The sequence below is a fragment of the Actinoplanes campanulatus genome (genome assembly GCF_014647795.1).
GTDB lineage: Bacteria > Actinomycetota > Actinomycetes > Mycobacteriales > Micromonosporaceae > Actinoplanes > Actinoplanes campanulatus.
The window spans coordinates 114,923-341,348 of the sequence record NZ_BMPW01000009.1 but is presented as its reverse complement, the minus strand read 5'-3'; the positions used below and the strand labels follow the sequence as shown (position 1 = coordinate 341,348).

Sequence of the window (226,426 nt, the reverse complement as noted above, 5' to 3'; positions counted from 1 at the left end):
CGCGACGTCAAGAACCGGTTCGCCGGCCTGGACTGGGCCACCACCCCGAACGGGTGCCCGGTGCTCACTGACGCGGTGGCGTGGCTGGACTGCACGGTGGCGCACGCCTACCCGGGCGGCGACCACACCATCTTCGTCGGCGCGGTGACCGACGCGGCCCTGCCCCGGATCACCTCGCCGCTGCTGTTCCACTCGCGCAACTGGGGCCAGATCGCCGACCCGCTGCCGTCCTCGGTGAACCTGACCGTCGACGTGGCCGCCGACGACCCGCTCGCCGGTGCGCTGCGGAAGGCCGGGGCCCGGGTCCGCGCCGACGGGCACTGCTTCGAGTTCTCCGCCGACGACCCTCCCCCACCGGCGGCCATCCGGGCCGCCAAGGAGTCCGGCGCCACCGTCATCGGGTACGTGCCGGACGCCTTCGACCCGGATCGCGAGGACGAGGTGCTCGCCTCCGTCGCCGCGCTCACCGAGCTGGGCTGCGATGAGATCGGGTGCGCCGAGTCGCTCGTCGCACCGGCCTCGCCGTTGCAGGTCCGCCGGGTGCTCCAGGACGCCGCGGCCCGGGCCCGCCCGGCCGTCCTGCGCGTCCGCCTCTCCGGCGACAACCGCCTCGCCCTGGTCAACGCGCTGGTCGCGATGAAGAGCGGGGTCTCGCACTTCGACGTCGTCGCCCCCGGCTCCGGATCGTCCGGGCTGCCGCTGGGCGACCTGCTCCACCTGTCCCGCCAACTCGAGGTCGCCGGCCCGCCCGACCTCGCCCACATCAGGGAGTGACACCATGGCCGACCGACTCATCGGCGAGAAGCTCGTCGACGACATGACCGTCGAGGAGAAGGCCCGGGCCGCCCTCGTCGAGCAGGTGTTGCCGGCGCTGCGGGCCAGGGCCGACCAGGCCGACGCCGACGGCGCCTTCCCGCGCGAGCACATCGACCTGCTGCGCGACGCCGGCCTGATGGGCCTGATCGTCCCCCGGGAGTACGGCGGCCTCGGCGGCACCCTGCGGGACCTGGCCGCCGCCACCTACGCGATGGGCAGCGCCTGCCCGTCCACGGCGCTGGCCTTCTTCTTCCACAACACGTCGGCGTCGCGCGGCCTGCTGCCGCTGGAGGCGATCGAGTCCGGGCTGTTCTCCGGTGAGGAGGCGCCGGCGGTCAAGGCGTTCGCCGAGAAGGTGCTGCGGCTGATGTCCGGCGGCGCCTGGCTCGCCAACTTCGCCAGCGAGTCGGTCAAGTCGAGCGGCGCCAACATCGCGATCGCCACCACGGCGGTCGCGGCTTCCCGCGGAGATCGGAAAGGCTGGGAGCTGACCGGTGAGAAGTCGTTCGGCTGCGCCACCGGCATCGCCGACCACTACCTGGTCACGGCCCGGCTGGACGGCTACGAGACGGCCGACGGGCTGGTCATGTTCCTGGTTCCGCGTGACGCCGAGGGGGTGACCGAGCGGCCGTTCTGGAACGGGCTCGGCATGCGCGGCAGCGCCAACCACGGCATCCGGCTCGACGGTGTGTTCATCCCGCAGGAGGACGCGCTCACCGTACCGGGCGCGTTCGTGAAGATGTTGCAGTGCAGCCGCGGCAGCTTCGTCGGCAACCAGCTGGCCATCACGGCGGTCTACGTGGGCGCGGCGCAGGGCGTCTACGACGACACCCTGGAGCGGCTGACCCGTAGGACGTTCGCCGACACCGGCCGTCCGATCGCCGAGTCGCCCATGCACCAGGTGATCATCGGCGACATGACCGAGAACCTGGAACGGGCCTACCTGTGGCTGCGCCGCCAACTGCTGCTCGAGACGTGCGAGCCGCCGATCGCCACCAAATCCGAGGTGTACGCGCAGTGGCGCATCGCCAAGGGCAGCATCTGCCAGGCCGCGTTCGACGTGGCGATCGGCGCCCTCAAGGCGTCCGGCACCTCCAACGCGACAATGAACGGCACCGTCGGCCGCGCCCTGCGTGACCTGGCGATGGGGCTGGTCATGACGTTCCCGCCGGAGCGCGGTCGCCTGGAGGCCGCCTCGGTGATCACCAGCAACCGGGCCAACGACCTTTTCGCGAGCGTGGCCAAATGATCAGAAACCTCATCGATGGTACGTGGAGAGCGTGCGCCGATCCGGTAGGAGTGGACCTGGAGAACCCGGCCACCGGTGAGGTGACCGATCCGGCGCTCGGCTCGTCGCCCACCGAGGTCGACGAGGCCCTCGCCGCCGCCGACGCGCTGGGCGCCTGGACCGCGCCCGCCGAGGAACGCGCCACCGTGTGTGAGTCGATCGCCGCCGCGGTCGCCGCCGCCGCCCCGGAGATCGTCGCGCTGGAGTCCCGCGCCACCGGCGTCCCGATCCGGCAGACCACCGGACTCGGGATGATCCTGGGCGGCGCGTTCGCCCTGGCCGCCGGGCAGCTCCGGGCCGGGATCCTGACCTCGACCGCGACCCGTGAGGACGGCCGCGAGGTGCTTGTCGAACGGCTCCCGTGGGGCCCGGCCGCCTGCCTGGTCCCGTGGAACGCGCCGGCCCCGATGGCCGCCCACAAGGTCGCCAACGCGCTGGCTGCCGGCTGCCCGACCATCCTCAAACCGAGTGAGTACGCGCCGTACGGCACCGAGCGCCTGGCCGAGGTGATCGACACCGTCCTGCGCGAGGCCGGCGCCCCGGCCGCCCTGTTCCAGCTGCTGCACGGCGGCGCCGCGGTCGGTTCGCAGGTCGTCTCGGATCCGCGGATCCGGGCCGTCTCGTTCACCGGCGGACTGGGCGGCGGCCGGGCGGTCGCGGCCGCCTGCGCCTACGACATCAAGCCGGTGCAACTGGAGCTCGGCGGCAACAACGCGCTGATCGCCCTGCCGGACGCCGACGAGGACGCCGTGGCCCGTGCCGCCGCCGACCTGCTCACCACCCTGAACGGGCAGTGGTGCCGGGCGCTGGGCCGCCTGATCGTCCCGGCCGGCCGGGAGGAGGCGCTTTCCGCAGCGGTGCTCCGGCGCGTGGGGAATCTTCAGACCGGCGACCCCGCGAATGAGGCCACCGACTATGGGCCGCTGATCCACTCCGGACATCGGGCCGCAGTGGTCAAGGCCCGCGACGCGCTGGGCGGCACCGTCCTCTCGGCTGAGTTGGCGGGCCCCGGTAACACCCTGGCGCCCTCGCTGGTGGTCGGCGCGGACCCGGCCGACACCACCGACGAGATCTTCGGCCCGGTCGCCGCGGTGCACGGCTACTCGTCCATCGACGAGGCCGTCGCCCTCGCCAACGGCACCCGGTACGGGCTGGAGGGCTACGTCTTCGGCGCCGACGAGGAGGCCGCCCTGGCCGTCGCGAAACGGGTCCGGGCCGGTGAGGTCAAGGTCAACGGCTCCTCGATCATGAGCCTGCACCTGTTCACCCCGCGCCCGGCCTGGGGCATCTCCGGCTACTCGGAGGAGGGCACCGCCGAGACCCTGCGGTTCTTCACCAACCCGCGCGTGGTCGGTGTGGAGAACGGCTTCGCCCTGCACAGCCGGTCATGACTCCCCACACCGAGCGGCGCACGGGCCGGGCGAGGAAGATCCAGTCATGACTGCCACCGCACTGCGCGCGATTCTCGCGTCCGGCCGGGTCACCCACGTGCCCGGCGTCTACGACCCGGTCACCGCGGCGCTCGCCGTGGCGGCCGGCCACCGCGCCGTGCACCTGTCCGGCGCGGCCGTCTCGGCGATCATGCTGGGCCGGCCCGACCTCGGGTACGTGCACGCCACCCAGATCGCCGACCGGGCGTCCACCCTGGTCCCGGCCCTGGACGGCATTCCGCTGATCGCCGACGCCGACACCGGGTACGGCAACCCGCTGCACGCCGTGTGGACCGCACTGTCGTACGCCCGGGCCGGTATCGCCGGGCTGCACCTGGAGGACCAGGTCAGCCCGAAACGGTGCGGGCACCTGGCCGGCAAGGAGGTGATCCCGATCGGCGAGGCGGCCGCGAAGATCACCGCCCTGGCCGATCAGGCGCCGCAGATCGTGGTGATCGCCCGCACCGACGCGTACTCGATCCTCGGCCTGGACGAGACGATCGTGCGCTGCCGGGCGTACGCCGCGGCCGGTGCCGACGCGGTGTTCCCCGAGGGTGTGGACAGCCTGGCCGACCTCGCCCGCATCGGGGCCGCGATCCCCGGCGTACCGATCGTCGTCAACCGCAGCGAGGCCGGCGGCGACCGCCCCGCCCTGACCGACGCCGAACTCGCCGCGGCCGGTGTCCGTCTCGTCCTGCACCCGGTGTCCGCGCTGCTCGCCGCCATGCGGGCGGCGTCGCTGACCTACCGGGCCATCGCCGACCACGGCACCGCCGAACCGGTCGACCGGATGCCGTGGGCCGCCTTCACCGCGCTGGTCGGCCAGGACGAGGCGCTCGACCTCGACGCCCGCTACGTACCGAAAGGGTTGCAGACGTGAACCGCATCCTGGTCGCCGGCGCCGGGCCGGTCGGTCTCACCGCGGCCCTGGCCCTGGCCCGGCGCGGCTTCGCCGTGACCGTGTGTGAGTCCGGGGACGCGCTGGCCGCCGAGTCCCGCGCGTCCACGTTCCATCCGCCCACCCTGGAGATGCTCGACGATCTCGGCGTCGGCGGGGAACTGCACGAGCGGGGGCTGCTGTCGCCCAGGTTCGCCTACCGGGACCGGCGCGAGGGGCTGATCGCCATGCTGGACCTGGCGGTCCTCGGTGACGACACCCGTTTTCCGTACCGGTTGCAGTGCGAGCAGTCGAAACTCACGCCGATCCTGCTCGACCATCTGCTGCGGTACCCCGGCTGCGGGATCGAGTTCGGTTTCCACGTGGCCGAGGTGGCCCAGGACGGCGGGGTCACCGTCACCTCCGCCGACGGCCGCACCGTCCACGGTGACTGGCTGATCGGGGCGGACGGCGCGCACTCGTCGACCCGGCGGGCCACCGGCGTCACCTTCGACGGCATCACCTATCCGGAGCGTTTCCTGGTCGCCTCGGTCGACGAGGAGCTCTTGGACTGGCTCGACGACCTGGCCTCGGTCAACTACGTGTTCGACCCGGTCGAGTGGTGCGTGCTGCTGCGGACCCCCGACCACTGGCGGGTGCTGCTGCCCACCCCGTCCGAGACACCCGACGAGCAGGAGTACGAGCGTCTCGGCTCCCGCCTGCGCGGCGTCTTCGACCCGGGCCGGCCGTGGCGGGTGGCGCACGCCGGCATGTACCGCGTCCACCAGCGGGTCGCCACGTCCTTCCGTACCGGGCGGGTCCTGCTCGCCGGCGACGCGGCACACGTCAACAATCCGCTCGGCGGGCTCGGCATGAACTCCGGCATCCACGACGCCGTCGCCTACGCCGCCGCCATCGCGACCGGCGACGACGCGGCGATCTGGGCGGCCGCCACCGACCGGCGGCGGATCGCCCTGGAATACGTGCAGAGCGTCTCCCACCAGAACTACGAACGCCTGCGCGCCACCGACCCGGACGCCCGCGCCGCCCACCTCGACGGCCTCCGCGCCGTCGCCGCCGACCCGGCCCGCTCCCGCGAGTCCCTGCTGCGCAGCTCCATGATCGCCTCCCTGCGCCCGGTCCCCGCATGACCGCGTCCGCGGCGGCGACGATCGAGCGGGAGAATCCCGCGCGTACCGCTGAGATCGTCGGGGTGGTCGCGGAGACGGCGCCGGAAGCGGTCGACGCGATCGTGCGTGAGGCGGACGCGGACCAGCGGAGGTGGGCGGCACGGCCGCTTGCGGACCGGCTGGCCGCGCTGGCGCGCGCCGCCGCCGCGATCGAGGACGCGACGCCCGGGCTGGCCACCCTCCTGGCACGCGAGTCCGGCAAGGTGGCCGGCGACTGCCGCGGCGAACTGGGCTTCGCGGTCCGCTATCTGCGGTGGGTGGTCGAGCATGCCCCGGAGGCGTACGCGGACCGCGTGCTCGACGATGACCTGGGAAGGGTCGTCGAGCAGCGGAAACCGTACGGTGTGGTGGCCGCCGTCACGCCCTGGAACGCGCCGGTCATCCTGGCCATGCTCAAGATCGCGCCCGCACTGGCAGCCGGGAACGCGATCGTGGTGAAACCGTCGCCGCTCGCGCCGCTGACCGTCTCCCGGGTGGTGGACCTCTTCGACGCGCCGGTCCGGGTGGTGCACGGCGGGGCGGAGACGGGCGCCGCACTGGTCGGGCACGACCTGGTCCGGAAGGTGGCGTTCACCGGCGGCGCGGCCGGCGGGCGGGCGGTGGCGGCGCTGGCCGGCGACCGTCTCACCCCGAGCGTCCTGGAGCTCGGTGGCAACGATCCGGCCGTCTTCCTGGACGACGCGCCGTTCACCGACGACGCCATGGACCGCCTCGTGATGGCCAGTTTCGCGACCGGTGGGCAGGTCTGTATGGCGGCGAAACGGCTCTACGTGCCGTCGTCGCGGCTGTCCGCCTTCGTCGGCGCCTACCTGGCCGCCGCCGACCGCGTCCTGGTCACCGGCGATCCGCTCGGCGACCGGACGACGACGGGCCCGCTGATCTCGGCGGCCGCGCAGCGGATGGCACTGGCCCTGCGCGGCACGGCCGCCGACGCCGCGCCGCGGCCGGGAACGCACAGCGGAAGACTGGCCTGGGGTGGGGTGGTGCACGACCTCGGCCAGTTCGAGGGAGATCCGGCCACCGGGTATTTCGTACGTCCGGCGCTCGTAGTGGAGCCGGATCCGGGGTCGCCGCTGGTCGTCGCGGAGCAGTTCGCGCCGGTGGTGCCGGTTCTCGGCTACTCCGATGAGGAGTCGGTGCTGGCCGCCGCGAACGCCGGGGAGCTGGGGCTGGGCGCGTCGGTGTGGAGTGCCGACGAGGAACGGGCGTTCGCGTTCGCCCGGCGGTTCGAGGCCGGGTTCACGTTCGTCAACACGCACAACCGCACCGGCATGAGCCTGCGCGCCCCGTTCGGCGGGGTGAAGCGCTCCGGCTGGGGCCGCGAGTACGCCCACGAGGGTCTCGCCGAATACGTCCAGACCTGCGTCATCCACGCCCCGGCCGCGTTCCGGCCGGGCGCCGCGGTGACCGGGGGCGGGCCGTCGGCGTACCCCGCGGGGTGACGGTCCGTCCTGAACAGCTGACACCCCAGAACTGTGACCCGCGTCACCACAGTTCACGAACGGCGGGCCGGCACCCGTCTCCCGGTCGTCCATCGCGACGAGGGAGGAACAAGCCATGCACGAGATCCTGGTTCTGGGCGCCGGATACGCGGGCCTGATGGCCGCCACCAGCCTGGCCGGCCGCACCGGGCGGCGCGACGACGTCCGGATCACGCTGGTGAACGGCAGTGACCGGTTCACCGAGCGGCTCCGGCTGCACCAGGTGGCGACCGGGCAGCGGCTCGCCGAGCTCAGCATCCCGGCGGTCCTGGCGGGCACCGACGCCCGCCTGGTCACCGGCTGGGTGACGGCGATCGACCCGGCCACCCGGACGGTAAGGGTGGACGACGAGCGGGTGCTCCGCTACGACACGCTGGTCTATGCGCTCGGCGGGGTCGCCGACACGGCCGCCGTGCCGGGGGCGGACGAGCACGCGTACGCCCTGGACGGCGCGCCGGCCGCCGAGGCGCTGGCCCGCCGCCTGGCGGAGGTGGCCCGGCCGGGCGGTGGTGCGGTGGCCGTCTGCGGCACCGGCCTGACCGGGATCGAGCTGGCCACCGAGATCGCCGAGAGCTACCCCGGCCTGGCGGTCACGCTGCTCGGCACGGCTGAGCCCGGCGCGGGGCTGGGCCGGCGCGCGCGAACGCACCTGGACGGCGCGCTCGCCCGCCTGGGCGTCCGGGTGCGGGCCGGCGCCGAGGTGGTCAAGGTGCTCCCGGGCGCGGTGGCGCTGGCCGGCGGCGCGACGGTCGAGGCCGACGTGGTGGTGTGGGCCGCCGGGGTGCGGGTCCCGCCGCTGGCCGCGGCGGCCGGCCTGACGGTCGACGGGCACGGGCGGATCGTGGTGGACGGCGCCCTGCGCTCGGTGTCGCACCCGGAGGTCTACGCGATCGGGGACGCGGCCGCGATCCGGCAGGGGTTCGGTGTCCTGCACGGCACCTGCCAGAGCGGCATGCCGACCGGCGTGCAGGTGGCGTGGAACATCGCGCGGGAGCTGGACGGCCGGGAACCGGGACGGTTCCGGTTCGGCTATGTGCACCTGCCGGTGAGCCTGGGCCGCGGCGACGCGGTCATCCAGTTCACCCGGCCGGACGGCGGCCCGAAACGGCTGGCGCTGACCGGGCGGGCGGCGGTCTGGTACAAGGAGACCGTGAGCTCGTCACCGTGGTCGTCGTTCCAGCGCATGCTCCGCAGCCCGGGCGCGGGCCGTCTCGCGTGGCGCCGTGGCGGCCGGCAGACCCGGTGAGCGAGCCGTTCGAAGAGCACCGGAGGCTGCTGTTCGCGGTGGCCTACCGGATTCTCGGCAGTGCGGCCGACGCCGAGGACGCGGTGCAGGACAGCTGGCTGAAGTGGTCGGCCGCGGACCGTTCCCGGGTCGCCGACCCGCGGGCCTACCTGGTGCGGATCGTGACGAACGTGGCGATGGACCGGCTGCGTTCGGCCCGGGCGCGGCGGGAGTCCTACGTCGGCCCGTGGCTGCCCGAGCCGGTGCTGACCGACGCCGGCTCCGGCGCCGGCTCCGAGGAGGACGCGGTCCGCGCGGAGTCGGTGTCGACCGGTCTGCTGATGCTGCTGGAGAGCCTCAGTCCGCTGGAACGCGCGGTGTTCGTGCTGCGGGAGGCGTTCGCGTTCAGCCATGCCGAGATCGCCGCCGCGGTGGGACGCTCCGAGGAGACGGTACGGCAGGCGGCGTCGCGGGCCCGGGAGCATGTGCGGTCGAACCGGCCGCGGTTCCCGGTCACCGCCTCCCGGCACCGGGCGGTGACCGAGCGGTTCCTGGCCGCCGCCGGTGGCGGGGACATCAACACGATGCTGGACCTGCTCGCCCCGGACGTCACCCTGTGGACCGACGGCGGCGGCAAGGTGCGCCAGGCGTTGCGGCCGGTCCGCGGGGCGCAGCCGGTGGCGGCCTGGTTCGCGGGCATCATGCGGCGGCCGTACGAGGGGGTAGCGCCGGCCGAGATGACCGCCGAGATCACCGGGCTGAGCGGCGCGCCCGGCGTCGTGATGCGCGGTGGCGGGCGGGTCCTGGCGACGCTCACGCTCGATCTCGACGATCAGGGCCGGATCATCGCCATTCACAACGTTGCCAACCCGGACAAGCTGGGCGCCGTCACCGCGGGACTCGTGCGCGATCTGCGGCTTTCCGCGTACGAATCAGGGTTGGGTGTAGTCGACGACGGCGCGTGAGGTCAGCAGCGGGCGCAACCACGCGCCCAGCTCGAGATGGGCCGGATGCGCTTGATAGGCGCGCAGGTCGTCGGTGTCCCGGTGGGTGGTACGCAGGTGCAGATCCCAGGAGACCTCGGTGCGGAGCTCGTCCACGTGGGCCTCCAGGGAACGGATTTCCGGAACGGCATCGCCAAGGTCTTCCAAACGCAACTTCGCCTTGGCAGCATCCCCGGGATCGGCAAACCTCATCAGTACGACATGCACCAGCACCGCGCCCCCAAAATATCTTTGTCATCAAGAGAAACACCTGTTGCGAAGGTGGCACCCGAGTGTAGTTTTGGGAAACGCCGTTTCGCTAGGGGGAACCCGGATGCCCGGTTCTGTTCGTGTCGCCGCCGCCCAGATCGAGGCCGGCCAGGATGTCGCCGAGAATCTCGCCGCCTGCCTGCGGGTCATCGACGCCGCGGCCGGGCAGCGGGCACAACTCGTGGTCCTGCCCGAGTTCTGCAACCATCTCTCCTGGTACGCGTCTCGCACCCAGGCGCACGAGCGGGCCACCCGGCCCGGCGACGAGTTCCTGACCGCCATCGCCGAACGGGCCCGCCGGCACGGCATCTGGATCAAGATCAACCTCACGCACGCCCACCCGGACGGAACCACCGGCGGCACGAACTTCCTGTTCGACCCGGCCGGCGAGGTGGCCGGCACCTGCGACAAGCAGACCCTGATGGGCGCCGAGAACGACTTCCTGGAGCCGGGCGCCACCGTCGGGCCGGTGCTCCGGACGCCACTCGGGCGGATCGGGATGTACGCCTGCATGGAGGGCGTCATCAACGAGGTCGCCCGCGGGCTCGCCCTGCGCGGTGCCCAGGTGCTGCTCAACAGCCTGAACAGCTTCGCTCTCGACGAGGCCGACCTGCACATCCCGGTCCGCGCCGCGGAGAACAAGGTGTGGGTGGTCGCCGCCAACAAGGTCGGGCCACTGCTGCCGCGTGACGAACTGCCCGCGATCGCCGAACGCCTCGGGGTGCCGCCGGAGTGGCTGCACGGGGCCGGCGAGTCGCAGATCGTCGCGCCGGACGGCACGGTCGTCGCGAAGGCGCCGCGCACCGGCGAGGCCGTGGTGGTCGCCGACATCGACCCCACGCTGGCCGACGACAAACGGCGACCGGACGGGACGGACATCTTCGCGACCCGGCGCCCCGAACTGTACGGGCCGATCGGCGAGCCGCCCGCCGGACGCCGCCGCCCGCCCGGGGCGCCGGTGCTGAGAAGTGCGGTGGTCCGCGATCCGGCACTCGTGCGCGACGCCGTCGACAAGGGCGCGCAGCTGGTGGTGATGCCGGAATCGGCCGGCGACCCGGCGCTGCTCGCGGCGGCCCTCGACGGCACCGACGCTCACGTCGTCACCACCGCCCTGGAGGACGGCATCCCGACCGGACTACTGATCTCGAGGGATGGCATCGTGGCGCGGCAGCCCCGCCTGCACGGCCGGTCCGGTGATGTCGGCCGGTCCAGCGGAATCGGCGCGGCCAGCGGAATCGGCGCGGCCAGCGAAATCGGCACGCCCAGCGAAATCGGCACGCCCAGCGCGTCCGGCGCGGAGATCGTCCCGATCGACCTGGAGTGGGGTCGTCTGGCGATCATCGCCGGTGACGACGCGCTCTATCCGGAGACGTTCCGGCTGGCCGCGTTGCTGGACACCGACGTGGTGGCGGTGCCCTACGACGCGCAGGAGGACTGGGAGCTGGCTCTCGGCCTGCCGGAGCGCGCCGCCGAGAACCGTCTCAACCTGGTCGTCGCCACCCCGATCGACCAGCCCGCCGCGATCCTCGCGATGACCCCCGACTTCACTCTCTGGACCAGGTGGGAGGGTCCGTTCACCGGCCGTATCTCCACCCCGGTCCGCACCGACATCCCGGCCGGCGAGGCGAGTGGCGCCGCCGAGGTCGGTCCGGCCCAGGCCGCGAATCGCCTGGTCTCTCGAAACACCGACCTTGTCGACGGCCGTCCTTGGCGCCTGGTCGACGCATTGACCCGCTGACGACACAGCGGCTCGGTCACAACAGCGGCTCGACATGACGCATTGACTTGACTTCATACACACATTGACTTGACACGACGCATTGATTCGATAACGAAGGGTGCACATAGTGGCCGAGACGATCCGGCACGTAGAGGACATGGTCGACGACTCGCCGGCCATCGACGTGCACGACACGTTCAACTTCTACCGGCAACTCCTCGCCGATCTGAAGGCGAAGATCGACGCCCGCTTCGAGTTGAAGCGTGACCCGTCCACCCTGGGTCTCCAGACATACGGCAGCTATCCCGACGGCCCCGGCGGCTCCCTGGAGGCGTACTCCGGACCGGAGATCGACTGGCTGGTCCACTCGTGGATCGGCAACCCGGGCGCCAGCTTCGCCAACCTGCACCTGACCGCCTGGCTCGGCCCTCAGGTCAAGGTGCCGCACCTGGGCATCGCGCTGCTGGTGTGGCCGGGCGGCTGGTTCTACTTCGACTCGGTGCCGCGGACCAACCTGGTCGAGGACGGCGAGTACTACGACAGGTACTACGAGCCGGTCAACGAGGAGTGGCTGGAGCTGCGGGGCGACCCGGAGTTCGACTACTTCGTGAGCCGGGCCGGGTTCATCCGGGCGAGCCTGTCGCCGACCGCGTACTGCTTCTCGTTCGAGCGTTCGCAGCGCAACCTCGACATCGTGGCGGCCCGGGCGCACGCGCACGTGGACCGCTGGCTGCGCTGGGTCGACGAGGCCGAGCCGGTGCCGGCGGAGGAGCAGGCGGCACTGGCCGCGACCGACGAGACGATCCGCCGCAACATCGCCGAACGGGACCCGGCGAACGTGATGGGGGTCCGCTTCTTCGGCGAGGAGACGACGAACAGGCTGGTCCGGGCCCTCTGGGGCGGCGATCGCGAACTGCCGCGGCCCGGTGCGCAGGATTCGGCGGCCGGGTGATGAGCGTCCGTTCGGTCTGGTGGGCCGCCACGATCCCCGGCGCAGAAGCCCCCTTCGACACCGCTCACCTGCGGGTCTTCTACCCGTCGAAGCCGACCGGCTCGGATGTGGAACGGCTGTCCGGCGTCTTCCCCGCCGATCCGGCGCTCGCCCCGTACCCCGTGGTGTTGATCGTCTCCGGGGTGAACGTCGGCCAGGAGGCCTACCGCTGGCTGGCGGTCGAACTCGCGTCGCGCGGTTTCGTGGCGGTCACCTACGACTGGGTGGGTGAGTTGTTCGGCGGCCTGAAGGGGATCACCCCCGGCGTCGAGCTGGCCGCGGCGAAGCCGGACGCCTACGGCACGCGCGCCACCACCCCGTCGGTGCCGGCGGTCATCGAGGCGCTGTCGAAGATGACCGGCCCGGTGGAGAACCTTCTCGATCTGGACAACGTCGGCCTCATCGGGCACTCCGCGGGCGGCACCGTCATCCTCCAGAGCGCCCGGTTCTTCCCGCGGGTCAGGGTGGTCGCCGCCTACGGCACCCACACCATGGTGGCGACCATGCTCGGCTGGCCGGCCGGCACGGTTCTTCCCGCCCAGGTGGACTGCCCGGTGCTGCTGATGAACGGCGAGAACGACGGCGTCATCAACGGCTCGGCGGACCGCTACGGCGAGGACGCCGCGACCAGGCGGGATCCGATCAGCCGCACCTTCGACGAGGCGCTGCCCACCGCGGACGGCGCGAACGTGCAGGTCACCTTCGCCGGGGCGAACCACTTCGGGATCGTGCACCCGGTCGACGACACCGCCGCCCGGGCGTTCCTCGACTCCGAGGCCACCACCGATCCGGCGGCCACCCGTGCCGCCCTGGTGGACGTCACCGCGGCGTTCCTCGACGTCCACCTACGCGGCGCCTCCGGTGACGCGCTCGACAAGGCTCTCCAGAATCCCGACATCGCCGGCATCCGGCGGAGGTGACAGCCATGCTCAAGAACTTCTGGTACGCGGTGGAGTTCTCCGACAAGGTGACCACCAAGCCGGAGCGGATCACGGTCCTCGGGCAGTACCTGGTGATCTACCGGACGCCCAGGCAGGGACGGGTCGTCGCGCTGAGCGATCTGTGTGTGCACCGGGGGGCCGCGCTCTCCGGCGGGTGGCTCAACGACGACAAGATCGTGTGCCCGTACCACGGTTGGGAGTACGAGCCGGACGGCGCCTGCGTCAAGATCCCGGCGAACCTGCCGGGGCGGGGCATTCCCAAGAAGGCGCGGGTGGACTCGTACCCCGTACAGGAAAAATATGGTTTCGTCTGGGTCTTCATGGGTGATCTCCCGGAGGAGGAGCGCCCGCCGATGCCGGTGTGGCCGGAATTCGACGACCTTGTGGAGAACGGCGGCAGGTTCCGCACGGTGACCGGCGAGTTCCTGTGGAAGGCCAACTACGAGCGGATCCTGGAGAACGGCTGCGACATCGCGCACGCGCCGTTCGTCCATGCCGGACGGTTCGGCAACCCGGACATGCCGCAGGTGCCGGACTACGAGGTCGAGCATCCGGACGAGTGGTCGGCGTTCGCGACGGTGGATCTGCACCCGCCGAAGCCGAGCGGTCTATGGGGGAAGTTCGGCCGGCTGATCGGCAACGATCTGAAGAAGCGGCCGCCGGTCACCACGTCGGCCGGCTGGATGCTGCCGAACCTGATCAAGCTGCACGTGCGGCTGCCGATCGGCGACATGATCATTTATGACACCAACATCCCGATCGACGAGACGACCACGCTGGTCAAGTGGGTCGCGCTGCGCACGTTCTTCACCGGGAAATGGGCCAACAGGGACGCCATCAACCGGACCATGCGGATCTTCTACGAGGACGCGGCGGTGGTCGACAAGGTGCGGCCCGAGCTGCTGCCCTTCGACCTCGGCGCCGAGCTGCACATCAAGAGCGACATCATCGCCGTCGAGTACCGCCGCCGGCGCCAGGAGCTGGCCGACAAGGGCTGGCTGCTCAACGAGGAGGACTTCATCACCGGTGACGTGCCGAGACGCACCGCCACGGTGATCGGATCGCCGGCCCGCCGGGAGAACACGGAGCTGTCCCGCGCCTGGGTGCACAAGGCCCGTGGCGAGCATCCGACCGTCGCCGCCGCCCGCCTGACGGGTGCCGATCCGGAGGAAGAGGACAAGTGAGCCTGCCCGAAGCACTCTCCGACACCACGCTCGACAAGATCCTCGCCCGCTTCGCGGTCTCGCTCGACTCCGAGCGCGCGCTCACGTCGCCGATGAGCCCGGACCCGGTCGGCAAGATCAAAATCTGGCGGGGTACGGGCACCGTCGTCAAAGTCGTGAACGTGTCGCTGGTCGTACCGATGATCGGTCTGGACAGCCACATGATCTTCGCGTTCACCGCCCCTGGCTCGGGCGTGCCGCACTTCACGCTGGACTCGGTGGCGAATGGCGAGAACTACGCGTTCCACCTGGATCTCATCCCCCGGATCGACCTGGCCACGTCGCTGGACTACCTGGATTCCGTGTATGAGCCGCTGACCGCTCCGTATCAGGAGGTGAGCGGCCGCGAGGGTCTCACGCCGGCCCACCTCACGCCCCGCCAGTACGCCCTGATGTCGCCGTGGATGCTGGTGAACCGGGCGACCGCGGCGGCTTTCGAGGGCATCGGCGACGCGGTCGACGCCTACCTGTCGCACTGGGCCGCGCTGGTCGAGAGCGGCGTCAAGGCGGAGGGCACCGCCGCACGGGACGCCGCCCACCGGGAGCTGCTGTTCAGCCCGGAGATCGACCCGGTGTGGAAGCAGACGGTCCGCCTCCTCGGCGAGGAGCAGAGTGAATCGGTACGCCTGGCCCTGGTGAGCAATGACTGAACCGTCCGTTTGGCAGAAAAGGATCGCCGGGGAGTGGCACGGGCGGCCGTCGCTGTTCGACCACAACGGCACCTGGTGCGGATTCGAGGAGATCCGGCGGTCGTCGGACTTCGTCGACGGCGTCACCACGTACAGAATGGATGGTGGTCTGATCGGTGGCGGCCCGCTGGCCGGGCAGTTCCGGCTGGGCGCGCCGTTCTCGTTCGGTGTCGTCGACTCGGACGCCAACCGGGTCTACACCGGGCCGGACTTCTTCGGGACCGGGCAGCCCTACGGGTCGTTCGTCGACTCGCACTACTACGGGCCCGGCTGGCAGGTCGACCTCAACACCTGGAACCAGGTGCTGCCGGACGGCGAGACGCAGGTCTACTCGTCGGTGCTCTACCAGGGGTGGGCCATGGTGGGCTGCTTCAACGGCCTCTACACGCGGGTTCCTTCTCTCGTGGAGGACCTGATCGAGGCGGAGACCCGGAACGGCCCGGTGCCGTACATCCTGCCGACGAAGCAGGCCGGCGCGTTCACCGGCGAGCTGGAGCTGTGGGGCGCCGACCAGAAGCTGCGCGGCACCGTGTCGGCGTCCATCGCGCTGGAGCCGATCGACCTGCTCCGCACCCGGCGGACGGTGTCCTGGCAGGGCGCCGGCCTGGACCGGGTGTTCACCGCCGACACCCGGCGGGACGGCAACCGGCTGTTCTTCGAGGGGCCGCAGGCGTGGGGCAACGCGATCGGGTTCGGCCGGGCGTCGTTCCAGTCGCTGCACTTCACCGACGTTGGGAAAGTCAAGGCGCGGGAGTTCTCGATCGACGCGGCGCCCGGGATGTCGGCCGGCAGGCAGCTCGCGGTCGTCTACGAGCTGTTCCACGGCGGCAATCTGGATTCGGTGCTGCACGGTCTCCTGGAGTGGCGCTCATGACGGTTGTCGTTGTCACCGGGGGAACGCGCGGGATCGGGCAGGGTCTCGTCCGCGCGTTCCTCGATCAGGGCGCTTCGGTCGCCTATTGCGGTCGGACCATCCCCACGGACGGGCCGGCCGACGCCCTCGCCGTTGCCGCCGACGTGACGAAACGGACAGATGTCCGCAACCTTTGGGACGCCACAACCGATAAATTTGGAAAAGTCGATATCTGGGTGAACAACGCCGGGATATCCAATTCGCGCAGGCCGCTGTGGGACCTTCCCCCGGCGGAGATCGATGCGGTCGTCGGGCTCAACCTCCGCGGGACACTGCACGCCAGCGCGGTCGTCCTCGAAGCGATGCTCGCCCAGGGGCACGGCGCGCTGTGGAACATGGAGGGGCTCGGCTCGAACGGGCAGATCGTGCCCGGCCTGACGCCGTACGGCGCGACCAAACGGGCCCTCACCTACGCCACCCTGGCGATGGCCAAGGAGCTGAAGGGCACCCCGGTCAAGGTCGGCCTGCTCTCCCCCGGCATGGTCGTCACCGACCTGCTCATCCAGGACTACGACCCGGCCGAACTGGAGAAGGCGAAGAAGATCTTCAACATCCTGGCCGACCGGGTCGAGACGGTCACCCCCTGGCTCGCCGCGAAGGTGCTGGCCGGCACGAGAAACGGCGGCCGGGTCGCCTGGCTGACCGGGCCGAAGGCCGCCTACCGGTTCGCCACCGCCGGATTCCGCAAGCGCGACCTCTTCGGGGACGCCTGATGGACTATCCGATCATCCTCGCGCTCGAGGACTTCGTACCGGTGATCTTCGGGACCGTGGGATTCGCCCTGCTCGCCCGGACCGCGCCGGTGGAGTCCGCGCGCAAGGCCGGCCTGGCCGGCGCCATCCTCATCGGCGCCGGCGGCATCGCCAAATGCGCCTGGAAACTCGGGTACTCCGCCGGCGCCGGCGACTGGACGCTGCTCGAACAGGCCCTGTTCCCGCTGATGGCGGCCGGTGCCGCGCTGCTGTCCTGGTCGCTGGCGGTCACCGTCCGCCGGGGGAAGCCGACCCGGTTCTGGCCGTTCGGGCTGGCCTTCGGGTTGTGTGTGGCCGGATCAATGCCGGCCGGCAGCCTCAACCCGCTCTTCGTCGCCGCCACGCTGGGCGTGACCGCGATCAGTGTGCTCGGTGCGGTCGTCGCGGGCCGGCACCGACAGTGGTGGGCGGTGTCCCTCTACGTGCTCGGCCTGGTCCTGGTGATGGGCCTGGTGCCGCTGCGGTCGTCCGGCGAGCATCACACGGTCGCCTTCCAGTGGCTCGAACAGTCGATCAACACCGCCGCCCAGGCGTGCCTCCTGGTGGCCGCGTGGCTCACCCTCCGCGCCACTCGTCCCGCACTGATCGGAGCTGCTCGATGACCGACGCCCTCGGCTGGCGCCGCAAGTTCGGCGTCATCGCCCCGTCCACCAACACGATCGTCGAGCCGGACTTCCACTCGATGGCCGTACCCGGGGTGACCTCGCACTTCTCCCGCATCCACATCCGCAACCAGAACCTGTCCGACGACGCCGAGTTCGAGAACCTGCTGGTCCAGATCCGCGCCGAGATCGGCTTCGCCTGCGAGCGGGTCCTCACGTGCGAACCCGACTACATGGTGATGGGCATGTCCGCCGAGACGTTCTGGGGCGGCGTCGAGGGCAACCGCGAGTTCGTGGCCCAGATCAGGGAGATCACCGGCCTGGACGTGGCCACCGGCGCCGAGGCGTGCGAGCGGGCCCTCAAGCTCTACGGTGCCCGCAGGATCGGCGTGGTCACCCCCTACCAGCCGGTCGGCGACGCCAACGTGGTCCGCTTCTTCGGCGAGATCGGTTTCGAGGTGACCGCCATCGAGGGTCTGAAGTGCCCGACCGCGGTCTCCATCGCCCACGTGACCGAGGACGAACTGCGCGCCGCCATCCTCACCGTCAACACCCCCGACGTCGACGCCATCGTCCAGTGCGGCACCAACCTCTCCATGGTCCGCCTGGCCGACGAGGCCGAACGCTGGCTGGGCAAGCCGGTGATCGCCATCAACGCGGCCACCTGGTGGATGGCCCTCCGCGAGAACGGCATCAACGACAAGATCTACGGCGCGGGCTCCCTCCTCCGCGACCATTGACCGCACCGCACGCTCAGCTCTCGGGGTCGAGGTCCGCGTTTCCTTCCGGTTTTTCCTTTCCGGTACGCGCGACCTCGCCCCGTCCTTTCCAGGGCAGTTCCGCCCTGCCACGCGATCTCACTGCCCGCTCCAGCCTGTGCCGCGCCCGCCGGGCGTAGATCGGTGGTCACCCACCCACACACCACCCCTGCCCACCGCCCCCGCGGCAGCTCGGCCCGCCGCCGCCCGCAGCGCCCTCGCCCACCACCACCGCCCGCAGCGCCCTGCCTACCGTCGCGTCGGCCGCAGCAGCACCGCCCACCGTCCCCGCGGCAGCCAGGAACGGCAAGCGCACACGCCCGCGACATCGTGAGCACCCGCCTGGCCGATAACCCCGGCCACCGCACACGCAAAGCCCGCCGTACGCGCCCACCCACCCCGCAACGCCCCGCCGTACGCGCCCACCCACCCCGCAACGCCCCGCCGTACGCGCCCACCCACCCTCACGCGCCCAACCACGCGGCCGCGCCTCGCCGGTGTGCGATTCGCCTCAGTTTGCGGGCCGTCAAGTTGATCGAATCGTTGCCGGGGCCCGATAGATTCGCCCGGCTCACTCAGGTTCCGGGTGAGCCGGGACAGGAAAGAAGATCAATGAAGAAGACTACGCTCCAGGCCGGTGCCGCCGCCCTGGCCGCCGCCGCCATGCTGCTCGCCGGGTGTGGCAGCTCCGACTCGGGCGACACGGGGTCCAAGGGCACGCCGGCCGCCACCCAGGCGACCGACAACGGGGTGGCCGCTCTCACCGCCGACGAGATCCTGGCCAAGGCCAAGGAGGCACTGAAGAAGGCCGGCTCGTTCCAGGTCAAGGGCAGCCAGACGTCCGAGGGCACCACGGTCAGCATCGATTTCCGGATCTCCGGCGACGACTTCGCGGGCTCGATGTCGATGGGCGAGGGCGCCGACGTGGAGCTGCTGTCGGTCGGTGGCAAGCAGTACATGAAGCCGGCCGAGGGCTTCTGGGCCATGCTCGCCGGCCCCGAGCAGGCGAAGAAGATGGCCGCGGCCACCGGCGACAAGTGGATTCTGGTGCCGGCCAAGGACGAGACCGCGACCGGCCTGTTCGCCGCCGGGAACGTCGACGAGCTGCTGAAGCCGACCGGCAAGCTGGCCAAGGGCGAGGCCGCGAAGGTCGGCGACACCGCGGTTATCACCCTGACCGACGCCGGTGACGCGACGGCGAAGCTGTTCGTGGCGACGACCGGCGACGCGTACCCGGTCAAGATCGGCGCGGACGCGGCGGGCGACGGCATCCTGTTCAGCGAGTTCGGCGCGACCTTCGCCGACATCAAGGCGCCGGCCGCGGGCGAGTTCATCGAGAAGTCGAGCCTCGGCAAGTAGTCCTGCCGGATCGGGGGTGTGGGGCCGGCCCCGCGCACAGCCGGCCCCACACCCCTGAACCGTCCTCTCCCGCGCGGAGAGGGAGTACGCGGGAGAGAACGTCCTACTGGAAGCCGGCCATCCGGCGCCGACGGGCCGGCAGCAGGATGAGCAGCCCCACTCCCGGCAGGAGCAGAGCGCTTCCGATCAGTACGACGGTCGCCCACTCCATACCGGGCCCGGTCCTGGGCAGGGCGCCCGCGGCCGCGCTCGAGCTCTTCGACGAGGTCGCGGTCGCCGACTTGGTGGACGTCGGCGAGGTGCTGGTCCCACCGCCGGTGCCGAACGAGATCTCCACCTGGACCTTGTTGGCCGCCACCTCCTCCTCGCTGTGGCTGGACGGAAGCAGCTGCGCCGCGATCACACAACCGTCGTCGCAGGTCTTGGCCCCGTCGCTCCACGATTTGGCGATGGTGAGGGTGAGCGTCTTGGTCTTGCCGGAACCGTCGGTGGAGACGAATTCGGCGCCGCCGGTGAGGTTGCAGTCGGTGGCGGTGGCCGGGTCGGCGATGCACTGGCCGAGCGCCAGGTCGGTGAGCCCGGCCGTGAACCCGGTCCCGTAGACGGTGATCTTCTCACCGTCGGCGATGCCGCTCGTCTTGGAGACGTGCAGTTCGGGCGCGGCCAGGGCCGGGGACGTGTCGACGAGCACGACCGCGACCGCGCAGATCAGGCCGGCGGCGACCGAGGCGGCCAGCCGGCGGAGGTGGCGGGGAAGGACCATCGATAAAACCTCCATCATGGGTACGGGTCGGTCAGCCGGCCGGTTCTCCGAAGCGGGCCGGTCACCCGGCCGGCCCTCCGGATCGGGCCACGGCAGCCTGGTCGGTGCCGAGGTAGGACAGGACGACCGCGGGGTGGTTACGGACCTCGTCCGGCGTCCCCTGGGCGATGACCGTGCCGGCGTCCATGGCGATCAGCCGGTCGGCGACGCGGGACAGCAGCGGCAGGTCGTGCTCGATGACGAGAATCGTGGTGCCGAGCTCGGCGCGGACGCGCAGCATCAGGTCGCCGAGGGCCTTGCCGTCGCCCTGGGTGAGGCCGGAGGACGGTTCGTCGAGCAGCAGCAGCCGGGGACGCAGGGTGAGCAGGCAGCAGAGCTCGACGACACGGCGGGTGCCGGTGGACAGCTCCCCGACCGGCCGCCCGGCCAGCCAGTCCAGCCCCATGGCCTCCAGCGCGGCATCCGCCTGAGCCGTCTTGACCGTTTCCGATCGCTCATCACCGATCAGGTCGGCGGCCAGCCGCACCGGCGCGATCCGTTCGGCGGCGACCATCACGTTCTCCCGGACGGTCATCGCCGGGAAGAGCCGCGCGTCCTGGAACGATCGCACCAGCCCGGCCCGGGCCCGCCGCTCCGGGGTCCAGCCGGTGACGGCGCGCCCCTGATACCGGACCACACCCCCATCGGCCGCGGTGAACCCGGCGAGGATCTCGAAGAGCGTCGTCTTCCCGGCGCCGTTGGGCCCGATGATCCCGACGATCTCCCCCTCGGTCACGGTGAACGTGGCGTCCTGCACAGCCCGCACCCCACCGAACGACCGCCGGATCCCGGCCACCTCCAGCAGCGGCCCGCTCTCCTCCCCCGGTCCCTCCGGCTCCGCCCGTTCCAGAGGCTCAGCGGGCAGCCGCGCGATGTTCCAGAGCCGAGGCCTCTCCTCCTCGAAGATCGGACGCGTCTCTTCCGCATCGACAGCACCCGCACAAACGAAGCTCGCATTGACGACGTCCACGTTGACGGCATCCATGTTGACGGCATCCGCATTGACGACGTCCACGTTGACGGCATCTGCATTGACGGCATCCGCATTGACGGTGTCCGCATGGACGGCATCTGCATGGACGGTGTCCGCATCGACGGTGTCCGCATCGACGGCATCTGCATGGACGGTGTCCGCATGGACGACGTCTGCATCGACGGGGTTCGGGCTGGTCGGGCGGCGTTCGCGTAGGCGGGTGACGGCGCCCGCCAGGTCGCGGACCCTGCCGTCGAGGCCGCGGCGCGAGCCCCACGCGGCGAGGCGCCGCCCCAGGCGGGGGGCGCTGCCGGCGAGGAAGCCGCCCAGGCCGTCCGGCATGAGGATGACCACCAGCAGCCAGCCGAGGGTGAGTGCCGCCTGCCCGGGGATGCCGAGTGGATACAGCAGCGGCAACCCCACGATGATCACCGAGCCGAGCAGCGCTCCCCCGGTGCGGGCCAGCCCGCCGACGACCGCGATGGCGACGACGTCGATGCTGGCCCCGGCGGGGAAGTTGTTGATGCTCAGCTGCGACTGTCCGAAGCCGATCACCACGCCGCCGAGGCCGGCGAGGCCGCCGCCCACGGCGTACGCCTGCAGTTTGCGCAGCGGGGCCGTCACCGTGAGCGCGCGTCCCGCCTCCTCGTTGTCGCGCAGCGCGAGCAGGAGGCGGCCGAAGCCGCCGCCGCTGAGGCGGGCCGTGACCCACCAGCCGAGTGCCAGGAGCAGCAGGGCGAAAAGGTAGTAGTCGGTGGCGACCTCGACGACGTAGCCGTGCCATACCGGGTAGGGCGTGTCCAGCCCGTCGCCCAGCAGGAAGGTCTGGCGCAGCAGCCAGCCGCTGGTGGCGAGCGCGAAGGCGAGGGTGGTGACGCCGAGGGCGACGCCGCGCAGCCGCATGGCCGGGATGCCGACGAGGGTCGCGGCGAGCCCGCCGGCCACGCAGCCGGCGACGGTGCCGAGGAACATGTTGCCGCTGAGCGTGGCGATCTGGACGGCGACGGCGGCGCCGATGCCGGCGAAGCCGAACTGGCCGAGCGACAGCTCTCCGGCGACGCCGGTCACCAGGATCACCGACAGCGCGACCAGCGTGTAACCGCAGATGGTGGTGAGGACGGCGGCGGTGGCGTTGCTGACCAGGTAGGCGAGCCCGACCCCGGACGCCGCGAGCAGCGCCGGCCCGGTCCGGGAGAGGACGGAGGCGGCCCTACGTTCCTGGCGGGGCCACGGCGCGTTCTGATCGTCGCGGCGGCCGCGTGGCCGTTGACGCAGCAGCGATACCAGGATGGCGAGTCCCAGGACCACGTCGACGAAGCCGCTACCTTCGTGAGAGAGCAGGACCTGTTCCAGGACGCCGACGCCGAGGGAGACGCTGAACGCGATCGGCAGCGACGTCATCCGGGCGATGACCGCGCCGGCCAGGCCGCGCAGCAGCAATTGGGGGCCGAGCGACTCGATCGACTGCACGCCCTGGGTGGGGGTGAGCAGGATGGCCGAGAAGGCGGCGATGCCCCCGGCGACGGCCCAGGCCAGGGTCGCCATCCGTGGCGCGGGCACCCCGTCGACGGTGGCGGCGTCCGGGTTGTCGGCGGCGGCGCGGATGCCGATGCCGTACTTCGTGCGCCGGAGGAAGAACGCGAGCGCGGCCAGCAGCACCGGGGTGAGCAACAGCATGGCGGTGAGCGACGAGCCGATCGCGGTGGTGCCGATGCTGAAGGCGGGCAGGCCGGGCGGTTTCGGGTAGGTGGTGCCGGAGAAGCTGTCCCGGGACACCAGCAACGCGATGACCAGGATGAACTGGGACAGGCCGAGGGTGGCGATCATGCCGATGACGCGGGGCCGCCGGTAGAGGCGCCGGACGATCATGATCTCGGTGAGCGCGGCGAGCCCGCCGGCGACCACGATGGCGACCGGGAAGGCCAGCCAGTAGGGCATCCCGGTGGCGAACCGGGCGAGCACGGCGGCCCCGAAGACGCCGATGGCGCCGTGCGCGAAGTTGACGAACCGGCTGGACCGGTAGACCAGCACCAGGCCGACGGCGAGCAGGCCGTAGGTGAGCCCGGTGAACAGCCCGACGGTGAGCCGGTCGAGCCCGAGATCGAAGCCGAGGAGGGTCATGCCGCCGCCACTGCGACGAAGCGGTGGCCGTGCCGGAAGAAGCTCATGAGGCATGCCCTCCGAGTACCAGGCGGCGGGCCAGATCCGGGGACTCGCGCAGCTCGGCCGGGGTGTGTTCGGCGATGATCGTGCCGTGCTCCATGAAGAGCAGCCGGTCGGCGACCGACATGGCGACGTTCACCGACTGCTCGATGAGCAGTGTGCCGACCCCGGCCGTGGCCAGCCGCCGGATGAGTTCGAGCAGGCCGCCGACCACGACCGGGGCGAGCCCGAGGGAGAACTCGTCGATCAGCAGCACGTCGGGCCGCTGGATGAGCGTCTTGGCGAGCACCAGCATCTGCCGTTCCCCGCCGGACAGGGTGGAGGCGGGCTGGTCGGCGCGGGCACGCAGCCGGGGGAAGACGGCGAGCGCCCCGTCGACCGAGGTGGTGGGCTTCTCGTCGGTCCGGTTCACCGGGTAGGTGTGCATGCGCAGGTTGTCGCGTACCGAGAGGGAGCCGAACGCCTGCTGGCCGATCACGGTGGACATGCCGAGCCGGGGCCGTCTGGCGCCGGGCACGCCCGTGACGTCGAGCCCGTTGAGGAAGACGGTGCCGGCGCTGGGCCGGCTCAGCCCGGAGATCATCCGGACCAGGGTGGACTTGCCGACGCCGTTGGGCCCGCACAGTGCCACGGTCTCGCCGCGCCGGACGGTCAGGTCGATGCCGAACAGCACCTGGATCGAGCCGTAGCCCCCGGAGAGCCCGGTCGTCTGGAGGACGATGTCACCGGCCAAGGGGAGTCACCGGCCCGTCGTAGGTGAAGCACGTGCAGCCGGTGTCGTACTTGAGGATCCGGTATCCGGTGCCGGCCGCGTACCCGTCGGGGCCGAGTTCGCCGCCGAAGCCGCCGGCGGTGCGGAACGCGGGTCCCAGCGCCCGGGCGGCCGTGCCCCAGGCGGCGGCGTTCAGGTCGGGCCCGAGGTTCGCGGCGGCGCCCTGCAGCAGCAGCGCGGCGTCGCAGTAGGTGAAGGCCACCCGGGCGTTCTCCCGTTCGGCGAAGGTGATCCCGGCCTGCCGGTAGATGTCCAGGCACTTCTTCTCGGCGTCGGTGTCCGGGAAGGCGAGCTGCGAGTCCGGCACGTCGTTGGCCGGGGCGAACCCGATGCCGACCATTCCGGCCAGTGACTCCGGTGGCACGGTGCCCGGGTTGTTCACCATGAAGACCGGGCTGTCGAAGGTGGAGATGCCGTACCGGGCGGTGAAGCTCTGTGCCTTGGCGCTGGTCATGAAGAACGGGGCGAGCCGGGCCCCGCCGAGGAAGAACACCCGGTCGATCCGCTTGCCGCGGAAGTTGACGGCCGCCTGGGACAGTCCGCTGTTCAGGGTGCCGAGGCTGGTGGTGTCGATCCAGTTGACGGCGACCGTGACGCCTGATTCGGAAAGCAACGGGACGACCAGCTTGTCGTACACCGATTTGTTGGCCGGCGTGTCGGCCGCGACCAGACCGGCCTCCTTGCGGCCGTCGAAGAATCTCTGCCGGATCAGAACGGACAGGAACGACGTGGCGAAGGCGTCGTACTCCGGGTAGGAGGCGGTCCACAGGTACGGGTCGAGCTGGGTGAACGTGGCCCGGTCGTCGGCGATCAGGGTGGCGTCCAGCATCAGGGTGCGCCGCTGCGCGTAGCAGGGCCGGGCGTTGGACTGGAGCTGTCCGGTGAGGACCACCGCGAACGCCTTGTCGTCCTGGGTGATCTGGCTGCACAGGGTGGTCTCGGCGGCCGGGGAGTCCTTGCTGGCCTCGTACTCGCGGTAGACGGCCTCCAGTTTGCGCCCGGCCACCCCACCGTTCGCGTTGACGTACGTCTCCAGGGCTTTGACCTGCTCGGCAGGCTTGCCGACGTCGGCGTTCCGGAAGCCGGTCATGGAGGCGGTCCTGGTGAGGTCGGTGCCGATGAACACGACCTTCACCGTGTCGTCGGTGACGCCCGGTCCGGTGCCGTCCGCCGACGCCCCGCCGGCCGACTCCGCGCCCGGCATCAGGGTGCCGCAGCTCGTGTAGGCGAGCGCCGCGGCCACCAGCACGGCGCCGGCCCGGGCCAGCAGCGGCCAGCGCGGCGATGGCGATGTCATTCGTCCTCCTCGAAGAGGGTGAGGTCCCGGGGGTAGCGCCGGGCCATCACGTGATCGAGCGCGTCCAGGTCGAGCACGGAGTCGCCGCCGGCTGGGCGTTCCGAGCCGACGAAAGCGCGCAGCGTTTCCAGGCTGAGCTGGGCGCCGGCCATCCGGCGCAGCCGCCGGGCGCCGGGCGCGTCGTCGAAGACCAGGTAGGCGCCGAGGCTGCCGAGGCGGACGACGGACGGCAGCATGGTCTGCGACGGGTCGGCCCAGGCGAGTTCGGTGCCGCGCCGGCGGGCCCGCCGCAGCACGCCCCAGGCGATCAGCAGCAGCCCGGCCGCGTTGATCAAGAACAGACCCCAGGGGTACGCCTGGTGCGTGAGCCGGGCCTGGGCGAGTCCGCTGACGTCGACCGTCACGACGTAGCGGCCGAACGCGGCGAGGGGCAGTTCGACCGGCACGGTGAGGGTCCGGCTCTGGCCCGGCCTCAGGTCGGTGATCTGTGCCCGGTGGAAGACGTTGTCGTCGCCGCCTCCGCCCAGGCGTACCTGTGCCGTGGCGTCGACCAGCGTCGACGTGCCCGGGTTGCGGATCGTGTAGACGAGCAGCAGCCGGTCGGGGGCGCCGAACCAGGCGGCCGCCGTGCCGCCGGTCAGCCGGGCGTCCTGGACGACCAGGTCCCGGACCGGGTCGGCGGTGCGCGGGATCTGCCCGCCGGCGTGGCCGGTGATGGTGAGCGGCAGGTTGACGCCGGCGTCGGCGTCGCCCTGGACGGCGGCCACATGGATGACGCAGGGGCAGGCCCTGGGGGGTTCGCCGACGAGCAGGTCGACGATGAAGGTGCCGTCCGGGCGTACCGGGGTGGCCATCGAGGCGCGGGTGTCGCAGGCGGCCGAGCCGGTCACGCCGCCTTCGCCGCAGGTGACGAACTGGAGCAGCCGGGACGGTTCCCAGCCCTCGCCGGTGACCCGGATCTTCTCGCCCGGCGACGCCTCGGTGACCGAGAGCCGGGCGACCGGCCCGCCGGCCCGGGCCGCGGCCGCCGGCGTGACGAGCGCCAGCACGCCGACCGCGAGCAGGGTGCACGACAACCGCCTCATCGCGCCACCTCCGCTGCGCTCCGGCGTCGCGATGAGTTCAAGACTGAGCTGAATGGTTCGCTCGCAAGCTCGCTCACTGGCCGGCCACCAGCCCACGGGGCCGGACCTCGCGGCTGCGGATGCGGCGGCGGGCGGCCCAGACGAGCGATCCGATCAGAACGGCGAGGATGACGGCGCCGCTGTACGAGTAGACGAAGGCCCGGTCGGTGCGGCGGGCGTAGACACCGCCGTCGGCTCTGACCACGACCGAGGTGGTGACGATGTCGAACGGCCAGATGCCCTCGGCGGTCATGGCGAACCGGCCTTCGGAGCCGGGGACCATGTCGCTGGACGGCGCCGGCCCGCTCACCTTGACCGGATGCCCGAACAGGCCGGTCACCCGGACCGTGGCCTGCGGCATGAGGTGCACGTTGCCGACGTTCGTGACGGCGTACTCCAGGTCGCCCTTCACCGGCACCGGCAGCAGCGGCGATCCGATGTCCATCCGCAGGCTGGGCACCCCGAGGCCGGGCACGATGGTGCCGGCCACCCGCAGGTAGACGCGGGCCGCGACGGCACGCTGGATCTTCACGGTGGCGCCGCCGGCCCGGGTGACGGCGCTCGCCTCGGCCTCCAGGGCCACGACGCCGCCGACGTGGTCGCCGGGGGTGGCGCTCTGCGGGACGGTGATGGTGAACGGGATGTCCGCGCTGGCGCCGCCCGGGATGGTCACCTTCCCGACACCGGAGGTCACCCAGGCGCCGAGGCCGGTCTGCTGCCGATCCTTGGTGCGCAGCGCGAACCCGCCGTCCTTGACCGTGTTGTACGCGTCCGCGCCGTAGATCTCGAACGCCTTCGGGTCCCTGCCGAGGTTGGTGACGCGTACCGATTCCTTGACGGTCTGGCCGGCGGCCGCGTCCAGGAAGAAGTAGAGGCGCGGGGTGGGCCCGGCGTTCTTGGCCGGGGTGGGCGTCACCGCCCACTCGCCGTTGCCGGTGGCCAGGGCCGGGGTGGCCGGGACGACCGTGAGGGCGGCCAGCGCCAGAGCCGCCGCGGCGATCCGGGTGATCCGCATGATCGTCCCTCCACCGGCATGACGGCCGGAAAGTCGGAGAAAAGAGTGGGGTGGGGGCGGTGGCGGCCGCCCCCACCCAGGGTCCGGGTCAGCTCAGGGTGATCGTGAGCGTCGCCGTGTAGGTGCCCGCGAGCTGGTTCACGGGCACCGCCAGGGCCAGTTCGGCCGAGGCGTCGAACGATCCGCCGGTGCCGGTCGTGGTGTTGACCGGTCCCTTGCAGAGGGTGGCGGCGTTGACCGCCTGACCCGCGGTGCCGGCCTCGGCCGTGACGGCGTTGGTGGCGCCGGGGTGGGCCACGCAGGCGGGCGTCCAGGTGAGGGCGCTCGCCGGGATGGTGCCGCCGGGCACACCGGTGAAGTCGGTGACCTCCGCCGTCAGGTCCCACCCGAGGGTGCTGCCGCGGTAGTCGGTCACGTTGATCGCCGAGAGGGTGCCCTCGGCGGTCTGCGCGGTCCCGTTCAGGGTGATGCCGTCGAACGCGATGGTGCTGGTGCCGGCGCCCCGCGACATCGCGAGCACGCCGCCGTTCACGGTCTGCGAGAGTTCGTAGGTGAGGTCGCACTCGGCATCGACGTTGCCGGTCGCCGCGGTGCAGGAGTCCGCCGAGGCGGTCCACGCGGCCAGGGCGAACAGCTGACCCGACGACGCGCCGATCCAGGCGGTCGCGGGGTCGTCGACGGTGAACGTGGCGGTGATGCCGCCGGTCGCCGTCGCGGTGGTGGTGACCGCCGCGTCGGCGGTGGCCGGGGGCGGCGGTGCGCCCGCGAGCGCCTTGTAGCCGCCGACCGTGACCGTGCTGCCGGGGTTGAAGCCGGTGCCCTTGACGGTGACGACGGTGCCGGCGCCGCCGCCCGGGGGCGTGATGGTGATCGCCGGCGTGCCGAGGATCGTGATGGATACCAGGACGGTGTTGGCGCCGTCGGTGATCGCCACGGTGCGGTCGCCCGCGGTGGCGTTCGCCGGAACGGTCAGCGTGCCGGTGCCGGCGCCGGTGGCCCCGGTGCTGCCGGTGCCGCTGCCCTCACCCGTACCGCCGCCGGCGCTGTCCTTCAGCGACGCGGTGAGCGTCGCGTTCGCGGCCAGGCCGGTGACCGAGTAGTTGACGGTGTTGCCGGAGCGGGCCGCGGCGGTGCCGGTCTGCCCGGTGATCGAGGTGATGGTCGCCCCGCCGTCGAAGACGGTGACCGGCTGGACGATCGTGGTGGCCACCGGGCTCGCCTTGTGGTCCCGGTCGCCCTCCGCCGAGCAGTAGGTGGACGCCGTGGTGTTGGCGAATTTGACCTGCCCGACGGTGAGGTCGAGGGATCCCGCCGCGCCGGCGGTGAAGGTGCCGGTGGCGGTGAAGCCACCGAGCTTGGCGTAGGCGGCGACGGCGCCGGCCGGGTAGCTTGCCTGGTTCAGCGTGACCGTTCCGGTCTGGGATCCGGAGATTCCGACCGTGACGGCCACCGGAACGGAGCCGGCGGTGAGCGGGACCGGGCCGTTGGTGGACCCCTCCGCCGCGGTGAACGACACGGTCACGGTCTGGCCGGGCTTCGGCGACGCCGGAGTCTGGGTCAGGGTGAACGTGTCCGCCCACGTGCTCGGGGAGGAGCCGGTGCCGGCGTCGCTGAAATAGATCCGGCACCCAAGGGAACTCGCGGTCGGCCCGTACGCGGCGGCGGGCGCCTGGACGGCGACGACGCCGACCAGGGCCAGAGCCGCGATCAGGGCCTTTCTTGCGGTGGATGTCATGGTGGTGCCGCGTCCCCTCTCTGACAGTGGGTGCGCCGCCTCCGTCTCGCGGTGGTGGCGCTCTAGCGCGCGGTACGCATCCAGTCCCCTTCCCGTTTCGCTAGAGGAAACGGCGTTTACTTTCTGCGTGGGATCAATGAACGCAGTCCGCAACACTCATGTCAACCCACCGACCAGCCTTATCCCGCCCTGCGATACAGCGTTTCCGAAGCGCTCTCAAAGAGAGTCAGATCGGAAACACGTCGGAAACCGGCCCACCGAACCCGAGCCGCCGGACCGCGTCGGACAGCGCCGCCACCGCATCGACCGATATCGCACGCTGGGCGTTGCCGGTGAACTTCGCGGTCACCTCGGCCGCGCTCAGCGGATGCCCGGGCCCGCCGCGCGAACTGTCCACCCGGTGCTCCACCACCGCCCCGGAGCGGGTGCGCACCCGCAGCACGCCGGCGAACGCGCGCGGGAACGCGGCGGTGGCGGCCTCGTCGGCGTACATCCGCACCCGGGACGCCAACTCCAGCCGCCGCGGGTCCAGGCCTGCGAAGTCGTCCAGGCCCACGCCCAGCCCGCCGCCCCCGGTCAGGGCCACCGCGAGGGTGTACGGCCCGGAGAACTTGGCTTGGTACCCGCTGCGCGGCCGGGCCTTCTCGGCGGCCGGCTCGGCGATGGTCCGCAGCACCGGCCCGGCCACCCCCAGCTCGGCGCTCTCCACGTCGTCCGGATCCAGTCCGGCCGCGCGCAACGCCAGCGCGCAGTCGATCCCGGCGTGGGTGAAATGATTCGACGGGTACGGCTTGAACACCGTCCGCAGCAGTTCCCAGCGCTCGCCCAGCCCGGCCGTGACAGCCTCCGGCGTGAACCGGCCGGTGTGTGCCGTGAAGAACCCGAAGCGCCCCTCCAGCACGGTCGGCGGGCCGGTCAGCCCCTCGGCGGCCAGCGTCGCCGCGACCACCCCGCCGTGCGCCGCCCAGCCGCAGTGCGAACGTTTCACCGACCCACCGGTACGGTTCGCCTCCAGCACCCCGGCGCCCATCGACACGGCGATCCCGACGGCATCGGCGATCTTCCCGGCGTCCAGCTCGTACAGGCGGGCCACGGCCACCGCGGCGCCGATCGTCCCGCAGATCGAGGTGGCGTGCTGGCCTCGCTCGAAGTACAGGTTCGCGCCGGTCTCCGGATCGCAGCCGGCCATGCCGAGCCGGTTGGTCACCTCGATGCCGGCGGCGATCGCGGCGATCAGGTCACCGGGCGCGCCCGCCTCGGCCGCGGCCAGCGCGGCCGGGACCACCGAGGCGCTCGGGTGCAGCACCGACGGCAGGTGCGTGTCGTCGAAGTCGAGCGAGTGGGCGAGCACCCCGTTCACGAACGCCGCGGACGGCGCGGGCAACCGGTCCCCGGAGCCGAGGACGGTCGATTCGGGCACGCCACCCCAGCGTCGCATCGCGCGGAGTGCGGCGGGCGCCGCGTCCGCGTCCTTTTCGACGTACGCGGCCAGACTGTTCCCGAGCACGTCGAGGATCCGCGTCGGCACGTCCGCGCGCACCCGCCCGGGTGGGTCCACCTCGGCCGCGAACTCCCCCAGCTCCTGGGCGAGGCTCACGGGACCACCGCCAGCGGCCGCACCGGCGAACCCGTGGCGCCGACCAGCTTGAGCGGGGCCAGGATGAACTGGAACTCGGTCACTCCGGCGTCGGCCAGCTCACTGAGCAACATCGTCTCCACGATGTTGATGCCGGCCCCGACCAGCAGGATCCGGTGCACCGGCAGGCTGGCGTGCCCGGCGCCGGGGGCGATGTGCTCGTAGGCGATCGTCTCCGCCCCGGTCACCGCGATCTCCCGCTCGACCAGCCAGCGTGCGGCGTCCTCTCCGGGGCCGGGCACGCCGTCACGCGTACCCGAGAAGGTTTGCCCGTTGTGGAAATGGCGTGACCAGCCGGTGCCGATGAGGACCGCGTCGCCGGGGTTGATCGTGAGGTCGCCGGAGGCGGCCGAGAGGTCCTCGGCCGTCACCTCGTAGCCGGGCGGCAGCACCTCCACGCCGTGCACCCGCGCCACGTCCAGGAGGACGCCGCGGCCGACGAACGGCGGGAACTCGTCGATGCCGAGCCGGGCGAAACCGGCGTCGGACTGCACGTCGGCCGCGACAACCCCGCCGTGCAGCAGCCCGTCCTGCGAGACGTGCGCCAGCGCGTCCACGTGCGTGCCGACGTGTGTGCCCATGACCAGGAGGTCGTTGGCGGCCGACCCGCCGCCGGCCCGCACCGTGTCACCGTGCCGGCGCACCAGGGAATGGGTGTAGGCCGGATGGTTCGGCGACTGTGGCATCCCCTTCCGCATCGGCTGCGCAAGATCGAAAACTTTCACCAGATGACTCCTTCGGCCCTCAGCTTCGCCCGTTCCTCCTCGTCGTAGCCGAGGCCGGCGAGCACGTCGTCGGTGTCCGCGCCGCGCGGCCGGCCGGTCCAGCGGATCGAGCCGGGCGTCCGCGAGAGGCGGTACAGCGGGCCGGGCATGCGCACCGGCCCGAGCGTCGGATCGTGCGCGGTCGTCACCGAGTCGCGCGCGATGAACTGCGGGTCGGCGAAGACGTCCGCGATGTCGTAGACCGGGGCGATCGCGGCCTGTGCCCGCTCGAACGCCTCGGTGACCGTCGCCAGGTCGCGGGCGCCGATCCACCCGCTCAGCGCCTCGTCCAGCACGTCGGCGTGCGCGGCCCGGCCGACGCCGGTGGCGAACCACGGCTCGTCGATCAGCTCGGGGCGGCCGACCAGGCGCATCACCCGCTCGGCGATGGCCTGCGCGCTCGTGGAGACGGCGACCCAGCGGCCGTCGGCGGTCCGGTAGGTGTTGCGCGGCGCGTTGTTGACCGATCGGTTGCCGGTCCGCTGTTGCACCTGGCCCAGCTGGTCGTACACCATCGCCTGCATGCCGAGGACGGTGAGCATCGGCTCGACGATGGCCAGGTCGATGACCTGGCCCGTGCCTCCCCGCGCGTCGCGGTGGTACAGCGCGGTCATGATCGCCTGGGCGGTGGTCAGCGCGGCGATGCCGTCCGCCAAGCCGAAGGGCGGCAGGGTCGGAGGCCCGTCCGGCTCACCGGTGATGGCCGCGAACCCGCTCATCGCCTCGGCCAGCGTGCCGAACCCCGGCCGGTGCGAGTACGGTCCGAATTGTCCATATGTGGTGACGCGCGCGATGATCAGCCTCGGGTTGATCTCGTGCAGCACGTCGGGTCCCAGACCCCAGCGCTCCAGGGTTCCTGGACGAAAGTTCTCGATCAGGACATCAACGTCTTTGAAGAGATTTTTCGCAATCTCAGCGCCTTTGGCGGCCCTCAGATTGAGGGTGACCGTCCGCTTGTTGCGGCCCAGCATCGTCCACCAGAGCGGCACACCGTCCTTCGCCGGCCCGTGCCCCCGGGCCGGGTCGCCCTTGACCGGATGCTCGATCTTGGTCACGTCGGCGCCGTAGTCGCCGAGGACCGTCGCGGCCAGAGGTCCGGCGAACAGGGTGGACGCGTCGACGACGCGGACCCCTTCGAGAGGGCTGTGCATGCCACACCCTAACCGCTCTGTTCCATTAAGGGAAACCTCGTTACTGTGTGCGAAACACCTGTGGGAGGTCGGGCCGGATGAGCCGTTACGAACTGCTGGTACGCGGAGGCACCCTGGTCGTGCCCTACCTGGGAACGATCCGGGCCGACCTGGCCACCAGGGACGGCAAGGTCGCCGCGATCGCCGACTCGATCCCGGCCGAGGACGCCGACGAGGTCCTGGACGCGACCGGCAGACTGGTCTTCCCCGGCGCCGTCGACGCCCACTTCCACCTGGGCATCTACCGTCCGCTCGCGGTCGACGCGGCCGAGGAGACCCGGTCCTCGCTGGTCGGCGGCGCGACCACGGTGCTGTCCTACTTCCGGACCGGGCAGCACTACCTGAACCGGACCGGCGCCTACGCCGACATCTTCCCGGAGGTGCTCGACGCGGTCGGCGGCCACGCCTGGACCGATTACGGCTTCCACCTGGCGCCGATGGACACCGCCCAGGTCGGCGAGGTGTCCGCACTGGTCGACGGCAGCGGGGTCAGCTCGTTCAAGTACTACATGTTCTACAAGGGCTTCAACCTGTCGGCGAACTCGCGCGACGCCAAGTCCTTCACGATGAGCGACGAGTACGACCTCGGCCACCTCTACCAGCTCATGGAGGCGGTGGCGGCCGCGAATTCTTTGAATGATCGACGCATCTCGCTGTCACTGCACTGCGAGCAGGCCGAACTGATGCGGCTCTTCATCGAGAGGGTACGAGCGAACGGCGATCCCCAGACGCTGAGGGCCTACTCGGACGCCCGCCCGCCGCTGACCGAACGGGTGGCGATCGGCGAGGCCACCACCCTGGCCCGGGCCACCGACTGTGCCATCAACCTGCTGCACCTGTCCTCCGGCGAGGCCCTGGCTGCCGCCCGCGAGGCCCGGGTCGCGATGCCCGAGGTCGACATGCGTTTCGAGGTGACCCTGCACCACCTGTGCCTCACCCACGAGGAGCTCGACGAGCAGGGCGGCCTCGGCGGCAAGGTCAACCCCCCGATCCGGTCGAGGAGCGACACCGAGGCCCTGTGGGCCGGCGTTCTGGACGGCACCGTCGGCTGGGTCGCCTCCGACCACGCCTGCTGCCTCGAGGAGGAGAAGGGCGACGAGCTGTGGCCGGCGCTGCCCGGCTTCGGCGGCACCGCGCTGCTCTACCCCATCCTGATCAGCGAGGGCATGCACAAGCGCGGCCTCTCCCCGGTCCGCGTCGCCGAGCTGGTGTCCGCGAACCCGGCCCGCGCGTACGGCCTGGACGGGCGCAAGGGCAACCTGCTCCCCGGCTTCGACGCCGACCTGGCGATCATCGACCCCGACCTGGAACAGGAGGTCACCACCGGCCTGCTGCTCTCCGGCCAGGACCACTGCCCCTTCGAGGGCCGCAAGGTCCGCGGCTGGCCGGTGGCCACCGTCCTGCGGGGCCGCGTCGCCTACCGCGACGGCGAGGTCCTGGGCACTCCCCGGGGCACCTTCGTCTCCCGCTGACCTACTCGCGGCGGGCGCCGGCGCGGATGGCGCCCGCCGACTCGGGACCAGGTCACTCGTTCATTCCCACGTGACCGACAAGCGCCCGCCCTGTCAGGTAACCGACCATCCACGTCAGCCGATCGAGCGCTGCCCGGGGGTCTCGGGATACCGGAGACTAGGCAGCGAAACACGCCCACGAGTTGCGAGGCTCACTCGGATCCACCGGATGAGCTGACCTGGGAGGGTTGGGGCGCCACCGCCGCCACCGCGTAGGCGGTTCGATGTCCCCGAAGAGGACCCGGACGGGTTCCCCGAAGCGGATCGCGTCCGGCGAGAAGGTCGCCAAGGTCGACGCCACCGCGGTGCGCGGCCCCGACGCAGGATCGCACAAGGTCACTTTCTCGTTCCACTACGCCGACCACGGATACCAGGGCGCCTGGCGATGGCCGGCCGCCGACGAGGCACACGAGTTGCTCCGGTTCCTGTGCAACGTCGGCGCCCTGACGTGGAACGAGGTGAAGGCGCAGCTGTCCGGTTCCAAGGGCGGCAGTCATCGCAAGCATCACTTCCAGGGCATCGACACCCTCTGTACGGAGGCACAGGAACGGATCGCCCAACTGCGGCTCGACGAGGTGTTCGGCGACGAGATCTTCCGATTCCGTGTGGCCAACCGCCGACGTCTATGGGGTTTCATCGCGGCCGGCGTCTTCTACATCCTCTGGTGGGATGCCGAACACCTCGTCTACCCGCTCGATCACGACTGACGGAGGGCGTCGTCCTCCTTGGACATCGCCTCCTGGCGGGCCGGCTCCTCGCGGAGGATGGCGGCGTTCAACCACTCCTCCGGTACGGCGAACGCGTCCACCAGCGTGCGCATGTGCGGCCGCAACTCGCGGAGCAGGTCGTTGGCGACCGCGGTGACCGCCCGGGAGCGGGCCGGGGTGAGGCGGCCGTGTTCCATGAGCCAGGCCTTGTGCTCCTCGATGGTGGTCAGCGCGTACAGGTCGCAGACCTTGCCGAGCAGCTCGCGGGCGGACTCGTCGGTGGTCCGCTCGATGCCGGCCACGAACGCCTCCAGGGTGATCCGGTCGATGTGGGCGCCCGCCACCGACAGGATGTGGTCCTGTACGTCGTTGAAGATGTCGAACGGCCGGTCCTTCTTGGTGACGGCGCCCTTGCGGAGACGGCGGATCGCCCCGTCCAGCAGGTGCTTCTCCCGGTCCTCGAAGAGGGTCAGATGCCAGCCCCGGTCGGTGACGGCGACCTCCTCGTCCCGGCCGGGGACCGCGCTGACGAGCCGCTGGATGAGCGAGCGCGCGGCCGTACGCTCGAGCATCATCTCCCGCACCTGTTCGGCGACGAACGTGGCGCGCCCCCAGCCGTCGAGCGAGCCGAAGGCGTCGCGATAGCCGGTGAGCAGGCCTTTCGCGACCAGCTGGAGCAGGACGGTGTTGTCGCCCTCGAAGGTGGTGAACACGTCGGTGTCGGCCTTGAGCCCGGGCAGCCGGTTCTCGGCGAGGTAGCCGGCGCCGCCGCACGCCTCCCGGCACATCTGGATGGTCCTCGTGGCGTGCCACGTCTGTACGGCCTTGAGCCCGGCCGCCCGGGACTCGAGTTCCCGCTGCCGGTGCTCGTCGGGCTCGGCGAGGGAGAAGACCTCGGCCATGGTGACCGCGAGTTCCTCCTGGGCGAAGGCGTACGCGTACGAGCGCGCCAGCGCCGGCAGGAGTTTGCGCTGGTGGGCCAGGTAGTCGTTGAGGGCGATCTCCCGGTCGACGTCGGGGCTGGTGAACTGGCGGCGGGTCTCGCCGTAGCGGACCGCGATGGTCAGCGCGCTGCGGGTGGCCGCGGAGGCGGCGGCGCCGACGGTGACCCGGCCGCGGACCAGGGTGCCGAGCATGGTGAAGAAGCGCCGGGTGTCGTTCTCGATCGAGCTGGTGTAGGTGCCGTCGGCGGCGACCTGCCCGTACCGGTCGAGCAGCATGTCCCGCGGCACGGTGACGTGGTCGAAGGAGATCCGCCCGTTGTCGACGCCGAGCAGCCCCGCCTTGGGCCCGGCGTCGCCGAGGGTGACGCCGGGCATCGGATTTCCGTGCTCGTCGCGGATCGGCACGAGCCAGGCGTGCACACCGTAGGACCGGCCGCCGGTGATCAGCTGGGCGAAGACCACGGCCATCCGCCCGTCTCGGGCCGCGTTGCCGATGTAGTCCTTGCGCGCGGCCTCGTGTGGGGTATGCAGCACGAAATCGCCGGAAGCGGCATCGTAGGCACAGGTCGTCCGAAGCTGCTGCACGTCGGACCCGTGACCGGTCTCGGTCATCGCGAAGCAGCCCATCAGGTCCGCCGAGATGATGTCGCGCAGGTAGGCGTCGTGGTGCCGTTTCGTGCCCAGGGCGACGACCGCCCCGCCGAAGAGCCCCCACTGCACCCCGGCCTTGACCATGAGCGACAGGTCGACCTGGGCGAGCATCTCGGCGGCGACGGTGGAGCCGCCCGGATCGTCCGAGCCGCCGTACTCGACCGGGAAGGCGGAGACCACGCCCACGTCGGTGGGCAGGTCGCGGATCAGCCGGCTGACCCGTTCCCGGGCCTGGTCGCCGGTCTCGCCGGGAACCGTGACGAACTCGGGCCCGAGCCGCTCCCGGACCGCTCGGCGGATGTGCGCCCACCGGCCGTCGAGCACCTCGGTCAGCGCTGCGGAGACACGATCGATCATGCCGCGATATTACCCACCAGTAACCATTTTGAACCGGCTGGACTGACGCCCAGCCGGGGAGCTACCTCACATGCCGTCGCCGGACCACTCGCCACGGGAGCGGGACCGCACCGGCAGCGACGACAGGATCGGGTGGATGTGGCCGTCGTGCTCGTCGTAGTTCTCCGCGTGACCGCCGTACTTGACCCACTCGTCGGTGGTGTACCAGTTGGTCAGTTCACCGTCGGACCGCAGGATCCAGTCGATCTCGGTCTCCGCGACGAAGTGGCCGTGCTTGACCCGGGCCGGACGGAAGCAGTAGGTGCCCTCGTCGATGTCGCCGAAGTTGTACGCCATCTTCCCGGCCAGGGTGTAGAACTCCTCGTAGCAAGGGTGGTGGGCGAGCCGGTGGTCGGTCCAGCCCTTCGGCGCGCGGATGAGCCGGGTGTAGAAGCCGGTCTTCGGGTCGCGGTGCAGCAGCTTGATGTAGAGCGGGGTGAGCGGGCCGACCGACGGCGCCTCGGTCCACTCCATCTTCCCGGCGTCCATGACGGTCACGCCCTCGGCCGACTCCGGCGACGCCGCAGCCGAGGCCTCACCGAGATTCGTGAACGGGTCGAAGCCGCAGTCGCCGTACTCGCGCCAGTGCAGCACCCGGGAGCCCTCCCGGATCTTCAGCCAGTCCATCGCGGTGCCCTTGGGGACCTGGACGTAGCCGCCGGCACCCAACTCCTGACCGCCATAGAGCATGGAGCCCTCGACCACGTAGAACTCGGTGTCGGCGTGCACGATCCCGGCGCTGCGGCCCCAGTCCGCTCCTGCGTGCAGCGACAGCGACGACGAGCCGTCCTCCTCGTCGGTGGACAGACGGCGCTCGAGGATCTTCCCCTCGCCGTACGGCAGTTCGCCGGTGTGGAAGATGTAGTCGTCTTCGTGGATCAGCTCCACATGTGCCCTCACGGCGTACTCCTCAGCTCGCGTTTCAGGATCTTGCCGGCGGCGTTGCGGGGCAGCGCCGCGACGGTTCGGTACTGCTTGGGGACCTTGAATCCGGCCAGCCGCGACCGCAGGAAGCCCTCCAGATCGCCGGCGTCGACGGGCGACCGGCCGACGTAGTAGGCGACGACCCGCTCACCCCACCGCTCGTCCGGTTCGCCGACGACCGCGCACTCGGCCACCGCCGGGTGGGTGAGCAGGACCTCCTCGACGTCGCGCGGGTAGACGTTCACACCGCCCGTGATGATCACGTCCTTGACCCGGTCCACGATGGAGATGAAGCCCTCCTCGTCGCGGATCACGATGTCGCCGGAGGTGAGGAAGCCGTCCCCGGTGGTGCAGGCGGCGGTCGCGGCCGGGTTCTCGTGGTAGCCGTTCATCAGGTACGGCGAGCGGCTGTACAGCTCCCCCGGCTGCCCGGGCCCGACCGGGGCGCCGTCCGGCCCGACCACCCGGACCTGCGTGCCGAACCACGGGTGGCCGACGGTGCCGGCCTTGCGCCGGGCGTCCGGCGGCCGCAGGTTGGTGATCACGCCCGCCTCGGTGGAGCCGTAGAGCTCGTGCACCCCCACGCCGGGGAACGCCTCGAACACCCACTCCTTGAGCACCTTGGGCAGCGCCGCCGCGTTGAAGTAGAGGGTGTCCAGCGTCGGTGCCGCCGGGACCTTCTCGAAAAAGGAGCGGATCACCTGCGCGTGGGTCGGGACCAGGAACACCGACTGGGCGCCGTCCCGCTGGATCATGTCGAGCAGCGCGTCCGGCTGGAACGAGCGCAGCATGCTGACCGTCGCCCCGCAGTAGACGGCCGCGTAGGCGAAGGCGAACCCCGCGCCGTGGTACATCGGGGCGACCGCGATGGTCCGCCGCCCCGGCCCGATCCCCCACTCCAGCGCGGTGGCGTAGAAGGTGAGCGACCGGGACCGGTGCGAGACGAGCACGCCCTTCGGGTCGCCGGTGGTGCCGGCCGTGTACGCGATGCAGAACGGGTCCCGCTCGTCCACCGCGATCCACGGGTCGACGGAGCGGGCGGTGCCGAGCCACGCCTCGTACTCCGGCCCGAGGTGCACGACCCGCCCCGGGAAGCCGTCCGGAACCGCCCCGGCCAGCGCCGGGTCCACGATCAGCGCCCGCGCCCCGGAGTGGCCGAGGATGAAGTCCACCTCCGGCGCGGTGAGCCGCGGGTTGACCGGGACCAACACCAGGCCGGCCTTGGCGATGCCGGCCGCGATCTCCGGGTATTCGAGCCGGTTGCCGCAGAGCAGCGCCACCCGGTCGCCGTACGAGAACCCGTGGGCCAGCAGCGCACACGCGATTCGTGAGGAGCGCTCGTCGAGCGCCCCGTACTTGAGTTCCCGGTCCCCGTCGCGTACCGCGATCACGTCCGGGGTGGCCCGGCCGAACTCGCGCACGCCGCCGGCGATCGTCAGATCAGCACCACCCGGCCGCAGCATGCGAGAATGGAAACACCGTTTCCATTCATGACGCAAGAGGGAAGTCGCCGGCCCGGCCGAGTTGCGCGGGAACCGGGGCGAGCCCGAGCTCCGATCCGATCCAGGTCCCGGCGGCAGCGGCCGCGGTCACGTCCACCCCGGTCTTCAGCGCCGACCGGTTCAGCAGGTAGGCCAGGTCCTCGGTGGCGATGTTCCCGGTGGCGGCCGGCGCGAACGGGCACCCGCCGATCCCGCCGAGACTGGCGTCCAGCGCCACGAATCCACTCGTCACCGCGGCGATCGCGTTGGCGTACCCCGTGTTTCTGGTGTTGTGGAAGTGAGCGCGCAGCGGCGCGACCGGAGCGACCGTACGCATCGCGGCCGCCAGCTCGGTGACCTGCCCCGGCACGCCCGCGCCGATCGTGTCGGCCAGGCAGATCTCATCCAGCGGACCGGCATCGGCCACGATGTCGCGCACCCGGGAAACGGGCACCGAACCGGTGAAGGGGCATCCGAACGCAGCGGCCACCGTCAAAGTCACGAAAAGTCCGGCATCGCGGGCACGTTCAGCGACCGCACGGAAGGCCCCGAGCGAGGAGGCCGTAGACATCCCCTGGTTACGCCGGGAAAACTCATCACTCGCGACAACTACATAGTTGATCTCGTCAGGCCGCGCGGCCTCCAGCGCGAGCGCCCGGTCGAGCCCGCGGCCATTGAGGACCAGCGCGACATACCGGACGCCGGGCCGGCGGGGCACCGACCGCAGGACCTCCTCGGCGTCAGCCATCTGCGGCACCCGGTCCGGGCGGGCGAAGGCGGCCACCTCGATCCGCCGCAACCCCGCCGCGATGGCCCGCGACACGTAGCCGACCTTGACGGATGTCGGCAGGACCCGCTTCTCGTTCTGCAGCCCGTCCCGCGGCCCGACCTCGACGATCTCCACGCCCGGCACCCCCTCTGTTTCATCTAGCGAAACGTCGTTTCGCAAGTATAGGGTGACGGCGTGACCGCGCCACTGTCTGACATTCGCGTACTGGAAACCGGAACCCTGCTCGCCGGCCCGTTCTGCGGGCAGCTCCTCGGCGACTTCGGGGCCGAGGTGATCAAGCTGGAGGACCCGGGCAAGGGCGATCCGATGCGCCAGTGGGGGCGGGAGAAACCGCACGGCCGGTCCCTGTGGTGGCCGGTGGTGGCCCGCAACAAGAAGTCGGTCACCTGCAACCTGCGCACCGCCGACGGCCAGGCCCTCGTCCGGCGCCTGGTCGAGAAGTCCGACGTCCTGCTGGAGAACTTCCGGCCCGGCACCCTGGAGCGCTGGGGCCTCTCCTACGAGGAGCTGTCGACGATCAACCCCCGGCTCATCCTGGTCCGGGTGACCGGCTACGGACAGACCGGACCGTATTCGCCGCGCGCCGGGTTCGGCTCCATCGGCGAGGCGATGGGCGGGCTGCGGTATGTGACCGGCGAGGCCGACCGGGCCCCGTCCCGCTCCGGCATCTCGATCGGCGACTCGCTGGCCGCCACCTACGCCGCGTTCGGCACGCTGGCCGCCCTGCACGCCCGCGAGCGCACCGGCCGCGGCCAGGTCGTCGACTCGGCGATCTACGAGGCGGTGCTCGCCATGATGGAGTCGCTGATCCCGGAGTGGGGCGTGGCCGGCTACCGTCGCGAGCGAACCGGCCCGATCCTGCCGAACGTCGCGCCCAGCAACGTCTACCCCAGCGCCGACGGCTCCGACGTGCTGATCGCCGCCAACCAGGACACCGTGTTCCGCCGGTTGGCCGACGTCATGGAGCGCCCCGACCTGCCGGCCGACGCGCGGTATGCGACACACGGCGCCCGCGGCGAGAACCAGGCCGAGCTCGACGACGTCATCTCCGCCTGGACCCGGACCATCCCGTCGGCGAAGCTGCTGTCGCTGCTGCACGAGGCCGGCGTCCCGGCCGGCGGCATCTACACGGCCGAGGACATCATCGCCGACCCGCACGTCCAGGCCCGGCAGGCGGTCATCGAGGTGGACCACCCCGAGTTCGGCAGGCTCCCGATGCAGAACGTGGCGCCGAGACTGTCCGGCACGCCCGGTGGGGTGAAATGGGCCGGTCCGGCGCTCGGCTCCCACAACGAGGAGGTCTACCAGGGCCTGCTCGGCCTCACCGGCGACGAGCTGGCCGACCTGAAGACCCGCGGGATCGTCTGATGGCCGAGCTCGGCGAGGACTACGCGCGGGCCGGGTTCGCGCGGCGGCTGGGCTGGGGCACCCGGCCCGCGGTGCTGCTCGTGGACCCGGCGCTGGCGTACACCGACCCGGACTCGCCGCTCTTCCTCATGACCGGTCAGGCGGCCGCCGAGGCGATGGCCGAGCTGGCCGACGCGGCCCGCGCCGCCGGGATCCCGGTCCTCTGGACCCGGGTCCACTTCGCCGACGAGACGTGCGCGGAGGCGCCGCTGTTCGCCGCCAAGGTCCCGGCGCTCAAGGTCTTCGCCGACGGCAACCCGCTGGGCGACTTCGCGCCGCCACTGCGCCCGGCGCCCGGCGAGCAGGTGGTGGTCAAGCACTACGCGAGCGCCTTCGCCGGCACGTCGCTGGCCGCCTGGCTGGCCTCGCACTCGATCGACACCGTGGTCATCGGCGGCTACTCCACCTCCGGCTGCGTCCGCGCCTCGGCGCTCGACGCGCTCCAGCACGGCTTCCGGCCAATCGTCGTCCGCGACGCCTGCGCCGACCGCGACGGCGGCCCGCACGACCACAATCTCTTCGACCTCGACGCCAAATACGCCGACGTGGTCACCCTCGCCGAAACCCTGCAAACCCTGATCTGGTACGCGGCGGAGCGTCCCGAATAGACGACCCCGTCCCGTGGCGCACGGCGGCCTCGCTGCCACCCGGGCCTTTGCCGCCCGTTCCGGGCGGTCGGAGATCGAGGACCAGGTGAGGTCCGGCGGCCCGGAGCCGGCGACCGTACGGCCGCCGGCTCCGGTGGGGAGCGTCAGCTGAGCGTCTGGATGACGTTGCCGGTGAGCAGGCCCTGGTAGTACGAGCCGCCCGGGTAGTAGGTCGCGGTGGTGGCGCCGGCCGCCGCGTCCGAGGCCCAGTTGACCGCGAAGGTCTGGAGCGCGGTGACGTTCTTCGCCTTCGACGCGCCGCCGGTCAGGGTGCAGAGCCAGTTGGTGCTGGCGCCCTCGGCGTCACAGTGTGAGCCGGTGGTGAGCCGGACCCCGAGGAACGGCCGGCCGACCCGGGCGAGCAGTTCCACGGTGCCGCTGGCGTTGCTGTTGGAGAGGTAGGGCGGCGAGGAGATCGCCGTGATCGGCAGCGAGGTTCCGTTCAGCCCGGTCAGGGCGGTCGCCATGTTGGTGCCGGACGGCGACTTGACCGGGTCGAGCAGTTGCAGGTAGGCCAGGTTCGCGAACGCGGCCGGGAACGTGGTGCGCAACCGGTTGGCGATGTAGGTGACCGCGTCGCCGCCGGCCGAGTGCCCGGCCAGCACGTACTTCGTGGGCAGTGTGCTGCCGGAGCGCCCGGCCGTGGTCGCCGCCTTCGCATAGCTGGTGGCGAGCGCCTTGGTCGAGGTGGTGGCCTCGCCGATCCAGGCGGCGACGCTGTTCAGGAAGGCGGTGTTGTCTCCCTGGTTGCTGACCGTGCAGCCGCTGGAGTTGGTCGACGGCAGGGTCGGGGTGAAGACCAGGAAACCGGCGGCCTGGTATTTCCGGGCCAGCGCGGCGACGTTGCTGTTCGAGCGGGAGAAGCCGTGCTGGAGGAGGACCAGGGCCTTCGGGCTGGTGGTCTCGGGGAAGAACCAGTCGGCGTCCTGGGTGAGGGTCGAACTGCCGCAGGGGACGGTGATGTCACCGTCGACCTCGACCGCCGCGGCCTGGGCGGGCGTGGTGGTGGCGGCCAGGATGCCGGCGGACATGACGAGCATCGCCACGATGCGGCGTGGGGACAGGGACACGGGACCTCCAAGTGGTCAGCCGTAACACTCTCCGAAACAGGGTTTCCATTAGCTGCTATCGATGGGAGGCTGTCAAGGACGCAAAAAAGCCCGGCACCCGCGTCAGCGGGCGCCGGGCTACGACCCGGCCGGCTGTCAGTCCTCGTAACGGGGCACCACGAGGGGGTGGCGATACTCGTCACGCGCGGCGATGCCGGCCATCGACCGCAGGTACTGGCGCCGGGTGATCTCCCCGTCCAGGAGCTGCGCGCAGAGCACGCCCTCCAGGCTCTCCGGCGCGAAGAGCGCCTCCGGGATGCTCAGCGGCTCAGCCTCGGCTGACGCGTCCGCCCGCACCCCGCGCACCGCGAGCACGCAGGCGGCGGCCAGGACCAGGATGAGAAGGGACAGGATCAGCATTGCCACCGCCTTGTCGGTCACCGCGGGACGTCGTGTCCCGCCTGACAGAGAGAACGGATCACAGGGCGTGTCGGTTCGACGATTCCTGTCACTCATAGCGACGAAGTTGCCGTCGAAGGCCCGGGCGCCGGCGAGACCACGACAGGTTCCGATACGCGACGCCCTACTCGCCCGATCGGAGTTCAGCGCACCGACCGGGCCGTCGCCACCGCCTCCTCGATGGCCGGAATCCCCTCCAACCGGTAGGTGACGGCGCCGGTCGTCCAGATCAGCGCGGGCCCGGACAGCCGGGCGGTCTCGCTGCGTTCCAGGCCGTCGCGGCCCACATAGGTGAGCGGGTGCGGGCCGGGCAGCCAGGCCGCCGTCAGGATCGCGCCACCCAGGTCCACCAACCGGGCGTCCGGCGACGTCTTGACGAACGCGGTGTCCAACCGCCCGTCGAACTGGTCGAATCGCACCGTTCCGCCCCGGAAGACCATGGTGATCACCCGTGGATGCCCCCGCGGGTCCGGGTCGGCCGTCACCACCTGCTCCGGCTGCCCGAGTGCCCCGGGCACGCCGACCGGGAAGGCGGCGACCCGGCGGGCGGCTTCCAGCGAGGGCCCGTCCACTGACGGCAGCGGGCTCGGGGTGACGGGCAGGCTCGTGCGGGACGGCTCACCCCGTACCTCGATGCCGGCCACGCGAAGAAGGTCGCCGACCACCTCGACCACCGCGGCGCGGGCCGGGGCGACCAGGGTGACCGATGCGGCGACGGTGGCCACCAGGCCGGCGAGGATCAGGCGCGCGCGAGGCCGTCGCGGCGCGGGCCGGGCGAGGCGCGCCCGCACCGCGGCCCTCTGGTCGGCCGCCGGGGGTACGCGCAGACGACCGCCCAATTCCCGAAGTTCCGCGATGAGATCGTCCTGGTCAGGCACCGGGCACCTCCATCGGCAGCCGGACGCGCAGTCGCGCCAGGGCCCGGGAGGTCCGCGACTTGACCGTCCCCTTCGGCAGTCCCAGGGTCACCGCGGTCTCCGCTTCGGACAGGTCGAGCAGGTAGCGACAGACCAGCACCTCACGGTCACGCCGGTCCAGCGCCCGCAACTGTTCGTGAAGGACACGGCGGCGCTCACCGGCCATCGCCGACTCGGCCGGGTCCGGCTCCAGGGGCAGCGGATCCTCCCGGACGGCGGCCCGCAGCCACAGCCCCTCCCGGCGGCGGCGCGACCGGATCAGGTTGCGGGTCTCGTTGGCCACGATGGCCAGCAGCCACGCCTTGAACCCGGCCTCGCCCCGGAACCGGCCCAACTGCCGGTACGCCTTCACGAACGCCTCCTGCACCACGTCGTCCGCGTCGGCGCCGGCCCCGAGCAGGACCGCGGCCCGGTGCGCCGGCGCGGTGCAGCGCGCGACAAGCGTCTCGTACGCGTCCAGATCGCCCCCGCGGGCCCGGGCCACCACGGTCGCCTCGTCGATATCGATGGCCGCCCCCTCCGACAACAGCACACCCTAGAGACACCGCCCATCGGGAACCGGTTCCCGGCGGCCGGTGTCTCGATGACATGACCACCCGCCGCAACGTGTTGATGCTCGCCGGCTCGGCCCTCGTGCTGTCCGGCTGCCGGGAATCCGCTCCCGCCGTCGCCGCCACCGCCGCCCCGGACCGGCTGCTCGCCGAGTCGGAGCGCGGCCTGCTGCGGCTCGGCCCGTTCGGGGAGCAGGTGCTCGGCGCGGCCGTCGCCGGGTTCGACGGCGCCCATGTCTTCCGGTCCCACGACGGCGGCCTGGAGCAGATCCGGCCGGACACCGGGCTGACCCTCCGGCGCACCCCGCTGACGGACGGGTGGCTGCCCCGGGTCGTCGCCACCGACGGCCGGGCGTGCGCGCTGAGCCGGTCGGGGGCCTCCGATCGTCCCGCCGCGCGCGCCCGGACCCCGCTGCTGGTCGTCGGCCCCGACGGCGAGAAGGAGTACGACCTGCCCGGGGTGATCGAGCCGGACGCGTTCACCGCCGACGGGACCGGGCTGTTCGTGCTGGACTGGTTGCCCGCCACCGCGCCGGACCACTACCGGGTACGGCTGCTCGATCTCGCGGGAGGGGAGATCCGGCCGCTGTTCACCCGCGACAAGACGCCGGTGCCGGCCGGCGCCGAGGAGGAGATGCGCGGCGACGGGCGGCAGGCGGTGCTGTCCGCCGACCGGAAGATGCTGTTCACCCTCTACACCCACCAGCCCGGCCACCGGCACACCCGGGATCTGCTGTCCGGGCGACCGGGCGGCGCGCACGCCTTCGTGCACGTGCTGCACCTGGCCGAGGGGTGGGCGTACTGCCTGGACCTGCCGCACCCGTTCGGCGAGGGGCCGGTGGCCGGGCACGCGCTGGCCGCCGACGACCGGCATCTGTTCGTGGCCGACGTGAACTCGGGGAAGCTGGCCTGGGCCGACCCGGATTCGCTGTCGATCGAGCGGGTGGTGGACGTGCCGGCCACCACCGGGGCGACCGCCGCCCTGGCCGTGACCACGGACGATCGGGTGCTGCTGGGTGCGGGCCGGACGGTGACCGTGCTGGACCGGGCCTCGGGCGGCGCGACCGGATCGTGGACGGTCCCCGGCCCGGTGCGCGGGCTCGTGCCGAGCCGGGACGGCAGCCGCCTCTACGCGGGCGGCCCGGACCGCCTCACCTGGCTCTCCCGCACCGGTGCCGTCATCGGCTGGGCGCCGGTCCCGGGACTGGCCGCGTTACGCCACGTCGTCTGACCGGCGCAGCACGTCGAGCAGGAACCACTCGTCCTCGTGGTGCACGACCGGGGTCAGGCCGGCGGTGGCGAACAGCGCGGCGTGCGCGTTGAAGCCGTCGTAGTTGCCGCCGGTCTCCCGGTCCCGGAAGTGCACCGACACCAGGTCGCCGCCCGGCTCCAGCCGCTGGACCAGGCCGTCGAGCAGGGCGGTCAGGTCGGCCGCGGACAGGTAGTAGAGCAGGTCACCGATGACGACCAGGTCGAACGTGCCGTCCGGCGGCTCGGCCGGGAGCTCGGCGCGTTCGGCCCGGACGTTCGGCAGGTCGGCGGTGTTCTGCCGGAGCAGGTCGACGGCCTCGGGGACGCTGTCCACGGCCAGCACCTCGCCGCAGCGGCCGGCCAGCATCCGGGTGAGGGTGCCGACCGAGGCGCCCGGCTCGTAGCAGCGTTCGTACCGCTCGCGGGGCAGGCTCGCCATGGTCACCGCGAACTTGCGCCGGTCGTGCCACTTGCTGGCGATGTCCCACGGGTCGTCCTTCGCCAGGTAGAGCCCGGTGAAGTAGTCCAGGGAGACGGTGGTCTCGGGTGGCGCCGCGTCGCCCTCTGCTCGTGTCACAGCGAAATTCTGCCCCGGGCTCACCCGGCCTCGACGGTCAGGGTGCCGACGCCCCCGGCCGCGACCAGGTCGATGCCGCCGTCACCGTCACCGACGGTGAACACGGTGCGCTTGTCGACGCCGCGGTCCCGGTCGCCGTAGAGATCCACCTCACCGGCGCCGCGCTGGAGCACCGCCCGGACCCGGGTCCTCCCGTCGGTGGTGATCTTCCAGTCCCGGACGCCGCCGCCCATCGAGATTCCGACGACCGTGTCCTGGCGGGGCAGCGCGAGTTCGATCCGCCGGGCGCCGCCGAGCAGGTCCACCCGGCCCACCCGGCCGTCGGTGAGGTCGAAGTCGCCGACCCGTACGCCGCCGCGCATCAGCACCGACCAGACCACCTCGGGGCTGAGCACCACGTCGACCCGGGCGGAGCCGTCGCGGCCGGTCTCGTCGACGAAGACCCGTACGGACGTGCCCTCGACCGCGGTCCGCACCTCGATCCCGCTGTCCCGCGGGGTCGACACCGCGAACCAGCCCTCACCCGGGTCACCGATCCGCACGTCGAGTTCGGTGGTCCCCTCGGCCAGCTCGAAGGTGGCGGCGGCCGGGGCGGGCACGGGCGGCGCGGTGCCCTGCTCCGCCGGCGGGGACGTCCCGATGGACACCGGCGGGCTGGCCGGGGCGGCGGCCGGCGGGTTGACGAGGACCGGCGCCGTGGAGCGCTCCGCCGCCCGGTCCGGCCCGAAGATCACCCAGAAGGTGCCGGCGATGACCAGCATCCCGGCCAGCAGCGGCAGCACCGGGCGCCAGAGCGGCCGGGGCGGCGGCGGGCCGATGCCGGTCAGCTCCAGGGTGGGCCGGTGGGTGGCCAGCGAGTTCCAGGCCGGGTCGGTCCGGACGGCTTCGGCACCGTCCGGTTCGTAGTGGTCGGCGGGTGGCCCGGTCCGATGCGGGGCATCCGGCCAAAATTCCGATATGTCGGGTAACTCAACCGGCTCGGCCGGGTCACCGGTCGTGGGCACGACGGGACTGTCCACGCTGCTCTCTCCTCGAAGCGCACGGATGGATCCAGCCGGGGATACGGGCGCGCGGGCCGAACGGATCAACTGGGATCGCTCCCAAAGAATTGATGGGGCGCTACCTCTTGCCCCACGACACATAGACCGTGTAGATCCTTAACGGATCATTAAGTGCTAATGTGAGCGTTCTCCAGGAAGCGAATTGATGCCGGAAGACGACACCCGCGACGGACTGCGGGTCGGCGGCTGGATTCCGCCCTATTCACCCGGCGGGGCACCCACCGGGCCGATCCGGCCGACCGTCCAACCCGCACTACCCGGCGGGACCCGCCCCCGTGACCATTTCCCCCGACTCCGCGGCACCGTGACGACGCGCCCACGCCTCGTTCTGGTCGCCGCCCTCTGTCTCGCCTGCGCGGCCACCGCCGCGGTCGCCGTCGCCCTGGACGCCGCCCGCGGTCCCGAACCGGTGGCCGCCGAGTTCACCTTCCCGGCCGCGGCGCCGCAGACCTGGCCCGCGTGGCCGCCCGATCCCGGCACGTCCGATGTGCCGGTCAGCGTCCAGCCATCCCCACCAGCGAGTTCACTCTCCGCGACACCGACCGGCCGGCACACCACGGCGCCGGCCACCACGGCGGTGTCGACACGTACCGCGACAAAGAAGCCGACCCGCACGGCCACCACCACGAAACCCGCGCCGGTGTCACTCTCCGTGGGCTCGACAGCCGGCCTGGCGGCGGCCGACGAGACCGCACTGCGGGTCCGGCACCGCGATTACCGGGGCCGCCTGGACCGGATCGGCCACCGCGAACGGGACGACGCCAACTTCCGGATCCGTAGCGGACTCGCGAACAGCGGCTGCGTCTCGTTCGAATCTGTAAACTTTCCCGGATATTATTTGCGGCACCGGAACTACGAAATCCGGCTGGACCGGATCGACGGCAGTGAGCTTTTCCGTCAGGACGCTACTTTCTGTCCACTGACGATTCGTTCAGGTGCCGCGCTCGTGTTGCGTTCCCACAATTATCCGAGGCACTATGTCGTCTCCGACGACCAGTGGTTGCGGATCGTGGAGACCTCCGCGGAGCGGGCCACCGCGTTCGTGCCGCGGGCCGCGCTCTGACCGCTCCCCGGCCGGCCCATCCGGCCGGGGAGCGGTCAGGCTCTTCCCTCGCTCGTCTCAGTTCGTGAAGACCGCGACTCCCCGCGCCTCCAGCACCTCGGGGGCGCCGGGGAGGGCGCGCAGGTCCACCGGCTGGTCGGTGCGGTTGATCAGGAACCAGTGATCGCCGCGGATCGCCAGCTCCACCCGCCCGCCCAGCTCGGCCGGCAGCTCGCCGGTCACCCCGGCGGGGCCGAGCAGTCGCGGCAACAGCCCGGCGAGCCCGTCCGGGCCGAGGCGCGTGGAGACGTACGCCGCGGAGCCGGCACCCACCCGCCGCCGGGTGACCGCCGCCCGGTCCGCCTGCTCGCCGGTCCGGTAGCGGGCCAGCACCTCGACGTCCGGGCCGGTCACGTCGATCCGGTCGGTCCACAGTGTGCCGGTGGCGCCGTCGTCCAGCGTCACGCTCTCGCCGTCGAGCAGCGGCCCGAACTCCTCGATCCGGATGCCGAGCAGGTCACGCAGCGCGCCCGGGTAGCCGCCCAGCCAGACGTGGTCGTTCTCGTCCACGATCCCGGAGAAGTACGTGGTGACCAGGTGCCCGCCCGAGGCGACCCAGGCGTCCAGCCGGGCCGCGAGGGCGGCCGGGACCACGTGCAGGACCGGGGCGATGAGCAGCCGGTACTCCTCCAGTGGCCCACCGGCCGGCACCACGTCGGCGCGGATCCCGGCGTCCAGCAGGGCGGTGTACCAGTCCAGCGCCTCCTGCTTGTACCGCAGCCGGTCGGTCGGGTGCGAGTCCTGCTCGGCCGTCCACCACGACTCCCAGTCGAAGACGATGCCGACCGCGGCGCGGCGGCGGCGCGAGCCGGCGATGGGCGCCAGCTCGCGCAGCCGCTCCCCCAGCCGGGCCACACCCCGGAAGAGGTCGCTGTCGGTCCCGGCGTGCGGCAGCATCGCCGAGTGGTACTTCTCCGCGCCGGCCCGCGACTGCCGCCACTGGAAGAAGCAGACCGCGTCGGCGCCGTGTGCCACGTGGGTCAGCGAGTCGCGGGCCAGTTCGCCCGGCTTCTTCGCCACGTTGACCGGCTGCCAGTTGACCGCGCTGGTGGAGTGCTCCATCAGGAACCACGGCTCGCCGCCGGCGATGTTGCCGGTCAGGTTGGCCGAGAAGGACAGCTCGTCGCGGGCCTGGGGGCCGGGCAGCACGTAGTGGTCGTTGGAGACGAAGTCGACCTCGGCCGCCCAGTCGGCGTAGTTCATCGGCTTCATCTCGCCCATCACCATGAAGTTCGTGGTGACCGGCACCTCCGGGGTGATCCGCCGGAGCAGGTCGCGCTCGGCCCGCAGGTGGTCCTTGAGGGCGTCCGAGGAGAACCGCTTGAAGTCGAGCTGCTGGGTCGGGTTCGGGTGCGAGGCGGCCAGGCGGGGCGGCAGGATCTCCTCGAAGTCGTCGTACCGCTGGGACCAGAAGGCGGTGCCCCAGGCGTGGTTGAGCGCTTCGACGGTGCCGTAGCGCTCGCGCAGCCAGACCCGGAAGGCGCGCGCCGCGTCGTCCGAGTAGTCGTACACGTTGTGGCAGCCCAGCTCGTTGTTGACGTGCCAGGCGACCAGCGCCGGGTGGTCGGCGTACCGGGTGGCCAGCGCGCCGGCCAGGCGCAGGGCGTGCTCCCGGAAGACCGGCGAGGTGGGCCGCCAGTGCTGGCGGGCCCCCGGCCAGAGGATCTCCCCGGTCCGGGTGACCGGCAGGATCTCCGGGTGCTCACGGGTCAGCCAGGGCGGCGGCGAGGCGGTGGCGGTGGCCAGGTCGACGGTGATGCCCCCGGCGTGCAGCAGGTCCATCACCTCGTCCAGCCACCCGAAGTCGTACTCGCCGTCGCGGGGCTCCAGCCGCGCCCAGGAGAAGATGGCGAGGCTGACGATGGTGACGCCGGCCTCGCGCATCGCGCGGACGTCGTCGTCCCAGACCTCGCGGGGCCATTGGTCGGGGTTGTAGTCGGCGCCGAATTCCAGACGCGCCGACCCGGCGCGGCGAAGCCAGCGCCGGGTCGTCTCGTTACTCAGTGTCATTTAACCGTGAAACCCTGTTCCTGGCCGTACTTGACCGAAGCGTCCTGCCAGGACTTCAGCCCGTCCGTGAGCGTTCCCTGCCCGAGGTAGGCCTTGCCCACCGTGTCGCCGTAGATGCTGTTGGCGTAGACCTGGAAGGGCAGGTAGGACCATCCGGTGACGACCTGCCCGGCGGACTCGGCGAGCACCTCGTTGACCTTCTGCCCACCGAAGTACGGGAACTCCTTGTTCTTGAACTCCGGCGCGGCGAGGTGCTTGGTGGTCGCCGGGAAGGCGCCGTCGTCGATGCGGGTCTGCGCGCCCTCGTCGACGGCCGCGTACTTCAGGAACGCGTACGCGAGGGTCTTGTTGGCGCTCTTCTCCGGGATGGCCAGGGAGCTGCCGCCGTTCTCCGCGGTGGCCTTGCCGCCGGCCTCCCACTGCGGCATCGGGGCGACCCGCCACTTGCCGTTGGCGGCCGCCGCGCCCTTCTCCAGGTTGCTCGGCATCCAGGCGCCGGTGACCAGGGTGGCGATGGTGCCGTCGCCGAGGCCCTTGTACCACTCGTCGGTCCAGCCGACGACCGGCGAAAGCAGCTTGGCGTCGATCAGCTTCTGCCACTGGGTGGCGAACTTCGTGCTGCCCGGGTCGGCGAAGTCGACGCCGACCTCGGTGCCGCTGACCGTGTACGGCTTGCCGCCCGCCTGCCAGATCAGGCTGGTGGTGAACCCGGCATCGCCGCTGTCGCTGGTGATGTACGCCTTCGGGTCGGCCTTGTGCAGCTTGTCGGCGGCGGCCGCGTACTCCTCCCAGGTCGTCGGGACGGCGATGCCGTGCTTGTCGAAGACCTCCTTGTTGTAGAAGAGCGCCATCGGGCCGGAGTCGATCGGGAAGCCGTAGATCTTGTCGCCGGCGTGCACCGCGTTCCAGGTGCCCGGGGTGAACGTGCCGTCCAGCGACGCGGCCCCGTACGTGTTCAGGTCCGCCACCGACTTGGCCAGCGCGAACTGCGGCAGCGCGTAGTACTCGATCTGCGCCACGTCGGGTATCCCGGTGCCGGCCGTGATCGCGTTCTGGAGGGCGGTGTACTGGTCGTTGCCCGTACCGGCGTTGGTGAGGTTGATCTTGACCTTGGGGTATTTGGTCTGGAAGTCGGCGGCGACCTTGGTGATCGTGGTGTCCCACGCCCAGACGGTCAGGTTGCCGCCCGCCTCCAGGGCGGCCGCGATGTCCGCCTCGGTGACCGTGGTCGGGGTCGCGGCGCCGTCGTCGCCGTCGTCCGAACCGGAGCAGCCGGTGGCCATGAGGGTTATCGACAGGGCGGCGCCGAGGAGCGCCCGCCGTCGGGTGATCGACATATGAATCCCTTCGGTGATGGGGGATCAAATGAGGTTTGTTCGCGACGGTCGAGACGTCCGTCGCACCTCACGCGGATGGGTCGGTACAGGTAGGTCGCGAACAAACCTCACTGCTTGACGCTCCCCGCGGCCAGACCCGACTGCCAGTAGCGCTGGAGCATCAGGAAGGCCACGGTGAGGGGGATGATGGTGAGCAGGGAGCCGGTGATCACGAGGTCGAAGACGACGTCGCCGCCGACCGTGTTGGCCTGCCTGTTCCAGGAGTAGAGACCCAGCGTGAGCGGGTAGAGGTCGGCGTTCTTCAGCATGATCAGCGGCATGAAGAAGTTGTTCCAGGCCGCCACCAGGTTGAACAGCAGCACGGTGACGAGACCGGGCGCCAGCAGCGGCAGCGCGAGCTTGAAGAAGATCCGGAACTCGCCGGCCCCGTCGCACCGGGCCGACTCCAGGATCTCGTTCGGCACCGCCTCCGTGGAGTAGGTCCACATCAGGTAGAGGCCGAACGGCGACACCAGCGACGGGATGATCACCGCCCACGGGGTGTCGGTGAGTCCCATCTTCGCGAACAGCAGGAACGTCGGCACGGCCAGCGCGGTCGGCGGGACCGCGATGCCGCCGAGCACCACGGCGAACACCGCGCGGCGGCCGCGGAAGTCGAACTTGGCCAGGCCGTACCCGGCGAGCGCGGCCAGCAGGGTCGCTCCCCCGGCGCCGACCACCACGTAGATCACCGTGTTGAGCACCCAGCGGCCGAAGATGCCGTCCTGATAGGTGAACGTGTCCGCGATGTTGTCGAAGAGGGCGAACTCCCCGCCGAACCAGAGCCCGAACGTGCCGAGCAGGTCCTCCTGGGTCTTCGTGGCGCTGATGAACAGCCAGGCCAGCGGCAGGATCGCGTACACCAGCATCACGCCGGTGACCACGGTGAGAACGGCGCTGCGCCGGCGCGGCTGCCGGGCCGTGGGTTTCAGCGGGGGGCGGCCCGAACGGCGCGCCGCCGCCCGGACGGTGGGCGTGGCGGTCATCGGGCCTCCCCCCGCATGGCGCGAAGCTGGAAGAGGTAGGCCACGACCATCGTCGCCACACCCATCAGCAGCGCGATGGTGGCCGAGTAGTTGATCTGCTGCCCGGCGAACGACAACTGGTAGGCGTAGATGTTCGGGGTGAAGTAGGTGGTGATCGAGTTCGGCGCCAGGCTGTCGAGCACCTGCGGCTCGTTGAAGAGCTGGAAGCTGCCGACGATCGAGAAGATCGTGGCGACGACCAGCGGCCCGCGCAGCGCCGGCAGCTTGATCGCCCGGATGATCCGGAGCTCGCCGGCCCCGTCGATCGCGGCCGCCTCGTAGAGCGAGGCGTCGATCACCTTCAGGCCGGAGTAGAGGATGAGCATGTTGTAGCCGACGTATTCCCAGGTCACGATGTTGCCGATGGTGGCGAGGACCCAGCCCGGCGCCAGCGGGTCGGGCAGGTTCAGGCCGAGCGCCTCGTTGATGCTGCCGACCAGGCCGAACCGGATGCCGTAGAGGAAGCCGGCCATCAGGGTGGCGACGACCGACGGCACCGCGTACGGCAGGAAGATCGCGACCCGGAAGAACCCGGCGCCGTAGAGCCGCCCGCTGTCGATGGCGAGCGCCACCAGCAGGGCCAGCCCGAGCATGATCGGCACCTGGATCAGCAGGAAGAGCGCGACCCGGGTGACCGCCTCCCAGAACTGCGGGTCGCTGAGCGCCTTGGTGTAGTTCTCCAGGCCGACGAAGGTGGTGCCGCCGACCAGGCGGGTCCGGAACACGCTGAGGTACGCCGAGTACGCGATCGGCGCCAGGAAGACCATCGTGAAGAGCCCGAGGAACGGAGCGGTGAACTGCCACCCGATCCATGTACGCCGGGTCAAACCTGCCCCCTCCCGAGAATGTTTACGTAAACATCAGCGTCATGTTTACGTAAACATGACTGCCGTATAGTGGCACGGGCCACAAATCACGGTCAAGGAGTGATCAAGATCGAACCACCCCGGCTGCGCGCCTCCTCGGACGTCCCCGGCGGCCGGCGCAAACAGCGCGTGTCCATGGCCGACGTGGCCCGCCTCGCCGGGGTCTCCTCACAGACCGTCTCGCGCGTCGCCAACGGCTCCCCCGGTGTCGTGGAGACCACCCGTGAGCAGGTGCTCGCGGCGATGAGCGAGCTCGGTTACCGGCCCAACAGCGCGGCCCGCTCCCTGCGCTACGGACGGTTCAACACGATCGGGGTGATCCTGTTCGGGCTGTCCTCCATCGGCAACAGCCGGACGGTGGAGGCGATCGCCACCCACGCGGCCGCCGAGGGGTACGCGATAACGCTCATCCCGGTCGGTGCGCCCACCCAGGACAACGTGCTGGGAGCGTTCACAAGAATGGGCGAGCTCGCGGTCGACGGCGTCATTCTCATCATCGAGGTGCACCTTCTCGACGCGGCCGCGGTGACCCTTCCGCCGGGCGCGCACGTGGTGGTCGTCGACTCGGACGCCGGCGACCGCTACCCGGTCGTCGACACCGACCAGGCGGACGGCGCCCGGCAGGCCGTCCGGCATCTGCTCGACCTGGGACACCGCACCGTCTGGCACCTCGCCGGGCCGGCCGGGTCGTTCTCCGCCGAGCGCCGCGCCTCGGCCTGGCGCCAGGTCCTCGAGGAGGCCGGCCGTCCGGTGCCCGCGCTCGAGCGCGGCGACTGGTCCGCCGACTCCGGTTACCGGGCCGGGCTGCGGCTGGCCGGCGACCCGTCCTGCACCGCGATCTTCGCGGCCAACGACCAGATGGCGCTCGGCGTGCTCCGGGCCCTGCACGAGCGCGGCCGCCGGGTGCCGGCGGAGGTCAGCGTGGTCGGGTTCGACGACGTCGCCGACGCCGGTTCCTACCTGCCCCCGCTGACCACCGTGCACCAGGACTTCGCCGAGGTGGGGCGGCGCTGCGTGGACGCCCTGCTGCGCCAGATCCACGACGAGCCGACCGGGCCGGGCACCGACCTGGTCGCCACCCGCCTGGTGATCCGGGCCAGCACCGCCGCCCCCGAAGTCTGATCAGGGACTGCGCGCACCGGCGGCCGAGTGGATCCTTCAGGGGAGAACTTCGACGCGGAGGAGAAGCGCATGCCATCGAGACCCAGTGCCGCCGAGATCCTGGAGCGGGCCCGCTCCGGCGCCGAGACGGCCACGGCCGGCCGGGTCTTCGGCCCGCCGATCGAGCGTGACGGCGTCACCATCGTCCCGGTCGCCGTCGTCAGCGGGGGCGGCGGTGGAGGCGAGGGCGGCGGGACGGCCCCGGGCGACGACCCCGGGGCCGGCGACACCCCGCAGGGGGAGGGCTCCGGCGGCGGGTTCGGCTTCACCGCCCGCCCGGCCGGCGTCTACGTCATCCGCGACGGCGACGCCCATTGGCGGCCCGCCGTCGACGTCAACAAGATCGTCATCGGCGGCCAGCTGATCGCTGTCGTGGCCCTGCTGGTCGCCCGGTCGGTCCTGCGCCACCACCGCCGCCGCTGACGGCGGCTCTCAGGACTCGGAACTCTCCACCCAACGGTACTCATCGATCTCCCAGGCGAAGACGTACCGCCGGATCATCCGGGCCACGTCCTCCTTGGCGTCGAACCGGAGGACCAGGTGCTGGCCCGGATCGCCGTGCGGGGCCGGGCGGACCGCGTGGACGACACCGCTCACCCGGACCTCGGCGGTGTTCAGCAACACGGTGGCCGACACCCGGTCGCCCTGGGACAGGGTGGTCGGCTGGTCGATCCAGCAGCGCAGGCCGCCCTCGCTGATGTCGAGCAGTGCGCCCTCGGCCGGCTGGCCGTTGACCTCGGCGTCCAGCCGGACCGCCGCGCCCGCCCCGCCCCGGATGAACTCGCGCCGGTTGTCGTGGCGGGCGCCGCCGGCCGGCACGAGCGTCCAGCGCGGTGGCGAGTCGGAGACCGCGGTCAGGCGGCAGGGCAGCAGGACCCGGGTTCGGGGCGGGGCCCAGAAGATCTCGAACTCGCGGCCCGGCTCGAACACGGTCAGGCCGGTGGTCTCCAGCGGTGCGGTGACGATGAGCGCGCCGCCCTCGACCGCCTGCAGCTTCGAGCGGAGATTCAGGCCCTCACCCATGGCAAGGAAGACCGTGGTGCCGATCTCCGGCAACTCGATCGGCGGCGCGCCCTCCGCCGCGGGGACGGACATGGATCCAGTTACACCGTTACTCATCTGCTACCTGCTACCTCACGAAAGACGCCGTTGTCGGCAGTTCGGACGCCCCCTCCATCGGCAGACCACGCCCGAATGTGACCATTCTGGTCCGATCATGTTCGCTCCGGCGCCGGTTCGGGGTAGCGGGCCAGCCGGAGACGGCGCGCGAACACCGCCAGGGTGAGGCCGGTGCAGAGCAGCCAGACCATCGCGGCGTGAGCGAGACCACGCCACAGCAGGTCGGCGCCGCCGCCGTCGACCGCGTAGGTGCCGAGCTCCCGGGCCGACCAGAAGGGCATGAACTTCGCGATCGTGCCGGCCGGGTCGGCGAGCATCTGCACGGCACAGACCGAGAGCAGGGCCAGGGCGCCCTCCAGCTCGCGGGGCAGCAGCGCGCCGACCAGGCTGCCGAACGGCGCCGCGAGCAGGGCGGTGGTCCCCATCATCAGGGCGATCGCCCAGAACCGGTCGATGTCCTGGTCGATGCCGACCAGGACCAGGTATCCGCCGGCCAGCAGCAGGCCGAAGCCGCTCATCGCGATCAGGCGGCCGCCGATGATGCCGGCCACCGAGGCGCCGGAGAGGCGCAGCCGGGGGTCGACGCCGCGGGCCGAGTTCACCACGAAGAGGGTGAGGGTGGAGACGGCCCAGGCGATACCGAGGGTGAGCATGCGGGTGGACTGGCCGGTCAGGTCCCGCCGGACCAGGTAGAACCAGAGCGGCAGGGAGATCACCAGCAGCAGCGCGGTGCGCCGCCGGCCCACCTCGCGGGCCGACAGCCCGGCCACCGTCAGCGCGGTCATCGGTCTCCTCCGCCGTGTGCGCCCAGATCCAGCACGTGATCGACGTCCTCCAGCTCGTGCAGCAGGTGGGTGACCACGACCACGGCCCGGCCGGCGTCGCGCCACTCCCGCACCTGACGCCAGAAATCCAGGTACGACCCCTGGTCGAACCCCTGGTACGGCTCGTCGAGCAGCAGCAGGTCCGGGCCGTGCAGCTCGCCCAGGACCAGGTTCAGCTTCTGCCGGGTGCCGCCGGACAGATCCTGCACCGGCTGGTGGCGGCCGGGACGCCAGGCCAGGCGGGACGCGAGGTGCGTACCGGTGGATCGGGCCTTGCGTGGCGCCATGCCGGCGGCGGCCCCGAAGAGGGTGAAATGCTCCTCGGCCGTGAGCCAGCCCGCGGTGCCGCCGTCCTGCGGGACGAAACCCACCCGGCGGGTCCGCCGGACGTCGCCGCCGGTGGGGTGGGTCAGCCCGGCGCAGATGCGCAGCAGGGTGGACTTGCCGCAGCCGTTGGCGCCGACGATCGCGGCCACCTCGCCGCCGCGGACGGTGAGGTCGACGCCGGAGAAGACCTCGCGCCTGCGGTACCGCTTGCTCACCCCGGTCAGCCGCAGCATCACCGGCCCGGGCAGCGAGGGGACCGCCGCGGTCGGTGCCTGGAGCTCGGTGACGAGATGACGGGCGTACAGGTGTGCCGGGCCGAAGAACCGATCCGGGTCGGCGGCGTGCTCCCCGGCCTGGGCGGCGGTCTCCGCGCCCAGCTGCCGGGCCCGCTCCGGCCGCACGCCGAGCCGGACCAGCTCGGCCTCGAAACGTAACGGCCAATCGCTCATGCCGCCACCTCCGCTGAGCCCGATGATCCGCTCGCAGGCTCGCTCATCGGACACGCTCCCCGATCAGGGCGTCGACGCCGTCGCGGAAGCCGCGCCACTCCTCGGCCTGGGCGTTGAGCGTGTCGAGCCCGGCCGGGGTGATCGCGTAGTACTTCCGACGCGGCCCGGAGCCGGACGGCGCCCAGCTCGGCGAGGCCAGCCCCTGCTGTTCCAGGCGCAGCAGGGCCGGGTAGAGGGTGCCGCCGGGGATGTCGGCGACGCCGGCCGCGGCCAGCCGCTGAGCCAGCCCATACCCGTAATCGGGCTGGTCGCGCAGCATGGCGAGCAGGCAGAGATCGAGGAAACCGTGCAGCCACGGCCGGGGGGTCATGTAGGCAGGCTAGCTGCTTAGCAGACCGCCTATCTACCCGGGCCGGAAAAATAATTCGGCGTTCGACTGCACAGATCGGCCCCGGGGTGCGTCGATGAGGTTGTGACCTTCGAGCAGTTCGCGTTGGCCCGCCTGCCCAGTCTTCTGCGCTACGCGGTCGTCCTCACCGGCGACCGTGATCTCGCGCAGGACGTCGTTCAGGAGGTGCTGGCGCGGGCCCAGACCCGATGGCGGCGCATCAGCGACGCCGACTCCCCGGAGGCGTATGTCCGGCGCATGGTGCTCAACGAGTACCTGTCCTGGCGGCGCAGCTGGGCGGTCCGGCACGTCCACGCGGCCGGCGAGCGCCTGATCGAGCTGGACGACGCGCGCGGCGGTGTGCGCGACCACGCGGACGGCGTGGTCGAGGCCGACGCGCTGTGGCACCGGCTCGCCGCGCTGGGCCGCAAGCAACGGGCCGTGCTGGTGCTGCGCTACTACGAGCAGCTGGACGACGACGCGATCGCCGACCTGCTCGGATGCACGGCAGCCACGGTGCGCAGCCACGCGTCGAGGGCACTGAGAACCCTCCGGCTCGACAAGGAGTCGGACTTGCGAGTACCTGCCGAGGAGAGGTCGTGACCGAGCACGGAGACCGGCTGCGGGAAGCCTTCATCACCCACGAGAACCAGACGCCGGATCCCGCCGCGGTCTACGCCCGCGTCGAAGAACTGGCCCGTAAGCACAAGTGGCGCCGCCGCTCGGCGCAGGCCGCGGGCGGGGTGGCGCTCAGCGCCGGCCTGATCGCGGGCATCACCCAGATGCCGGGGTTCCTGCCCGGCGAGGCGGCACCGTCCGGCCCCGTCATCGAGGTCGCCGCACCGAGCGCCACCCCGTCGTACACCGACGACCAGGCTTTCGACGCCTACTTCGAGGCCGGGTTCGGTTACACCAACGCTCTGGAGCTGGCCAAGCTCTGGAACATGACCGACACCCAGGCGGGCGACATCAAGCTGCTCGCCGGGCGGAAACTGCTGGCCGGGGAGACCCTGCCGGTCCAGCCGAAGCCGAACACCGAGGGCGTTCCGGGGCAGACCGAGGACGGTCGCAACTCGGAGGCGTTCTTCAACGGGGGGTACGACTGGGACGACGCCGTCAAGCTCGCCAGGCTGTGGAAGCTCGACGACCCGTACCAGGCCAAGATCGAGGGCGGCAAGCGACTGCTGGCCGGCGAGACCCTGCCGATCAAGCCGGACCCGAAGCAGCTCGAGGAAGCGCGTAAGTCGAAGCTCGCCACGATCTTCTGGGAGGCCGGTTACGACGGTGAGGACGCCGCGAAACTGGCCAAGCTGTGGAAGATGGACAGCAATGACACGTACGCCGTGAAGGTCGAAGCGGGCCGTCGCCTGGAGGCCGGCGAGACCCTCCCGATCAAGCCGTGATCCCGGAGCTGCGCCGGCGCATCGGCTTCGAGATCGAGCTGATGGCCCCACCCGGGGTCAGCCGGCGCACGCTCGCGCTGGACCTGGCCGGACGCTGCGGAGGCAGCGTCCGGCCGGTGTGGCACCACGACAGCGAGCCGTCCCTGGTTCCCGGCCTGGGACGGTTCCTGCACCTCACCCAGGGTTTCGAGGTGCGCCGGCCGGACGGAACGCCGCTGTGCACGCTGGTCGACGACATCACCCTGATGCGCGGGCTCGACCCCCGGGCGCCCGCCATCCCAGGCTGGTTCCGGGTGCTGACCGACGACACCCGGCTGCTGCGCCTGCTCTCCGCCCGCTGCGATGCGGGGACCACCCTGCCCCGGGTGCTGGAGCCGGCGGCCGAACTGTGGGGCACCACGGTCGAACGGCACGGCGACATCTACCGCCTCAACGACGCGGCCGGCGCCACGATCGCCCTGGCCTCCCCCGCCGGCGGCGAACGGGAACGCCCCTGCGAGATCATCACCCCACCGCTGTCGGCGGGCCATCACACGGAGCTGTCGTTCCTGCTCGGGGTCGCCCGGGGGCTCGGTTTCACGGTCCCGCACGAGGCGGCCGTGCACCTGCACGTCGACGGTGGCCCGTTCCGGGAGGCGCCCGCCCTGGCCAATCTGATCCGGTTGTTCGCCCACTGGCGGGAGCCGTTGCGGACGCTGCTGGCCACCAATCCGGCCTGCCGCCGTCTGGCCCCGCTGCCCGCGCCGCTGGTGGACGCCGTTGCCGGAGCCCCGACGATCACCGAGCTACGCCAGGCGGCCCAAACCGGGCAGATCACGAAATTCTATGATGTGAACCTGACGCAGGTGCTGACCGACACCCCTCCCCTGCGCGACACCGTGGAGATCCGGATCCTCCCCGGCGCCATCGACGCGGACGAGATCGTGCACCGCGCCGCCCTGGTCGAGCTCCTGCTCGATCGCTGCCTGGATCCGACCCCGATCCCCTCGGGCCCGGCCTCCCCCGACGCGCTCCTGGAGATGGCCGCCGAAACCCTGGTTCAAGGTCAATAACCCCTTCTCCGGTACGGGGCGGACGGTTCGCAAACACATTCCGAACGCTCCCTGGCGCACCGCGAGGCCCGTGCGTGGTACAGACCGTGCCGCGCCCACCGGGCTTGAGCGGGTGGCCGCCGGCTCACGACGCCTCGGTCACGCGGGAGCCGGTCACGGTCGTTCGCGCGCCATGACATCCGCACGTGACGCGACCCGAAGGCCCGCGGTCCAGGCCGTGACGCGCCACCGTAGGCCCTCTGTGGCCGAGGTCCGCGTTTCGCTTCCGGCCCTTCTCCGGTACGCGTGTCCTCGTCCCGCCCTATCCGCTCCGCTCCGCCCGGTAGGCGCGATCTCGCTGCCCGCTCCCGCCTGTGCCGCCCCCGGCGGGCGTACACGTTCGGCTTCCGGCCGGGCGGGTGCACACGCAAGACGCCGCGTGTGCGGCCACCACGGCCATCGGCCAGGTGGGCGACCACGACATCGCCACCGTGTGCGCCCACCGCACGCGAGCGACCGCGACCACCCACCAACAGCGGCCGGCGCTGCGGCTCGGAGCGGGCAGCCCGGGCGCCTGGCCGGCAGGACGGATCGCCCCGGCAGGGCAGGGCAGGCGGGCCTGCCCTGCCGGGTGGTCGAGGGCGAATCCGGGCCCCGGTATCCGGCGGGAGAACAGCGGGTCAGGTGGGTTGCCGGTGTTCGGCCAGGTCGGCGAGGATGTCGCGGGCGGCGGGGGCGATGCGGGGCGGCACGCCTAGGTCCTCGAGCAGTTCGGTGGCGGCGGCCATCTCCTCGCGGCGGCGTACGGCGTGTTTGACGGAGCCGTCGACCAGGCGGTCCAATGTGTCGGCGTTGCCGCGGATCAGCTCGTCGCGGATGTTGCCGCGCAGCCACTCCTCCAGACCCGCGGCCCGGGCGGCGGCCAGCGCCTCGGTGACGGCGGCGGCCATGCCCTTGTAGAAGACGCTGCGCAGCAGTTTGCGGGTGGCGGCCGCACCGACCGGGCCGTCCAGCACGGTCACCGTGGCGCCGTATCCACCGAGCACTGTGGCGAACTCGGCGGCGGCCGGGCCACTGGCGGTCATCGGGGTGTGCAGTCCACGGCCGGGCACCGGGGACATCAGGGCGACGTCGACCACCCGTACCGTCTGGCCGCCGAGCGCCGCGAGCGTCTCCTTGAGGCCGGGTGTCGCGGTGTTGAGATCGGCCCAGATGGTGCCGGGAGCCAGCGACGGCAGCGAGTCACGCAGGGCGTCCGCCGCGTCGGCGGCGCTGTTGACACTGAGCACGATCGACGCCCCGGCGCACGCCTCGGCGTCACTGCCGGCGGCCCGCACCCCGGCCGGGGGCGGAACCTTCGGGTCGTAGCCCTGGACGGGGGCGCCCGCGGCGACCAGGCCGGCCGCGATGAGACCACCCGCCTCGCCCAGGCCGAGGACGGCGATGACGGTTCCCGTCATGGAAGGACCTCCGAAAACTCAACGGGCCGCTGGGCGGCGTCGACAGTCTTCCTCATGGACAGACCCGCCGGGCCCACGTCGACAGTCACGGGAGGGGCTCCAGGTGCCGCATGGACCGGAGAGCCGTGATCGTGGCGGCGATCTGGGCTCGCATGGCGGCCTCGGCCGCCTCCGGGTCACGGTCGAGGATCGCGGTGATGATGCGCTCGTGCCGGTCCAGGGACGCCTCGGGGCGGGTGGGTAGCAGGGACAGGATGAACTGGTGCCGCAGGAGCCGGCCGCGCAGTGTCTCGGTGACCGTGTCGGCGGTGCGGTGGGCGGCGATCCGGCGGATCAGGTCGTGCAGGTGCTGTTCCAGGTCACGGTAGCGCCGCTGGGCGCCGGTCTCGGCGGCCCGCCGCAGCAGGGCGGCGGCCTCGGCCAATTCCGCGGCCTGCTGATCGGTGATCCGTTCGGCGGCGCGGGCCGCGATCAGGCCGCCCACCACCATGCGGATCTCGGTGACCTCGACGGCCTCGTGGGTGGGGACCTTGCGGACCCGGGCGCCACGGCGGGGGGACACCTCGATCAGTTCTTCGGCGCAGAGTTCGGCCAGAGCGGCGCGGACCGCGAACCGGGTGGCACCGAAGCGGCTCATCAGGTCGGTCTCCACGAGGCGCTCCCCCGGGGTGAACTCGCCCTGGAGGATGCCCTCACGCACCGCGTCCCGCACGGCGGCGACGACCGGGGCTGCGGGCACGCATACCTCCTCGGACCAACGACGAACGCGACCGGCGACGATTGACGGCGAGTGTTCCAACCCGGCGACAGGATTGTCAACAATTGTTTCGCCGAGATCGTTGGCTTAGGCTCGGTCGGGTAGCCGCGCCTCCGGGCACTCTCCGTCGCGCGGATTGTTGACAATGTTGTTGGTAATCGGATGGGAAGACGCGATGACCGATTCGACCCTGGTACTCACCGCCCACCCCGGCGATTTCGTCTGGCGTGCGGGCGGGGCGATCGCCCTGGCGGCGTCCCGCGGTCAGCGTGTGGTGATCGGCTGCATGAGCTTCGGCGAACGCGGCGAGTCGGCCTCGCTCTGGCGCAAGGGCTACACGTTGCAGCAGGTCAAGGACCACCGCCGGGCCGAGGCCGAGCAGGCCGCGAAGGTGCTGGGCGCGGAGATCCGGTTCTTCGACGCCGACGACTACCCCCTCGTCGAGACGCCGCGGCTGCTCCAGGGGCTGATCGACCTGTACCGGGAGGTGCAGCCGTCGGTCGTGCTGACCCACGCGGCGGCCGACCCGTACAACGGCGACCACGCGTTCGCGCACGCCATCGCGCTCAAGGCCCGGATCCTGGCGCAGGCGCCGGGCGTCGAGGGGCCGGGCGAGGTCATCGGGGCGCCGCCGGTGTTCAGCTTCGAGCCGCACCAGCCGGAGCAGTGCGGCTTCCTCCCGAACGTGCTGCTCGACATCACCGCGGTGTGGGAGACCAAGCGCGAGGCCATGCGGATCCTGGCCGCGCAGAAGCACCTGCACACCTACTACACCGAGCTGGGCAGCCGGCGCGGTCTCCAGGCGTCGCGCAACTCCGGGCCGAACCTGGGACTGCCCAACGACACCTACGCCGAGGCCTACATGCGGCTCTACCCGCAGGTCACCCGGGAGTTGTCATGATGGCCCGGCACGTCGTCGTCCGTACCGGGAAAAGGGTCTCCGAAGAGGTTTTGAAGGGCCTCGCGGAGGCCGGCGCGTCCACGGCGCACGAGGCGGACGGCCGGCGCGGCGCGGTCTCCCCCGATCTGCGGCCGATCCAGGCCGGCGCCCGGATCGCCGGCAGCGCGGTGACCGTCTCCTGCCATCCCGGCGACAACCTGATGATCCACGCGGCCGTGGAGCAGGTGCGGCCCGGTGACGTCGTGGTCGTCACGACCACCTCTCCGTCGACCGACGGGATGCTGGGCGACCTGCTGGCCACCTCGCTGCGGGCCCGGGGCGCGATCGGCGTGGTCCTGGACGCCGGGGTACGCGATGTGGCCGAGCTGCGGGAGATGGGTTTCCCGGTGTGGTCGCGGGCGGTCAGCACGCAGGGCACGGTGAAGGCCAGCCCGGGGTCGGTGAACGTGCCGATCGTGGTGGGCGGCCAGGTCGTCGGTCCCGGTGACGCGATCGTCGCCGACGACGACGGTGTCGTGGTGATCCCGCGCGAGCGGGCGGCCGCGGTCCTGGCGGCGGCGCGGGCGCGGGTCGCGAGCGAGCAAGCCAAGCGAGCCCGGCTCGCCGCGGGTGAGCTGGGCCTGGACATGTACAACCTGCGGCCGCTGCTGGCGGAGCTCGGCGTCGTCTACGTGGACGAGCCATGAGCGACCGGAGGGAGCTTATGGCTCGTCGTGACTGCGCTTTTGACTCCCGAGTGGGGGAACAGCCATGAGCGACCGGAGGGAGCTTATGGCTCGTCGTGACTGCGCTCTTGACTCCCGAGTGGGGGAACAGCCATGAGCATCCCGGTCGTGATCATGCGCGGGGGCACGTCCAAGGGGGCGTATTTCCTGCGGGAGGATCTGCCCGAGGACGAGAGCGAGCGGGACACCCTGCTGCTGTCCGTGATGGGCTCACCGGATCCGCGGCAGATCGACGGCATCGGCGGCGGCCACCCGCTGACCAGCAAGGTCGCCGTGGTCAGCGCCTCGGACGATCCGGAGGCCGATGTCGACTACCTGTTCCTCCAGGTGCAGGTGGATCAGCCGCGGGTCAGCGCGGAGCAGCCGTGCGGGAACATCCTGGCCGGGGTCGGCCCGTTCGCCGTCGAGCGCGGCCTGGTGGCGGCCTCCGGCGACGTCACCCCGGTACGCGTCCGCATGGTCAACACCGGCGCCCTGGCCGTGGTCTCGGTCCCCACTCCCGGCGGCCGGGTCGAGTACGCCGGGGACACCGCGCTCAGCGGCGTGCCCGGCACGGCGGCCCGCATCGAGGTGGAGTTCCGGGACACGGCCGGCTCGGTCGCCCCGGGGCTGTTGCCCACCGGCCGGATCGTCGACGATCTGGACGGCGTCCCGGCCACTCTGATCGACAACGGCATGCCGGTGGTTCTGATGACCGCCACGTCACTGGGTGTCACCGGCGAGGAGACTCCGGCCGAGCTGGAGGCGGACGGTCGTCTGCGCCGCCGGGTCGAGGAGCTGCGCCTGCTCGCCGGCACGCTGATGGGTCTCGGTGACGTGAGCGCGACGACCGTACCCAAGATGTGTTTGATCTCGCCGCCGACCGACGGTGGCACGCTGAGCACGCGCATGTTCATCCCACATCGCGTCCATGCCTCGATCGGCGTGCTCGCCGCCGTCACCGTGGGCACCGCCGTGGCGATGCCCGGCAGCGTGGCGCACACCGAGGCCGCCGGCGCCGTCCGGCTGGAGCATCCGACCGGTTTCGCCGACGTCGTCATCGATCCGGGCACCGGCCGTTCCGCGATCGTCAGCACCGCCCGCCTGCTCATGGAGGGGCGGGTCCATCCCCGTCGCAACACGGAAGGGGCCATCATCCATGGCTGAGAAGATCCGCGACATCGCCCACGTCTCCGCGGTGGAGCTGCTGACCCCGGTCCTCGACGACACGGTCCGGTTCTTCACCGACACGATGGCGATGGAGGTCGTCGAGCGGCGGGGGAACAGCGCGTACCTGCACGCCTGGGACGACTACGAGAGCTTCACCGTGAAGGTGACCGGCGCGGGCACCTCCGGCATCGGCCGCACCTGGCTGCGGGCCCGCAGCCCGGAGGCGCTGGAGCGGCGGGTCCACGACATCTCGTCCCTGGGATTCGGTGAGGGGTGGAGCAAGGACGAGCCGGGTTACGGGCCGGTCTTCCACTTCACCGACCCGGACGGGCACCCGTTCGGTCTCTACTACGAGACTCAGCGGTACGTGGCCTCGGACGCCACCCGCCCGTCGCTGAAGAACCAGGCCGCGAGGTTCCCGGGCCGTGGCTCGAACGTGCGGCGGCTGGACCACGTCAACTTCCTGGCGCGGGACGTGCCGCCGAACGCGGACTTCGTGGCGACCGCGCTGACCGGCCGGGCCAGCGAGCAGATCGTGCTGAACGACGGCACGAGGGCCGCGGTCTGGTACACGTTCAGCGACAAGTCCTACGACGTCGTCTACACCCGGGACTGGACCGGTTCGCAGGGCCGCCTGCACCACGTGGCGTTCGCGACCGACACCCGGGAGGACATCCTGCGTGCCGCGGACGTGTTCCTGGAGGCCGGCGTGCACATCGAGACCGGGCCGCACAAGCACGCCATCCAGCAGACCTTCTTCCTGTACGTCTGGGAGCCCGGCGGCAACCGCATCGAGCTCTGCAACGCGGGCGCCCGGCTGCTGCTCGCCCCGGACCACGAGGTCGTCACGTGGACCGAGGCGGAACGCGCCAAGGGCCAGGCCTGGGGCTTGAAGACGATCGAGTCCTTCCACACCCACGGCACGCCGCCGGCGGCCGAGGCCGAGTGGGTGTAGTGACGGCCTAGCCGTGGGCCGCCGGGGTGTCCTCCAGCGACCGGAGCACCTCCACCACGCTCGCGATGTGCTCGCGCATGGCCGTCTCGGCGGCCGCCGGGTCGCGGTCGCGGATCGCCGTGATGATGCGCTCATGCTGCGGCAGCGAGACGGCCGGCCGGCCGGGCAGCAGTGACAGCATGAACTGGTGCCGGGCCAGCTGGGCGCGCAGCGTGCCGATCAGCCGGTCCGCGGTGGCGTGGGCGCCGATCTTGCGGATCAGGCCGTGCAGGCGCTGGTTGAGGTCGCTGTAGCGGCGGAACTCGCCGGCCTCCACGGCGCGGCGCATGAGCAGGCCGATCTCGTCGAGCTCGCTGGCCTCGGCCTCGGTGACGCGGTCCGCGGCCTGTGCCGCCACCAGGCCCTCCAGCACCATCCGGACCTGGGTGATCTCGATCGTCTCGGCCAGGGAGATCTTGCGGACGTGGGCGCCGCGGTTGCGCTGGATCTCGACCAGGCCCTCACCGGCGAGGTCCTGCAGGGCCAGCCGGATGTTGAACCGGCTCACCCCGAACCGCTCGATCAGCTGCGCCTCCACCAGGCGTTCGCCGGGCATGTACTCCCCGGCCAGGATCGCGGTGCGCAGTTCGTCGCGCGCGGTCGCCTTGTCCTTCCCGTCAGCCGTGCCACGTGGCCGTGACCGGCGTACGCCGGTGAGGTTCTTCTCCGCAGACATAGTGCCGGTACGATACCGCGCTCTCCCGATCACCGCCGGTCAAGATCTTCGCTGCCCCCGAAGACATCGACGCTGATTGTCAACAATCTCCTGGACTTCACGCACGCTGAGAAGCTGCAACGACATGAGCTGGCTAGACGCAGGAAACTGATTGTTGACAATCGTGCGAACAACAAGCACGATCCGGTGATGCAGCGCACATCCCCCCGCTCGTCGAAAAATCTCGCCGGCCTCGTCGTCGCGATCTGCTGGCTGGTCGTCCTCTTCGACGGCGTCGACCTGTTCATCTACGGCGCCGTCCTGCCCGGCATGCTCGAAGACCCCGCGCTCGGCCTGACCAAGGCGGCGGCCGGCACACTGGGCAGCTACGCCACCTTCGGCATGCTGCTCGGCGCGCTCGGCTCGGGTCCGCTGACGGACCGGATCGGCCGCAAGATGATGCTCATCGTGAGCACCACGGTCTTCTCGATCGCCTCCGGCGTCTGCGCGGCCGCACCGTCGCTCGGCGTGTTCGGCCTCGGCCGGTTCGTCGCCGGCCTCGGTCTCGGCGGCCTGCTGCCGATCGCGCTCACCATGGTCGCCGAGTTCGCCCCGGCCGGACGGCGGAACCTGCTGATCGGCTCGCTGATGACCGCGCACCAGGCCGGCGGCATCCTGGCCGCCACCCTCGGCCTGTGGCTGCTCGACTCGTTCGGCTGGCGGTCCGCGTTCTGGATCGGGGTGCTGCCGCTGTTCATCGCCGTACCCCTGGTCGCGCGCTTCCTGCCGGAGTCGCTGAGCTTCCTGATCGCCCGCGGCCGCGCCGACGAGGCCCGCCGGGTCGCCGCCGACTACGGCGTCGAACTGCCGGCGGCCGCTGTCATCGCAGAGAAGGGGACGGTCAGCCTGTTCCGCAATGGCCGCTGGCAGCCCACCCTGTTGTTCTGGTGCGCCTCGTTCGGCGGGCTGCTGCTGGTCTACGGCGTCAACACCTGGCTGCCGACAATGATGCGCGGCGAGGGCTACGACCTGGGCTCGGCGCTCGCCTTCCTCATCGTCATCAACCTGGGCGGCATCGCCGGCATGCTGGTCGCCGGGCGGGTGGCCGACCGCTTCGGCGCGGTCCCGGTCGCCGCGGCCTGGTTCGCGCTCACCGCCGTCGGCGTCCACCTGCTCGGCGTCCACATGCCGCTGGCGGTCACCTACGCCGTCGTCTTCCTGGCCGGCGTCTTCCTGTTCAGCGCGCAGACCATGGTGTACGCCGCGGTCACCTCCCGCTACGACACCGCGAGCCGGGCCACCGCGGTCGGCTCGGCCGCCGGCATCGGCCGCTTCGGCGCGGTCCTCGGCCCCTGGATGGGCGGTCAGCTGATGGCCGCCGGCAACCAGGGCTGGGGCTTCACGGTCTTCGCCGCCTCCGCGGTCTTCGCCACCGTCTTCGTGCTGCTGGCCGGCCTGCGCAGCACGGAGCAGCCGGCCGCCGTCGAGCCGGCCCTCACGCACTGACGCCCCTCACTCACGGAGGCCCGGAGCCTCGGTCCGGGCCTTTCACATTCCTTTCCGGTACGTGGGGAGCACACTCGATCGTGGATTGTTGACGATATTGCTCGCCATCTTGTTAAGAACTCATGTCGAGACTTATCGTTCTGCTCACGTTGCCGCAACGCTTCCGATCGATGCCTCCCAACGAGGGGATCCCGCATGAGATCAGCGTCCCGTCTCGCCGTCGTCCTGCTGACCATCGGCGCGCTACTGCTGCCCGGTGACCTGCCGGCCACCGCCTCCACCGCACTCCGCCCCGTCCGGCCGGTCATGGACTGCGCCGACGTCACCGGCCTCAACCTGCCCGGCGTCACCATCCGGTCCGCCACCGTGACCAGCGCCGGCGCCCCATCCCCGTACTGCGCCGTGGAGGGCGTCATCGCCCCGGCGGACACCATCGTCATGCGCCTGCCGGTGAACGGGTGGACGCAGCGGTACCTCCAGACCGGGTGCGGCGGGCTGTGCGGCACCGCGCGGATCAACTACACCCAGGCGGCGGCGTGCGCCCCGGTCGCCGACGGCACCATCGCCAGCGCCACCACCGACATGGGCCACCAGGGACAGAACGACGGCTCGTGGGCGGCCGGGAACCCGCAGGCGCAGATCGACTTCGCCTACCGCGGGGTGCACGAGACCGCGCGGGTCGCCAAGGAGGTGATCACCCGGTTCTACGGGCGGCCGCCGGCGTACAGCTACTTCAGCGGCTGCTCGGACGGCGGCCGTGAGGCGCTCATGGAGGCGCAGCGCTACCCGGACGACTTCGACGGGATCGTGGCCGGGGCGCCCGCGAGCAATCTGGTCGTACAGAACACCTTCCACCACGCCTGGAACGTGCTCGCCAACAGGGACGCCGCCGGCAACTACATCCTGCTGGCCGGCCGGCTGCCGCTGATCCACGATGCGGTGATGGCCGCCTGCGACAGGCTGGACGGGCTGGCCGACGGGGTGCTGGACGACCCGCGGCGGTGCCGGTTCGACCCGTACAGCCTGGTCTGCGACGATCCGGCGACCTGCCTCACCCGGGCCGAGGCCGCGGTGGTCCGCCGGCTGCACGACGGCGCCGTCACCTCCCGCGGCGTACGCCTGGAACAGGAGATCTCCCACGAATGGGGCTCCGAACTGGACTGGACACTGTTCGTGCCGGCCGCCCAGGGGCAGGTCACGTTCAGTGAGAACATCGCGCTGTCGTTCCTGCGCTACCTCGCCTACTTCAACGTGGCCGACCCGGACTACCAGCTCACCGACCTCGAGTTCACCGAGGAGTCGTTCTGGCGGACGGTGCAGACCTCGAAGTACCTGTCGGCCACCGACCCGGATCTCAGCCGGTTCCGGCGGAGCGGCGGCAAGCTGATCCTCTGGCACGGCTGGTCCGACCAGCACATCTCCCCGCAGGCGACGCTGAACTACTACGAGGCGCTGGGGACCCCCTCGTACGCCCGGTTGTTCCTCTTCCCCGGTTTGGCGCACTGCAGCGGTGGACTGGGCCCGGACACCTTCGACATCATGACGCCGATGCTGAACTGGGTGGAGAAGGGCACCGCGCCGACATCGGTGGTCGCCACGAAGGGCGCGCGCAGCCGGCCGGTCTACCCGTACCCGGCGGTGGCCCGATACGACGGCACCGGCAGCACCGACGACGCCGCCAACTTCGTCCCGGTCATCCCCCGCACCTCACCGAAGGTCAACTACGACTGGCTCGGCGCGGGCCTCTACACCCACGGCTACCAGACCACCTGCCAGCCCGTAAACGGCAAGCTGCTCTGCGCCCCGTCCCACCCCATCCCCCACCCCTGACCAACCCACCGGCCTCAAACTCCCCACCGCCGCCGCCACCACCACCGCCACCTACGGCCGCACCGCCAACGGCCCACCCGTCGCGATCTTGGACGATTTCCCACCCGCTCCGGTGGCCGATCACCCAAGATCGCGGGCGGCCGGGCACGGAGAAAGCAGGCCGCAGGCACCCCGCGGACCTTGGAAGAACCACCACCGAATGCGGTGGGCGAACGTCCAGGATCGCGGGCCGCAGGACACATCGCAGGCCGCAGGTCACACAGCGACAAGCCGCACACACACCACCAGACCTTGGACGCCTGCCCACCTCACTCGGTAGCCAATCGCCCAAGATCGTGGGCCGCAGGGCAGAGCAAGCAGGACGCGCGAACCCTGCCGGACCTTGGACGATCCACCACCGCATGCGGTGGGCAAACGTCCGAGATCGCGGGTGGAGGGGCGGGGCGGGGCGGACGGGCGGCGGGCAGACGGCCGGGCGGCAGGCGGGCAGGCAGGCGGCAGGCAGGCAGGCGGGCAGGCGGCGGGGCGGCGGGTGGATGTGGGAGGGAGGAGGGCGGGCGGGTCAGGGGGTGTTCAGGAAAGTGAGCAGCTCGGTGGTGAAGGCGGGGACGCGGACGGCGCCCAGGTGGTCGCCGTCGATGACGGTGAGGCGGGCGCCGGGGATGGCCTTCGCCAGGAGTTCCGGGCGGGTGGCCAGGGCGTCGTCGCGGCCCGCCAGGACCAGCGTCGGGACGGTGATGGCGTCCAGCGGGATGGGCGAGGCGTGCAGGGCGGCGGCCTGCGCGGCCAGGGCGACACGGTCGCCGCCCACCGCGTCGACGAAGGAGCGGAAGCCGGCGGCGGCCGGCGAGGTGATGGTCTTCGGGTCCGTGGCCTCGAACGCCTCGCGGAAGTCACCGGCCGGGATGATCCGGGTGTCGACGCCGCCCAGCTCGACCACCGCCGAGCCGACGCCGCCGACGACCAGGCGGCGGACCCGGGCGTCGCGGGTGGTCAGCAGGAGCGAGACGACGGCGCCCATCGAGTAGCCGGCCACGTCGACGGTTTCGATGCCGAGCAGGTCGAGCAGGGTGGCGACGTCGGCGGCCATCCGGGACTCGCCGTAGAACGACGGGTCGTGCGGCTTGCCGGAGCGGCCGTGCCCGCGGGCGTCGATGGCCACGACGTCCCGGCCGGCGGCGGTGAGGGCGTCGACCACGCCGGGCAGCACCCAGTTGGTGAGGCCGTTCGCGATGAACCCGTGGTGCAGCAGCACGGGTGGAAGCGGCGACTCGGCCTCCCATCGCTGGTAGTAGATCTCCACACCGTCGGTGGCCTGGAAGGTCGGCATGGCGGGTCCCCTCTTCGTGATGCGAGCGGACGACAGCGTACGCACCGCACCGGATGAGCGGGATCGGTGAGATCGCCGGTGTGGTCAGAGTCTGCGACGCGGGCGCGTCCGGCACGTTGATCGCGATACATTGCGGCGGTGACCCCCACTCAGTTGCGCGCCTATTCCGCCGTGGTCCGGTGTGGCTCGGTGAAACAGGCGGCCGCACAGCTCGAGGTGTCCGAGTCGGCGGTCTCGCTGCACATCGGACAGTTGCGCAAGGAGCTGGGTGATCAGCTGTTCTCACGGACGGCGAACGGGCTGACGTTCACGCCGGGCGGGCTGCGCCTGGCCAGCCGGGCCACCGAGTTGCTCGGCCTCCAGGACATCACGGTGCTGGAGGTGAGCGCGGCCGGGCAGGGGCGGCGGCTGCTGCGGGTGGGCGCCTCCAGCCTGTTCGCCGAGCACGGCGCTCCGGGCCTGATCGAGCTGTTCGCGAGCCGGGCCGCGGACCTCGACGTCGAGCTGAGTGTCCGGAACCCGGGGTCGTTCAGCGAGGCGCTGATCGAGCGGCGCATCGACATCGCGATCGGCCCGCCGCCGGCCGTGCCGGATCCGGCGGTGGTGTGCCGTCCGGTCATGTACTACAAGGTCGTCACGGTGGCCGGACCGGACCATCCGCTGGCCGGCACCCAGCCGTCACCGCGGCAGCTGCGTGATCAGACGTGGCTGCTCGGGCCGTCCGCCGCCGCCGGCCGGGGCGCCATCCCGGCGCTGCTGCGCCGGCTCGGGGTGCCGGACGACCGGCAGCAGATCTTTCAGAGCCACGCGGCCGCCATCGAGGAGGCGAAACGCGGGCACGGGGTGGCGGCGGCGCTGTCGTTCACCGTGGCGCCGGAGGTCCGCAAGGGGCATCTCGTGCAGTTCTGCGGGCCGCACACCGGGCTGGAGGACGTGTGGCACTCGCTGACCCTGGCCGAGACCGGGGCGCCGTCCGCGGCGGCCGAGCTGGCGCGTTTCGCGTCGACGCCCCGGGCCATTCAGGCGATGATGCGCGGGGCCGGGGTCAATGTGGGACGGTTCAAGCCGTCGATTCACGTGACTCTGTGGAGCTGATGCTCCGCGGCAGCGGCTGGGCGGCGATCAGGGTGGCCGGCGCGCCGTTGTCACTGCCGCCGTCGGTGCGGATCACCACCGGCTGCGGGGATCACCATGGGGCAGACGACGTGCACCTGCTCGCCGTCCTGCCGCTGCGGCTCGCTGCGGTTGAGCACCTCACCGGCCTCGCCGAGCGGGACGGTGGGCTGCTCCATCACGGTGTCGACGCTGCCGTCGAGCTCCTGGGCGGCCGGGAAGTCGCTGAGCCTATCGCCGGCCGGCCACGTCCGGTAGGCAGCGAACAGCCTGAAGGAGGTCGGCGAAGGTGGCGGCCGGCAGCAGCCGGTCACAGCACGGCAGGGCCGCGGCCATGCCGCCGACGCCGGGGGTCCATCCAGGAGCGCCGGCGCGGGGATTCAACCAGATGATCCGGTACGCACGACGCCGCAACCGGGCCATGACGGCGGCCATCCGTTCCGGCGGGTCGCTGTCCCATCCGTCCGAGGCGACGATCACCACGCCGCCGCGGACCGTCTCGCCGTGGTGCGAGTCGAGCAGCGCGCCGAGGTTCGCGGCGATCCGGGTGCCACCGAACCGGTCGTCGACGGCCGCCCCGGCCTGCTCGATCGCCTCCCGTGGCGAGGTGTGCCGCAGTGGCACGGTGAGCCGGGTCAGCCGGGTGGCGAAGGCGAACACCTCGGCGTCGGCGACCGTGGCGAACGCGCGCATGAGCTGGAGGTACGCGGCCGCCTGGGCACGCATCGACTCGCTGACGTCGCAGAGCATCACCACCCGGCGCGGGCGGGGCACCGGCCGTTCCCGGACCACGGTCACCGCCTCCCACCCGGTACGCCGGGCCCGGGCGATGGTGGGCCGCAACGCCACCCGACGGCCGGCCGGATGTGCCCGGTGGCGGCGGCCGCGCCGGTGCGGCCAGTGGGTGAGCGTGTCCCGCAGCGCCTCGCCGAGCGCCGCGGTCTGTCCGGCGTCCAGGTCCTCGAAGGGCCGCTGGGCCAGTGCCGCCAGCTCGCTGGGCCGCAGTTCGGGCAGGTGGAGGCCGTCCTCGGCGGGCGAGTCCTCGGCCGCGACCGCCGGTGGCAGGGTGGCCCACGGCAGCCCGTCGCCGCCGGCGGTCTTCTCGTCGCCGGTGCCGGGGACCGCCACGTTGGTGTCGTCGTCGCGGCGGGGCGGCGGGGTGGCCGACCGGCTCAGCGGCAGCGGCGGGCTGTCGTCGAAGACGGTGGCGAAGACCCGGTCGAAGACGGCCAGGTCGGCGTGCCGGCGGACCAGGGTGACCCGGGCCGTCCAGTAGAGCGCGCCGCGGGACACCGGCGGGCTGGCGGCCAGTGCCCGTACCAGATCGTCGGTCTCGGTGATCCCGGCCGGGAGGCCGGCGGCGCGCAACCGGGCCGTGAACGCCACCGCGAACGCGGCCCGGTCGATGCCGCGCAGCAGCACCGGCGTGTGGTCAGCCGCGGGCAACGAACCAGATGACGACGGCGGCGGCGACCGCCACGCCGATGCCGACCGGAATGAGCCGCTTGTAGACGGATCCGCCGGCCACGGCCAGCAGATCGAGTGCCTCCGGCTCGGCCTCCTCCTTCACCGCGACCGAGGCGGGGGCCGCGACCTCAGCGGCGGGCGCGGGGGTTTCCGCGACGGATGAGGCGGCGGGCGCGGGGGTTTCCGCGACGGGTGAAGCGGCGGGCGCGGGGGCTTCCGCGACGGATGAGGCGGCGGGCTCGGGGGCTTCCGCGGCGGGCGAGGCGGCGGGCTCCTCGGCGGCCAGCTTCGCCTCCAGGTTCGCGACGAACTGGGCGAGCAGCTTCGAGGACACCTCCTTGATCATGCCGCTGCCGAACTGGGCCAGCTTCCCACTGATCTTCAGGTCGGTATCGACCGAGACCCGGGTGCCGTCCTCCCCCTCCGGCGACAGCGACGCGCTGACCACGGCGGCCGCGTTGCCGGCCGACCGGGCGTCGCGGCCCTTCGCGTCGATGACCGCCCGGTAGGCCGTGTCGTCCCGCTCCACGAACCGGGCGGTCCCGGAGAATTCCGAGATCACCGGACCGACCTTGACCTTCACCTTTCCCTGGTAGACGTCGCCCTCCACCCCGGTGAGCCGGGCGCCCGGCATGCAGGGGGCGATGCCTTCGAGGTCGGTCAGCACCTGCCAGGCACGGTCGACCGGGATCCGTACGGTGAACTCGTTGGTGATCTTCATTGGGGGCTCTCCCGGGTTACGGCCTCGGCGACCAGAATCCGGTCGTCGGGGGTCTTGGCGATGGTGCCGATGGTGCGCAGAACGTCCCCCGCGGCGAGGTCGGCGACGCCGAGAGCGGCAAGCGCGGAGACCCAGTCGATGGTCTCGGCCAGGCCGGGCGCCTTGTCCAGTTCGAGCCCCCGGACCCGGCCGATGAACTCGGTGGCGTCCCGGATCAGCGGCGCGGTGGCGGCCGGAACCGCGCGGCGCACGATCGACGCCGCGCGGTCCGGGGCCGGGAACTCGATCCAGTGGTAGAGGCAGCGGCGGCGCAGCGCGTCGTGCAGGTCGCGGCTGCGGTTGGAGGTGAGCACCACGACCGGCGGCCGGGTGGCGGCGAAGGTGCCCAGTTCGGGAACGGTCACCGACGCCTCGCCGAGGAACTCGAACAGCAGCGCCTCGAACTCGTCGTCGGCCCGGTCGATCTCGTCGATCAGCAGCACCGGCGGGGTCGGCCCGTCGTGCCGGACGGCGCGCAGGATCGGCCGTTCCAGCAGGAAGTCGTCGGTGAACAGGGAGGAGTCGTCGGAGGCGTGGCCGAGCCGGATGTGCAGCAGCTGACGCTGGTAGTTCCACTCGTACAGGGCCTCGCCCGCGGTCAGGCCCTCGTAGCACTGGAGGCGGATGAACGGCGTGTCGAGCGCGTCCGCCAGCGCCTTGGCGGCGGCCGTCTTGCCGACACCGGGCTCGCCCTCCAGCAGCAGCGGCTTGCCGAGACGCAGGGCCAGGAAGATCGCCATGGCGAGGCCGTCGTCGACCAGGTAGTCGACGGCGTCCAGACGCGCGATGACCTCGTCAGGAGTGTTCAATCTCAGGTCAGGCCTTCGTGTACTTCTTCAGGCAGCCGGGGCAGCAGAACCAGAAGTCCTCGCCGTCGACCACCCCGTGCGGGGTGTCCGGTCCGATCACGACGGTCATCCCGCAGACCGGGTCGATGGCGGTCCGTGCGGGGGTCTCGCCGATGGGGACCATGATCTCCTCGATGGGAAATGTGGCCGGCCCGACGGGCAGGGTCGGGCCGGCCACGAACTCGGGCCCGGCTTTCGCGAACGCGGCCGCCTCGGCGTGCGTCGCGGCGGGCTTCTTCGGCGCGGCGGCGGTCAGGCCACCGACGCGCATCTCGCGCACGATCTCGGCCAGCACCGAGAGGGCGATCTCCTTGGGGGTACGGGCGCCGATGTCGATACCGGCGTGCGCCCGGATCCGGGACCGCTCCTCGATGGACAGGTTCATCGTGTCGAGCAGGATCGCCGACCGGGTGTTGCTGGCCACCAGCGCGATCAGCGGCACACCGGCGTCCAGCGCCTCCCGGACGGCGCGTTCCTCGTCGCGGCCCAGCCCGGCCACCACCACCGCGGTCGCCCCCTCGTACGAGTGGGCCACCTCGAAGTCGAGGAACTCGGCCAGGGCCGTCGCGGCCGTGCCGACCGGGGTGCCACCGGTCACCACGATCAGCGGTTTCGGCAGCACCGGCCGGAGGAAGATCTCGATCGCCCCGCCGGAGTGGCAGGGGTTGACGACGACGAGCGCGCCGGGCGTCTCCGGGAACTCGGCCGAGTCCTCCGGCAGCACCCGCAGCAGGACGGTGTTGCCGTCGCGCAGCGAGTCCATGGCGGCCGCCCGCACCGACGTCTCGGCGCAGACCCCGCCGACGAAGCCCTCGATGGACCCGTCGGCCAGGATCACCGCGTCGTCGCCGGCCCGCGCCGAGGTGGGTTCCTGGGCGCGGACCACGGTGGCGTGCACGAACGGCCGGCGGGCGACCGTCAGCTCGTGGGCGCGCTCGGCGATGCTCGTCGTCATCACGTACTCCGTCTTCTAGATCGGCGGGGTGGCCTGACCGCGCATCGCGTCCCAGACCCGCGACGGGGTGAGCGGCATGTCGGCGTGCCGGACGCCGAACGGCTTGAGCGCGTCGACGACCGCGTTGACGATCGCCGGCGGCGAGCCGACCGTCGCGGACTCGCCGACGCCCTTGGCGCCGATCGGGTGGTGCGGCGACGGGGTGACCGTGTAGCCGGTCTCCCAGTCGGGCACCTCCAGCGCGGTCGGGATCAGGTAGTCCATCAGCGAGGCGCCGAGGCAGTTGCCGTCCTCGTCGAAGGAGATCATCTCCATGAGGGCCATGCCGACGCCGTCGGTGAGACCGCCGTGCACCTGACCCTCGATGATCATCGGGTTGATCCGGGTGCCGCAGTCGTCGACCGCGATGAACCGGCGGACCTTGACCTCGGCGGTGCCCGGGTCGATGTCGACGACGCAGATGTACGCCCCGTGCGGGTAGGTCAGGTTCGACGGGTTGTAGCAGATCTGCGCCTCGAGACCGCCCTCGACGCCGTCCGGCAGGTCGCCCGCGCCGTGCGCCCGGAACGCGATCTCCTGGATCGTCACCGACTTGCCCGGGTCGCCCTTGACCTGGAAGGCGCCCTTCACCCAGTCCAGGTCGGCGACCGACACCTCGAGCATCGCCGAGGCGATCAGCCGCGCCTTGTCCCGCACCTTGCGGGCCACCAGGGCGGCCGCCGCGCCGGAGACCGGGGTGGACCGGCTGCCGTAGGTGCCGAGACCGAACGGCGTGTTGTCGGTGTCGCCGTGCAGCACGTCGATGTCGGCCGGCGGGATGCCCAGCTCCTCGGCGATGATCTGCGCGAACGTGGTCTCGTGGCCCTGGCCCTGGGTCTTCACCGAGAGCCGGACGACGGCCTTGCCGGTCGGGTGCACCCGCAGCTCGCAGCCGTCGGCCATGCCCAGGCCGAGGATGTCCATGTTCTTGCGCGGCCCGGCGCCGACCGCCTCGGTGAAGAACGCGATGCCGATGCCCATCAGCTCGCCGCGGGCCCGCTTCTCAGCCTGCTCCTTGCGCAGCTCGTCGTAGCCGGCCATCTCCATGGCGAGGCGCATGGTGGGCTCGTAGTTCCCGGAGTCGTACACCCATCCGGTCTTGGTGGTGTACGGGAACTGGTCGGGCTGGATGAAGTTCTTCAGCCGCAGCTCGGCCGGGTCCATCTGGAGCTCGTAGGCGAGCGTGTCGACGATCCGCTCGACCAGGTAGACGGCCTCGGTGATGCGGAACGAGCAGGCGTACGCCACACCGCCGGGCGCCTTGTTCGTGTAGACCGCGGTCATCTTGCAGTGCGCGGCCTGGATGTCGTAGCTACCGGTGAACACGCCGAAGAAGCCGGCCGGGTACTTCACCGGGGCGGCCGTGCCGTTGAACGCGCCGTGGTCGGCCAGCACGTTCGTACGGATCGCCAGGATCTTGCCCTCGCGCGTCGCCGCGATCTCGGCCCGCATGATGTAGTCCCGGGCGAAACCGGTGCTGATCAGGTTCTCCGAGCGGTCCTCCATCCACTTCACCGGCTTGCCGGTGACGATGGAGCCGACGATGCTCAGCACGTAGCCCGGGTAGATCGGCACCTTGTTGCCGAAGCCGCCGCCGATGTCCGGGGCGATCACCTGGATCTTGTGCTCGGGCAGACCGGCGACGATCGCGTAGAGGGTGCGGTGCGCGTGCGGGGCCTGGGTGGTCGACCAGAGCCGCAGCCTGCCCTCGACCGGGTCGAAGTCGGCGACCGAGCCGCACGTCTCCATCGGCGCGGGGTGCACGCGCGGGTAGACGATGTCCTCCTTGACGACCACGTCCGCCGAGGCGAAGACCCGGTTCGTCTCCTCCTCGTCACCGGTCTCCCAGTCGAAGACGTGGTTGTCCGCCTTGCCCTCGAGGTCGGTGCGGATGATCGGGGCGTCCGGCGCCAGGGACTTGCGGACGTCGACGACCGGTTCCAGCACGTCGTACTCGACGTCGATCAGTTCGAGGGCGTCCCGGGCCTTGTACCGGTCCTCGGCGACGACGAACGCCACCTCCTGGCCCTGGAAGCGCACCTTGTCGGTGGCCAGCACGGCCTGCACGTCGTTGGAGAGCGTCGGCATCCAGGCCAGGCCCAGGCCCTTGAGGGTCTCGCCGGTGACGACCGCCTTCACGCCGGGCGACGCCTCGGCCGCGCTGGTGTCGATGCTGACGATGCTCGCGTGCGCGAAGGGCGACCGCAGGATCGCCAGGTGCAGCATGCCGGGAAGCTGCACGTCGTCGACGAACCGGCCGCGGCCGCGGAGCAGGCGCGCGTCCTCCTTGCGCAGCATCCGGCCGAAGCCGACCGGATTCTGGTCGTTGTCCTCGAACTCGGTGAGTTTGGAGTCCTGGAGATCGGTCATGCCTGCGCCACCTCCTCTTCCTTAGCGGCGTTGGCCTCGTGCACCGCGGCCCAGCGGACCGAGCGGATGATCGAGGAGTAACCGGTGCAGCGGCAGATCTGGCCGGAGATGGCCTCGCGGATCTCGCCCTCGGTCGGGTCCGGGTTCCTGTCCAGCAGCGCCCGGCAGGTCATCAGCATGCCCGGCGTGCAGAACCCGCACTGGAGGCCGTGGCACTGCCGGAAACCTTCCTGGATCGGGTCCAGTTCGGCGCCGTTGGCCAGACCTTCGACGGTACGGACCTCGTGGCCCCCGGCCATCGCGGCCAGCACGGTGCACGACTTGACGGGCTCGCCGTCCAGCCACACCACGCAGACGCCGCAGTTGCTCGTGTCGCAGCCCCAGTGGGTGCCGGTCAGGCCGAGCACGTCGCGCAGGAAGTGCACGAGCAGCATGCGGCCCTCGATCTCACGGGTGTACTCGGTCCCGTTGACGGTCATCGTGACCTGCATGGTTCAGCTCCTCGCCCGTTCCACGGCGGTACGCAGGGTGCGCCGGGTCAGCTCGTCCGCCAGGTGGCGCTTGTAGTCGGCACTGCCCCGGGTGTCGGTCACCGGGTCGCAGCTGCGCGCCGCGATCGCCCCCGCCAGCCGGTACAGCTCCTCGCTCGGCTCGTGGCCACGCAGAGCCGCCGAGATCTCCGGGATGCCGGTGGTGTTCGGGCCGACCGCGGCCAGGCCCACCCGGGCGTCCACGATCCGTCCGGCGTCCAGCCACACCGCGGCGCCGGACGACACCACGGCCCAGTCACCGGCGCGGCGCTCGACCTTCGCGTACGCGCTGCCGACCTTGAAGCTCTTCCGGGGGAGCCGGATCTCGGTGAGGATCTCGTTGTCCGCGACGGCCGTCTCGTACGGGCCGACGTGGAACTCCTCCATGGTGACGACCCGCTCGGCGCCGCCCGGGCCCCGGATCACGCAGCTCGCGTCCAGGGTCGTGCACACCGCCGACAGGTCCTCGGACGGGTCCGCCTGGCAGAGCGATCCGCCCAGGGTGCCGCGATTGCGGACCACCGGGTCGGCGATCACCCGCTCGGCGTCCCGGAAGATCGGGAAGACGCCGGCCAGCACGTCCGACTCGAGCAGCTCCCGATGCCGGGTCATGGCCCCGATGCGCACCTCGTCGTCGCTCAGCCTGATGTAGCCGAGCTCGCCGTGCAGATCGTTGATGTCGATGAGATATTCGAAGTTGGCGAGCCGCAGCTTCATCATCGGCAGCAGGCTGTGGCCACCGGCCACCAACCGTGCCGAGCTGCCCAGCCGCTCCAACAGTCCAATGGCTTGATCCACGCTTGTGGCACGTTCGTATTCGAACGGAGCCGGCACCTGCACCCTGCACCTCCCGCGAAGTCGCGCAGACCCTCGCGTGCCCGGGATCCATTGTCAACAGCGACCTAAGGGTTCTCTTAATCAAGCGTTGACTAGGTCTTGATGATCACGGAAGGTGCTCAGATGCGCGAGATCGTGGACGGGCTGATCGCCTGGCGCGCCGCCGGCGTCTCCTTCGCCGTGGCGACGGTCGTGAACACCTGGCGTTCGGCGCCCCGCCGGCCCGGCGCCGCGATGGCCGTCAACGAGCACGGCGACGTTCTGGGCAGTGTCTCGGGCGGCTGCGTGGAGGGCGCCGTCTACACGGCCGCTCAGGAAGTCATAAAAACCAAAAAGGCACAGACGCACACGTACGGGGTGAGCGACGGCGACGCGTTCGAAGTCGGTCTGACCTGCGGCGGCACCATCGAGGTCATGATCCAGCCGGACGTCGCCCTGTCCTCGCTGGACGCCCTGCTCGCCGACATCGCCGCCGGCCGCCCAGTCGCCGCCGTGTCCCTACCCGGCGCCCAGCTCGTGGTGTGGCCCGACCGCACCGCCGGCACCCTCGGCGACCCCGAGCTCGACCGGATCGCCGCCGCCCAGGCGAGAGGCCTGCTCGCGCACGGGCGCAGCGCCATCGTGACGGCCTGCGAGCGCGAGGTGTTCGTCCAGTCCTGGGCCTCCCCGGCCCGCATGATCGTCTTCGGGGCGATCGACTTCGCCGCCGCGGTGGCCCGGATCGGGAAGTTCCTCGGCTACCGGGTCACCGTCTGCGACGCCCGGGGCGTCTTCGCCACCGAGGCACGCTTCCCCGAGGCGGACGAGGTGGTCGTCCAGTGGCCGCACCGCTACCTCGAATCCACCGAGATCGACGAGCGCACCGTCCTGTGCGTGCTCACCCACGACCCGAAGTTCGACATCCCGCTGCTGGAGGTCGCCCTGCGGACCCCGGCCCGCTACATCGGCGCGATGGGCAGCCGCCGCACCTGCGAGGACCGCATCCGCCGTCTGCGCGAGGCCGGTGTCCCGGAGGCGGCTCTGGCCCGCCTGCGCGCCCCGATCGGCCTCGACCTGGGCGCCCGCACCCCGGAGGAGACCGCGGTGGCCATCGCCGCCGAGATCGTCGCCCTCTCCTGGGGCGGCTCCGGAGCCCCGCTCACCGACCTCACCGCCCCCATCCACGGCCCCGCCTGATCAGGGCACTTCCACGGACCGGAAGCGGTCAGTCGCCGGCGAGGATCTCGTCGGTTCGGCGGCCGGCCGTGGCCCACCAGGTGGCGATGCGGTCGACGACCGGGCCGGGGTTGCGGGCCCAGGCGATGTGGTCGTTGCTGCCGCCCGGCGGGACGTCGGCGTGGCGGTACTGCCAGACCGTGGCGGCCGACGGGTCGAACATGGCGGCGGCGAAGGCCTCGACCGACATCGGCGGGGCGAGACGATCGCCCTCCAGGGCCACGAGCAGCGACGGAGTACGCACCGGCTCGGGCGCCGGGAACGGGGTGCGGCCGGTCAGCGCCATCCGGGCCCACTCGCGCATCAGGGTGCGGGCGCCGGGGCCGCCGAAGGCCGGCTTGGGCAGGTGGCCGAACAGGGTGGTCAGCAGCGGGACGACCACGCCGGCCTGGATCACCAGCGGCAGGCCGCCGAGCGGGTAGTGCCGGTGGTACGGCAGGGCGCCGCCCACCGTGACCACACCGTCCGCCGGGACGTGGCCGAGCTGGTGACCGACCGCGAGCTGGGCGCCGAGGCTGTGGCCGAGGATGATGACCGGCCGCTGCGGCGCCTCGGCACGGGCCGCCGTCACCGCCTCGGCCATCACCTGGATCTCGTCGGCGTAGGACCAGTCGTTGCCCCGCGACGCCGGGCGCTCGCCCTGCTCGAAACCGCGCCGGGGCAGAGCACGGGCGCTCCAGCCGCGGGCTTCGAACGCTTCGACGAGCAGCCGGTAGTACCGGGATCCGATGCCCATGGCGGGCGACACGAGGACCATTGGTGCCGGCTGCGTCATGTCGATCCCTGTTCCGGTGTCGGCGGCCAGTTGTTACCGGCCGGTATCAGCACTCTCGGGTCGCCGGATCCGGACGACAAGCGGATATGGCCCACATCACGCCGTCGGCCGATCCCATGAGAGCCGGCGCCGATGCCGGTCAGCCTCTTTTCATCAGACGGCCGACCGCGGCCATCAGCTCGGAGGCCATCTCGTCGGCGCGGCCCTCCTGAGCGCCCTCGTGCATGCAGTGGCGGGCGTGCCCGTCGAGGAGGCCGAGCGCCACCTTGTCGAGGGCGGCCTGGATGGCGGAGATCTGGGTCAGGATGTCGATGCAGTAGCGGTCGTCCTCGACCATCCGCTCGATGCCGCGCACCTGGCCCTCGATGCGGCGCAGCCGGGACTGCAGGTTGTCCTTCGTCGCGGTGTAGCCGCGGGTCGGGGCGGGATTGGTCATGCGGACCATGCTACATCGCTTGGGTACCCCTACCGGGTATGTGTATGGTGGGGGGACAGCACGACGAAGGGAGCGCTCTTAACGACATCCCCGCGGATGAATCCGGGGGATTTCCCAGCTCAGACCGCATCTGATCCACGTCCCGGAAGGAGGCGATCCGATGTCTGACGTCGTCGGCACCGGCACGGTCGCGTTCGGCCGTGGCGAGGATCGTCCTCGCGGCGTTGAGATCACGACCTGCGGTGTAGGCGCAGGCCGTGCACTCGAAGGTGCGGACGCCGAGTCCGAGGCGGAGATTGGCTCTCTCGCCGCACCCGGAACAGGTCATCGTGGTGTAGGCGGGCGGCACCAGCACCACCTTCCGGCCCGCCCGCGTGCCACGGTCGATCAGTTCTCGTTTGCAGGCGCCGATCGCGGCGTCGGCGGCCTTACGCGCCATGCTGCTCTTGCCGAGGAACTTCGGTTTGAAATCCTCGACAGCGATCAGGTGGTGATGGTCGACGACGGTCTTGGCCCAGACCCGGGCGTCGTGAGCGTTCTGCCGGGCGGCCTTCTTGACGATCCGGTCGGCCTGCCGCTTCGCCGCCAGATAGCCCTTCGACGGGGTATGGCCTTTCGGCCGGCGGCGGCGGGCCATCGTGCGCTGCGCCTTGGCCAACGCGGCCGCACACCGGCGGCGGTGTCCGAGGTGCGGCAGGTCGAACACCGAGTTCGTGGTGGTGGCCGTGGTGGTCACACCCCAGTCCACGCCGATGCCCGGCAGATCCGGGTCCGGTGCCGCGACAGCCTCACGCTGGACGACGAACGACCCATACCAGTGGCCGAGGTTGTCCTGGTAGACCCGCACGGAGGTGGGGTCCGAGGGCAGCTCGCGGGACCAGACGACCGGGATGGTCACGCCCTTGGCAAGCCGCAGCCGGCCATCGGTGATCGCGAAACCGTTGCGGGTGTACTCCAAGGTCGGCAGCGCGTTCTTCTTGAGCTTGACCTTCGGCCGGCCCCGGTCCATCACGGTGAACGAGGCGTTCAACGCCGAGCCATAGGTGCGCAGCGTTTGCTGTTGGGCGTTCTGCGAACCCGCACGAAGCCAGGCGAACCTGGCGCGGGCCTCGGTCAGCAGCTTCGACAGCCTGCCGAACGTCGGCTTGCGGCCGGATTTCTGCTGGTGGACGGCCTCGTTCCACAGCCAGCGGCAGCAGGCCCGCTCGGCGAGCAGTGCGGCCTGCGCCTGACGGCCGGGCCGCAGGCGGTAGGTGTAACGCACCGTCTCGACCACACCAAACACTGTACAGGCGACATCTTGCTCCCCGCAAACCCCGTGAATTCCGATCCGACGGCAACACCGCGAACCGCTGCACCCACCACATCGCCTGGTACTCCAGGCACCGCCGCGACGTCGTCAAAGGCGACATCGACATCCGACTCAACGTCTGACCAGACGCCCATCCGCCCTGCCGGCGGATGGGCTATTCCCGACCTGCTCCGCAGGGAATCCGATTCCTCCCCACGGCTGAAGCCGGGGGTTTCCACGGAAGGTTTTCGATGAGGACGCCGGTACGCCTGGCCACGTTCGCGCTGGGACTGGTCGCCGTCTTCGGGGTGGCGGCCGGCGCGGGGCGCCTGATCGGCCCCGACGCGCAGCCCGAGCCGCCGCCGGCGCACGGCGAGGCCCACGCGCCCGCCGCGCCGGAGATCCCGGGCGGATTGCAGATCGCGCAGGGTGGCTACCGGTTGAGCCCGGCCACCACCCGGCTCACCGTCGGGGAGCCCGGGCCGTTCGCCTTCCAGGTCCTCGGGCCGGACGGGAAGCCGGTCACGGCGTACACCCGTAACCACGACAAGGACCTGCACCTCATCGTGGTCCGGCGGGATCTGTCCGGCTACCAGCACCTGCATCCGGCGCTGGGCGCGGACGGCACGTGGTCGGTGCCGATCGGCGTGGATACCCCCGGGCAGTACCGGGTGCTCGCCGACTTCCAGCCGGCCGCCGAGCCGGAGGCGCTCACCCTGGGCGTCGACGTGCCCGCGGCGGGCGACTACCAGCCGGTGCCGCTGCCTCCGGCGGCCCGGACCGCCGAGATCGACGGCTACACCGTCACCCTCGACGGCGATCTCGCGGCCGGGGCCTCGTCGGCGCTCGACTTCACCGTCAGCCGGGACGGGAAGCCGGTCACCGACCTGGAGCCCTATCTCGGGGCGCTCGGTCACCTGGTGGCGCTGCGCGAGGGTGACCTCGCCTACCTGCACGTGCACCCGGCGAGCGAGACCGCGCTGAGCTTCCAGGCCGAGGTGCCGTCGCCCGGGGTCTACCGTCTCTACCTGGATTTCCAGCACGCTGGAAAGGTGCGCACCGCCGAGTTCACCGCGACGACGACCGGTGTCACCCAGCCGCCGGCCCCGACCGAGACCGCCGGTCACGGCGCCGACGGCCACACGCATGACTGAGGGGGCAACCGCCATGAGCCTGCAAATCTCTCCTCAGCTGATCGAACTCGAGATCGGCGGGATGACCTGCGCGTCCTGCGCGGCCCGGATCGAGAAGAAGCTGAACCGGATGGACGGGGTGACCGCCACGGTCAACTACGCCACCGAGAAGGCGACGGTGACGGCCGACCCGGGCGTCACCGCGGCCGACCTGATCGCCACGGTCGAGAAGACCGGATATTCCGCCGCGGTCAAGGCCGCCGAAAAGCCCGCCGAGCCGGATAGAACGGATCCTCTTCGCACCCGGCTGATCGTCTCGATCGTGCTCAGCGTGCCGGTGATCCTGCTGGCCATGGTTCCGGCCTGGCAGTTCACCTACTGGCAGTGGGCCTCGCTCACCCTGGCCGCGCCGGTGGTCGTCTACGGCGGCTGGCCGTTCCACCGGGCGGCCGCGATCAACCTGCGGCACGGCGCGGCGACCATGGACACGCTGGTCTCGCTGGGGACGATCGCGGCGTTCGGCTGGTCGCTGTGGGCGCTGTTCTTCGGCACCGCCGGGGAGCCGGGCATGACGCACCCGTTCAGCCTGGCCGTCAACCGCACCGACGGCGCCGGGGCCATCTACCTGGAGGCGGCCGCCGGGGTGACCATGTTCATCCTGGCCGGGCGGTACTTCGAGGCCCGGTCCAAGCGGCGGGCCGGTGACGCGCTGCGGGCGCTGCTGGAACTGGGCGCCAAGGACGTCGCCGTGCTGCGCGACGGCCGGGAGGTGCGCGTCGCCGTCGAGGATCTGCGGACGGACGACCGGTTCGTGGTCCGCCCGGGCGAGAAGATCGCGACGGACGGCGTGGTCGAGGAGGGGTCGTCGGCGGTCGACCGGTCCATGCTGACCGGCGAGAGCGTCCCGGTCGAGATCGCGCCGGGCGGCGAGGTCGCCGGCGGCACGGTGAACGCGGGCGGCCGGCTGATCGTGCGGGCCACCCGGGTGGGCGCCGACACCCAGCTGGCGCAGATGGCCCGGCTGGTCGAACAGGCGCAGGCCGGCAAGGCGGAGGTGCAGCGGCTCGCCGACCGGATCTCCGCGGTGTTCGTGCCGATCGTGATCACGCTGGCCGTGGCGACGCTGGGCTGGTGGTACGGGACCGGCGCGGGCTGGACGGCCGCGTTCACCGCCGCGGTGGCCGTGCTGATCATCGCCTGCCCGTGCGCGCTCGGCCTGGCCACGCCGACGGCGCTGCTGGTCGGCACCGGCCGGGGCGCGCAGCTCGGCATCCTGATCAAGGGTCCGGAGGCGCTGGAGTCGACCCGCCGGGTGGACACGATCGTCCTGGACAAGACGGGCACGGTCACGACCGGCGTGATGAAGCTGGTCGCCGTGCTGCCCGACGATCCGGAACTGCTGCGCCTCACTGCCTCCGTGGAGGCGGCGTCGGAACACCCCATCGCTCACGCGATCGCGGCCGGGGTGGGCGATCACCTTCCGGTCAGTGGGTTCACCAGCTTCGAGGGCTTGGGCGTACGGGGAACCGCCGGCGATCGTGAGATTCTCGCCGGGCGGATCGGTCTGCTGGAGCGGGAGGGTTTCGAGGTCCCCTTCGAGGTCGCCCGGATCGCCGCCGAGCAGGAGGCGGCCGGCCGCACCGCGATCGTGGCCGGCTGGGACGGCAAGGCCCGCGGTGTGCTGGCCGTCGCCGACACGGTGAAGCCGTCCAGCGCCACCGCGGTCGCCGGGCTGCGCCGCCTGGGCCTGACCCCGGTGCTGCTGACCGGCGACAACGAGACGGTGGCGCGGGCCGTGGCGGCCGAGGTCGGCATCGACGAGGTGATCGCCGGGGTGCTGCCGGCCGGCAAGGTCGACGTGATCCGGCGGTTGCAGTCGGACGGCCGGGTGGTGGCGATGGCCGGCGACGGGGTGAACGACGCGGCCGCCCTGGCCCGGTCCGACCTGGGGCTGGCCATGGGCACCGGCACCGATGTGGCGATCGAGGCGTCCGACCTGACCCTGGTGCGGGGCGATCTGACGGCCGCGGTGGACGCGATCCGGCTGTCCCGGCGGACCCTGCGGATCATCAAGAGCAACCTGTTCTGGGCGTTCGCGTACAACGTGGCGGCGCTGCCACTGGCCGCCGCCGGGTTGCTCAACCCGATGATCGCCGGCGCCGCGATGGCCTTCTCCTCGGTCTTCGTGGTCGCCAACAGTCTCCGCCTGCGCCGTTTCCGGCCCCTGTACTGACCTCTCGGCGGCCGGCTCGCCGAAGAGCCGGCCGCCGGAGACTCAGTCCAGGACGGCGGTCACCGTGCCGGCGGCGACCGTGCGGTTGCCCTCACGGACCGCGAAGCCCATGCCGGCTTCCAGGGCGATCGCCTTGCCCAGGGTCACCGTCACCTCGTCCAGGGTGTCGCCGGGCATGACCAGGTCGCGGCCGCCGAGGTCCATCCCGCCGGACACGTCGGTGGTGTGGAAGTAGAACTGCGGCCGGTAGTCCGCCGCGAACGGCGTGTGCCTGCCACCCTCGGCGCTGGTCAGCGCGTACATCCGGGCCGTGAAGACCCGGTGCGGGCGCACGCTGGACGGCGCCGCGAGGACCTGGCCGCGCTGCACCTGCTCGCGCTTGACCCCGCGCAGCAGGACGGCGGCGTTGTCGCCGGCCTGCGCCGACTCCAGGACCTTGCCGAACGTCTCCAGGCCGGTGGCGACGCTGGCGACGGTCGGACCGAGGCCGACCACCTCGACCGGCTCGCCCACGCGGAGCTCGCCGCGCTCCACCTTGCCGGTGACGACGGTGCCGCGGCCGCTGATCGACAGCACGTTCTCGATCGGCATGAGGAACGGCTCACCCAGCTCGCGCGGCGGGATCGGCACGTAGGTGTCGACCGCGTCGAGCAGCTCGGCGATCGACGCCACCCAGCGCGGGTCGCCGTCGAGCGCCTTGAGCGCGCTGACCCGGACCACCGGCACCTCGTCGCCGGGGAAGCCGTAGGCCGACAGCAGCTCACGGACCTCCAGCTCGACCAGGTCGAGCAGCTCCGGGTCCTCGGCCATGTCGCTCTTGTTGAGGGCCACCACCAGGTACGGCACGCCGACCCGCTGGGCGAGCAGCACGTGCTCGCGGGTCTGCGGCATCGACCCGTCCTGCGCCGAGACGACCAGGATCGCGCCGTCCACCTGCGCCGCGCCGGTGATCATGTTCTTCACGTAGTCGGCGTGGCCGGGCATGTCGACGTGGGCGTAGTGGCGGGACGCGGTCTCGTACTCGACGTGGGCGATGGTGATGGTGATGCCGCGGGCGGCCTCCTCCGGGGCCTTGTCGATCCCCTCGAACGCGACGTACCGGTTGGTTGCCGGGTCGCGGTCGGCGAGGACCTTCGTGATCGCGGCGGTCAGGGTCGTCTTGCCGTGGTCGACGTGACCCATCGTGCCGATGTTGAGGTGTGGCTTCGTACGGATGAACTGGCTCTTGGCCATCTTTGCGAGTCCTCACTGGATGCGAGGCGGGAGGTGGAGCGCGGCCCGATGCCAGCCGGGGCGCGCCAGAACCACGCACGGAGCAGCCACCCCTCCCCTGGGTTCTGCTGCTGGCGGGGAGGGGTCAGACTCGCGAATCAAGGCGCGCGGGAGCCACCACGAGGGGCAGCTGCAGACCGGGCGCGAAGAACATGCCGAGAGGCTAGCGCGGCCCCCGGCCGGCGACCACCGAATTAACGACGTCGATGATCGGGGCGGGCGGCAGGGGCGTCAGCCAGTTGGGGCGCACGTCGACGAACCGGACCCGGCCGGCCCGGTCGGCGACGACCACGGTGGCGAACGGCAGCACCGACCGGCCGGTGCCGAGCGGCTTGTCGGCGCCGGGGCTGCCGAAGCCGATGTTCAGGGCGTCGATCAGGACGTGCCGCGGGTCGGAGGCGACCAGCATGCGCAGGTCGTCGCGGTGTTTGAGATCGGCCAGCCGGCCCGGCGCCTGGGTGCTGACGGCGACCAGGTGGGCGCCCAGGCCGGTGAGCGCGGGTTCGAGCTTCTCCGAGTAGGACCGCAGCAGCGCCTCGCAGTCGGCCGAGCCGGCGTAGCGGACGAAGACCAGCACGAGCGGGCCGGTGTGCAGGAGCCGGTCGAGGTGGATCGGTCCGAGATCCACCTCGAGCAGCGGCATCAGCGGCAGGCGGTCGCCGGCCTTGACCATTCGCTTCCAGATCGCGTTGCGGTCGAGAAGCCGCCGGAACGCTTCGTCGTCGACCCGGCGCAGGTCCTGCACGGTCGTCATCGTGATCTCCAGTCCTCAGGGTGCGACCATAATACCCATCGGACCGATAGGATTACTAGGCTTAACCGGCGTAGGTCCGCACGTGGTCGAAGCTCGCCGTCGCGCCGGTGGCATTCATCGAGATCAGCCCGATCCGGTACGGGCCGGAGTATGGCAGGGTCCACACTCCGCCCCACGTCCAGGTCACCCCGTCGGTGCTGGACGCCGCCCGTACCTCATCCTCGTTGTTCGCCGCGTCGTGGTGGTAACGCAGCCGCAACCACATGGTGGACGTCGCAGGTCCACCGAACATCGGATCAAGAAGGTAACGGGCGGCTCACGTCCCAGTGCTCGACGATCAGCCCGTCCTCGAAGCGCCAGATGTCGACGACCGCCTCGGACGGGCCCTCGGCCGGGATCAGGGTGTAGTGGGCCACCACGAACTGGTCGTCCGCGATGACGTGTTGCAGGTCGAGCTGGGCGGTGGCGATCGGTGAGTTGACGATGAACTCGATCCAGGCGTCGCGGCCGGCCGGGGCGCCCGGGCTGTGTGACAGGAAATCCTCGCGGAGGATCTCGCGAAGGACCTCGACCTCGCCGGCCGCGAACCGGCCGAAGGCATCGAGGAACCGTCTCTTGTTCTCTTCCGCCACATCGATGTCAGTCATGTGAACACCGTGGCACCTCGCCGATCGGGGTTCAAGGCGTCCAGGCGCGGGGGCGGACCAGGCCGGCGTTGAAGGCGGCGATCACCAACTGGGCGCGGTCGCGGGCGGCCAGTTTGGCGAGCAGGTGGGTGATGTGGGTCTTCACCGTCTTGACCGAGATGGCCAGCGCCGTGGCGATCTCGTCGTTGGCCAGGCCCTTGCCGATCAGGGCGAGCACCTCCACCTCGCGGGGCGTGAGATGCCGCAGCGCGCGGACCCGTTCCGGCCGGGGCGCCGCCACGTAGTGGGCCACCAGCCGGGTGAGGATCGACGGGGCGAACAGCGACTCGCCCCGGCCGGTGCGCCGGACCGCCTCCACCAGGTCCTCCGGCCGGGCGTCCTTGAGCAGGAAACCGGACGCTCCCGCCTGGAGGGCCTCGTAGACGTACTCGTCCAGCTCGAACATGCTGAGCACCAGCACCCGGATGCCGGTCAGGGCCGGGTCGGCGCAGATCCGCCGGGTCGCTTCAAGACCGTCGACACCGGGCATGCGTACGTCCATGAGCACCACGTCCGGCCGTGCCGCCCGGGCCCGCAGCACCGCCCCGGCCCCGTCCGCCGCCTGCCCGGCCACCTCGATGTCCGGCTCGTGCCCGAGGATCATGGCGAGGCTCTGCCGGAGCAGCGGCTGATCGTCCACCACCAGAACCCGGGTGACCTCTTCGCTCATCGGACCTCGTCCGGGATCCGGGCGGTGAGGCGGAAGCCCGCCTCGACCCGCTCCGCCGACAGCGTGCCGCCCAGGCTGCCGACGCGTTCCCGCAGTCCGGCGAGGCCGTGCCCGGCGCCCGGGGTGGGCCGCCAGCCGTGGGCCGGTCCGCTGTCGGCCACGCTCACCACCACGTGTCCCCCGTCGCGGCGCACCCGGACCGTGGCGTCGGCCGGCCCGGCATGCCGGGCCGTGTTGGCGAGGCCCTCCCGGACCGTCCGGCAGACCGCCACCTGTACGCCCGGCGGCACGTCCCCGAGCTCACCGGCGTGCAGCCGGGCCCGCACCCCGGCGGCCCCGGCCGCGGCGACGATGCCGGGCAGCGCGTCGAGGCCCTCCACCGGCGCGCGCGGGCCGGGCGCGGTGGGCTCACGGAGCACGCCGAGCATGCGGCGCAGTTCGGCGGTGGCGTCGCGGCTGGTCTCCTCGATGTCGTCGAGGGCGGACCGCACCTCGGCGGGCGCGGGCAGGTGCCGGGTGGCCGCCGCCCGTACGGTGATCAGCCCGAGCCCGTGCGACACGAGATCATGCAGGTCGCGGGCGATGTGCAGCCGTTCGGCCAGCACCGCCTCGGTGGCCGCCCACTCGGTGAGCCGCCGCTCGTAGGCGGCCCGGTCGGCCCGCCACCGGCGCACCGCCCACACCGCCGCGGTGGCCGCCCCGCCGCCGATCACCACCGGGATGATCCGGGACAGCGGGCCGGACGTCCCGACCGTGCACATGGCCATGATCAGCACCGCGGCGACGACCACGACGACCGGCACGGCACGGCTGCGCCACGCGGGCCGGGGGTTGGCGTTCACCGGGCCGACTCTATTCCTCGGACCTGGGTCGTAGACGGATGGCGGAATCCCGGAGCACGGTCCGATGTGGCCGCGCCGGGCCGCCGGTTGACTCCTCCTATGATCACGATCGATGGTGTCACCCGGGTCCGCGGCCGGACCCGGGTCCTGCACGAGGTGAGTTTCACGGCACGTCCCGGGCGGGTGACCGGGTTCCTCGGGCCGAACGGCGCGGGCAAGACGACCACGCTGCGGGTGCTGCTCGGCCTGGACCGTCCGCAGGGCGGGACCGCCCTGATCGACGGCCGCCGGTACGCCGACCACGACCGCCCGCTCACCGTGGCCGGGGCGCTGTTGGACGGCAGCGGGGCCCACCGTTCCCGGTCGGCGCGGTCGCATCTGCGCTGGGTGGCGGCGAGCAACGGGCTGCCCCGCTCCCGCGTCGGCGAGGTGCTGGACCTGGTCGGGCTGGGCGCCGAGGCGGGCAAGCGGGCCGGCCGGTTCTCGCTCGGGATGAGCCGCCGTCTGGGGCTGGCCACCGCGCTGCTCGGCGATCCGCCGGTGCTGATCCTGGACGAGCCGGTGAACGGGCTGGACCCGGCCGGGATCCGGTGGATGCGCACGTTCCTGCGGGACAGCGCGGCCGCCGGGCGGACAGTGCTGCTCTCCAGCCACCTGATGGGTGAGCTGGCGGAGACCGTGGACGACGTGGTGATCATCGACCACGGCCGGGTGGTGGCGGCCGGTGAGCTGGCCGAGGTGGTCGGCGGCCACGCCACCCTGGAGGACGCGTTCCTGGCGAAGACCGGGAGCGAGGGCGTGTCGTGGTGAGCCTGCTCGACGCCGAGCTGCGGAAACTGCTCGGGCTGCGGACCGCCTGGATCGGGCTGCTGGTGGGTTTCCTGGCCGCGCCGGCGCTGGTGTTCGTGTCGGCCGGGAGCACCCGCCGGGCGATCGCCGAGGGCCTCTACACCGACTCCTCCGACCTGGGGTTCCAGACGCTGGGCATCGGCGTGCTGGGCGCGATGATCCTCGGCGTGGTGACGGTGAGCAGCGAGTACACGCCCACCGGGGAGGACGCGCCGGGCGCCCGGCAGCTCACCACCACGCTGGCGGCGATGCCCCGGCGGGCCCGGCTGCTGACCGCCAAGGGCGCCGCGCTGACGCTGGTGGTGGCGGTGCAGGGGCTGGTCACGACGGTGGCGACGCTGGCGCTGACCCGGCTGGTGCACGGTTCACTGGTGCCGTCGCCGGCGCCCGGGCGGCTGGCCGGCGCGGTCCTCTACTGGGTGCTGATCGGGCTGCTGGCGTACGCCCTCACGCTGATCTTCCGCAACGGGATCGTCACGCTGACCGTGCTGGTGGTGAACACCTCGGTCGTCTCGGTGTCCTACCTGCTGACCAAGGTGACCAGCGCGGCCGTCTACCTGCCGGACATCGTGGGGGCGCACATGTTCCTGAACGAGGTGGGCGACCACGACGTCGCCCCGGTGACCGCCGGGCTGGTGATGTCGGCGTGGGTGGCGGCGCTGCTGGCCCTGGCCGGGTGGCTGTTCGGCAGGCGGGACGCGTGAACGCGGTCCGGGCCGAGGTGGGCAAACTGCTCACCCTGCGGTCGCTGGCGCTCACCCTGGGCCTGACCTGGGCGGTCACGCTGCTGCTGGACGCGCTGGATCCGCCCGGGGGCTCGGTGCTGCCGTACGGGCAGGTGGGGTTCCTGATCCTGGGCGTGCTGGCGACGGCCCACGAGTACCAGGGCGGCGGCCAGATCCGGACCACGCTGCTGGCCATGCCGCGGCGGTACCGGCTCGCGGCGGCGAAGGCGGTGGCCCTGGTGGTGCTGGCGGCGCCGGCCGCGCTGCTGGTCGCGGGCACCGCCGGGGAGCCGGGCGGGGCCCTGTCGCTGGTGGTGGACACGCTGGTCGCGGCCGGGGTGGGGTTGCTGATCCGGCGTCCGGTCGGGGCCGCGGGGGCGGTGCTCATCGCGTACGAGATCGGGTTGCCCTTGATCCGCACGCACTGGGGTGAGGTGAACGACTGGCTGCCGCTCGCCGGTGTGTTGATCTTCGCGGTGGCGTCCGTGGTGTTCGCGCGCCGCGACGGGGCAGACGGATCTTGACTCCGGCGTGTTCAATACGCGCAGCGCGGGGTCCCACCCCCAGAAGAACCCTCGCGCTGGACAGGCCGAGGAGAGACAGCGATGGCACAGCGACCCTCGCTCGCGGAGATCCGTGAGCGCACCTATAAGCGCCGGGACTCCTGGTGGACGGTGTGGCTGGTGGATCCGCTCGCGTCCCGGCTGGTGTGGCTGGTCGCTCCGTGGCGCCGGGTCACGCCGAACGCGCTGAGTCTGGGCGCGTTCGTGCTGGGCCTGGGCGCGGCGGCCGCGTTCTGGCAGGCGGAGTACCGGTGGCTGCTGGCCGGCGCGCTGCTGTTCCACCTGGGTTTCGTGCTGGACTGCATGGACGGCAAGATCGCCCGGCTGAACGGGACGGGGTCGCTGTTCGGCACCTGGCTGGACTACGTCTTCGACCGGTTCCGGGTGGTGGTCTGCTCGCTGGCGCTGTTCGGCGGGCAGTGGCACCACACCGGCGAGACCCTCTACCTGTGGCTGGCCGCGACCGTCATCTTCCTGGACATGTTCCGCTATCTGAACGCGCTCCAGATGCAGAAGGTCAAGCTGACCATGAAGGAGAACCTGACGGCCGCGGCCGGGGCGGCCGGCAAGGCGATGGAGTACGCGGAGGAGACCGACGAGGAGATCCCGCTCGACGGCGAGGAGGCCCGGTCCGCGATCGACGTGCACGGCGACTTCCGCGCCCGGTTCGGTGGTTTCCTCAACTTCCGCAACTTCTTGCTACGGCAGCGCATCCGCGCACACGTCTTCAGCGGCATCGAGTTCATGATGTTCGTGTTCATCATCGGGCCGGTGACCGGGTTGCTGGTGCCGGTCATGGTCGCCGCCGGCCTGCTGCTGCTGGCCTTCGAGTCACTGCTGGTCTACAAGCTCTGGACCACTACCAGGACCTATCAGAGGCGGATCGCCGTCCTCTGAGCACACAGCTCACACACAGCCCCGGCGGGCCTCCCGCCGGGGCTTTCCGCCATCACGCTGCCGGGCACCGCGTCGGCCGCCGTCAGCCTCAACAACAGCGACGTCACCGCGAACCTGTGGTCCTGGAACTGGGACTCGGTCTCGACCGCCTGCACCGACCACCTCGGCCCGGCCGGTTACGGCGCGGTCCAGGTGGCCCCGCCCGCCGAGTCGGTGAGCCTCGCGACCAGCGACAGCGGCGTGCACCCGTGGTGGGAGATCTACCAGCCGGTGTCCTACAACCTGACCAGCCGGTTCGGCACCCGCGCCGAGTTCTCGAGCATGGTCACCGCCTGCCACAACGCCGGCGTCCGGGTCTATGTGGACGCGGTCGTCAACCACATGGCCGGCGCCAACAACACGCTGACCACCACCTACGGCGGGTCGACGTTCAACCCGTCCGGTCATGCCTACCCCGCGGTGCCGTACGTCTACGACGACTTCCACCACGCGAACGACGGCTACTGGACCACCACCAGCGGCAACGTGATCGGGTTCAGCCGCGGCTCGCTCGGCTGGTTCGGCCTGAACAACTCGTCCAGCGCGTCGACCGCCGGCTACCCCACCGGCCTGGCCGACGGCGTCTACTGCGACCGGATCACCGGCGGCGCGTCCGGCACCGGCTGCAACGGCACCGCGATCACCGTCGCCGGCGGCACCGCGTCGGTCACCATCCCGGCCAACAGCGCCGTGGCGATCGACGTCAACGCCACCTCCGGCGGCGGCACGACATCCCCGACCGCCTCGCCTTCGGCTTCGGCCACCAGCGCGAGCCCCTCGCCCAGCGTGACCAGCTCGCCCACCCCGTCGCCCAGCGTCACGACCAGCGCCGGTACGGTCGCCGCGACCTTCAACGTGTACGCCACCACCACGACCGGCACCGACGTCTACGTGGTCGGCTCGAACGCGGCCCTGGGCAGCTGGAGCACGGCGAACGCGGTCAAGCTGTCGGCCGCCGGCTACCCGATCTGGACCTCGACGGTGCCGATCCCGTCCGGCACCGGCTTCGAGTACAAGTACATCAAGAAGGACGCGTCCGGGAACGTCACCTGGGAGTCCGGCGGCAACCGGTCGTACACCACCGGCACCGCGTCGGCGTACACCGTCAGCGACACCTGGAAGTGACGTAGGGCCCCGCGGCCCGCCTCATCGCACGCGCACCGGCACCACGTCCGGAGCGCCGAGGCGGGCCGCGTCGGCCGTCTCGTCGTCCTGCTGCTCCTGCGAGGCGCGTTCCGCCGCCACCCGCAGGCGGTAGTTCTCCACCTCACGGTCGCGCTGCTCGACCGTCCAGCCGAGCACCCGGCCCATCAGCTCGGCCGCGTGCGGGGCGGCGACCACGCCACGGTCGAACGTCTCGATCGAGATGCGGGTCCGCCTGGTCAGCACGTCCACCAGATGCCGGGCGCCCTCGGCGGCGGCCGCGTAGACGAACTCGGCACGCAGGTAGTCGTCGGCGCCCTCGATCGGGCGGCCCAGATCCGGCTCGGCACGGATCAGCGCCAGCACCTCGTGGATCAGCGAGCCGTACCGGCCGAGCAGGTGCTCGACCCGGGCCACGTGCAGGCCGGACTCAGCTGCCAGGATGCCCCGGCGGTTCCACAGCGCCGGATAGCCGTCGGCGCCGACCAGCGGCACCCGGTCGGTGACCGAGCGCGGCACGGTCCGCGCCAGGTTGTGCACGCAGGCGTCGATCGCGTCCTTCGCCATCACCCGGTACGTCGTGTACTTGCCGCCGGCCACCACCACGAGCCCCGGCACCGGGCTCGACACCGAATGCTCCCGGGACAGTTGCGACGTCGACTCCGACTCGCCGGACAGCAGCGGCCGCAGCCCGGCGTAGACACCCTCCACGTCGGCGCGTTCCAGCGGTGTCGCGAGGACCTTGTTGACCTCGCGGAGCAGGTAGTCGATGTCCTTGCTGGACGCCGCCGGGTGCGCCTTGTCGAGCCGCCAGTCGGTGTCGGTGGTGCCGATGATCCAGTGCCGGCCCCACGGGATGACGAACAGGACGCTGGTCGCGGTCCGCAGGATCAGCCCGGTCGACGACTGGAACCGGTCGCGGGGAACCACCAGGTGGATGCCCTTCGAGGCGCGTACGTGGAACTGTCCCCGTTCGCCGACCAGGGACTGGGTGTCGTCGGTCCACACCCCGGTGGCGTTGACGATCTGCTGGGCGCGGATCTCGTACGTCCGGTCGTGTTCCAGGTCGTGCACCCGTACCCCGGTCATCCGGGAACCCTCCCGGAGGAAGCCGACGACCTCGGTCCGGGTGACCACGTGGGCGCCGTGCGCGGCCGCGGTCCGGGCCAGGAACATGGTGTGCCGGGCGTCGTCGACCTGCGCGTCGTAGTACTGCAACGCGCCGACCAGGGAGTCCCTGCGCAGCGACGGGCAGGCCCGCAGCGCGCCGCGCCGGGTCAGATGCCGGTGCCGGGGCATGTTCGCCCAACCGGCCAGGGTGTCGTAGAGGGTGACGCCCGCCCCGGCGTACAGGCGCTCCCAGCCGCGGTGCTTGAGCGGATAGAGGAACCGGACCGGGCGGGCCAGGTGCGGCGCTAGGCGGTGCAGGATCAGGCCCCGCTCCCGCAGCGCCTCGCGGACCAGCCCGAAGTCCAGCATCTCCAGGTAGCGCAGCCCGCCGTGGATCAGTTTGCTGGACCGGCTGGACGTGCCGGAGGCGAGGTCGCGCGCCTCGACGAGGCCCACGGTCAGTCCCCGTGTGACCGCGTCGAGCGCGCAACCCGCCCCCACCACTCCCCCACCGATCACCAGCACGTCGACCTCCCGCTGCTCGAGAGCTTGCGAGGCGGCGTCCCGGTACGAAGGAGAGAGAGCCGTCATGATCAGTCCACATCCACCCAGTCGAGGGTCCGCTGCACCGCCTTCTTCCACTTCCCGAAGCCCTGGTCGCGCTGTTCGGCGGACCAGCCCGGCTGCCAGCGCTGCGACTCGTTCCAGTTCTCCCGCAGCTCGTCGGTGTTCTTCCAGAACCCGACCGCGAGACCGGCCGCGTAGGCGGCGCCCAGGGCGGTGGTCTCGGCGACCACCGGCCGGCTGACCGGCACCCCGAGCACGTCGGCCTGGATCTGCATGCACAGGTTGTTGACCGTGATGCCGCCGTCGACCTTGAGCACGTCCAGGGTCACGCCGGAGTCCTGCGCCATGGCGTCGACCACGTCCCGGGTCTGGTAGCAGATCGCCTCGAGGGTGGCCCGGGCGATGTGCGCGTCGGTGTTGAACCGGGACAGCCCGACGATCGCGCCGCGGGCGTCGGAGCGCCAGTACGGCGCGAACAGCCCGGAGAACGCCGGTACGAAGTAGACGCCGCCGCTGTCCGGCACCTGCGCGGCCAGCGACTCGCTCTCCCCGGCCGACTTGATGAGATGCAACTGGTCGCGCAGCCACTGCACGGCCGAGCCGGTGACCGCGATCGAGCCCTCCAGGGCGTAGACCGGTGCGGCGTCGCCGAACTTGTAGCAGACCGTGGTGAGCAGCCCGTTCTCCGAGCGCACCAGGTTCGTACCGGTGTTGAGCAGCATGAAGTTGCCGGTGCCGTAGGTGTTCTTGGCCTCGCCCGGGTTGAAGCAGACCTGCCCGACCGTGGCGGCCTGCTGGTCACCGAGGTCGCCGGTGAGCGGCACGTCCCCGCCGAGCGGCCCGTCGACGTGTGCGATGCCGTACCCGTTGGGGTCGGACGACGGGCGGATCTCCGGCAGCATGGCCCGCGGGATGCCGAAGAAGGACAGCAGTTCGTCGTCCCAGTCGAGGGTCTCCAGGTTCATCAGCATGGTGCGGCTGGCGTTCGTCACGTCGGTGACGTGGTTGCCGCGCGTGATGTTCCACAGCAGCCAGGAGTCGGTGTTGCCGAACAGCGCGTCACCGCGTTCGGCGGCCTCCCGGACCCCCTCGACGTTCTCCAGAATCCACTGGATCTTGCCGCCGGAGAAGTAGGTGGCGGGCGGCAGGCCGGCCTTGCGGCGGATCACGTCGCCGCGCCCGTCCCGGTCCAGGGCGGAGGCGATCCGGTCGGTGCGGGTGTCCTGCCAGACGATCGCGTTGTAGTACGGCCGCCCGGTCCGCCGGTCCCAGACGACCGTGGTCTCCCGCTGGTTGGTGATCCCGACCGCGGCGAGGTCACCGGCCGAAAGGTTGGCCTTCTGCATGGCGGTGCGCACCACGGCGACCGTGCGCTCCCAGATCTCGATCGGGTTGTGCTCCACCCAGCCGGCCCGCGGCAGGATCTGCTCGTGTTCGAGCTGGTGCCGGGCCACCTCGTTCCCGCCATGGTCGAAGATCATGAACCGGGTGCTGGTGGTGCCCTGGTCCACTGCGCCTACGAAGTCAGCCACGGTTGGCCTCCACGGTGGTCTGGTCTGTCGGTGTCGGAACGCGCCCCGGCTCCGGCGGCTCGGCCGTGGGCAGGAAGCGTCCGATCAGAGTCTGGTACAACCCGGCGCCCACGATGCCACCGATGACGGGCCCGACTATCGGGATCCAGAAATAGAGATACCCGGTCTGGTCACGGAACGCCGTCTCGTACCCGGTCAGGAAACTCGCGAGCCGCGGTCCGAAGTCGCGGGCCGGGTTGATCGCGTAGCCGGCGTTGGTGCCCCAGGCCATGCCGATCGCGACGACCAGCAGGCCCACCACGACCGGCCCGAGGTTGGCGGCCGGCGCCGTGTTGTTCATGTCGGTCAGCGCCAGGATGACGAAGAGCAGGATCGCCGTACCGATGATCTGGTCGCGGAAAGCGCCCCACTCGCCCACCGGAAGCGTCCCGTTGCCGGGCAGTGTGGAGAAGACGCCCTGCGTCTTGATCGTCAGGCCGGGGTCGGCGGCCCGCAGCACCTCGGTGTAGTTCCAGCGCACGATCAGCGCGGCGACGAACGCGCCGAGGAACTGGGCGATCGAGTAGGGGGCCACCTTCCGCCAGGAGAAGCCCTTGAAGACGGCGAGCGCGATGGTCACCGCCGGGTTGAGGTGCGCGCCGCTGATCCGCGCCGCGACGTAGACACCGAGTGTCACACCCAGGCCCCAGGCCCAGGCGATGCTGTCGTGGTCCCCGATCTCGGCGGCGGCGACCTGCGCCACCACCCCCACGCCGAACAGAATCAGAATCATGGTGCCGGCGAACTCGGCCGCCAACTCGCCGGCGAGCCCTGGAAGTTTGAGTCGTGTTGCCATGCTCCCTCCCTGTGTTAGACGCCTCGGACGCTAGGCAGGGGCCGGAAAGGGAGCAATGAACACCGGTCGGCATTGTCGAACATCAATTACGGCGGGTCGTCACACGGTGGCTTAGAGTCCGAAACATGCCCGGAACGGTGCAGGCGATCGAACGAGCGGCCGCGATCCTGCGGACCCTCGCCGGTGGGCCGGGCCGTCTCGGGCTCAGCGAAATCGCCCGCACGCTCGACCTGGCCAAGGGCACCACCCACGGCATCCTGCGCACCCTGCAACTGGTCGGGTTCGTCGAGCAGGACCGGGTCTCCGGGCAGTACCAGCTCGGCGGCGCCCTGCTCCACCTGGGCACCAGCTTTCTGGACATCAACGAGCTGCGGTCCCGGTCGATCAACTGGGCCGACCCCCTCGCCGCACGCAGCGGCCAGGCGGTCCGGATCGGCACCGTGCTGGAGGGGCAGGTGCTCGTGGTGCACCACGTGTTCCGGCCGGACGACACGTTCCAGACCCTGGACGTCGGCGCCCTGCTGCCGCTGCACGCCACGGCGCTCGGCAAGGTGCTGCTCGCCTACCGGGCCGGCGGCCCGGCGGCGGACCTGGAAACCTTCACCCGCCGCACCCTCACCGATCCGCGCACGCTCGCCGTCGCCCTGGACGGGGTACGGGAGTCCGGCTGGGCTTTCGAGGTGGACGAGTTCCTGATCGGCCAGGCGGCGGTGGCGGCGCCCATCCGCGGCTACGGCGGGCTGGTCGTCGGCGCGATCGGCATCTCCGGCCCGGTCGAGCGCCTCTGCGACAGCCACTACCGGCCGCTGCCCAGGCTGGTGACCTACGTCCGCGACGCCGCCCGGGCGATCTCCCGGGACTTGGGGGCGACTCGATGACCGAGAAATATGTGCTCGCGATCGACCAGGGCACCACCTCGACCCGGTGCATCGTCTTCGACCGGCGGGGACAGCTGGTCTCCCTGGCCCAGCAGGAGCACAAGCAGTACTTCCCCCGGCCCGGCTGGGTGGAGCACGATGCCATGGAGATCTGGCGCAACGTGGAGCGGCTCGCGCCCCGGGTGCTGCGGCGGGCCGGGATCGGGCTGGACCAGCTGGCCGCGCTGGGCATCGCCAACCAGCGGGAGACCACTGTCATCTGGGACCGGCGTACCGGTGTGCCGGTCGGGCGGGCGATCATCTGGCAGGACACCCGGACCGACGCGCTGGTCCACTCGCTGGCCGCCCTTTCCGCCTCCTCCGAGATCTCCGAGATTTCCGGACTTCCGCTGGCGACCTACTTCTCCGGGCCGCGCCTGCGCTGGATGCTGGACCACACCCCGGGCCTGCGCGCGCGGGCCGAACGCGGCGAGGTGCTCTGCGGAACCATGGAGACCTGGCTGATCTGGAACCTCACCGGCCGGGCCCAGCACGTCACCGACGTGACCAACGCGAGCCGGACCATGCTGCTCGACGTGCGCGGGCTCGACTGGTCGCCGCGAGCACTGGACTTCTTCGGGATACCCCGCGCCATGCTGCCGACGGTGCGGCCTTCGATCGGCGGCTTCGGCACCGCGTCCGAGGCCTTCCCCGGGGTACGGATCGGGGCGGCGCTCGGCGACCAGCAGGCGGCGCTGTTCGGGCAGACGTGCTTCACCCCGGGCGAGGCGAAGTGCACCTACGGCACCGGCAGCTTCCTGCTCCTGAACACCGGCGCGGAACTGGTCCACCCGGGGAACGGTCTGCTCAGCACGGTCGCCTACCAGATCGCCGGCGCCCCGGCCGTCTACGCACTGGAGGGCTCGATCGCGATCACCGGCTCCCTGGTCCAGTGGTTCCGCGACCAGCTCGAACTGATCTCCAGCGCGCCGGAGATCGAGACCCTGGCCCGGACCGTCGCCGACAACGGCGGCTGCTACATCGTGCCCGCCTTCTCCGGCCTTTACGCCCCCTACTGGCGCAGTGAGGCACGCGGCGTGATCGTGGGCCTCACCTCGTACATCACCAAGGGTCATCTGGCCCGTGCGGTGCTGGAGGCGACCGCCTGGCAGACCCGCGAGGTGGTGGACGCCATGAACGCCAACTCCGGCCTCACCCTCACCACCCTCAAGGTGGACGGTGGGATGACCGCCGACAACCTGCTGATGCAGATGATCGCCGACGTGCTGGACGTGCCGGTGGTCCGCCCGCTGGCCGTGGAGACGGTGTCGCTGGGCGCCGCCTACGCGGCCGGCCTGGCCGTCGGCTACTGGCCCGACCTGGACGGCCTGCGCCGCAACTGGCACATCGCCGGCCAGTGGATGCCGGCCATGGACCCGGCCCTGCGCGACGGCGAGTACGCCAACTGGCGCCGCGCCGTGGAACGCACCTTCGACTGGATCCAGCCCGCCTGACAAAGCCTCATGAAGGGCGCGGAATTCACGCCGGCAGGCGCGCGTCGGCCTTGCGGAAGCCGAGGCAGTGGCCGCACACGAGGTAGTGACTCGCCGGCTTGACCGGGAACAGCGGCACGAAGAACAGGGTGAACTTCGTGGTGCGCCGGATCAGCTGCTGCGGGGCCTCCCAACGGCAGATCTCACACGTCATCGTCCGGGTGCCGACCAGGTGGTCCTTGCTCCGCAGACCGAACAGCACGAACATCGGGCAACTCCTCGGCTCGCCGGCGGTTTCTCCTCATGGTCGTACCCACCGGCAAGAGCGATGTGCGCCCGGCGACCCGATCCGCCCGAATCGGCGCGGGAGTTTCTTCCGATGCCCCGGCCCCGTACCGCTCGGTACGGTCGCAGTCAGGTACGACAGCGGCGCGGAAAGGGTGCGTCACGTGTACGACGACGAGTTCCGGATCGACCCGGCGATCACCGTCTCCGTCCATCGCCTCCGGTCCGGTGACGTGCTGGCCCGGGTGGTCGGGGAACTGGACCGCCAGAGTGCTCCGGCGCTGCTGCGGGAGTTGCGCCCCGCGCTCGGCGAACGGGAGGTCACGATGCTCCGGCTCGATCTGGCGGGCGTCGCCTTCTGCGATCAGGCCGGGCTGCGGGCGCTGCACGCGCTGAGCGCCGAGGCCGGGCCGGACCGGGTCCGGATCGTGGCCGTCCACCAGTGCGTGGACGTCCTTCTCCGGCTCTGCGGCATCGACGTCTTTCTGGGCTGGCGGGCGGGGGCGACCACCCGTACCGGCTGATCGGCCAGCCCCTGACGAGGGGTGTGCGCACCATGATGGAGGGGTGGGCGCACACCTCGACGGCGGACGGATCACGGCCGAGATCGTCCGGATCGCGGCGATGCCCGGCGGTGCCCGGCAGCGGGCCGAGGCACTGATCGACAGTCTGCGCCCGCTGCTGCGGCACGACGCCGCCTGGCTGAGCCTGCTCGATCCGGACGGACGGCGGCAGCAGCCGATCACCGCGCCCGGTCACACCGGCCGGCTCCAGCGGCACCTGGCCGGGCGGGAGTTCATGGCCGTGCTGGAACGGGTCGGCCTGCATCGCGCGCGCCGCCCGATGCGGGTGTTCGAGTCGCCGGTGCCGGTCGAGGAGCTGCCGTCGTGGGTGGACTACTTCCAACCGGACGGGTTCGCCGAGGGGGTGGCCCTTCCCCTGGTCACCGCGGACGGCCGCTACCTGGGCCTGCTGGGCGCGCACGCCGGGTCGCCGGATCCGTTGAGCGACGAACTGTGCGACCTGCTGGCGACGCTGGCCCCGTTGATCGCGCACGCGGTGGACCCGCTGCGCACACTCGCCGCCTTGGCCGGGATGGTGCACGGGGCGACGGCCGGGGTGGTGCTGACCCGGTCGGGGCGGACCGAGCTGCTGCCCGGCATGCCCGGCCCCAGCGCGTTCGGGGTGGATCCGCCGGCGCTGCACCTGGTGGGGGCGCTGCTCGCGCCGGGCCGGTCGATCGCCCGGTTCATGGTGCCCAGCACCGACCCGGAGCGCGGCCTGGTGCAGGTGACCGCACTGGCCTGCCCGCCGGAGCCGCCCGGCCACCACCGGGCGCTGGTGCTGCTCGGGCCGCCGCCGGAGACGTACGGCCTGACCCGCCGGGAGATGCAGGTGCTGGGGCTGCTGGTGGAGGGCCGCAGCAACGCGGCGATCGCCGGCGCGCTGCGGATCACGCCGCGAACGGTGATCGGCCACCTGGAACACATCATGGTCAAGATGGGGGCGGAGTCGCGGACGGCCGCCGCGGTCCGGGCCGACCGGCAGGGTCTCTACGTCCCGGCCGAGCTGCTGCGCCGCTGCTCCTGAGTGTCCCGCAACAGAGCCCACACCATCTTTCCGGTACGGGTGGGCATGGCGCCCCACGCCTCGGCCGCCGCGTCGACGATCCGCAGCCCGTACCCGCGTTCGGTCAGCAGCCTCTCCAGTGGCGGCTGGTCCCCGCCGGGCATCGGCGGCAGCACCGGGTCGCCGTCCACCACGACCAGGTGCAGCAGGTCCGGGCCGCGCCGGGAGATGAGCACGTCGATCGGGGTGCCGGCGTGCTCGGCCGCGTTGACCACCAGCTCGGACAGCACGATCCGGGCCCGGGGCACCAGCCGCGGCATGCCCCACCCGGTGCAGGCCTCGGACACCACCTGCCGGGCGGCGACCGCGGCCGACTGGTCCGGGGGCAGCCGCAGCCGCATCTGGCCGGTCAGCGGACGCCGGTCGGCCAGGAAGGACCGGGCCAACGGCACGGTGGCGAAGACCGGCAGCATGCCCTGGGCGGGCGGGAGGTCGAGCCGGCTCGCCAGGCGGGTGCGGACCGGGAGGCTGGCCGCCACGCGTACCGTCGGATCCATCCGCGTTCCCTGGGCCGCGGCGGTGAGCCAGAGGGGCGCGCTGCTCGCGCCGGGGTCGTCGAGTCCGTGCAGGTCGAGCAGGACGCCGGCGGGGTGCTGGGCGAGACACTTGTGCAGCGCCTGGTAGGCGGAGAGCCACAGGGGCCGCCCCCAGGAACCGCGCACGGTCAGCTCGACGAGCCAGCTCTCGTCGTCCACCACCGCCGTGACCGATGGGACGGGCACCGCCTGACCGCCTGACCGAGTTCTCCGGAATGTTTCCAGAAACGGTATATCCGCGGCGGGCCGATGCCAATCACCGGCGAGCATGCCACGTCCCGTTGGCGGACGGGACGTGGCATGCGGTCCTCAGCGTTCGCCGAACGTGTCGTGGGTGATGTACTGCCCGGTCGGCGGGGTGACCGTGGTGCGGTTGGCGCCCGGCTCCCAGGTGACCGTCCCGTCCGGGTCCCTGACGATGTACTTGAACTCGACGGCGGTGTTCGGCGGCAGGCCGGCGCCCCCGGTCCACACCGGATAGCCGTCGGCGGTCAGCGGCACGGCCCGCGCCGGATCCCATCCGCCCAGCTCGGGGAGGTTTCCGGCGACGAAGACGTTCTGGCCGTACCAGGTGGTCCGGGTGACGTTGAAGGTGGCCGCGATCCGGTTCGTGGGCGGGCGGAAGGTCACCCCGACGCCCTCGGTGAGAACCCGGGCGTCGACGCTGTACGCCAGCCCGTCCGTCCCCGTCGCGTTCTCGATGCCGATGGTCGCGCTGTTCCCGGTGGCGCGGGTCCCGGTCAGGCCCCGGTACCGGTAGGTGACCGTGCCGTCGGCGTGCAGGATCGCGCTGATCGAGATCCGGTCCGCGGTCGTCGGGTAGAACCTGACGTTGCGCCACTCCACCACGAAGGTGTCCGCGGTCGCCGCCGTCCAGACGCCGGCCTGGTCGTCGACGATCAGGTCGTCCCAGAGCGCGAAGAGGGTGTCGTTCGGCTCCAGGCTGTTCGGCGGCGCCAGGTTCGTGTACGCCGAGCTGACCGTCCCGAACCCGATCACACCGTTGGTGCTGACCCAGGCGCGGGTGCGGGCGGTTCCGTAGTGCGGCACGGCGAACGGCAGGGTGATCTCGGTGGCCGCGTCGTCGCCGGTCAGGGCCAGCAGGTCGGTCCCGGCCCGGTACTCCTCGGTGGCGGGGACGCAACTGTGCCCGTACCGGTCGGTGTTCTGATCGAGCGGGACGTCGAGCGTGAGGTCGCCGCCGACCGTGAGGGACCGGGTGGCGGCGGCGAAGCATCCGCCGGGCGGGCGGACGGTGAGCTCGTAGTCGCCGACCGGCGCGGCCAGCCGGAACCCGCCGTCGGCGCCGGTGGTGACCGTGACCGGCGTGCCGGTGAGCGCGACAGTCGCGCCGGCGAGTGCCGCCCCGGCGCCGCTGACGTGCCCGGAGACGACACCGGAACGGCTGGCGGCGAGTGCCGCGTCCACGTCGGAGCCGTCGTTCGCGGTGATCGTCACGCCGGTCTCGTAGGTGTCGTAGCCGAACGCGGTCACCCGGATCCGGTAGTCGCCGGCCGGCAGCCGCCCGAAGCGGTAGCCGCCGTCCGCGCCGGTCGTCGCGGCCCGGGCGGCGGTCCCGCTGAGCGCGACGGTCGCGCCGGCCAGGGGCACACCCGCGCCGGTCACGGTCCCGGTCAGGCGTCCGGCCGGGCGCAGCGCCAGATTCACCGCGGCGTACGCGTCAAGCCGTCCCTGCCCGAACACGTTGTTGTCGGTGGCCGTCCCGCCGCAGGTGGTGTCGTTCGTGTCGATCGCCGTCTCGTCCAGGATCTCCCTGGTGGCGGCCACGTCCCGGCGCAGCGTGGGCGCCGCCGACCAGATCAGCGCCACCGTGGCGGCGGTGTGCGGGGAGGCCATCGAGGTGCCGCTGTAGGAGGCGTATCCGCCGCCCGGGACGCTGGAACGCACGTCCACGCCCGGCGCCGACAGGTCCGGCTTCACGCCGCCGTCCTGGCCGGTGCCCCGGCTGGAGAACGACGCGATCGCGTCGTTGACGTCGGTTGCGCCGGAGGAGTAGGTGTCGGTGTAGGAGCCCGGCGTGGACGCGGTGGCACAGCCCGGGCCCGCGTTGCCGTTGGAGAAGGCCGGGAAGATCCCCGCCGCCACCCACGACCGCACCACGTCGGAATACCACGGGTCGAAGCCGGACGCCCCGCCCCACGAGTTGTTCACGACGTCCGGCGCGAGGTCCGGCCGCGGGTTCTGGCCGTTGCGGTCGGTCGGCGCGACGATCCACTGCCCGGCCCCGAGCAGCGCGGCCACCGAGCACGAGCTGGACTCGCAGCCCTTCGCCGCGATCCAGGTGACCCCGGGCGCCACCCCGATGCCGCCGGATCCGGCCATCGTCCCCATGGTGTGGGTGCCGTGCCCGTTGTTGTCGCACGGGTTCGCGTCCGGGCAGACGTGCGCCGGATCGAACCAGTGGTAGTCGTGCTGGACGGTGCCGTCCGCCTGCCGGCCCCGGTAGCTCGCCGCCAGCGCCGGATGGTCGAACTGCACCCCGGTGTCCACGTTGGCGACCACGATCCCCTGACCGCGGTCGTCCCGCTCGCCCCACACGCGGGGCGCGCCGATGCGGTCCACGTTCCACTCGTTCGCGTCGACGGCCGCCTGCACCGCACCCGCGACCGGCGCCGGCAGGGTGACCGGCGTGTCCGGCAGCACCGCCTTCACCTCGGGCCGGGCCGCCACCTCCTTGAGCAGCGCGGCGTCGCCGGTGACCTTGACGGTGTCCGCGATCCAGAACTGCTCGAACCGCGCCTTCCGCTGAGTCAGCAGCTTCCGCAGCCCGCTCTGGTGCCGGGCCGTGCTGGCGCGCGCCGCGTCGTGGACGGCCTTCGCCCGCGCCCTGCCCTTGGCCTTGGCGGCCGGGGCGAGGTCGGGACGGTCCCGCAGCACCACCCAGAAGGTGGCGTCGCGCCCGCCCTCGACCGCTTCGGCCACCGCGCCCGCGACCTTCGGCCCGCTCTCCGCCGCCCGGGCCGGGCTCGGCGCGCCGAGCAGTGCGATCAGCATGGCGCCCGCACCGATCAGCGCGGTGGCGGTCCGTCGTCTCCGCTCGTTCCGTTCCGGGTCCGGGCCGCTCCGGTCCTGTCGCATGACGTCTCCCTCGGTCGAATGCCGCGCGCTCCACCGGGACGGAGCGCGATACGGACATGGCCGGCCGGACCACAGAAACGCACGCTATTGATATCCACCACTCTCTGCAAGTTCTTGCAGTTCTTTCACAATGTTTCAGGCCGATGTCAAAATGCGTGTGGCACAGTGGACGGTGCAGCTAGAAGTCCCGCGCCACCTGCGCTTTGATCATCACGACAGCGCCCCGGATGACGAAAATCACTGCCTTCCGACACTGCTTCCCCCGCACAGATATTTCAGCCAGGAGTTGCGCATGTTTCATCGCCTTTCAACCCGGCTCGCCCCTCACCCGGAGTGGATTCGGCGGGGGCGGCGATGGGCGTACGAAATGGGGGGTCAGCCGGGGATGGCCACCGACTGGCGGGTGAGGCGGGCGACCGTGCGCTGTTTCAGGGCGAAGCCCTGTTTGGCCGCGTCGCGCAGGTGGGCGACGAGCGGCGACCGGGAGCGGCGCGCCCATGGGACCGGGACCTCGGTGGTGCCGTACTTGGCCTTGTACGCGTTCCCGCCGACGAAGTCGAACTCGGTGACGCCACGCTCCTTCGCCCATTGCAGCGCGTGCCAGATGAGAGCCTCGTTGGGGCGCAGGTGCTGGAACGGGCGGTAGCTGGCGCCGCCCCAGAAGTACATGGTGCGGTGGTACCAGGGCAGGACGGCGGTGGCGATGCTGCGGCCGTCGGCGTCGCGGGCCCGCAGCAGCAGGAGGTTGCCGGCCGGGGCCAGGTGACGGATCAACGACCGAACCCTGTCCACCGAATAGGTCGGCACCAGATTCTGTTTGGCGAATACATCACGCAATTGATCGTAGAATTCGTCGGCGAATGCGGGATCACCACCCGCGTCCTCGATGACGACGCCGGACTTCGCGGCCTTGCGGATGTTTCGGCGGCACGCGCTCGCCATCGCCCCGAAGAGTTGATCCTCTGTCGGATTCAGGTCGATGACCGCGGTGGGCGCGGCGTCCCAGCGCAGTCCGAGGCCGCCGAGATCGTTTTCCGTCAGGCCACGATCGCGGATCTCCAGATGGGCGGCGCCGACCTCGCCGAAGGCGAACGGCATCAGCGCCTCCAGCGCGGCGCGGCGGGAGACACCCGGGCGCAGGTTGAAACCGACGTACGACGTGGTCCAGCCGGCCATCGGACTGCCCAGGATCCGCATGCCGAAACGCCTGGCCAGGAGCCCGGTGAAGTGGCCGACGGGCCGCCCGCCGTCGGTGACGACGGCGAGCAGCGGCTCGGCGCGCTGGCACTCGGCGACGAAGCGGATCCACTCCCGGGTGTGAAAGATCAGGCGATCCTCGTAGGTGGCCCGGTCCGCCCAGAGCTCGGCGGACGGTTCCACCCGGTGCAACTTCAACATGGGGTCCCCGATCGAATTACAGCACGGCCGGCACGATGATGCTCAACCATAAGACCATTCCGCAAGAAGCCGATCGGGCCTATTTTCAATTGACGCGAATATCTTTCGCGTTCATTATGACAATTGCTACTGCCGCACCTCTCGCGCATTTGCAATCGTGGGTGAAGGCCGCGGGGCGACGACCCGTGGCCGTGACCTGTCGAACGAGCGGGAGGGTGCCGATCCCATGCAGCCGCCCACAGCCTTCAAACGACGCCTGAACGAGCTGGGCCTGCGCAGCCGGCTGCGCGCCCGGCCCCGGTTGCAGGGTCGCATCCTGGCCGCGGCGGGGCTCCGGCGCCGCCTGCCCCGTACCCCCGGCCTGTACTTCCCCTTCTACCACGACGTTCCCGCGGAGTACTCCCGCGACTTCCGCCGCCACCTGGGGGCGCTGTCCGCGATCGGGCCGATGGTGTCCTGGGACGAGGCGTTACGGGTGCTCGGCGGTGAGCTCCCGCTGACCGAGCCGGTGTTCTGTCTGTCCTTCGACGACGCCCACCCGACCTGGCGGGACGTGGCCGCGCCGATGCTGCTGGAGATGGGCGTGCCGGCGATGTTCTTCGTCACCTCCGGCATGGTCGGGCAGCCGGGGAACCTGACCTGGCAGGACTGCCGGGAGCTGCGGGCCGCCGGGTTCGCCTTCGGGTCGCACACGGTCAGCCATCACCGGCTCGCCGACCAGGACGACGCCGCGGCGGCCCGGGAGATCGTCGACTCCAAACGGGAGATCGAGGACGAGCTGGGTGTGGAGGTCCGGGACTTCGCCGCCCCGTACGGCCACCCCGCCGTCGACTTCCGCAAGCGGGACGTGGAGGTGGCCCGCGAGGCCGGCTACCGCAGTTTCGCGACCACCCTACGGCCGGCCATGCACGCCGGCGGCGATCCGATGTTCATCCACCGGCAGGGTCTGCACCCCGCCTGGCCGATCCTGGCGGTGAGGACGCGCGTCCATGACTGACACCCGCATCTACCTGTCCCCACCGGACGTCGGCGACCTCGAGCGCAAGCTCCTGCTGGACGCCTTCGACTCGAACTGGGTGGCCCCGGTCGGCCCCGACCTGGACGCCTTCGAGGAGCAGGTCGCCGAGGTCGTCGGTGTGCGGCACGCGGTGGCGCTGAGCAGCGGCACCGCCGCCCTGCACCTGGCCCTCATCGCGGCCGGGGTGCGGCGCGGCGACACCGTGCTGGTGCCGTCGTTCACCTTCGCGGCGACCGCGAACGCGGTGGTCTACCTGGGCGCCCGCCCGGTGTTCGTGGACTCCACCCCGGACAGCTGGAACGTGGACCCGGCCCTGGTCGCCGAGGAGCTGCGGGCCCGCGCCGAACGGGGACAGCTGCCCCGGGCGGTGATCACCGTCGACATGTACGGCCAGTGCGCCGACTACGACCCGCTGATGGAGGCCTGCGACCGGTACGGCGTCCCGCTCATCGAGGACGCCGCCGAGGCCCTGGGCGCCTCCTACCGGGGGCAGCCGGCCGGGTCGTTCGGGCTGGCCGGGGTGCTGTCCTTCAACGGCAACAAGATCATCACCACCGGTGGTGGCGGGATGCTCGTCACCGACGACGGCCGGGTCGCCAAGCAGGCCCGGCACCTGTCCACCCAGGCCCGCGAGCCGGTGCCGCACTACGAGCACCGGACGGTCGGCTACAACTACCGGCTCAGCAACCTGCTCGCCGCGGTGGGCCGGGGTCAGGTCCAGCGGCTCGACCAGATGATCGCGGCCCGGAAGGCGACGTTCGAGTACTACCGGGCCGCGCTGCCGGAGCTCACCTTCATGCCGGTCGCCGGCTACGGCACCCCGAACTACTGGCTCAGCTGTGCGCTGGTGGACGGCGACGACCGGGACCGGCTCATCGCCCGGCTCGCGCAGCGCGACATCGAGGCCCGGCCCGCCTGGAAGCCGATGCACCTGCAACCGGTCTTCCAGGACTGTGTGGTGCGCGGCGGCGGGGTCAGCGCCGACCTGTTCCGCCGCGGGGTGTGCCTGCCCAGCGGATCCGCGTTGACCGAACACGACCGGGAACGCGTCGTCGGCGCGATCCGGGAGGGCTGAGCCGAGATGCGGATCGTCTACATCCACCAGTACTACTGCAACCCGGGCATGGCCGGCGGGATCCGCTCCTACGAGCAGGCCCGCCGCCTGGTCGCCCGCGGGCACACGGTGGACGTGATCACCACCGACATCACCCCGGGCGCCCGGGACCTGGGCTGGCGCACCACGGACGAGGACGGCGTCACGGTCCACTGGTTCCGGGTCCCCTACAACAACAACATGTCGTACGCCCGGCGGATCCGCGCGTTCGCCGAGTTCATGATCCTGGCCACCGCGAAGGCCGCCCGCCTCCGGGCCGACCTGGTCTTCGCCACCAGCACCCCGCTCACCGTGGCGGTGCCCGGCGTGATCGCCGCGAAGCTGCGCCGGGCGCCGTTCGTCTTCGAGGTCCGCGACCTCTGGCCGGAGGTCCCGATCGAGATGGGGGCGCTGCGCAACCCGGTCGTCCAGCGCCTCGCCGGCGGCCTGGCGAGCTTCGCCTACCGCAACGCGTCCGAGGTGATCGCCCTCTCCCCCGGCATGGCCGCCGGCGTGGTGGCGCGCCGCCCGGGCACCCCGACCACGGTCATCCCGAACGCCGCCGACCTGGACCTGTTCGCCGTCGACGAGGAGCGGGTGCGCCGGTTCCGCGAGTCGCACGACTGGCTCGGTGACCGGCCGCTGCTGGTCTACACCGGGGCGCTCGGCGTGGTGAACGGCGTGGAGTACCTGGTCCGGGCCATGCGACGGGCCCGCGAGCTGGACTCGGACGTGCGGTTCCTGATCGTCGGACACGGTAGGGAGTGGGAGCCGACCAAGGCGCTCGCCGCCGAACTGGGCCTGCTCGGTGACGTGGTGCACATGTGGGAGAAGGTGCCCAAGTCGGAGCTGCCGGTGATCCTCGGCGCGGCCACCATGTCGAGCAGCACGGTCCGGCCGATCCGCGGGCTGTGGGACAACTCGGCGAACAAGTTCTTCGACGCGCTGGCCGCGTCCCGGCCGATCGCCATCAACTACGGCGGCTGGCAGGCGGACCTGCTCACCGAGACCGGGGCCGGCCTGGTGCTCGACCCGGAGGACACCGACGAGGCCGGTTATCAGCTGGTCCGGCACCTGCGTGACGAGGTGTGGCTGAAGCGGGCCCGGGAGGCCGCGTACCGGCTGGCCGTCGAGAGGTTCTCCCGGGACCTGCTGTTCGAGGAGTTCGAGGCGGTGCTGAACCGATCGGCACGCCGGAAGAAGCAGTCCGTCCAGTCCTGACGAATCGGGGGAAGTCAGCGTGGAACTGCGCGCTTACGTACGGGCCTGCCGGCGCCGATGGCTCTGGCTGGTGGTTCCGGTGCTGGTGGCGGCCGGCATCGCGGCGGGCCTGACGGCGGCCGGGTCACCCGGCTACAAATCGTCGCTGACCCTCTTCGTCAGCGCCGGCACCGGCGATCCGGACGCCGGGGCACGGCGCCTCAACTCGTACATCGCCCTGCTGACCGGCCCCCGGGTGGCCCAGGCCGTGGTCGACCGGATGGGCCCCGACGTCACCGCCGGCGAGGTGCAGAAGAGCCTGTCGGCGCAGGTGCGTGAGGGCACCGACCTGCTGGTGGTGTCGGCGGTCGCCGACTCCGAGGAGGAGAGCCGGCAGATCGTCACGACCGCGGCGGCGGTCCTGGTCGGCCTGGCCCGGCAGATCGGCGCGCCGGCCGACCCGCGGGACGGGCCCGCCCCGGCGGTCTCGATCGTGCAGGACGCGGTCACCGTGGAGGAACCGGGCAACCTGGGCCGCAACGCCGGCTTCGCCGCCGTGCTGGGGCTGCTCATCGGGGCGGTCGCGGTCGCGGTCCGGGAGGCGACGGCCCGTACGGTCACCGACGAGGCCGATCTGCGGCGCCTCGGCCTGGACTCGGTCGGGGTCATCTCGATCGGCGGGCGGCCCCGTGACGGCCACCCCGATCAGGCGCTGGCCGAGGCGTTCCGGCGGCTGCGCAGCCTGCTGCCGGTGCTCGCCGACCCGCACGCCGGCATCCCGCGACGCGGCCGGTCGCTGCTGCTCACCGGTGCGAGCCGGAAGGAGGGCACCACGGCGGTGGCGTGCGGGCTGGCCATAGCGATGGCCGAGACCGGGGCGCGGGTCGTGCTGGTCGACGCCAACATGCGTACGCCCGGCGTCGGCCGCTACCTGTCGCTGGAAGCCTCGCCCGGGCTGGCCGAGGTGCTCGCCGGGACCGCCCGCGTGCCGGACGTGCTCCAGAGCTCGCTGGGCGGCCGGGTGACCGTGCTCCCGGCCGGGGAGCACGCGCCGGACCCCGGTGAGCTGCTGGCCTCGCCCCGGCTGCCGGCCACGGTCCGGACCCTGACCGAGCGGTACGACATCGTGCTGGTGGACGCGCCCGCCCTGCACGGGGTGGCCGACGCGTCGGTGCTGGCCCACGTCACCGACGACGCGCTGCTCGTGGTGCGGGCCAACCGGACCCGGACGGCCGATGTGGAGAAGTCGATCGACCTGCTGCAACGGGTCGGCGCCCGGCTGGCCGGCGCGGTGCTGAACTCCCTGCCGCGCAAGCTGCCGACCGGCGGCTCCTGGCAGGACTCCGCCCAGGTCGGCGGCGCGGACAGCCCCGATCTGATCTTCGGGTTGGACGGGGATCAGCCGTCCGCCCGGTTAGAGGACACGTTCGTCTCGCTGCCTCCGGTCGGGACGGCGCGCGGCCGGGCCCGGGTGGTGAAGCCGGAGATCGAGAAGGCGCCCGAGCCGGAGACGCCGGAGGTTCCCACACAGCGCGAGGCGTCGCGGGAGGAGCCGGCGGCCACTCCGGACGAGGAGCAGCGGCGCGGTGAGTGAGCTGCGGGTCGAGGAGACCGCGCCGGCCCGGGCGGCACTGGCCGGACGGGTGCTGCGGGAGCCGTCCGTCCAGCTGCTGGCCTCGCAGGTGCTGACCGGCGGGGTGGCGATGGCGGCCAACATCCTGATGGTCCGGTCCCTCAGCCCCACCCATCGCGGTGAGGTCGCCCTGATGCTCCAGGTGGTGTACCTGGCCACCCAGGTCCTGCTGATGGGCACCGAGCGCAGCTTCGTGGCCGCCTACCACAACGTGGCGCCCGCTCCGGCGGTCCGCGCGTACGCCCGCCTGCTCGCCGTACCGTGTCTGGTCTTTCTCTCCGGGGCGGTGATCTGGCACCTGGCCGCGCCGGACCGGTTGACGCCGAGCGGGGTGATCGTCGCCATGCTGGCGGTGTTCGCGCTGATCGAGGCCACCAGCCTGGCCACCCGGTCGATCGCGATCGCGGTGGGCCGGGTCCGGGACTTCCTGGTGGCCCGGGTTCTCGAGGCGCTGCTGCTGCTGGCCATGCTGATCGGCCTGTACGTGTCCGGCGCCGCCCGTCCCGAGCTGTGGTTCCTGGCCTACCTGTTCGCCGGCGCCACGCCCACCGTCGTCTACCTGCTGATCTGGACGCGGCTGCCGGTGACCGCGGCCGCCACCCCGCTGGACCCGGCGGTGAACCGTCAGGTCCGGCGGGAGGGCCTGGCGCTGTTCCCGGCCGCGCTGTCCAACATGGCGATGCTGCGGGTGGACCGCCTGGTCATCCCGGCGCTGGCGTCCACCGCGGCGCTCGGCCACTACGCGTCGGTGGCGACCATGACCGAGCTGCTGGCATGGCCGGTGCGGGCCTACGCCGACTCCCGTCTGGGCCGGTGGCGGGCGTCGCACCGGGAGGGCACGCTGCGGACCGCGCCGATCCTGCTGGCCGTCGGCGCGTACGCCCTGGTGGTGGTCCCGATCGTGGCCGGTGGCCTGTACCTGCTGATCGAGCCGCTGTTCGGCCACGACTACGCGGACGCCAAAGTGGTCGTGCTGCCGCTGGTGGTGGCGGCCGGCCTGTACGCGGTGTCCCGGGTCAGCCTGGGCCTGCTGATCGCGAAGGGGCACGGCGGGCTGGTGTCGGCCGCCGAGATCATCGGTTTCGTGGTGAGCTTCGCGGCGTACCTCCTGCTGATCCCGCGGCTCGGGATTCTCGGCGCGGCCTACGGGTCGCTGGCGGGGTACGGCGCCTGCCTGGTGTTCGCGATGATCGCGACGAACCTCGTGAGAGAACGATGAGGCGGGCGTTCCTCGCCCCCGGGCTGCTGCTGATCCTCGTGGCGATCGGCGGCCGGTACACGCTGGACCGGGCCGGGCTGGTCGATCTGGCCTGGGTGGACCTGCGGGTGATCGGCGTGCTCATCGCGCTGGCCGTCCTGATCCTGAATGCCGCCGAGCTGCGGAGCAGGAAGGCGGGACGGGAGGGCTGGATCATCGTGGCCCTGCTGTTCTTCCTCTTCCAGATCGCCTCGGCGCTGTGGGCCCCGCCGGCCGCCCGGGTCGGTCCGCAGGTGCTGGACCTGGTGCTGCTGGGCGTACTGCTGGTGGCGACCTACCAGTACACGACCGGCGACCCGGAGACCGTCATCCGGTTCACCTTCCAGCTGTTCTTCGTGGCCGCGATCGTCTACGCGCTGGCCGCGATCTTCATCAGCGGGCCGGGTGAGCAGGGCCGCTACTCGGCCTTCGGGGGCGGGCCCAACGTGTTCGCCCGGATCGAGGTGCTCGGCGTGATCAGCGCGATCGCCCTGTTCATGCTGACCGGCCGGGTGCTGCCGCTGCTGGTGATCCCGCTCTTCCTGCTGGCCACGGTGCTGTCCGGCTCGCGCGGCACGCTGGTGGCCGGTGGAGTGGTCGGTTTCGCCGCACTGCTCAAGCTGCGGCACCGGCTGAGCGCCGCCGGGATCGCGGCGTCGGTGGTGGTCTCACTGGCCGCGGTGGGCCTGATCTGGGCGCTGGCTCCGCCGGAGTTCACCGACCTCTTCCAGGAACGGTTCGTTGAACAGACCGTGCAGGAACAATATCTCTCCGGACGGACCGACATCTGGATGGCCGCGGTCCGCCTCTTCGCCGACCATCCGATCGGCGGCGCCGGCGTCGACGGGTTCTACGGCCTGATCGGCGTCAACCAGGCCGTCGAATATCCACACAACTACGTGCTCGCGGTCGCGGCCGAGGGCGGGCTGATCGGTCTCGGGCTGCTCACCCTGTCGGTGCTGCTGTGGACCCGGATCGTCCACGGTGGCGGGCACCGGCCCCAGCTCACCGGGCTGGCCGTGGCGTCGGCCGTCTTCGTGGCGCTCAGCGGCCTGTTCTCCGGTGACTACTACGACTCCCGGCTGGCCTGGATGTTCGCGGCGATGGCGGCCGCGGCGGCCCTGGTCGCGCCGGCGCCGGCGCCCACTCCCGTGACTCCGTTGGCGACGGTGGCGAAATGAGGCGGCGGACCCTGTTGGTGGCCTCGCTCGGCGGGGCGGCGGTCGCGGGCGCGGCCGGGCTGCACCTGGTCCGGGCGGCGGGCGAGGACGTGCCGGACGTCCGTGATCCGATGCCGGTCCCGCCGCCCTCGATGCAGGAGGCGCTGAAGATCAAGACGGTGGCCTACTGGACCGGGGTCTATCTGCGCAGCTGGGACTACTCGCTGCGCAACGGGCTGCCGCTGAGCCGGTCCACGGACAGCCGGGACCACTACGACCTGGCGTACGACATCGACGCGTGCACCGCGATGTTCCGGGCCACCGGCGACCACCGCTACCTGGACCGCGGGCTGACGTTCATGGAGAACGTGGTGGCCTCGGCCCGCCCGTCGAAGTCGCTGCCGAAGAGCTCGTTCCGGGACCGGTTCTCCGGCTGGGCGTCCAGCAGCTCCGGCGAGGGCGGCGACGAGGTGCCGCTCTACGAGTCGTACCTGTGGCGCTACGGCACGAACCTGCTGGTCGCCATGAAGGGCCTGACCGACGCCCGGTACCGGGCCCGCTACGCCCGGCTGCTCGCCTTCGCCGAGACCGACGTCTTCGACAAGTGGCACACCCGGGGGACGAAGGACTACGTCTACCGCGAGCGCACCCACATGGCGTCGCACTGGGCGCTGATCGCCATGAACCTGGCCCACCTCACCGCCGACCAGGGCCGCAAAGCCCGGTGCAACGCGGTGGTCGACGAGATCAGCACCCGGCTGCGCGGGCAGTTGCGGCGCAATCCGGCGGAGCCGACCGCCTGGTTCTGGAGCGACGTGTGGGGCTCGATGAAACGGCCCGGCCAGGACGTGGGCCACGGCAACGCGGTGGTCACGTACGTGGTGGAGGCCCACGACCGCGGCCAGGGCTGGTCGACGGCGGACATGGCGGCGTTCTCGGCCCTGCTGACCAAGGTGGTCTGGCCCGGCGGGACGACCTATCACGCCTACGTGGACGGCACCGGAACCGACAACGGCTGGTGGTCCGACGGCTTCGTGAAGCTGGGCCGCTACGACCCGGCCGTGCAACTGCGGCTGGAGAGACACCAGGTGGTGAACGATCAGTTCGCCGCGAACATGGCGCTCAACGCCCGCCTGCTGCGGGCCTGAACGCCGGAAGGAGACAAAGCGACATGACGGCATCGCTGCTGGATCCGGCGGCCCGCGAGTGGAAGGAGACACTCCAGCACGTCGGTCACGACATGTACCACGTGCCGGACTACGTGGTTCTGGACGCCCGGCTCTACGGCGGGGCGCCGGCCGCGTTCCACTACGAGAGGCACGGCCGGCGGCTGCTGATCCCGCTGATCCTGCGGGAGATCCCGGGCTCCGGGCTGCGGGACGCGATCTCCCCGTACGGGTATCCCGGCCCGGTCGGCCGCGGCGACCCGGTGTTCTGGGACCAGGCGTGCGCGGCGTTCGTCGCGACGCTGCGGGAGGAGGGCATCGTCTCGGCGTTCATCCGGACGCACCCGCTGTTCGACGCGCCCGCGCCGGTCCTCTCCGCGCACGGCGGCCTGGTCCACCACGGCGAGACCGTCTCCATGGATCTGACCGTCGACGAGGAGGAGATGTGGAAGCAGACCCGCAGTGACCACCGCAACCACATCAACCGGGCGAAACGTGCGGGCACCGAGATCGTGTTCGACGACTGGAGCCGGCTCGGCGAGTGGGTCGACGTCTACCACGACAACATGCGGCGGGTCGGCGCGACGTCGTACTACTTCTTCACCGTCGAGCACCTGACCGCGCTGCACGACGCGGTCGGCGACCGGATGCACCTGGTCGTCGCGCTGGAGGACGGCGAGGTGGTGGGTGGCAACACCTTCTTCTCGTACGACGGGATCGCCACCGGATACGTCTCGTCCACCCGGCGGGCGCCGAAACGGTACGCCGACGAGCTGCTCTACGACTCGGTGCGCCGCTGGTGCAAGCAGCGCGGCGACCGGGTGTTCCACCTGGGCGGGGGCAAGGGCGGCGCGAACGACTCGCTCTTCTCGTACAAGGCCGGGTTCTCGCCCAGCCGGCACCCGTTCCACACCTGGCGCGTGGTCGCCGACCCGGAGGCGTACGAGGAACTGGTCCGCGAACGCAAGCCCGGCGCCGACCCGGCCGACCTGACCACCACCTTCCCGTCCTACCGCTGAGGAGCATCGTCATGCGGATCACCTGCGTCGGCGGCGGTCCCGCCGGCCTGTACTTCGCGACGCTGGCGAAGCTCGCGGACCCGAAGAACGAGGTCACCGTCCTGGAGCGCAATCCGGCCGGGGTCACCTGGGGCTGGGGTGTCGTGTTCTGGGACGACCTGCTCGACGACCTGTTCGCGTACGACCCGGTCAGCGCCGGGCGGATCTGGGACGCCGCCTACAAGTGGGACGAGTACGCGGTGCGGGCCACCGGCAAACCGGACACCCACCTGGCCGGCTACGGGTTCAGCCTGGGCCGGCACCGGCTGCTGGAGATCCTCGCCGAGCGGGCCGTCGAGCTCGGTGTGGACATCCGGTACTCGGACGAGCTGGCCGACCTGTCCGATCTGCCGCCGTCCGACCTGATCGTGGCGTGCGACGGGGCACGCAGCCGGATCCGGGAGGCGCACGCCGAGCACTTCGGCGCCGAGGTGGAGGTCGCCCGGAACCGCTACATCTGGCTGGGCACGCCGAAGGTGTTCGACACGTTCACCTTCGGGTTCGAGGAGACCGAGGCCGGGTGGATCTGGTTCCACGCGTACCCGTTCGATTCCAGGACCAGCACGTTCATCGTGGAGTGCACCCCGGAGACGTGGGCCGGCCTGAGCTTCGACGAGATGGACGCGCGTGCCGGGACGGCCCGGTTGGCGGAGATCTTCGCGAAGCATCTGGACGGCGCCGACCTGATCGACCATCGGGCCGAGGTCGGCGGCACCGGCTGGCTGAACTTCCGCCGGGTCACCGCCCAGCGCTGGGACCACGGCAACATCGTCCTGATGGGAGACTCGGCGCACACCACGCACTTCGCGATCGGCTCCGGGACGAAGCTGGCCATGCAGGACGCGATGGCGCTGGCGGACGCCGTCGCCTCCGGTGACGATCTGCCGGTGGCCCTGGAACGCTACGAGCATCGCCGCAAGGCGGCGCTGGCGCCGTTGCAGAAGGCGGCGCGGGCGAGCAGCGCGTGGTTCGAGCGGATGCCCGAGTACGCGAATCTTCCGGCCAAACGTTTCTCGTACGCGCTGTCGAACCGGCGCGGCGAATATCCGACGTGGCGGTACCTGCTGCACATGGCGACGCAGAGCACGGTCCCCCGCACGCTGCTGCGGTGGACGTTGAGCGCGCGCCGGTCCAGCCGGGCCCGGCGCCGGCCCACGACGACCCATCCCGTGGCGGCGGGCCAGGCGATACCGAATACGGCGTGACACCCGACCGAAGGGGATGACCGATGGCCGAAGGCGCCCTGCTGCAACCCGGCGACCCGGCATGGACCGAGGCGCTGCGGCGCGTCCAGCACGACGTCTACCACCTGCCCTCCTACGTGACGCTCGACGCCCGGCTCTCCGGGGGCACGCCGGTCGCGTTCCGGTACGACGAGATGGGCCAGGTGTTACTGCTTCCCCTGGTGCTGCGCGACGTGCCGGGCACCGGGTTACGGGACGCCGTCTCCCCGTACGGCTACCCCGGGCCGGTCAGTGACGTGCCACCGTCGGAGACCGGGTTCTGGGAGCGGGCCACCCTGGCGATGGCCGGTGTACTGCGTACCAACGACGTGATCAGCGTCTTCGCCCGGCTGCATCCGCTGCTGCCGTCCGCGGCGGCCGTGCTGGCCGGCACCGGGACGGTCGTCCACCACGGGGAGACCGTCTCGGTGGACCTCACCCTGAGCCCCGAGCGGCTCTGGCAGGAGACCCACCGGAGCCACCGCAACCAGATCAACAAGGCGGGCCGGGCCGGGGTGGAGATCGTCTTCGACGACTGGGGGCTGCTCGACGCGTGGGTGGAGACGTACCACGCCACCATGCGGCGGGTCGGGGCCACGGCGTTCTACTTCTTCGACCGGGATCACTTCCAGCGGCTGCGGGAGGCGCTCGACGGGCACGTCCACCTGGCCGTGGCGGTGCGGGACGGGGAGGTGCTGGGCGGGAACCTGTTCTTCGCGTACCGGCGGATCATGCAGACGCATCTCCAGTCCACCCGGGACGGGCAGATCTGGTGGGCGGACAAACTGCTCTATCACGAGGTCCGGCGGTGGGGCCGGGAGCACGGCAACCTGGTGCACCACATCGGCGGCGGGGTGGGCGGGGCGGACGACTCGCTGTTCCGCTACAAGGCGGCCTTCGCGTCCGGGCGCCAGGATTTCCACACGTGGCGGATGGTGACCGACCCGGTCGCGTTCGAGAAGCTGGCCGGCACCCCGACCCCCGACCTGATGTCAGGACGTTTCCCTCCGTACAGGTGATTTTGGCATCATATCGGGCATGGGTCCCGAGACGATCGACGAGTACACCGAGCTGAACGACCGGATCCTGGCCCGGCACCGGGTCAGCCGGCGGGCGGCGTTGCGGGCCGCGCTGACCGGCGGCGGTCTGGTGTACGCCCAGTACCGGCTGGCCGGTGTGGCGCTCGCGGCCGGCGGGGGCACGGCCGGGCGGGCCGGGGTGGTGGTCTCCGGCCGCCACCTGTCGTTCGTGCCCGGGGCCGACGGCGTGCCGCGGCGGGCGATGGCGGTCACCGCTCAGCTCGTGAGCAGCACCGGCAAGCTGCCGACCGGGCTGCGGGCGATCGTCGAGGTGGGCACCACGCCGGGCGGCTACGGCGCGACCTTCCCGGCCGAGATCCGTCACCTGACCGGCAGCGACGCGATCATCGGCGGCCCGGTGTGCAGCCAGTTCTACGTCAAGGCGGTGATGGACCGGCTGACACCGGGCGCCGTGCACCACTACCGGATCCGCCTCTCCGACGGCACCGTGACCGGGGACGCCCACTTCACCGCCGCCCCCGGGCCGGCGGCCGCCCGCTTCTCCGCCGGGTACGGCACGGTGGCCGCGCCCTTCACCTTCACCGCGTTCGCCGACCTCGGCACGCACACGGCGCCGACCGACCCGCGGCACTCCTGGCATCAGCAGCCGGCCGTGGTCCGCCGGGCCGGAGGCGCCTGGCCCGCCGCCGTCTTCGACAACAACTCCTATCTGAGCACCGATCCGGTGGCCGGGACCGGTGGCGCCGATCCGTGGCCGGCGGTCACCCAGGTCGATCTGATGCGCACTCAGAAGCCGGTGTTCGCGCTGCTCGCCGGGGACATCTGCTACGCCAACCCGAGCGGTCAGGGCCTGCCCGCCGACGACAGCATGGCCATGTCCCGCACCGCGCCGCCCGGAAAGAACCTCTTCAACCCGTACGTGTGGGACGTCTTCCTCAACCAGATCGAACCGCTGGCCGCCTTCGTCCCGTGGATGTTCACCACCGGCAACCACGACATGGAGCCGATCCACGGCGACCACGGCTACGGTGGCCATCTCGCCCGGCTGGACCTCCCCGGCAACGGCCCTCAGGGATGCCCGTCGGCGTACCGGTTCGTCTACGGCAACGTCGGCTTCCTGGCCATCGACGCCAACGATCTGTGCGCCGAACTCCAGACCAACACCGGCTACTCGGGCGGCCGGCAGGTGCGCTGGGTGGAGTCGGTGCTGCGGGAGTGGCGGTCGGGGACCACGGTCGACTTCATCGTCGCGTTCTTCCATCAGTGCGCCTACTCGACCTCGGACAAACACGCCTCCGACGGCGGTGTCCGGGACGCCCTCGACCCGCTCTTCTCGAAGTACCGGGTGGACCTGGCCATCCAGGGCCACAACCACCAGCTCGAACGGACCGACCCGATCCGGTTCGGCCGTAGGACCCGCTCCGCACCGGACGGCTCCACGATCCGCCCGGCCGACGACGGCGTCACCTACATCTGCGCCGGCTCCGGCGGGCGGCCCCGCTACCCGTTCCGCCCGGCGCCCGGCCCGGAGGCGCCAACCCCGCCCGGGGTGAAGCCGTCCGGCGCGCGCACGCTGCCCGAGGGTGAGCGTTACCGCGGCTACCGGCCGAGGAATCCGGAGAACAACACGGAAAGCGTCGACAACAGCTACGTCTGGTCCGGCGCGACGACGGTGATCGGCAAATCAGGACAACAAGCGGGGGTACGGGTCCCGGAGGCGATCGACTGGTCGCAGGTCCGCTACGACGCCTACGCCTTCCTGGCCGTCGACGTGGTCCCGGCCGCCCCGGGCGAGACCACCACACTGACCGTGCGGACGTTGGCCGACGCCCTGCCCGGAAGCAGGCAGCCGTACACCGAGATCGACCGGATCACCCTCTCCCGGATCGCCGGCCGCGGCATGGTCACGGTTGCTCGCTGATCGCGTACCGCTTGACCAGGTCAGCCAGGATGTCCCGGGTGCGGTTCAGGTCGGCCATCTGCGCCTCCACCCGGTGCAACTCCTCGCCCAGCCGGCCGGCCAGCCACGGCGTACGGATCGCCTCGTCGGCCACGCACGGCAGCACGTCCCGGATCGTGGCGGTGGACAGCCCGGCCGCCAGCAGCGTCCGGATCAGGCCCACCCGCTCGATCGCCGTCGCCGGGTAATGCCGCTGCCCGCCCGTGCCGCGCTCGCTGCCGAGCAGCCCCTGCTCCTCGTAGTAACGCAGCGACCGCGCGCTGGCGCCGGTGGCGGCGCTGAGTTCCCCGATCCGCATCCTGTCTCCCGGCTCACAACGCTTGACCCTCACATCAGTGTCAAGTCTTAGCGTCACCCCATGCCCACGACAACCACCCACCGCTCCCCCGCCGCCGGCCCGCTCGGCCTGGCCGCCGCGAACGTCCCGTTCACGCTCGCCGGGCTGGATCTGCCGAATCGTTTCGTGATGGCGCCGATGACCCGTTTCCGCTCCCCCGGCGGCGTGCCCACCGCGGAGGTCGCCGACTACTACCGTCGCCGGGCCGAGAACGGCGTCGGCCTGATCGTCACCGAGGGCACGCTGGTCGGCCACCCGAGCGCGAGCCACGAGACCACCGTCCCGCGGATGACGGCGGGCGCGGCCGAGGCGGGCTGGCGCGGCGTCACCACGGCGGTCCACGCCGTGGGCGGCCGGATCGCCGCCCAGCTATGGCATCTCGGCAGCGAACGCCGCCCGGTCGACGGCGTCGAGGCGTGGACCCCGTCCGGGGTGGGCGGCCACGCCATGTCCACCGCCGACATCGACACCATCGTGGCGGCCTTCGCCGAGTCGGCCCGGGTAGCGGCCCGCGCCGGCTTCGATGCCGTGGAGATCCACGGCGCCCACGGCTATCTCCTGGACGAGTTCCTCTGGCCGGCCACCAACCACCGCACTGACGCCTTCGGCGGCTCCCCCGCCCGCCGCGCCGCCCTCCCGGCCGAGGTGATCCGCGCGGTCCGCGGCGAACTACCGGTGATCTTCCGCTTCTCCCAGTTCAAGGAACGCGACTACCAGGCCCGCATCGCGCAGTCACCCGCCGAGCTCGCCGACATCCTCACGGTGCTCGCGGACGCCGGCGCCGACGCCTTCCACGCCTCCCAGCGCCGCTTCTGGGAACCGGCCTTCCCCGGCTCCCCGCTCAACCTGGCCGGCTGGGCGAAGAAGCTGACCGGCCTCCCGTCGATCACCGTGGGCTCGGTCGGCCTGACCAGCACTCTCCCCCACATGTCCCGCCTGACCGAAGGTCTGACCACCGGCGAGTTCGACCTGGTCGCGGTGGGCCGCATCCTGCTGGGCAACCCCACCTGGGCCCGCCTGGTCACCGAGAACCGCCTCACCGAGATCCGCGACTACGACAAGGCCCACGAGGACGTCTACTTCTGACCCGATCGACGACTGTCCCGCATGGACCGGTCTTCCTAAAATGGCGGTTCTCAGCAGCCCGCCGGAAGGCCGCCGCCAAATGCCGCCCCGTACCCCTCGCGCGATCCTGGTCGGCCGAATCCTCGTCGCCGCCGTCGTGGCCTGCCTGACCGCCCTGCTCTTCGGCGCCGGCCTGGAGATCGCCGACCAACTGGCGAGCGCGATAGCCGTCCTGGTCGCCCTGATCACGTTCGCCGCCACCTACCTGTTCCCACCCAGGCCGCCGGCCGTCCCCGATCCGCCTACCACCGCGGACCCGGCACCCGCCCTCGGCCCCGCATCAGCAGGAGAAGAGTCGACTGCGGCACCGGCCTCGATCGCCGGGCCGACCGTCACGGCGGGTTCGACGGACACCGCAGCACCGGCTGCCACAAGACTGGACGCCTTCGCAGGCCCCATCGCGGCCGTCGGATCGGGCGTGGCCGGCAATGATCTCTCCCTTGCGGAGCCGCGATGCGTAGGCACGATTCCACCTCTTGCCTCGGCGTTCCAACCGCGCACCGGCCTACGCGAGCGCATCACGGCGGCTCGCGGCGCGGGCACCGACGTGGTCCTCGGCGAGAACGACGACACCGTCCGCGCCGCCCGCGTCCTGTCCGGCGGTGGCGGGGTCGGCAAGTCCCAACTGGCGGCATGGTTCGCTCACCAGGCCATCGCGGAGAGAAGGACCGACCTTGTCGTCTGGGTCCCCGCGAGCAGCCCCGACCAGATCCTCACCGCCTACGCCCGGGCCGCCGAGCGGGTGAAGGCCCCCGGCGTCTCCGGCACCGACGAAAGCGCCGACGCCGCCGCCTTCCTGGAGTGGCTGCACACGACCGACCTGACCTGGCTGATCGTGCTGGACGACATCACCGACCCCGCACACATCGCGGACCTGTGGCCCCCCGCCCGGCCGACCGGCTGGACCCTCGCCACCACCCGCCTCCAGGACGCGACCATCCTGAGCAGCGGCCGCCAGAAGATCGACATCGACGTGTACAGCCCCGCCGAGTCGATCACCTACCTCACCGATCGCCTCACCAGGGCCGACCTTGCCGTCTGCCTCGACGACTCGGTCCCTGAACTGACCGGGGTCCTCGGTCATCTGCCTCTCGCGCTCTCCCACGCCGCCGCTTACCTGATCAACCAGGCTCTACCCTGCCGGACATACCTGTCCCTCTACCGCGACAGCAGCCACCGCCTGACCGAACTGATGCCCGCCACGAGCCGACCCGACGACTACACCCGCCCGGTGGCGACGACCCTGCTGCTGGCGTTGGAGGCCGCCGACGCCACCGAACCGGCCGGCCTGGCCCGCCCCGCACTCATTCTCGCCTCCCTCCTCGATCCGGCGGGCCACCCCGAGGCGTTTTGGATGACGGAGGTGGTCACCGACCACCTGTCGTCCACCACAGGCACCCCGGTCACCGGCTCCCGGGCCAGGGAGGCGCTCCGACTCCTCCACCGCTACAGCCTGGTCACCCACAGCCCCGGCGACAGCGCCCGAGCCGTACGCATCCATGCCCTGACCGCTCGAGCCGCCCGGGAATCCGCCGATGACGTCGCCGCGGCCGCTCGCGTGGCCGCCGATGCCCTGTTGGAGATCTGGCCGGAGAACGTCCATCTGGTCACAGATCTGACCACCTCACTCCGTGCCAACAGCATCGCGCTGCACGAGGCCTCGGATGAGGCGCTCTGGTTCCCGAAGGTCAACAATCTTCTTCATTACGCGGGCACGGGCCTCATGGAGGCCGGCCTGTACCGGTCTGCGATCGAGCACCAGGAGGGCATCGCCGCGAAGGCGGCGCGTCTACTCGGCGAGCAGCACCTGGAGACGATCCGGGCTCGTGCCAATCTGGCCGTCTCCTACTGGGAGAACGGGCGCGTCCTGGACGCCATAGCACTCCAAGAGCAGGTCCTGAGCGACCGCGAACGCATCCTCGGCGACGAGCACCCCGACACCATCCGTGCCCGCGCCAACCTCGCCGCCTCCTACCAGCAGGACGGCCGTGTCGAAGACGCCATCGTCCTCAAAGAACGGGTACTGGCGGACTGTCATCGCATCCTTGGCGACAAGCACCTCGAAACCATCCTCGCCCGCGCCAACCTCGCCTTCTCCTACGACAAGGACGGCCGCATCGAAGAGGCCATGCAACTCGAGGAGCAGGTCCTGAGCGACCGCGAACGCATCCTCGGCGACGAGCATCCCGACACCATCCTCGCCCGCGCCAACCTCGCCACCTCCTACCACGTCACCGGCCGCACCGAGGAGGCCGTCCTCCTCCTGGAGCGGGTTCTGACCGAGCGCGAACGCGTCCTCGGCAACCAGCACCCCCACACCATCCTCGCCCGCGCCAACCTCGCCATCTCCCACTACGAGGACGGCCGCGTCGAGGAAGCGATCGCGCTGATCAAGAGGGCAGCGGAGGAGTTCGAGAGCGTACTCGGACCGGAGCACCCGGACACCGTGGCGTTCTCGGCGGTGTTCAGCGGCTGGACCGCCGCCGGCTGAGGCCGAGCGCCCGTGACGGATTCGGCGATCATCACCGGAGCACGTCGTCGGCCGGGGTCACCGGTGGTGACTCCTCGAAGGCGGCGCCCAGGAGGGTGCGCAGCGCCGCAGCGTGTTCGGCCAAGGCGCGGCGGCCCTCGGTGGTGAGGGCGGCGGTGGCCCGGCGGCCGGTGCGGCGGACCTCCACGTAGCCCGCCTCCTGGAGGCTCGTGAGCTGTTTGCTCAGTGCGGAGTCGCTGAGCCCGGTCGCCTCCCGCAGGAAGCTGAACTCGACGTGCACGGCCGGAGCGAGCAGCGACACGATCGAGAGCCGGACCGGGAAGTGCAGCAGCTCGTTGAAGCCCTCTGGCCGCCCGCCGCTCATGGCCGCTTCCGCGGACGGGCCGCGGCGGCCTGCACCGGGCCCACGGCCAGGATCAGCACGATCGACGCGGCCAGGCCACCGATGGTGTTGGACGCGGCGACGTCATACAGCCGCATCACCGAGCCCACCACGATGCTGACGATCAGCATGGCCGCGATGAGCAGCGCGATCGGCCCGACCCGCAGAGCCCGCGCCCTCAACCGCACGCCGGTGATGCGCTCGAGGAGCCGGGTCAGGACGAGGGTGGCACCGACCCCGCCGACGATCATCGCCACTTCCGGCCAGCCGTCCACATCGCCACTGGCCCAGATCAGCATGAGGGCGGCCGCGGACCCGAACGTGTACCACGCCGGAAGCCGGCTGGGACTCCCCTGCCGCAGCGTCTGCTCGTTACGCCGCCGCATCTCGGCCAGCGCCTTCGACGCCTCGTCGACATCCATGTCGGACACCTTCCCCATAGGCAAATGTTTCCTGAGGGGAAAGATACCCGAACTCTTTCCTCGGGGGCAAGGGATGACCCAGCCGGTATGCCCAGCCGGAGATCAACCACAGGTCATTCATAGGCTTCGATGTTTCGATGCGGTCTCCCCCAACGGCAGAAGGAGGAACCCATGCAGGACAACGATGCCTTCGTGCGCGAGGTGCACGACAAGGGCCTCGCCTACGACCTACCCGTCATGACCCGGCGGCGGATGCTGTCCACGATCGGCGGGGCCGGCGCCCTGGCTGTGGCCGGCGGCGCCCTGATCAACGGCACCGCCGACCCGGCCCTCGCCGCCTGCGCCGCCGAGGTCGACTCGGAGACCGCCGGACCGTACCCGGCCGACGGCTCGAACGGCCCCAACGTGCGCGTGCTCTCCGGCATCGTGCGCAGTGACATCCGGTCGTCGTTCGGCACGTCGACCACCACCGCGCCGGGCGTACCGTTGCAGTTCTCGCTGACCGTGCTGAACTCGGCCTGCACACCGACCGTCGGCGCGGCGGTCTACGCCTGGCACTGCGACCGGCCCGGGCGCTACTCGCTCTACTCGTCCGGCGTCACGAACCAGAACTACCTGCGCGGCATCCAGGTGACCAACTCGTCCGGCACGGTGACGTTCACCAGCATCTACCCGGGCTGCTACGCGGGCCGGTGGCCGCACATCCACTTCGAGGTGTACTCGTCGCTGGCCGCGGCCACCAGCGCGTCCGGGCCGATCCGGAAGACCTCGCAGATCGCGCTGCCGGAGTCCGTCTCACGGACGGTCTACAGCAGCGCGACCGGCTATTCGCAGAGCGTCACCAACCTGAGCCGGGTCACCCTGGCCAGTGACATGGTGTTCGGTGACGACCTGGCCGCCACCCAGATGGCGACCGTGACCGGTTCGGTGTCGGCCGGCTACGTGGCGAACCTGACCATCACGGTTCCCTAACGCAGTACGCCGTGCGGGTCCAGCACGTACTTACGGGCCGCCCCCTGGTCGAACTCCTGGTATCCCCGCGGAGCCTCGTCCAGGGGGATCGGCGTGGCGTTGACGTTGCGCGCGATCCGCACCCGGTCGTGCAGGATCGCCATCATGAGCTGGTGGTTGTACTTCATCACCGGGCACTGGCCGGTGACGAAGGAGTGCGACTTCGCCCAGCCCAGGCCGAGCCGCAACGACAGCGAACCGACCTGCGCGGCCTCGTCCACCCCGCCCGGGTCACCCGTCACATACAGACCGGGTACGCCGATCGCCCCGCCCGCCCGGGTGAGGTCCATCAGCGAGTTCAGCACGGTGGCCGGCATCTCGGTCGACGAGTCCCGCCCGTGTCCCCGGGCCTCGAATCCGACCGCGTCGACGGCCGAGTCGACCAGCGGCTGCCCGATCGCGGGAGCCGCCCGCCCGAGGATCTGCTGCACCTGCTCGACCGGGTCACCGTGCGCCACGTTGATCGTCTCGCACCCGAAGCTGCGGGCCTGCGCGAGCCGCTCGTCGTTGAGGTCGCCGACGATGACGACCGCCGCGCCGAGCAGGAACGCCGAGGTGGCGGCGGCCAGCCCGACCGGTCCGGCGCCGGCGATGTAGACGGTCGAGCCGGTGGTCACGCCCGCGCTCACACAGCCGTGGTAGCCGGTCGGGAAGATGTCGCTGAGCATGGCCAGGTCGAGGATCTTCTCCATGGCCTGGTCCCGGTCCGGGAAGCGGAGCAGGTTCCAGTCGGCGTACGGGACCATCACGTACTCCGCCTGGCCACCGACCCAGCCACCCATGTCGACGTACCCGTACGCTGATCCGGGTCTGTCGGGGTTGACGTTGAGACACACGCCGGTCTTGCGCTCCTTGCAGTTGCGGCACCGGCCGCAGGAGATGTTGAACGGCACCGACACGATGTCGCCGACCCGGACGAACTCCACGTCGGGCCCGACGTCCACCACCTCACCGGTGATCTCGTGCCCGAGGACCAGCCCCTCCGGGGCGGTGGTCCGGCCGCGGACCATGTGCTGGTCGCTGCCGCAGATGTTGCTGACCACGGTCTTGAGGATCGCTCCGTGCGGGGTCCGGCGGCCCACGTTCTCCTTGTTGACCCCCGGCCCGTCCCGCATCTCGTACCCGGGGTAGTCGATGTCGTGCACCTCGACCCGTCCGGGGCCCTGGTAGACAACGGCTCTGTTGCCCATGGCGCCTCCTTCACTAGTCACGGCCAGTCTCATCCGGAGCGTGACGTGAACAGAACCGTCAGTAGTGACAAATGATGCCTAGACGGGCCGTGGCCCGTACTTGCCCTCCAGTTCGGTCTTGGTCGCCGGATCCTCGAAGTCGAGGCGCCGGGTCTCGTTGCGCTGGTTGTCGGCTTCGTCCCAGACGGTGACCGTCACCGAACGCAGCGGCTCCAGCTCGCTGGCCCAGATCATGCGGACCACCTCGTCGGTGACCGCCGCGACGTCGGCGCCGGCCTTGATCCGCACGCTGGCGTCGGCACGCCGCGACGCCGTGAAGTTGTCCTGATAGATCACCTCGGCGCCGGCGACCTCGGACCGCCCCTCCAGGTCACTCTGCAGCCGCTGGGTGATCGCGCTCGCCGCCTCGTGTTCCCGCTCCCCCAGCCCGCATCCGGCCAGCCCGGCCACCAGCAGAAGAAGGGCGACGAGGAGACCCCGACGGACTACCGATCTCTCGTTCATGGCTTTCGGCCCAATTCGTAGACGGAAACTTCCATGCGTACGTCCCGGCCACCCGGTAGGAAGGCGGACGCGCTGTCGCGGAACCCGGTGACCGAAGGATTCGTGCTCTGGTCCAGCGCCCGGCCCGCGGGTAGGTAGGACGTCTCGGTGCCGTGGTTCGACTCGGCGCTGCCCTGCTGGTCGGCGAAGGTGACCGTGGTCCAGTTCGGGCGGTCCGGGTTGTCCGCCGCGTCCAGGTGCGGCACCAGGTCGTGTTCGTTCTCCAGGGACAGGACCTGAACGCCGTCCGGGACATCGACACGTCCGATCGGGGAACCCGCGGTCACCACATGTGTGACGTTGAAGTCGAAGTCGGCGGTGCCGCGGTCGTGTGCCGCCTGCGCTGCGACCATGCCACCCTGGGAGTGCCCGACGAGCATCACCGGATCGGTGCTCGACGCGCCCGCCTCCCGCAGAGCCATGGCGATGGCATGCTGCCTGGCGGTGACATCGCCGCCCAGCACGCGCACGTTGGTGCCGAGGTCGTTGGTCTCCGGGTTGAAGCCGTTGAACGGCAGGTTCCAGTCCTTCGTCCCCGGAATGTTCACCACGAACGCCTCGGTCCCGTCCGGATCGACGATCCTCTTGACGTCGATCCGGTCGGGAGTGCCTCCCGGAACCTGCCCGTTGCGATAGTCGAGGCCGTCCACGATGTCACCGAGGCTGCCCGGCACGACGGTCCCGCGTGGCTGGTCCGGGAATCTGTCGGTCACGTCCGTCACGACCGGTGTGCCGTCCGGGTAGAGGCCGGCGATCAGGTCGGCGCCGCCCTTCACGTCGGTGACCACCCCACCCCCGGTCAGTACGCCCAACAGCCCCGGCGCCCCGCCCACGACCGCGTCCACGATGCCCGGGTGATCGGTGATGATCCGCTGGAACGAGCCCGGATCCTCGATCAGCCCGGTCACGATGCCCGGGTCGGTGATCAGCAGCCCGGCGATCCCGGCCGGCAGCGTCACCGGCGCCATCGCTCCGGCGCTCCACCGGACCGCGTCGATCAGGGCCGCCCCGGCGGCGTCGGTGGCCTCGTACGACGCCGATGCCGCCCGCAGCCCCACCGCCCGCACCCCGAACTCGGCCGCCTGCCCGCTCAGCCCGCCCGGCCCGTCGAGCGCCTCCACCAGCGCCGCCTCGAAGCGGGCCGCGGTGACCGGCGACAGCACCGCCGAGGCGAGGACGTCCGGGTCGGCGGCGACGGCGTGGCAGTCCACAGCGACCCGTCCGAGGGTGCGGGCCAGGTCGTCGCTGCCGCGGGCCAGCATGGCCAGGTCCGCGTAGTCGGCGCTGACCCCGCCCGCGCCGCCGGTGATCTCCGGTTCAGCCATGGGAGGCCTCCAGCACGGTGGCCAGTGCAGGGGCCAGCCAGCTCGGGAAATCGGCCGGCTCGACCGGCTCGAACCGGACCCTCCGGCCGGGCAGGGGCCGCATCCCGGTCCACCGGTCGCCGGTACGCAGCCACACCACCCGCCCGGCGAGCACGCCGGAGTTCGGTGCCCGGCCGGTGACCAGCGCCGACAGCGTCCCGTGGGTGACCGCGCGGGCCCGGGCCACCGGTCCCGTCGTGTCCCGCGGCAGCCAGGTGAACCAGGCGGGGTCCGGCTCCCGCAGCTCGTCCAGCGACACGGTCCCGGTGAGCACCGAGGCCGGGTTGAGCACCGACAGCACCGAGGCCGGCTCGTCGGGCACGGCCCGCAGCAGCTCCCGCCCGATCTCCGCGGCCGGGAAGAGGGACAGTTCGGCCCGGTCGCCGGGCAGCGCGAACAGGCTCGCCCCGAACACTCCGGCCAGCGCGTACCAGCCGCGCAGCGCCCGCCCGTCCATCCCGGCCTCGACCCGCACCGCCGCCACCGGCCGGGCGAGCACACCCAGGTTCACCGCGAGTGCCTCTCCGGCCGGCGGAACGCCGGCGAGCGGATCGCCGGCGACGATGCCCGGCGGCAGCGTGAGCCCCAGCCCCCGGGCGTAGCCGAGCAGTTCGTCACCATCGAGGACGAGCCGCCGGGCCGCCGTCACAGCGCGCCCTCACCACGCATGAACCGCCCCACCTCGAGCCACCGGACGTCACCGGCGGCGGGCAGATTGTCCGGCCGGAACGGCCAGTTCGCCCACGGCGGCTCGGTCAGCCCTCGCCGTAGGATGCGCCCGGCCGCCTCGATCAGGTCGTCGGCCCGGTCCACCAGGCTCTTCCCGGTGTCCACGAACCACTGCCGGGTCTCGCGTTCGATCCGGGCGATGTCGGCGATGATCTGCCGGACGCTCTCCGCGTGCTCGGCGAGCAGGGCGGCCGCGTGTTCGATCTCGGCGGCCTGCCGGTCCACTTCGGCCCGGTCCCGGCTGAGCCGCTCCCGGTAGGCGGCGGCCCCGTCGGACACCCACTCGGCGGCGTGCCCGCGCGCCTCATGGGTGGCCGCCTCGTCACGGATCCGCGCGGCCCTCTCCCGGAGCCGGGCAGCCAGCCGGTCGAGCTCGTCCGGGTCCCCGTACAGCCCCATCGCGCCCACCTCCCAGCAGGACGTCTCGCTGGGGTCTACGCCGGGCGCCCGGTTTCCGTTCAGAGGCGCCGCGAAGTCGGCACCACCATCCGGGCTCCGAGCGAGTGCGCGATCAGCACGCCCGCGGCGGCCACGAAGACGATGTCCTTGATGATGTACTGCGCCTCCAGCGTCGGCCGGAAGTTCACGAACAGGTCGGCCGGGAACAGCACCAGCGGCGACATCATCCCGGCCAGCACCGGCAACAGCAGCGTCAGCCCGGCCCGCAGCGCGATCCCGCTGATCAGCACCACGCCGAGCGCGACCTCCACCAGGGCGGTGCCGACGACCGCGGCCCGCCCGCCGATCAGCCCGAACGTCAGCAGATCCACGGTCCGCATCACCAGCGCCTCGGCCGGTGACGCCCCCGGGACGAATTTCAGGTTCCCGAACATCACCAGGATCATCCCGAGCGAGATCCGCAGCGCTTCCGGGCCGCGCGCGCCCAGCCAGGCGGCGATCCTCACCCGCATCGGGATCTCTTCCCCGACTCGTACCAGCTCACCGACGCTCACGACGCCTCCCCTCCGGACCTTCGCGCGTCTGCCGCGCTCTGCCCTTAACGATCCGGCGGCGGCTTTCGCCGACGATTCCGCCGCCGCGCGTCACTCCCGCCGCGTGAGTCCGCTCACCCCGCTGCCTCCTCCCAGATCCCATTCCCGGTACGCCTACAGCGCCCCCGAAAGCACGAACACCGCCCCGCCCGCGCCAAGCGACCACCTGCACCCTCCAGGCCGTAACGCCCGCATCCGGCCGGCACTCTCCCGCACCCCGAGGGCGAGTGGGCAGCCAAGCCCGGCGGGGGTCCGTCGGGCGGCCACCGCCGAACGGGTGGAGGACCTGGGCGGGCCACTGCTCGACTGAGGCCGGTCTCCTGAGCCGGCTCCCAAGACGCTCCGGTGGAAGCCGGCCGAGAGTCTCCGCAGCTCGGGCGGGCCCGGACTCTGCTGGTCAATCGGCCCTCTGCCCGTCCCCCGGGCTCGTTGGCGCCGACCAGCGCACACGTAACGGTTTCCGTGGTCGCCCGCCCGTTTCATGGCGGCAGGCCGGGCACACGGACGGCGCGACGTGAGCGCCCACCGGGCTGGAAGCGCGGGCGGCGGGCGGCCCTCAGGACCCTCCTGGGCAAGATCGACTACGGTGCGCAGCCATCTGAAACGGACAGGCCGTCGACGGGCGCGGCAAAGGCGTGCGTGGGCGGATGCTCGCGGGTCTTCCCAGGGCAGAGCGCCAGGGGCGTAGCGGGTGCTCGCGAGTCTTCCCAGGGCGGAGCGCCAGGGGCGTACCGGAAAAGGGCGTGCGGGAAAGGTCCTGGCTGGAGTGACGCGGGGTGAAAGACGTCCCCGGCCGACGGGCGGCGGCCGGGGACGTGGGCGGAGCGAGGCTGGTCAGGCGGTGTGGGTGAGGACTCCGCCGCGGGTGGGGGCCGGTTCGGTCTCGGCGAGGGTGACGCGGGTGCGGACCGGTTCGCTGGGCAGGGGCGCGGCGCCGGCGCCGGCGGTGGGGCGTGGGCGGCGCGGCTGGAGGCGGCCGGCGCTGCCGCCCCGGCCGGGGTAGATGAGCAGGCCGTTGACCGGGTCGGGGACGGCGTCGAGGGCGGCCTGGACGGCGGGCAGATCGCGGAAGGCGGGCCAGGCCTCGGCGTCCTTGAAGGCGATCTCCAGGAGCAGGCCCCAGCGGAACGGGTGCCACGCCCACTGCTGGGCGCCGTGGGACACCGCGGCGGACAGCAGGACCTGCTCGTGCGAGTCCCGCCATCGCTCGGCGGACGACAACGGTCCGTCAAGGATCTCGATCGACCACCACTGCAGACTCATCGGAGACCTCCGCGGAAACCCCCGGCTTCAGCCGGGGCGAGGAAACGGATTTCCCACGGTGCAATGCAGAAGAGGCCGGCTCGCTGCCAGGGCAGATCCGGCGTCCCACTCGTGGGGACCGAGTGAACAGTCGTGCTACCGTCCATCGTGTTCGGTCGGCGAGAGCCAAGCCAACCGGGATGAACGTGTGTTGTCGAAGATTTGCCACGGCGGAGCGTGACCGTGCCAGTGCTGACGACGTGAGACATGCGGCTGGTCCCCTTTCGGGGCGGCGGGTCGGATGCGGTCTGAGCTGGGAAATCTCCCGGATTCATCCGTCGAGATGGCGTTAAATCGACCACCATCGCAGCTCACCGTGCTCCCGATGCTACTGCGGTGGATCGGTGAGGTGAGTGGATTCGGCACGTTTACGGCCAAGGTTGGCACCCGCGACGACGGAGGCCGCAGCGGCCATGATGATGTCCAGGGGTCTTCTGGTCGATCACCCAGATAGACCCCTAGGCCGCGTGCCTTCCAGAGTGCCGGTCGGCGGCTGGCAGAGCGGCACGCCGGTGGGCGCGCCGTAGGCCGTTGCGGGCCGGCCTGGTGGTGCGGGCCTCGGGCAGTTGCGGGCCGGCCCAGGAGGGGATGGCGCCGGGCGGGCTCAGGGTGCGGTCCGGGGGGATCCACAGCGGCTGCGGGGTGATCGGCGAGCCCCACCACATGATCGTCCCGTAGCCGCGGACCAGCGGTGGCTGGAGCGCCGGCCAATACGCCTCGGCGGGGATGGCCAGGCGCCACGTCTCGGCGGGCACCAGCGCCAGCCCGGCCCGTGGTGGCGGCACCATCACGGCCGTGCCGGCGGGGGCGAGCGCGGGCTCGTCGCCGGCCGGGGCGACCGCGGCGGGGGCCGAGGCCAGCACGATCGCCGAGCCGACGGTGACCGCGCCGGCGGCCAGGGCGGCCCACTCCCAGCCGGGGCGGACGGTGTCGCCGATCAGGGTGAGCGCGATGATCGACGGCAGCACCACCTCGCCGGTCCAGTGGACGGCGGTGACCCGGCCGACCTCGCCGCCCTGGAGGGCGCTGGCGTAGAGCAGCATGCCGGTCAGCGCGAACAGGATCATGGTCCAGGTGACCGGCTCGGTGACCACCGCGACCACGGCGGTGGACGCCTGCGCCATCTCCTCGTCGGGGAACTGGAGGGCGCGGCCGGAGATCGCCGCGCCGCCGAGGGAGAAGCCGCCGATCATGGCGATCAGGCCGGGCCGGCCGGTCCGGGTGGCGCCCCAGCCGAGCGTCCACAGGCACAGCAGCGCCGCGACCAGGCCGATCCGCACCCGGGTGGACGGCAGCATCTCGTGCTGCTGGCCGGCGGAGAGCGCCAGGACGCCGAGGGCGGCGGTGGTGCAGACGATGGCGGCCACGTCACGGCGGCGCAATGTGGAGCCGAGGAACAGCCACGCGCCGACGGCGGTGACCGCGAGCGAGCCGGCCAGGACCGACTCGACCACGTAGACCGCGAGATGCTGGAGGGCGACGATCGCGCCGACCCAGGCGACGATGTCGAACCCGATGCCGATCAGGTAGAGCGGGTGACCCAGGGTGCTGACCGTGCTGTGGCTGCGCTTGGCGCCGACGGCCTGGAGGATCGATCCGGTGGCATAACTGAACGCCCCGAAGATCGCCATCCCCAGCGCGAACCAGCTCATGGAGGTCATCGCCCAACCCCCACAAGATCACGCTCGGTCGATCGATCGGTCACACTCGGATCATATGACCCGGAAAAGATCCAAGCGAGCGAATCCTTCGATGGTCTCCGCGATACGCCGCAGATCCCCCGGGCCGCACCGGTGGTCGACCGGCAGGGTCAGCATCCGCTCGGCCAGGCCGGCCGCCTCGTCGTCGCCGCTCCAGAACCCGGCCCGGTCCTGCCGCCAGTGCACCGGCGCGTAGATCCCGTGGCGGGCGAGGTGGGCGAGCAGCGCGTCGCGTACCTGCTCGGAGGGGCAGGTGAGCTGGACCCGGAAGCCGTCGGAGGTCACCCGGCCGACGAGGGCCGCCGCGATGTCGGCGGCGTTGCGGGCACTCGCGGCACGGATCCCGGCGACGTCGAGGACCGGCAGCACCGCGGTGGTGAACGCGGAGGCGGCCGCCGCGCTGCCCAGCAGCTGGTGCTCTCCGCGCTGCTGGAGCTCACGGAAGTGGTCCTTGGGCACCGGCCGTCCGCCCTGCCAGGCGGCCTTGAGCAGCATGGCGGTCAGTTTCAGCTCGGCGCCGCCGGACGCCGGACCGGACGGCACCGGCAGGTCGAGACCGCGCGGCGACCACAGCAGACCGCCGTCCGGCAGCGGCAACGTCTTGCGGAGCGAGGCCACCGCGTACGCCGCCGTGCTGGCACAGGCCCACTCGCTGAACGGGTCGTGCGAGTGGTCCTCGATCACCGTGACGCCCGGGTGCGCGCGCATCCACGCGTCCCAGGCGGTGCCGTCGTCGCGGCCGAACAGGCTCTGCGCCAGCACCACGTCGCCGTCCTCGGCGCGCAGCGTGTCCCAGCGCGGCCCGTGCCCGTCCGGCAGGTGCCGGTACCAGGTGATCGGGACCTGGGCGGCGAGCGCCTCGGCCACCCCCATGCAGAAGTAGGTGGGCACGTGCAGACGCCCGGCCGGGACCAGCAGGTCCAGCAGCGAGCCGAGCGCCCCGCACCCGGTGGCGAACAGCGCCCGCCGGGTGGGCAGCCAGCCGGGCAGGCCGCCCCGCTCAGCACTGAGCAGGACGGCCGGGTCCCAGTGGAACTCGGAGCCGATCTCAGCCGACACGGCTGACTTCCTCCGCGGGGGCCTGCTGACGGGTGATGTTGAGCTGGTCGACGTGGACCGGCGGCTCGTCGCGGTTCAGGCTGACCGCGGTCCGCCACACGATCCTCAGGTCGAGCAGGGGCGACCAGTTGTCGACGTACCAGCGGTCCAGGATGAACCGCTGCGCCCAGTCGATGTCGTCGCGGCCGTTGACCTGCGCCCAGCCGGTGATGCCGGGCTTCACCTCGAGGCGGCGGGCGTCCTCCGGCGAGTAGCAGGCGACCTGCGGCAGCACGTCCGGGCGGGGGCCGACCAGGTTCATCTGCCCGCGCAGCACGTTGATCAGCTGGGGCAGCTCGTCCAGGCTGGTCCGCCGCAGGAACCGGCCGCACCGGGTGATCCGCGGATCGTTCTCGACCAGGCCGAACGGGTCGTCGATGCCCAGCTCGGCGCTCATCGCCACCGAGTTGTGCACCATCGAGCGGAACTTGAGCATCCGGAACGGCACGCCGTTTCTGCCGGCGCGGTCCTGGACGAAGAGGACACCCTTGCCGTCGGCGATCCGGATCCAGGCCGCCAGGGCCAGCATCACCGGGGCGAGCAGGAGAAGAAGGAGCAGGGCGGTCAGCCGGTTGAGGCCGTTCCAGATCAGGCGCACGATGTTCCTCTTCTCTTACAGCGACTCGACGTTCGGGCCGGTCAGGCGGTGCCGGGTGTCCAGCACGTATGGCGCGTGCTCCAGGACCAGGTCGAGGTCGAAGTCGTCGTGGTCGGCGAGCAGCACCACGGCGTCGGCGGCGGCGATCTGGTCGGCGGTGAGCGGGACCATGCCGACCCGGCTGTCGACGTGGGCGTCCTCGACCACGTGCGGATCGGTGGCCCGGACCTCGGCGCCCATGTCCAGCAGCAGGGACGCGACACGGCGGGCCGGCGACTCCCGGGCGTCGCCGCTGTTCTTCTTGTAGGCCAGGCCGAGCAGCAGGATCCGCGACCCGTTGACCGCCTTGCGGCGCTTGTTGAGGGCGGCGACCAGGCGGCGTACCACGTAGTCGGGCATGTGGTTGTTGATGTCGTTGGCCAGCTCGACGAAGCGGAAGCTCTGCCCGAGGGTCCGCTGCACCCGCCAGGACAGGTAGGACGGATCGATCGGCAGGCAGTGGCCGCCGACGCCGGGGCCCGGGGTGAACCGCATGTAGCCGAACGGCTTGGACCCGGCGGCCGCGATCGCCTCCCAGACGTCGATGCCGAGGTCGTGTGCGTACACCGCGAGTTCGTTGACCAGGGCGATGTTGACGTGCCGGAAGGTGTTCTCGAGGAGCTTGGCCAGCTCGGCGACCTTCGGGTCGGAGACCGGCACGGTCTGCTCGACGACCGAGGCGTAGAAGGCCTGCACCCGCTCCAGGGAGGCCGGGTTGATGCCGGAGACCACCTTGGGCGTGGTGGTGAGGTTCCACTCCCGGTTGCCCGGGTCGATGCGCTCGGGGCTGTAGCCGAGGTGGAAGTCGACGCCGGCGATCAACCCGGAGCCCTCCTCCAGCAGCGGCGCGACCAGCTCGGTGGTGGTGCCCGGGTAGGTGGTGGACTCCAGCGCCACGGTGGCGCCCGGCCGCAGGTAGCGGGCCAGGGTGCGGGCCGAGTCCTCGATGTAGGTGAGGTCGGGGCTGCCGTCGCGCAGCGGTGTCGGCACGGCGATCACCGCGACGTCGAAGCCGGCGCACGCGCGGGGGTCCGACGACGGGTGGAACGAGCCGCTCGCGAGGACGCGTTGCAGATGGGCGGAGGAGACGTCGTCCACGTACGACTCACCGGCGGCGAGGCGTTTGATCCGCTCGTCGTCGACGTCGAACCCGACGACGGTGTGCCCGACCTCGGCCGCACGGACCGCGAGCGGCAGTCCCACGTAACCCTGACCGGCGATGACGACCCGCATGGGCGTGTTCTCCTTCGACATTTTCCGGGCCTTGCGCAGGCGGCGCCCGTAGCGCCGGTTCTTCACGGACGCCGGCCCGGTGGGACGGCGGCGGTCTCGGGGCGGCGCTGTTTGCCGGCGATGACCGGGTGCGGCTTCTTCGGCAGGGCCGGGCTCGCGGCGAGCCAGTGCAGGACGGCGATCAGGTCCTCCCGGGGCGATGACGGGTCGAGCAGGGACAGCACGGCCCCGTCCAGCTGTGGCACCGGCGCCTGCGAGATCAGCGGGTGGTTGGGCCGGTGGTCCGGCTCGTCCGGCCCGAGCAGCACCTCGGCCAGCTTCTCGGCCGGCCGCAGACCGGTGTAGACGATCTGGATGTGCTGGTCGGCGGCGTCGGCGATGCGCTTGGCGACGTCGGCGATGCGTACCGGCTCGCCCATGTCGAGGATCAGCACCTCGCCTTTGCTCTCCAGTGCGCCGGCCTGGATGACCAGCCGCACCGCCTCCTGGACGGTCATGAAGTAGCGGGTCACGTCCGGGTGGGTGACGGTGATCGGGCCGCCCGCCTCGACCTGCGCCGCGAAGGCGGTGAGCACCGAGCCGCGGGACCCGAGCACGTTGCCGAAGCGGACGCTGCAGTAGGTGCCGGGGACCAGGGCGTCGGCGGCCGCGGTGAGCCGCTCGGTGATCCGCTTGGAGTAGCCGAGGACGCTGCACGGGTCGGCGGCCTTGTCGGTGGAGATGTTGACCAGCCGGTCGACGCCGTGCCGCATCGCGGTCTGGAGGATCTGGTACGTCCCGATGATGTTGGTCTTGAGCGCCTCGGACGGGTGCATCTCCAGCAGCGGCAGGTGCTTGAGGGCCGCCGCGTGGAAGACCACCTGCGGCTTGTGCTCGGCGAACACCTCGTCGAGGCGCTGCTCGTCGCGGATGTCGGCGACCACCAGGTTCCGGTCGTCGAGCTGGCCGCGGCCGTCCAGGGACAGCTGCACGGCGTGCAGGCCGGACTCGTCGCGGTCCAGCATCACCAGCTTGGCCGGGTTGAACCGGGCCACCTGCCGGCACAGTTCCGAGCCGATCGAGCCGCCGGCGCCGGTGACCAGCACCCGGCGGCCGGACAGGTAGCCGGCGACGGCCTCCAGGTCGATGCCGACCTCGCGGCGGCCGAGCAGGTCCTCGTGGCTGACCGGGCGGATGTCCTCGACCCGGACGGTACGCCCGAACAGCTCCACCACCGGCGGAACCACCTTGAGGTCGACGTTGAGCGGCTGGGCCAGTTCGGTGAGCGCCCGGATCAGGTCGGCGCTGGCGCTCGGGATGGCGATCACCACCGCCTCGGCGCGGAACCGGCGGACCACGTCGGCCATGTCGTCGCGGGTGCCGACGACCGGCACGCCCATCACCCGGAAGGTGCGCTTGGCCGGGTCGTCGTCGAGCAGGGCCACCGGCACGTACGGGCTGGCCGGGCTGCGCAGCATGGCCCGGATGACCGAGGTGGCGCCCTCCCCGGCGCCCATCACCACGACCCGGGCGCCGCGGTCCGGGGACGGCCGCAGCCGGCTGTCCTGGAGCGAGCGGACCATGTAGCGGACGCCGGCGGTGAGCACCAGCGCGAACATGCCGGCCGCGATGATCGCCGTGCGCGGCACGAGCCGGCCCAGCACGGTGTCCAGGACCAGCACCGCCGGCACGGTCACGGCGGAGGTCTTGACCAGTGCGGCGATCTCCTCGAAGCAGCCGTACGCCCACCGTCCGGTGTAGAGCCCGAAATTGATGCCGGCCAGCGTGTGCACGGCCGCGGCGACCGCGGACAGCACCACCAGACCGGTGAGATCGACGTTGCCGATGTGCCCGTCGTGCCGCAGCAGCGTGGCGATCAGCAGCGCGGTGGCCAGGGCCGCCGCGTCGGTGAGCGCCCGTGCGGCGCGACCGGGCAGGGCTCGGCGATGCCACGGCACCGGGTGTGCGCCCGGGCCGCGCGACTCGCCGAACGCTTGTCGCCGTACCTGCATGGATTCCCCCTCGTACGATGCCGGCGCGGCCGGCCGCGGATCCTTCGCTCGACAAGGAAAAAACGAGTCGGTGCAAATGCATTTCCGGACATTGAAATGCGGGCAGCGACTCGTCTGCGTAGCGTCCTATCGACCTTTCGCAAATTTAGAGTTCCAGTCAGCGAGGTCGGTTTACAGTAGCAATTGTCATGGGCTATGCGAGTAAACCTCATGTTCGCCGTTCTATTGAGGACAGGGCCTTGATCGGCATTTCCGCGAGATACTTCCGGATGACTACGGATGGCCATTCGGCGGAGGATGTCATATCCACGATGAGAAGGACTCACTTTAGGCGTGACATCTGAGACTTCCGTTGCGACGCCGTTTCCGGCAGCGTCTTGAGCGCGGGTGTCGCAAGCGTTCTGTCGAGAATGCGACCGGGGGACAAAGACATGAGGGTGCTGCATGTGATCAGCACGCTGGAGCCGGGTGGAGCCGGGCAGCAATTGCGGTTGCTGGTGCGCCGGCTGCCGTACGAGAGCGAGGTGGTCACCCTGGCGCCGGCCGGCGCCGCGGACGTGCCCGACGGCGTCGAGGTCCACCGGATCACCACGACCCGCGACCACGACCCGGCGGCGGTCCGGCGGCTGCGGCAGCTGATGCGCGCCGGCCGGTACGACGTGGTGCACACCCACCTGTACCGGGCGTGCGTGCAGGGCCGGATCGCGGCCCGGCTGGCCGGCGTCCCGCACGTGGTGGCGACCGAGCACCACCTGGGCACCGAGACCATCGAGGGCCGCCGGGTCTCCCCCGCGGTCCGCGCCCTCTACCTGGCCGGTGAGCGCCTCGGGCAGGTCACCATCGCGGCGTCCCCGGCGATCGCCGGGCGGCTGCGCTCGTGGGGCGTCCCGGAGCGGCGGATCACCATGATCCCCAAGGCGATCGACGCCCGCGAGTTCCGGTTCGACCCGGCGCTGCGGGCGGCGGCCCGGGCCCGGCTCGGCGTGGCGCCGGACGTGCCGGTGATCGGCGGGCTCGGGCGGCTCGAACCGGACAAGCGGTTCGACCTGCTGATCCGCGCGGTCGCCGAGGTGCCGGATTCGGTGCTGCTGCTGGTCGGCGACGGTTCGGCGCGCGCCGACCTGGAACGGCTCGCGGTGATCGCGGGCGTCGCCGACCGGGTGCTGTTCGCCGGGGCGGTGGCCCACCCGCGGGAGATGCTCTGCGCCATGGACGTCTTCGCGTCACCCGACCACACCGCCTTCGGCACGGCCACGCTGGAGGCGATCGCCGCCGGGCTGCCCGCCGTCTACGGCTCGTGCATGCCGCTGGAGGAGCGGGTGGCGGCGCGCGCGACGGTCCGCGGCACCCACCGGCTCTCCCTGGACCGGGAGTCGCTGCCGCGGGCGCTGCGCGCCGAGGTGCTCTGCCTGGCCGAACGCCGCGGGCGACGGCTGCCGGCCCGGTCGGCGGGAGTCCGGTACGACGCGGACCACCTGGCCGCCTCGGTCGGCCGGCTCTACGAGCGGATCGGCGACCGGCCCGGGCCCCGCCGGGTCATCGCACCACTGCTGGGCTACCGCGGCCGATTCGGTCGAAAGAACAGTTTTCCACTGCCCGGCGGAAATGTGCGAAACGCATGAGCCGGCGGAATATCAGGTAGCCCACCACGGTGCCGAACGTGTTCGACGTCAGGTCGTGCACATCGGCCCAGCGCAGGCCGTGCAGGGTCAGCAACAGGAACAGTTGGGCCGACTCGATGCCGAGGCTGATCGCGAAACCGGTCTTCACCACCGGGCCCCAGCCGCGCACCCCGAAGACCATGTGCAGTACGGCGCCGAGCGGCAGCGTCATCACCATGTTCAGCACGAAGTCGCGACGGCGCATGTCCTCGATCGGCACCCAGAGGATCCGCTCCAGATCCGGGCCGCCGGCGCCCGGTCCCCAGGACAGACTCATCGGGAGCATCGTCGCGCCGAGAATGGCCACCGCATACCACCCGGCGAACCAGAAGACGATGAGCCGGCCCGGGGTCAACTGCCCACGGCGGTGCAGGAACACCGTGGAAACGATCATCAGAATGACACCCAGAGGCAGCAGAACGGGCAGCGCCGGGATGTCGAGTCGATGGACTGGCATCCGTTCCCACGCTACCCGGCCGCACCGGTCAGCGAAGCCATCCCTCCTTGCGGGCGATCCGGATGGCGTCCAGCCGGTTACGTGCCCCGGTCTTGGAGATGATCGCGGACAGATAGTTGCGCACCGTCCCGCCGGACAGGTAGAGCCGGCCGGCGATCTCCTTCACCGACTCGCCCTCCGCGGCCAGGCCGAGGACCTCCAGCTCGCGGGTGCTCAGGCCACGATCGGTGTTCAGCGAGGCGGCCTGCAACATCGGCGACACCACGCGCTCGCCGCGGGCCAGGCGCCGCACCGCGTCCGCCAGCATGGCCGGTGACGAGTCCTTGACCAGGAAGTTCAGCCCACCGTTCCACCGGCGGGGCGGCAGCATGCCCCGTTTCGACGGATCACACAGCAGCAGCATCGAGCAGGACGGGATCGCGGTGTGCAGCTCGTCGGCTATCGGCAGGATCTGACTCACCATGTACTGCGTGTCGATCACGACGACGGCCGGCCAGAGCTGGGCGGCACGCTGCGCCAGATCGGCGCCGATCGGGAGGGTGTCGACGTAGTGCATGTCCGGTTCGGTCTCGAGGAACGCTCGCACCGGGACACCGAAGTATCCCTCGTCTCTCACCACAACGACCCGGATCATCACACCACCCTTGCCGAGGGACGCCGGCTTCCGGCCGGTTCGTCGACCTGTCAGGAACGTTGGATGCACATACCTTTCTATCGCCCCGTGTCCATTCGGACGACCTCGGGTCGACAGATCTTCCATTGATCCGGGAAAACGGTCGTTCACCCAGCTCAACCCTCATTCGTGCCAATGGCGATCTCCACTGGGCACATACTTAACGTAACGGTACGGAGCACTCTCCGCACACAGTGATAGCCGATCGAACGAGTCAGGTATGCCGGATCAACGATTCAGGTGGCCGAAATGACCGGGACATCGATCAGTTACTCGCCGGAAACCTGGGTGATGTCCCGATTTATCTGGACCAAAGGTACAGCGAACTGATCGAACATAGCCATTCCGATCACCTGAAAGTGACAACGATCCCCTCGCCGCAACCGGACCGTTATCCATGCCATTCATGATCACCCGGAATTGGATCACGAACTCATTGCCCGAAAAGGATTACACCGTTCCCCCGCACGGGTGACGAGCCGCCGCGCCCCTTCCGGGTCGCCCTTCCGGCTTCACTCACGCACCTTCATCGGTACGCGTGACGCCGCCCCCGACCGCACCCCACCCGCCCCGCCCGTTCGGCCCGGCCGCGACCCAGGTTCCCGCGCCGGCCCGACCCCACACGGGCAAGGCCGGCACCGACCGGGCCACACGCCTCCGCGCTCACCAACCGCGACCGGCGGCCGCTCACGTCGCGCCGTCCGTGTGCCCGGCCTGCCGCCACGACGCGGGCGGGCTACCACGAAAACCGTTACGTGTGCGCTGGCCGGCACAACGAGCCGGAGGGACGGACAGAGGACCAAGTGACCAACAGGGTCAGCGCTGTCGCGGGGCGGTTGAAACCGCTCCGGGAGCCGGCTGGGCATGATCGCGACGGGGCGGGGGCTTGTTGCGGGGTGCGGCTTCGGGTGGCGGGGGTGCCGGTGTTGTGGGCGACGGCCTGGAGTGGGCAGGTGGCCCGACGGGCGCGCTGCGGCATGGAGTTGCAGATGGTCGCGCGGCTTGGTGGGCGTTGTGGTTGCGGTTGTGGGCGAATTGTCGCGTACGAGAAAAGGAAGAGTGGGAAATTAACGGACAAATGGGGGATCGGGTTTTGGGGGTGACACCTGTGGAAGGGGGCTGTACAGTGCCGTGCGATGAATACCTTCGTTTGTGGATCGGGGGTTCTGTTCGCAAAAGGTGAGTGCTGATGCGCTCATGGATTGCGAACGGGGAATCCCGTCTTCAGGGCTGGCGGCGTGCGCGGGAGTTCGGCGTGCCGCCTTCGATGATCGAGTCCGCTACCGCGCGACGGGTGGCCGGCGATTGGGCCGGGGCCTGCGCGGCCGCGCATGTGGACGTTGATCTCAATCTTCGGGCCGTCGGGCGCGCCCATGGGCGTGGGTTCGCGGCGATGATTCGTGCCGATCTTCGGCGGATGGCTCCTGAGCTGCTGCGATGGCATCTTCCGCGGGTTGCGCCGGACGGGCTGCTGCGGCCCGGTCTGACCATGACGCTCGCCCGGTATCCGGGAGCGGCCATCCATCTGGTGGCACGGACCGCTCCGGGATGGGCCGCGGGCGGGCAGCGGATCAGTCTCGCCTTGTGGGAGCCGCGTTCCCGGGATCCGGGGCCGCATCCGCGCGCTCGGCCGGATCGGCGGTTCCGGCTCGATCTGCATCCTCATCTCTGGGCCGCCGATCAAGCTGCTGAGCTGCGGGAACGCTGCGGCTCGGACGGTTGGCGGCCCGCTCCGGAAGGCTATGCGACGCACCGCTGGGAGGCCGAAGCCGCGATCCTGCGGGCGGCCGAACGGCGGGACGGGCCGGTCACCGTTCGTCCCGGGGGCGGGCGGCGGCTGGTGCTCGGGGAGGACCGTCCACGGCGTGCCGACCGGGGCGGGGATCCGGCCGGGATGGTGCTGCCGTGGGCGGCCACCTGGGTCCTGCCCGACCTGGAGTTGCTCCATGCCGGACTGATCACACCGGACCGGTTGCATCCGCTGGTGGCGGCGGCGCTGGCGCCGGGCCGTTCCGGGGCGCCCAGCGGGGCGCCCGGCCGTTCCGGGGCGCCCGGCCGTTCCGGGGCGCCCGGCCGTTTCGGGGCGCCCGACCCGGCCGGAGTCGGTGCGGGCGTCCGCGATGGGGAGCGGCTGGTCGAGTGCCGGGGCGAGGTCCATCGGCTCGGGCTGGTGGACGGGGCGCTCAGACCGCTCGATCACGGCGAGGAGGAGCTGCGGCGGGAGGAGATCCTGCGGCGGCTCGGCGGCCCGCAACTTCCGTGCCTGGCGGCCATCACCGGTCAGGGGCGGCGGCCGGCGTTCCTCGACGAGGTCCGGAACCGGCTCGATCACGGCGATCACGACGGGGCGCTGGCCGTCGCGGAGGAGCACCTCGGGCCGGAAGCGCGGCTGCCGGAGGGTGAGCTCCGGGACGAGTTCGCGGCCGCCGTGGAGGAGCGGGTCCGGCACGGGATGTTCCGGGCCGGGCTGCTCTCCGGCGAACCGGGGCTCTCCGGGAAGGTCGAACTCGGGCGGCTCGGACGCCGGGGACGGGACCACCGGACACCACGACGAGCACGCCACTTTCAACCTGCTGAATCGATAAAAGGTGATCATTCTTGACTCTTACCGTGGCCACGGATCTGCTCACTCTGCTCGCCGACACCCGTACCGAGGAACGGCCCGACAACCAGCTCGACGCTCTCACCCTGGCCGTCGCCGCCGACCTGCCGGTGCTGCTCTGGGGCGAACCGGGCATCGGCAAGACCGCCACCCTGCATCAACTCGCCGACGGTCTGGGACTGCCACTGACCACGGTGATCGCCAGCGTGCACGAACCGTCCGACTTCGCGGGCCTGCCGATCGTCGGTGACGATCCGGCCGTACAGGGGGTGCCGATGGCGCCGCCGGACTGGGCGGTCCGACTGGTCCGGGCCGGTCGGGGCCTGCTCTTCCTGGACGAGCTGTCGACCGCCCCGCCCGCCGTACAGGCCGCCCTGCTCCGGGTGGTCCTGGAACGGCGGGTGGGCGCGTTGCGGTTGCCGGACGGCGTACGGATCGTGGCGGCCGCGAACCCGCGCTCCTCGGCCGCGGACGGCTGGGAGCTCAGCCCACCGCTGGCGAACCGGTTCGTACACCTCCAATGGACGTACGAGCACGAGGTCGTCGTCCGCGGCCTCGGTGGAACCTGGCCGCGTGCCGTCCTTCCGTCCCTGGATGCGGGCCGTCTGCCGGAGGCGGTGGACATGGCCCGGCGCTCGGTGTGCGGTTTCCTGCGTGCCCGGCCGACCATGGTGCACCGCCTGCCGGACACCGAGACCCGCCGGGGCGGCCCGTGGCCGTCGCCGCGCAGCTGGGACATGGCGTTGCGGCTGATCGCGTTCGCCACCGCGGCGGGCGCCTCGCGCGAGGTGCTGTCCATGCTGATCCGGGGCACGGTCGGCGACGGTCCGGGCCTCGAGGTGATGGCCTTCCTGGACCGGATGGACCTGCCCGACCCGGAGCACCTGCTCGCCGAACCGCACACGGCCCTGCTCCCGGAACGCGGCGACCTGCGCCAGGCGATCCTGGACGGTCTGGTCGAGGCGGTCCGGCAGCGCCCGGAACGCTCCCGCTGGGACGCGGCGTGGGTGGTGCTGGTGCGGTCGCTGAAGATGGGCGCCCCCGACCTGGTGGTGTCCCCGGCGTCCGCACTGGCCGCCCTGCGTCGCGCCGACTGGGTGCTGCCACCCGACATCGAGCGACTCACCCCGGTCCTGTCCCTCGCCGACCGGGTCGGCGCGGCCCGATGACCGGCGCAGGACCGCGTGCTGCGCTCACCGCCGGCCGCCCGACCACCGGCACAGAACCGCGTGCGACGCTCACCGCCGAGGAGAGCGAGAAGCTGTACGCGGCGCGCCTCTACGCTGCCGAGACACGGCCCTACCTGGCGACCGCCCTGTTCGCGCTGCGGGTGGTGGAGTCGCCGACCGTACCCACGATGGCGGTCGACCGTTACTGGCGCTGCTACGTCTCCCCCGCCTTCGTGGCCGCCACACCCCTCAAGGATCTCGCCGGGGTGTGGGTGCACGAGGTCGCCCACCTGCTGCGCGACCATCACGGCCGCGGCGAGCGGCTCGCCGCCGCAAAGGATCTGACCGGGCGCGGGGACCGGCTTCGGATGAACATCGCGGCCGATTTCGAGATCAACGACGATGTGTACGGCGATGGCCTGCCGCAACCACGCGGGGCGGTCCACCCCAGCCAGGTGAATCTGCCGGTCGGCCTGCTCATGGAGGAGTACGTCGCCCAGCTCTCGACGAACACCTATCGCCGGCAGCTGGCCTGGCTGGACTGCGGCAGCGGCGCGGACGGTCTGGCCCGGGTCTGGGAACTCGGCCCGGACGGCGCCCACGCCCTCAACGAACAGGAACGTGACCTGGTCCAGTTGCGGGTGGCGCAGGCGATCACCGGCGCTCCGGGCCGGGCGCCGCAGGGCTGGCGGCGGTGGGCGGAGCGGGTGATCCATCCGCCGCAGCCGTGGCGGGATCTGCTGGGCGCCGCGATCCGCTCGGCCGCCTCGGCCCCCGGCGTCGGCGAGGACTACATCTACAGCCGGCCGGCCCGGCGCTCGGTGTGCCTGCCGAAGGTGGTGCTGCCGAGCCTGCGGCGCAACCCACCGCGGGTGGCCGTGGTGATCGACACCTCGGGTTCGGTGAGCGACACCGAACTGGGCAGCGCTCTGCTCGAGGTCGCCGCGATCAGCCGGGCCGTCGGTGGCCGCAGTGATCTGGTACGGGTGGTGGCCTGCGACGCCGCCGCCCACCTGGTGGCCCCGGTCTGCACCTCGGCGGGCATCGAGCTGACCGGCGGCGGCGGAACCGACCTGCGGGCCGGCTTCGACCGTGCCCTGTCCACCCGCCCGGCACCGGACGTGGTGGTCGTCCTGACCGACGGCCAGACCCCGTGGCCCCGCAGTCAGCCCGCCTGCCGAACCGTGGTCGGCCTGTTCCGCCGCCCCCACATCGTCAACGCCGCCAACCCGGACTACCGCCCCGATCCCCCACCCTCATGGTCCCGCGTAGTAACAATCGGCTGACCCCTCAACCCCCACCCCGCCCCCGCCGCACCGCGCCACACCCCACCACGCCGCGCCCCGCCCCCGGCGCGCCCCGCCCTCGCCGCGATCTTGGGCGATCTACCACCGCAACAGGCGGCAAGTCGTCCAAGATCGTCGGGGCAACGGGAGCGCACCAACGCCCTCGATCTTGGACGTTTGGCCACCCTCAGGCGGGGTGGTGGGATGGCCAGGCGGCGCGGATCAGTGGGGTGACCGTGTCGGCGAGCCGGGCCGACTCGGCCGGGCCGAGGGACGGGTCGGCGCGACGCACGGTGATCGCGTCGCCGAGGGCGGACAGCGCGCCGTCGCCGATCCGGGCGAGGAAGCCGGTGAGGAACTCGGCGGCCGCGGCGGCATGCGGGTGGGTTCGGTCGGCGGCGACCTGGGCCATGATGATCGCGGTCAGGCAGACGTCGACGGCGGCCGGGCCTTCGGCGGTGTTGTGCCAGTCGATGACGACCGGGCCGCGCGAGGTGAGCATGACGTTCTCGGGATGAAGGTCGCGGTGCAGGATGCGGTCGCCGGGCGCGGAACTCAGACGGGTGGGCAGCTCGTGCAGGCGATGATGCAGGCCTGCGAGGATGTCGGCGCCTTCCGGCACGGTGAGCGTCCCGGCCGCGAAGGCGCCGGACATGGTGGGGCCGTCCAGCCGTTCCATGATCATGTCGGGCCCGTCCACCGAGTGCACCCGCGGCACCGGGAATCCGCGCCCGGCCAGGTATTCCATCACCGCGGCCTCGCCCGAAGCGTCATCCCCGCGACGGTAGCGGCGCAGGACCCGGTGCTCATCGAGGGCGTAGACGTCGGCCTCCCGGCCGGATCCAAGAAGATCCATGCCCGGGACGGTAGCCACACCCGGCAAATGCCATCACCAGCGATGACATCGGCGCCGGCCCGAGAAGAGCATCAGGTAGACACGCCCAAATCCGGCGGAATACGAAACGCCCGACCGGTGCGGAGCCGACAGGCGCAGAGGGCGAACACCCCGCCCAAGAGAAGAACCACCAGGCGCACAGCGAAACGCAACGCCCAACCAGTGCAGAGCCGACAGACGCAGAGGACGAACACCCGGCCCAAGAGAGGAGCCATCAGGCGCACGGCGGAACGGAACGCCCGGCCGGTGGAGGCCGGCCGGGCGTGACGTGCAGGGGTCAGTGCAGGACGACGGGAGGAATGTTCTCGTCGTCGAGCAGATGGGACTCCTCGTGCTTGCGGGGCAGGAACAGCGCCGGGACGATGGTGAGCACCGTCAGCACGAAACCGACCATGAACGTGTTGGCGAACGAGTCGGCCGCGAACTGGAGGCCGCGCTCGATCAGGGTCGGGTCGGGGATGGACGCGGCGATCGACGGGTCGGACTGGGCGGCCATCGCGATGCCCGCCTCGGTGACCGGGGCGCCGGTCTCCGGGTTGGTGACGCCGGGGATGGTGGGCGAGCCGTTCAGCTCGCTGGTGAGGATCACCGACATGACGGCGGATCCGACCGAGCCGGCGATCTGCTGGAGGATGTTCAGCAGGGTGGAGCCGCGGGCCACGTCGTGGTTCTTCAGGGTGCGCAGCGCCGAGGTCATGATCGGCATCATGGTGCCGCCCATGCCGAGGCCCATCACGAACAGCGAGCCGCACAGCAGCAGGTACGACGTGTCCGTCCCGACCTGGGTGAAGGTGTAGAACCCGCCCGCGATCAGGAGCAGCGCGAACGGCACGGTCCGCCCGACCGGGTGTTTGTCGGCGAGGATGCCGGCGATCGGCATGGTCACCATGGCGCCGATGCCCTGCGGGGCCATGAGCAGGCCGGCGTGCAGCGTCGACTCGCCCCGGATCTGCAGGAAGTAGCTGGGGAAGAGCAGCCCGGCGCCCATGAAGGCGACGGTGAAGACGGCCAGCGTGATCGACGCGACGGTGAGGTTGCGGTTGCGCAGCAGCCGCAGGTCGAGCAGCGGGTGCACCGGCTTGAACGAGTAGAAGATGAAGCCGATCACCAGTGCGGCGCCGACCAGCATCGGGATCCACACCTTGTTCGCCGTGATGGTCTGCTCCTCCGGCAGGGAGGACACGCCGTAGAGGAAGAGGGCGAGGCCGGGCGACAGCATCAGCATGCCGATGAAGTCGAACGACTCGGACGGCTCGGGGCGGTCGGCCGGCAGCACGACCTGCGCGTAGATCAGCGCGGCCAGACCGATCGGCAGGTTGATCAGGAAGATCCAGTGCCAGCTGTAGGAGTCGATCAGCCAGCCGCCGAGGATCGGGCCGCCGATCGGGCCGAGCAGCATCGGGATGCCGAGGACGGCCATCAGCCGGCCGATCCGCTCGGGGCCGGCCGCCCGCGTCATGATCGTCATGCCGAGCGGCATGAGCATGCCGCCGCCGAGACCCTGGAGCACGCGGTAGCCGATGAGCTGGCCGATGCTGTCCGCGGTGGCGCACAGGACGGAGCCGATGGTGAAGAGCAGGAGGGCGGTCATGTAGAGCCGCTTGGTGCCGAACCGGTCAGCGGCCCAGCCGGTGAGCGGGATGACCGTGGCGAGGGCCAGCGTGTACGCCGTCATGGTCCACGCCACTTCGGCGTAGGTGGCGTTGAACTCCTCCTGGAAGGTGGGCAGCGCGACACTGACCACGGTCACGTCGAGGATCGACATGATGGCGCCGAGGACCACTACCCCGGCGATCTTGAGGACGGCACCGTCGAGTTTCGCCGGCGCCGCCGCGGATTGACTGCTCACAACATCTCCACAGGTTGGGCGGCATTCCGGAGCGTAGCGGTGGGGTACGACAGGGTTCTCAGGTTTCGTCGCGCTCGCAGATATCCGGTTGCCCAGATCGGCGCACCCATGCTGAGGCGAGTATTCCCAGGCCATTGGCGGTCCAATGGAGCACGATCGGGGCCAGAAGTCCGCCGCTGAGCAGCCGGAGAAAGCTGAGAACGACGCCCGCCAGGGTGGTGAACGCCACTTCCCGGGTGTCCGGAAGATGCCAGAGCCCGAAGAGCACCGAGGTCACGGCCACCGCCCAGGTGAGTCCGTGGGCCTGTTCGACCAGCGTGAACAGCACGCCACGGAACGCCACCTCCTCGAAGATCACCGTGCTCAGCGGCACGCCGAGGAGGGCGCTGCGGACCGGGTGCGGGAAGTACGGTTCGGCCAGCGCCCGGCGCGCGGCCGGGATCGCGAGGGCCACCCCGTAGCCGGCCGCGACGAGCAGGGCCGCGCTCACCCCGTACCCCCGACCGGCAGCGAGGGTGAGACCCGCCTCGGCGGGAGTGAGCCCGGAGAGAAGGACCAGCGTGGCCGCGGCGAGCGGCCCGGTGAAGGGCTGGGCCCGCGCCGGACCGCGGCGGTTCCACACGCGGACCGCCGCCATGAACGCCAGCACCAGGACGATGATCCCCCCACATTAATGAGTCGACATCCCTGGCGGATCTTCCGTAACGTGGCGCCATCACCGCGATCGGGGAGGAGACCCGGCCATGCGCTACCGCACCGCCGTCGTCATCCCCGTGTCGCGTTTCGAGCTGATTCTCGTGTCTGGTGCGGCCGGCTCCGGCTGCGCCACCGGGGCTGGTCTCTGCCTGTAAACGGCGCAGTCCGCCTTCCGATCAGACTCGAAAGACCGATTCCTCATGCATGTCCGTAACATCGGCATCCTTGCGCACGTCGACGCCGGCAAGACCACGCTCACCGAGCGGATCCTCTTCGCGACCGGCATGACCCACCGCACCGGCGAGGTGCACGACGGCGACACCGTCACCGACTTCGATCCCCAGGAGCGCGACCGTGGCATCACCATCTTCGCGGCGGCGGTCAGCTGCGACTGGGCCGGCCACCGGCTCAACCTGATCGACACGCCGGGGCACGTCGACTTCGCCGACGAGGTGGAGCGGTCGCTGCGGGTGCTGGACGGCGCGATCGCCGTCTTCGACGGCGTCGCCGGGGTGGAGCCGCAGAGCGAGAGCGTCTGGCGGACCGCCGACCGGTACGGCGTACCCCGGATCGCCTTCGTCAACAAGCTGGACCGCCCCGGGGCCGACCTGGACGCGGCCGTGGCCTCGATCCGCGACCGGCTGGAGGTCACGCCGCTGGTGGTGCAGCTGCCGATCGGCCGGGAGGGCGACTTCTCCGGCGTGATCGACCTGGTCAACGACCCCCCACCTCAGGCGAGGGACGCGCGGAGAAGGCTGGAGGAGGCGGTGGCCGAACTGCATCCCGAAGCACTGGAGGAATTAGGCGATATATCGGATACAACGCTGAAAAAGGCGCTTCGCGAATTGACGAAAACCGGACAAGCCGTCGTCGTACTCTGCGGCTCCGCCTACCGGGACAAGGGTGTGGAACCACTGCTCGACGCGGTGGTCGACTACCTGCCGGCGCCCGCCGGCGACCCGGCGAAGGACCTGGTCGCGCTGGTCTTCAAGCGACGGGAACGGCTCACCTACCTGCGCGTCTACGACGGCACGATCACGAAGGGGGACACCGTGTGGGACGCGGGCGCCGGGCGTACCGAACGGATCGCCCGCATCCTGCGGGTGCAGGCCGACCGGCACACCGACATCGACCGTGCGGTGGCCGGCGACATCGTGGCGGTGGCCGGGGTGAAGGCGGCCCGGACCGGTACGACGCTGTCCAGCCGGCAGCGGCCGGTGCTGCTGGAGGCGCCGCGCACGGCTGAGCCGCTGGTGTCGGTGGCGGTCGAGGCGCGTACCCGGGAGGGCGCGCTGAAGCTGCCGGCGGCGCTGGCCGCGCTGACCGGCGAGGATCCGTCGCTGGCCGTGCGCACCGACCCGGAGACCGGGCAGACCCTGCTGTCCGGTCTCGGTGAGCTGCATCTGGAGGTGGCCGTGGAGAAGGTGCGGCAGACCACGGGCCTTGAGCTGACCGTGGGCCGGCCGCGCGTCTCCTACCGGGAGGCGGTGACCGGCGGCGTCACCGGCATGCTCTACCGGCACGTCAAACAGGACGGTGGCGCGGGCCAGTTCGCGCACGTCGTCCTGGACGTGACGCCGGAACCGGGCACGGGTTTCGTGTTCGCGTCCACGGTGACCGGTGGGCGGGTGCCGGCCGAGTACATCCGGGCGGTCGAGGCGGGCTGCCGGGAGGCGCTCGCCGACGGTCCGCTCGGCGGCCATCCGGTGGTCGGGCTGCGGGTCACACTCACCGACGGCCAGACGCATCCGAAGGACTCGTCGGAGATGGCGTTCCGCGCGGCCGGCCGGTTCGGCCTGCGCGCGGCGCTGCGCGCCTGCACGCTGACGCTGCTCGAGCCGGTCGCGGAGGTCACCGTGAGCGCGCCCTCGGACGCGCTCGGCGCGGTGCTCGGCGATCTTGCCGCGCGCCGCGCTCAGGTGACCGATTCGACGGTACGGACGGTGACCGCGACGGTTCCGCTGTCCGAACTGTTCGGGTACGCGACCCGGCTGCGCAGCCGCACGCACGGTCGCGGCACGTTCACCAGCCGTCCGGCCGGCTACCGTCCGGCGGCATAGCGAACGGTCGGCGCCACGATGATCTCATCCGCACGGGGGGATGTCGTGGCGCCGGCCCCCGACCAGGCTCTCGTCATGGCACGAGATGCGGAGACGGCGGTGGGCCGTCCCAACCGACTGGCGATCCTGCTCTCCATGGCGATGTTCGTCCTGGTCGTGGACACCTCGCTGATGAACGTCTCGATCTCGGCGGTGGTCCGGGACCTGGACACCACGGCGAGCCGGGTGCAGTCGGCCATCGCCCTGGAGGCGCTGGTGTCGGCCGCGTTCATCCTGATCGGCGGCAAGGTCGGCGACCTGATCGGGCGCAAACGGGCGTACGTGCTGGGTCTGCTCGGCTACGCGGTCGGCGCGCTGGCGATGACCGTCTCGCACAGTCTGGCCCCGATCGTGGTCTGCTGGGCGCTGATCGGCGGCATCGGCGCGTCCCTGCTGCTGCCGGCCATGCAGTCGCTCATCCACGGCAACTTCGAGGGCAGAGCCCAGACCAAGGTGTACGCCATGGTCGGCGCCGCGGCCGCGATCGCCGCCGCGGTGGGACCGTTGCTCGGCGGTTTCATCACCACGTTCCTGTCCTGGCGGGTCGGGTTCGCACTGGAGGCCGTGATCATCGCGGTGGTGCTGTCCGGCATCGGCCTGATCCAGAACGTCGAGTACACCGGGCCCCGGCAGATCGACCTGGTCGGCGCGGTGCTGTCGGTCGTCGGCATGGGTGGTGTGGTGCTCGGCATCCTGGTCTGGCAGGAGGGCGGCGACCGGGTGTTCGCGCTGATCGGCCTCGGTCTGGTGGCGCTGGCGGGTCTCGCCTACTGGCTGGTGCGGCGCAAGCGGGCGAACCGGCCCGCGCTGCTGGACCCGGCCCTGTTCGACTCCGGCCTGTTCCGGGCCGGGATCACCGGGCAGTTGCTCCAGCAGATCACGCTGGGCGGCATCATGATCGCGCTGCCGATCTACCTCCAGATGGTTCTCGAGTACAACGCGCTCCAGGCCGGCCTGTCGCTGGCGCCGCTGTCGCTGACCATGTTCGCGGTCGCGCTGCTGGCCGGGCGCCGGGCCGGAAAACGCCGCCCCGCGGTCATCATCCGGACCGGATTCCTGCTGCTCAGCCTCGGCACGGCGGCGCTCATCCCGCTGGTGCCGCTGGCCGGTTTCGGCTGGCAGCTGCTGATCCCGCTGGCGGTCGCCGGCGCCGGGCTCGGCCTGCTGGTGTCGCAGCTCAACAACTACACGCTGTCGCCCGTCGAGGAGGAGCGGGTCAGCGAGGCGGCCGCGGTCAACTCGGCGGGCGGGTCGTTCGGCCTGTCGTTCGGGCTCGCCTTCGCCGGTGCGATCATGCTGGCCACGCTCAGCCTGTCGTTCACCACGCTGGCCGACCGCAGCACCGTGCTCGACCCGGGCGAGAAGCAGGAGGTGGCCCACGCCCTGGAGCAGAACGCCGAGGTGATGACGAACGAGCACCTGGACACCCTGCTGGAGGGCAGATCGCCGGAGGTGCACGACGAGATCATCCGGATCAACACCGAGGCCCGGCCGGTCGCGCTCCAGACGGCGCTGATCATCCCGCTGCTGGCCGCGCTGCTCGGGCTGCTCAACGCGTTGCGGATGACCCGCCTGCCCGACCCGCGGCCGTCCAGCGGTGACAGCAACCTGCTCGGCTGATGCCGGAGGTGGTCGCAGGCCCCGGAGTCGAACCGGGCGATCCTCCCTTATGAGGGGTGGCTGGGCGCCACGCCCGCCTGCGGATTGGCGCATGATCATGCGCGATTCGTCACCCGCCCAACACAATGAGCTGCCATCATGCCCGCATGCGTTCAACGGTGGCGGCAGTGCACGAGCTCGTGACCCGGCTGGAGCCGGTCGACAATCTGGAGGGCGAACACCGCGGCCACGTGCTCGGGTGGCTGCGCCGCACCGACGACGTCTACCGGCGGGTCAAGCCGGCCGAGCCGGCGAAACACCTGGTGTCCTACGTGGTGCCGGTCGATCCGGCGGACGGCAGCGTCCTGCTCGTCGAGCACCGCAACGCCGGGCTGTGGCTGCCGCCCGGCGGGCACGTCGAGGTCGGCGAGGAGCCGTACGACACCGCGGTCCGCGAACTCGAGGAGGAGCTCGAGGTGGTGGCGAAACCGTGGGCCGAGCCGCTCTTCCTGACCGTCACCGAGACGGTCGGCCTGGACTCCGGCCACATCGACGTGAGTCTGTGGTACGTCGCCGAGCTGCACCGCGGCCACGAGCTGCGCCCGGACGCCGGCGAGTTCCACCAGGCCCGCTGGTGGACCCCGGTGGAGATCGCCGCGGCCGACCCGGCCCACTTCGACCCGCATCTGGGCCGCTTCCTGAGCAAACTGCCTACCTCAGTACGCGGTAGGTGAGATGGGTGACGCCGGTCCCCTCGATCACGTCGGGATCGGCGAGGCGGATCGGCCCCACCTCCTGCTCGCGGAAGAAGCTGACACCCGCGCCGAGCAGCACCGGCACCACCGACACGACGAGCTCGTCGAGCAGGCCGGCGTCCAGGTACTGCTGGGTGAGCGCCGGGGTGGAGACCGAGACGGTCCGCTCCCCGGCCGTGTCCTGTGCCGCTTCCAGGGCGCTGATGGCGTCGGGGTGGAAGCTGGTCTCCGAGTCCGGCCGGGGCCAGCCGCCGGGCACGGTGTGGCTGACCACGAAGACCGGGCAGCCGGCCGGGTGCCGCCCGCCCCAGCCGTCGGTGCGGTCGAAGAGCCGCCGCCCGCAGATCAGCGCGCCGGTGCCGGTCAGGGCGTGGCGCAGGAAGCCGGCGCTCGCCTTGGAGACGTGGAAGACCCGGCGTGGGTCGGCGCTCGGCACCTCGACGTCGCCGTTCTGGTACCAGCCGAACAGCTCACCGACACCGTCGTTCTCATCCGCGACGAACCCGTCCAGAGACATGGACAGGGCAGCGACGACCTTGCCCATGGCAGGCCTCCTTCTGCGCATCCCTTCTCGCAGGTTTCTCCCCCGCCGGCGGTTCACGCAAGGCGTTCACGCGGCGATTCACTAACGAAGGCGGAGACGGAGGGAGTCGAACCCCCACGAGGCGTCAAACCTCCAACCGCTTTCGAGGCGGCGGCCGGCACCCATCGGCTGGCGTCTCCCTGTCGAACAGTCGGGTCGGCGGGATTCGAACCCGCGACATCTCGCTCCCAAAGCGAGCGCGCTGACCAAGCTGCGCCACGACCCGGTGATTCCTTGCGCGGAGGGCGGGAGATTCGAACTCCCGACAGAGGTTGTCACCCCTGTTGCGGATTAGCAATCCGCCGCCTTGGGCCACTCGGCCAGCCCTCCATCATGGACTCGGCTGCGAGCCCTTGCGTACCCGGAGAGGGATTCGAACCCCCATCCTCCGCGCTCTGAACGCGGCGCCTCTGCCAGTTGGGCTACCCGGGCCTGGTGTTGCACGTGCCCCCGGCGCGATTCGAACGCGCACCGTCCAAGTCCTCAACCTGGTGCCTCTGCCTGTTGGGCCACGAGGGCGTGTGTGTCCCCGGAGAGATTCGAACTCCCGACACCCGGATCCGTAATCCGGTGCTCTCTCCGCTGAGCTACGGGGACATGTCATCCGCTGTGGAATTGTCAAGGGAAACGAAAAGCCGCCCGGTTCCGATGATCGGAAGGGCGGCGCGAAGATCGCTAGCAGGCTGCTAGCCGCGCCACCGCCCCAGCGGTCGGCTCAGGGGAAGCATCAGCTTGGCGGACATCGTTTCCCCTCCTCTTCCTGATCTGACTCGCTCGGTCGGCGCTGAAACCAAGGTAGGCAATGGCAGGGGGACCCGTCCAACGAATTAATCGAGGAAACTGGACGGTATGGGTTACCGGATCCTGGCCGAGGTCACGATGGCCGTGCACTTCCTGTTCATCGCGTTCGTGGTGCTCGGCGGTTTCCTGGCCTGGCGCTGGCCGAAGGTGGTCTGGTTGCACCTGCTGGCGGCCGGGTGGGGCCTGTGCATCGTGCTGTTCGGGCTGAACTGCCCGCTCACCTACGTGGAGGACCGGGCCCGGGAGCGGACCGGCGAGGCGGGGCTGAGCCGTGGGTTCATCGACACGTACCTGACCGGGGTGATCTATCCGGAGCGCTGTCTCGACGAGGTGCGGCTGCTGATCGCGGCCGTGGTGGTCTTCTCCTACGCGGTCGCCGTGCGGCGGTGGCGGGTCAGCCGGGGATGATCGTCTCGACGGTCCGGCGGACCTGATCCGGGGTGGGGGCGGCGCCGGTGCGGTCGGCGAAGAGCAGGTGACCGGTCCCGATCAGCACGGCGCCGAGCACCTCGGTGTCGGCGCCGGCCGCGACCCGGCCGCGGGCCCGCTCGTCCTCCAGGTAGTCGCCGATCATCACGGCCGCGTCGGTGAGCACCGGGACGCCGGCCGTCCAGGTCTCGCGGAGCCGGGCGCGCAGCCCGTCGCGGAAGGTGACCAGCGCGACGATGGCGACCGCGACCGATCCGAAGAGCGACGTCAGGGCGGCGGCCACGTTGCCGGTGACGGTCCCGGTGCCTGCGGCGTCGCGCAGGCCCAGGACCTCGGTGTCCATGCGGTTGGCGCGATCCAGCACGTACTCCGCGAGGAAGGCGTCGAAGTCGGCGAAGTGGCGGTGCAGCACGCCTTTGGCACAGCCGGCGCCCTCGGTGACGGCACGGCTGGTCAGCGCCTCGGGGCCGGATCGCAGCAGGATCCGGTCGGCGGCGTCGAAGAGTTGTTCCCGCACGTCGCGCAGGGCCACACCGGTCGGCACGTGACGAATCTACACGAGCCGCAACTATCCAGGTGGGCATGCGCCCACTAAAGTGGGCGCATGCCCACTAAAAAAGAGATCGCCGAGTCGTTCGGTCTGGACGCCGACCGGTACGACCGCGCCCGCCCCCGCTACCCGAAGGCCATGATCGAGCGGATCGCCGAGTCCGGCCGCGACCTGCTCGACGTCGGCATCGGCACCGGGATCGCGGCCCGCCAGTTCCGCGACGCCGGCTGCCGGGTGCTCGGCGTCGAGCCCGACCCCCGGATGGCCGAAACGGCACGCCGGCACGGCTTCGGAGTCGAGGAGACCCGTTTCGAGGACTGGGAGCCCGGCGGCCGCACCTTCGACGTGGTCGTCGCCGCCCAGGCCTGGCACTGGGTGGACCCGGCCGCCGGCGCCGCGAAGGCCGCCGAGGTCCTGCGCCCCGGCGGCCGGATCGCGCTGTTCTGGAACACCTGGCAGCCCGGCCCCGAGTTGGCCGCCGCGTTCGGCGACGTCTACCGGCGGGTCGCCCCGAGCCTGCCGTTCAACCCGTGGGCGATGGCCGACCCGTACGCGACCGTCGGCGACAAGACCGCCGACGGCCTGACCGGAAACAGGACCTTCACCGAGCCCGAGCAGTGGCGGTACGGGTGGGAGCACGAATACACCCGCGACGACTGGCTCGACCTGGTGCCCACCGCCGGCGGCCACCAGTTGCTGCCACCGGCCGAGCTGGCCGCCCTGCTCGACGGGCTGCGCGAGGTGACCGCGGAACGGTTCACCATGCCGTACACGACGGTGGTGGTCACGGCAACGGCAGCGTAGGCCCGCAGCTGCCGGCCGGGTATTCGCGCAGCGGCACCTTCCCTGCCCGCCACGCCTCGGTGACCGGCTCGACGATGCGCCAGCACCGCTCGGCGGTGTCGGCCCGCACCGACAGGGTCGGGTCGTCCTCGAAGACGCCGCGCAGCACCTCCCCGTACGGTGGAAGGTCGCCCTCGCCGAACTCGGCAGCCAGGGTGACCGGATCGAGCACGAACGGGTCGCCCGGCCCGTTGATGTTGAAGTCGACGGCGAGCCGGTCCGGCCCGAACCCGATGCGCAGCCGGTCCGGCTGGTCGCAGCCGCGCAGCCCGTCCGGCACCCGGGGCGGCTTCTTGAAGGTGATCACCGCTTCCTTGCGCCGGCTGCCGAGCGCCTTGCCGGAACGCAGCCGGAACGGCACCCCGGCCCACCGCCAGGTGTCCACCGCGACGATCAGCTCGGCGAGGGTCTCGGTGCCGCGGTCCGGGTCGACGCCGGGCTCGTCGGCATAGGACGAGAACTGGCGCCCGCCCAGCTCACCGGCGGTGTAGCGGGCGCGCAGGCTGCACTCGGCCGGATCGTCGCTCCACGGCCGGGTGGCGCGCAGCACGTCGGACTTGCGGTCCCGGAACTCGGCGGCCTCCAGGGCGAACGGCGCCTCCATGGCGAGCAGGCCGAGGATCTGGAGCAGGTGACTCTGGATCATGTCGGCCAGCGCGCCGGCGTGGTCGTAGTAGCCGGCCCGGTTCTCCAGGGCCAGGTCCTCGTCGAACACGATCTCCACCGACTCCACGTGGGTGTTGTCGAGCAGCGGCTCGAAGATCCGGTTGGCGAACCGCAGGCCCAGGATGTTGAGCACCGTCGACTTGCCGAGGAAGTGGTCGACCCGGTGCACCCGCTCCTCCGGGACCAGCCGGGCGAGCAGCGCGTTCAGCTCGGCGGCCGCGGCGCTGCCGGTGCCGAACGGCTTCTCCAGCACGAGCCGGGTGCCTTCCGGCAGATCCACGTCGAGCAGCGCCCGGCAGGCTTCGGCGGTCACCGCGGGCGGCAGCGCGAAGAAGATCGCCACCGAGCCGCGGGCCTCCCCGAGCAGTCGCCGCAGGTCGTCGGCGTGCGTGACGTCGGTCCGCAGATAGCGGGTACGGTCGGCGGTCTCCGCGACCGCGGGAGCGTCGCCGAACGCGTCGTGGACCCGGGCGCGCCACCGTGTGTCGTCCCAGTCGTCGACGGCGGCGCCGATCAGGGTGAGGCCGGGCACGTGCCCGGCGGTGAGCAGCGCGCCGAGGCCGGGCAGCAGCAGCCGGCCGGTCAGGTCACCGGTCGCGCCCAGGATGATCAGGGTCTGATCCGTCATGGGCGCTGGATACCCCCGGACACCGGCCGGTACTCGGCCGCGCGCTCGTGTCATCCCCCGGCCCGGGGTCGTTTCATAGAGGTGATCACCACAACCGCCCCGGTCGAGCGCGACCGCGCCCACTACCTGTACCTGGCGGTCATCGTGGCCGCCCTGCTCGGCGTCGCCGTCGGCCTGCTCGCCCCGGAGACCGCGGTCGGGCTGAAGCCGATCGGCACCGGGTTCGTCGACCTGATCCGGATGATGATCGCGCCGGTCATCCTCTGCACGATCGTCCTAGGGGTCGGCTCGATCCGGCAGGCGGCCCGGGTCGGCCGGGTCGGCGGCCTGGCCCTCGCCTACTTCCTCACCATGTCGACGGTGGCGCTGGCGATCGGCCTGGTGGTCGGCAACCTGATCCACCCGGGCTCCGGGATCAACCTGGACGAGACGGCCGCCGCGGCCGGGCGGAAGGCGGCCGGTGCGGAGAGCGCCGAGAGCACCGCCGACTTCCTGCTCGGGATCATCCCGGACAGCCTGCTCTCCCCGCTGGCCACCGGCAACGTGCTCCAGACCCTGTTGGTGGCGCTGCTGGCCGGGTTCGCCCTCCAGTCGCTGGGTGAGCGGTCCGAGCCGGTGCTGCGCGCCGTCGGGCTGTTCCAGCGGCTGGTCTTCCGGATCCTGGCGATGCTGATGTGGCTGGCCCCGTTCGGCGCGTTCGGCGCGATCGCGGCGGTGGTCGGCGCCACCGGTGTGGACGCGCTGATCAGCCTCGCGCAGATCATGCTGGGCTTCTACGTCACCTGCGCGATCTTCGTCCTCGGTGTGCTCGGCGCGGTCCTCTGGCTGGTCGCCCGGATCAACATCTTCCGCCTGCTGCGCTACCTGGGCCGGGAGTTCCTGCTGATCGTGTCGACGTCGTCGTCGGAGTCGGCGCTGCCGCGGCTGATCGCCAAGATGGAGCACGTGGGGGTGAGCCGGCCGGTGGTGGGCATCGCGGTGCCGGCCGGGTATTCGTTCAATCTGGACGGTACGGCCATCTACCTGACGATGGCGTCGCTGTTCGTGGCGCAGGCGATGGGTGACCCGCTGACGGTGCCCGAGCAGATCTCGCTGCTCGCCTTCATGATCATCGCGTCGAAGGGCGCGGCCGGGGTGACCGGGGCGGGCCTGGCCACGCTGGCCGGCGGCCTCCAGAGCCACCGCCCCGACCTGGTCGACGGGGTCGGCCTGATCGTCGGCATCGACCGGTTCATGTCCGAGGCGCGGGCGCTGACCAACTTCGCCGGCAACGCGGTCGCCACCGTGCTGATCGGCGTCTGGACCAGGGAGTTCGACCGCGACCGCGCGCATGCGGTCCTCTCCGGCAACGACCCGTTCGACGAGGAGAGGATGCTGGACGACGACCACGGCGCCCCGGCCCCGCGCCGGGAACCGGCCGGCGCCTGAACAACCGGCTGGCTCCCAGCGCTGTTTCGGACGGCCTGAGACAGCGCTGACAGCCAGCCGTGGATCGTGTCAGCGGCGTGTGCGGGCCGTGCCAGCGGGCACCGGCAACCTTCTCGGCATGACCGAAGATCTGGTGGTGCGCGCCGAGGGGCTGCGCAAGCGATTCGGGAGCACGCAGGCGCTCGACGGGGTCGACCTGTCGATGCGCCGCGGCACCGTGCTGGGAGTGCTCGGGCCCAACGGCGCCGGCAAGACGACCGCGGTACGGGTGCTCGCCACCCTGCTCCGCCCGGACGAGGGACGCGCCTTCGTGGCCGGGATCGACGTGCTCAAGAACCCGCGGCAGGTGCGCCGCAAAATCGGCCTGACCGGCCAGTACGCCTCCGTCGACGAGGACCTCACGGGCGTACAGAATCTGGTGTTGATCGGGCGTCTCCTCGATCTGAGCGGGAGGGACGCGCGGCGCCGGGCCGACGAGCTGCTGGAGTGGTTCGATCTGAGCGAGGCCGCGCGGCGGCCGGCGAAGACCTACTCGGGCGGCATGCGCCGTCGCCTGGACCTGGCCGCGAGCCTGGTCGGGCAGCCTGAGGTGATCTTCCTGGACGAGCCGACGACCGGCCTCGACCCGGCCAAGCGCGAGGACATGTGGGGTGTGGTCCGCACCCAGGTCGCCAGCGGCGCGAGTGTGCTGCTGACCACGCAGTACCTGGAGGAGGCGGACGCGCTCGCCGACGAGATCGTGGTGGTGAACCACGGCAAGGTGATCGCCCACGACACCCCGGACGGCCTGAAGCGCAAGGTCGGCGGCCAGACGCTGCGGGTACGCCCGGCCGACCCGGCCCGGCTGCCGGACGTGCTGCGGCTGCTCGACCTGGTGGCCGCACCGGGCACCGCGGCGAGTCTCGACGAGGCCGCCGGTTCCCGTCCCGGCGCGGCGTCCGTGCCGGTGAGCAGCGACGAGGCACTGGACAAGCTGATCCCGGCGCTGCGTGCCGATCGCGTCGAGGTGACCGAGCTGGCGCTGCATCTGCCCAGCCTGGACGAGGTGTTCCACGCCCTGACCGGGCGTGTCCGGACGGAGGAACTGGTATGACCGCGATCGCCATGCACAGCGCGGCCCTGGCCAAGCGCAGCCTCATCAAGACGATGCGGACACCGGAGGCGCTGATCGACGTCACGATCCAGCCGGTGATCTTCCTGCTGCTGTTCACCTACCTGTTCGGCGGCGCCATCGCGGACGGCGACCGGCACGCGTACCTCCAGTTCCTGTTACCGGGCATGCTGGCGCAGTCGCTGGCCATGGGCGGGGTGGCGCTCGGCCAGAACCTGAACGCGGACATCGAGAAGGGCGTCTTCGACCGGTTCCGGTCGCTGCCGATCTCCCGGGCCGCACCGCTGATCGGTGCGGTGTCCGCCGACGTGATCCGCTATCTGTCGGTGTGCGTGAGCCTGCTGCTCTTCGGCACGATCATGGGGTTCCGGGTGGAGACCGGTGTCCTGCCGGCGCTCGGCGCGGTGGCGCTGTCCATCGGCTTCGGGCTGTGCTTCTGCTGGATCTCGGTCTGGGTCGGCATGATGGTCCGGACCTCCGGCGCGGTGCAGGGCATCATGTTCCTGCTGGTGCTGCCGCTGACGTTCGGCTCCAACGTGTTCGTGTCGACCGACACGCTGCCCGGCTGGTTGCAGGCGTTCGTGGCGGTCAACCCGATCACGCCGCTGGTCGAGGCGATCCGGGGGCTGCTCGTCGGCGGGCCGGTCGCCGGGCCGCTGACCACCACGCTGCTGTGGATGGCCGGGCTGCTGGTGGTGTTCGTGCCGCTGGCGCTGCGCGCCTACTCACGCAGGGCCTGAGGGAGCGCAGGGCCAAGTGTTCGCCGCGCGGGGTCGACCAGACTCCGCGCGGCTTCCGCGTCCAGGGTCCAGCCGACTCCGTACGCCTCCCCGAACCCCTCGTCCCCCAGCGCCGCCCGGGCCTCCGTGGCCACCTTCGCCACGTTGAGGTCGGTGTGGTCGTGGGCCCCTCGCAGCCGGGCCGACGCGCCCAGCAGCACCGCCGCGTCCCGGTGCCGGCCGTGCAGCCCGGCCAGCCCGGCGGCGGCGACCGCCACCAGCGCGAGAATCGGCATGTCGTGGGTCTCCAGGGCGGCCGGGTAGGCGGCCAGCAGCGCCTTCTCCGCCGTACCCGGGTCGCCGCGGCGCAGCGCCACCGACGCCCGGACCGCGCCGACGATGGCGGTGCCGTGGTCGCCGCCCATCATCGGCATCTCCTCGGCGTCCACCCCCAGCCCGTCGGCGGCCCGGTTGATCAGTTCTTCGCCGCGGTCCAGCTCGCCCTGCCAGATCAGCATCCCGGCCTCGAGCGCGTCGACCAGCAGCCCGATCTCCCGGTTCCCGGACCGCTCGGCACGCTGCCGGGCGGTCGCCAGCGCGGCCGTCGCCTCGGCCGGGTCGCCGCGGCGCATGTGCAGGTCGGCCCAGCGCAGGTCGATGAAGATCTCGTCGTTGACGTCCAGCGAACCGAACTCGGCCGCGAACGCCCGGGCCGCCCGTAGATCGGTGAGCGCCCCGTCCAGATCGCCGTCGAACTGGCGGATCAGGGCGCGCAGCGGCAGCACCGACGCCTGACCCCACCGGTCGCCGATCTCGCGGAACGCGTCGAGGGCCGCCCCGGCGTTCACCGCCAGCCCGCGCGTGTCGCCGTCGTTCTCGGCGACCTGGGCCCGGTACATGTGGGCCAGCGCCGCCTTCCACCGGTCCGGCCCGGTGATGAGCTGCTCGATCCGGCGGTCCGCGAGCTCCTTCTCCCCGGCGAAGTAGAGGGCCATGGTGGCGATGACGCCGGCCGGGCCGGGCAGCTCCGGATGCCTGCCGAGCCGCTGGGCGAGGACCCGCAGACGGTCCTGACGGCGCGCGGCGGTCTCCCCGATCGGGGACGGCTCGGTGCCGCCCCGGTTGATGGCCATCACCGCCTCCGCGCAGTCGGCCAGCACCGGGTCGGTGTCGCCGGGCACGGCGAGCGCCTCGGCCAGCCAGTACGCGGCGTCGGCGTGCCGGCCCATCATGTGCCAGTACCAGCACAGGTCCAGCGCGAGCGCGAGCGCAGCCGGGGCGTCCCCGGCGTCGCAGAGGTGACGCAGGGCGGCGAGGGCGTTGTCGTACTCGGCGCGCAGCACCCGGATCGCGGCCATCTGCCCGGCGGTGCGCAGCAGCGGGTCGTGGTGGGCGACCAGCGCGGCCAGGTGCGCGGCCGCCCGGGCCCGGACCTCGCCGAGCACACCCTGCTCGGCGAGACGTTCCAGGCCGTACTCGCGGATCGTCTCCAACATCCGGTAGCGGCCGCCCGGCGCCAGCTGGAGCAGCGACCGGTCGACCAGACCGGCCAGCAGATCGGCGGTGGCGGCGCCGGACCCGCTGACCGCGGCGGCCGAGGCCACCGTGACCCCACCGGGCAGCACCGCGACGTGCTCGGCCATGACACGTTCGGCGTCGTCCAGCAGATCCCAGCTCCAGGCGATCACCGCGCGCAGCGTGCGGTGCCGCGGCTGGGCGGTACGGCTACCGGTGGTGAGCAGCCGGAACCGGTCGGAGAGCCCGTCCGCCAGCTCGGCCAGCCCGAGGGTGCGCAGCCGGGCCGCGGCCAGTTCGAGGGCGAGCGGCAGCCCGTCCAGCCCGCGCACGATCCGGACGATGTCACCCACCGTGCCGTCGCCGACCGTGAACCCGGGCCGCACCGCACCGGCCCGCTCCGCGAACAGCCGCACCGCCGGGGCCCCGGCCGCCTCCACCGCGCGGGCGCCCGGTTCGGGCAGGCCGAGCGGCCCCAACGGCACCAGCGACTCGCCGTCCACCGCGAGCGGCTCCCGGCTGGTCGCCAGCACCCGCAGCCGCGGGCAGCACACCAGCAGCCGCGACAGCAGATGCGCGACCGCGTCGACCAGGTGCTCACAGTTGTCGACGAGCAGCAGGATCTCCCGCCCGCTGAGCCGCTCGGCGAGCACGTCCAGGTCGTCGCGGCCGTCCGGGCGGGCCCGGTTGGCGGTCTCGAACAGCGCCGAGCCGCGCAGCCCCGCCGCGGCCACCACGGCCGCGCCGACCTTCGCCGGTTCGGTCACCGACGCCAGGTCGACCAGCCAGGTCCCGTCCCGGTAGTGGTCGCCGTACCGCCGGGCCGCCTCCAGCGCCAGCCGGGTCTTGCCCGCGCCACCCGGTCCGAGCACGGTGACCAGCCGCCCGCGCGTCAGCAGCGCATCGATCCGGGCCAGGTCGTCCTCCCGCCCGATGAAGCTGGTCAGCGGCGCGGGCAGATTGCCCTCACTCACCCTTTTCGGTGGTCCGGCCTCAGGAACAACACCTCTCGGGGGTACGACCGGAGCACCGCGCAACAACCGCAGATGCCGCTCCCGCAGCGCCGCCCCCGGGTCGGCCCCGAGCTGGTCGGCGAGCCGTTCCCGGATCCGCTCGTAGACGGCGAGCGCCTCGCCCTGCCGCCCCTGACCGGCGAGCGCGTCGATGAGCAGCCCGGCCAGCCGTTCGTTGAGCGGATGCTCGGCCAGCAGCCCGGTCAGCCGGTCCGCGGCCCGGTCCAGCTCACCCAGCGCCACCTCGGCCTCGGCCAGGTCGGCGCCCGCCTCGACGATCACCCGCCCGAGCCGGACGGCGTGGGCCGGCGCCACCTCCCCCAGCTCCGCCGCGACCGGCCCGCGCACCAGCGCGACCGCCTCCCGCAGCACGCCGGCCGCCGCCTGCGGCTGGTCACCGCGCAGCCACTCCCGCCCGTCCGCCACCAGCCGCTCGAACCGGCCGGCATCCACGTCCTCGGCCTCGACCGCCAGCCGGTAGCCGCCCTCGGCCTGGGTGACGGTGTCCCCGCCGCCGAGCAGCCGCCGCAGCCGGGAGATCAGCGACTGCAGGGCGTTGGCCGGATCCCCGGGCTGCTCCTCGGGCCACACCGCGCTGGCGAGTGCCCCGGCCGGAACCGGGCGCCCACCGGCCACCGCGAGCCGCACGAGCAGCCCCCGCAGCCGGGCGCCGGGCACCGTCACATCGACGTCCCCCCGGCACACCCGAAGCTCCCCGAGCAGCCCGACCCGAAGCCGGTCCCCGTTCCCACTCACGCCCCGATCCTCCCCCGGCCACGCCACCACCCCAAATTCAGCGGACCAGCCGGGGCCCCGGGGTCAGTTCTCGGCGGCGTAGGACTCGACCTTGGCGGTGTCGCCGGCGACGATCAGGACGGCGTTCTCCGGGATGACGGTTTCGGGGCGGGCGTACACGAAATCCTCGCCGGGGCGTTTGGTGCCGACCACCGTGACCCCCCACCTGGTGCGGAGGGCGAGGTCGCCGAGGGTGCGCCCGGCGGCGCCGCGCGGGGCGCGGACCTTGGCGATGGCGAAGCCGTCGTCGAACTCGATGTAGTCGAGCATGCGGCCGGTGATCAGGTGGGCGACCCGTTCGCCCATGTCCGACTCGGGGAAGACGACGTGGTCGGCGCCGACCGAGGACAGGATCTTGCCGTGTTTCACGCTCGTCGCCTTGGCCCAGATCTCCGGCACGCCGATCTCGGCGAGGGTGAGCACGGTGAGGACGCTGGTCTCCAGGTTGGTGCCGATGCCGACGACGGCCCGCCCGAACTCGTGTACGCCGAGCTGGCGCAGCGCCTCCTCGTCGGTGGCGTCGGCCTCGGCGACCTGGGTGAGCCGGTCCGACCAGTCCTGGACGAGGCGCGGGTCGCTGTCGACGCCGAGCACCTCGTAACCCAGTTCCAGCAGCGATTCCGCGACCGCGCCGCCGAACCGGCCGAGGCCGATCACCGCGACGTGGCCGCCCTTGGGCGGTTTCTCGTCAGCCAACGAGGGGTCTCTCCTCCGGGTAGCGGTAGAGCCGGCGGCGGGTGTTGAGGGCGATCGCGGTGCCGACCGCGATGGTGCCGACCCGGCCGCAGAACATCAGGACGACCAGGACGACCTGGCCGGAGGGCGGCAGGCCGGCGGTGATGCCGGTGCTCAGCCCGACCGTCGCGAACGCCGACGTGACCTCGAACAGCACGCGGTCGAACGGGATGCCGTCGGTGAGCGCGTCCAGCACGACCGTACCGGTGGCGACCAGCGCGACGCCCAGCAGTGCCACGGTGACGGCCTGCCGCTGGGTCTCCTCGGCGATCCGCCGTTTGCGGATCACCACGTCCGGCTCGCCGCGGATCTCCGCCCAGATCACGTACGCCAGCAGCAGGAACGTCGTGATCTTGATGCCGCCGGCGGTGCTCGCGCTGCCGCCGCCGACGAACATCAGGCCGTTGGTGACCGCGATCGTCTCGCTGTTCAGATTGCCCAGGTCGACGCTGTTGAAGCCGCCGGACCGGGTCATCACGTCCTGGGTGAACGCGGCCAGCACCTTGCCCGATGTGCTCAACGGCCCGAGTGTGCCCGGATTGCGCCATTCGAAGACCAGGAAGACCACGAACCCGACGAGCGTGAAGATCAGGCTTCCGATCACCGTCAGCCAGGTGTGGGTCGACCAACATCCGGGGGTACGCCACTCGCGCGCGAGTTCGAACAGGACCGGAAAGCCGATCGAACCCGCCAGTACGCCGAGCGCCAGGGTGACGCAGATCCACGGATCGGTCACGAATCCGACGAGACTGTCGGAGTAGAGGGCGAACCCGGCGTTGTTGAACGCCTGCACGGCATGGAACACGGCCTCCCACAACGCACGGCCGAACGTGTAGTCGTACCCGAGCCAGAAACGCAGGGTGAGCACGACGGTGATGGCGCTCTCCGCGATGAGCATGACCATCGCCACCCGGCGCAGCAGGCCGGCCAGGTTCGCGCCGGTGAGGCCGGCGCTCTCGGCCTGCGCGAGCAGGCGGCCGCGCAGCCCGAGCCGGCGCGACACGAGCATGCTGAGCAGCGTGGCCAGGGTCATGATCCCGAAGCCGCCGATCTGCGACAGCACGGTCAGCAGCACCTGACCGAAGGTGGACCAGTAGGTCGGGGTGTCGACGACGGACAGGCCGGTGACGCAGACCGCGGAGGCCGCGGTGAACAGTGCGGTGACGAACGGCGCGTGCCCGGGCTCGGCCCGCGCGGCCGGCAGCATCATCAGGCCGGTGCCGGCGATGATCAGGACGAGGAACGCGAACGGCACGACACGAGCCGGATGCCGCCAGGGTGATCGCACCAAAGGTTCATATCACCCGGCATGCGCCCCGCGCTCGACGAGGGTTGCCAGCCCCTGGATCGACTGGTCTCACTCCCCCGGGGCAGCCCGGGTTGTGGCCACGACGATACGATGCGAGGGCAACGGGGGCCGGGAGTGCGACGGTTGACACGTTGCGGTCGGTAACCGGAATTCACATACGCCGGTTATCCTCCTCCGCCGGGGAGGGCAACATGAAACTCGTACGGGGGATTCTGGCCGGCGGTCTGCTGGCCGCGTTCGGAGCGGGCCTGGCAGCCTGCGGCCCGATCGGCGTCCTGGGGACACAACTGGTCGCGTCCGAAGGCGGCGGACTGTCCGGTTTGAACGGACACGTCGTGTTGAGCACTCAGCCAGGCGTCACGCAGGGCGAGACCCGGGTCCGGTTCAGCCGTGAGCCACTGCCGGACGACCGGCCGCTTCCGGCCGGCATCGTCCCGGTCGGCGACATGATTGATGTCACCTTCGAGAGCGGCAACCTGACCAAGGCTCGGGTCACCCTCGACTACGGCGAGCTGCCCGCCGGGGTGCGGCCGGAGATGCTCAACGTCTTCGCCTGGTCGGCCGAGCTGGGCGGCTGGTTCCCGCTGACCGCCACCGCCACCGACGCGGTCGAGCGCGCGGTCAGCGGCGACACGGCGCTGTTCGACGGTTTCGTGCTGGGCACCTGGCAGGTCACCTCGGACGCCACCGGCGACACCATCCGGACCGGCTCGGGCGCGGCGCTGCCGGTCAAGCCCGGCACCGCCGGGACCTTCTGGGGGTACGCGCGAGCCGGCGCCGCCGCGTCGCTGGAGCAGACCCTCGAGCACCTGACCGGCGCCCGGCAGGAACTCTCCTGCGAGCCGAAGGCGTCGAACGTCACGGTCCGTAACGTGTCGGTCCCGGCCGGCCGGGTCGACGCCTGTGTGATCTCCGGCACCGGATCGCAGCAGATCAGGGTCCGCAACCGGTTCCCCTTCCCGATGGTGCTGGACCTGCCGGACGACGGCTCGGTCCGCCCGGCGCCGACGTCCGAGGCCGGCTCTCTCGACGGGGTGCGGGACACGATCCTGACGTACCTGGACGGTTCGGTCGCGGTGGGCGGCGGCCAGGTCGTCACGCTGGAGCTGACGCCCGGCCGCAAGGACCCGGTGACCCTGTCCGGGCGGCTGGACTGGTCGGTGATCGCTCTCGACTCCGGCCTGCGCCACCTGGACCTGCTGCTGCCCAACAGCCGGGCGCTGCGTGGCAGCACCGCCGAGGCGCTGCTCCAGGCACACCAGGAGTTCGGCACGGCGGCCCGGGACGCGCTGGCCAAGGGACAGGAGGGCGACCCGGCGGTTCGCTCGCTGCTCCAGGCGACCGGGCTGTCCGACGCCGGGCGCAGTGTCGCCGACGTGTTCCGGTTCAGCGCCTGCGTCCTGGAGCGCGGCCGCACCGTCGCCGGGTCGGACCAGGACGTGCTCGCCGCGCTGAAGACGGCCGGGCCGGCGATCACGCTGGTCACCGGCGACTGCCTGCGGGAGATCTACGACCGGTACCAGCCGGTCGGCGCCCGCTCCTACATCGCCGTCCTGGACACGCTGAAGGCGACCACGTCGATGGTGCGCAAGGCGGTGCCGAAGGCGGACCGGGTGCCCGGCACCGGGCTCGTCACGGTGACGATCGACCCGAACTGAGACACCCCTTTCCGTTTCGCCCCGGACCTGCCCATACGGGCCGGGCCGGGGCGATTCGCATAGTTGTTGCAGAAATCCTGCAAACGGATATCTCTTCCCATCCATCCGGGCCTATGTTTTTCTAAGGCCGGGAGCGCTCCCCTCATCCCCCGAGATCCGTCGATCGGGCGCCGGTCGACGGGTCGGTGAAATCTGAGAAGGAGCACCACAATGCATCGCCGAATTCATCGGTTCATACAGGGCGCCGTCCCCCTCGCCCTCGTCGGCGCGGTGCTGGCCGCACCCCAGCCGGCCTCCGCCGCGATCACCGACCTGGTCGGATGGGCCACCCAGAACGGCGGCACCACCGGCGGCGGCAGTGCCGCCACCACCACCGTGACCAGCGCGTCCGCCCTCACCACGGCGGTCGGGTCGACGTCCGCCGCGGTCATCCGGGTCTCCGGGACCATCTCCTGCTCCGGCATGCTGCGGGTCCGGTCCAACAAGACGATCATCGGAAACGCCGGGGCCGCGATCGTCGGATGCGGGCTCAACATCAACGGCGACCGGAACGTGATCATTCGCAATCTGACGTTCCGGAACTGGAACGACGACGCGATCAACGTGCAGGAATCGGCCACCAACATCTGGGTGGATCACAATAGTTTCAGCAATGGATACGACGGCGCCGTGGACATCAAACGCGGTTCCGATTTCATCACCGTCTCGTGGAACCGGGTGTTCTCCCACGACAAATCCATGCTGCTCGGGCACAGCGACAGCAACGCGAGCCAGGACGTCGGTCATCTGCGGGTGACCTACCACCACAACTGGTTCGACGCGTCGACCCAGCGGCATCCGCGGGTGCGTTTCGGCAACCCGGTGCACGTCTACAACAACTACTACTACAACAATTCCGGGTACGGCGTCGCGTCCACCGAGGGCGCCGGCGTCCTGGTCGAGGCCAACTCGTTCGAGAACGTCGACGACCCCTTCCACCTGGGCGAAGGCTCCTCCGACGCCGGAACCCTGGTGGCCCGCAACAACCTGCTGGTCAACTCGGGCAGCGGCCAGACCGGCGGTTCGGTCGCGTCGATCCCCTACTCGTACACCGCTGACGCGGCCGCCAATGTGAAGTCCATCGTCACCGCCAACGCGGGCGCCGGCCGCATCAGCGTCTGACACTCCACACGCGACACCCGTGCCGCCGCTCCCCGCGGCGGCACGGCCCTGCCGACTTCCTTCTCCTGTACGCGTGACGTCGTCCCGCCTATCCTCCACAAGAACCGGTGAACCGGGTTCTCCGCTCACGCAGAGTTCCGGCCGACCGGGCTTCGGAGGTGAACGCACACGAAAGCCGCCACGTGGGCGGCCATCGCGGCGATAGACCACGTAGGCGACCACGACACCGCCGCCGTGCGCGCCCACCCTCGTGAAAGCGCGACCGCCCACACCGGGCGACGGGCGGTACGGCCGGGAGCGGGCAGCCCCCGTGCCTGGTCCGAAGGCACACCGAGCAGTAGCCGGGCCAGCGAGGCCAGGAGAGCGAAGTCATCGGCCGTGATCAGCTATTCCGCGCTGGTGGCGGACGCGGCCGGCCCGAACCCGGCCGGGCCGAGCGGAGATCCTGTCAGTCGGTGGCGTCCCGGTAGCCGGCGAAGCGGGCCCGGGCCACCTCCAGCCGGGCCGCGAAGTCCGGATCCGTGGCGATCCGCTGCTCCACGCCCGGTTCCCGCAAGCGCCGTCCGATGGCGAAGAGCAGGCTACCCAGCTTCCAGGAATCGGCGACCGGCAGCACAGCGAGCAGGTGCAGGCAGGTGTCGGCGGAGAGATACTCGAGCGCCAGCCGCGCCGCGAGTTCACCGGCGAACCGGTCATACTCGCCCGACGGCTGCCCGCGGCCGAGGGAGAGACAACTCAGCGCCAGGGCACCGGTCTCGCCGGTGAGCCGCCAATCGGCGGCGAGGATGTGCCCGGTCAGCCGCAGGACCTCGGCGGACGGCAGGCGGCGCGCATCGTCGGCGAGCGCCCGGAGGAACAGCTCGACCGGGCGGTTGCCCATCTCACGCAACAACGGGCTCAGCCGGTCGATCGCCTTCACGGCACGGTTGTAGGACTCCAGCAGGTCCGCCACGGGGGTCAGCGCACCGGAACCCATCGAAAGGCTCATCAGGGTGTGCGCCACCGATTCGGCGTGGCCCGGCTCATGCTCGACGAGAAGCACCAGCGCCTGCATGGGGAGATGCCGGAACGCGGCCTCCACCGCGTGCCGTACCGCGTCGTCGGAGAACGAGCTGCTCATGTCCATCGACCGGAACGCGGTGCCGAGCGGGAAGTAGTCGGTGTTCGACATGGCCTCGGGGAAGTTCCAGCTGCGCCCGAAGCTGAACGCCCAACGTGGATCAACGCCGAACCACATGGGCATCCGCTCACGGCGCAGCACCATGTCCCGGCGGCCGTCGGCGGCCCACTCCCGCTCCACCTGCAAACGCTCCAGCGCGTCGAGGAACATGCCGCCCGGGACGGCCGCCCGCCACTGGAGGGCCATGTCGCGGAGCCAGCCGGCCGGGTCCCTGGCGTGCTGGTACAGCTCGGTGGCCCGGACCGGCTCCCCGCAGGCCAGGGTGAGCAGCAGCAGGTTGAACGAGTAGGTCGACATCCAGTGGTCGGCCCGCTTGTCCACCGGCTGGTAGGCCCGCGGCGCCCAGGTCGGGCGGATCACCACGGTCCGCAGCCGGTCGATCAGCCACTCGCGCAGATCCTCCGGACCCGACCGGGCCATCAGGGCGGTGACGAACGGCAGGATCGTGGCGCGGGCGCTGAGCGGCGTGTACCCGAGCAGGTTCTGGAGCAGTTCGTCGTCCTGGGACTGCTGACCCAGCCGGATCGAGCGTACCTTCGCCAGGGCGGCCGCCTCCTGGACCGCGTGCACCACGAGCCGGGCCACCAGGTATTCGCCGAACGTCGCGTGCAGGAACTCGTACGTCTGACGGGTTTGATCGTCTTGCAGGGCCTGCGCCCGCTGGATGAAGAAGAACCGGCCGACCATCTCCTGTCCCGCGGAGAGCGGGCTGCGGAAGTCGGCGGACCGGTCGGAGACCGAACGCCGGAGGCCCAGCCCGGCGAGGTCGGAGTCCAGCTCCTCGGTGGTGACCCACAGCCGCAACCGGTGGAACATCGCGAACGCCACCACCGACAGCCGCAGCAGCTCCTCCTCGACGAGCGCGGGCAGTTCGGCGTCCGGGCGGCCGTCATGGACCCGGCGCACCTCGCGGGCCGCGAAGTCGTGCAGCAGCTGCTCGTAGAGCAGGCCGGTGTCGAAGTCGGTGGCGTCCTGGAGGGCGTTCCCGGTCGCGTCGTAGAGCGCCAGCATGAGCAGCAGCAACGGCTGCGTGGCCAGGTCCGGGAAGCGCAGCACGACATCGCGGGCGAGCGGCCGCAGACCGGTCCGCGACCAGTACGGCGTGTTGGCGTCGTTCCAGGTGTCGAGCCAGCGCTCCACCTGGGACCGGTCGAAGGGTTCCAGGCGGGCGGCGAGGCTCCCGGCGGGCAGGCGGGCCCGGTCGGCGACCGCGACCCGGCTGGTCACCACGACCGCGGCCGGACGGCCGAGCCGGGCCTCACGCTGCTGGAACGCGGCCACCCGGGTCAGATAGTCGGACTGGTGCAAACCGGTGGCCTGCAACAGCTCGTCGAAGCCGTCGAGCAGGATGACCGGCATGGCGGCGTCGGCGTCGCGGGCCAGGTCCGCCCAGGCGACGGTCTCGCCGATGGCGCCGCGCAGCGCCTGTTCGATCTGGTCCTGGATCTCGGCTTCGGCGCGGACCTCGCGCAGCGTGACCCGGACGGTCAGGTAGTCGGCAGCCGGCAGCCGGGCGGCGAGCACCTTGGTCAGTGTGGACTTCCCGGCGCCGGGCTGGCCGAGCAGCAGCATCGGGGCCTCGGCGGCCTGCGGGGTGGTCAGGTAGGTGGCCAGGAAGGTGCCGAAGTCGTCGCGGACCGGCGCGTCGGCCCACCAGTCCTCGTCGGCGGCGCGGGCGCCCGGGCCGGCGGCCTTCACCCGGAACCGCGGGTCGAGGTAGGCGATCCCGAGGCTGGGCTTGGTCACCTCGCCGGTGTCGCCGCCGAGGACCGGGTCGTCGAGCGCGGCCCGGTAGGTGAGCGCGAGGTCGGCGCGGTGCCGGGCCGGCGCCCGCTCCGAGGTAACCGAGAGCAGCACCGCCTCCAGTGTCTCCAGACCGCGGGACGCGGCGCGGGACTCGATTTGGGACAGCCAGACGGCGAACTCGGGCACCTCGACGGCGAACTGCCGGGCCGCCTCCTCGTAGCGGGTGAGGGCCAGGGCGGGCAGCGCCTCGAGGAGCGCCTTTTCGGTGTCCTCCCGGATGTGGCGGGCGGCCGCCTCCCAGACCGCGAGGCCGTGCAGGTGCTTGGACAGACGCCAGGACAGCGACTCGTACCAGGCGGCCAACTCGGCCAGGAGACGGTCGTAAGTCAGATCGGCGGCCGGGGCCGGGATCCGGGCTGCCAGCAGCTGCGACTGCCAGGATCCCGCGGAGCCGGCCGCGGCGATCAGCAGGAGCTGGTCGTCACGGGTGAAGCCGGGGTTCTCCAGGCCGGTGGCGCCGAGGCAGTCGTCGAGGGCGGTGAAGAACGAGGTGACGACCAGGACGGCATGGGCGGCGTGCAGGCGCTCGGTGCGGTTGTAGCGCGTCTGGCCTCGTACGATATCGGTGATCTTGTCGGTGACCAGGTGGCCGAGCCGGACCGCTTCGGTCTTGGCGTCGAAGAGGCTCATGGCAGCATCGCTGCCGCCGGCCGTGACCACGCTGAGCACGCCGCCCAGCACGTTGTCGGCGACCTTCATGAGCGGCCCGGAGCCGCCGAGCAGTTTGACGGCGTCGAGATAGGACAGCGACTGCGGCACCGCCCCACTATATGGACGGTGGCCATACCATCGAGGGATGTGGGCAGCATGGAACGAGCCCCGGGCGACGCCCCCGCCCCCGGTTCGGGTGTGGCGGGACTGGGCACTGGCCGGGTTGCTGCTGCCGGCCGTGGTCGTCGAGGGTGTGATCCGGTCGGCGCCGGCGGGAGTCCTGTTCGCGGCGGCGGTCGTGCCGCTGGTGCTGTGGCGGCGGCAGCGTCCGCTGCTGATGCTGGCGCTCGGTTTCGGGGCGTGCACGGTCGAGCCGTTCCTGACCGGGTCGCCGAGTCTGCTGAGCATGGCCGTGGTCCTGTTGCTGCTGCCGTATGCGCTGTTCCGCTGGGGTTCCGGCCGGGAGGTCGTGGCCGGTTCGGTGATCCTGGCCGGGCGGCTGGCGATCGGCTGGGGGTTCGGGCAGATGACCCAGGCCGACCTGGTGGCCGGGCTGATCATCCTGTTCGGGATCGGGGCGCTGGGGTCGGCGATGCGGTTCCGGGCACGGGCGCGGCTGCGGGAGCGGCAGCACCTGCGGATGCTGGAGCGGGAGCGGCTGGCCCGGGATCTGCACGACACGGTGGCGCATCACGTGTCGGCCATGGCGATCCGGGCGCAGGCCGGGCAGGCCACGGCGGAGACCGATCCGGCGTCGGCGGTGGAGGCGTTGCGGCTGATCGAGTCGGAGGCGTCGAAGGCGCTGGCGTCGATGCGGTCGATGGTGCGGGTGCTGCGCGAGCCGGGCATCGGTGACGTGCGGGCGCTGGCCGGGCCGTCGACGGCGGGCCCGCCGGTGGAGGTGCGGCTGGACGGTGACGTCGACGATCTGTCGCCGGCGGTGGCGGCCACGCTGTTCCGGCTCACGCAGGAGTCGGTGACGAACGCGCGCCGGCATGCCCGCAACGCCACCCGGATCGAGGTCCGGGTGACGGCGGACGAGACGTCCGTGCGGCTCGAGGTGAGCGACGACGGCGAGCACGGTGGGCTTTCTTCGGGGTACGGCGTGAGCGGCATGATCGAGCGCGCCGGGTTGCTCGGTGGGACGTGCCAGGCCGGGCCGAACCCGGATCGTGGCTGGTCGGTCAGCGCGACCCTGCCGAGAGTGGCGGCGTGAGCGTTCGGGTGGTCGTCGCGGATGATCAGGAGATCGTCCGGACCGGGCTGGCGATCATGCTGAACGCGCAGCCGGACATCGAGGTGGTCGGTGAGGCCGGGGACGGGCGGCAGGCGGTGGAGCTGGCCCGGCGGCTGCGGCCGGACGTGTGCCTGCTGGACATCCGGATGCCCGGCATCGACGGGATCGAGGCGACCCGTCTGCTGGCCGGCCCGGCGGTCGTGGATCCGCTCGCGGTCGTGGTGATCACGACGTTCGACCTGGACGAGTACGTGTATGCGGCGCTGCGCGCGGGCGCCCGCGGTTTCCTGCTGAAGGACGCCGGGACGGCGCTGCTGGGTCAGGCGGTGCGGGCCGCGGCGTCCGGGGACGCGCTGATCGCCCCGAACATCACCACCCGGCTGCTGAAGGCGTTCGCCGGGACGGCTCCGGCGCCGGTGCCGCGGCAGCCGGTGGATCCGCTGACCGAGCGGGAGGAGCAGGTGCTGGCGCTGGTGGCCCGGGGGCGGACGAACGCGGAGGTGGCGGCCGAGCTGTTCATCACGCTGAGCACGGTGAAGACGCACGTCACGAGCCTGATGAACAAGCTGGGCGCCCGGAACCGGGTGGAGGTGGCGATCTGGGCGTTCGAGACGCGGCGGATCGAACTTTAGTACGGCTTCCGGGGCGTACCGGGGACCGATGAAAGCTGACCGTCCAGTGCCGACCATCGAGGTATGAGGGCGATGGTGCAGGACCGGTACGGCGAGACGCTGCGGATGGCCGAGGTGGCGGCGCCGGTTCCGGCTGACGACGAGATTCTGGTACGGGTACGGGCCGCGTCCCTGAACGCACGGGACTGGCACATCATGCGCGGCGACCCGTACGTGGCCCGGTTGATGTCCCCGATCTTCGGCCGGCGCGGACCGGCCGCCCCGATCCGGGGCAGTGACGTGGCCGGGGTGGTGACCGCGGTGGGCCGGTCGGTGACCCGGTTCGCGCCGGGTGACGAGGTGTTCGGCGACGTGATCGCCCACGACGGGGGTTTCGCCGAGCTGGTGTGCGTGCCGGAGTCGCTGGCGCAGCGCCGCCCGGAGAACCTGGGCTTCGAGGAGGCCGCGACCCTGCCGCTGGCCGGCCAGACGGCGCTGCTGGCGGTGCGGGAGGTGGCTCCGGTGCGGCCCGGCCACCGGGTGCTGGTCAACGGGGCGTCCGGTGGGGTGGGGACGTTCGCGGTGCAGCTGGCCCGCGCGTACGGCGCGGAGGTGACCGGGGTGTGCAGCGCCCGCAACGCCGACCTGGTCTCCTCGCTGGGCGCCGAGGTCGTCGACTACACGCGGGAGGACTTCACCCGGTCCGGCCGCCGGTACGACATCGTGCTGGACCTGGCGGCGAGCCGTCCACTGCGGGCGCTGCGCCGGGCGGTGGCCCCGGGCGGGACCCTGGTGCTGGGCGGTGGCGGCAACGCGCGCCCCGGCCGTCCGTCGCTGATCGGGCCGGTGGGCCTGGTGGTGGCCGGGCAGACGGTGGGCCGGCTGGGCCGGACCCGGGTGGTGCAGCTGAACGCGAGGTCGGAGCAGGCTCTGCTGGCCACCTTGCGGGAGCTGGCCGAGGAGAAGACGATCGTGCCGGTGATCGACCGGGCGTACCCGTTCGAGCAGACCACGGAGGCGCTGCGCTATCTGATGGTCGAGCACGCCCGGGCGAAGGTGGTCGTCACCTTCCCGGCGTGATCACCGCGTGGCCAGCAGGGTGGACAGGGTCTGCACGTCCTTGACCCGCTGCGCGCGCTCGGCGGCCAAGGGGGACACCAGCAGCGTGGTGACGCCCGCGCCGGCCAGGGCGTCGAGGCGGCGGCGGATCTCGTCCGGCGGGCCGACCAGCGAGGTGGCGGCGACCAGGTCCTCCGGGACGGCGGCGACCGCCTCGGCACGGCGGCCGGACAGGTAGAGCTCCTGGATGCGGGTGGCGGCGTCGGCGTACCCGTACCGGCGGACCAGGTCGTTGGAGAAGTTGCGGCCGCGCGCGCCCATGCCGCCCAGGTAGAGGGCGAGCTGGGCGCGGTGCCGGTCCAGGCCCTGCTCGCGCAGCGCGAACGGCACCGGGACGCTGATGTCGAGCGGGCCCAGCGCCGCGTCGCGGCGGGACCGGCCGTCGGCCAGCGCGTCGCCGAAGACCCGGGCGGCGTTGCGCGGGTCGATCCACAGCGCCTGCCAGCCCTCGGCGATCTCGGCGGCCAGGGCCACGTTGCGGGGTCCCATGGCGGCCAGCAGGACCGGGATCCGCGGACGGACCGGGTGGTTGATCAGTTTGAGCGGCTTGGCGTACTCCCCCGGCAGCGGGATCCGGTAGTGGCCGCCCTCGAAGACGAGGGTCTCGCGGCGCCACACCCGGCGGCAGATCTCGACGATCTGCCGGGTCCGGGCCACCGGCGCGTCGTAGCGGACGCCGTGGAAGCCCTCGATCACCTGCGGCCCGGACGCGCCCAGCCCCAGGCTGAACCGGCCGCCCGAGACGTAGTCGATCCCGGCCGCGGTCATCGCGGTCAGGGTGGGCGTGCGGGTGTAGATCTGCATCACCCCGGACGCCAGCTCCATCCGGCGGGTGCGGGCGGCCAGGAAACCGAGCCGGCTCACCGCGTCGAAGCTGTACGCCTCCGGCACCACGACCAGCTCGGCGCCGGCCTCCTCGTACTCCACGACCTCGTCGACGTCCGCCGCGAAGCCCTCGCCGCTGTAGCCGAGCTGGATCCCGAGGCGCATGTCAGTCGTGGACGATCACTTGGCGGATCACGTCGCCGCTGCCCAGTGCGGCCAGCGCGTCGCCGATCTGGTCCAGCCGCAGCCGCCGGGTGATCATGCCCTCGATGTCCAGGCGGCCGGCCCGCCACAGGGCCAGCAGGCGGGGGAAGTCGCGGTGCGGTTCGGCGGAGCCGTACAGCGAGGGCAGGATGCGCTTGCCCTCGAAGAGCAGCTCGAACGGGCTGAACTCGACCTGGTGCTCGGCGCGGCCCGCGCCCACCACGATCACGCTGCCGCCGCGCCGGCACGCGGTCCAGGCGGTCCGGAGCGTCTCGGGTACGGCGACGACGTCGAAGGCGTGGTCGAAGCCCTCCGGCGCCACCGCCATCTGGAGGTCGCTCAGCTCGTCCGGGGTAGCCGTGTGGGTGGCGCCGAACCGGCGGGCCGCCTCGTGCCGGGCGGGCACCGTGTCCACCGCCATGATCAGGGCAGCGCCGGCGACCCGGGCGCCCTGAACGGCCGCGATGCCGACGCCGCCGCACCCGATCACCACGACACTGTCGCCGGGCCGCACCCGCGCCGTGTTGATCACCGCGCCGACGCCGGTGGTGACGCCGCAGCCGACCAGGGCGGCCACCTCGTACGGAACGTCGTCGTCGATCTTCACGGCCCCGGCCCGCGGGACCACCATCTCCTCGGCGAACGCCCCGCATCCGGCCATCCCGAAGATCGGCAGGTCCCCGGCGGTGAACCGGGGCATCACGTAGCCGGCCATCACGTGCGTCATGCAGAGGTACGGCTCCGCGCGCCGGCAGTGCGTGCAGACACCGCAGGCGGGCAGCCAGTTGACCGCGACCCGGTCGCCCGGCGCCAGATCGTCCACGTTGTCGCCGACCTCGAGCACGTCACCGGCCGCCTCGTGGCCGAGGATCGCGGGCACCGGCTGGGGCAGGCCGCCCCGCAGGGCGGACAGGTCGGAGTGGCAGACACCGGACGCGCGCACCCGCAGGCGCACCTCACCCGGACCGGGGCCGAGGACGGCCACGTCGTCGCGGATGTCGAGCTTCTCGTCCCCGATCGTGTGCAGCACCGCCGCGCGCATCCCGGACCTCCTCGAAAATTAGAACGCGTTCTACGCTAACCGGGAGGGGTGTACCAAGCAAGCGTTCGGTCGGCGCCCATAATGGCCCGGTGAGCACCTCGAAGACGCCGTCGGAACGGCGCACGCACCTGGTCCGGCTGGCCGGCGGCCTCTTCGCCGAGCAGGGGTTCCGGGCCACCACCGTGCGGCAGATCGCGGACGCCGCGGGCATCCTGTCCGGCAGCCTCTACCACCACTTCGACTCCAAGGAGTCGATCGGCGACGAGATCCTCAGCGCGTTCCTGGAGGACGTGCTGGCCGGCTACCGGGCCGCGGTGGCCGAGAGCGACGACCCGCGGGCGGCGATCGAGCGGATCGTCCGGTCCAGCACGGTCACGCTGGACCGGCACCGGGCCGCGCTCACCATGCTCCAGCGGGACTGGAACTACTTCTCCGGACAGCCCCGGTTCGCGTACCTGCGGACCGCCATGAAGGAGATCGAGCAGACCTGGATCGACCTGCTGGAACGCGGCCGGGAGACCGGGGCGTTCCGGGCCGACCTGGACGCGCGGCTGACGTACCGGCTGCTCCGCGACATCCTCTGGCTGCCGACGTCGTGGGCGTCGTCGAAGAGCTGGACCACCGACCAGATCGTCGACGGCCTGTTGCGGCTCCTTTTCGACGGCATCAAGTCGGCGTAGCCTCCCAAGCAAGCGCTTGGTATGCGCTTCTACGACACCCGGGAGGCGCGATGGGGCGGCTGGACGGCAAGGTGGCTCTGATCACCGGCGGGGCGCGCGGCATGGGCAAGGCACACGCCCGGCACTTCGCGGCCGAGGGCGCCCGGGTGGTGATCGGCGACGTGCTCGACGACAAGGGCCGGGCCGTCGCCGACGGGATCGGGGCGGACCGGTGCCGGTTCGTGCACCACGACGTCACCAGCGAGGACGACTGGGCGGTGGCGGTCGACGAGACGATCGACGCGTACGGGCGGATCGACGTGCTGGTCAACAACGCCGGCATCCTGCGGCACGCGCCGGTCGCCGCGATGGACCCGGCCGAGTTCCGGCAGGTCGTCGAGGTCAATCTGGTCGGCACGTGGCTGGGCATCCGGCAGGTGGTGCCGCCGATGACCGCGGGTGGCGGCGGCTCGATCGTGAACATCTCGTCGATCGAGGGCTTCGCCGGGGCGGCCGGGCTGTCGGCGTACAGCGCCAGCAAGTTCGGCGTCCGCGGCCTCACCCGGTCGGCGGCGCAGGAGCTGGGGCCGGCCGGCATCCGGGTCAACTCGGTGCACCCGGGCGGCGTGATGACGTCGATGGCGCTGGCCGCCGCGCAGACCATGACCGGCGTCGACGGCGGCGGGTTCCTCAAGTCGCTGCCGATCGCCCGGTTCGCCGAGCCGGTGGAGATCTCCCGGCTGGTCGCGTTCCTCGCCTCCGACGAGGCGTCCTACACCACCGGCGCCGAGTTCCTCGCCGACGGCGGCCTGCTCAGCGGCCCGGGCTACTGACATGGCCACATTGGACGGGCGGGTCGCGATCGTGACCGGGGCCGGGCAGGGGCTGGGCGCCGCCGAGGCGGAGGCGCTGGCCGCGGCGGGCGCCCGGATGGTGCTCAACGATCTGCCCGGGCCAGCGCTCGACGCGGTGGTCGAGCGGATCCGGACGGCCGGTGGGACGGCGGTCGCGGTCCCCGGCGACGTGGCCGACATGGCCACCGGGGAGGCGCTGGTCAAGGCCGCGGTGGACGGGTTCGGCGGCCTCGACGTGCTGGTCAACAACGCGGGCGTGCTGCGCGACCGGATGATCTTCTCGATGTCCGAACAGGAGTGGGACACCGTCGTCCGGGTGCACCTGCGCGGCCACTTCGTGACCACGCGGTTCGCGACCGCCTGGTGGCGGGACCGGAGCAAGGACGAGGGCGGCCCGGTCTACGCCCGGATCGTCAACACCGCCTCCGAGGCGTTCCTGCTCGGATCGGCCGGTCAGGCCAACTACGCCGCGGCCAAGGGCGGGATCGTCTCTCTCACCCTCGCGACCGCTCGGGGCTGCGCCAGGCACGGGGTACGGGTGAACGCGATCTGCCCACGGGCCCGTACCGGGATGACCGGCGACCTGATGGGGGCGCCGCCGAGCGGACCGGACCCGATGGCGCCGGACCGGGTGGCGCCGCTCGTGGTGCACCTGGCCGGGCCGTCCGGCGCGCGGATCACCGGCGAGGTGTTCGTGGTGCACGGCGACGTGGTGGCGCTGCTCGGGCCGCCGACGGTGCGGGCGGTCTTCCGGGCGGCGACCGGCACCTGGACGGCGCCCGAGCTGGACGCCGCGCTCGGCACGGTGTTCACCGCCGACCCGCCCCGGCCCGGGTTCGTCTGCGAGGAGACGCTGCCGCTGGCCGCGACCACCTTCGGCGAGCCGTCGTGAAGCAGCGGGTGGCGGTCACGATGACCGATGACGAGGTGGGTGCGCTTCTCGCGTACGCCCGGAAGGTCCAGACAGCGACGATCAACCCGGACGGAACCCCGCACCTGGTCACCATGTTCTTCGGTCTGGCCGAAGGCCGGATCGCGTTCTGGACCTACCGGTCCTCGCAGAAGGCGCTGAATCTGGCCCGTGATCCCCGGCTGACCTGCCTGGTCGAGGACGGCGAGGACTACTTCGAGCTGCGTGGCGTGCAGATCACCGGGCGGGTGACCCGGATCGAGGACCTGCCCGGGGTGACCGCGGTGGGCCGGCTGATCGCGGCGCGGATGCCGGACGTGCCCCGCGACGCGCTGGACGCCTACGTGACGCACGCGGCCCGCAAGCGTGTCGCCTACCTGGTCCAGCCGGCACGAACCGCAAGCTGGGACCACCGCAAGCTGCTGTCCTCACCATAGAATGGCCGCCGATCTCGAACCGTGCCGGGAGGGCTTGATGACGGCTGGGGTGCCGGCGGGTCGTCCGCGCGATCCCGGGGTGGACGAGCGGATCACCCGTGCCGCCGCGCTGGTGTACGGCACCGACGGCTGGGCCGGGTTCTCGGTGGACGCGGTGGCGCGCAAGGCCGGCGTCGGCAAGGCGTCGATCTACCTGCGCTGGCCCAACAAGGAGGCGCTGTTCGTGGCGACCCTGGCCAGCCGGCTCGGCGGGGTGCGCGACATCGACACCGGCTCGGTCCGCGACGACCTGGTGGCGCTGGCCCGGCAGGTGCTGGCCACCTTCCTGGGCGAGGACGGCGGGGCGGTGCTGCGGCTCACCGTGGAGGCGGGCGGCATCCCGGCCGGGCGCGAGCACTTGGACCGGTTCCTGCGCTCGCAGGTCGCGGCTGCCCGCGCCATCGTGCTGCGCGGCATCGACCGCGGCCAGCTGTCCCGCGACACCAGCGTCACGCTGCTGCTCGACTGCATCAGCGGCGGGGCGCTCAACCACGCGGTGGCCACCCCGGCCGATCTGCGCGCGCAGGTGGCGGCGGGCGCCGACCGGTACGCCGAGGAGCTGGTCGACTTCGTGCTCTCTAGCTCCTACAGAGTGCCCCGGTGACCACCTGCGGGCCGCCGCCCTTCCACTCCAGCTCGCCGGCGCGGACCAGCAGCTCGATGTGGGCGGCGGTCTCGGCGACCGCCCCGACCAGCATCGGGCCGATCTCCGCCCACGGCCGGGACCAGGTCAGCTCGGAGGCCACCTCCCAGATGGTGGCGGCGCCCAGGCGGTCGACCACGGACACGATCTCCCGGCAGCGCTCCCGGTGGTGCCGGTCCAGCTCGGCGGCGCGGGCCGCGATGCCGTGGAAGCGGTACTCGTGGCCGGGCAGCGCCTCGCACTCGTCGTACGCGGAGACCTTCTCCAGCGACTCCAGGTAGCGGCCGAGCGGGTCCTCGCCGCTGAGCTGGAGGCCGATGTTGGGGCTGATCCGGGGCAGCACGTGGTCGCCGGTGAGCAGCACCTGGGCGTCCGGCTCCAGCAGGCACAGGTGGCCGGGGGTGTGGCCGGGCGTCCAGACGGCCCGCAGCCGGCGGCCGGCCAGCGGCACCAGGTCGCCGTCGCCGAGCATCACGTCGGCGTCGGCGAGCGGGGCGAAGTGCAGGTCCACGGCCTTGCCGAAGGCGCCGAGCAGCCGGTCGATCTCGGCGTCCGGCACGTGCAGGGTGCGCATCCAGTCGCCGAGCGCCTGGCTCGGCTCGGTGTCCCGGTCCCGGCGCAGCTGCGCACGCTCGGCCGGGTGCATGGCCACCCAGGCGCCGGAGGCGTCGCGCAGCCGGGCGGTGAGCCCATGGTGGTCGGGGTGCACGTGGGTGAGCACCACGCCGGTGACGTCGGCGGCGGTCGCCCCGGCCTCGGCCAGCCCGTCGGTGAGCGCCTGCCAGCCGGTCTCGCTGTCCCAGCCCGGGTCGACCACGACCAGGCCGTCGTCGCCCGGGATCAGGTAGGACAGCGTGTAGCGCAGCGGGTTGTGCGGGATCGGCACCGGAACGGACACCAGGCCGCCGGGAAGCTTCTCCACCGGCGGCAGCGTCCGCGCGCGCCAGGCGGCCTGTTGTGCGTTCATCCCGAGCCCCTTTCCTAGACGGATCCCGTCTAGGAAAGGGACCCTACATCATCTCCTCTGTCGTCGGGATGAGGACGGTCTTGAGCTCGGTGTACGCCTCGATCGAGGTACGGCCGCCCTCGCGCCCCAGGCCGGACTGGCCGAAACCGCCGAACGCCACGTGCGGTTCCAGCTGGTAGCCGTTGACGCCCACGGTGCCGGCCCGGACCGCCCGGGTCAGCCGCATCGCCCGCTTCACGTCGCTGGTCCAGACCGTGGCGGCCAGTCCGTACGTGGTGTCGTTGGCCATCCGCACCGCCTCCTCCTCGTCGGTGAACGGCACCACCGCCAGCACCGGGCCGAAGATCTCCTCCCGGGCGATGGTGGCGTCGTTGGTGACGTCGGCGAAGACCGTGGGCTGCACGAAGTTGCCGGCCGCCAGCTCGCCGTCGGGCCGGCCGCCGCCGCAGACCAGCCGGCCGCCCTCGGCCCGGCCGCTCTCGATGTAGCCGAGCACCCGGGCCAGCTGACGTTCGTTGATCAGCGGCGAGGCGGTGGTCTCCGGATGGAACGGGTCACCGTAGTTGACCAGGGCGGCCATCCCCTCGGCGACGGCCAGGAAGTCGTCGTAGACGTCCCGGTGCACCAGCGCCCGGGTGTGCGCCACACAGGCCTGGCCGGAGAGTCCCAGGGTCACCGTGCCCATCGTGGTGGCGGCGGCCGCGTAGACGTCGGCGTCCGCGAAGACCAGCGACGGGCTCTTGCCGCCGAGCTCCAGGCTGACCCGCTTCATGCCGTTCGCGGCGGCGGCCAGCACCCGGCGGCCGACACCCCGGCTGCCGGTGAAGGTGATCTTGTCGATCAGCGGGTGCTTGATCAGCGCGTCGCCGGTGCTCTCGCCCGGCCCGGTGACCACGTTGAACACGCCCGGCGGCAGGCCCGCCTCCTCGACGATCCGGGCCAGGCGCAGCGCCGAGAAGGTGGCGTACTCGGACGGCTTCAGCACCACGGTGCAACCGGCCGCCAGCGCCGGGGCGAGCTTCTGCGCGGCCAGCAGCAGCGGGCCGTTCCACGGGATGATCGCGGCGACCACGCCGACCGGCTCGCGCAGGGTGAGCACCAGGTGCTCGCCGCCCTGGTAGCCGGGCAGGGTCTCGCCGGCCAGCTTGTCCACCCAGCCGGCGTGGTGCTCGAAGACGTCCGCCACGCACTCGACCGACATGGCGTAGGTCTCGCCGAACGTGACCGGTACCCCGTTGTCCAGCGCCACCAGGGCCTGCAACTCGACGGCGTGCTCGCGGATCGCGTCGGCGATCCGGCGCAGCACCCGGATCCGCTCCTTCGCCCGGGTGCGCGGCCACGGCCCCTCGTCGAACGCCTTACGGGCCGCGCGGACGGCGGCGTCCACGTCGGCCGGGGTGGCGACGGCGAACCCGCCCACCTCCTCGGCGGTGGCCGGATGCATGTGGGTCCAGGTCCGCCCGTCGGCGGCCGGGCGCCAGCGCCCGTCGATCAGCAGCTCACCGCCCGCCAGGCCGACCTCGTCGCGTTTGGCCTTGATCGAGAGCACCATGCCGCACCTCCATCGGCGGAACTGGAACGCGTTCTACTTCTCGGCACGGTACGCCGTGTCCCGGAGGTCCGCCAGATACGCCGGCCACTCCCCTCCCCCATGGACCGCAAGCGACGCCCCGGTGATGTAGCCGGCCAGCGGCGAGGCCAGCAGCAGACAGGCGCCGGCCACCTCCCCGGGCGACGCCGCCCGCCCCATCGGCACGGTCCGCGCCACCGCCTCCTGATCCGGTCCCGCACCGGAGTCGACCGGGCCCACGACCAGGCTGTTGACCCGCACCTTCGGCGCCCACTCCGCGGCCAGGCTGGTGGCGAGGTGGTGGAGGCCCGCTTTGGCAGCGCCGTAGGCGGCGGTTCCGGGCGACGGCCGGGTCCCGCTGACGCTACCGATCATGAGGATCACGCCGCCGGTGGCCTGCTCGCGCATGACCGTGTTGGCGGCCTGCGAGACGTGCAGCGGCGCGATCAGGTTCAACTCGATGACCTTCGCGTGCAGGCGAGGCGAGGCGGTGTCAGCGCTCGCGGTCGGCGCTCCCCCGGCGTTGTTGATCAGCACGTCGAGCCGCCCGAAGCGCCGCACGGCCTCCGCGACCAGCGCGGCCGCCTGCACCGGATCCCGCACGTCGGCCGGAAAGAACGCGGGAATGCCCGGAAGTCCGGAGGAGGGGGTGGTGCGGGCGCAGACCAGGACGTGGGCGCCGGCCGCCTGGAAGGCGCGGGCGACGGCCGCGCCGATGCCGCGGGTGCCGCCGGTGACGACCACGGCCCGGCCGGTGAAGTCGAGGGGGTCCATGAGGGTCGATGCTAGCCACCCAAGCAAGCGCTAGGTTAGCCTCGACGCCGTGGGCATCGCACTGCACCGCGGCACGGTCGCCGAGGTCGTCCTGGACTTTCCGCCGGTCAACGCGGTGCCGGCGGCCGGGTGGCACGATCTCGCCGCGACGGTCGCCGAGGCGGGCGCGGATCCGGCGACCCGGGTCGTCGTCCTGGCGGCGGAGGGGCGCGGGTTCTGCGCGGGCGTCGACATCAAGGAGATGCAGCGGACCGCCGGGCACGAGGCGCTGCTCGCCGCCAATCGGGGGTGTGCGGCCGCGTTCGCCGCGGTCTACGACTGCCCGGTCCCGGTGATCGCGGCCGTGCAGGGGTTCTGTCTCGGCGGCGGGGTGGGCCTGGCCGGCAACGCCGATCTGGTGGTGGCCGCCGACGACGCCACGTTCGGCCTGCCGGAGGTGGACCGTGGGGCGCTCGGGGCGGCCACCCATCTGGCCCGGCTGGTGCCGCAGCAGCTGATGCGCACGATGGTCTACACCTGCCGCCGGGTCGGCGCGTGGGAGCTGCACCGGTTCGGGACGGTGCTGGAGGTGGTGCCGCCGGCCGGGCTGCGGCGGGCCGCGCGGCGGGTGGCGGAGGAGATCGCGGCCAAGGATCCGCTGGTCATCCGCCGGGCCAAGGAGTCACTGAACGGCATCGACCCGATCGACGTGAAGCGCTCCTACCGCTTCGAGCAGGGTTTCACCTTCGAGCTCAACCTCGACGGCGCCGGCGACCGCGCCCGCGACGCCTTCGTCCGGGAAGCCGAACGCCCTTTTACGGAGCGCGGCCACAGGTGAGGGGGAACGAGCGTGGACAAGCGGGTGACCATCGCCGAGGTGGTGGGCGAGATCCGCGACGGGATGACGGTCGGGATCGGGGGCTGGGGGTCGCGCCGCAAGCCGATGGCGCTGGTCCGTGCGCTCGTCCGGGCCGGGAAGAAGGATCTGACGCTGGTCACCTACGGCGGGCCGGATGTGGGGCTGCTGGTCGCGGCGGGCTGTGTGAAACGGGTGGTGACCGGGTTCGTGTCGCTGGACAGCATCCCCCTCGAGCCGCACTTCCGGCGGGCCCGCAGCGCCGGGACGATCGAACTGACCGAGTACGACGAGGGCATGCTCTACTGGGGACTGCTGGCGGCCGCGAACCGGCTGCCGTTCCTGCCGATCCGGGCCGGCCTGGGCTCCGACGTGATGCGGGTCAACCCGGGCCTGCGGACCGTCCACTCGCCCTATGCCGACGCCACCGAACTGGTCGCGATGCCCGCCGTCGGGCTGGACGTGTCACTCGTACATCTGAATCGCGCGGACGCCGGGGGCAACGGCCGCTATCTGGGCCCGGACCCGTACTTCGACGATCTTTTCTGTCTTGCCGCGAAGCGGCGTTTCGTCTCCTGCGAGCGGGTGCTGAGCACCGGCGATCTGATCGAGACCGGACCACCGCAGACGCTGCTGACCAACCGGTCGATGGTGGACGGTGTGGTGGAGACCCCGCACGGCGCCCACTTCACCAGCTGCGTGCCCGACTACGGGCGGGACGAGGCGTTCCAGCGGGAGTACGCGACCACCGACTGGGACGCCTTCCGGGCCCGCTATCTGGACGGCGACGAGGACGACTATCAGAAGGCGGTCGCCGGATGACCCGGGCGGAGACGTGTGTGGTGGCGTGCGCCGAGGCGTGGCGCGGCGACGGCGCGGTGCTGGCCGGCTACGCCGGGCTGATCCCGCAGTTGGGAGCGCGTCTCGCCCAGTTGACGTTCGCTCCGGAGCTGCTGGTCACCGACGGGGAGGCGACGCTGCTGCGGGACGGCCGGGTGGAGGGCTGGCTGCCGTACCGTGCGGTGTTCTCGATGGTCGCGGCCGGCGCCCGGCACGTGATGATGGGCGCGAGCCAGCTGGACCGCTTCGGGAACCAGAACATCTCCTGCGTGGGCCCGTGGGAGCGGCCGAGGTCGCAGTTGCTGGGCGTCCGCGGCGCTCCGGGCAACACGGTCAACCACACCACCAGCTACTGGGTGCCCCGGCACTCACCGCGGGTGTTCGTGGAACGCGTCGACATGGTGTCCGGAATCGGTCATGACCGGGGCGCGCACGAGATCCGCCGGGTGGTCACCGATCTGGCGGTGCTGGACTTCGAGACGCCGGACCGGTCGATGCGGCTGCGGTCGGTGCATCCCGGCGTGACCGTCGACGAGGTGATCGCGGCGACCGGTTTCGCGCTGACGATCCCGGCCGGCGTGCCGGCGACGCGCGAGCCCACCGAGGAGGAGCTGAAGCTGATCCGCGAGCACCTGGATCCGCACGGCCTGCGGGAGAAGTGATGCGGACCGCGCTCACCGAACTGCTCGGCTGCCGGCATCCGATCGTGCAGACCGGGATGGGGTACGTGGCCGGGGCACGGCTGGTCTCGGCGGTCGCCGCGGCGGGCGGTTTCGGGATCGTGGCGTCCGCGACCATGAGCCTGGAGCAGCTGCGCGACACGATTCACGAGATCAAGGACAAGACCGATCAGAACTTCGGGGTCAACGTACGCGCGGACGCGCCGGACGCCCGGGCCAGGATCGAGCTGCTGATCCGGGAGAAGGTGCGGCTGGCGTCGTTCGCGCTGGCCCCCGACCGGGACCTGATCCGGCGCTGCGCCGACGGCGGGGTGCTGACCATGCCGTCGGTGGGCGCGGTCCGGCACGCCGAGAAGGTGGCCGGCTGGGGCGTGGACGCGGTTCTGGTACAGGGCGGGGAGGGCGGCGGGCACACCGGACCGGTGCCGACGACGCTGCTGCTGCCCCGGGTGGTGGACGCGGTCGGCATTCCGGTGGTGGCGGCCGGCGGGTTCTTCGACGGGCGGGGGCTGCTGGCCGCGCTCGCCTACGGGGCGGCCGGCATCGCCATGGGGACCCGGTTCCTGCTCACCGCGGACAGCCCGGTGGGCGAGCGGGTGAAGCGGCTCTACCTGGACGCGCCGCTGACCGGGACCGTGGTGACGACCCGGGTGGACGGTGTTCCGCATCGGGTGCTGCGTACGCCGTACATCGATGGTCTGGAAAACTCGGGAAGGGTGACCGCGCTGCTCAGGGCGACCCGGCACGCGATGGCGTTCCGCCGGCTGGCCGGGCTCTCCTGGCCGGAGCTGGTGCGGGCCGGGCGCAAGGCGCGGCACGGTCGTGAGCTGACGTGGGCGCAGACGCTGATGGCGGCCGGCACGCCGGTGCTGTTGCGGGAGGCGATGGTCGAGGGGCGGCCCGAGTTCGGGGTGATGTCGGCCGGTCAGGTGGCCGGGGTGATCGACGATCTGCCGTCGTGCGCCGAGCTGATCGAGCGGATCGTGAAGGAGGCCTCGGAGGGTCTGGACCGGCTCAGAGCCGTTCGATGATGGTGACGTTGGCCTGGCCGCCGCCCTCGCACATGGTCTGGAGGCCGTAGCGTCCGCCGGATCGTTCCAGCTCGTGCAGCAGGCTGACCATGAGCCGGGCGCCGGTCGCGCCGAGCGGGTGGCCGAGGGCGATGGCGCCGCCGTTGACGTTGACCCGGTCCGGGTCGGCGCCGGTCTCGCGCAGCCAGGCCAGGACGACGCTGGCGAACGCCTCGTTGATCTCGAAGCGGTCGATGTCGTCGATGGTGAGCCCGGTGCGGTGCAGGGCGTGCGCGGTGGCCGGAATGGGCGCGGTGAGCATGAGGACCGGGTCGTCGCCGCGCGCGGAGAGGTGGTGGATGCGGGCGCGGGGGTGCAGGCCGTGGTCGCGGATCGCCCGGTCGCCGGCGATCAGGAGGGCGGCGGCGCCGTCGGCGATCTGGCTGGAGGTGGCGGCGGTGGTGACGCCGCCCTCGCGCAGGGGTTTCAAGGCGGCCATCCGTTCCGCACTGGTGTCACGACGGGGGCATTCATCTGGTTTGTCAGCGACAATCTCCTGTTTGAAACGCCAAATCCCGTCGATGGCCCGCCGATGGCTGGTCAGCGCGTACTCCTCCAGCTCGCCCCGGGTGATCGACCACTTCGCAGCGATCTCGTCCGCGCTGCGAAATTGGGATATATCCGCATTTCCGTAGCGGGCGGCCCACCCGGGACTGTGGCGATACGGGCCCTCCGGCGCCATGGCGCTGCCGATCGGCACCTGGCTCATGTTCTGCACTCCCCCGGCCACCACCAGATCCGCGGTCCCGCTCATCACCGCCTGCGCCGCGAAGTGCACGGCCTGCTGCGACGACCCGCACTGCCGGTCGACGGTCACGCCGGGCACGTGCTCGGGCAGCCCGGCCGCCAGCCAGGCGGTCCGCGCGATGTCCCCGGACTGCGGCCCGATCGTGTCGACGCAACCCAGGATCACGTCGTCGACCGCGGCCGGATCGACCCCGGCCCGGTCGAGGAGGGCCGCGATGACCCCGCCGGCCAGGTCGGCGGGGTGGATGGCGGCGAGCATCCCGCCCCGCCGGCCGACGGGGGTGCGCACGGCTCCGGCAAGATAGGCGTCCATGCTTTGATACTAGAACGTGTTGCAGAGAATGGCGTCGGCCGCGTTGCCGGGACCGTCGATGACGTCGTACACCTCGCGGATCTCCCCGGCCGCGCGCCGGTAGCTGCCGTCGCCCAGCATCGCCCCGGCGAGCGCGGTGAGCCGGGGGCCGTGGGCGTCCCGCTTCGCGATCCAGCGGCCGGCGCCGCGGCGTTCCACGAGCGCCAGGTTGAGGTCCTGCTCCATCTGGAGCGGGATGCCGAGCAGCGGGGTCCCGGCGGCCATCGCGGTCTGCACGCTGCCCTGCCCGCCGGCGGTGACGGCCAGGTCGGCGCGGGGCATGACGAGGTGGCTCGGCAGGACCCCGCCGACGTGCACCCGATCGTCGGTCAGGTCGCCCAGTTCGTGCACGGTGGCGGCGACCAGGATCCGGGCGCCGAGCGGGCGCAGCGCCGCGACCACGTCCCGGACCAGCGCGGGCTCGCTGGAGGTGATCGCCACGTAGACGAGCGGGCCGGGCCCGGCGAGGAACCGTCCGGTCTCCGCGGGCAGCGGCACCGGCAGTTTCGCGTAGAGCGGCCCGGTGCAGCGCAGCCGGGTCTCCGGCCGGTAGCCGCGACCGGGCCGCCACGCCGCGATCTCGTCGGCCGGGACGCCGAGCACCTCGGGCGCCTCGGTGACCAGGGTGAGGTCGCCGAGCAGCAGGGCCGCGACGCTGGGCAGGCCGGGGACGCCGAGTTCGGCGGCGATCCGGTTGAACCCGCCGCAGTAGAACCGGGTCCGGCTGGGCAGCGCGTTCGCGATCCACCGTTGGACGGGCCGGGGCAGCGGCAGGGTGCGGCCGCTGGGCGCGGGGAGCAGGCCGCGCTCGAACATCGGCGGCGCCCAGCTGGCCGAGTGCTCGGTGACCAGGCGGATCCCGGCGAGGCGGGTGGACAGGGTGGTGGTCAGGGTGAAGCCGGTGACCGCGGTCCGGATCCCGTGCCGGGTGAAGTACTCCGCCTCGGCCGTCACGTACGCCCGGAGCTCCTCGTCGCTGTAGGCGCTCTGCCCGACCGGCCCGCTGCTGGGCTGTTCGCGCAGGAAGCGGGCGCAGCGCTCGTCGTCCATCCGCGGGCCGACGATGTCGTAGTCGATGCCGGCGGCCCGCAGCGCGGACTCGTAGGTGCCGCCGTGGGTGGCGACTCTCGGGGTGACGCCGCGCTCGCGCAGCGCCCGGTAGATCTCGATCATGCGCGATGTCTGGGACAGGTACGCGCAGTGTGGCACCAGGCAGATCATGTTAGGTAATATATTGCGTATGACGGAGCCGGAACAGACCCTCTTCGATCTGGGGCCGCGGTCGGGCCTCACCCCGCCGGTGCGCGCGTTCCGGGTCAGCCTCGTGCTCGCCCAGCGCCTGCGCTACCTGATGGACGACCGGCTGCGCGCCGACGGGCTCACCACCCAGCAGGCCGCGCTGCTCACCGCGGTCCGGTCGCTGGACCGGCCGGGGCTGACCGAGGCGGCCGCCGCCCTCGGCACCACCCATCAGAACGTGGCTCAACTGGTCGCCGCCCTGGAGCGCAAGGGCATGCTGCGCTCCGAGCCGGATCCGGCCGACCGGCGACGGCGGGTGCTCGCCGCCACCGAGGAGAGCGAGCGCTACTGGCGAGGCCGCGACGCCGGTGACGAGGCGGCGGTGGCCGGCTGGTTCGCGTCACTGACCCCGGCGGAGCTGGCGACGTTCTGCGATCTCGCCGAGAAGGTGCTTGCCGGACTCGACCGATGAGGTTCTACTAGTAGAACCTGTTCTACTAGTAGAACCGAGGTCGGCCATGCACGTCGGATACACCCCGGAGCAGGAGAAGCTGCGATCCTCGCTACGGGAGTACTTCGCCGGGCTCCCGGCCGGCGCCTCCTACCGGGAGGTGGTCCGGCGGCTGGGACGCGACGGCTGGCTCGCCGTCGCGGGCCGCTCCCGGATCGACCAGCTGATCTTCGCCGACGAGGCGGCGCTCGCCGGGGTGCAGGTGCCGTTCCTGACCCTCTACACGGTCGGGCCGACCATCGCCCGGCACGGCACCGACCAGCAGCGCGCCGAACTGCTGCCCGGGATCGAGGCGGGCGAGATCCACTTCTCGATCGGGTATTCGGAACCGGATGCCGGCACCGACCTCGCGGCGCTGCGCACCCGGGCGGTCCGGGACGGCGACCACTACGTGATCAACGGGCAGAAGATGTGGACCAGTCTCATCGAGGACGCCGACTACGTGTGGCTGGCCTGCCGCACCGACCCGGACGCGCCCCGCCACCAAGGGCTGTCGATCCTAATCGTGCCGACCGGCTCCCCCGGCTTCTCCTGGACACCGGTGCGGACCGTGGCCGGGCCGTCCACCAGCGCCACCTACTACGACGACGTACGCGTACCGGTCTCCGCCCTGGTCGGCGAGGAGAACCAGGGCTGGCGGCTGATCACCGACCAGCTCAACCACGAGCGGGTGGCACTCACCTCGGCCGCTCCCCTGCAACGGGCGCTGCGCGAGGTCCGGGAGTGGGCGCAGCAGTCCGGGGCGATCGGGCACGAGTGGGTCCGGCTGCACCTGGCGCGGGTGCACGCGCGTACCGAAGCCTTGAAGCTCTTCAACTGGCGGGCCTGCGCCGCCGAGGGCACCCCGGCCGCGACCCGGGCGTCGGCCGGGAAGGTGTACGGCACGGAGCTGGCGATCGAGGCGTACCGGCTGCTCATGGAGATCATCGGGCCGGCCGCCACGATCCGCGCCGGAGAACCCGGTGCGGTGCTGGCCGGGCGGATCGAGGCCATGTACCGGTCGTCGCTGATCCTCACCTTCGGCGGCGGGACCAACGAGGTGCAGCGCGACATCATCGCGGCGGGCGCCCTGGGCCTGCCGGTCCGGCGTTGAGGGGGCGATCATGGACTTCGAGTTGAGCGGCGAGGCGCGGGAACTCGCCGGGCTGACCCGGGCCCTGTGCGAGTCCGGCCGTCCGCTGTGGCCGGCCCTGTCCGAGGCCGGGGTGCTGACCGCGGTACTGCCGAAAGAGGCCGGCGGGGAGGGTTACGGGCTGCCCGAGCAGTGCGCCATCCTCATCGAGCTGGGGCGGCACGCGGTCGACGTCCCGCACCTGGAGGAGATCGTGGGGGCCGCTCGGGTCATCGGGACCGCCGCCCACCAACTCGGCGTCGTCGAGCGGGCACTCGAGATGACCGCCGAATATGCCCGCACCCGCGTCCAGTTCGGCCGTCCGATCGGCGCGTTCCAGGCGGTGTCGCAGCGGCTCGCCGACGCGTGGATCGACGTGGAGGCGTTACGGCTGGCCCTGTGGCAGGCGGTGTGCCGGCCGGAACCCGCCGAGGTGGCGACCGCCGGATTCTGGGCCGCCGAGGCCGGGCACCGGGTGCTGCACACCGCGGTCCACGTGCACGGCGGCGTCGGCCTCGACATGGACTATCCGCTGCACCGCTACTTCCTGGCCGCCGAGGCGAACGAGTTCTCGCTCGGCGGCGCCACCGCACAGCTCGTCACGCTCGCCGAGGAGATGCTGCCGTGAAGTTCACGCTGGGGATCGCGCTGAGCCCGCTGGACCAGTTGACCGAGCTGGCCCGGGCGGCCGAGGAGTGCGGGTTCGACTCGATCGCGCTGCCGGACTCGCTGTTCTACTCCGAGCAGGTGTCGGCGGCGTACCCGTACACCCCGGACGGCAGCCGCTTCTGGGACTCGCACACCCCGTGGCCGGACCCGATGGTCGCGGCCGGGGCGATGGGCGCGGTGACCAGCCGCATCCGCTTCTACACCCAGGTGCTCAAACTCGATCCCCGCAACCCGCTGCTGCTGGCCCGGCAGATCGGCACGGTCGCGGCGCTCACCGGCGACCGCTTCGGCCTCGGAGTCGGGCTCGGCTGGTCGCCGGAGGAGTCACTGTGGTGCGGGGCGCCGTTCCGCGACCGGGGCGCCCGCGCCGACGAGGCGATCGAGGTGCTGCGGCTGATCCTCGGCGGCGGCATGGTCGAGTACGAGGGGAAGCACTTCTCGTTCGGCAAGCTCCAGATGAGCCCGGCGCCCCGCGAACCGGTCCCGATCTACATCGGCGGGCACTCCGAGCCGGCGCTGCGCCGCGCCGCCCGGACCGGCGACGGCTGGTCGTCGGCGATGATGCGCTTCGACGAACTGCGGGACACGATCGGCCGCCTGCACCGGCTGCGTGAATCGTTCGGCCGCACGGACACCCCGTTCGAGATCCAGGCCGTCTGCATCGACCGGCACGGCCTCGACGGCTTCCGGCAGCAGGCGGAGATCGGCGTGACCGACGCGATCGTCATGCCGTGGCGCCGCCTCGACGCGCCCATCCAGGAGAAACGCGACGCCCTGCGCCGCTTCGCCGACAGGTTCATCGAGCCCCTGAAATCCACTGTCGCCACCTGATCCGCGTTTCGATCCTTTTGCGGTACGCGTGTCCTCGCCCCGCCTTCTCAGGGCTGTCCCGTCGGTCGACGCGATCTTGCTGCCTGCTCCGGCCTGTGCCGCACCCGCCGGGCGTAGATCGGTGCCCGGGCAGGCCGGGCAGACCGCCACTTCCGCACATGCCGCCGGCCACGGCCGCCCCCGCTTTCGGCCCCCTGGGCGGGCGGCCCCGGGCACCCGGGCCCGCCCGCTCGGTGGTCACACGGTCGCGGTGCCGTGAGCGCTTACCTGGCCTATAGCCTCGGCGGCCGCACACGCGAGACCCGGTGTGTGCGGCCGTCCACCCTTGCGGTGCCCGGCCGTGTGCGCCCACCCTCTCTTCGGGCATGGGACCGGCGCTACGGGCGGGAGTGAGCAGCCGGGTGTCTGGTGAGCACGGCCTCGACCGCTCATCAGCGCGACCGGCGCGGTAGGGGTGGGCAGCCCGGTCGCGGACCGTGACCGGCGAACGATGGAGGTGGACAACACCGGGCCCGGCCCGCGGGACCACCGATCTAAGCCCGGCGGGGCGGCATGGGCAGGAGTGGCAGTGGGCTCGCGCGGCAAGACGGAACGGTCCTGAAAGAAACGGGACGGCGTCACACGTACCCGGAAAGGAAAGCGGTCTAGACGGAAGGCCGTCGCTCGTAGGCCTCGACGACGCGGGCCGTGGGGTCGGCGGCAGCCGGATCCCGCATCCGGGCTGTCACCACGAATCCGGGCAGGGTGACGCTCTCCGGCAGCGGAAAGGTGCCGCCGCGGTGGCCGGGATCCCAGCCGAGCCGCAGCCCGTGGGCGACGAGAGCGCGGACGTCCTCCGGGGTGGGGTAGGCGCCGTCGGCGGCGCAAGCACCCCACGGCGCCGGCCAGGTCAGCGACAACAGATCCGCCTGGAGGGCGCAACCGGTCTTCCCAGTCCCCCAGACGCGCACCCGGACGCAACGGTGACAGTCGCCGTCGCCCTGGACGTGGCCGATCTCGGCGCGCCAGGTGTAGTCGCGGCCGTCGATGCGCAGACGCCGCAGGCGGGTCCTCATCCGGGGAGCATAAGCCGGATGGGGACCCGCCTTGCGATGTGTCGGCTGCGGCCGAAGGTGGTGATCTCGTGGATGGCCGGTGGAGGGTCAGAGGCTGCGGGCGGTGATGTCGCCGTGGGTGGTGGTGGCGTGGATGGTGAGGGCGGCGGCGGTGCCGTCGGTGTTGAGCAGGGTGTTGTTGATGCGGCCGTAGCCGGTGCCGGCGTCGAGGGTGGCGGAGACGCCGTGGGCGGCGGCGATGGCCACGTTGCCCATCTGGGCGCTCAGCTTGACGGTGCCGCCGGTGGCCTCGGCGACGGTGATGTCGCCCTTCTGGGTGCTGATCTCGGCCGGGCCGGTGAGGCGGCCGATGGTGACGTCGGCGCCGAGGGCGTCGATCGTCAGGCTGCCCGCCTGGTCGATCTTGACGGTGCCGTGCAGGCCGGTGCCGGGTCGTTCGGGCGGACCTCGACGGTGGCGTCGGTGCGGTCGGCGGCGATGACCTGGATGCGGCCGGCGGGGATGTTCAGGACGGCGGTGACGGCGGTGGTGGTGTCGAACTTGTGCATGACGTTCTCCCTGCGGGATCGTTGTTTCCGATGCAGGAAACGCTACGTTGCGTTCGCGAATTCGGCAACAATCTTGTTGCACTGCGGTGGAAAACAACCAGTTCAGCGCCATCATTTCGTTGCAACTAGCGCACAGCTAATGCAATGAATGCGTTGCAATAGAGTGGGATGAACGCTACGCTGACCGGCGTCAGGAAGGTTTTGGAGGGAGATCACGGTGCCGGGCGGCAGACTCACCCAGCAGGAACGTCAACAGATCGCGCTCGGGCTGGCCGACAGCCTCGCGTATGCCGAGATCGCCCGGAGGCTCGACCGGCCCACCTCGACCATCACCCGGGAGGTGATGCGCAACGGCGGCCCCACCGGCTACCGCGCCGATCTGGCACACCGGGCCACCGAACGCCGCGCCCACCGCCGCAACCCGGCGCCGCCACGCACACCGGGCGCACCCACGGCCCCGCACGGGCGCGACGCGGAGGCGGTCCGGGAGTTCGGCGAGACCATGACCACCCTGTTCATGCACCAGGGCCTGCCGAAGATGGTGGCCCGCGTGCTGACCGGCCTGTTCGTCACCGACGCCGGCAGCCTCACCGCCTCCGAGTTGGTTCAGCAGCTCCAGATCAGCCCGGCCTCGGTGTCCAAGGCCGTCGCGTTCCTGGAGGAGCAGGGCCTGATCCGCCGCACCCGCGACGACCACCGCCGCGAGCGCTACTTCGTCGACGGCGGAGTGTGGTACCAGTCGACCATCGCCAGCGCACAGGGCGTGGCCCGGGTGGCGGAGACCGCACGGCAGGGCGTCACCGTCCTCGGCGTGGGCACCCCGGCCGCCGTCCGCCTGGAGAACATCGCCCGGTACAGCGAGTTCATCAGCGAGAGCATGCTCCGCGCCGCCGAACAGGCCCGCGAGGTCCTCTACACCCGGCCCGAGGAACCCGGCGTCACCAACCCGGTCTCGTAGGCCGCGACCACCGCCTGCACCCGATCCCGCAACTGCAACTTGGTCAGGATCCGGGTGATGTGGGTCTTCACCGTCGCCTCGCTCAGATGCAGCGCGACGGCCAGTTCCGGATTGCTCAGTCCACCGGCCAGCATCACCAGGACCTCCCGCTCACGTGGGGTGAGGGTGGCCATGTCACGGTGCATGGCGGAGTGACCGGGTTCGACACGCGCGAACCGCTCGACGAGCCGCCGGGTGATCGCCGGGGCGAGCAGGGCGTCACCGGAGCGGACCAGCCGGACCGCGTGGATCAGGTGGTCCGGTGTGACGTCCTTGAGCAGGAATCCGCTGGCTCCGGCGGTGAGGGCCGCGTAGACGTACCGGTCGAGGTCGAAGGTGGTGAGGATGACGACCCGGATCGGCTCGCCCTCGGTGGTGAGCGGCGCGTCGGCCAGGATCCGGCGGGTCGCCTCCAGGCCGTCCATCTCCGGCATGCGGATGTCCATGAGCACCACGTCGGGCCGGTGGCTGCGGGTAGCGGCGATCGCCTCCACACCGTTGGCGGCGTGCCCGGCGACCTCGATGCCGGCCGAGGCCAGGATCATCGTGAAACCGGTCCGGACCAGCGCCTGATCGTCGGCGATCACCACCCGGGTCATGGGGCCACACTCTGCACGAGAGGGATGCGGGCCGCCACCCGGAAGCCGCCGGCCGGACGCCGGCCGGTCTCGAGGACGCCGTCGTAGACACGGAGCCGTTCGGCCAGGCCGAGCAGCCCGGTGCCGGCGCCGGGCTCTCCGGGGTGTGCGGCCGGCTCGTTGACGATCTCGACGAGCAGGGTGCCGTCCGCGCCGGACACGGTGACGGTGGTGGCCGCGCCGGGGGCGTGGCGCATCGCGTTGGTCAGGGCCTCCTGCACGACCCGGTAGACGGTCAGGCCGAGTCCGTGCGGGAGGGCGCCGACCGTGCAGGTGAGGGTGACCGGCTGCCCGGCGTTGCGCACCCCGTCGACCAGGCTCTCCAGCGACTCCAGGCCGGGCTGTGGTTCCAGGAGGCCGGCGTCCGGGTTGAGTACGCCGAGCAGGTGCCGCAACTCGGCCATGGTCTCCCGGCCGCCGTTCTCGATGGCGGTGAGCGCGCCCCGGGCGAGTTCCGGATCCTGGTCGAGGACCTTCCCGGCCGCCCCGGCCTGGATGGTCATGACGCTGACGTGGTGGCTCACCACGTCGTGCAGTTCGCGGGCGATGCGGGCGCGTTCCTCGGCGACGGCCAGCCGGGTGGCGGTGCGCTGTTCGCGTTCCAGGGCCTCGGCGCGCTGCTCGGAGGCGAGGGCGCGGCTGCGGGCGGCGCGGATGGCCAGGCCGAGCAGGCCGATCGGCACCAGGATGACGAAGACGCCGGCCCAGCCGGGCACCCGTGGCCAGGTCTCGTCCCTGGTGGTGGCGGTGGCCACGCCGGCGGCCAGCAGCACGCCCATCGACAGCGCGACCGAACGGCCGTGCAGGGCCACCGCGTACGCCCCGATCAGCAGGGCCGACAGGTTGGCCAGGTTGCCCTCGATGTCGATGCCGAGCATGCACGCGAACTGGACCGCGAAGCAGGCGACCGGCCAGCGCCGCCGGAACAGCAGCGGGACCGTGATGAGCAGGTTGAGGACGGGTGGCGTCTCCGGCTCGGGGGTCGGGAAGACGCCGCCGCCGGGCACGTCGAAGTGCAACGGGGCGGGCCCGTCCGGCCGGTCGCCGGTGAGCACGATGGCGGCGACGGTGAGCACCGCGACCAGGATCCCGTCGAGCCATTTCTCCCGCACGGGCCCATTCTGCCGCCGCCGGTCGCCGGGCCACATCGATCGCGCCGCCTACATCGCTCGGATGACCCCGTCGATCGCGTGCCCGATGTGCTCCGGGCGCCGGGGCTCCTAGCGTCGGCGGGCATGACCGATCTGATCCGCCTGCGCGCGGTGTCCAAGCGGTACGAGCAAACCGGCCCGCCAGCGCTCGACGGCGTCGATCTGACCGTCGCCGCGGGTGAGGCGGTGGCCGTGATGGGACCGTCCGGCAGCGGCAAGTCCACGCTGCTCAACCTGGTCGCCGGGCTGGACCGGCCGACCTCCGGCGATGTCGAGGTGGCCGGTACGGCCCTGACCCGGCTGTCGGAGAAGGCGCTGGCCCGGTTCCGGCGGTCCGGGATCGGGATCGTGTTCCAGTTCTTCCACCTGATCGACGATCTGACCGCCCGGGACAACGTGCTGGTGCCCGCCGATCTGGCCGGCATCGGGCGGCGGGCGGCGCGGGCCCGGGCCACCGAACTGCTGGAGACGCTCGGGGTGGCCGGGCGGGCCGACGCCTACCCGGCGCAGCTGTCTGGCGGGGAGCGGCAGCGGGTGGCGATCGCCCGTGCGCTGATCAACCGGCCGCCGCTGCTGCTGGCCGACGAACCGACCGGGGCGGTCGACGCGGCCACCGGCGAGCAGGTGGCCGAACTGCTGCGGGAACTGAACCGGAACGGTCAGACCGTGCTGCTCGTGACCCATGACGCCGACCTGGCGAAGCGGTGCGCCACCCGTACGATCGAGGTCCGCGACGGCCGGGTGACCGCATGAGAGCCGTGCTGATCGCAGCAATGAGCAGCGCCCGCAGGCGCCGCCTGCAGAGTCTCGTGGTGTTCGTCGTCGTCCTGCTGTCCGCGGCGACCACGCTGCTGGCCGCCGCCCTGCTGATCGCCTCGGACGCGCCGTTCGACCGGGCGTTCACCCGGCAGCACGGCGCCCATCTCAACGCCGTCTTCGCACCGTCGGCGTCCGCCTTCGACGATCCCGCCGTGACCGCGCGGTCCGGGCCGTATCCGATCGTCGAGGCCACCCTGTCGAAGGGCCGTCAGCAGCGGCCGCCCGGGGTGGTCGCCGGCCGCTCCGAGCAGAGCCCGGCCGTGGACCGGCTGGAACTGACCGCCGGGCGCTGGCTCACCGGGACCGGCCAGGTCGTCCTCTCCCCGATCACCGCCGGCAGCACCTGGAGGGTCGGCGACCGGGTGACGGTCCGCGACGTCGACCTCGAGGTGGTCGGCATCGCCTCCTCGGTCACCGCGACCGCGGCCGCCTGGGTGTGGCCCGGGCAGACGGATGTGCTCGGTGGCGCCGGGCAGCAGGTGCTGTACCGGCTGAGCGACCCGTCGGCGACCCCGGACCTGCCCGGGATGACCGGCTCGACCCGCTACGAGCTGGTCAAGTTGCAGGTCGAGGGCCGGCTCAAGCCGATGGTGCCGTTCGTGGTGGCGTTCGCCGTGCTCGGGCTGGTGATGTCCACTTTGATCGTGGTGAACGTGGTGGCCGGCGCGGTGGTCGCCGGGTACCGGGTGATCGGCGTCCGCAAGGCGCTCGGTTTCACGCCCGGGCAGGTGGTCGCCGCGTACGCCGGGCAGATCCTGCTGATCGCCGTCCCCGCCGCGGTGCTCGGCACGATCGCCGGGCGGCTGCTGTCCGTCCCGCTGCTGGCCGGCGCGAACACCGCGTACTCGGTGATCGCCGCGCCGAGCGTCCCGTGGTGGGCCGACGTGCTGGTGCCGGCCGGGCTGACGCTGCTGGCCGGGCTGGCCGCGGCCGGGCCCGCGCTGCGCGCCGGACGGCTCTCCGCGACCCGGGCGATCACGATGGGCCGGGCCCCGCGCGGCGGCCACGGCTTCCGGATCCGCCGGGCGCTGGCCGTCCTGCCCCTCCCCCGGCCGATCACTTTCGGACTGGCGAGCCCGTTCGCGCGCCCGGCCCGGACCGCCGTGACGATGGTGGCGATCCTGCTCGGCGTCACCACCGTGGTGTTCGCGGCCGGGCTGTCGAAGTCGCTCATCGCACTGGCCGCCGCCGGCAACCGGGTCGAACAGGTGCCGATCCTGGTCGCTGTCACCGGGCGGCCGCCACTCGGAGACGGCGACGCGGTCCGGGCCGTGATCGAGGACCAGCCGGGAACCGCCGCGGTCACCACGGCCCGCGAAACCGAGGCCCGGGTGCCGGGTTCCGGACTTCCACTGAGCATCCGCGCCTACCAGGGCGACGCGTCCTGGACCGGATATCCGCTGCTCAGCGGCCGCTGGTACGCGGAACCCGGCGAGGCGGTGGCCGGCGCGCGCCTGCTGAGCAGCTTCGGCGTACGGGTCGGCGACGAACTCACCGTCAGCACACCGGGCGGCCGCACGACGGTGCGCATCGTCGGCGAGGTCTTCAGTAACGGCTCCACCGCCGTCATGATCATGGATGCGGCCGGTCTCGGCGGCTCGCCCGGATTGCGCGGTTTCGAGGTGAGCATCGCGCCCGGCACGGATCCGCACGCCTACGCCGCGAATCTGAACGCCGCCCTCGGCGAGACCGCGCACGCCCAGGTCAGCGCGGAAACCCAGGAGAACGAGATCGTCACCGCGATGCTCGCGCTGATCGCCACACTCACCCTGCTGCTCACCGCGGTCGCCGGGCTCGGCGTGCTGAACACGGTCGTCCTGGAGACCCGGGAACGCGTCCACGAGATCGGCGTCCTCAAGACCCTCGGCATGACGCCGGGCCAGGTGCGGCTCATGGTGATCAGCTCGATGCTGCTGATCGGTGCGGCCGGGGGCGCGCTGGCCGTACCGCTCGGCCGTCTCCTGCACGCCTGGAGTCTGCCGATCATGGGCGACGCGGCCGGGCTCACCCTGCCGTCGCCGGTCCTGGCCGTCTATCGCCCGGCCGAGCTGGTCGCCCTGGGTGCCGCGGGCATCCTGCTGGCCGCGATCGGCGCGCTGGTCCCGGCCGGCTGGGCGGCTCGCTCCCGCGCGTCCACAGCGCTCCGAGCCGAATAACCCATTCCGGTACGGGCTACGCCAACCCGCCGTACCAGACCCGCGAGGCGGGTGGGTGGCCCGGACCATGCCGCGCCCGCCGGGCGTGAGTGGGTGGTCACGCGTCGCCGTACGGGTCCTGAGCCCAGGTGAGGACGCGGTCGACGTCGAGTCGGGTCCAGCCGATGGCCGGGTCGATGGAGACGAGCAGGGTGGGCGCCGGGCGGGCGGCGGCCCAGCGCAGGCCGGCCGCCGTGTGGTTGTCGTCGATCCAGGCGACGGGCCGCTCTCCGGCGACGAGGTCGACCGCCGGGACCTTGAGCTCGGGGTCGAACGGGACCGGCGGGAACTCGACGTACGGCAGCGGGCCGAGACCGAGGCAGGGCAGGTAGAGCTCGTTGGCGTAGTTGCCCCAGGCGGTCGCCCACCACAGCTCCCCGGCGGCGGCCAGCTCACGGATCCAGTCGCCGTGCTCCGGGCAGTAGCGCACCGGCTCCTCGCCCTCGAAGAGCACCCGCTCCAGGTGGCCGTCCGGGCAGACCGGCGCGGCGAACGGGTTCAGCACCCCGTCGAGGTCGAGCAGAAGCAGCGGCGACTTTCGATCCACGGTCCGACCCTAGCCCTCGGAGTGGATGATCGGATCGGGCTCGAACGATCGGGCACGCGGGGCCCCGGGGCGGCCAGTCTTGAGGGCGGAAGGAGGACCTCGTGATCGCAGCGCTGAACCGTCTCACCGAACTGGTGGAGGAACCCGGTGACCTGGACGTCGCCGTCGTGGCGAAGATGCTCGGCACCACCGAGTACCACCTGCGCCGGATGTTCTCGTCGCTGGCCGGGATGCCGCTGTCGGAGTACGTACGCCGGCGCCGGATGACCGTGGCGGCCGCCGACGTGATCCGTGGCGAGGAGGATCTGCTGGGCATCGCGGTCCGGTACGGCTACGGCTCGACCGAGGCGTTCGGCCGGGCGTTCCGGGCGGTGCACGGCGCCGGCCCCGGTGACGTACGCCGTGACGGTGGTCCTCTCCGCACACAACCGCAGCTCAGGTTCCGCCTGACCGTCGAAGGGAGCACCCCCATGGACACCCGTATCGTCGACCGCCCCGCGTTCCGTCTGGTCGGCCACGCCGCCCGCGTCCCACTCATCTACTCCGGCGTCAACCCGCACATCCAGCAGCACATCGCCGGGCTGCCACCCGAGGCGCACCAGCGGCTCAAGGATCTCAGCGACACCGAGCCGGCCGGGCTGCTGCAGGTCACCGACGACGTCAGCCCGGACGCCGCGGAGGGCACCGAGCTGACCTACCTGCACGGGGCCGCGATCGCCGCGGGCACCGCGCCGCCGGACGACCTGGACGCCATCGAGGTGCCGGCCGGCCGCTGGGCGGTGTTCCGCACGTCGGGGCCCTACCCGGCGGCGTTGCAGACGGCGTGGGCGGCGACCGCCACCGAGTGGTTCCCGTCGAACCCGTGGCGGCTGCGGCCGGGACCGTCGATTGTGGCCGTTCTGGAGCGGGCGCCCGATTTCAGCACCGCCACCTGTGAACTGTGGATGCCGGTGGAGCCCGCCTAGACGAAAGCCTAGGCGAACGCACGGTCGACGTCGCCGGGGGTCAGGCCGAAGTCGGACAACTGGTAGGTGTGCGCGGGCTTGGCCGTACCCCGCATGGTCTGCTCCTGGAAGGAGGCCATCGCGGCGCGCGCCGGACCGGTGAGCCGTACCCCCAGGCGATCGTAGATCGACTCGACGGTGCGCTGCGGGGACGCGACGAAGTCCTCGTAGCGCACGTCGATGAAGCGCCCGGGATCGTGCCGGGCCCGCTCGGCGCGGAATCGGCGCAGTCCGCGCGACCAGAGTTCGAGCTGTGCTCTTCCGGCCACCGCGCCTTCGAAGACCGTGGACCAGCCGGCCGAGGCGCGGGTGTTGAGGCTGCACACCGAGGCGATCGCGGTTCGCGGATCCCGGTGGGTCTGGATGATCGTGGCGTCCGGATAGACGCTGAGCAGGGCGTCCAGCGCGAACAGGTGGCTGGGGTTCTTCAGCACCCAGCGCCGGCCGGGGTCGTTGAGGCCGATCAACTGGAGGTTGCGGCGGTGCCGGCGATAGGCGGGCGTCCAGTCGATTTCGGACAGCCACCGCGAGTAGGACGGGATGTGGGCGGTGCACTCGAACGACACCGACGTCATCGACTGGCAGAGCAGCCGCCAGCACTCCTCCACCTGCTCGGGACCCATGTGGTGCACGCCGTCCAGCCCGGCGCTCCGGTAGGCCTCACGCAGGGTGACGAAAATCGGGTCGTCCGGCCAGGTCTCGCGGGGCGGGCGCGGCTGCGGGACCTCGGTGAGCCACAGCTCCGGGCCCTGGTGGGCGGGGTCGGCGGCGAGCATCCGGTGCAGCGCGGTGGTGCCGGTGCGCGGCAGTCCGGTGACGAAGACCGGGTTCGGCAGCGTCACGCCGGCATGTTCCGGAAATCGCCGCCACGCGGCTTCCGCCAGCAGGCGGGAGACGAGCGAGGCGCGCAACAGGCCGCGGGTCCGCTTGCTGCCGGCGGGGGTCAGGCCCGCTTCTTCGGCGTACGCGGTGAGCAGCGCCGACAACGCGGACCGGTGATCGTCGCCGGCCCCGAAGTCGTCGAGCCCGGTCATTCTGGTCGCCGAGGCGTGCAGGTCGTCGACCGTGCCGACGTCGGTGCGCGCGGTGGTAGTCACCAGTGGAACTCCCCGCAGTTGACGTCGAGGCACGCTCCGGTGATGCCGCGGGCCAGATCGGAGGCGAGGAACAGGATCGCGTCGGCGACCTCGTCGGGTTCCGGCAGGCGCCGCAGGTCGGTGCCGGCCGCGACCTCGTCGTAGATCTGCCGGGCCGGCACGCCGCGCTGGGCGGCCTGGAACTCGAACCAGGCGCGCAGCGTGTCCGCCCAGATCCAGCCGGGGGCGACCGAGTTGACCCGTACGCCGTGGGGGCCGAGTTCGCTGGCCAGGTTCTGCGCCGCCGCGAGCAGGGCCGCCTTGGTGAGCCGGTAGGGCCCGAACGGGCGCCGCGAATGGCGGAGCACCGCCGAATTCACGACCACGATGGAGCCACGCGTCTCGATCAACGCGGGCGCGACCAGGCGAATCGTCCGGATCGCGGCCAGGACGTTGATCTCGAAGCTCTGCCCGGTCTCGTCCAGATCGACTTTGCGGAGACTGCGCATCGGCGGCATCACGAAGGCGTTGTGCACCAGAGTGTCGATCCGGCCGAATTCCGCGATCGCCCGGTCGACCAGGTTCTGGACAGCCGCGTCGTCGGTGAGGTCGGTGGGCACGGCCAGGGCGCGGCCGCCGATCTTGGCGGCCAGCTCGTTCAGCGTCGTCTCGGTGCGGGCCGCGAGCACGACGTCGGCGCCCTGCTGAGCGGCCCGGAGGGCGACCGCCTGGCCGAGGCCGGGACCGACGCCGGCGACCAGCACCACCCGGCCGTCGAGGAGCATCGGCTCAGCCCAGCATCCGGGCCGCGGTGGCGGCCTGCCGGGCGGCGATCCGTTCCCGCCACGCCTCGGGGCCGACCGGCCGGTAGTGCGGCAACTGTTTGGGCAGGTCGTCGACGGCCATGATGTCGACCCGGGGCCCGTCCTCGCCGGTGAGCTCGCGGGACAGCCGCTGCCAGCGCAGTTGCACGTAGCCACGGCGGTGGCCGAGACGTTCCAGCCAGTTGGCGACGCCCGGGTTCCGTTCGCTCACCACGTACCGGATCATGCCGTCCGGGTCGATTCTGGCCTGGTCGCGGGTGAGGCTGGTCTGGTGGTTGACGTAGTCGAGCGAGACGTACCACATGCTGCCGAGCTGAATGCCCTGGTAGGGGGCGTCGCTGGCCGGGACGGTGATCACCATGGCCTGGTCGTCGTCCAGCTCGTAGTGGCCGGCCGAGGAGAACTGGGTGGTCAGGCCGCCGGGTGTGGAGCGGGGCGGGGTGAGCGTGTTGACCGGCAGGTTCAGGTAGAACCGCTCGGCGAACGCGAGGAAGGTGCGCAGGCGGCTGATCAGGATCTTGCCGGCCACGCCGTACCGCTTGGTGAGCGCATCCAGCGTGGGCGGTGGTGGGGCCGCACCGATCCGGTCGGCACGCTGGATGCGCAGCATCCCGGGCCGCTCTCCTGCCCAGTCGCTGAAGACCTCGCGGACCACCAGCATCCCGGCGCCGGGCAGGCCGGGGCCGAAGAACAGCCGGAAGGAACCGTCCGGTTCGGTGCGGATCTCCCGGTCGTCGAAGGCGGCGGTGCTGCCCGGCACGGTGATCGGTGAGTAGGCTCCGTCGAGGATCTGGAAGCTCAGGTCGACGGTGCTGCCGCGCTGCCCGGTGACCAAGTACTCGGCGTCGTCGCGCAGCCAGGCGTGGAAGTAGAGGGTGTCCGGGTTGTCCAGGCCCATCTTCGTGTACGGCCCGGTGGAACGGACGAAGTAGGGGAAGTCGCGCTGGTAGGCCCAGGCCATCTGCACCGAGGCGCGGATGCTGCCGGCCAGGTAGTCGTAGCCCTCGACGAGATCCTGCTCGTCACGGACGTGCGGGGCCGTGGTGATGACCCTCTCGGCCTCCTGGATCGCTTCCGCGAACGGTGTGGTTAGCACAGGATCGACGATAGAACTCGTTCTAGTTTTTGGTCAATCACCGATTGACTCCACACTCTCGGACACTCCAGTCTGGACGGCATGCGCGCGTACCGGATGACCGAGTGGGGCGCCCCTGGCCGGGCCGTCAGCGTGCCGGACCCCTCACCCCGGCCCGGCGAGGTGCTGGTCCGGGTCGCCGGGTGCGGACTGTGCCGCTCCGACCTCACCATGCGGCGGATCCCGGCGGCCGCGGGCGAGGCGCTGGGCTGGCGGATGCCGTTCACGCTCGGGCACGAGACGGCCGGATGGCGGGTGGACACCGGGGAGCCGGTGGCGCTCGTGTCGCCGTCGTCGTGCGGAGCGTGCCGTCACTGCGTGCGCGGGCAGGAGAGCGGGTGCCCGTACGGGCTGGCCGGGCGCGGCTACGGCCGGGACGGCGGACTGGCCGAGTACGTGCTGGTCGACGATCCGCGAGCGCTGCTGCCGTTGGGGTCGCTGGATCCGCGGCACGCCGGGCCGCTCACCGACGCCGGGGCGACGGCCTATCACGCGGTGCGGCGGGCGCTGCCCCGGATCGGGCCGGGCGGCACGGCGGTGGTGGTGGGCGCGGGTGGGCTGGGGGCTTTCGCGGTGCAGTTCCTGCGGGTGCTCACGGCGGCTTCGGTGGTGGCGGTGGACCCGTCTCCGGCGCGCCGTTCGTTTGCTCTGGAGATCGGCGCCCACAACACCCTTTCCGATTTGTCCGATTTATCGGATATTGACGTCGTGCTGGACTTCGTCGGCACCGACGAGACGATCACCGCAGGGATCGCCGCGGTGCGGACCGGCGGCGCCTTCGGCCTGATCGGCTCGGCGGGCGGCCGGCTCACCGGCCCGTGGTTCTCGTCGCTGCCCCGCGACGGCGAGGTGTTCACCTTCCAGGGCTCGACGATCGCCGACGCGCAGGAGGTGATCGCCCTCGCCGGGGCCGGCCTGATCCGCAATCAGGTGGAGGAATTCGCATTCGCCGAGATCGACGAGGCCTACACGAAACTGGCCGCCGGCGCCCTCACCGGACGCGCCGTCATCGTCCTTGAACAATTCGGATGAACGCCGCCGGGGATTCCATATTCGAATACATCGAGGGCTGGCATCCAAGCATCCGCCGTCGGCACTCCAACCTGGGTTACCTCAGCCCACACCTCCAACGGAACCCGGCAACTGCACTACCGGCATCCCGAGCAGTCCAGATAGAACCGAGATGTCGATGTCGTTTCGTCAAAACAGGGGAGGTCCAGGGCGCCCACGCGTCGTACGGCCTCCGGGCCCTTCCTCGGCGGGACCATCAGGTCCCGGTTTGGTCAGACCGCCAGGTCCTGGTTCGGTCAGACCGTCAGGTCCGCCCATCGTAGGACCATCCAGTCCCGACGTCAGTGGTACGCCAAGTTGCCGAAGGACCACATCCAGCTTTTCGACGCACCGATTCACCCCTGCCACATTGAAACTATTCCCATGAATGTCCGCGACAATATCCATGGCAATTCTTATTACAATCTTCGACCCGAAGGAATCGAATACATCGCTCGCTTGCATGATTCCGAAAGCCGACCTACGGGCAATAAATATCGCCTGATCCTTTTTGTTCGAATTTAGATTCCTACCCGGATGCGCCGCGGCCGAGAGGAGGGCGAGTCCATAGCAAAGTCCATGCCAATTGTCGAGAACGGGAGAGAACCTGTCTCCCGGCACCGAATCTGGAGATTGCCGCGCCAAGCCAGTCACCGATGCCGCCTCGACCGTCGTCTTGACGAACTCCTTGGTACCCTCCATCCCGAATGCCGCCAATACGCCACTGACCAACCCGTTGGCACGCTCAGCAAACAGAGCCCCAGCGATGGCTGCGCCGAAGGCTGCGGGAAGCACTTGCGCTCGCAGGGCAGCTATGCTGGCCGCAAGAAGACGCCGGCAAATCGAGCGATTCTCGACACTTCCATTCTCTTCGATCGAAATTTCGGTGTCATCGATCGTACGAGCGAGCCTCATCCGGAACGCGATGAGGTTCATCTTCGCCTGGGCAGTCGCGCGGCCGAAATCCCCTTCCTTCGTCATTGCGGCCTCTAAAGAGCCTTGCACCCACTCGACCCATCGCTCAGATGACGGCGGTGGTCGATACCCCAACACCGCCAGCAGTTCTGGTATCTGATGCGACAAGAGTTCTTCTAGTGCGATCCGATCGGTAAGATCCATTACCATTTCGCCAGTTTGGTATTCACTCAAGGCGAACCTGCTCCAGAGAACCTCGTTGGCAATGAGATTTTCCAGTGCCGAAATCAGCTTACGCCCGGCCTCGGTCAGGAATCGCCGTGCTTCCTGATCACTCCTCGCCAGGTCCTGTGTGGCAAAGAACCCGCGATAGCTTACTTCCGCCGCGCTCACGGCAGCCTCGAACCTCAAGGCGTCGCCCGCATAATTGGCTGCCTCTATGAGGTCGACAGCCTCATGGGCGCCTTCGAATTTGTCGTGCAACTTCCGCCCCGCACGCCGCCTGCGTTGCCATCGGCCAGAATCAGGTTGCTGATTGTCAGACGCCACCCGGGTCTCCTTCAGACGAACGCCGCCGCCCCGCAGCTGGGCCTCTCCTTCACCAAATCCAGCGGATATACGAATCCTCTCCATAACAAGCAGCCAGCGCAACGGTTACGCCGCTTGACTTATCAAGCCATTTCGGCGGTACCACGCGAGGTATCGCTCCACACCTGGCGGTGACCTGGGCCCGGGGGTCTGCTCACGGCAGGTCGTACCGTTCGTCGATGCCGCCCTTCCGGTCGTCGCGTGAGCGACGCGCCGCCTCCGCGAACGGCACCGCCAGCATCGCCGGCGCGACCACCGAGAGGCTCGACCCGTCCACGAAGCCCAGCGCGAGCGCGCCCTCCGGGTCGCTGACACCGACCGAGGCCAGGGCGGTCCGCGGGCACTGCCAGAGCAGCTCCAGCCGGGGCAGCGGCGGCGGCTCGGCCCGGCCCAGCATCCGGCGGCCGGCCAGCCGCAGGCGGTCGCGCAGCCCCGGCGGGCGGGCATCCGGCAGGCGGGCATCCGGCAGGCGGGCATCCGGCAGGCGGGCATCCGGCGGGCGTGCATCCGGCGGCTCCGCGTCCGCGGCGAACAGCAGCAGGTGGGCGTCGGTCAGGGCGAGCGCCGCCGGGGCGGCCGGGTCCGGCAGGTGCCGGTCCATCTCGGCGGCCGTCCCCTCCAGCGCGCGGGGTGGGCTCGCCGTGGGACCGGCGCCGCCGAAACCGAGCCGCCCCTCCAGCGCGCCTTCCCACCGGGTGATCCGGGCGATCGTCGACAGACCGGACTCCCGGGCGACCCACAGCGCGGCGTGGAGCATTTCACCCGCGTCCAGATGCTCACCGACCCGCAGCCTCAGTTCGCTCTGCCGCCGCGCCACCGGGTCGACCTGCCGCATGGGGACCACTCCGAGTTTCGAGGTACACGGACAACGGTGAAGCCGACCCCAATCTTGTCGTACCCCCGGCGCATCATCGACGGAAACCGGGTTGACCTCAACCTCAGGTCAGGTGGGAGGTTCGCATCATGAGCATGGATTTCGCGGCCTGGAATGCGATGTATCACCAGATGAACCAGCGGGAGGACAAGCGCCCGTTCTCCCGCGCCACGTTACGGCGCATCCTGGCCCTGGCCCGGCCACACCGGCGTAAACTCGCCGGATTCCTGCTGCTCAGCGTGGTGACGGCGATCCTCGCGGTGGCCGTCCCGGTGCTCGCCGGGCAGGTGGTCGACGCCATCGTGGAGGGCCGGGAGTACCGCCTGGTCCTCGCCCTGGCGGTGGCGATCGCGGTGATCGCGCTGCTGGAGGCGGGCCTCGGTCTGGTACAGCGGTGGTTCTCGGCGCGGATCGGCGAGGGGCTGATCCTCGATCTGCGGACCCTGGTGTTCGACCACGTGCAGCGGATGCCGGTGGCGTTCTTCACCCGCACCCGGACGGGGGCGCTGGTCAGCCGGCTCAACAACGACGTGATCGGGGCACAGCACGCGTTCAGCGAGACGCTGTCCGGTGTGGTCGGCAACCTGGTGGGGCTGGCGCTCACGCTGGTCGTCATGATCGGGCTGTCCTGGCAGATCACCCTGCTGTCGTTGCTGCTGCTGCCGGTGTTCGTGCTGCCGGCCCGGCGGGTCGGCGGGCGGCTGGCCGGCCTGGAGCGGGAGGCCGCCGAGCACAACGCGGCGATGAACACGCAGATGACCGAGCGCTTCTCGGCGCCCGGGGCGACGCTGGTCAAGCTTTACGGCAACCCGTCGGCCGAGTCGGCCGAGTTCGCGGCGCGGGCCCGCCGGGTGCGGGACATCGGCGTGCGCACGGCGATGGCCCAGTGGACGTTCCTGACCGCGCTCACCTCGGTGTCGGCGGTGGCGATCGCGCTGGTCTACGGGCTGGGCGGCTTCTATGCGCTGCGCGGCTCCCTCGACCCGGGCGCCGTGGTGGCGCTGGCCATCCTGCTCACGAGGATGTATGCGCCTCTCACCTCACTGGCCAGCGCCCGGGTCGAGGTGATGAGCGCGCTGGTCAGCTTCGAGCGGGTCTTCGAGGTGCTCGACCTGAAACCGCTGATCGAGGAGAAGCCGGACGCCCGCCCGGTGCCGGACGGGCCGGTGGCGGTGGAGTTCGACGACGTGCGGTTCGCGTACCCGTCGGCCGACAAGGTGTCGCTGGCCTCGCTGGAGGAGGTGGCGACGCTGGACACCCGCGGCGGCGAGGAGGTGCTGCACGGCATCTCGTTCCGGGCCGAGCCGGGGCAGATGGTGGCGCTGGTCGGGTCGTCCGGGGCCGGCAAGTCGACGATGGCGAGCCTGCTGCCACGGCTGTACGACGCCGGTTCCGGTGCGGTCCGGCTCGGCGGGGTCGACGTGCGTGACCTGAGCGCCACCTCGCTGCGGCAGGCGCTCGGCATGGTCACGCAGGACGGTCACCTGTTCCACGAGTCGGTGCGGGCCAACCTGATGCTGGCCCGGCCGTCGGCCACCGAGGAGGACCTGTGGGACGTGTTGCGCCGCGCCCACATCGCCGACCTGATCGCGTCGCTGCCGGACGGGCTGGACACGGTCATCGGCGAGCGCGGCTACCGGCTCTCCGGTGGGGAGCGGCAGCGGCTGACCATCGCACGGCTGCTGCTGGCCCGGCCACGGGTGGTGGTGCTCGACGAGGCGACCGCCCATCTGGACTCGACATCCGAGGCGGCGGTGCAGGCGGCGCTCGGCGAGGCGCTGTCCGGGCGCACGGCGGTGGTGATCGCCCACCGGCTGTCCACGGTCCGGGCGGCCGACCAGATCCTGGTCGTCGAGGACGGCCGGGTCGTCGAGCGGGGCACCCATCCGGAGCTGCTCGCCGCCGGTGGGCGATACGAGCAGCTGTACCGGACCCAGTTCAGCGAAGGGCAGCCGCCCGCCGTAGCGCGGGGGTGATCAGCTTGCGGGCCAGTGCCGGGTCGCCGCTGTCGGTCTCCCAGCCGGCGTCGGCGACCAGCACCACGGCCCGGCCTTTGCGGGCGACCACGAGGTAGGTGTGGTGGGTGATCCACTGGTCGACGTGCTCGAAGGTGTCGCTGTACCGCAGCAGCAACGAGTCCGGGCCGGCGACACCGGTGGCCTCGATCCGCCAGGCGGTACCCTCGCAGACCTTGAGGACGGAACGGAGTTCACGCAGGTAGCGGCGGGCCTCGCCGGGACGGTAGACGCCGACGTACTCCATCACGGCGTTCGGCGCCCGGTCGGCGTCGATCACCGCGGTGACGGCGCGCTCGGCTTTGGCCTCGGGATAGTCGCCCTCGCACGGCTGGGGTGGGCGAAGCCGGACCCAGCTGTCTCGGTCCACCTCGAGTGGGGCGACACCGCCGAGGTCGTCGGGCCCGAGCATGGCCCCGTCCGGAATCGGGCCCGCCACGCCTCCGGGCCCGTGGCCACCGCCGGGCACAGACCCGTGACCGCCACCGGGAGCAGGCGCAGACCCGCGGCCGCCGTCGGGATCGGGCACAGACCCGCGACCACCGTCGGGATCGGGCACAGACCCGTGGCCGGCAGTGCCGCCGGCCACGGGGCCGGTCGCGCTGCCCTGGCCGGCCGGGCCGGACTGGGCGCGGATGCGGGCGGCCTGCCGCCATCGCGCTTCACGGGTCATCCAGTCGGGAATGTCGGCGGGCCCATCGTCCGCCGGCCGCTGCACGGCGACCAGGACCGGTGGGGCTTCGACCGGAGCGCCTTCCCCGAACCCGGCGGGCCGGGCCGATGCCGGCGCACCCGACAGAGTGGTCACGCACACAACGGCCGCGAACAGGGCGAACGATCTCCGAATGGTCTGCATGTCAGCTCCAACGAGCGACGACGGTTACCGCTTCTCATCATCCGCCGTGCCACCGGCATCAGCGGCATTTCCGCCCATCGCGGCCGAAAACTCACCCCACCGGCGGAGGCCGCGCGATCCGGTGCCCGCTCCCAGCCGAAGCCCCGGTCGCGGTAGCCACATACGAAAGCCGCCGATCGCGCGCTCGATCGCGCGGCAGCCGCACACGAAAAGCCGCCGATCGCGGCAGCCGCACACGGAAGCGCTGATCGCCGTAGCCGCACACGCAAGCCGCCGTGCGTGCGGCTCCCGCGACCATCGGCCGCGTGGGCGATCACGACACCGCCATCGTGTGCACCCACCCACCCAGGCCAAGCCGCGACCACACACGAAAGCCACCCGTCGCGGCAGCCGCACACACAAGCCGCCATGTGTGCGGTCCCCGCGACCATCGGCCGCGTGGGCGACCACGACACCGCCATCGTGTGCACCCACCCACCCACCCAGGCCAAGCCCCGACCGCCGGGCGGATCTGCCGGGCCCGCCTCACCCCCACGAGGACGTTTCAACTGCTAGGTTGAAACGACAGTCCGAGCACGAACCCACGAGCCGGATCGAAACACGCGGCCAGAGCACGAACTCACGAGCCCGATCGAAACACGCGGCCAGAGCACGAACCCACGAGCCCGATCGAAACAACCACCCAGCCGGATCGCAGACGCACGAGCCGATCCTGAACCCACGCAGCCAGATCGAGAGAGGACGCCCAGGATGACACTCGCCGAACTGTCGCCCGCCGAACGGCACCGCGAGATCGCCGCCGGCTTCACCGCCCGCGTGACCGGCGCGCAGGACTGGGACGCCTCGGCCCCGGTCGCCGGCTGGACCGCCCGTGACGTGGTCCGCCATCTGGTCGAGTGGCTCCCCGGCTTCCTGGCGTCCGGCTCGGAGGTCACCCTGCCGCCGGTCCCGTCGGTGGACGCGGACCCGGTCGCCGCCTGGCAGGCGCACCACACCGCGGTCCAGGCCGTCCTGGACGACCCGAAGACCGCCGACCGCATCCTGACCAACCCGCACCTCGGCGAGCTTCCCCTGGATCAGGCGATCGACCGCTTCTACACGACCGACGTCTTCATGCACACCTGGGACCTGGCCCGCGCCACCGGCCAGGACGAGTCCCTGGACCCGGTTTACGCCACTCTCCTGCTGTCCGGCATGGAACCGATGGACGAGATGCTCCGGGCTTCCGGCCAGTACGGCCCGAAGGTCCCCGTCCCCGCCGAAGCCGACCCGGTGACCCGCCTGATCGGCTTCATCGGCCGCAACCCGGCCTGACCCACCGCCCGCCCTGGCTGTCTCAACCCCCGGCACAGCCCTGACATCCACCCGAATCCGGTGGCCCGCACGGCGCCGGCGGCCGTGCGGCGGCTAAAGCCGCCCGGCCAGGCAGGACCCTGGTGGCCCGTGCGGCGCCAGCCGCCCGGGTCAAGCCGTGCGGCGGCTACAACCGCCCGGCCAGGCAGGACCCTGGTGGCCCGTGCGGCGCCAGCCGCCCGGGTCAAGCCGTGCGGCGGCTACAACCGCCCGGCCAGGCTCGCGGGAGCCGCGGGGCTGTCACGATTCGGCGGGGGCGGACCGCCTCGTACGATCAGAGAAGTTTGTGAATTTGGGAGAGGGTTTCGTCGGCTTCGGTGACCAGGTCGGTGAGGATGGCGGATACCGGGCGGACCTCGTTCATCCGGCCGACGATCTGGCCGACCGGCATCGGGACGACGGTCGGGTCGCCGGAGGCCATCAGGCGGTCGTGGGCGCCGGACACGAGCAGGTTCTGCAACGGCATCGGGAGTGGCGCGGGCGCGTCCGATTCGGACCACGCCTCGGTCCAGCGGTTACGCAGCAGGCGGGCCGGTTTGCCGGAGTAGATGCGGCTACGCACGGTGTCGCTGGAGCCGGCCTGGAGGAGGGCTTCGCGCAGCGCTGGGCCGCTGCGGTATTCGCTGGAGCCGAGCCAGACCGAGCCCATCCACACGCCGCGGGCGCCGAGGGCGAGGGCGGCGGCGATCTGGCGCCCGCTGCCGATGCCGCCGGCCGCCAGGACCGGTACGCCGACCGCGTCGACGACCTCCGGGACCAGCACCATGCTGGCGATCTCCCCGGTGTGGCCGCCGGCCTCGTAGCCCTGGGCGACCACGATGTCGACCCCGGCCGCCACGTGGCCGCGGGCGTGGTCGGCCCGGCCGGCGAGCGCGGCGACCAGCAGGCCGCGGTCGTGGGCCTGGGCGATCACGTCCGGCGGCGGCGGGCCGAGAGCGTTGGCGATCAACCGGACCGGGTGCTGGAGGGCCACCTCGACGTGACTGCGAGCGACCGAGTGCAGCCAGCCGAGGACGCCGGGCCGGTCCGAGGCGGCACCGAGCGGGGGCACGCCGAGGCGTTGCAGAGTCCGTTCGACGAAGTCGCGGTGTCCGGGAGGGATCAGTTCTCCGAGGTCGGCGGGCAGCCCCTCGGTGGGCACCTTGCCGGGCATCACCACGTCGACGCCGTAGGGGCGGCCCTCGGTCGCCCGGTCCAGCCAGGTGAGGACGGTGTCCAGTTCGGCGGCGTCGTTGAACCGGACGCAGCCGAGCACGCCGAACCCGCCGGCCCGGCTGATGGCCGCGACGACGTGCTCGGACGGGCTGAACCCGACGATCGGATGGTCGACGCCGAGCAGGTCGCAGAGGTCAGTCCGCATGGTGCTCCCTCGCGTAGGTGTGCGCCCACCGGTAGTCGGCCTTGCCGCTGATGGTGCGCTGGATCCCGTCGACCACCCAGATCCGGCGCGGCACCTTGTAGCCGGCGATGCGATGGCGCACGTGGACGTCGAGGTCGTCCAGGTCGAGGTCCGCGCCGGGGCGCACCTGGACGAGGGCCACCACTTTCTGGCCGAGCAGGTCGTCCGGCGTACCGATGACCAGGGCGTCGAACACGTCCGGATGGGCTTTCAGGGCGCCCTCGACCTCTTCGGGGAAGACCTTCTCGCCACCGGTGTTGACGCACGTGTTGCCGCGGCCGAGCAGGGTGAGGGTGCCGTCCTCCTCGATCCGGGCCAGGTCGCCGGGTATCGCGTAGCGGACCCCGTCCACCTCGGTGAGCAGCGTGGCGGTCTTCTCCGGGTCCTTGTAGTAGCCGAGCGGCACGTGCCCGCCGCGGGCCAGCCGGCCGACGACGCCGGGTGGGGCCTTGGCGCCGTGCTCGTCGATGACGATGGTGTCCGGGCCGGGCATGACCCGCGGCCCGTCGACGGCGCCGCCCTGGACGTCGGCGACGATGCCGATGCCGGCGAACCCGGTCTCCGACGAGCCGATCGCGTCGGTGACCATGACGTTCGGCAGCGCCTCCAGGTACTGCCGCTTCACCGACGGCGAGAACAGGGCGGCACTGGACGAGATCGCCACCAGCGAGGATCCGTCGTAGTTGCCGGCCAGGTACGCCTCGATGATCGGCCGGGCCATCGCGTCGCCGATCAGGACCACCACGTTGACCTGGCGGCGTTCGATCACCCGCCACACCTCGTCCGGGTCGAAGTGGGGCAGGAACACCACGGTGTCGCCGCCGAAGAGCGCCGCGAGGGCGGCCCACTGGGCGTTGCCGTGGATCAGCGGGGCCAGGCAGAACCGGACCATCGGCGGCATCTCGGCGCCGCGCCGGGACTGGGCCCACTCGTCCTCGAGCGGGATGCCGGACATGAAATCGATGCCACCGCCGAGAACCCGCCACACGTCCTCGTGCCGCCAGATGACGCCCTTCGGGTAGCCGGTGGTGCCGCCGGTGTAGAGCAGGTAGATGTCGTCGCCCTCACGGGGCTCGAAGTCACGGTCGGGTTTGCCGGCGGCGACGGCGTCCGCATAGGAGACGCCCGGGATGTCGGCGTCGGTCCCGTCCGGCAGGGCGACCGTGGTGTGCAGGCCGCCGCCCACGGCCCGGACCTTCGCCGAGAATCCGCGGTCGTGGATCAGCGCGGTCAGGGAGGCGTCCTCGAACAGGTACTGTAACTCGTTCTCCACATATCGGTAGTTGACGTTGACAACCACGGCGCGCAGCTTGTACACGGCGATCATGGCCACCACGGCCTCGATCGAGTTGCCCGCGTACAGCCCGACGTGGGCGCCCTTGCCCACTCCTCTACTTCGCAGGAAATGGGCCAAACGGTTGGCGCTCTCCTCCAGCTCCGCGTAGGTGATCTCACGCTCGCCGCAGGCCACCGCGACGCGATCGGAGAAGGCGTCGACCGCGTGCTCGAACAGGTCCGCAATATTGGCCGCCATCAACGCAAAGTAGAACCTGTTATCGTTCCCGAGCAAGAGTTTGGCACTGGGAGGGAAACCGGGTGGACGCTCTCGTCGAACAGCGCGGACCGATCCTGATCGTCACCATGAACCGGCCGGAGGTCCGCAACGCGCTCTCCCCCGCGATGATGGCGGTGATGCGCGACGCCTGGGACCGGGTCGACTCCGACCCGTCGATCCGGGTGGCCATCCTGACCGGCGCGGGTGGCGCGTTCTGTGCGGGCGCCGACCTGCGCGCCATGACCGCCGAGCACCCCGGCGACGGGTTCCGGTCGAACGGCACCGACCTGTCCCGCATCGACGCGCTGCTCAAGGGCCGCCGTCTCACCAAGCCGCTGATCGCCGCCGTGGAGGGCCCGGCCGTCGCCGGCGGCACCGAGATCCTCCAGGCCACCGACGTACGGGTGGCCGGCGAGAGCGCCCGCTTCGGGGTCTCCGAGGCCCGGTGGGGGCTGTTCCCGCTCGGCGGTTCGGCGGTCCGGCTGCCGCGCCAGCTGCCCTACACGGTCGCCGCCGACCTGCTGCTCACCGGCCGGCATCTGACCGCTTTCGAGGCCCGCGACGCCGGCCTGATCGGCCACGTCGTCCCCGATGGCGAAGCCCTGGCGCATGCCCTCAAAATCGCCGAGACGATCGCCGCGAACGGCCCCCTCGCCGTGCAGGCCATCCTGCGCACGATCCGCGATACCGAGGGCCTGCCGGAGAACGAGGCGTTCGCCCTCGAATCCCGCATCGGCACGCGCGTCTTCATGTCCGAGGACGCCAAGGAGGGCCCGCGCGCCTTCATCGAAAAACGAAAACCCCACTTCAAAGGCGTTTGATCGTACGGACGTGGCCGTTCCCGCCGAACCACCCCGTCCCGCGGCACCCCCGCGAGTCACTCTCGGGTCAAGCCCGCGGCGCGCCCACCGGGCTTAGATCGGTGGCCGGGCAGGTGCACACGTTCGGGCGGGCGAAGCCGTGGTGGCCGCGCACGGAAGACGTCGCGTGCGCGGCCACCACGGCCATATGCCACGGAGGCGGCCACGACACCGCCATCGTGTGCACCCCACCCTCGGGGAACACGAAGGGGGTTTAGATCGCGCGGTCGCGGCCGGACCAGTACGGGTCGCGGAGGAGGCGCTTGTAGAGCTTGCCATTCGGGTCGCGGGGCAGTTCGGCGACGTAGTCGACGGTGCGGGGCAGTTTGAAGCGGGCCACCCGCCCGGCCAGGAAGGCGAGCAGCTCGGTGGTGAGGGCGGGGCCGGGGTCGATGCCGGGCTGCGGCTGGACCACGGCCTTGATCTCCTCGCCCCACTCGTCGTGCGGGATGCCGAAGACCGCGGCGTCGGCGACCGCCGGGTGGACGGCCAGTTCGTTCTCGATCTCGGCGGGGTACACGTTGACGCCCCCGGTGATGATCACGTCGCTGGCCCGGTCGCAGAGGAACAGGTAGCCGTCGTCGTCGAGGTAGCCGATGTCGCCGACGGTGAACATCCGGTCCCGCCAGGAGGCGCGGGTCTTCTCGGCGTCGCCGTGGTATTCGAAGGTGGCGTCGCCCATCTGGAGGTAGACGGTGCCGGGTTCGCCGGGCAGCCGGTCCTTGCCGTCGTCGTCGAGGACCCGGATGCGGGAGCCGGGCCAGGCGCGGCCGACCGAGCCGGGCCGCTGGAGCCACTCGGCGGCGGTGATCAGGGTGCCGCCGCCCTCGGAGGCCGCGTAGTACTCGATCACGACCGGCCCGAACCAGTCGAGCATGTCCCGTTTCACCGGCTGCGGGCAGGGCGCGGCCCCGTGGATCATGGCGCGCATCGAGGACACGTCGTACCGCCGGCGCGTGTGTGCGGGCAGGGCGAGCAACCGCCGGAACTGGGTGGGCACCATGTGGCTGTGGGTGCCCCGGTGCGCGCTCACCAGCCGGAGGAACTCCTCGGCGTCCCAGTGGTCCATCACCACGACGGTGTGCCCGAACTGGAGCGAGATCACCGCGAAGTTCATGACCGCCGTGTGGTAGAGCGGTGAGCAGCACAGATGGACGTGATCGTCGAACGGGCGCAGACCGAACAGGCCGAAGAACCACAGCGACACCGGCGCCACCTGGTCGGGGTCGAGGCCGAGCAGCGGTCGGCGTACCCCTTTGGGCCGCCCCGACGTGCCGGACGTGTAGACCATGAGCGCGCCGAGCGTACGAGGGAAGGGTCTGCCTGATCCGCCCGCGCCCAGGGCGGACAGGGGCGCGAAGCCCGGGATGTCGCCGACCGCGAAGCGGGAGGGCACGGATCGCCCGGCCTCGCGGGCCGCGCCGGCGAAGCGTTCGTGCGCGATGAAGGCGCGGGCGCCGCAGTCGCGCAGGATGTAGCCGATCTCGGCGGCGGTGAGATGCCAGTTCAGCGGTACGACGTGGAGCCCGATCTGGGCGGCCGCGAAGTAGGCGGTGAGGATGTCGGCGCCGTTGGGCAGCAGCAGGGCGATGGTGTCGCCCGCCTCCAGCCCGGCGTCGCGCAGGCCGCGCCCGATCCGGTCGGCCTCGGTGGCGAGTTCGCCGTAGGTGAGGGTGCGGCCGTCCGGGTCCACGATGGCCGCGAGCTGCGGCCGCTCGGCCGCGATGGTCCACATCCCGATGCCCGTCATGGCCCGACTCTATAACTGGTTCCATCGATGAGAAAGCGTCTGTACACGGTCCTTGCCCGCCGAGATTGGAACGTGTTTCACTCATCGACGTGGATACCCTAGCGGCACCGCTGACCATCGCCTTCGACTACACGCGCTCGCTCGGGCCGGTGCTGGGCCGGTTCATGGCAGGGCTGCGGGAGCGGCGGGTGCTGGGTGCGCGGACGTCGGACGGGCGGGTGCACGTGCCGCCGCTGGAGTACGACCCGGTCACCCACGAGCCGGTCACCGACCTGGTCGAGGTCTCGCCCACCGGGACCGTGGTGAGCTGGACGTGGAACCCGCGGCCGGTCGAGGGGCAGCCGCTGGACCGGCCGTTCGGGTGGGCGCTGATCCGGCTGGACGGCGCGGACACGCCCCTGTTGCACGCGGTGGACGCGGACGAGTTGCACACCGGGATGCGGGTGCGGATCCGCTGGGCCGCGGAAGGACGGGGGCACATCCGGGACATCGAGTGCTTCGAGCCTGGCGAAACCGGCATATCCGAAATAGCAGAAGACCTTGAGCCGGTGGAGATCATGACGACGCCGATCCGGCTGCATTATCAGCACACCACATCCGCCGAGGAGGACCGCTATCTGCGGGCCCTGGAACAGGGACGGATCATCGGCCAGCGCTGCCCGGCCTGCCGGAAGGTGTACGTCCCCCCGCGCGTCTGCCCCGCCGACGGGGTGGCCCCGGACGAGGTGGTGGAGGTCGCCGACCGCGGCATGGTCACCACCTTCTGCGTGGTCAACGTGCCCTTCGCGGGGCAGCGGCTGACCCCGCCGTACGTGGTGGCGCAGGTGCTGCTGGACGGCGCCGACATCCCGATCTCGCACCTGATCCTCGGCGTCGAGGCCGGGGACGTGCGGATGGGGATGCGGGTGGCCGCGGTCTGGCGGGACCGGTCGCGATGGTCCACCACGCCGGAGAACATCGACCACTTCGAGCCGACCGGAGAACCGGACGCCCCCTACGAGTCCTATGCGGAGCACCTGTGAACACCGTCGCGGTCGTCGGGTTCGCGCACGCGGACACCTCGCTCACCACGAGCGGGGTGGAGACGCTGGTCCCGGTCATCACGGCCGCGCTGGCGGACGCCGGGCTGGGCCGCCGCGAGGTCGACTTCTGGTGCTCCGGGTCGTCGGACTACCTGGCCGGGCGGGCGTTCTCCTTCGTCAGCGCGGTGGACGCGATCGGGGCGGTGCCGCCGATCGCCGAGTCGCACGTGGAGATGGACGCGGCGTGGGCGCTGTACGAGGCCTACCTCAAGATCCTGGCCGGTGAGGCGGAGACCGCGCTGGTGTACGGGTTCGGCAAGGGCACGGCCGGCGATCTGGACCGGGTGCTGTCGTTGCAGCTGGACCCGTACACGGTGGCGCCGCTGTGGCCGGGGGCGGTGAGCATCGCGGCGTTGCAGGCCCGGCTCGCACTGGACGCGGGACTGTTCACCGAGGACGACATGGCCCGGGTGGCGGGACGGCGCGCGGAGGGGCCGTACCTCTCCTGTCCGCTGCGGGAACACGACGTGGCGCGCGTCGCCGACGGTGTCGCGGCGGTCGTCCTGGCCGCGAATGATCGTGCCCGCGGTCTGCGGGAGCGCCCCGCCCGGATCTCCGGTTTCGCGCATCGGGTGGATCCGCAGGGCCTCGGTGAGCGGGATCTGACCACGGTGCCGTCGGCGGTCGCGGCGGCGCGGGACGCCGGTGTGGACGGCGCGGTGGACGTGGCCGCGCTGCACGCCCCGTTCACCCATCAGGAGCTGCTGCTGCGTGAGGTCGTCCGGGCCGGCTCCTACCTGCCGTTCGGCGCGAACGCGATGTTCTCGGCCGGGTTGTCGCGGATCGGGGCGGCGGCCGGCGAGGTGATGTCCGGGCGGGCGCGGACCGCGGTGGGGCACGCCACGAGCGGGCCCGCGTTGCAGCAGAACCTCGTCTGTGTGCTGGAGGCGTGATGCGCAGGGCCGCTGTACTCGGAACCGGGCAGACGGAGCACCGCACCCGGCGCACCGACGTGTCGATGGCCGGGCTGTGCCGGGAGGCGATCGACCGGGCGCTGGCCGACGCGGGGACCGCATGGGATCAGATCGACGCGGTGGTGCTGGGTAAGGCGCCGGACCTGTTCGAGGGCGTGATGATGCCCGAGCTGTTCCTCGCCGACGCGATCGGGGCGGCCGGGAAGCCGCTGCTGCGGGTGCACACCGCCGGGTCGGTGGGCGGGGCGACGGCGATCGTGGCGACCAGCCTGATCCGGGCCGGGGTGCACCGGCGGGTGCTGGCGGTGGCGTTCGAGAAG

General features: G+C 71.5%; 207 protein-coding genes, 7 tRNA genes and 1 pseudogene (2 of these 215 cut by a window edge). 103 read left to right on the top strand and 112 right to left on the bottom strand.

The features are described from left to right. From IEZ13_RS19795 to IEZ13_RS19760, 8 genes are all read left to right on the top strand, one after another. Positions 1–774, top strand: the 3' portion of a protein-coding gene (locus IEZ13_RS19795; RefSeq protein ID WP_183219805.1) for a flavin reductase. The gene continues 234 nt to the left of window position 1, outside the view; only the last 774 of its 1,008 coding nucleotides appear in the window; its start codon lies off the left edge, out of view; the stop codon is at positions 772–774. Positions 775–778: 4 nt separating this feature from the next. Beyond that, positions 779–2,065 (top strand): acyl-CoA dehydrogenase family protein, encoded by a 1,287-nt coding sequence (locus tag IEZ13_RS19790; RefSeq protein WP_183219803.1) that lies wholly within the window; start codon positions 779–781, stop codon positions 2,063–2,065. Continuing rightward, entirely contained in the window at positions 2,062–3,495 is a 1,434-nt protein-coding gene (locus IEZ13_RS19785; RefSeq protein ID WP_221245405.1) for an aldehyde dehydrogenase family protein, read from the top strand. The genes IEZ13_RS19790 and IEZ13_RS19785 overlap by 4 nt, the downstream gene beginning before the upstream one ends. A gap of 46 nt (positions 3,496–3,541) precedes the next feature. After that, complete coding sequence (locus IEZ13_RS19780; protein ID WP_183219802.1) at positions 3,542–4,414, top strand: isocitrate lyase/PEP mutase family protein; 873 nt, start codon at positions 3,542–3,544, stop codon at positions 4,412–4,414. Further along, the gene (locus IEZ13_RS19775) at positions 4,411–5,562 is read left to right on the top strand and encodes an FAD-dependent oxidoreductase (protein ID WP_183219801.1); all 1,152 of its coding nucleotides are present in this window, start codon (positions 4,411–4,413) and stop codon (positions 5,560–5,562) included. Before IEZ13_RS19780 ends, IEZ13_RS19775 begins: the two co-directional genes overlap by 4 nt. Beyond that, on the top strand, positions 5,559–7,043 hold the full coding sequence (locus IEZ13_RS19770; RefSeq protein WP_183219800.1) for an aldehyde dehydrogenase family protein: 1,485 nt from the start codon (positions 5,559–5,561) through the stop codon (positions 7,041–7,043). Before IEZ13_RS19775 ends, IEZ13_RS19770 begins: the two co-directional genes overlap by 4 nt. 115 nt (positions 7,044–7,158) lie before the next feature. Further along, positions 7,159–8,328: an NAD(P)/FAD-dependent oxidoreductase gene (locus IEZ13_RS19765; RefSeq protein WP_183219799.1), complete on the top strand. Its 1,170-nt coding sequence runs from the start codon at positions 7,159–7,161 to the stop codon at positions 8,326–8,328. Next, on the top strand, positions 8,325–9,272 hold the full coding sequence (locus IEZ13_RS19760) for an RNA polymerase sigma-70 factor (RefSeq protein WP_183219798.1): 948 nt from the start codon (positions 8,325–8,327) through the stop codon (positions 9,270–9,272). The genes IEZ13_RS19765 and IEZ13_RS19760 overlap by 4 nt, the downstream gene beginning before the upstream one ends. Here the strand turns inward: IEZ13_RS19760 and IEZ13_RS19755 are convergent. Continuing rightward, on the bottom strand, positions 9,240–9,503 hold the full coding sequence (locus tag IEZ13_RS19755; protein WP_229794803.1) for a Dabb family protein: 264 nt from the start codon (positions 9,501–9,503) through the stop codon (positions 9,240–9,242). The genes IEZ13_RS19760 and IEZ13_RS19755 overlap by 33 nt on opposite strands. Before the next feature lie 121 nt (positions 9,504–9,624). Between IEZ13_RS19755 and IEZ13_RS19750 the strand changes: the two genes are divergently transcribed. The 10 genes from IEZ13_RS19750 to IEZ13_RS19705 all read left to right on the top strand — a co-directional run bounded on the left by IEZ13_RS19750 (position 9,625) and on the right by IEZ13_RS19705 (position 19,508). Further along, a complete protein-coding gene (locus IEZ13_RS19750) occupies positions 9,625–11,298 on the top strand; it encodes a nitrilase-related carbon-nitrogen hydrolase (RefSeq protein ID WP_183219795.1) in 1,674 nt (557 codons plus the stop codon). 109 nt (positions 11,299–11,407) lie between these two features. Next, on the top strand, positions 11,408–12,232 hold the full coding sequence (locus tag IEZ13_RS19745) for an oxidoreductase (protein WP_183219794.1): 825 nt from the start codon (positions 11,408–11,410) through the stop codon (positions 12,230–12,232). Continuing rightward, entirely contained in the window at positions 12,232–13,191 is a 960-nt protein-coding gene (locus IEZ13_RS19740) for an alpha/beta hydrolase family protein (RefSeq protein WP_221245404.1), read from the top strand. Before IEZ13_RS19745 ends, IEZ13_RS19740 begins: the two co-directional genes overlap by 1 nt. A gap of 5 nt (positions 13,192–13,196) precedes the next feature. Continuing rightward, on the top strand, positions 13,197–14,396 hold the full coding sequence (locus tag IEZ13_RS19735; RefSeq protein ID WP_183219790.1) for an aromatic ring-hydroxylating dioxygenase subunit alpha: 1,200 nt from the start codon (positions 13,197–13,199) through the stop codon (positions 14,394–14,396). Beyond that, a complete protein-coding gene (locus tag IEZ13_RS19730; protein ID WP_183219788.1) occupies positions 14,393–15,085 on the top strand; it encodes a hypothetical protein in 693 nt (230 codons plus the stop codon). Before IEZ13_RS19735 ends, IEZ13_RS19730 begins: the two co-directional genes overlap by 4 nt. Further along, positions 15,078–15,998, top strand: coding sequence for a hypothetical protein (locus IEZ13_RS19725; protein WP_183219786.1), 921 nt, complete (start codon positions 15,078–15,080; stop codon positions 15,996–15,998). The genes IEZ13_RS19730 and IEZ13_RS19725 overlap by 8 nt, the downstream gene beginning before the upstream one ends. Continuing rightward, the gene (locus IEZ13_RS19720) at positions 15,995–16,750 is read left to right on the top strand and encodes an SDR family oxidoreductase (RefSeq protein WP_183219784.1); all 756 of its coding nucleotides are present in this window, start codon (positions 15,995–15,997) and stop codon (positions 16,748–16,750) included. The genes IEZ13_RS19725 and IEZ13_RS19720 overlap by 4 nt, the downstream gene beginning before the upstream one ends. After that, a complete protein-coding gene (locus IEZ13_RS19715; protein WP_183219783.1) occupies positions 16,750–17,391 on the top strand; it encodes a hypothetical protein in 642 nt (213 codons plus the stop codon). The genes IEZ13_RS19720 and IEZ13_RS19715 overlap by 1 nt, the downstream gene beginning before the upstream one ends. After that, positions 17,388–18,131 carry a maleate cis-trans isomerase family protein gene (locus tag IEZ13_RS19710; RefSeq protein WP_183219781.1) on the top strand — a complete coding sequence of 248 codons (744 nt, stop codon included), beginning with the start codon at positions 17,388–17,390 and terminating at the stop codon, positions 18,129–18,131. The genes IEZ13_RS19715 and IEZ13_RS19710 overlap by 4 nt, the downstream gene beginning before the upstream one ends. A 630-nt stretch (positions 18,132–18,761) precedes the next feature. Next, a complete protein-coding gene (locus tag IEZ13_RS19705) occupies positions 18,762–19,508 on the top strand; it encodes a hypothetical protein (RefSeq protein WP_183219779.1) in 747 nt (248 codons plus the stop codon). 103 nt (positions 19,509–19,611) lie between these two features. Here the strand turns inward: IEZ13_RS19705 and IEZ13_RS19700 are convergent, their stop codons facing one another. From IEZ13_RS19700 to IEZ13_RS19655, 10 genes are all read right to left on the bottom strand, one after another. Beyond that, entirely contained in the window at positions 19,612–20,271 is a 660-nt protein-coding gene (locus IEZ13_RS19700) for a neocarzinostatin apoprotein domain-containing protein (protein WP_183219777.1), read from the bottom strand. A 61-nt stretch (positions 20,272–20,332) separates the two neighbouring features. Next, positions 20,333–23,404, bottom strand: coding sequence for an ABC transporter permease subunit (locus IEZ13_RS19695; protein WP_183219775.1), 3,072 nt, complete (start codon positions 23,402–23,404; stop codon positions 20,333–20,335). A 43-nt stretch (positions 23,405–23,447) separates the two neighbouring features. Beyond that, the gene (locus IEZ13_RS19690; protein WP_183219773.1) at positions 23,448–24,179 is read right to left on the bottom strand and encodes an ABC transporter ATP-binding protein; all 732 of its coding nucleotides are present in this window, start codon (positions 24,177–24,179) and stop codon (positions 23,448–23,450) included. After that, complete coding sequence (locus tag IEZ13_RS19685; RefSeq protein WP_183219772.1) at positions 24,169–25,515, bottom strand: ABC transporter substrate-binding protein; 1,347 nt, start codon at positions 25,513–25,515, stop codon at positions 24,169–24,171. The genes IEZ13_RS19690 and IEZ13_RS19685 overlap by 11 nt, the downstream gene beginning before the upstream one ends. Continuing rightward, positions 25,512–26,600 (bottom strand): hypothetical protein, encoded by a 1,089-nt coding sequence (locus IEZ13_RS19680; RefSeq protein WP_183219770.1) that lies wholly within the window; start codon positions 26,598–26,600, stop codon positions 25,512–25,514. The genes IEZ13_RS19685 and IEZ13_RS19680 overlap by 4 nt, the downstream gene beginning before the upstream one ends. A gap of 73 nt (positions 26,601–26,673) precedes the next feature. Next, on the bottom strand, positions 26,674–27,654 hold the full coding sequence (locus IEZ13_RS19675; RefSeq protein WP_183219768.1) for a WxL protein peptidoglycan domain-containing protein: 981 nt from the start codon (positions 27,652–27,654) through the stop codon (positions 26,674–26,676). Positions 27,655–27,742: 88 nt separating this feature from the next. After that, positions 27,743–29,389 (bottom strand): WxL domain-containing protein, encoded by a 1,647-nt coding sequence (locus tag IEZ13_RS19670; protein ID WP_183219766.1) that lies wholly within the window; start codon positions 29,387–29,389, stop codon positions 27,743–27,745. Positions 29,390–29,615: 226 nt separating this feature from the next. Next, positions 29,616–30,986: an MmgE/PrpD family protein gene (locus tag IEZ13_RS19665; RefSeq protein ID WP_183219763.1), complete on the bottom strand. Its 1,371-nt coding sequence runs from the start codon at positions 30,984–30,986 to the stop codon at positions 29,616–29,618. Next, positions 30,983–31,750 carry a cyclase family protein gene (locus tag IEZ13_RS19660; protein WP_203833648.1) on the bottom strand — a complete coding sequence of 256 codons (768 nt, stop codon included), beginning with the start codon at positions 31,748–31,750 and terminating at the stop codon, positions 30,983–30,985. Before IEZ13_RS19660 ends, IEZ13_RS19665 begins: the two co-directional genes overlap by 4 nt. Continuing rightward, positions 31,747–32,940: a CaiB/BaiF CoA transferase family protein gene (locus IEZ13_RS19655; RefSeq protein ID WP_183219761.1), complete on the bottom strand. Its 1,194-nt coding sequence runs from the start codon at positions 32,938–32,940 to the stop codon at positions 31,747–31,749. Before IEZ13_RS19655 ends, IEZ13_RS19660 begins: the two co-directional genes overlap by 4 nt. 77 nt (positions 32,941–33,017) lie before the next feature. Between IEZ13_RS19655 and IEZ13_RS19650 the strand changes: the two genes are divergently transcribed. Then, positions 33,018–34,451 carry a dihydroorotase gene (locus tag IEZ13_RS19650; protein WP_183219759.1) on the top strand — a complete coding sequence of 478 codons (1,434 nt, stop codon included), beginning with the start codon at positions 33,018–33,020 and terminating at the stop codon, positions 34,449–34,451. Positions 34,452–34,714: 263 nt separating this feature from the next. Further along, positions 34,715–35,197: a hypothetical protein gene (locus IEZ13_RS19645; protein ID WP_183219757.1), complete on the top strand. Its 483-nt coding sequence runs from the start codon at positions 34,715–34,717 to the stop codon at positions 35,195–35,197. Here IEZ13_RS19645 and IEZ13_RS19640 read toward each other — a convergent pair. The 4 genes from IEZ13_RS19640 to IEZ13_RS19625 form a co-directional block, all read right to left on the bottom strand. Beyond that, on the bottom strand, positions 35,188–37,149 hold the full coding sequence (locus tag IEZ13_RS19640; protein ID WP_183219755.1) for an acyl-CoA dehydrogenase family protein: 1,962 nt from the start codon (positions 37,147–37,149) through the stop codon (positions 35,188–35,190). The genes IEZ13_RS19645 and IEZ13_RS19640 overlap by 10 nt on opposite strands. Positions 37,150–37,215: 66 nt before the next feature. Continuing rightward, positions 37,216–38,088, bottom strand: a complete 873-nt coding sequence (locus IEZ13_RS19635; RefSeq protein WP_183219753.1) for a DUF4437 domain-containing protein — start codon at positions 38,086–38,088, stop codon at positions 37,216–37,218. Continuing rightward, positions 38,085–39,575 carry a class I adenylate-forming enzyme family protein gene (locus IEZ13_RS19630; RefSeq protein ID WP_183219752.1) on the bottom strand — a complete coding sequence of 497 codons (1,491 nt, stop codon included), beginning with the start codon at positions 39,573–39,575 and terminating at the stop codon, positions 38,085–38,087. The genes IEZ13_RS19635 and IEZ13_RS19630 overlap by 4 nt, the downstream gene beginning before the upstream one ends. 25 nt (positions 39,576–39,600) lie before the next feature. Beyond that, positions 39,601–40,497: a hydroxymethylglutaryl-CoA lyase gene (locus IEZ13_RS19625; RefSeq protein WP_183219750.1), complete on the bottom strand. Its 897-nt coding sequence runs from the start codon at positions 40,495–40,497 to the stop codon at positions 39,601–39,603. Between the two features lie 60 nt (positions 40,498–40,557). Between IEZ13_RS19625 and IEZ13_RS19620 the strand changes: the two genes are divergently transcribed. After that, entirely contained in the window at positions 40,558–41,751 is a 1,194-nt protein-coding gene (locus IEZ13_RS19620; protein ID WP_183219748.1) for a CaiB/BaiF CoA transferase family protein, read from the top strand. Further along, entirely contained in the window at positions 41,751–42,398 is a 648-nt protein-coding gene (locus IEZ13_RS19615; RefSeq protein ID WP_183219746.1) for an isochorismatase family protein, read from the top strand. Before IEZ13_RS19620 ends, IEZ13_RS19615 begins: the two co-directional genes overlap by 1 nt. 143 nt (positions 42,399–42,541) lie before the next feature. On the opposite strand, the gene IEZ13_RS19610 is transcribed toward IEZ13_RS19615, so the two are convergent. The 4 genes from IEZ13_RS19610 to IEZ13_RS19595 all read right to left on the bottom strand — a co-directional run bounded on the left by IEZ13_RS19610 (position 42,542) and on the right by IEZ13_RS19595 (position 45,394). Then, the gene (locus IEZ13_RS19610) at positions 42,542–43,507 is read right to left on the bottom strand and encodes an alpha/beta fold hydrolase (RefSeq protein ID WP_183219745.1); all 966 of its coding nucleotides are present in this window, start codon (positions 43,505–43,507) and stop codon (positions 42,542–42,544) included. A gap of 135 nt (positions 43,508–43,642) precedes the next feature. Then, positions 43,643–43,906, bottom strand: a complete 264-nt coding sequence (locus tag IEZ13_RS19605) for a hypothetical protein (RefSeq protein ID WP_183220149.1) — start codon at positions 43,904–43,906, stop codon at positions 43,643–43,645. A 182-nt stretch (positions 43,907–44,088) separates the two neighbouring features. After that, positions 44,089–44,823 carry a hypothetical protein gene (locus tag IEZ13_RS19600; RefSeq protein WP_229794793.1) on the bottom strand — a complete coding sequence of 245 codons (735 nt, stop codon included), beginning with the start codon at positions 44,821–44,823 and terminating at the stop codon, positions 44,089–44,091. After that, positions 44,816–45,394 (bottom strand): RNA polymerase sigma factor, encoded by a 579-nt coding sequence (locus IEZ13_RS19595; protein ID WP_372441831.1) that lies wholly within the window; start codon positions 45,392–45,394, stop codon positions 44,816–44,818. Before IEZ13_RS19595 ends, IEZ13_RS19600 begins: the two co-directional genes overlap by 8 nt. A gap of 56 nt (positions 45,395–45,450) precedes the next feature. Between IEZ13_RS19595 and IEZ13_RS19590 the strand changes: the two genes are divergently transcribed. Continuing rightward, positions 45,451–46,644 (top strand): YncE family protein, encoded by a 1,194-nt coding sequence (locus IEZ13_RS19590; RefSeq protein ID WP_183219741.1) that lies wholly within the window; start codon positions 45,451–45,453, stop codon positions 46,642–46,644. On the opposite strand, the gene IEZ13_RS19585 is transcribed toward IEZ13_RS19590, so the two are convergent. Together IEZ13_RS19585 and IEZ13_RS19580 are read right to left on the bottom strand one after the other, a co-directional pair. Next, entirely contained in the window at positions 46,627–47,241 is a 615-nt protein-coding gene (locus IEZ13_RS19585; protein WP_183219739.1) for a class I SAM-dependent methyltransferase, read from the bottom strand. The two genes, IEZ13_RS19590 and IEZ13_RS19585, sit on opposite strands and share 18 nt — an antisense overlap. 20 nt (positions 47,242–47,261) lie before the next feature. Further along, positions 47,262–48,260 carry a hypothetical protein gene (locus IEZ13_RS19580; protein WP_183219737.1) on the bottom strand — a complete coding sequence of 333 codons (999 nt, stop codon included), beginning with the start codon at positions 48,258–48,260 and terminating at the stop codon, positions 47,262–47,264. Between the two features lie 187 nt (positions 48,261–48,447). Here IEZ13_RS19580 and IEZ13_RS19575 point away from each other — a divergent pair, with 187 nt between their 5' ends. Beyond that, a complete protein-coding gene (locus IEZ13_RS19575; RefSeq protein ID WP_203833646.1) occupies positions 48,448–49,365 on the top strand; it encodes an AbfB domain-containing protein in 918 nt (305 codons plus the stop codon). A gap of 57 nt (positions 49,366–49,422) precedes the next feature. Here IEZ13_RS19575 and IEZ13_RS19570 read toward each other — a convergent pair whose 3' ends face one another. The 4 genes from IEZ13_RS19570 to IEZ13_RS19555 all read right to left on the bottom strand — a co-directional run bounded on the left by IEZ13_RS19570 (position 49,423) and on the right by IEZ13_RS19555 (position 54,642). Further along, positions 49,423–51,414, bottom strand: coding sequence for a beta-galactosidase (locus tag IEZ13_RS19570; protein WP_183219735.1), 1,992 nt, complete (start codon positions 51,412–51,414; stop codon positions 49,423–49,425). After that, positions 51,411–52,751 (bottom strand): ABC transporter substrate-binding protein, encoded by a 1,341-nt coding sequence (locus IEZ13_RS19565; RefSeq protein WP_183219733.1) that lies wholly within the window; start codon positions 52,749–52,751, stop codon positions 51,411–51,413. The genes IEZ13_RS19570 and IEZ13_RS19565 overlap by 4 nt, the downstream gene beginning before the upstream one ends. Before the next feature lie 107 nt (positions 52,752–52,858). Continuing rightward, positions 52,859–53,776 (bottom strand): carbohydrate ABC transporter permease, encoded by a 918-nt coding sequence (locus IEZ13_RS19560; RefSeq protein WP_183219731.1) that lies wholly within the window; start codon positions 53,774–53,776, stop codon positions 52,859–52,861. Continuing rightward, the gene (locus IEZ13_RS19555; RefSeq protein ID WP_229794792.1) at positions 53,773–54,642 is read right to left on the bottom strand and encodes a carbohydrate ABC transporter permease; all 870 of its coding nucleotides are present in this window, start codon (positions 54,640–54,642) and stop codon (positions 53,773–53,775) included. Before IEZ13_RS19555 ends, IEZ13_RS19560 begins: the two co-directional genes overlap by 4 nt. 99 nt (positions 54,643–54,741) lie before the next feature. On the opposite strand from IEZ13_RS19555, the gene IEZ13_RS19550 reads away from it, so the two are divergent. Then, positions 54,742–55,803 carry a LacI family DNA-binding transcriptional regulator gene (locus IEZ13_RS19550; RefSeq protein WP_229794791.1) on the top strand — a complete coding sequence of 354 codons (1,062 nt, stop codon included), beginning with the start codon at positions 54,742–54,744 and terminating at the stop codon, positions 55,801–55,803. Between the two features lie 69 nt (positions 55,804–55,872). Further along, on the top strand, positions 55,873–56,265 hold the full coding sequence (locus IEZ13_RS19545; RefSeq protein WP_183219729.1) for a sporulation protein: 393 nt from the start codon (positions 55,873–55,875) through the stop codon (positions 56,263–56,265). Positions 56,266–56,274: 9 nt separating this feature from the next. Here IEZ13_RS19545 and IEZ13_RS19540 read toward each other — a convergent pair whose 3' ends face one another. From IEZ13_RS19540 to IEZ13_RS19525, 4 genes are all read right to left on the bottom strand, one after another. Then, positions 56,275–56,937 carry a PilZ domain-containing protein gene (locus IEZ13_RS19540; RefSeq protein WP_183219727.1) on the bottom strand — a complete coding sequence of 221 codons (663 nt, stop codon included), beginning with the start codon at positions 56,935–56,937 and terminating at the stop codon, positions 56,275–56,277. A 119-nt stretch (positions 56,938–57,056) separates the two neighbouring features. After that, positions 57,057–57,746, bottom strand: coding sequence for an ABC transporter permease (locus IEZ13_RS19535; protein ID WP_183219725.1), 690 nt, complete (start codon positions 57,744–57,746; stop codon positions 57,057–57,059). Continuing rightward, positions 57,743–58,561 (bottom strand): ABC transporter ATP-binding protein, encoded by an 819-nt coding sequence (locus IEZ13_RS19530; RefSeq protein WP_183219723.1) that lies wholly within the window; start codon positions 58,559–58,561, stop codon positions 57,743–57,745. The genes IEZ13_RS19535 and IEZ13_RS19530 overlap by 4 nt, the downstream gene beginning before the upstream one ends. 43 nt (positions 58,562–58,604) lie before the next feature. Beyond that, a complete protein-coding gene (locus tag IEZ13_RS19525) occupies positions 58,605–58,931 on the bottom strand; it encodes a PadR family transcriptional regulator (protein ID WP_183219721.1) in 327 nt (108 codons plus the stop codon). Between the two features lie 102 nt (positions 58,932–59,033). Here IEZ13_RS19525 and IEZ13_RS19520 point away from each other — a divergent pair, with 102 nt between their 5' ends. The 3 genes from IEZ13_RS19520 to IEZ13_RS19510 are packed head-to-tail and all read left to right on the top strand — an operon-like array spanning position 59,034 to position 61,404. Then, positions 59,034–59,552, top strand: a complete 519-nt coding sequence (locus tag IEZ13_RS19520) for a SigE family RNA polymerase sigma factor (protein ID WP_183219719.1) — start codon at positions 59,034–59,036, stop codon at positions 59,550–59,552. Then, entirely contained in the window at positions 59,549–60,352 is an 804-nt protein-coding gene (locus IEZ13_RS19515; protein WP_183219717.1) for a hypothetical protein, read from the top strand. The genes IEZ13_RS19520 and IEZ13_RS19515 overlap by 4 nt, the downstream gene beginning before the upstream one ends. Continuing rightward, entirely contained in the window at positions 60,349–61,404 is a 1,056-nt protein-coding gene (locus IEZ13_RS19510; RefSeq protein WP_183219715.1) for an amidoligase family protein, read from the top strand. The genes IEZ13_RS19515 and IEZ13_RS19510 overlap by 4 nt, the downstream gene beginning before the upstream one ends. Positions 61,405–62,063: 659 nt before the next feature. Here the strand turns inward: IEZ13_RS19510 and IEZ13_RS19505 are convergent. Both IEZ13_RS19505 and IEZ13_RS19500 read right to left on the bottom strand, forming a co-directional pair. Then, entirely contained in the window at positions 62,064–62,843 is a 780-nt protein-coding gene (locus IEZ13_RS19505) for an NAD(P)-dependent oxidoreductase (RefSeq protein ID WP_183219713.1), read from the bottom strand. Between the two features lie 85 nt (positions 62,844–62,928). Then, positions 62,929–63,582: a GntR family transcriptional regulator gene (locus tag IEZ13_RS19500; protein WP_229794790.1), complete on the bottom strand. Its 654-nt coding sequence runs from the start codon at positions 63,580–63,582 to the stop codon at positions 62,929–62,931. Positions 63,583–63,775: 193 nt separating this feature from the next. On the opposite strand from IEZ13_RS19500, the gene IEZ13_RS19495 reads away from it, so the two are divergent. The 4 genes from IEZ13_RS19495 to IEZ13_RS19480 all read left to right on the top strand — a co-directional run bounded on the left by IEZ13_RS19495 (position 63,776) and on the right by IEZ13_RS19480 (position 67,330). Then, positions 63,776–64,501, top strand: coding sequence for a PIG-L deacetylase family protein (locus tag IEZ13_RS19495; RefSeq protein ID WP_183219712.1), 726 nt, complete (start codon positions 63,776–63,778; stop codon positions 64,499–64,501). Beyond that, the gene (locus tag IEZ13_RS19490) at positions 64,498–65,187 is read left to right on the top strand and encodes a 4-carboxy-4-hydroxy-2-oxoadipate aldolase/oxaloacetate decarboxylase (protein WP_183219710.1); all 690 of its coding nucleotides are present in this window, start codon (positions 64,498–64,500) and stop codon (positions 65,185–65,187) included. Before IEZ13_RS19495 ends, IEZ13_RS19490 begins: the two co-directional genes overlap by 4 nt. Positions 65,188–65,319: 132 nt before the next feature. After that, positions 65,320–66,372 (top strand): 4-oxalomesaconate tautomerase, encoded by a 1,053-nt coding sequence (locus tag IEZ13_RS19485; protein ID WP_183219708.1) that lies wholly within the window; start codon positions 65,320–65,322, stop codon positions 66,370–66,372. Then, entirely contained in the window at positions 66,365–67,330 is a 966-nt protein-coding gene (locus IEZ13_RS19480; RefSeq protein ID WP_183219706.1) for a VOC family protein, read from the top strand. The genes IEZ13_RS19485 and IEZ13_RS19480 overlap by 8 nt, the downstream gene beginning before the upstream one ends. A gap of 7 nt (positions 67,331–67,337) precedes the next feature. On the opposite strand, the gene IEZ13_RS19475 is transcribed toward IEZ13_RS19480, so the two are convergent. Beyond that, a complete protein-coding gene (locus IEZ13_RS19475) occupies positions 67,338–68,045 on the bottom strand; it encodes a GntR family transcriptional regulator (RefSeq protein ID WP_183219704.1) in 708 nt (235 codons plus the stop codon). A gap of 189 nt (positions 68,046–68,234) precedes the next feature. Between IEZ13_RS19475 and IEZ13_RS19470 the strand changes: the two genes are divergently transcribed. Continuing rightward, on the top strand, positions 68,235–69,530 hold the full coding sequence (locus IEZ13_RS19470) for an MFS transporter (protein ID WP_183219703.1): 1,296 nt from the start codon (positions 68,235–68,237) through the stop codon (positions 69,528–69,530). 195 nt (positions 69,531–69,725) lie between these two features. Further along, a complete protein-coding gene (locus tag IEZ13_RS19465; protein WP_183219701.1) occupies positions 69,726–71,360 on the top strand; it encodes a tannase/feruloyl esterase family alpha/beta hydrolase in 1,635 nt (544 codons plus the stop codon). Between the two features lie 562 nt (positions 71,361–71,922). Here the strand turns inward: IEZ13_RS19465 and IEZ13_RS19460 are convergent. Continuing rightward, positions 71,923–72,690, bottom strand: a complete 768-nt coding sequence (locus IEZ13_RS19460; RefSeq protein ID WP_183219699.1) for an alpha/beta fold hydrolase — start codon at positions 72,688–72,690, stop codon at positions 71,923–71,925. Positions 72,691–72,828: 138 nt separating this feature from the next. On the opposite strand from IEZ13_RS19460, the gene IEZ13_RS19455 reads away from it, so the two are divergent. Then, a complete protein-coding gene (locus IEZ13_RS19455; protein WP_183219697.1) occupies positions 72,829–73,785 on the top strand; it encodes a LysR family transcriptional regulator in 957 nt (318 codons plus the stop codon). Positions 73,786–73,835: 50 nt separating this feature from the next. Here IEZ13_RS19455 and IEZ13_RS19450 read toward each other — a convergent pair whose 3' ends face one another. Genes IEZ13_RS19450 through IEZ13_RS19415 form a run of 8 tightly spaced genes read right to left on the bottom strand, consistent with a single transcriptional unit; the run spans position 73,836 to position 81,606 of the window. Beyond that, positions 73,836–73,985, bottom strand: coding sequence for a hypothetical protein (locus tag IEZ13_RS19450; protein ID WP_183219695.1), 150 nt, complete (start codon positions 73,983–73,985; stop codon positions 73,836–73,838). Positions 73,986–74,034: 49 nt separating this feature from the next. Further along, positions 74,035–75,249: a vWA domain-containing protein gene (locus IEZ13_RS19445; protein ID WP_183219693.1), complete on the bottom strand. Its 1,215-nt coding sequence runs from the start codon at positions 75,247–75,249 to the stop codon at positions 74,035–74,037. Then, complete coding sequence (locus IEZ13_RS19440; RefSeq protein WP_183219691.1) at positions 75,236–75,991, bottom strand: SRPBCC family protein; 756 nt, start codon at positions 75,989–75,991, stop codon at positions 75,236–75,238. The genes IEZ13_RS19445 and IEZ13_RS19440 overlap by 14 nt, the downstream gene beginning before the upstream one ends. Beyond that, positions 75,988–76,839 (bottom strand): AAA family ATPase, encoded by an 852-nt coding sequence (locus IEZ13_RS19435; protein ID WP_183219689.1) that lies wholly within the window; start codon positions 76,837–76,839, stop codon positions 75,988–75,990. The genes IEZ13_RS19440 and IEZ13_RS19435 overlap by 4 nt, the downstream gene beginning before the upstream one ends. A 7-nt stretch (positions 76,840–76,846) precedes the next feature. Continuing rightward, entirely contained in the window at positions 76,847–77,833 is a 987-nt protein-coding gene (locus IEZ13_RS19430; protein WP_183219687.1) for an XdhC family protein, read from the bottom strand. 15 nt (positions 77,834–77,848) lie between these two features. Further along, positions 77,849–80,242 carry an aerobic carbon-monoxide dehydrogenase large subunit gene (locus IEZ13_RS19425; protein ID WP_183219685.1) on the bottom strand — a complete coding sequence of 798 codons (2,394 nt, stop codon included), beginning with the start codon at positions 80,240–80,242 and terminating at the stop codon, positions 77,849–77,851. Next, a complete protein-coding gene (locus IEZ13_RS19420) occupies positions 80,239–80,733 on the bottom strand; it encodes a (2Fe-2S)-binding protein (RefSeq protein WP_183219684.1) in 495 nt (164 codons plus the stop codon). The genes IEZ13_RS19425 and IEZ13_RS19420 overlap by 4 nt, the downstream gene beginning before the upstream one ends. A gap of 3 nt (positions 80,734–80,736) precedes the next feature. Continuing rightward, positions 80,737–81,606 (bottom strand): FAD binding domain-containing protein, encoded by an 870-nt coding sequence (locus IEZ13_RS19415; protein WP_268240116.1) that lies wholly within the window; start codon positions 81,604–81,606, stop codon positions 80,737–80,739. A gap of 126 nt (positions 81,607–81,732) precedes the next feature. On the opposite strand from IEZ13_RS19415, the gene IEZ13_RS19410 reads away from it, so the two are divergent. Then, positions 81,733–82,785, top strand: coding sequence for an XdhC family protein (locus IEZ13_RS19410; RefSeq protein ID WP_183219680.1), 1,053 nt, complete (start codon positions 81,733–81,735; stop codon positions 82,783–82,785). A gap of 28 nt (positions 82,786–82,813) precedes the next feature. Here IEZ13_RS19410 and IEZ13_RS19405 read toward each other — a convergent pair whose 3' ends face one another. The 3 genes from IEZ13_RS19405 to IEZ13_RS19395 all read right to left on the bottom strand — a co-directional run bounded on the left by IEZ13_RS19405 (position 82,814) and on the right by IEZ13_RS19395 (position 85,311). Further along, entirely contained in the window at positions 82,814–83,599 is a 786-nt protein-coding gene (locus IEZ13_RS19405) for a serine aminopeptidase domain-containing protein (protein ID WP_183219678.1), read from the bottom strand. A gap of 139 nt (positions 83,600–83,738) precedes the next feature. Beyond that, complete coding sequence (locus IEZ13_RS19400) at positions 83,739–84,035, bottom strand: metal-sensitive transcriptional regulator (RefSeq protein ID WP_041831370.1); 297 nt, start codon at positions 84,033–84,035, stop codon at positions 83,739–83,741. 10 nt (positions 84,036–84,045) lie between these two features. After that, positions 84,046–85,311 (bottom strand): RNA-guided endonuclease InsQ/TnpB family protein, encoded by a 1,266-nt coding sequence (locus tag IEZ13_RS19395; RefSeq protein ID WP_221245402.1) that lies wholly within the window; start codon positions 85,309–85,311, stop codon positions 84,046–84,048. Between the two features lie 266 nt (positions 85,312–85,577). On the opposite strand from IEZ13_RS19395, the gene IEZ13_RS19390 reads away from it, so the two are divergent. Together IEZ13_RS19390 and IEZ13_RS19385 are read left to right on the top strand one after the other, a co-directional pair. Beyond that, the gene (locus IEZ13_RS19390) at positions 85,578–86,480 is read left to right on the top strand and encodes a hypothetical protein (RefSeq protein ID WP_183219676.1); all 903 of its coding nucleotides are present in this window, start codon (positions 85,578–85,580) and stop codon (positions 86,478–86,480) included. Between the two features lie 13 nt (positions 86,481–86,493). Next, entirely contained in the window at positions 86,494–88,692 is a 2,199-nt protein-coding gene (locus IEZ13_RS19385; protein ID WP_372441830.1) for a heavy metal translocating P-type ATPase, read from the top strand. 42 nt (positions 88,693–88,734) lie between these two features. Here IEZ13_RS19385 and tuf read toward each other — a convergent pair whose 3' ends face one another. The 6 genes from tuf to IEZ13_RS19355 form a co-directional block, all read right to left on the bottom strand. After that, positions 88,735–89,925 (bottom strand): elongation factor Tu, encoded by a 1,191-nt coding sequence (gene tuf, locus IEZ13_RS19380; RefSeq protein WP_183219672.1) that lies wholly within the window; start codon positions 89,923–89,925, stop codon positions 88,735–88,737. A gap of 202 nt (positions 89,926–90,127) precedes the next feature. Beyond that, the gene (locus tag IEZ13_RS19375; protein ID WP_183219670.1) at positions 90,128–90,718 is read right to left on the bottom strand and encodes a redoxin domain-containing protein; all 591 of its coding nucleotides are present in this window, start codon (positions 90,716–90,718) and stop codon (positions 90,128–90,130) included. Between the two features lie 61 nt (positions 90,719–90,779). Then, complete coding sequence (locus IEZ13_RS19370) at positions 90,780–91,010, bottom strand: DUF1349 domain-containing protein (protein ID WP_183219668.1); 231 nt, start codon at positions 91,008–91,010, stop codon at positions 90,780–90,782. Between the two features lie 4 nt (positions 91,011–91,014). Further along, a complete protein-coding gene (locus IEZ13_RS19365; RefSeq protein ID WP_183219666.1) occupies positions 91,015–91,365 on the bottom strand; it encodes a nuclear transport factor 2 family protein in 351 nt (116 codons plus the stop codon). A 31-nt stretch (positions 91,366–91,396) separates the two neighbouring features. Continuing rightward, the gene (locus IEZ13_RS19360) at positions 91,397–92,074 is read right to left on the bottom strand and encodes a response regulator (RefSeq protein ID WP_183219664.1); all 678 of its coding nucleotides are present in this window, start codon (positions 92,072–92,074) and stop codon (positions 91,397–91,399) included. Further along, positions 92,071–92,916 (bottom strand): sensor histidine kinase, encoded by an 846-nt coding sequence (locus IEZ13_RS19355; RefSeq protein ID WP_203833644.1) that lies wholly within the window; start codon positions 92,914–92,916, stop codon positions 92,071–92,073. Before IEZ13_RS19355 ends, IEZ13_RS19360 begins: the two co-directional genes overlap by 4 nt. A 99-nt stretch (positions 92,917–93,015) precedes the next feature. On the opposite strand from IEZ13_RS19355, the gene IEZ13_RS19350 reads away from it, so the two are divergent. The 5 genes and pseudogenes from IEZ13_RS19350 to IEZ13_RS19330 form a co-directional block, all read left to right on the top strand. Continuing rightward, a complete protein-coding gene (locus tag IEZ13_RS19350; RefSeq protein ID WP_183219662.1) occupies positions 93,016–93,726 on the top strand; it encodes an ABC transporter ATP-binding protein in 711 nt (236 codons plus the stop codon). Further along, positions 93,723–94,469, top strand: a complete 747-nt coding sequence (locus IEZ13_RS19345; RefSeq protein ID WP_183219660.1) for an ABC-2 transporter permease — start codon at positions 93,723–93,725, stop codon at positions 94,467–94,469. Before IEZ13_RS19350 ends, IEZ13_RS19345 begins: the two co-directional genes overlap by 4 nt. Next, on the top strand, positions 94,466–95,014 hold the full coding sequence (locus tag IEZ13_RS19340) for a hypothetical protein (RefSeq protein WP_183219658.1): 549 nt from the start codon (positions 94,466–94,468) through the stop codon (positions 95,012–95,014). Before IEZ13_RS19345 ends, IEZ13_RS19340 begins: the two co-directional genes overlap by 4 nt. An 81-nt stretch (positions 95,015–95,095) precedes the next feature. Continuing rightward, positions 95,096–95,950 (top strand): CDP-alcohol phosphatidyltransferase family protein, encoded by an 855-nt coding sequence (locus tag IEZ13_RS19335; RefSeq protein WP_183219656.1) that lies wholly within the window; start codon positions 95,096–95,098, stop codon positions 95,948–95,950. A gap of 42 nt (positions 95,951–95,992) precedes the next feature. After that, positions 95,993–97,114, top strand: a pseudogene (locus IEZ13_RS19330) (carbohydrate-binding module family 20 domain-containing protein); the annotation flags it as partial. A gap of 21 nt (positions 97,115–97,135) precedes the next feature. On the opposite strand, the gene IEZ13_RS19325 reads toward IEZ13_RS19330, so the two are convergent. From IEZ13_RS19325 to IEZ13_RS19315, 3 genes are read right to left on the bottom strand one after another with little or no spacing between them, the layout of a single operon-like run. Then, on the bottom strand, positions 97,136–98,833 hold the full coding sequence (locus tag IEZ13_RS19325; RefSeq protein WP_183219654.1) for a glycerol-3-phosphate dehydrogenase/oxidase: 1,698 nt from the start codon (positions 98,831–98,833) through the stop codon (positions 97,136–97,138). Positions 98,834–98,835: 2 nt separating this feature from the next. Beyond that, on the bottom strand, positions 98,836–100,341 hold the full coding sequence (gene glpK / locus IEZ13_RS19320; protein ID WP_183219652.1) for a glycerol kinase GlpK: 1,506 nt from the start codon (positions 100,339–100,341) through the stop codon (positions 98,836–98,838). Next, a complete protein-coding gene (locus IEZ13_RS19315) occupies positions 100,334–101,176 on the bottom strand; it encodes an MIP/aquaporin family protein (protein WP_183219650.1) in 843 nt (280 codons plus the stop codon). Before IEZ13_RS19315 ends, glpK (IEZ13_RS19320) begins: the two co-directional genes overlap by 8 nt. A gap of 125 nt (positions 101,177–101,301) precedes the next feature. Between IEZ13_RS19315 and IEZ13_RS19310 the strand changes: the two genes are divergently transcribed. Both IEZ13_RS19310 and glpK (IEZ13_RS19305) read left to right on the top strand, forming a co-directional pair. Continuing rightward, complete coding sequence (locus tag IEZ13_RS19310) at positions 101,302–102,054, top strand: IclR family transcriptional regulator (RefSeq protein ID WP_183219648.1); 753 nt, start codon at positions 101,302–101,304, stop codon at positions 102,052–102,054. Then, positions 102,051–103,547 carry a glycerol kinase GlpK gene (gene glpK / locus IEZ13_RS19305; protein ID WP_183219646.1) on the top strand — a complete coding sequence of 499 codons (1,497 nt, stop codon included), beginning with the start codon at positions 102,051–102,053 and terminating at the stop codon, positions 103,545–103,547. The genes IEZ13_RS19310 and glpK (IEZ13_RS19305) overlap by 4 nt, the downstream gene beginning before the upstream one ends. 25 nt (positions 103,548–103,572) lie before the next feature. Here glpK (IEZ13_RS19305) and IEZ13_RS19300 read toward each other — a convergent pair whose 3' ends face one another. Next, positions 103,573–103,794, bottom strand: a complete 222-nt coding sequence (locus tag IEZ13_RS19300; protein WP_183219644.1) for a zinc-ribbon domain-containing protein — start codon at positions 103,792–103,794, stop codon at positions 103,573–103,575. Positions 103,795–103,975: 181 nt separating this feature from the next. Between IEZ13_RS19300 and IEZ13_RS19295 the strand changes: the two genes are divergently transcribed. Continuing rightward, on the top strand, positions 103,976–104,335 hold the full coding sequence (locus IEZ13_RS19295) for an STAS domain-containing protein (protein WP_183219643.1): 360 nt from the start codon (positions 103,976–103,978) through the stop codon (positions 104,333–104,335). A 43-nt stretch (positions 104,336–104,378) separates the two neighbouring features. Then, a complete protein-coding gene (locus tag IEZ13_RS19290; protein WP_183219641.1) occupies positions 104,379–105,401 on the top strand; it encodes a LuxR C-terminal-related transcriptional regulator in 1,023 nt (340 codons plus the stop codon). Here the strand turns inward: IEZ13_RS19290 and IEZ13_RS19285 are convergent. The 3 genes from IEZ13_RS19285 to IEZ13_RS19275 all read right to left on the bottom strand — a co-directional run bounded on the left by IEZ13_RS19285 (position 105,365) and on the right by IEZ13_RS19275 (position 110,473). Then, positions 105,365–106,162, bottom strand: coding sequence for an ATP-binding protein (locus IEZ13_RS19285; protein ID WP_229794787.1), 798 nt, complete (start codon positions 106,160–106,162; stop codon positions 105,365–105,367). The two genes, IEZ13_RS19290 and IEZ13_RS19285, sit on opposite strands and share 37 nt — an antisense overlap. A gap of 123 nt (positions 106,163–106,285) precedes the next feature. Then, complete coding sequence (locus tag IEZ13_RS19280) at positions 106,286–109,075, bottom strand: S8 family serine peptidase (RefSeq protein WP_183219639.1); 2,790 nt, start codon at positions 109,073–109,075, stop codon at positions 106,286–106,288. Between the two features lie 375 nt (positions 109,076–109,450). After that, on the bottom strand, positions 109,451–110,473 hold the full coding sequence (locus IEZ13_RS19275; RefSeq protein ID WP_183219637.1) for a lipid II:glycine glycyltransferase FemX: 1,023 nt from the start codon (positions 110,471–110,473) through the stop codon (positions 109,451–109,453). 226 nt (positions 110,474–110,699) lie between these two features. Here IEZ13_RS19275 and IEZ13_RS19270 point away from each other — a divergent pair, with 226 nt between their 5' ends. From IEZ13_RS19270 to IEZ13_RS19220, 11 genes are read left to right on the top strand one after another with little or no spacing between them, the layout of a single operon-like run. Further along, positions 110,700–111,470, top strand: a complete 771-nt coding sequence (locus tag IEZ13_RS19270; protein WP_183219635.1) for a polysaccharide deacetylase family protein — start codon at positions 110,700–110,702, stop codon at positions 111,468–111,470. Beyond that, entirely contained in the window at positions 111,463–112,566 is a 1,104-nt protein-coding gene (locus tag IEZ13_RS19265) for a DegT/DnrJ/EryC1/StrS family aminotransferase (protein WP_183219633.1), read from the top strand. The genes IEZ13_RS19270 and IEZ13_RS19265 overlap by 8 nt, the downstream gene beginning before the upstream one ends. 6 nt (positions 112,567–112,572) lie before the next feature. Further along, positions 112,573–113,805, top strand: a complete 1,233-nt coding sequence (locus IEZ13_RS19260) for a glycosyltransferase family 4 protein (protein WP_183219631.1) — start codon at positions 112,573–112,575, stop codon at positions 113,803–113,805. A 19-nt stretch (positions 113,806–113,824) separates the two neighbouring features. Then, positions 113,825–115,378, top strand: a complete 1,554-nt coding sequence (locus tag IEZ13_RS19255; RefSeq protein ID WP_183219629.1) for a tyrosine-protein kinase domain-containing protein — start codon at positions 113,825–113,827, stop codon at positions 115,376–115,378. After that, positions 115,371–116,636 (top strand): lipopolysaccharide biosynthesis protein, encoded by a 1,266-nt coding sequence (locus tag IEZ13_RS19250; RefSeq protein WP_183219628.1) that lies wholly within the window; start codon positions 115,371–115,373, stop codon positions 116,634–116,636. The genes IEZ13_RS19255 and IEZ13_RS19250 overlap by 8 nt, the downstream gene beginning before the upstream one ends. Further along, positions 116,633–117,835, top strand: coding sequence for an O-antigen ligase family protein (locus IEZ13_RS19245; RefSeq protein ID WP_183219626.1), 1,203 nt, complete (start codon positions 116,633–116,635; stop codon positions 117,833–117,835). The genes IEZ13_RS19250 and IEZ13_RS19245 overlap by 4 nt, the downstream gene beginning before the upstream one ends. Next, positions 117,832–118,962, top strand: coding sequence for a hypothetical protein (locus IEZ13_RS19240; protein WP_183219624.1), 1,131 nt, complete (start codon positions 117,832–117,834; stop codon positions 118,960–118,962). Before IEZ13_RS19245 ends, IEZ13_RS19240 begins: the two co-directional genes overlap by 4 nt. 23 nt (positions 118,963–118,985) lie before the next feature. Continuing rightward, on the top strand, positions 118,986–119,999 hold the full coding sequence (locus IEZ13_RS19235; RefSeq protein WP_183219622.1) for a GNAT family N-acetyltransferase: 1,014 nt from the start codon (positions 118,986–118,988) through the stop codon (positions 119,997–119,999). Between the two features lie 11 nt (positions 120,000–120,010). Beyond that, positions 120,011–121,243: an FAD-dependent monooxygenase gene (locus IEZ13_RS19230; protein WP_183219620.1), complete on the top strand. Its 1,233-nt coding sequence runs from the start codon at positions 120,011–120,013 to the stop codon at positions 121,241–121,243. 23 nt (positions 121,244–121,266) lie between these two features. Next, complete coding sequence (locus IEZ13_RS19225) at positions 121,267–122,280, top strand: GNAT family N-acetyltransferase (RefSeq protein WP_183219618.1); 1,014 nt, start codon at positions 121,267–121,269, stop codon at positions 122,278–122,280. Positions 122,281–122,299: 19 nt separating this feature from the next. Beyond that, complete coding sequence (locus tag IEZ13_RS19220; protein WP_183219616.1) at positions 122,300–124,222, top strand: purple acid phosphatase family protein; 1,923 nt, start codon at positions 122,300–122,302, stop codon at positions 124,220–124,222. On the opposite strand, the gene IEZ13_RS19215 is transcribed toward IEZ13_RS19220, so the two are convergent. Beyond that, positions 124,206–124,559 (bottom strand): MerR family transcriptional regulator, encoded by a 354-nt coding sequence (locus IEZ13_RS19215; protein WP_183219614.1) that lies wholly within the window; start codon positions 124,557–124,559, stop codon positions 124,206–124,208. The genes IEZ13_RS19220 and IEZ13_RS19215 overlap by 17 nt on opposite strands. Positions 124,560–124,619: 60 nt before the next feature. Here IEZ13_RS19215 and IEZ13_RS19210 point away from each other — a divergent pair, with 60 nt between their 5' ends. Together IEZ13_RS19210 and IEZ13_RS19205 are read left to right on the top strand one after the other, a co-directional pair. Then, entirely contained in the window at positions 124,620–125,684 is a 1,065-nt protein-coding gene (locus IEZ13_RS19210; protein WP_183219613.1) for an oxidoreductase, read from the top strand. Between the two features lie 79 nt (positions 125,685–125,763). After that, the gene (locus tag IEZ13_RS19205) at positions 125,764–128,214 is read left to right on the top strand and encodes a tetratricopeptide repeat protein (protein WP_183219611.1); all 2,451 of its coding nucleotides are present in this window, start codon (positions 125,764–125,766) and stop codon (positions 128,212–128,214) included. 31 nt (positions 128,215–128,245) lie between these two features. Here IEZ13_RS19205 and IEZ13_RS19200 read toward each other — a convergent pair whose 3' ends face one another. After that, positions 128,246–128,578 carry a transcriptional regulator gene (locus IEZ13_RS19200; RefSeq protein ID WP_183219609.1) on the bottom strand — a complete coding sequence of 111 codons (333 nt, stop codon included), beginning with the start codon at positions 128,576–128,578 and terminating at the stop codon, positions 128,246–128,248. Next, complete coding sequence (locus tag IEZ13_RS19195; protein WP_183219608.1) at positions 128,575–129,018, bottom strand: hypothetical protein; 444 nt, start codon at positions 129,016–129,018, stop codon at positions 128,575–128,577. The genes IEZ13_RS19200 and IEZ13_RS19195 overlap by 4 nt, the downstream gene beginning before the upstream one ends. Before the next feature lie 171 nt (positions 129,019–129,189). On the opposite strand from IEZ13_RS19195, the gene IEZ13_RS19190 reads away from it, so the two are divergent. Then, positions 129,190–129,990, top strand: a complete 801-nt coding sequence (locus IEZ13_RS19190; protein ID WP_183219607.1) for an intradiol ring-cleavage dioxygenase — start codon at positions 129,190–129,192, stop codon at positions 129,988–129,990. On the opposite strand, the gene fdhA is transcribed toward IEZ13_RS19190, so the two are convergent. The 12 genes from fdhA to IEZ13_RS19130 form a co-directional block, all read right to left on the bottom strand. Beyond that, the gene (gene fdhA, locus IEZ13_RS19185) at positions 129,987–131,219 is read right to left on the bottom strand and encodes a formaldehyde dehydrogenase, glutathione-independent (protein ID WP_183219606.1); all 1,233 of its coding nucleotides are present in this window, start codon (positions 131,217–131,219) and stop codon (positions 129,987–129,989) included. The genes IEZ13_RS19190 and fdhA overlap by 4 nt on opposite strands. A gap of 78 nt (positions 131,220–131,297) precedes the next feature. Next, the gene (locus IEZ13_RS19180; protein WP_183219605.1) at positions 131,298–131,723 is read right to left on the bottom strand and encodes a hypothetical protein; all 426 of its coding nucleotides are present in this window, start codon (positions 131,721–131,723) and stop codon (positions 131,298–131,300) included. Next, on the bottom strand, positions 131,720–133,087 hold the full coding sequence (locus IEZ13_RS19175) for an esterase/lipase family protein (protein ID WP_183219604.1): 1,368 nt from the start codon (positions 133,085–133,087) through the stop codon (positions 131,720–131,722). The genes IEZ13_RS19180 and IEZ13_RS19175 overlap by 4 nt, the downstream gene beginning before the upstream one ends. Beyond that, positions 133,080–133,775 carry a hypothetical protein gene (locus IEZ13_RS19170; protein WP_183219603.1) on the bottom strand — a complete coding sequence of 232 codons (696 nt, stop codon included), beginning with the start codon at positions 133,773–133,775 and terminating at the stop codon, positions 133,080–133,082. Before IEZ13_RS19170 ends, IEZ13_RS19175 begins: the two co-directional genes overlap by 8 nt. Next, complete coding sequence (locus IEZ13_RS19165; protein ID WP_183219601.1) at positions 133,772–134,254, bottom strand: hypothetical protein; 483 nt, start codon at positions 134,252–134,254, stop codon at positions 133,772–133,774. Before IEZ13_RS19165 ends, IEZ13_RS19170 begins: the two co-directional genes overlap by 4 nt. A 59-nt stretch (positions 134,255–134,313) precedes the next feature. Continuing rightward, positions 134,314–134,808 (bottom strand): DoxX family protein, encoded by a 495-nt coding sequence (locus IEZ13_RS19160; RefSeq protein ID WP_203833643.1) that lies wholly within the window; start codon positions 134,806–134,808, stop codon positions 134,314–134,316. An 873-nt stretch (positions 134,809–135,681) separates the two neighbouring features. Then, positions 135,682–136,110: a hypothetical protein gene (locus tag IEZ13_RS19155; RefSeq protein ID WP_183219599.1), complete on the bottom strand. Its 429-nt coding sequence runs from the start codon at positions 136,108–136,110 to the stop codon at positions 135,682–135,684. 497 nt (positions 136,111–136,607) lie between these two features. Beyond that, on the bottom strand, positions 136,608–137,810 hold the full coding sequence (locus tag IEZ13_RS19150; protein WP_183219597.1) for a hypothetical protein: 1,203 nt from the start codon (positions 137,808–137,810) through the stop codon (positions 136,608–136,610). A gap of 51 nt (positions 137,811–137,861) precedes the next feature. Beyond that, entirely contained in the window at positions 137,862–138,908 is a 1,047-nt protein-coding gene (locus IEZ13_RS19145) for a hypothetical protein (RefSeq protein WP_183219595.1), read from the bottom strand. Then, a complete protein-coding gene (locus tag IEZ13_RS19140) occupies positions 138,898–139,545 on the bottom strand; it encodes a sugar transferase (protein WP_229794786.1) in 648 nt (215 codons plus the stop codon). Before IEZ13_RS19140 ends, IEZ13_RS19145 begins: the two co-directional genes overlap by 11 nt. A gap of 15 nt (positions 139,546–139,560) precedes the next feature. Beyond that, entirely contained in the window at positions 139,561–140,817 is a 1,257-nt protein-coding gene (locus IEZ13_RS19135; RefSeq protein WP_183219594.1) for a nucleotide sugar dehydrogenase, read from the bottom strand. Positions 140,818–140,879: 62 nt separating this feature from the next. Further along, positions 140,880–142,808: a nucleoside-diphosphate sugar epimerase/dehydratase gene (locus IEZ13_RS19130; RefSeq protein WP_183219592.1), complete on the bottom strand. Its 1,929-nt coding sequence runs from the start codon at positions 142,806–142,808 to the stop codon at positions 140,880–140,882. Positions 142,809–143,239: 431 nt separating this feature from the next. Here IEZ13_RS19130 and IEZ13_RS19125 point away from each other — a divergent pair, with 431 nt between their 5' ends. After that, on the top strand, positions 143,240–144,430 hold the full coding sequence (locus tag IEZ13_RS19125) for a glycosyltransferase (RefSeq protein ID WP_183219590.1): 1,191 nt from the start codon (positions 143,240–143,242) through the stop codon (positions 144,428–144,430). On the opposite strand, the gene IEZ13_RS19120 is transcribed toward IEZ13_RS19125, so the two are convergent. Together IEZ13_RS19120 and IEZ13_RS19115 are read right to left on the bottom strand one after the other, a co-directional pair. Then, positions 144,345–144,926, bottom strand: a complete 582-nt coding sequence (locus tag IEZ13_RS19120) for a VanZ family protein (RefSeq protein ID WP_183219588.1) — start codon at positions 144,924–144,926, stop codon at positions 144,345–144,347. The genes IEZ13_RS19125 and IEZ13_RS19120 overlap by 86 nt on opposite strands. 28 nt (positions 144,927–144,954) lie before the next feature. Further along, positions 144,955–145,560: a response regulator transcription factor gene (locus tag IEZ13_RS19115; protein WP_183219586.1), complete on the bottom strand. Its 606-nt coding sequence runs from the start codon at positions 145,558–145,560 to the stop codon at positions 144,955–144,957. A gap of 1,228 nt (positions 145,561–146,788) precedes the next feature. Between IEZ13_RS19115 and IEZ13_RS19110 the strand changes: the two genes are divergently transcribed. From IEZ13_RS19110 to IEZ13_RS19100, 3 genes are read left to right on the top strand one after another with little or no spacing between them, the layout of a single operon-like run. Then, entirely contained in the window at positions 146,789–148,201 is a 1,413-nt protein-coding gene (locus IEZ13_RS19110; protein ID WP_183219584.1) for a hypothetical protein, read from the top strand. Beyond that, positions 148,198–149,370 carry an AAA family ATPase gene (locus IEZ13_RS19105; RefSeq protein WP_183219582.1) on the top strand — a complete coding sequence of 391 codons (1,173 nt, stop codon included), beginning with the start codon at positions 148,198–148,200 and terminating at the stop codon, positions 149,368–149,370. The genes IEZ13_RS19110 and IEZ13_RS19105 overlap by 4 nt, the downstream gene beginning before the upstream one ends. Next, positions 149,367–150,656 carry a vWA domain-containing protein gene (locus IEZ13_RS19100; protein ID WP_183219580.1) on the top strand — a complete coding sequence of 430 codons (1,290 nt, stop codon included), beginning with the start codon at positions 149,367–149,369 and terminating at the stop codon, positions 150,654–150,656. The genes IEZ13_RS19105 and IEZ13_RS19100 overlap by 4 nt, the downstream gene beginning before the upstream one ends. Positions 150,657–150,843: 187 nt before the next feature. On the opposite strand, the gene IEZ13_RS19095 is transcribed toward IEZ13_RS19100, so the two are convergent. The 3 genes from IEZ13_RS19095 to IEZ13_RS19085 form a co-directional block, all read right to left on the bottom strand. Beyond that, positions 150,844–151,512, bottom strand: coding sequence for a phosphotransferase (locus tag IEZ13_RS19095; RefSeq protein ID WP_183219578.1), 669 nt, complete (start codon positions 151,510–151,512; stop codon positions 150,844–150,846). 316 nt (positions 151,513–151,828) lie between these two features. Next, positions 151,829–153,400 (bottom strand): DHA2 family efflux MFS transporter permease subunit, encoded by a 1,572-nt coding sequence (locus IEZ13_RS19090; protein ID WP_183219576.1) that lies wholly within the window; start codon positions 153,398–153,400, stop codon positions 151,829–151,831. Positions 153,401–153,458: 58 nt separating this feature from the next. Continuing rightward, the gene (locus IEZ13_RS19085; protein WP_183219574.1) at positions 153,459–154,049 is read right to left on the bottom strand and encodes a CPBP family intramembrane glutamic endopeptidase; all 591 of its coding nucleotides are present in this window, start codon (positions 154,047–154,049) and stop codon (positions 153,459–153,461) included. Positions 154,050–154,296: 247 nt separating this feature from the next. Here IEZ13_RS19085 and IEZ13_RS19080 point away from each other — a divergent pair, with 247 nt between their 5' ends. Continuing rightward, positions 154,297–156,156: an elongation factor G gene (locus IEZ13_RS19080; RefSeq protein ID WP_183219571.1), complete on the top strand. Its 1,860-nt coding sequence runs from the start codon at positions 154,297–154,299 to the stop codon at positions 156,154–156,156. A 75-nt stretch (positions 156,157–156,231) separates the two neighbouring features. Beyond that, positions 156,232–157,815, top strand: coding sequence for an MFS transporter (locus IEZ13_RS19075; RefSeq protein ID WP_183219570.1), 1,584 nt, complete (start codon positions 156,232–156,234; stop codon positions 157,813–157,815). 9 nt (positions 157,816–157,824) lie between these two features. Here IEZ13_RS19075 and IEZ13_RS19070 read toward each other — a convergent pair. Further along, positions 157,825–157,897: transfer RNA gene (locus IEZ13_RS19070), tRNA-Met, on the bottom strand. Between the two features lie 64 nt (positions 157,898–157,961). On the opposite strand from IEZ13_RS19070, the gene IEZ13_RS19065 reads away from it, so the two are divergent. Next, on the top strand, positions 157,962–158,528 hold the full coding sequence (locus tag IEZ13_RS19065; protein ID WP_183219568.1) for an NUDIX domain-containing protein: 567 nt from the start codon (positions 157,962–157,964) through the stop codon (positions 158,526–158,528). Here the strand turns inward: IEZ13_RS19065 and IEZ13_RS19060 are convergent. The 7 genes from IEZ13_RS19060 to IEZ13_RS19030 all read right to left on the bottom strand — a co-directional run bounded on the left by IEZ13_RS19060 (position 158,506) and on the right by IEZ13_RS19030 (position 159,729). Continuing rightward, on the bottom strand, positions 158,506–159,093 hold the full coding sequence (locus IEZ13_RS19060) for a dihydrofolate reductase family protein (protein ID WP_183219566.1): 588 nt from the start codon (positions 159,091–159,093) through the stop codon (positions 158,506–158,508). The two genes, IEZ13_RS19065 and IEZ13_RS19060, sit on opposite strands and share 23 nt — an antisense overlap. Positions 159,094–159,184: 91 nt before the next feature. Further along, a tRNA-Ser gene (locus tag IEZ13_RS19055) sits at positions 159,185–159,272 on the bottom strand. Between the two features lie 11 nt (positions 159,273–159,283). Further along, positions 159,284–159,358: transfer RNA gene (locus tag IEZ13_RS19050), tRNA-Pro, on the bottom strand. Between the two features lie 13 nt (positions 159,359–159,371). Beyond that, positions 159,372–159,462 (bottom strand) — tRNA-Ser (locus tag IEZ13_RS19045). Between the two features lie 28 nt (positions 159,463–159,490). Beyond that, positions 159,491–159,564, bottom strand: a tRNA-Leu gene (locus IEZ13_RS19040). 13 nt (positions 159,565–159,577) lie between these two features. Beyond that, positions 159,578–159,651: transfer RNA gene (locus tag IEZ13_RS19035), tRNA-Leu, on the bottom strand. A gap of 5 nt (positions 159,652–159,656) precedes the next feature. Beyond that, positions 159,657–159,729: transfer RNA gene (locus tag IEZ13_RS19030), tRNA-Arg, on the bottom strand. A gap of 252 nt (positions 159,730–159,981) precedes the next feature. Between IEZ13_RS19030 and IEZ13_RS19025 the strand changes: the two genes are divergently transcribed. After that, positions 159,982–160,341: a DUF2784 domain-containing protein gene (locus IEZ13_RS19025; protein WP_183219565.1), complete on the top strand. Its 360-nt coding sequence runs from the start codon at positions 159,982–159,984 to the stop codon at positions 160,339–160,341. On the opposite strand, the gene IEZ13_RS19020 is transcribed toward IEZ13_RS19025, so the two are convergent. Then, positions 160,328–160,906: a TetR/AcrR family transcriptional regulator gene (locus tag IEZ13_RS19020; protein ID WP_183219564.1), complete on the bottom strand. Its 579-nt coding sequence runs from the start codon at positions 160,904–160,906 to the stop codon at positions 160,328–160,330. The genes IEZ13_RS19025 and IEZ13_RS19020 overlap by 14 nt on opposite strands. 60 nt (positions 160,907–160,966) lie before the next feature. On the opposite strand from IEZ13_RS19020, the gene IEZ13_RS19015 reads away from it, so the two are divergent. Then, a complete protein-coding gene (locus tag IEZ13_RS19015) occupies positions 160,967–161,716 on the top strand; it encodes a class I SAM-dependent methyltransferase (RefSeq protein WP_183219563.1) in 750 nt (249 codons plus the stop codon). Here IEZ13_RS19015 and IEZ13_RS19010 read toward each other — a convergent pair. After that, positions 161,697–163,049: a glucose-6-phosphate dehydrogenase gene (locus IEZ13_RS19010; RefSeq protein ID WP_183219562.1), complete on the bottom strand. Its 1,353-nt coding sequence runs from the start codon at positions 163,047–163,049 to the stop codon at positions 161,697–161,699. The two genes, IEZ13_RS19015 and IEZ13_RS19010, sit on opposite strands and share 20 nt — an antisense overlap. Before the next feature lie 81 nt (positions 163,050–163,130). On the opposite strand from IEZ13_RS19010, the gene IEZ13_RS19005 reads away from it, so the two are divergent. From IEZ13_RS19005 to IEZ13_RS18995, 3 genes are all read left to right on the top strand, one after another. Next, positions 163,131–164,477, top strand: coding sequence for a cation:dicarboxylate symporter family transporter (locus IEZ13_RS19005; RefSeq protein ID WP_183219561.1), 1,347 nt, complete (start codon positions 163,131–163,133; stop codon positions 164,475–164,477). Positions 164,478–164,595: 118 nt separating this feature from the next. Beyond that, positions 164,596–165,570: an ATP-binding cassette domain-containing protein gene (locus IEZ13_RS19000; protein WP_183219560.1), complete on the top strand. Its 975-nt coding sequence runs from the start codon at positions 164,596–164,598 to the stop codon at positions 165,568–165,570. Further along, a complete protein-coding gene (locus IEZ13_RS18995) occupies positions 165,567–166,328 on the top strand; it encodes an ABC transporter permease (protein WP_183219552.1) in 762 nt (253 codons plus the stop codon). Before IEZ13_RS19000 ends, IEZ13_RS18995 begins: the two co-directional genes overlap by 4 nt. On the opposite strand, the gene IEZ13_RS18990 is transcribed toward IEZ13_RS18995, so the two are convergent. The 3 genes from IEZ13_RS18990 to IEZ13_RS18980 all read right to left on the bottom strand — a co-directional run bounded on the left by IEZ13_RS18990 (position 166,310) and on the right by IEZ13_RS18980 (position 171,653). Continuing rightward, positions 166,310–169,591, bottom strand: a complete 3,282-nt coding sequence (locus tag IEZ13_RS18990) for an AfsR/SARP family transcriptional regulator (protein WP_183219550.1) — start codon at positions 169,589–169,591, stop codon at positions 166,310–166,312. The two genes, IEZ13_RS18995 and IEZ13_RS18990, sit on opposite strands and share 19 nt — an antisense overlap. A gap of 63 nt (positions 169,592–169,654) precedes the next feature. Further along, positions 169,655–170,326, bottom strand: coding sequence for a potassium channel family protein (locus IEZ13_RS18985; RefSeq protein ID WP_183219548.1), 672 nt, complete (start codon positions 170,324–170,326; stop codon positions 169,655–169,657). Then, positions 170,319–171,653 carry a TrkH family potassium uptake protein gene (locus IEZ13_RS18980; protein ID WP_183219546.1) on the bottom strand — a complete coding sequence of 445 codons (1,335 nt, stop codon included), beginning with the start codon at positions 171,651–171,653 and terminating at the stop codon, positions 170,319–170,321. The genes IEZ13_RS18985 and IEZ13_RS18980 overlap by 8 nt, the downstream gene beginning before the upstream one ends. A gap of 212 nt (positions 171,654–171,865) precedes the next feature. Between IEZ13_RS18980 and IEZ13_RS18975 the strand changes: the two genes are divergently transcribed. Further along, complete coding sequence (locus IEZ13_RS18975) at positions 171,866–173,332, top strand: hypothetical protein (RefSeq protein ID WP_183219544.1); 1,467 nt, start codon at positions 171,866–171,868, stop codon at positions 173,330–173,332. A 210-nt stretch (positions 173,333–173,542) separates the two neighbouring features. Beyond that, positions 173,543–174,493 (top strand): pectate lyase family protein, encoded by a 951-nt coding sequence (locus IEZ13_RS18970; RefSeq protein WP_183219543.1) that lies wholly within the window; start codon positions 173,543–173,545, stop codon positions 174,491–174,493. 448 nt (positions 174,494–174,941) lie between these two features. Here the strand turns inward: IEZ13_RS18970 and IEZ13_RS18965 are convergent, their stop codons facing one another. Further along, entirely contained in the window at positions 174,942–178,238 is a 3,297-nt protein-coding gene (locus IEZ13_RS18965; protein WP_183219540.1) for an NACHT domain-containing protein, read from the bottom strand. 37 nt (positions 178,239–178,275) lie between these two features. Between IEZ13_RS18965 and IEZ13_RS18960 the strand changes: the two genes are divergently transcribed. The 3 genes from IEZ13_RS18960 (at position 178,276) to IEZ13_RS18950 (ending at position 181,058) form a co-directional block, all read left to right on the top strand. Then, positions 178,276–179,346, top strand: coding sequence for a sensor histidine kinase (locus IEZ13_RS18960; RefSeq protein WP_183219538.1), 1,071 nt, complete (start codon positions 178,276–178,278; stop codon positions 179,344–179,346). Beyond that, positions 179,343–179,999, top strand: coding sequence for a response regulator (locus IEZ13_RS18955; RefSeq protein WP_183219536.1), 657 nt, complete (start codon positions 179,343–179,345; stop codon positions 179,997–179,999). The genes IEZ13_RS18960 and IEZ13_RS18955 overlap by 4 nt, the downstream gene beginning before the upstream one ends. A 63-nt stretch (positions 180,000–180,062) precedes the next feature. Continuing rightward, on the top strand, positions 180,063–181,058 hold the full coding sequence (locus tag IEZ13_RS18950) for an NAD(P)-dependent alcohol dehydrogenase (RefSeq protein ID WP_183219534.1): 996 nt from the start codon (positions 180,063–180,065) through the stop codon (positions 181,056–181,058). On the opposite strand, the gene IEZ13_RS18945 is transcribed toward IEZ13_RS18950, so the two are convergent. Next, complete coding sequence (locus tag IEZ13_RS18945; RefSeq protein ID WP_183219532.1) at positions 181,059–182,087, bottom strand: LLM class F420-dependent oxidoreductase; 1,029 nt, start codon at positions 182,085–182,087, stop codon at positions 181,059–181,061. A 1-nt stretch (position 182,088) separates the two neighbouring features. After that, the gene (locus tag IEZ13_RS18940; protein ID WP_183219529.1) at positions 182,089–183,168 is read right to left on the bottom strand and encodes a Zn-dependent alcohol dehydrogenase; all 1,080 of its coding nucleotides are present in this window, start codon (positions 183,166–183,168) and stop codon (positions 182,089–182,091) included. Positions 183,169–183,257: 89 nt separating this feature from the next. Between IEZ13_RS18940 and IEZ13_RS18935 the strand changes: the two genes are divergently transcribed. From IEZ13_RS18935 to IEZ13_RS18915, 5 genes are read left to right on the top strand one after another with little or no spacing between them, the layout of a single operon-like run. After that, positions 183,258–183,848, top strand: coding sequence for a TetR/AcrR family transcriptional regulator (locus IEZ13_RS18935; RefSeq protein WP_183219527.1), 591 nt, complete (start codon positions 183,258–183,260; stop codon positions 183,846–183,848). 50 nt (positions 183,849–183,898) lie between these two features. Further along, entirely contained in the window at positions 183,899–184,660 is a 762-nt protein-coding gene (locus tag IEZ13_RS18930; protein ID WP_183219525.1) for a glucose 1-dehydrogenase, read from the top strand. 1 nt (position 184,661) lies between these two features. Next, positions 184,662–185,573: an SDR family NAD(P)-dependent oxidoreductase gene (locus IEZ13_RS18925; protein WP_183219523.1), complete on the top strand. Its 912-nt coding sequence runs from the start codon at positions 184,662–184,664 to the stop codon at positions 185,571–185,573. Further along, the gene (locus IEZ13_RS18920) at positions 185,570–186,028 is read left to right on the top strand and encodes a pyridoxamine 5'-phosphate oxidase family protein (RefSeq protein WP_372441829.1); all 459 of its coding nucleotides are present in this window, start codon (positions 185,570–185,572) and stop codon (positions 186,026–186,028) included. The genes IEZ13_RS18925 and IEZ13_RS18920 overlap by 4 nt, the downstream gene beginning before the upstream one ends. A 37-nt stretch (positions 186,029–186,065) precedes the next feature. Further along, complete coding sequence (locus tag IEZ13_RS18915; RefSeq protein ID WP_183219521.1) at positions 186,066–186,671, top strand: TetR/AcrR family transcriptional regulator; 606 nt, start codon at positions 186,066–186,068, stop codon at positions 186,669–186,671. On the opposite strand, the gene IEZ13_RS18910 is transcribed toward IEZ13_RS18915, so the two are convergent. From IEZ13_RS18910 to IEZ13_RS18900, 3 genes are read right to left on the bottom strand one after another with little or no spacing between them, the layout of a single operon-like run. Further along, complete coding sequence (locus IEZ13_RS18910) at positions 186,646–187,677, bottom strand: MBL fold metallo-hydrolase (protein ID WP_183219519.1); 1,032 nt, start codon at positions 187,675–187,677, stop codon at positions 186,646–186,648. The two genes, IEZ13_RS18915 and IEZ13_RS18910, sit on opposite strands and share 26 nt — an antisense overlap. A gap of 43 nt (positions 187,678–187,720) precedes the next feature. Then, positions 187,721–189,229: an aldehyde dehydrogenase family protein gene (locus tag IEZ13_RS18905; protein ID WP_183219517.1), complete on the bottom strand. Its 1,509-nt coding sequence runs from the start codon at positions 189,227–189,229 to the stop codon at positions 187,721–187,723. A 33-nt stretch (positions 189,230–189,262) separates the two neighbouring features. Then, positions 189,263–190,021, bottom strand: a complete 759-nt coding sequence (locus tag IEZ13_RS18900) for an SDR family oxidoreductase (protein WP_183219515.1) — start codon at positions 190,019–190,021, stop codon at positions 189,263–189,265. A gap of 49 nt (positions 190,022–190,070) precedes the next feature. Between IEZ13_RS18900 and IEZ13_RS18895 the strand changes: the two genes are divergently transcribed. From IEZ13_RS18895 to IEZ13_RS18880, 4 genes are read left to right on the top strand one after another with little or no spacing between them, the layout of a single operon-like run. Beyond that, positions 190,071–190,838: an enoyl-CoA hydratase family protein gene (locus tag IEZ13_RS18895; protein ID WP_183219513.1), complete on the top strand. Its 768-nt coding sequence runs from the start codon at positions 190,071–190,073 to the stop codon at positions 190,836–190,838. A gap of 12 nt (positions 190,839–190,850) precedes the next feature. Then, on the top strand, positions 190,851–191,678 hold the full coding sequence (locus tag IEZ13_RS18890; protein ID WP_203833641.1) for a CoA transferase subunit A: 828 nt from the start codon (positions 190,851–190,853) through the stop codon (positions 191,676–191,678). Beyond that, positions 191,675–192,358 (top strand): CoA-transferase subunit beta, encoded by a 684-nt coding sequence (locus IEZ13_RS18885; RefSeq protein ID WP_183219511.1) that lies wholly within the window; start codon positions 191,675–191,677, stop codon positions 192,356–192,358. Before IEZ13_RS18890 ends, IEZ13_RS18885 begins: the two co-directional genes overlap by 4 nt. Continuing rightward, entirely contained in the window at positions 192,358–193,407 is a 1,050-nt protein-coding gene (locus tag IEZ13_RS18880; protein ID WP_183219509.1) for an NAD(P)H-dependent flavin oxidoreductase, read from the top strand. The genes IEZ13_RS18885 and IEZ13_RS18880 overlap by 1 nt, the downstream gene beginning before the upstream one ends. Here IEZ13_RS18880 and IEZ13_RS18875 read toward each other — a convergent pair. Both IEZ13_RS18875 and IEZ13_RS18870 read right to left on the bottom strand, forming a co-directional pair. Continuing rightward, entirely contained in the window at positions 193,391–194,506 is a 1,116-nt protein-coding gene (locus tag IEZ13_RS18875) for an acetyl-CoA C-acetyltransferase (RefSeq protein WP_183219508.1), read from the bottom strand. The genes IEZ13_RS18880 and IEZ13_RS18875 overlap by 17 nt on opposite strands. Before the next feature lie 9 nt (positions 194,507–194,515). After that, on the bottom strand, positions 194,516–195,766 hold the full coding sequence (locus IEZ13_RS18870) for a glycosyltransferase (protein ID WP_183219506.1): 1,251 nt from the start codon (positions 195,764–195,766) through the stop codon (positions 194,516–194,518). Positions 195,767–195,785: 19 nt separating this feature from the next. On the opposite strand from IEZ13_RS18870, the gene IEZ13_RS18865 reads away from it, so the two are divergent. The 4 genes from IEZ13_RS18865 to IEZ13_RS18850 are packed head-to-tail and all read left to right on the top strand — an operon-like array spanning position 195,786 to position 198,906. Next, positions 195,786–196,256, top strand: coding sequence for a MarR family winged helix-turn-helix transcriptional regulator (locus tag IEZ13_RS18865; protein WP_183219504.1), 471 nt, complete (start codon positions 195,786–195,788; stop codon positions 196,254–196,256). Between the two features lie 46 nt (positions 196,257–196,302). Next, positions 196,303–197,388: an acyl-CoA dehydrogenase family protein gene (locus IEZ13_RS18860; RefSeq protein WP_183219502.1), complete on the top strand. Its 1,086-nt coding sequence runs from the start codon at positions 196,303–196,305 to the stop codon at positions 197,386–197,388. 10 nt (positions 197,389–197,398) lie between these two features. Beyond that, on the top strand, positions 197,399–198,034 hold the full coding sequence (locus IEZ13_RS18855; RefSeq protein ID WP_183219500.1) for an acyl-CoA dehydrogenase family protein: 636 nt from the start codon (positions 197,399–197,401) through the stop codon (positions 198,032–198,034). Beyond that, positions 198,031–198,906 (top strand): TIGR03619 family F420-dependent LLM class oxidoreductase, encoded by an 876-nt coding sequence (locus IEZ13_RS18850; RefSeq protein WP_183219498.1) that lies wholly within the window; start codon positions 198,031–198,033, stop codon positions 198,904–198,906. Before IEZ13_RS18855 ends, IEZ13_RS18850 begins: the two co-directional genes overlap by 4 nt. Positions 198,907–199,550: 644 nt before the next feature. Here IEZ13_RS18850 and IEZ13_RS18845 read toward each other — a convergent pair. Further along, on the bottom strand, positions 199,551–199,961 hold the full coding sequence (locus IEZ13_RS18845; RefSeq protein ID WP_183219496.1) for a hypothetical protein: 411 nt from the start codon (positions 199,959–199,961) through the stop codon (positions 199,551–199,553). Positions 199,962–200,048: 87 nt separating this feature from the next. After that, complete coding sequence (locus IEZ13_RS18840) at positions 200,049–200,624, bottom strand: DUF4097 family beta strand repeat-containing protein (protein WP_306421535.1); 576 nt, start codon at positions 200,622–200,624, stop codon at positions 200,049–200,051. Positions 200,625–200,726: 102 nt separating this feature from the next. Here IEZ13_RS18840 and IEZ13_RS18835 point away from each other — a divergent pair, with 102 nt between their 5' ends. After that, the gene (locus IEZ13_RS18835) at positions 200,727–201,467 is read left to right on the top strand and encodes a GbsR/MarR family transcriptional regulator (protein WP_183219494.1); all 741 of its coding nucleotides are present in this window, start codon (positions 200,727–200,729) and stop codon (positions 201,465–201,467) included. Here IEZ13_RS18835 and IEZ13_RS18830 read toward each other — a convergent pair. Continuing rightward, positions 201,422–202,105, bottom strand: coding sequence for a response regulator transcription factor (locus tag IEZ13_RS18830; protein WP_183219492.1), 684 nt, complete (start codon positions 202,103–202,105; stop codon positions 201,422–201,424). The two genes, IEZ13_RS18835 and IEZ13_RS18830, sit on opposite strands and share 46 nt — an antisense overlap. Beyond that, the gene (locus IEZ13_RS18825) at positions 202,102–203,256 is read right to left on the bottom strand and encodes a sensor histidine kinase (protein ID WP_183219490.1); all 1,155 of its coding nucleotides are present in this window, start codon (positions 203,254–203,256) and stop codon (positions 202,102–202,104) included. Before IEZ13_RS18825 ends, IEZ13_RS18830 begins: the two co-directional genes overlap by 4 nt. A 123-nt stretch (positions 203,257–203,379) precedes the next feature. Between IEZ13_RS18825 and IEZ13_RS18820 the strand changes: the two genes are divergently transcribed. Beyond that, complete coding sequence (locus tag IEZ13_RS18820) at positions 203,380–204,048, top strand: ABC transporter ATP-binding protein (protein ID WP_183219489.1); 669 nt, start codon at positions 203,380–203,382, stop codon at positions 204,046–204,048. Continuing rightward, positions 204,045–206,270 carry an ABC transporter permease gene (locus tag IEZ13_RS18815; protein ID WP_183219487.1) on the top strand — a complete coding sequence of 742 codons (2,226 nt, stop codon included), beginning with the start codon at positions 204,045–204,047 and terminating at the stop codon, positions 206,268–206,270. Before IEZ13_RS18820 ends, IEZ13_RS18815 begins: the two co-directional genes overlap by 4 nt. Positions 206,271–206,367: 97 nt before the next feature. Here IEZ13_RS18815 and IEZ13_RS18810 read toward each other — a convergent pair whose 3' ends face one another. Next, a complete protein-coding gene (locus IEZ13_RS18810; RefSeq protein ID WP_183219485.1) occupies positions 206,368–206,856 on the bottom strand; it encodes a hypothetical protein in 489 nt (162 codons plus the stop codon). A gap of 101 nt (positions 206,857–206,957) precedes the next feature. Here IEZ13_RS18810 and IEZ13_RS18805 point away from each other — a divergent pair, with 101 nt between their 5' ends. After that, positions 206,958–207,821 carry an AraC family transcriptional regulator gene (locus IEZ13_RS18805; protein ID WP_183219483.1) on the top strand — a complete coding sequence of 288 codons (864 nt, stop codon included), beginning with the start codon at positions 206,958–206,960 and terminating at the stop codon, positions 207,819–207,821. 8 nt (positions 207,822–207,829) lie between these two features. On the opposite strand, the gene IEZ13_RS18800 is transcribed toward IEZ13_RS18805, so the two are convergent. Genes IEZ13_RS18800 through IEZ13_RS18790 form a run of 3 tightly spaced genes read right to left on the bottom strand, consistent with a single transcriptional unit; the run spans position 207,830 to position 210,856 of the window. Further along, complete coding sequence (locus IEZ13_RS18800; RefSeq protein ID WP_183220123.1) at positions 207,830–208,894, bottom strand: sulfotransferase family protein; 1,065 nt, start codon at positions 208,892–208,894, stop codon at positions 207,830–207,832. Between the two features lie 59 nt (positions 208,895–208,953). Further along, positions 208,954–209,721, bottom strand: a complete 768-nt coding sequence (locus IEZ13_RS18795) for an SDR family oxidoreductase (RefSeq protein ID WP_183219481.1) — start codon at positions 209,719–209,721, stop codon at positions 208,954–208,956. Between the two features lie 4 nt (positions 209,722–209,725). Beyond that, complete coding sequence (locus IEZ13_RS18790) at positions 209,726–210,856, bottom strand: hypothetical protein (RefSeq protein WP_183219479.1); 1,131 nt, start codon at positions 210,854–210,856, stop codon at positions 209,726–209,728. 81 nt (positions 210,857–210,937) lie between these two features. Here IEZ13_RS18790 and IEZ13_RS18785 point away from each other — a divergent pair, with 81 nt between their 5' ends. After that, a complete protein-coding gene (locus IEZ13_RS18785) occupies positions 210,938–211,927 on the top strand; it encodes an alcohol dehydrogenase catalytic domain-containing protein (protein ID WP_183219477.1) in 990 nt (329 codons plus the stop codon). Between the two features lie 168 nt (positions 211,928–212,095). Here IEZ13_RS18785 and IEZ13_RS18780 read toward each other — a convergent pair whose 3' ends face one another. Both IEZ13_RS18780 and IEZ13_RS18775 read right to left on the bottom strand, forming a co-directional pair. After that, positions 212,096–213,409 carry a hypothetical protein gene (locus tag IEZ13_RS18780; protein WP_183219475.1) on the bottom strand — a complete coding sequence of 438 codons (1,314 nt, stop codon included), beginning with the start codon at positions 213,407–213,409 and terminating at the stop codon, positions 212,096–212,098. A 193-nt stretch (positions 213,410–213,602) separates the two neighbouring features. Then, positions 213,603–214,283, bottom strand: coding sequence for a hypothetical protein (locus tag IEZ13_RS18775; protein WP_183219474.1), 681 nt, complete (start codon positions 214,281–214,283; stop codon positions 213,603–213,605). Positions 214,284–214,411: 128 nt separating this feature from the next. On the opposite strand from IEZ13_RS18775, the gene IEZ13_RS18770 reads away from it, so the two are divergent. After that, positions 214,412–216,298 (top strand): ABC transporter ATP-binding protein, encoded by a 1,887-nt coding sequence (locus IEZ13_RS18770; protein WP_183219472.1) that lies wholly within the window; start codon positions 214,412–214,414, stop codon positions 216,296–216,298. Here the strand turns inward: IEZ13_RS18770 and IEZ13_RS46605 are convergent. Further along, positions 216,261–217,193 carry a hypothetical protein gene (locus tag IEZ13_RS46605; RefSeq protein WP_229794785.1) on the bottom strand — a complete coding sequence of 311 codons (933 nt, stop codon included), beginning with the start codon at positions 217,191–217,193 and terminating at the stop codon, positions 216,261–216,263. The two genes, IEZ13_RS18770 and IEZ13_RS46605, sit on opposite strands and share 38 nt — an antisense overlap. A 750-nt stretch (positions 217,194–217,943) precedes the next feature. On the opposite strand from IEZ13_RS46605, the gene IEZ13_RS18760 reads away from it, so the two are divergent. Then, on the top strand, positions 217,944–218,507 hold the full coding sequence (locus IEZ13_RS18760; RefSeq protein ID WP_183219468.1) for a TIGR03086 family metal-binding protein: 564 nt from the start codon (positions 217,944–217,946) through the stop codon (positions 218,505–218,507). Positions 218,508–218,820: 313 nt separating this feature from the next. Here IEZ13_RS18760 and IEZ13_RS18755 read toward each other — a convergent pair whose 3' ends face one another. Both IEZ13_RS18755 and IEZ13_RS18750 read right to left on the bottom strand, forming a co-directional pair. Further along, entirely contained in the window at positions 218,821–219,906 is a 1,086-nt protein-coding gene (locus tag IEZ13_RS18755) for an NAD(P)H-dependent flavin oxidoreductase (protein WP_183219466.1), read from the bottom strand. Further along, on the bottom strand, positions 219,896–221,479 hold the full coding sequence (locus tag IEZ13_RS18750) for an acyl-CoA synthetase (RefSeq protein WP_183219464.1): 1,584 nt from the start codon (positions 221,477–221,479) through the stop codon (positions 219,896–219,898). The genes IEZ13_RS18755 and IEZ13_RS18750 overlap by 11 nt, the downstream gene beginning before the upstream one ends. Before the next feature lie 62 nt (positions 221,480–221,541). Between IEZ13_RS18750 and IEZ13_RS18745 the strand changes: the two genes are divergently transcribed. Continuing rightward, positions 221,542–222,321 carry a crotonase/enoyl-CoA hydratase family protein gene (locus IEZ13_RS18745; RefSeq protein WP_183219462.1) on the top strand — a complete coding sequence of 260 codons (780 nt, stop codon included), beginning with the start codon at positions 221,542–221,544 and terminating at the stop codon, positions 222,319–222,321. Between the two features lie 253 nt (positions 222,322–222,574). Here IEZ13_RS18745 and IEZ13_RS18740 read toward each other — a convergent pair whose 3' ends face one another. Further along, on the bottom strand, positions 222,575–224,110 hold the full coding sequence (locus tag IEZ13_RS18740) for an acyl-CoA synthetase (protein ID WP_183219460.1): 1,536 nt from the start codon (positions 224,108–224,110) through the stop codon (positions 222,575–222,577). An 89-nt stretch (positions 224,111–224,199) separates the two neighbouring features. Between IEZ13_RS18740 and IEZ13_RS18735 the strand changes: the two genes are divergently transcribed. The 3 genes in view from IEZ13_RS18735 to IEZ13_RS18725 are tightly spaced (each overlapping or abutting the next) and all read left to right on the top strand, a layout consistent with a single transcriptional unit that may run on beyond the window. Then, positions 224,200–225,132: a Zn-ribbon domain-containing OB-fold protein gene (locus IEZ13_RS18735; protein ID WP_229794784.1), complete on the top strand. Its 933-nt coding sequence runs from the start codon at positions 224,200–224,202 to the stop codon at positions 225,130–225,132. After that, positions 225,129–226,085 (top strand): lipid-transfer protein, encoded by a 957-nt coding sequence (locus tag IEZ13_RS18730; protein WP_183219458.1) that lies wholly within the window; start codon positions 225,129–225,131, stop codon positions 226,083–226,085. Before IEZ13_RS18735 ends, IEZ13_RS18730 begins: the two co-directional genes overlap by 4 nt. Further along, a protein-coding gene (locus IEZ13_RS18725) for a thiolase domain-containing protein (RefSeq protein WP_183219456.1) crosses the window boundary here: on the top strand, positions 226,085–226,426 show its 5' portion. Its footprint extends 810 nt past the window's final position; the window shows 342 of its 1,152 coding nt (coding positions 1–342); its start codon is at positions 226,085–226,087; the stop codon falls past the right edge of the window. Before IEZ13_RS18730 ends, IEZ13_RS18725 begins: the two co-directional genes overlap by 1 nt.

Excerpts from the sequence above, each read along its gene's own strand:
- IEZ13_RS19790 (WP_183219803.1), top strand. The coding sequence starts at position 779 with ATGGCCGACCGACTCATCGGCGAGAAGCTCGTCGACGACATGACCGTC.
- IEZ13_RS19785 (WP_221245405.1), top strand. The coding sequence starts at position 2,062 with ATGATCAGAAACCTCATCGATGGTACGTGGAGAGCGTGCGCCGATCCG.
- IEZ13_RS19780 (WP_183219802.1), top strand. The coding sequence starts at position 3,542 with ATGACTGCCACCGCACTGCGCGCGATTCTCGCGTCCGGCCGGGTCACC.
- IEZ13_RS19770 (WP_183219800.1), top strand. The coding sequence starts at position 5,559 with ATGACCGCGTCCGCGGCGGCGACGATCGAGCGGGAGAATCCCGCGCGT.
- IEZ13_RS19765 (WP_183219799.1), top strand. The coding sequence starts at position 7,159 with ATGCACGAGATCCTGGTTCTGGGCGCCGGATACGCGGGCCTGATGGCC.
- IEZ13_RS19755 (WP_229794803.1), bottom strand. The coding sequence starts at position 9,503 with ATGAGGTTTGCCGATCCCGGGGATGCTGCCAAGGCGAAGTTGCGTTTG.
- IEZ13_RS19750 (WP_183219795.1), top strand. The coding sequence starts at position 9,625 with ATGCCCGGTTCTGTTCGTGTCGCCGCCGCCCAGATCGAGGCCGGCCAG.
- IEZ13_RS19740 (WP_221245404.1), top strand. The coding sequence starts at position 12,232 with ATGAGCGTCCGTTCGGTCTGGTGGGCCGCCACGATCCCCGGCGCAGAA.
- IEZ13_RS19735 (WP_183219790.1), top strand. The coding sequence starts at position 13,197 with ATGCTCAAGAACTTCTGGTACGCGGTGGAGTTCTCCGACAAGGTGACC.
- IEZ13_RS19725 (WP_183219786.1), top strand. The coding sequence starts at position 15,078 with ATGACTGAACCGTCCGTTTGGCAGAAAAGGATCGCCGGGGAGTGGCAC.
- IEZ13_RS19720 (WP_183219784.1), top strand. The coding sequence starts at position 15,995 with ATGACGGTTGTCGTTGTCACCGGGGGAACGCGCGGGATCGGGCAGGGT.
- IEZ13_RS19715 (WP_183219783.1), top strand. The coding sequence starts at position 16,750 with ATGGACTATCCGATCATCCTCGCGCTCGAGGACTTCGTACCGGTGATC.
- IEZ13_RS19710 (WP_183219781.1), top strand. The coding sequence starts at position 17,388 with ATGACCGACGCCCTCGGCTGGCGCCGCAAGTTCGGCGTCATCGCCCCG.
- IEZ13_RS19705 (WP_183219779.1), top strand. The coding sequence starts at position 18,762 with ATGAAGAAGACTACGCTCCAGGCCGGTGCCGCCGCCCTGGCCGCCGCC.
- IEZ13_RS19700 (WP_183219777.1), bottom strand. The coding sequence starts at position 20,271 with ATGGTCCTTCCCCGCCACCTCCGCCGGCTGGCCGCCTCGGTCGCCGCC.
- IEZ13_RS19695 (WP_183219775.1), bottom strand. The coding sequence starts at position 23,404 with ATGACCCTCCTCGGCTTCGATCTCGGGCTCGACCGGCTCACCGTCGGG.
- IEZ13_RS19685 (WP_183219772.1), bottom strand. The coding sequence starts at position 25,515 with ATGACATCGCCATCGCCGCGCTGGCCGCTGCTGGCCCGGGCCGGCGCC.
- IEZ13_RS19680 (WP_183219770.1), bottom strand. The coding sequence starts at position 26,600 with ATGAGGCGGTTGTCGTGCACCCTGCTCGCGGTCGGCGTGCTGGCGCTC.
- IEZ13_RS19675 (WP_183219768.1), bottom strand. The coding sequence starts at position 27,654 with ATGCGGATCACCCGGATCGCCGCGGCGGCTCTGGCGCTGGCCGCCCTC.
- IEZ13_RS19670 (WP_183219766.1), bottom strand. The coding sequence starts at position 29,389 with ATGACATCCACCGCAAGAAAGGCCCTGATCGCGGCTCTGGCCCTGGTC.
- IEZ13_RS19655 (WP_183219761.1), bottom strand. The coding sequence starts at position 32,940 with ATGCACAGCCCTCTCGAAGGGGTCCGCGTCGTCGACGCGTCCACCCTG.
- IEZ13_RS19650 (WP_183219759.1), top strand. The coding sequence starts at position 33,018 with ATGAGCCGTTACGAACTGCTGGTACGCGGAGGCACCCTGGTCGTGCCC.
- IEZ13_RS19645 (WP_183219757.1), top strand. The coding sequence starts at position 34,715 with ATGTCCCCGAAGAGGACCCGGACGGGTTCCCCGAAGCGGATCGCGTCC.
- IEZ13_RS19640 (WP_183219755.1), bottom strand. The coding sequence starts at position 37,149 with ATGATCGATCGTGTCTCCGCAGCGCTGACCGAGGTGCTCGACGGCCGG.
- IEZ13_RS19630 (WP_183219752.1), bottom strand. The coding sequence starts at position 39,575 with ATGCTGCGGCCGGGTGGTGCTGATCTGACGATCGCCGGCGGCGTGCGC.
- IEZ13_RS19615 (WP_183219746.1), top strand. The coding sequence starts at position 41,751 with ATGGCCGAGCTCGGCGAGGACTACGCGCGGGCCGGGTTCGCGCGGCGG.
- IEZ13_RS19605 (WP_183220149.1), bottom strand. The coding sequence starts at position 43,906 with ATGCTGATCCTGTCCCTTCTCATCCTGGTCCTGGCCGCCGCCTGCGTG.
- IEZ13_RS19590 (WP_183219741.1), top strand. The coding sequence starts at position 45,451 with ATGACCACCCGCCGCAACGTGTTGATGCTCGCCGGCTCGGCCCTCGTG.
- IEZ13_RS19575 (WP_203833646.1), top strand. The coding sequence starts at position 48,448 with ATGCCGGAAGACGACACCCGCGACGGACTGCGGGTCGGCGGCTGGATT.
- IEZ13_RS19570 (WP_183219735.1), bottom strand. The coding sequence starts at position 51,414 with ATGACACTGAGTAACGAGACGACCCGGCGCTGGCTTCGCCGCGCCGGG.
- IEZ13_RS19565 (WP_183219733.1), bottom strand. The coding sequence starts at position 52,751 with ATGTCGATCACCCGACGGCGGGCGCTCCTCGGCGCCGCCCTGTCGATA.
- IEZ13_RS19560 (WP_183219731.1), bottom strand. The coding sequence starts at position 53,776 with ATGACCGCCACGCCCACCGTCCGGGCGGCGGCGCGCCGTTCGGGCCGC.
- IEZ13_RS19545 (WP_183219729.1), top strand. The coding sequence starts at position 55,873 with ATGCCATCGAGACCCAGTGCCGCCGAGATCCTGGAGCGGGCCCGCTCC.
- IEZ13_RS19540 (WP_183219727.1), bottom strand. The coding sequence starts at position 56,937 with ATGTCCGTCCCCGCGGCGGAGGGCGCGCCGCCGATCGAGTTGCCGGAG.
- IEZ13_RS19535 (WP_183219725.1), bottom strand. The coding sequence starts at position 57,746 with ATGACCGCGCTGACGGTGGCCGGGCTGTCGGCCCGCGAGGTGGGCCGG.
- IEZ13_RS19530 (WP_183219723.1), bottom strand. The coding sequence starts at position 58,561 with ATGAGCGATTGGCCGTTACGTTTCGAGGCCGAGCTGGTCCGGCTCGGC.
- IEZ13_RS19525 (WP_183219721.1), bottom strand. The coding sequence starts at position 58,931 with ATGACCCCCCGGCCGTGGCTGCACGGTTTCCTCGATCTCTGCCTGCTC.
- IEZ13_RS19505 (WP_183219713.1), bottom strand. The coding sequence starts at position 62,843 with ATGACGGGAACCGTCATCGCCGTCCTCGGCCTGGGCGAGGCGGGTGGT.
- IEZ13_RS19495 (WP_183219712.1), top strand. The coding sequence starts at position 63,776 with ATGACCGATTCGACCCTGGTACTCACCGCCCACCCCGGCGATTTCGTC.
- IEZ13_RS19490 (WP_183219710.1), top strand. The coding sequence starts at position 64,498 with ATGATGGCCCGGCACGTCGTCGTCCGTACCGGGAAAAGGGTCTCCGAA.
- IEZ13_RS19485 (WP_183219708.1), top strand. The coding sequence starts at position 65,320 with ATGAGCATCCCGGTCGTGATCATGCGCGGGGGCACGTCCAAGGGGGCG.
- IEZ13_RS19480 (WP_183219706.1), top strand. The coding sequence starts at position 66,365 with ATGGCTGAGAAGATCCGCGACATCGCCCACGTCTCCGCGGTGGAGCTG.
- IEZ13_RS19475 (WP_183219704.1), bottom strand. The coding sequence starts at position 68,045 with ATGTCTGCGGAGAAGAACCTCACCGGCGTACGCCGGTCACGGCCACGT.
- IEZ13_RS19470 (WP_183219703.1), top strand. The coding sequence starts at position 68,235 with ATGCAGCGCACATCCCCCCGCTCGTCGAAAAATCTCGCCGGCCTCGTC.
- IEZ13_RS19465 (WP_183219701.1), top strand. The coding sequence starts at position 69,726 with ATGAGATCAGCGTCCCGTCTCGCCGTCGTCCTGCTGACCATCGGCGCG.
- IEZ13_RS19460 (WP_183219699.1), bottom strand. The coding sequence starts at position 72,690 with ATGCCGACCTTCCAGGCCACCGACGGTGTGGAGATCTACTACCAGCGA.
- IEZ13_RS19440 (WP_183219691.1), bottom strand. The coding sequence starts at position 75,991 with ATGAAGATCACCAACGAGTTCACCGTACGGATCCCGGTCGACCGTGCC.
- IEZ13_RS19430 (WP_183219687.1), bottom strand. The coding sequence starts at position 77,833 with ATGACGACGAGCATCGCCGAGCGCGCCCACGAGCTGACGGTCGCCCGC.
- IEZ13_RS19425 (WP_183219685.1), bottom strand. The coding sequence starts at position 80,242 with ATGACCGATCTCCAGGACTCCAAACTCACCGAGTTCGAGGACAACGAC.
- IEZ13_RS19420 (WP_183219684.1), bottom strand. The coding sequence starts at position 80,733 with ATGCAGGTCACGATGACCGTCAACGGGACCGAGTACACCCGTGAGATC.
- IEZ13_RS19410 (WP_183219680.1), top strand. The coding sequence starts at position 81,733 with ATGCGCGAGATCGTGGACGGGCTGATCGCCTGGCGCGCCGCCGGCGTC.
- IEZ13_RS19405 (WP_183219678.1), bottom strand. The coding sequence starts at position 83,599 with ATGACGCAGCCGGCACCAATGGTCCTCGTGTCGCCCGCCATGGGCATC.
- IEZ13_RS19400 (WP_041831370.1), bottom strand. The coding sequence starts at position 84,035 with ATGACCAATCCCGCCCCGACCCGCGGCTACACCGCGACGAAGGACAAC.
- IEZ13_RS19390 (WP_183219676.1), top strand. The coding sequence starts at position 85,578 with ATGAGGACGCCGGTACGCCTGGCCACGTTCGCGCTGGGACTGGTCGCC.
- IEZ13_RS19385 (WP_372441830.1), top strand. The coding sequence starts at position 86,494 with ATGAGCCTGCAAATCTCTCCTCAGCTGATCGAACTCGAGATCGGCGGG.
- tuf (WP_183219672.1), bottom strand. The coding sequence starts at position 89,925 with ATGGCCAAGAGCCAGTTCATCCGTACGAAGCCACACCTCAACATCGGC.
- IEZ13_RS19375 (WP_183219670.1), bottom strand. The coding sequence starts at position 90,718 with ATGACGACCGTGCAGGACCTGCGCCGGGTCGACGACGAAGCGTTCCGG.
- IEZ13_RS19370 (WP_183219668.1), bottom strand. The coding sequence starts at position 91,010 with ATGTTCGGTGGACCTGCGACGTCCACCATGTGGTTGCGGCTGCGTTAC.
- IEZ13_RS19365 (WP_183219666.1), bottom strand. The coding sequence starts at position 91,365 with ATGACTGACATCGATGTGGCGGAAGAGAACAAGAGACGGTTCCTCGAT.
- IEZ13_RS19360 (WP_183219664.1), bottom strand. The coding sequence starts at position 92,074 with ATGAGCGAAGAGGTCACCCGGGTTCTGGTGGTGGACGATCAGCCGCTG.
- IEZ13_RS19350 (WP_183219662.1), top strand. The coding sequence starts at position 93,016 with ATGATCACGATCGATGGTGTCACCCGGGTCCGCGGCCGGACCCGGGTC.
- IEZ13_RS19335 (WP_183219656.1), top strand. The coding sequence starts at position 95,096 with ATGGCACAGCGACCCTCGCTCGCGGAGATCCGTGAGCGCACCTATAAG.
- IEZ13_RS19325 (WP_183219654.1), bottom strand. The coding sequence starts at position 98,833 with ATGACGGCTCTCTCTCCTTCGTACCGGGACGCCGCCTCGCAAGCTCTC.
- IEZ13_RS19315 (WP_183219650.1), bottom strand. The coding sequence starts at position 101,176 with ATGGCAACACGACTCAAACTTCCAGGGCTCGCCGGCGAGTTGGCGGCC.
- IEZ13_RS19310 (WP_183219648.1), top strand. The coding sequence starts at position 101,302 with ATGCCCGGAACGGTGCAGGCGATCGAACGAGCGGCCGCGATCCTGCGG.
- glpK (WP_183219646.1), top strand. The coding sequence starts at position 102,051 with ATGACCGAGAAATATGTGCTCGCGATCGACCAGGGCACCACCTCGACC.
- IEZ13_RS19300 (WP_183219644.1), bottom strand. The coding sequence starts at position 103,794 with ATGTTCGTGCTGTTCGGTCTGCGGAGCAAGGACCACCTGGTCGGCACC.
- IEZ13_RS19280 (WP_183219639.1), bottom strand. The coding sequence starts at position 109,075 with ATGCGACAGGACCGGAGCGGCCCGGACCCGGAACGGAACGAGCGGAGA.
- IEZ13_RS19275 (WP_183219637.1), bottom strand. The coding sequence starts at position 110,473 with ATGTTGAAGTTGCACCGGGTGGAACCGTCCGCCGAGCTCTGGGCGGAC.
- IEZ13_RS19270 (WP_183219635.1), top strand. The coding sequence starts at position 110,700 with ATGCAGCCGCCCACAGCCTTCAAACGACGCCTGAACGAGCTGGGCCTG.
- IEZ13_RS19265 (WP_183219633.1), top strand. The coding sequence starts at position 111,463 with ATGACTGACACCCGCATCTACCTGTCCCCACCGGACGTCGGCGACCTC.
- IEZ13_RS19260 (WP_183219631.1), top strand. The coding sequence starts at position 112,573 with ATGCGGATCGTCTACATCCACCAGTACTACTGCAACCCGGGCATGGCC.
- IEZ13_RS19245 (WP_183219626.1), top strand. The coding sequence starts at position 116,633 with ATGAGGCGGGCGTTCCTCGCCCCCGGGCTGCTGCTGATCCTCGTGGCG.
- IEZ13_RS19240 (WP_183219624.1), top strand. The coding sequence starts at position 117,832 with ATGAGGCGGCGGACCCTGTTGGTGGCCTCGCTCGGCGGGGCGGCGGTC.
- IEZ13_RS19235 (WP_183219622.1), top strand. The coding sequence starts at position 118,986 with ATGACGGCATCGCTGCTGGATCCGGCGGCCCGCGAGTGGAAGGAGACA.
- IEZ13_RS19230 (WP_183219620.1), top strand. The coding sequence starts at position 120,011 with ATGCGGATCACCTGCGTCGGCGGCGGTCCCGCCGGCCTGTACTTCGCG.
- IEZ13_RS19225 (WP_183219618.1), top strand. The coding sequence starts at position 121,267 with ATGGCCGAAGGCGCCCTGCTGCAACCCGGCGACCCGGCATGGACCGAG.
- IEZ13_RS19220 (WP_183219616.1), top strand. The coding sequence starts at position 122,300 with ATGGGTCCCGAGACGATCGACGAGTACACCGAGCTGAACGACCGGATC.
- IEZ13_RS19215 (WP_183219614.1), bottom strand. The coding sequence starts at position 124,559 with ATGCGGATCGGGGAACTCAGCGCCGCCACCGGCGCCAGCGCGCGGTCG.
- IEZ13_RS19210 (WP_183219613.1), top strand. The coding sequence starts at position 124,620 with ATGCCCACGACAACCACCCACCGCTCCCCCGCCGCCGGCCCGCTCGGC.
- IEZ13_RS19205 (WP_183219611.1), top strand. The coding sequence starts at position 125,764 with ATGCCGCCCCGTACCCCTCGCGCGATCCTGGTCGGCCGAATCCTCGTC.
- IEZ13_RS19200 (WP_183219609.1), bottom strand. The coding sequence starts at position 128,578 with ATGAGCGGCGGGCGGCCAGAGGGCTTCAACGAGCTGCTGCACTTCCCG.
- IEZ13_RS19195 (WP_183219608.1), bottom strand. The coding sequence starts at position 129,018 with ATGGATGTCGACGAGGCGTCGAAGGCGCTGGCCGAGATGCGGCGGCGT.
- IEZ13_RS19190 (WP_183219607.1), top strand. The coding sequence starts at position 129,190 with ATGCAGGACAACGATGCCTTCGTGCGCGAGGTGCACGACAAGGGCCTC.
- fdhA (WP_183219606.1), bottom strand. The coding sequence starts at position 131,219 with ATGGGCAACAGAGCCGTTGTCTACCAGGGCCCCGGACGGGTCGAGGTG.
- IEZ13_RS19180 (WP_183219605.1), bottom strand. The coding sequence starts at position 131,723 with ATGAACGAGAGATCGGTAGTCCGTCGGGGTCTCCTCGTCGCCCTTCTT.
- IEZ13_RS19175 (WP_183219604.1), bottom strand. The coding sequence starts at position 133,087 with ATGGCTGAACCGGAGATCACCGGCGGCGCGGGCGGGGTCAGCGCCGAC.
- IEZ13_RS19165 (WP_183219601.1), bottom strand. The coding sequence starts at position 134,254 with ATGGGGCTGTACGGGGACCCGGACGAGCTCGACCGGCTGGCTGCCCGG.
- IEZ13_RS19155 (WP_183219599.1), bottom strand. The coding sequence starts at position 136,110 with ATGAGTCTGCAGTGGTGGTCGATCGAGATCCTTGACGGACCGTTGTCG.
- IEZ13_RS19150 (WP_183219597.1), bottom strand. The coding sequence starts at position 137,810 with ATGACCTCCATGAGCTGGTTCGCGCTGGGGATGGCGATCTTCGGGGCG.
- IEZ13_RS19135 (WP_183219594.1), bottom strand. The coding sequence starts at position 140,817 with ATGCGGGTCGTCATCGCCGGTCAGGGTTACGTGGGACTGCCGCTCGCG.
- IEZ13_RS19130 (WP_183219592.1), bottom strand. The coding sequence starts at position 142,808 with ATGCAGGTACGGCGACAAGCGTTCGGCGAGTCGCGCGGCCCGGGCGCA.
- IEZ13_RS19125 (WP_183219590.1), top strand. The coding sequence starts at position 143,240 with ATGAGGGTGCTGCATGTGATCAGCACGCTGGAGCCGGGTGGAGCCGGG.
- IEZ13_RS19120 (WP_183219588.1), bottom strand. The coding sequence starts at position 144,926 with ATGCCAGTCCATCGACTCGACATCCCGGCGCTGCCCGTTCTGCTGCCT.
- IEZ13_RS19115 (WP_183219586.1), bottom strand. The coding sequence starts at position 145,560 with ATGATCCGGGTCGTTGTGGTGAGAGACGAGGGATACTTCGGTGTCCCG.
- IEZ13_RS19110 (WP_183219584.1), top strand. The coding sequence starts at position 146,789 with ATGCGCTCATGGATTGCGAACGGGGAATCCCGTCTTCAGGGCTGGCGG.
- IEZ13_RS19100 (WP_183219580.1), top strand. The coding sequence starts at position 149,367 with ATGACCGGCGCAGGACCGCGTGCTGCGCTCACCGCCGGCCGCCCGACC.
- IEZ13_RS19095 (WP_183219578.1), bottom strand. The coding sequence starts at position 151,512 with ATGGATCTTCTTGGATCCGGCCGGGAGGCCGACGTCTACGCCCTCGAT.
- IEZ13_RS19080 (WP_183219571.1), top strand. The coding sequence starts at position 154,297 with ATGCATGTCCGTAACATCGGCATCCTTGCGCACGTCGACGCCGGCAAG.
- IEZ13_RS19075 (WP_183219570.1), top strand. The coding sequence starts at position 156,232 with ATGGCACGAGATGCGGAGACGGCGGTGGGCCGTCCCAACCGACTGGCG.
- IEZ13_RS19065 (WP_183219568.1), top strand. The coding sequence starts at position 157,962 with ATGCGTTCAACGGTGGCGGCAGTGCACGAGCTCGTGACCCGGCTGGAG.
- IEZ13_RS19060 (WP_183219566.1), bottom strand. The coding sequence starts at position 159,093 with ATGGGCAAGGTCGTCGCTGCCCTGTCCATGTCTCTGGACGGGTTCGTC.
- IEZ13_RS19025 (WP_183219565.1), top strand. The coding sequence starts at position 159,982 with ATGGGTTACCGGATCCTGGCCGAGGTCACGATGGCCGTGCACTTCCTG.
- IEZ13_RS19015 (WP_183219563.1), top strand. The coding sequence starts at position 160,967 with ATGCCCACTAAAAAAGAGATCGCCGAGTCGTTCGGTCTGGACGCCGAC.
- IEZ13_RS19010 (WP_183219562.1), bottom strand. The coding sequence starts at position 163,049 with ATGACGGATCAGACCCTGATCATCCTGGGCGCGACCGGTGACCTGACC.
- IEZ13_RS19000 (WP_183219560.1), top strand. The coding sequence starts at position 164,596 with ATGACCGAAGATCTGGTGGTGCGCGCCGAGGGGCTGCGCAAGCGATTC.
- IEZ13_RS18995 (WP_183219552.1), top strand. The coding sequence starts at position 165,567 with ATGACCGCGATCGCCATGCACAGCGCGGCCCTGGCCAAGCGCAGCCTC.
- IEZ13_RS18975 (WP_183219544.1), top strand. The coding sequence starts at position 171,866 with ATGAAACTCGTACGGGGGATTCTGGCCGGCGGTCTGCTGGCCGCGTTC.
- IEZ13_RS18970 (WP_183219543.1), top strand. The coding sequence starts at position 173,543 with ATGCATCGCCGAATTCATCGGTTCATACAGGGCGCCGTCCCCCTCGCC.
- IEZ13_RS18960 (WP_183219538.1), top strand. The coding sequence starts at position 178,276 with ATGTGGGCAGCATGGAACGAGCCCCGGGCGACGCCCCCGCCCCCGGTT.
- IEZ13_RS18950 (WP_183219534.1), top strand. The coding sequence starts at position 180,063 with ATGAGGGCGATGGTGCAGGACCGGTACGGCGAGACGCTGCGGATGGCC.
- IEZ13_RS18945 (WP_183219532.1), bottom strand. The coding sequence starts at position 182,087 with ATGCGCCTCGGGATCCAGCTCGGCTACAGCGGCGAGGGCTTCGCGGCG.
- IEZ13_RS18940 (WP_183219529.1), bottom strand. The coding sequence starts at position 183,168 with ATGCGCGCGGCGGTGCTGCACACGATCGGGGACGAGAAGCTCGACATC.
- IEZ13_RS18930 (WP_183219525.1), top strand. The coding sequence starts at position 183,899 with ATGGGGCGGCTGGACGGCAAGGTGGCTCTGATCACCGGCGGGGCGCGC.
- IEZ13_RS18925 (WP_183219523.1), top strand. The coding sequence starts at position 184,662 with ATGGCCACATTGGACGGGCGGGTCGCGATCGTGACCGGGGCCGGGCAG.
- IEZ13_RS18915 (WP_183219521.1), top strand. The coding sequence starts at position 186,066 with ATGACGGCTGGGGTGCCGGCGGGTCGTCCGCGCGATCCCGGGGTGGAC.
- IEZ13_RS18910 (WP_183219519.1), bottom strand. The coding sequence starts at position 187,677 with ATGAACGCACAACAGGCCGCCTGGCGCGCGCGGACGCTGCCGCCGGTG.
- IEZ13_RS18905 (WP_183219517.1), bottom strand. The coding sequence starts at position 189,229 with ATGGTGCTCTCGATCAAGGCCAAACGCGACGAGGTCGGCCTGGCGGGC.
- IEZ13_RS18900 (WP_183219515.1), bottom strand. The coding sequence starts at position 190,021 with ATGGACCCCCTCGACTTCACCGGCCGGGCCGTGGTCGTCACCGGCGGC.
- IEZ13_RS18885 (WP_183219511.1), top strand. The coding sequence starts at position 191,675 with ATGACCCGGGCGGAGACGTGTGTGGTGGCGTGCGCCGAGGCGTGGCGC.
- IEZ13_RS18880 (WP_183219509.1), top strand. The coding sequence starts at position 192,358 with ATGCGGACCGCGCTCACCGAACTGCTCGGCTGCCGGCATCCGATCGTG.
- IEZ13_RS18875 (WP_183219508.1), bottom strand. The coding sequence starts at position 194,506 with ATGGACGCCTATCTTGCCGGAGCCGTGCGCACCCCCGTCGGCCGGCGG.
- IEZ13_RS18870 (WP_183219506.1), bottom strand. The coding sequence starts at position 195,766 with ATGATCTGCCTGGTGCCACACTGCGCGTACCTGTCCCAGACATCGCGC.
- IEZ13_RS18865 (WP_183219504.1), top strand. The coding sequence starts at position 195,786 with ATGACGGAGCCGGAACAGACCCTCTTCGATCTGGGGCCGCGGTCGGGC.
- IEZ13_RS18860 (WP_183219502.1), top strand. The coding sequence starts at position 196,303 with ATGCACGTCGGATACACCCCGGAGCAGGAGAAGCTGCGATCCTCGCTA.
- IEZ13_RS18855 (WP_183219500.1), top strand. The coding sequence starts at position 197,399 with ATGGACTTCGAGTTGAGCGGCGAGGCGCGGGAACTCGCCGGGCTGACC.
- IEZ13_RS18845 (WP_183219496.1), bottom strand. The coding sequence starts at position 199,961 with ATGAGGACCCGCCTGCGGCGTCTGCGCATCGACGGCCGCGACTACACC.
- IEZ13_RS18840 (WP_306421535.1), bottom strand. The coding sequence starts at position 200,624 with ATGATGGCGCTGAACTGGTTGTTTTCCACCGCAGTGCAACAAGATTGT.
- IEZ13_RS18830 (WP_183219492.1), bottom strand. The coding sequence starts at position 202,105 with ATGACCCGGGTGGTGATCGCCGACGATCAGGCGCTGGTCCGGACCGGT.
- IEZ13_RS18820 (WP_183219489.1), top strand. The coding sequence starts at position 203,380 with ATGACCGATCTGATCCGCCTGCGCGCGGTGTCCAAGCGGTACGAGCAA.
- IEZ13_RS18815 (WP_183219487.1), top strand. The coding sequence starts at position 204,045 with ATGAGAGCCGTGCTGATCGCAGCAATGAGCAGCGCCCGCAGGCGCCGC.
- IEZ13_RS18800 (WP_183220123.1), bottom strand. The coding sequence starts at position 208,894 with ATGACCGGGCTCGACGACTTCGGGGCCGGCGACGATCACCGGTCCGCG.
- IEZ13_RS18795 (WP_183219481.1), bottom strand. The coding sequence starts at position 209,721 with ATGCTCCTCGACGGCCGGGTGGTGCTGGTCGCCGGCGTCGGTCCCGGC.
- IEZ13_RS18785 (WP_183219477.1), top strand. The coding sequence starts at position 210,938 with ATGCGCGCGTACCGGATGACCGAGTGGGGCGCCCCTGGCCGGGCCGTC.
- IEZ13_RS18775 (WP_183219474.1), bottom strand. The coding sequence starts at position 214,283 with ATGCGGCAGGTCGACCCGGTGGCGCGGCGGCAGAGCGAACTGAGGCTG.
- IEZ13_RS18770 (WP_183219472.1), top strand. The coding sequence starts at position 214,412 with ATGAGCATGGATTTCGCGGCCTGGAATGCGATGTATCACCAGATGAAC.
- IEZ13_RS46605 (WP_229794785.1), bottom strand. The coding sequence starts at position 217,193 with ATGCAGACCATTCGGAGATCGTTCGCCCTGTTCGCGGCCGTTGTGTGC.
- IEZ13_RS18760 (WP_183219468.1), top strand. The coding sequence starts at position 217,944 with ATGACACTCGCCGAACTGTCGCCCGCCGAACGGCACCGCGAGATCGCC.
- IEZ13_RS18755 (WP_183219466.1), bottom strand. The coding sequence starts at position 219,906 with ATGCGGACTGACCTCTGCGACCTGCTCGGCGTCGACCATCCGATCGTC.
- IEZ13_RS18750 (WP_183219464.1), bottom strand. The coding sequence starts at position 221,479 with ATGGCGGCCAATATTGCGGACCTGTTCGAGCACGCGGTCGACGCCTTC.
- IEZ13_RS18740 (WP_183219460.1), bottom strand. The coding sequence starts at position 224,110 with ATGACGGGCATCGGGATGTGGACCATCGCGGCCGAGCGGCCGCAGCTC.